Source organism: Nonomuraea sp. CA-141351, from assembly GCF_050944675.1.
Classification (GTDB): Bacteria; Actinomycetota; Actinomycetes; order Streptosporangiales; family Streptosporangiaceae; genus Nonomuraea.
Genome location: NZ_CP191982.1, coordinates 7,224,060 through 7,453,514, shown reverse-complemented (window position 1 = coordinate 7,453,514; position 229,455 = coordinate 7,224,060). Strand labels below are relative to the sequence as shown.

214 protein-coding genes and 2 pseudogenes (2 of these 216 running past the window's edge) are annotated in these 229,455 nt (G+C 70.2%); 117 read left to right on the top strand and 99 right to left on the bottom strand.

The features are described from left to right. The 3 genes in view from ACQPWU_RS35220 to ACQPWU_RS35210 are tightly spaced (at most 55 nt apart) and all read right to left on the bottom strand, a layout consistent with a single transcriptional unit that may run on beyond the window. Positions 1-1,051, bottom strand: the 5' portion of a protein-coding gene (locus tag ACQPWU_RS35220; protein WP_433429570.1) for a WD40 repeat domain-containing serine/threonine protein kinase. Its footprint begins 1,004 nt before the window's first position; the window shows 1,051 of its 2,055 coding nt (coding positions 1-1,051); it begins with the start codon at positions 1,049-1,051; its stop codon lies off the left edge, out of view. 55 nt (positions 1,052-1,106) lie between these two features. Then, on the bottom strand, positions 1,107-1,367 hold the full coding sequence (locus ACQPWU_RS35215) for a hypothetical protein (protein ID WP_349448871.1): 261 nt from the start codon (positions 1,365-1,367) through the stop codon (positions 1,107-1,109). Continuing rightward, positions 1,364-2,185 (bottom strand): phytanoyl-CoA dioxygenase family protein, encoded by an 822-nt coding sequence (locus tag ACQPWU_RS35210; protein ID WP_433429568.1) that lies wholly within the window; start codon positions 2,183-2,185, stop codon positions 1,364-1,366. The genes ACQPWU_RS35215 and ACQPWU_RS35210 overlap by 4 nt, the downstream gene beginning before the upstream one ends. A gap of 91 nt (positions 2,186-2,276) precedes the next feature. Between ACQPWU_RS35210 and ACQPWU_RS35205 the strand changes: the two genes are divergently transcribed. Further along, complete coding sequence (locus ACQPWU_RS35205; RefSeq protein WP_433429566.1) at positions 2,277-3,071, top strand: helix-turn-helix transcriptional regulator; 795 nt, start codon at positions 2,277-2,279, stop codon at positions 3,069-3,071. A 37-nt stretch (positions 3,072-3,108) separates the two neighbouring features. Here ACQPWU_RS35205 and ACQPWU_RS35200 read toward each other — a convergent pair whose 3' ends face one another. The 4 genes from ACQPWU_RS35200 to ACQPWU_RS35185 form a co-directional block, all read right to left on the bottom strand. Then, a complete protein-coding gene (locus tag ACQPWU_RS35200; RefSeq protein ID WP_433429565.1) occupies positions 3,109-3,657 on the bottom strand; it encodes a hypothetical protein in 549 nt (182 codons plus the stop codon). A 79-nt stretch (positions 3,658-3,736) separates the two neighbouring features. Continuing rightward, positions 3,737-5,437 (bottom strand): hypothetical protein, encoded by a 1,701-nt coding sequence (locus tag ACQPWU_RS35195; protein ID WP_433429563.1) that lies wholly within the window; start codon positions 5,435-5,437, stop codon positions 3,737-3,739. 200 nt (positions 5,438-5,637) lie between these two features. Next, positions 5,638-7,392, bottom strand: a complete 1,755-nt coding sequence (locus ACQPWU_RS35190) for a glycoside hydrolase family 15 protein (RefSeq protein ID WP_433429562.1) — start codon at positions 7,390-7,392, stop codon at positions 5,638-5,640. Between the two features lie 79 nt (positions 7,393-7,471). Next, positions 7,472-8,074 carry a YczE/YyaS/YitT family protein gene (locus tag ACQPWU_RS35185; RefSeq protein ID WP_433429560.1) on the bottom strand — a complete coding sequence of 201 codons (603 nt, stop codon included), beginning with the start codon at positions 8,072-8,074 and terminating at the stop codon, positions 7,472-7,474. Between the two features lie 63 nt (positions 8,075-8,137). On the opposite strand from ACQPWU_RS35185, the gene ACQPWU_RS35180 reads away from it, so the two are divergent. Next, entirely contained in the window at positions 8,138-9,568 is a 1,431-nt protein-coding gene (locus ACQPWU_RS35180; RefSeq protein WP_433429559.1) for a PLP-dependent aminotransferase family protein, read from the top strand. 36 nt (positions 9,569-9,604) lie between these two features. Here ACQPWU_RS35180 and ACQPWU_RS35175 read toward each other — a convergent pair whose 3' ends face one another. Beyond that, positions 9,605-9,973, bottom strand: a complete 369-nt coding sequence (locus ACQPWU_RS35175; protein ID WP_433429557.1) for a winged helix-turn-helix transcriptional regulator — start codon at positions 9,971-9,973, stop codon at positions 9,605-9,607. A gap of 150 nt (positions 9,974-10,123) precedes the next feature. Between ACQPWU_RS35175 and ACQPWU_RS35170 the strand changes: the two genes are divergently transcribed. Further along, on the top strand, positions 10,124-10,795 hold the full coding sequence (locus tag ACQPWU_RS35170; protein ID WP_433429556.1) for an NAD(P)-dependent oxidoreductase: 672 nt from the start codon (positions 10,124-10,126) through the stop codon (positions 10,793-10,795). 120 nt (positions 10,796-10,915) lie between these two features. On the opposite strand, the gene ACQPWU_RS35165 is transcribed toward ACQPWU_RS35170, so the two are convergent. The 3 genes from ACQPWU_RS35165 to ACQPWU_RS35155 form a co-directional block, all read right to left on the bottom strand. Continuing rightward, positions 10,916-11,407, bottom strand: coding sequence for a hypothetical protein (locus ACQPWU_RS35165; RefSeq protein ID WP_433429554.1), 492 nt, complete (start codon positions 11,405-11,407; stop codon positions 10,916-10,918). Between the two features lie 149 nt (positions 11,408-11,556). After that, positions 11,557-12,471 (bottom strand): hypothetical protein, encoded by a 915-nt coding sequence (locus ACQPWU_RS35160; protein WP_433429553.1) that lies wholly within the window; start codon positions 12,469-12,471, stop codon positions 11,557-11,559. Positions 12,472-12,550: 79 nt separating this feature from the next. Further along, positions 12,551-14,410 carry an AMP-dependent synthetase/ligase gene (locus ACQPWU_RS35155; RefSeq protein ID WP_433429551.1) on the bottom strand — a complete coding sequence of 620 codons (1,860 nt, stop codon included), beginning with the start codon at positions 14,408-14,410 and terminating at the stop codon, positions 12,551-12,553. Between the two features lie 139 nt (positions 14,411-14,549). Between ACQPWU_RS35155 and ACQPWU_RS35150 the strand changes: the two genes are divergently transcribed. From ACQPWU_RS35150 to ACQPWU_RS35135, 4 genes are all read left to right on the top strand, one after another. Next, positions 14,550-16,010: a peptide MFS transporter gene (locus ACQPWU_RS35150; protein WP_433429549.1), complete on the top strand. Its 1,461-nt coding sequence runs from the start codon at positions 14,550-14,552 to the stop codon at positions 16,008-16,010. Between the two features lie 11 nt (positions 16,011-16,021). After that, positions 16,022-16,630, top strand: a complete 609-nt coding sequence (locus ACQPWU_RS35145) for a trimeric intracellular cation channel family protein (protein WP_360704380.1) — start codon at positions 16,022-16,024, stop codon at positions 16,628-16,630. A 140-nt stretch (positions 16,631-16,770) separates the two neighbouring features. Then, complete coding sequence (moaA, locus tag ACQPWU_RS35140) at positions 16,771-17,760, top strand: GTP 3',8-cyclase MoaA (protein WP_433429547.1); 990 nt, start codon at positions 16,771-16,773, stop codon at positions 17,758-17,760. Positions 17,761-17,788: 28 nt separating this feature from the next. Next, entirely contained in the window at positions 17,789-18,589 is an 801-nt protein-coding gene (locus ACQPWU_RS35135; protein ID WP_433429546.1) for an NTP transferase domain-containing protein, read from the top strand. A 306-nt stretch (positions 18,590-18,895) separates the two neighbouring features. Here ACQPWU_RS35135 and ACQPWU_RS35130 read toward each other — a convergent pair whose 3' ends face one another. Then, positions 18,896-19,210 carry a DUF3099 domain-containing protein gene (locus ACQPWU_RS35130; protein WP_433429545.1) on the bottom strand — a complete coding sequence of 105 codons (315 nt, stop codon included), beginning with the start codon at positions 19,208-19,210 and terminating at the stop codon, positions 18,896-18,898. A 99-nt stretch (positions 19,211-19,309) separates the two neighbouring features. On the opposite strand from ACQPWU_RS35130, the gene ACQPWU_RS35125 reads away from it, so the two are divergent. Continuing rightward, entirely contained in the window at positions 19,310-19,522 is a 213-nt protein-coding gene (locus ACQPWU_RS35125) for a dodecin (RefSeq protein WP_433429543.1), read from the top strand. A 163-nt stretch (positions 19,523-19,685) separates the two neighbouring features. Here the strand turns inward: ACQPWU_RS35125 and ACQPWU_RS35120 are convergent, their stop codons facing one another. Both ACQPWU_RS35120 and ACQPWU_RS35115 read right to left on the bottom strand, forming a co-directional pair. Continuing rightward, on the bottom strand, positions 19,686-21,056 hold the full coding sequence (locus ACQPWU_RS35120; protein ID WP_433429542.1) for a metallopeptidase TldD-related protein: 1,371 nt from the start codon (positions 21,054-21,056) through the stop codon (positions 19,686-19,688). Beyond that, complete coding sequence (locus tag ACQPWU_RS35115; RefSeq protein WP_433429541.1) at positions 21,053-22,546, bottom strand: TldD/PmbA family protein; 1,494 nt, start codon at positions 22,544-22,546, stop codon at positions 21,053-21,055. The genes ACQPWU_RS35120 and ACQPWU_RS35115 overlap by 4 nt, the downstream gene beginning before the upstream one ends. A 77-nt stretch (positions 22,547-22,623) precedes the next feature. Here ACQPWU_RS35115 and fabG point away from each other — a divergent pair, with 77 nt between their 5' ends. Next, positions 22,624-23,319 carry a 3-oxoacyl-ACP reductase FabG gene (gene fabG, locus ACQPWU_RS35110; protein WP_433429540.1) on the top strand — a complete coding sequence of 232 codons (696 nt, stop codon included), beginning with the start codon at positions 22,624-22,626 and terminating at the stop codon, positions 23,317-23,319. Position 23,320: 1 nt separating this feature from the next. Then, complete coding sequence (gene fabI, locus ACQPWU_RS35105; RefSeq protein WP_433429538.1) at positions 23,321-24,085, top strand: enoyl-ACP reductase FabI; 765 nt, start codon at positions 23,321-23,323, stop codon at positions 24,083-24,085. Between the two features lie 103 nt (positions 24,086-24,188). Here fabI and ACQPWU_RS35100 read toward each other — a convergent pair whose 3' ends face one another. Both ACQPWU_RS35100 and ACQPWU_RS35095 read right to left on the bottom strand, forming a co-directional pair. Next, on the bottom strand, positions 24,189-24,986 hold the full coding sequence (locus ACQPWU_RS35100; RefSeq protein ID WP_433429537.1) for a hypothetical protein: 798 nt from the start codon (positions 24,984-24,986) through the stop codon (positions 24,189-24,191). A 136-nt stretch (positions 24,987-25,122) separates the two neighbouring features. Then, complete coding sequence (locus ACQPWU_RS35095; RefSeq protein ID WP_433429535.1) at positions 25,123-26,070, bottom strand: aldo/keto reductase; 948 nt, start codon at positions 26,068-26,070, stop codon at positions 25,123-25,125. Positions 26,071-26,224: 154 nt separating this feature from the next. Between ACQPWU_RS35095 and ACQPWU_RS35090 the strand changes: the two genes are divergently transcribed. From ACQPWU_RS35090 to mshC, 5 genes are read left to right on the top strand one after another with little or no spacing between them, the layout of a single operon-like run. Then, entirely contained in the window at positions 26,225-26,911 is a 687-nt protein-coding gene (locus ACQPWU_RS35090) for an MSMEG_4193 family putative phosphomutase (RefSeq protein ID WP_433429533.1), read from the top strand. 9 nt (positions 26,912-26,920) lie between these two features. Next, positions 26,921-27,469 (top strand): DUF3090 domain-containing protein, encoded by a 549-nt coding sequence (locus ACQPWU_RS35085; protein ID WP_433429532.1) that lies wholly within the window; start codon positions 26,921-26,923, stop codon positions 27,467-27,469. Beyond that, positions 27,466-28,233: an SCO1664 family protein gene (locus tag ACQPWU_RS35080; protein ID WP_433429530.1), complete on the top strand. Its 768-nt coding sequence runs from the start codon at positions 27,466-27,468 to the stop codon at positions 28,231-28,233. The genes ACQPWU_RS35085 and ACQPWU_RS35080 overlap by 4 nt, the downstream gene beginning before the upstream one ends. Positions 28,234-28,264: 31 nt before the next feature. Then, positions 28,265-28,912 (top strand): NRDE family protein, encoded by a 648-nt coding sequence (locus ACQPWU_RS35075; RefSeq protein WP_433429528.1) that lies wholly within the window; start codon positions 28,265-28,267, stop codon positions 28,910-28,912. A gap of 10 nt (positions 28,913-28,922) precedes the next feature. Next, entirely contained in the window at positions 28,923-30,146 is a 1,224-nt protein-coding gene (gene mshC, locus ACQPWU_RS35070; protein WP_433429527.1) for a cysteine--1-D-myo-inosityl 2-amino-2-deoxy-alpha-D-glucopyranoside ligase, read from the top strand. 938 nt (positions 30,147-31,084) lie between these two features. On the opposite strand, the gene ACQPWU_RS35065 is transcribed toward mshC, so the two are convergent. Beyond that, positions 31,085-31,810: a sirohydrochlorin chelatase gene (locus tag ACQPWU_RS35065; protein WP_433429526.1), complete on the bottom strand. Its 726-nt coding sequence runs from the start codon at positions 31,808-31,810 to the stop codon at positions 31,085-31,087. A gap of 74 nt (positions 31,811-31,884) precedes the next feature. Then, positions 31,885-33,051 carry a uroporphyrinogen-III synthase gene (locus ACQPWU_RS35060; RefSeq protein ID WP_433429525.1) on the bottom strand — a complete coding sequence of 389 codons (1,167 nt, stop codon included), beginning with the start codon at positions 33,049-33,051 and terminating at the stop codon, positions 31,885-31,887. 229 nt (positions 33,052-33,280) lie between these two features. On the opposite strand from ACQPWU_RS35060, the gene ACQPWU_RS35055 reads away from it, so the two are divergent. Beyond that, positions 33,281-33,763 carry a peptide deformylase gene (locus ACQPWU_RS35055; RefSeq protein ID WP_433429523.1) on the top strand — a complete coding sequence of 161 codons (483 nt, stop codon included), beginning with the start codon at positions 33,281-33,283 and terminating at the stop codon, positions 33,761-33,763. 1 nt (position 33,764) lies between these two features. Here the strand turns inward: ACQPWU_RS35055 and ACQPWU_RS35050 are convergent, their stop codons facing one another. From ACQPWU_RS35050 to ACQPWU_RS35040, 3 genes are read right to left on the bottom strand one after another with little or no spacing between them, the layout of a single operon-like run. Beyond that, positions 33,765-34,013, bottom strand: a complete 249-nt coding sequence (locus ACQPWU_RS35050; RefSeq protein WP_433429522.1) for a WhiB family transcriptional regulator — start codon at positions 34,011-34,013, stop codon at positions 33,765-33,767. A 30-nt stretch (positions 34,014-34,043) separates the two neighbouring features. After that, entirely contained in the window at positions 34,044-34,964 is a 921-nt protein-coding gene (locus ACQPWU_RS35045) for a glycosyltransferase (RefSeq protein ID WP_433429521.1), read from the bottom strand. Further along, positions 34,961-35,551 (bottom strand): D-glycero-alpha-D-manno-heptose-1,7-bisphosphate 7-phosphatase, encoded by a 591-nt coding sequence (locus ACQPWU_RS35040; protein WP_433429519.1) that lies wholly within the window; start codon positions 35,549-35,551, stop codon positions 34,961-34,963. Before ACQPWU_RS35040 ends, ACQPWU_RS35045 begins: the two co-directional genes overlap by 4 nt. 170 nt (positions 35,552-35,721) lie before the next feature. On the opposite strand from ACQPWU_RS35040, the gene ACQPWU_RS35035 reads away from it, so the two are divergent. The 9 genes from ACQPWU_RS35035 to ACQPWU_RS34995 are packed head-to-tail and all read left to right on the top strand — an operon-like array spanning position 35,722 to position 45,226. Beyond that, a complete protein-coding gene (locus ACQPWU_RS35035; protein ID WP_433429518.1) occupies positions 35,722-37,353 on the top strand; it encodes a carbamoyltransferase family protein in 1,632 nt (543 codons plus the stop codon). Further along, a complete protein-coding gene (locus ACQPWU_RS35030) occupies positions 37,350-38,507 on the top strand; it encodes a glycosyltransferase family 2 protein (RefSeq protein WP_433429516.1) in 1,158 nt (385 codons plus the stop codon). Before ACQPWU_RS35035 ends, ACQPWU_RS35030 begins: the two co-directional genes overlap by 4 nt. A gap of 8 nt (positions 38,508-38,515) precedes the next feature. Further along, positions 38,516-39,667 carry a glycosyltransferase family 9 protein gene (locus ACQPWU_RS35025; protein WP_433429515.1) on the top strand — a complete coding sequence of 384 codons (1,152 nt, stop codon included), beginning with the start codon at positions 38,516-38,518 and terminating at the stop codon, positions 39,665-39,667. Then, positions 39,664-40,851: a glycosyltransferase gene (locus tag ACQPWU_RS35020; protein ID WP_433429513.1), complete on the top strand. Its 1,188-nt coding sequence runs from the start codon at positions 39,664-39,666 to the stop codon at positions 40,849-40,851. The genes ACQPWU_RS35025 and ACQPWU_RS35020 overlap by 4 nt, the downstream gene beginning before the upstream one ends. Positions 40,852-40,853: 2 nt before the next feature. Continuing rightward, on the top strand, positions 40,854-41,402 hold the full coding sequence (locus tag ACQPWU_RS35015) for a D-sedoheptulose-7-phosphate isomerase (RefSeq protein WP_433429511.1): 549 nt from the start codon (positions 40,854-40,856) through the stop codon (positions 41,400-41,402). Then, positions 41,399-42,733: a PfkB family carbohydrate kinase gene (locus tag ACQPWU_RS35010; protein ID WP_433429509.1), complete on the top strand. Its 1,335-nt coding sequence runs from the start codon at positions 41,399-41,401 to the stop codon at positions 42,731-42,733. Before ACQPWU_RS35015 ends, ACQPWU_RS35010 begins: the two co-directional genes overlap by 4 nt. Continuing rightward, positions 42,730-43,404 (top strand): SDR family oxidoreductase, encoded by a 675-nt coding sequence (locus tag ACQPWU_RS35005; protein ID WP_433429507.1) that lies wholly within the window; start codon positions 42,730-42,732, stop codon positions 43,402-43,404. Before ACQPWU_RS35010 ends, ACQPWU_RS35005 begins: the two co-directional genes overlap by 4 nt. Next, the gene (locus tag ACQPWU_RS35000; RefSeq protein ID WP_433429506.1) at positions 43,395-44,267 is read left to right on the top strand and encodes a glycosyltransferase family 9 protein; all 873 of its coding nucleotides are present in this window, start codon (positions 43,395-43,397) and stop codon (positions 44,265-44,267) included. The genes ACQPWU_RS35005 and ACQPWU_RS35000 overlap by 10 nt, the downstream gene beginning before the upstream one ends. Next, a complete protein-coding gene (locus ACQPWU_RS34995; RefSeq protein ID WP_433429505.1) occupies positions 44,264-45,226 on the top strand; it encodes a UDP-glucuronic acid decarboxylase family protein in 963 nt (320 codons plus the stop codon). Before ACQPWU_RS35000 ends, ACQPWU_RS34995 begins: the two co-directional genes overlap by 4 nt. A gap of 83 nt (positions 45,227-45,309) precedes the next feature. On the opposite strand, the gene ACQPWU_RS34990 is transcribed toward ACQPWU_RS34995, so the two are convergent. The 6 genes from ACQPWU_RS34990 to ACQPWU_RS34965 form a co-directional block, all read right to left on the bottom strand. Beyond that, the gene (locus ACQPWU_RS34990; protein WP_433429503.1) at positions 45,310-46,263 is read right to left on the bottom strand and encodes an NAD-dependent epimerase/dehydratase family protein; all 954 of its coding nucleotides are present in this window, start codon (positions 46,261-46,263) and stop codon (positions 45,310-45,312) included. Positions 46,264-46,379: 116 nt separating this feature from the next. Then, positions 46,380-46,706 carry a class I SAM-dependent methyltransferase gene (locus ACQPWU_RS34985; RefSeq protein WP_433445363.1) on the bottom strand — a complete coding sequence of 109 codons (327 nt, stop codon included), beginning with the start codon at positions 46,704-46,706 and terminating at the stop codon, positions 46,380-46,382. A 277-nt stretch (positions 46,707-46,983) separates the two neighbouring features. Then, positions 46,984-47,622, bottom strand: coding sequence for a TetR family transcriptional regulator (locus ACQPWU_RS34980; protein WP_433429501.1), 639 nt, complete (start codon positions 47,620-47,622; stop codon positions 46,984-46,986). An 85-nt stretch (positions 47,623-47,707) separates the two neighbouring features. Beyond that, positions 47,708-48,262 (bottom strand): hypothetical protein, encoded by a 555-nt coding sequence (locus ACQPWU_RS34975; protein WP_433429500.1) that lies wholly within the window; start codon positions 48,260-48,262, stop codon positions 47,708-47,710. Between the two features lie 162 nt (positions 48,263-48,424). Next, positions 48,425-49,279 carry a PAC2 family protein gene (locus ACQPWU_RS34970; protein WP_433429498.1) on the bottom strand — a complete coding sequence of 285 codons (855 nt, stop codon included), beginning with the start codon at positions 49,277-49,279 and terminating at the stop codon, positions 48,425-48,427. Between the two features lie 282 nt (positions 49,280-49,561). Then, positions 49,562-50,020: a universal stress protein gene (locus ACQPWU_RS34965; protein ID WP_433429496.1), complete on the bottom strand. Its 459-nt coding sequence runs from the start codon at positions 50,018-50,020 to the stop codon at positions 49,562-49,564. A gap of 295 nt (positions 50,021-50,315) precedes the next feature. On the opposite strand from ACQPWU_RS34965, the gene metH reads away from it, so the two are divergent. From metH to ACQPWU_RS34925, 8 genes are all read left to right on the top strand, one after another. Next, positions 50,316-53,780 (top strand): methionine synthase, encoded by a 3,465-nt coding sequence (metH, locus tag ACQPWU_RS34960; protein WP_433429494.1) that lies wholly within the window; start codon positions 50,316-50,318, stop codon positions 53,778-53,780. A gap of 2 nt (positions 53,781-53,782) precedes the next feature. Then, positions 53,783-54,541: an HAD family hydrolase gene (locus tag ACQPWU_RS34955; protein WP_433429493.1), complete on the top strand. Its 759-nt coding sequence runs from the start codon at positions 53,783-53,785 to the stop codon at positions 54,539-54,541. Between the two features lie 681 nt (positions 54,542-55,222). Beyond that, the gene (locus ACQPWU_RS34950; protein ID WP_433429491.1) at positions 55,223-55,645 is read left to right on the top strand and encodes a cellulose synthase; all 423 of its coding nucleotides are present in this window, start codon (positions 55,223-55,225) and stop codon (positions 55,643-55,645) included. Between the two features lie 266 nt (positions 55,646-55,911). After that, positions 55,912-56,910 (top strand): ABC transporter permease, encoded by a 999-nt coding sequence (locus tag ACQPWU_RS34945; protein WP_433429489.1) that lies wholly within the window; start codon positions 55,912-55,914, stop codon positions 56,908-56,910. Between the two features lie 57 nt (positions 56,911-56,967). Continuing rightward, positions 56,968-58,731 (top strand): ABC transporter substrate-binding protein, encoded by a 1,764-nt coding sequence (locus tag ACQPWU_RS34940; protein WP_433429487.1) that lies wholly within the window; start codon positions 56,968-56,970, stop codon positions 58,729-58,731. A 93-nt stretch (positions 58,732-58,824) separates the two neighbouring features. Beyond that, positions 58,825-59,838, top strand: a complete 1,014-nt coding sequence (locus ACQPWU_RS34935; protein WP_433429486.1) for an ABC transporter permease — start codon at positions 58,825-58,827, stop codon at positions 59,836-59,838. After that, positions 59,835-60,863 (top strand): ABC transporter ATP-binding protein, encoded by a 1,029-nt coding sequence (locus tag ACQPWU_RS34930; protein WP_433429484.1) that lies wholly within the window; start codon positions 59,835-59,837, stop codon positions 60,861-60,863. The genes ACQPWU_RS34935 and ACQPWU_RS34930 overlap by 4 nt, the downstream gene beginning before the upstream one ends. A gap of 53 nt (positions 60,864-60,916) precedes the next feature. Then, positions 60,917-61,891: an ABC transporter ATP-binding protein gene (locus ACQPWU_RS34925; protein ID WP_433445361.1), complete on the top strand. Its 975-nt coding sequence runs from the start codon at positions 60,917-60,919 to the stop codon at positions 61,889-61,891. A 312-nt stretch (positions 61,892-62,203) separates the two neighbouring features. Here ACQPWU_RS34925 and ACQPWU_RS34920 read toward each other — a convergent pair whose 3' ends face one another. From ACQPWU_RS34920 to ACQPWU_RS34910, 3 genes are all read right to left on the bottom strand, one after another. Then, the gene (locus ACQPWU_RS34920; protein WP_433429483.1) at positions 62,204-62,887 is read right to left on the bottom strand and encodes a response regulator; all 684 of its coding nucleotides are present in this window, start codon (positions 62,885-62,887) and stop codon (positions 62,204-62,206) included. After that, positions 62,884-64,059, bottom strand: coding sequence for a sensor histidine kinase (locus tag ACQPWU_RS34915; protein ID WP_433429482.1), 1,176 nt, complete (start codon positions 64,057-64,059; stop codon positions 62,884-62,886). Before ACQPWU_RS34915 ends, ACQPWU_RS34920 begins: the two co-directional genes overlap by 4 nt. Before the next feature lie 453 nt (positions 64,060-64,512). After that, a complete protein-coding gene (locus ACQPWU_RS34910) occupies positions 64,513-65,373 on the bottom strand; it encodes a RecB family exonuclease (RefSeq protein ID WP_433429480.1) in 861 nt (286 codons plus the stop codon). 115 nt (positions 65,374-65,488) lie between these two features. On the opposite strand from ACQPWU_RS34910, the gene ACQPWU_RS34905 reads away from it, so the two are divergent. Together ACQPWU_RS34905 and ACQPWU_RS34900 are read left to right on the top strand one after the other, a co-directional pair. Further along, positions 65,489-66,625, top strand: coding sequence for a site-2 protease family protein (locus tag ACQPWU_RS34905; RefSeq protein ID WP_360695097.1), 1,137 nt, complete (start codon positions 65,489-65,491; stop codon positions 66,623-66,625). Between the two features lie 346 nt (positions 66,626-66,971). Then, positions 66,972-68,387, top strand: coding sequence for an FHA domain-containing protein (locus tag ACQPWU_RS34900; RefSeq protein ID WP_433429479.1), 1,416 nt, complete (start codon positions 66,972-66,974; stop codon positions 68,385-68,387). A gap of 204 nt (positions 68,388-68,591) precedes the next feature. On the opposite strand, the gene ACQPWU_RS34895 is transcribed toward ACQPWU_RS34900, so the two are convergent. The 3 genes from ACQPWU_RS34895 to ACQPWU_RS34885 form a co-directional block, all read right to left on the bottom strand. Next, positions 68,592-69,446, bottom strand: coding sequence for an SDR family oxidoreductase (locus ACQPWU_RS34895; protein ID WP_433429478.1), 855 nt, complete (start codon positions 69,444-69,446; stop codon positions 68,592-68,594). A gap of 30 nt (positions 69,447-69,476) precedes the next feature. Further along, positions 69,477-69,974 carry a hypothetical protein gene (locus ACQPWU_RS34890; protein WP_360706805.1) on the bottom strand — a complete coding sequence of 166 codons (498 nt, stop codon included), beginning with the start codon at positions 69,972-69,974 and terminating at the stop codon, positions 69,477-69,479. Positions 69,975-70,145: 171 nt separating this feature from the next. After that, positions 70,146-71,237, bottom strand: coding sequence for a GNAT family N-acetyltransferase (locus tag ACQPWU_RS34885; protein ID WP_433429477.1), 1,092 nt, complete (start codon positions 71,235-71,237; stop codon positions 70,146-70,148). A 55-nt stretch (positions 71,238-71,292) separates the two neighbouring features. Between ACQPWU_RS34885 and ACQPWU_RS34880 the strand changes: the two genes are divergently transcribed. The 5 genes from ACQPWU_RS34880 to dop all read left to right on the top strand — a co-directional run bounded on the left by ACQPWU_RS34880 (position 71,293) and on the right by dop (position 79,746). After that, positions 71,293-72,144 (top strand): tRNA (adenine-N1)-methyltransferase, encoded by an 852-nt coding sequence (locus ACQPWU_RS34880; protein ID WP_360706799.1) that lies wholly within the window; start codon positions 71,293-71,295, stop codon positions 72,142-72,144. Positions 72,145-72,348: 204 nt separating this feature from the next. After that, a complete protein-coding gene (arc, locus tag ACQPWU_RS34875) occupies positions 72,349-74,112 on the top strand; it encodes a proteasome ATPase (RefSeq protein WP_360706796.1) in 1,764 nt (587 codons plus the stop codon). A 439-nt stretch (positions 74,113-74,551) separates the two neighbouring features. Continuing rightward, positions 74,552-76,792, top strand: coding sequence for a carbamoyltransferase HypF (gene hypF / locus ACQPWU_RS34870; protein ID WP_433429476.1), 2,241 nt, complete (start codon positions 74,552-74,554; stop codon positions 76,790-76,792). 255 nt (positions 76,793-77,047) lie between these two features. Then, the gene (locus tag ACQPWU_RS34865) at positions 77,048-78,145 is read left to right on the top strand and encodes an acyltransferase family protein (protein ID WP_433429475.1); all 1,098 of its coding nucleotides are present in this window, start codon (positions 77,048-77,050) and stop codon (positions 78,143-78,145) included. An 86-nt stretch (positions 78,146-78,231) separates the two neighbouring features. Further along, positions 78,232-79,746 (top strand): depupylase/deamidase Dop, encoded by a 1,515-nt coding sequence (gene dop, locus ACQPWU_RS34860; RefSeq protein ID WP_360703060.1) that lies wholly within the window; start codon positions 78,232-78,234, stop codon positions 79,744-79,746. 35 nt (positions 79,747-79,781) lie between these two features. On the opposite strand, the gene ACQPWU_RS34855 is transcribed toward dop, so the two are convergent. Continuing rightward, positions 79,782-80,186, bottom strand: a complete 405-nt coding sequence (locus ACQPWU_RS34855; protein WP_433429473.1) for a hypothetical protein — start codon at positions 80,184-80,186, stop codon at positions 79,782-79,784. Positions 80,187-80,338: 152 nt separating this feature from the next. Here ACQPWU_RS34855 and ACQPWU_RS34850 point away from each other — a divergent pair, with 152 nt between their 5' ends. Together ACQPWU_RS34850 and ACQPWU_RS34845 are read left to right on the top strand one after the other, a co-directional pair. Then, positions 80,339-80,548: a ubiquitin-like protein Pup gene (locus ACQPWU_RS34850; RefSeq protein ID WP_433429472.1), complete on the top strand. Its 210-nt coding sequence runs from the start codon at positions 80,339-80,341 to the stop codon at positions 80,546-80,548. A 32-nt stretch (positions 80,549-80,580) separates the two neighbouring features. Beyond that, positions 80,581-81,579: an endonuclease VII domain-containing protein gene (locus tag ACQPWU_RS34845; RefSeq protein WP_433429471.1), complete on the top strand. Its 999-nt coding sequence runs from the start codon at positions 80,581-80,583 to the stop codon at positions 81,577-81,579. Here ACQPWU_RS34845 and ACQPWU_RS34840 read toward each other — a convergent pair. From ACQPWU_RS34840 to ACQPWU_RS34820, 5 genes are all read right to left on the bottom strand, one after another. Continuing rightward, positions 81,552-82,616 (bottom strand): DNA polymerase IV, encoded by a 1,065-nt coding sequence (locus ACQPWU_RS34840; protein WP_433429470.1) that lies wholly within the window; start codon positions 82,614-82,616, stop codon positions 81,552-81,554. The two genes, ACQPWU_RS34845 and ACQPWU_RS34840, sit on opposite strands and share 28 nt — an antisense overlap. Positions 82,617-82,620: 4 nt before the next feature. Further along, positions 82,621-83,679 carry an ABC transporter ATP-binding protein gene (locus ACQPWU_RS34835; protein WP_433429468.1) on the bottom strand — a complete coding sequence of 353 codons (1,059 nt, stop codon included), beginning with the start codon at positions 83,677-83,679 and terminating at the stop codon, positions 82,621-82,623. Then, complete coding sequence (locus tag ACQPWU_RS34830) at positions 83,676-84,494, bottom strand: carbohydrate ABC transporter permease (RefSeq protein ID WP_433429466.1); 819 nt, start codon at positions 84,492-84,494, stop codon at positions 83,676-83,678. The genes ACQPWU_RS34835 and ACQPWU_RS34830 overlap by 4 nt, the downstream gene beginning before the upstream one ends. After that, entirely contained in the window at positions 84,491-85,390 is a 900-nt protein-coding gene (locus ACQPWU_RS34825; RefSeq protein ID WP_433429464.1) for a carbohydrate ABC transporter permease, read from the bottom strand. Before ACQPWU_RS34825 ends, ACQPWU_RS34830 begins: the two co-directional genes overlap by 4 nt. A 261-nt stretch (positions 85,391-85,651) precedes the next feature. Next, a complete protein-coding gene (locus tag ACQPWU_RS34820; RefSeq protein WP_433429463.1) occupies positions 85,652-87,022 on the bottom strand; it encodes an extracellular solute-binding protein in 1,371 nt (456 codons plus the stop codon). Positions 87,023-87,217: 195 nt separating this feature from the next. Between ACQPWU_RS34820 and prcB the strand changes: the two genes are divergently transcribed. The 9 genes from prcB to ACQPWU_RS34775 all read left to right on the top strand — a co-directional run bounded on the left by prcB (position 87,218) and on the right by ACQPWU_RS34775 (position 94,943). After that, a complete protein-coding gene (gene prcB / locus ACQPWU_RS34815) occupies positions 87,218-88,066 on the top strand; it encodes a proteasome subunit beta (protein WP_433429461.1) in 849 nt (282 codons plus the stop codon). A gap of 21 nt (positions 88,067-88,087) precedes the next feature. Further along, entirely contained in the window at positions 88,088-88,933 is an 846-nt protein-coding gene (gene prcA, locus ACQPWU_RS34810; RefSeq protein WP_433429459.1) for a proteasome subunit alpha, read from the top strand. A gap of 457 nt (positions 88,934-89,390) precedes the next feature. Next, complete coding sequence (locus tag ACQPWU_RS34805; protein WP_433429457.1) at positions 89,391-89,924, top strand: hypothetical protein; 534 nt, start codon at positions 89,391-89,393, stop codon at positions 89,922-89,924. Between the two features lie 114 nt (positions 89,925-90,038). Continuing rightward, positions 90,039-91,397 carry a Pup--protein ligase gene (gene pafA, locus ACQPWU_RS34800; RefSeq protein WP_344995632.1) on the top strand — a complete coding sequence of 453 codons (1,359 nt, stop codon included), beginning with the start codon at positions 90,039-90,041 and terminating at the stop codon, positions 91,395-91,397. A gap of 74 nt (positions 91,398-91,471) precedes the next feature. Beyond that, positions 91,472-92,419: an FKBP-type peptidyl-prolyl cis-trans isomerase gene (locus tag ACQPWU_RS34795; RefSeq protein ID WP_433429455.1), complete on the top strand. Its 948-nt coding sequence runs from the start codon at positions 91,472-91,474 to the stop codon at positions 92,417-92,419. Positions 92,420-92,479: 60 nt separating this feature from the next. After that, the gene (locus tag ACQPWU_RS34790; RefSeq protein WP_433429453.1) at positions 92,480-93,412 is read left to right on the top strand and encodes an FKBP-type peptidyl-prolyl cis-trans isomerase; all 933 of its coding nucleotides are present in this window, start codon (positions 92,480-92,482) and stop codon (positions 93,410-93,412) included. 15 nt (positions 93,413-93,427) lie between these two features. Then, on the top strand, positions 93,428-93,781 hold the full coding sequence (locus tag ACQPWU_RS34785; RefSeq protein ID WP_433429452.1) for a hypothetical protein: 354 nt from the start codon (positions 93,428-93,430) through the stop codon (positions 93,779-93,781). A gap of 9 nt (positions 93,782-93,790) precedes the next feature. After that, on the top strand, positions 93,791-94,447 hold the full coding sequence (locus tag ACQPWU_RS34780; RefSeq protein ID WP_433429451.1) for a helix-turn-helix transcriptional regulator: 657 nt from the start codon (positions 93,791-93,793) through the stop codon (positions 94,445-94,447). 16 nt (positions 94,448-94,463) lie between these two features. Next, entirely contained in the window at positions 94,464-94,943 is a 480-nt protein-coding gene (locus tag ACQPWU_RS34775) for a DUF3291 domain-containing protein (protein ID WP_433429449.1), read from the top strand. Here ACQPWU_RS34775 and ACQPWU_RS34770 read toward each other — a convergent pair. Beyond that, the gene (locus ACQPWU_RS34770) at positions 94,889-95,956 is read right to left on the bottom strand and encodes a DUF3866 family protein (protein ID WP_433429448.1); all 1,068 of its coding nucleotides are present in this window, start codon (positions 95,954-95,956) and stop codon (positions 94,889-94,891) included. The two genes, ACQPWU_RS34775 and ACQPWU_RS34770, sit on opposite strands and share 55 nt — an antisense overlap. Positions 95,957-95,994: 38 nt before the next feature. Here ACQPWU_RS34770 and ACQPWU_RS34765 point away from each other — a divergent pair, with 38 nt between their 5' ends. The 7 genes from ACQPWU_RS34765 (at position 95,995) to ACQPWU_RS34735 (ending at position 103,177) form a co-directional block, all read left to right on the top strand. Further along, positions 95,995-96,960 (top strand): helix-turn-helix transcriptional regulator, encoded by a 966-nt coding sequence (locus ACQPWU_RS34765; protein ID WP_433429447.1) that lies wholly within the window; start codon positions 95,995-95,997, stop codon positions 96,958-96,960. Further along, positions 96,957-97,934, top strand: a complete 978-nt coding sequence (locus tag ACQPWU_RS34760) for a helix-turn-helix transcriptional regulator (protein ID WP_433429445.1) — start codon at positions 96,957-96,959, stop codon at positions 97,932-97,934. Before ACQPWU_RS34765 ends, ACQPWU_RS34760 begins: the two co-directional genes overlap by 4 nt. Further along, on the top strand, positions 97,931-98,131 hold the full coding sequence (locus ACQPWU_RS34755; protein ID WP_433429443.1) for a hypothetical protein: 201 nt from the start codon (positions 97,931-97,933) through the stop codon (positions 98,129-98,131). Before ACQPWU_RS34760 ends, ACQPWU_RS34755 begins: the two co-directional genes overlap by 4 nt. 29 nt (positions 98,132-98,160) lie before the next feature. After that, the gene (gene tatA, locus ACQPWU_RS34750) at positions 98,161-98,478 is read left to right on the top strand and encodes a Sec-independent protein translocase subunit TatA (RefSeq protein WP_433429442.1); all 318 of its coding nucleotides are present in this window, start codon (positions 98,161-98,163) and stop codon (positions 98,476-98,478) included. A gap of 31 nt (positions 98,479-98,509) precedes the next feature. After that, the gene (gene tatC, locus ACQPWU_RS34745; protein WP_433429439.1) at positions 98,510-99,385 is read left to right on the top strand and encodes a twin-arginine translocase subunit TatC; all 876 of its coding nucleotides are present in this window, start codon (positions 98,510-98,512) and stop codon (positions 99,383-99,385) included. A 16-nt stretch (positions 99,386-99,401) separates the two neighbouring features. Further along, positions 99,402-100,289: a diacylglycerol/lipid kinase family protein gene (locus tag ACQPWU_RS34740; RefSeq protein WP_433429436.1), complete on the top strand. Its 888-nt coding sequence runs from the start codon at positions 99,402-99,404 to the stop codon at positions 100,287-100,289. A 164-nt stretch (positions 100,290-100,453) separates the two neighbouring features. Next, positions 100,454-103,177, top strand: coding sequence for a DEAD/DEAH box helicase (locus ACQPWU_RS34735; RefSeq protein ID WP_433429434.1), 2,724 nt, complete (start codon positions 100,454-100,456; stop codon positions 103,175-103,177). Between the two features lie 81 nt (positions 103,178-103,258). On the opposite strand, the gene ACQPWU_RS34730 is transcribed toward ACQPWU_RS34735, so the two are convergent. Further along, a complete protein-coding gene (locus tag ACQPWU_RS34730; protein WP_433429432.1) occupies positions 103,259-103,444 on the bottom strand; it encodes a hypothetical protein in 186 nt (61 codons plus the stop codon). Positions 103,445-103,975: 531 nt separating this feature from the next. Here ACQPWU_RS34730 and ACQPWU_RS34725 point away from each other — a divergent pair. The 3 genes from ACQPWU_RS34725 (at position 103,976) to ACQPWU_RS34715 (ending at position 107,238) form a co-directional block, all read left to right on the top strand. Beyond that, on the top strand, positions 103,976-105,649 hold the full coding sequence (locus tag ACQPWU_RS34725) for an ABC transporter ATP-binding protein (protein WP_433429430.1): 1,674 nt from the start codon (positions 103,976-103,978) through the stop codon (positions 105,647-105,649). Positions 105,650-105,870: 221 nt separating this feature from the next. After that, entirely contained in the window at positions 105,871-106,245 is a 375-nt protein-coding gene (locus ACQPWU_RS34720) for a hypothetical protein (protein WP_433429427.1), read from the top strand. 822 nt (positions 106,246-107,067) lie between these two features. Continuing rightward, a complete protein-coding gene (locus ACQPWU_RS34715) occupies positions 107,068-107,238 on the top strand; it encodes a hypothetical protein (RefSeq protein WP_360708794.1) in 171 nt (56 codons plus the stop codon). Positions 107,239-107,289: 51 nt separating this feature from the next. Here ACQPWU_RS34715 and ACQPWU_RS34710 read toward each other — a convergent pair whose 3' ends face one another. From ACQPWU_RS34710 to ACQPWU_RS34700, 3 genes are all read right to left on the bottom strand, one after another. Next, on the bottom strand, positions 107,290-108,708 hold the full coding sequence (locus ACQPWU_RS34710) for an RNB domain-containing ribonuclease (RefSeq protein ID WP_433429425.1): 1,419 nt from the start codon (positions 108,706-108,708) through the stop codon (positions 107,290-107,292). 26 nt (positions 108,709-108,734) lie between these two features. Next, a complete protein-coding gene (locus tag ACQPWU_RS34705; RefSeq protein WP_360708788.1) occupies positions 108,735-109,058 on the bottom strand; it encodes an STAS domain-containing protein in 324 nt (107 codons plus the stop codon). A 212-nt stretch (positions 109,059-109,270) separates the two neighbouring features. After that, positions 109,271-109,855 carry a TetR family transcriptional regulator gene (locus ACQPWU_RS34700; RefSeq protein ID WP_433429423.1) on the bottom strand — a complete coding sequence of 195 codons (585 nt, stop codon included), beginning with the start codon at positions 109,853-109,855 and terminating at the stop codon, positions 109,271-109,273. A 130-nt stretch (positions 109,856-109,985) separates the two neighbouring features. Here ACQPWU_RS34700 and ACQPWU_RS34695 point away from each other — a divergent pair, with 130 nt between their 5' ends. Then, positions 109,986-110,684: a hypothetical protein gene (locus ACQPWU_RS34695; RefSeq protein ID WP_433429421.1), complete on the top strand. Its 699-nt coding sequence runs from the start codon at positions 109,986-109,988 to the stop codon at positions 110,682-110,684. Positions 110,685-110,795: 111 nt separating this feature from the next. Next, a complete protein-coding gene (locus ACQPWU_RS34690) occupies positions 110,796-112,871 on the top strand; it encodes an alpha-galactosidase (protein WP_433429419.1) in 2,076 nt (691 codons plus the stop codon). A gap of 52 nt (positions 112,872-112,923) precedes the next feature. Here ACQPWU_RS34690 and ACQPWU_RS34685 read toward each other — a convergent pair whose 3' ends face one another. From ACQPWU_RS34685 to ACQPWU_RS34670, 4 genes are read right to left on the bottom strand one after another with little or no spacing between them, the layout of a single operon-like run. Then, positions 112,924-113,544 carry a hypothetical protein gene (locus ACQPWU_RS34685; RefSeq protein ID WP_433429416.1) on the bottom strand — a complete coding sequence of 207 codons (621 nt, stop codon included), beginning with the start codon at positions 113,542-113,544 and terminating at the stop codon, positions 112,924-112,926. Continuing rightward, the gene (locus ACQPWU_RS34680) at positions 113,531-115,084 is read right to left on the bottom strand and encodes a substrate-binding domain-containing protein (protein WP_433429413.1); all 1,554 of its coding nucleotides are present in this window, start codon (positions 115,082-115,084) and stop codon (positions 113,531-113,533) included. Before ACQPWU_RS34680 ends, ACQPWU_RS34685 begins: the two co-directional genes overlap by 14 nt. Next, positions 115,081-116,226 carry a toxic anion resistance protein gene (locus ACQPWU_RS34675; RefSeq protein WP_433429411.1) on the bottom strand — a complete coding sequence of 382 codons (1,146 nt, stop codon included), beginning with the start codon at positions 116,224-116,226 and terminating at the stop codon, positions 115,081-115,083. Before ACQPWU_RS34675 ends, ACQPWU_RS34680 begins: the two co-directional genes overlap by 4 nt. A 16-nt stretch (positions 116,227-116,242) precedes the next feature. Further along, positions 116,243-117,325 (bottom strand): hypothetical protein, encoded by a 1,083-nt coding sequence (locus ACQPWU_RS34670; protein ID WP_433429409.1) that lies wholly within the window; start codon positions 117,323-117,325, stop codon positions 116,243-116,245. Positions 117,326-117,597: 272 nt separating this feature from the next. Between ACQPWU_RS34670 and ACQPWU_RS34665 the strand changes: the two genes are divergently transcribed. Beyond that, complete coding sequence (locus ACQPWU_RS34665; protein ID WP_433429407.1) at positions 117,598-118,416, top strand: ACT domain-containing protein; 819 nt, start codon at positions 117,598-117,600, stop codon at positions 118,414-118,416. Between the two features lie 36 nt (positions 118,417-118,452). Next, positions 118,453-119,049, top strand: coding sequence for an arabinofuranosidase catalytic domain-containing protein (locus ACQPWU_RS34660; RefSeq protein ID WP_433429405.1), 597 nt, complete (start codon positions 118,453-118,455; stop codon positions 119,047-119,049). Between the two features lie 238 nt (positions 119,050-119,287). Here ACQPWU_RS34660 and ACQPWU_RS34655 read toward each other — a convergent pair whose 3' ends face one another. From ACQPWU_RS34655 to ACQPWU_RS34620, 8 genes are read right to left on the bottom strand one after another with little or no spacing between them, the layout of a single operon-like run. Beyond that, positions 119,288-120,616: an aminopeptidase P family protein gene (locus tag ACQPWU_RS34655; RefSeq protein ID WP_433429403.1), complete on the bottom strand. Its 1,329-nt coding sequence runs from the start codon at positions 120,614-120,616 to the stop codon at positions 119,288-119,290. Further along, a complete protein-coding gene (locus ACQPWU_RS34650) occupies positions 120,609-121,883 on the bottom strand; it encodes an alpha/beta fold hydrolase (protein ID WP_433429400.1) in 1,275 nt (424 codons plus the stop codon). Before ACQPWU_RS34650 ends, ACQPWU_RS34655 begins: the two co-directional genes overlap by 8 nt. After that, positions 121,880-122,692, bottom strand: coding sequence for an ATP-binding cassette domain-containing protein (locus ACQPWU_RS34645; RefSeq protein ID WP_433429398.1), 813 nt, complete (start codon positions 122,690-122,692; stop codon positions 121,880-121,882). Before ACQPWU_RS34645 ends, ACQPWU_RS34650 begins: the two co-directional genes overlap by 4 nt. Next, on the bottom strand, positions 122,689-123,489 hold the full coding sequence (locus ACQPWU_RS34640; RefSeq protein WP_433429395.1) for an ABC transporter ATP-binding protein: 801 nt from the start codon (positions 123,487-123,489) through the stop codon (positions 122,689-122,691). Before ACQPWU_RS34640 ends, ACQPWU_RS34645 begins: the two co-directional genes overlap by 4 nt. Next, on the bottom strand, positions 123,486-124,481 hold the full coding sequence (locus tag ACQPWU_RS34635) for an ABC transporter permease (protein WP_433429392.1): 996 nt from the start codon (positions 124,479-124,481) through the stop codon (positions 123,486-123,488). Before ACQPWU_RS34635 ends, ACQPWU_RS34640 begins: the two co-directional genes overlap by 4 nt. Next, positions 124,481-125,413 carry an ABC transporter permease gene (locus tag ACQPWU_RS34630; RefSeq protein WP_433429390.1) on the bottom strand — a complete coding sequence of 311 codons (933 nt, stop codon included), beginning with the start codon at positions 125,411-125,413 and terminating at the stop codon, positions 124,481-124,483. Before ACQPWU_RS34630 ends, ACQPWU_RS34635 begins: the two co-directional genes overlap by 1 nt. Then, a complete protein-coding gene (locus ACQPWU_RS34625; RefSeq protein WP_433429387.1) occupies positions 125,413-127,104 on the bottom strand; it encodes an ABC transporter substrate-binding protein in 1,692 nt (563 codons plus the stop codon). The genes ACQPWU_RS34630 and ACQPWU_RS34625 overlap by 1 nt, the downstream gene beginning before the upstream one ends. Then, entirely contained in the window at positions 127,101-129,014 is a 1,914-nt protein-coding gene (locus tag ACQPWU_RS34620) for a glycoside hydrolase family 127 protein (protein ID WP_433429385.1), read from the bottom strand. Before ACQPWU_RS34620 ends, ACQPWU_RS34625 begins: the two co-directional genes overlap by 4 nt. A gap of 226 nt (positions 129,015-129,240) precedes the next feature. Between ACQPWU_RS34620 and ACQPWU_RS34615 the strand changes: the two genes are divergently transcribed. Continuing rightward, positions 129,241-130,230 (top strand): aldo/keto reductase, encoded by a 990-nt coding sequence (locus tag ACQPWU_RS34615; protein WP_433429383.1) that lies wholly within the window; start codon positions 129,241-129,243, stop codon positions 130,228-130,230. A gap of 64 nt (positions 130,231-130,294) precedes the next feature. Further along, entirely contained in the window at positions 130,295-130,942 is a 648-nt protein-coding gene (locus tag ACQPWU_RS34610; RefSeq protein ID WP_433429380.1) for a DedA family protein, read from the top strand. On the opposite strand, the gene ACQPWU_RS34605 is transcribed toward ACQPWU_RS34610, so the two are convergent. Next, positions 130,886-131,626 carry a GntR family transcriptional regulator gene (locus ACQPWU_RS34605; protein ID WP_433429378.1) on the bottom strand — a complete coding sequence of 247 codons (741 nt, stop codon included), beginning with the start codon at positions 131,624-131,626 and terminating at the stop codon, positions 130,886-130,888. The two genes, ACQPWU_RS34610 and ACQPWU_RS34605, sit on opposite strands and share 57 nt — an antisense overlap. Before the next feature lie 159 nt (positions 131,627-131,785). Here ACQPWU_RS34605 and ACQPWU_RS34600 point away from each other — a divergent pair, with 159 nt between their 5' ends. Beyond that, a complete protein-coding gene (locus ACQPWU_RS34600) occupies positions 131,786-132,559 on the top strand; it encodes an inositol monophosphatase family protein (RefSeq protein WP_433429375.1) in 774 nt (257 codons plus the stop codon). Between the two features lie 41 nt (positions 132,560-132,600). Here the strand turns inward: ACQPWU_RS34600 and ACQPWU_RS34595 are convergent, their stop codons facing one another. Continuing rightward, positions 132,601-133,308, bottom strand: a complete 708-nt coding sequence (locus ACQPWU_RS34595; RefSeq protein ID WP_433429372.1) for an HAD family hydrolase — start codon at positions 133,306-133,308, stop codon at positions 132,601-132,603. Between the two features lie 114 nt (positions 133,309-133,422). Continuing rightward, on the bottom strand, positions 133,423-134,076 hold the full coding sequence (locus ACQPWU_RS34590) for a GntR family transcriptional regulator (RefSeq protein WP_433429370.1): 654 nt from the start codon (positions 134,074-134,076) through the stop codon (positions 133,423-133,425). Positions 134,077-134,144: 68 nt separating this feature from the next. Between ACQPWU_RS34590 and ACQPWU_RS34585 the strand changes: the two genes are divergently transcribed. From ACQPWU_RS34585 to ACQPWU_RS34570, 4 genes are read left to right on the top strand one after another with little or no spacing between them, the layout of a single operon-like run. Then, positions 134,145-135,332 (top strand): CaiB/BaiF CoA transferase family protein, encoded by a 1,188-nt coding sequence (locus ACQPWU_RS34585; protein ID WP_433429367.1) that lies wholly within the window; start codon positions 134,145-134,147, stop codon positions 135,330-135,332. Continuing rightward, positions 135,329-136,204, top strand: coding sequence for an HpcH/HpaI aldolase/citrate lyase family protein (locus ACQPWU_RS34580; protein WP_433429365.1), 876 nt, complete (start codon positions 135,329-135,331; stop codon positions 136,202-136,204). Before ACQPWU_RS34585 ends, ACQPWU_RS34580 begins: the two co-directional genes overlap by 4 nt. A gap of 56 nt (positions 136,205-136,260) precedes the next feature. Next, entirely contained in the window at positions 136,261-137,598 is a 1,338-nt protein-coding gene (locus tag ACQPWU_RS34575; protein ID WP_433429363.1) for a TRAP transporter large permease subunit, read from the top strand. Positions 137,599-137,612: 14 nt separating this feature from the next. Continuing rightward, positions 137,613-137,840 carry a hypothetical protein gene (locus tag ACQPWU_RS34570; RefSeq protein ID WP_433429361.1) on the top strand — a complete coding sequence of 76 codons (228 nt, stop codon included), beginning with the start codon at positions 137,613-137,615 and terminating at the stop codon, positions 137,838-137,840. Here the strand turns inward: ACQPWU_RS34570 and ACQPWU_RS34565 are convergent. Continuing rightward, on the bottom strand, positions 137,837-138,472 hold the full coding sequence (locus ACQPWU_RS34565) for a TetR/AcrR family transcriptional regulator (RefSeq protein ID WP_433429359.1): 636 nt from the start codon (positions 138,470-138,472) through the stop codon (positions 137,837-137,839). The two genes, ACQPWU_RS34570 and ACQPWU_RS34565, sit on opposite strands and share 4 nt — an antisense overlap. 115 nt (positions 138,473-138,587) lie before the next feature. Between ACQPWU_RS34565 and ACQPWU_RS34560 the strand changes: the two genes are divergently transcribed. The 5 genes from ACQPWU_RS34560 (at position 138,588) to ACQPWU_RS34540 (ending at position 143,010) form a co-directional block, all read left to right on the top strand. Further along, the gene (locus ACQPWU_RS34560) at positions 138,588-139,571 is read left to right on the top strand and encodes a sugar ABC transporter substrate-binding protein (RefSeq protein ID WP_433429357.1); all 984 of its coding nucleotides are present in this window, start codon (positions 138,588-138,590) and stop codon (positions 139,569-139,571) included. Beyond that, positions 139,568-140,599, top strand: a complete 1,032-nt coding sequence (locus tag ACQPWU_RS34555) for an ABC transporter permease (RefSeq protein ID WP_433429355.1) — start codon at positions 139,568-139,570, stop codon at positions 140,597-140,599. The genes ACQPWU_RS34560 and ACQPWU_RS34555 overlap by 4 nt, the downstream gene beginning before the upstream one ends. Beyond that, entirely contained in the window at positions 140,596-141,351 is a 756-nt protein-coding gene (locus ACQPWU_RS34550; RefSeq protein WP_433429352.1) for an ATP-binding cassette domain-containing protein, read from the top strand. The genes ACQPWU_RS34555 and ACQPWU_RS34550 overlap by 4 nt, the downstream gene beginning before the upstream one ends. A gap of 101 nt (positions 141,352-141,452) precedes the next feature. Next, positions 141,453-142,412, top strand: coding sequence for an alpha/beta hydrolase (locus tag ACQPWU_RS34545; protein ID WP_433445359.1), 960 nt, complete (start codon positions 141,453-141,455; stop codon positions 142,410-142,412). A 172-nt stretch (positions 142,413-142,584) separates the two neighbouring features. Continuing rightward, positions 142,585-143,010: an MFS transporter gene (locus ACQPWU_RS34540; RefSeq protein ID WP_433429350.1), complete on the top strand. Its 426-nt coding sequence runs from the start codon at positions 142,585-142,587 to the stop codon at positions 143,008-143,010. A 95-nt stretch (positions 143,011-143,105) separates the two neighbouring features. Here the strand turns inward: ACQPWU_RS34540 and tnpA are convergent, their stop codons facing one another. Beyond that, positions 143,106-143,537, bottom strand: a complete 432-nt coding sequence (gene tnpA / locus ACQPWU_RS34535; protein ID WP_433429348.1) for an IS200/IS605 family transposase — start codon at positions 143,535-143,537, stop codon at positions 143,106-143,108. Positions 143,538-143,560: 23 nt separating this feature from the next. Here tnpA and ACQPWU_RS34530 point away from each other — a divergent pair, with 23 nt between their 5' ends. The 5 genes from ACQPWU_RS34530 to ACQPWU_RS34510 all read left to right on the top strand — a co-directional run bounded on the left by ACQPWU_RS34530 (position 143,561) and on the right by ACQPWU_RS34510 (position 149,052). Continuing rightward, positions 143,561-143,923 (top strand): hypothetical protein, encoded by a 363-nt coding sequence (locus ACQPWU_RS34530; RefSeq protein WP_433429346.1) that lies wholly within the window; start codon positions 143,561-143,563, stop codon positions 143,921-143,923. 117 nt (positions 143,924-144,040) lie between these two features. Further along, a complete protein-coding gene (locus tag ACQPWU_RS34525) occupies positions 144,041-144,877 on the top strand; it encodes an RNA-guided endonuclease InsQ/TnpB family protein (protein WP_433445357.1) in 837 nt (278 codons plus the stop codon). A gap of 67 nt (positions 144,878-144,944) precedes the next feature. Further along, the gene (locus ACQPWU_RS34520) at positions 144,945-145,325 is read left to right on the top strand and encodes an MFS transporter (RefSeq protein ID WP_433429344.1); all 381 of its coding nucleotides are present in this window, start codon (positions 144,945-144,947) and stop codon (positions 145,323-145,325) included. Beyond that, positions 145,322-147,427 carry a hydantoinase/oxoprolinase family protein gene (locus ACQPWU_RS34515; RefSeq protein ID WP_433429341.1) on the top strand — a complete coding sequence of 702 codons (2,106 nt, stop codon included), beginning with the start codon at positions 145,322-145,324 and terminating at the stop codon, positions 147,425-147,427. Before ACQPWU_RS34520 ends, ACQPWU_RS34515 begins: the two co-directional genes overlap by 4 nt. Continuing rightward, a complete protein-coding gene (locus tag ACQPWU_RS34510) occupies positions 147,424-149,052 on the top strand; it encodes a hydantoinase B/oxoprolinase family protein (RefSeq protein WP_433429338.1) in 1,629 nt (542 codons plus the stop codon). The genes ACQPWU_RS34515 and ACQPWU_RS34510 overlap by 4 nt, the downstream gene beginning before the upstream one ends. On the opposite strand, the gene ACQPWU_RS34505 is transcribed toward ACQPWU_RS34510, so the two are convergent. Continuing rightward, positions 149,042-150,340: an MFS transporter gene (locus tag ACQPWU_RS34505; protein ID WP_433445355.1), complete on the bottom strand. Its 1,299-nt coding sequence runs from the start codon at positions 150,338-150,340 to the stop codon at positions 149,042-149,044. The genes ACQPWU_RS34510 and ACQPWU_RS34505 overlap by 11 nt on opposite strands. Next, a complete protein-coding gene (locus ACQPWU_RS34500; protein ID WP_433429335.1) occupies positions 150,340-150,921 on the bottom strand; it encodes an ArsR/SmtB family transcription factor in 582 nt (193 codons plus the stop codon). Before ACQPWU_RS34500 ends, ACQPWU_RS34505 begins: the two co-directional genes overlap by 1 nt. A gap of 176 nt (positions 150,922-151,097) precedes the next feature. On the opposite strand from ACQPWU_RS34500, the gene ACQPWU_RS34495 reads away from it, so the two are divergent. Next, positions 151,098-152,336: a hypothetical protein gene (locus tag ACQPWU_RS34495; protein ID WP_433429333.1), complete on the top strand. Its 1,239-nt coding sequence runs from the start codon at positions 151,098-151,100 to the stop codon at positions 152,334-152,336. Here ACQPWU_RS34495 and ACQPWU_RS34490 read toward each other — a convergent pair. After that, positions 152,330-153,163, bottom strand: coding sequence for a metallophosphoesterase family protein (locus ACQPWU_RS34490; RefSeq protein ID WP_433429331.1), 834 nt, complete (start codon positions 153,161-153,163; stop codon positions 152,330-152,332). The two genes, ACQPWU_RS34495 and ACQPWU_RS34490, sit on opposite strands and share 7 nt — an antisense overlap. A gap of 108 nt (positions 153,164-153,271) precedes the next feature. On the opposite strand from ACQPWU_RS34490, the gene ACQPWU_RS34485 reads away from it, so the two are divergent. After that, on the top strand, positions 153,272-153,892 hold the full coding sequence (locus ACQPWU_RS34485; RefSeq protein WP_433429328.1) for an IMPACT family protein: 621 nt from the start codon (positions 153,272-153,274) through the stop codon (positions 153,890-153,892). Here the strand turns inward: ACQPWU_RS34485 and ACQPWU_RS34480 are convergent, their stop codons facing one another. Continuing rightward, on the bottom strand, positions 153,893-155,122 hold the full coding sequence (locus ACQPWU_RS34480; RefSeq protein WP_433429326.1) for an isochorismate synthase: 1,230 nt from the start codon (positions 155,120-155,122) through the stop codon (positions 153,893-153,895). 217 nt (positions 155,123-155,339) lie between these two features. Between ACQPWU_RS34480 and ACQPWU_RS34475 the strand changes: the two genes are divergently transcribed. Further along, positions 155,340-156,173 (top strand): SGNH/GDSL hydrolase family protein, encoded by an 834-nt coding sequence (locus ACQPWU_RS34475; RefSeq protein ID WP_433429324.1) that lies wholly within the window; start codon positions 155,340-155,342, stop codon positions 156,171-156,173. Between the two features lie 9 nt (positions 156,174-156,182). Here the strand turns inward: ACQPWU_RS34475 and ACQPWU_RS34470 are convergent, their stop codons facing one another. Beyond that, positions 156,183-156,896, bottom strand: a complete 714-nt coding sequence (locus ACQPWU_RS34470; protein WP_433429321.1) for an HNH endonuclease family protein — start codon at positions 156,894-156,896, stop codon at positions 156,183-156,185. Positions 156,897-156,968: 72 nt separating this feature from the next. On the opposite strand from ACQPWU_RS34470, the gene crcB (ACQPWU_RS34465) reads away from it, so the two are divergent. From crcB (ACQPWU_RS34465) to ACQPWU_RS34440, 6 genes are all read left to right on the top strand, one after another. Next, the gene (crcB, locus tag ACQPWU_RS34465; RefSeq protein WP_433429319.1) at positions 156,969-157,430 is read left to right on the top strand and encodes a fluoride efflux transporter CrcB; all 462 of its coding nucleotides are present in this window, start codon (positions 156,969-156,971) and stop codon (positions 157,428-157,430) included. After that, positions 157,427-157,783 carry a fluoride efflux transporter CrcB gene (gene crcB, locus ACQPWU_RS34460; RefSeq protein WP_433429316.1) on the top strand — a complete coding sequence of 119 codons (357 nt, stop codon included), beginning with the start codon at positions 157,427-157,429 and terminating at the stop codon, positions 157,781-157,783. Before crcB (ACQPWU_RS34465) ends, crcB (ACQPWU_RS34460) begins: the two co-directional genes overlap by 4 nt. A gap of 138 nt (positions 157,784-157,921) precedes the next feature. Beyond that, on the top strand, positions 157,922-159,787 hold the full coding sequence (locus ACQPWU_RS34455) for a GTP-binding protein (protein ID WP_433429314.1): 1,866 nt from the start codon (positions 157,922-157,924) through the stop codon (positions 159,785-159,787). Between the two features lie 87 nt (positions 159,788-159,874). Continuing rightward, positions 159,875-160,000: a hypothetical protein gene (locus ACQPWU_RS34450; protein WP_433429312.1), complete on the top strand. Its 126-nt coding sequence runs from the start codon at positions 159,875-159,877 to the stop codon at positions 159,998-160,000. 123 nt (positions 160,001-160,123) lie between these two features. Then, entirely contained in the window at positions 160,124-163,234 is a 3,111-nt protein-coding gene (locus ACQPWU_RS34445; RefSeq protein ID WP_433429309.1) for a S41 family peptidase, read from the top strand. A gap of 155 nt (positions 163,235-163,389) precedes the next feature. Next, entirely contained in the window at positions 163,390-164,907 is a 1,518-nt protein-coding gene (locus tag ACQPWU_RS34440) for a glycosyltransferase family 4 protein (RefSeq protein ID WP_433429306.1), read from the top strand. A 364-nt stretch (positions 164,908-165,271) separates the two neighbouring features. On the opposite strand, the gene ACQPWU_RS34435 is transcribed toward ACQPWU_RS34440, so the two are convergent. Together ACQPWU_RS34435 and ACQPWU_RS34430 are read right to left on the bottom strand one after the other, a co-directional pair. After that, positions 165,272-167,119, bottom strand: coding sequence for a multicopper oxidase family protein (locus ACQPWU_RS34435; RefSeq protein ID WP_433429304.1), 1,848 nt, complete (start codon positions 167,117-167,119; stop codon positions 165,272-165,274). A 223-nt stretch (positions 167,120-167,342) separates the two neighbouring features. Then, the gene (locus ACQPWU_RS34430; protein ID WP_433429301.1) at positions 167,343-167,753 is read right to left on the bottom strand and encodes a hypothetical protein; all 411 of its coding nucleotides are present in this window, start codon (positions 167,751-167,753) and stop codon (positions 167,343-167,345) included. 311 nt (positions 167,754-168,064) lie between these two features. Between ACQPWU_RS34430 and ACQPWU_RS34425 the strand changes: the two genes are divergently transcribed. Both ACQPWU_RS34425 and ACQPWU_RS34420 read left to right on the top strand, forming a co-directional pair. Then, the gene (locus tag ACQPWU_RS34425; protein ID WP_433429299.1) at positions 168,065-168,991 is read left to right on the top strand and encodes a ferritin family protein; all 927 of its coding nucleotides are present in this window, start codon (positions 168,065-168,067) and stop codon (positions 168,989-168,991) included. 99 nt (positions 168,992-169,090) lie between these two features. Beyond that, positions 169,091-169,675, top strand: a complete 585-nt coding sequence (locus ACQPWU_RS34420; protein WP_433429297.1) for a DUF305 domain-containing protein — start codon at positions 169,091-169,093, stop codon at positions 169,673-169,675. Here ACQPWU_RS34420 and ACQPWU_RS34415 read toward each other — a convergent pair. From ACQPWU_RS34415 to ACQPWU_RS34375, 9 genes are all read right to left on the bottom strand, one after another. Further along, positions 169,630-171,264 (bottom strand): NAD(P)/FAD-dependent oxidoreductase, encoded by a 1,635-nt coding sequence (locus ACQPWU_RS34415; protein ID WP_433429295.1) that lies wholly within the window; start codon positions 171,262-171,264, stop codon positions 169,630-169,632. The two genes, ACQPWU_RS34420 and ACQPWU_RS34415, sit on opposite strands and share 46 nt — an antisense overlap. A 25-nt stretch (positions 171,265-171,289) precedes the next feature. Continuing rightward, complete coding sequence (locus ACQPWU_RS34410) at positions 171,290-171,814, bottom strand: flavin reductase family protein (protein ID WP_433429293.1); 525 nt, start codon at positions 171,812-171,814, stop codon at positions 171,290-171,292. Next, on the bottom strand, positions 171,811-173,151 hold the full coding sequence (locus ACQPWU_RS34405) for a cation:proton antiporter domain-containing protein (RefSeq protein ID WP_433429290.1): 1,341 nt from the start codon (positions 173,149-173,151) through the stop codon (positions 171,811-171,813). Before ACQPWU_RS34405 ends, ACQPWU_RS34410 begins: the two co-directional genes overlap by 4 nt. Before the next feature lie 67 nt (positions 173,152-173,218). After that, positions 173,219-173,932 (bottom strand): sulfotransferase family protein, encoded by a 714-nt coding sequence (locus ACQPWU_RS34400; RefSeq protein WP_433429288.1) that lies wholly within the window; start codon positions 173,930-173,932, stop codon positions 173,219-173,221. 105 nt (positions 173,933-174,037) lie between these two features. Continuing rightward, entirely contained in the window at positions 174,038-174,694 is a 657-nt protein-coding gene (locus ACQPWU_RS34395) for a response regulator (RefSeq protein WP_433429286.1), read from the bottom strand. Beyond that, positions 174,666-174,893: a hypothetical protein gene (locus tag ACQPWU_RS34390; RefSeq protein ID WP_433445353.1), complete on the bottom strand. Its 228-nt coding sequence runs from the start codon at positions 174,891-174,893 to the stop codon at positions 174,666-174,668. The genes ACQPWU_RS34395 and ACQPWU_RS34390 overlap by 29 nt, the downstream gene beginning before the upstream one ends. Positions 174,894-175,592: 699 nt before the next feature. After that, entirely contained in the window at positions 175,593-176,510 is a 918-nt protein-coding gene (locus ACQPWU_RS34385) for an amidohydrolase family protein (RefSeq protein ID WP_433429283.1), read from the bottom strand. Positions 176,511-176,516: 6 nt separating this feature from the next. After that, positions 176,517-177,260: an SDR family oxidoreductase gene (locus ACQPWU_RS34380; RefSeq protein WP_433429281.1), complete on the bottom strand. Its 744-nt coding sequence runs from the start codon at positions 177,258-177,260 to the stop codon at positions 176,517-176,519. Further along, on the bottom strand, positions 177,257-177,625 hold the full coding sequence (locus ACQPWU_RS34375) for a SchA/CurD-like domain-containing protein (protein ID WP_433429278.1): 369 nt from the start codon (positions 177,623-177,625) through the stop codon (positions 177,257-177,259). Before ACQPWU_RS34375 ends, ACQPWU_RS34380 begins: the two co-directional genes overlap by 4 nt. A 173-nt stretch (positions 177,626-177,798) precedes the next feature. Between ACQPWU_RS34375 and ACQPWU_RS34370 the strand changes: the two genes are divergently transcribed. Continuing rightward, complete coding sequence (locus ACQPWU_RS34370) at positions 177,799-178,284, top strand: anthrone oxygenase family protein (RefSeq protein WP_433429276.1); 486 nt, start codon at positions 177,799-177,801, stop codon at positions 178,282-178,284. A gap of 537 nt (positions 178,285-178,821) precedes the next feature. After that, complete coding sequence (locus ACQPWU_RS34365; RefSeq protein WP_433445352.1) at positions 178,822-179,364, top strand: transposase; 543 nt, start codon at positions 178,822-178,824, stop codon at positions 179,362-179,364. 249 nt (positions 179,365-179,613) lie between these two features. Here the strand turns inward: ACQPWU_RS34365 and ACQPWU_RS34360 are convergent, their stop codons facing one another. The 4 genes from ACQPWU_RS34360 to ACQPWU_RS34345 form a co-directional block, all read right to left on the bottom strand. Beyond that, complete coding sequence (locus ACQPWU_RS34360) at positions 179,614-180,510, bottom strand: transposase (protein ID WP_433429273.1); 897 nt, start codon at positions 180,508-180,510, stop codon at positions 179,614-179,616. 63 nt (positions 180,511-180,573) lie between these two features. Continuing rightward, on the bottom strand, positions 180,574-181,815 hold the full coding sequence (locus tag ACQPWU_RS34355; protein ID WP_433429270.1) for an MFS transporter: 1,242 nt from the start codon (positions 181,813-181,815) through the stop codon (positions 180,574-180,576). Then, on the bottom strand, positions 181,812-182,273 hold the full coding sequence (locus ACQPWU_RS34350; RefSeq protein ID WP_433429267.1) for an anthrone oxygenase family protein: 462 nt from the start codon (positions 182,271-182,273) through the stop codon (positions 181,812-181,814). Before ACQPWU_RS34350 ends, ACQPWU_RS34355 begins: the two co-directional genes overlap by 4 nt. A gap of 12 nt (positions 182,274-182,285) precedes the next feature. Continuing rightward, positions 182,286-182,753, bottom strand: coding sequence for a pyridoxamine 5'-phosphate oxidase family protein (locus ACQPWU_RS34345; protein WP_433429264.1), 468 nt, complete (start codon positions 182,751-182,753; stop codon positions 182,286-182,288). 172 nt (positions 182,754-182,925) lie between these two features. On the opposite strand from ACQPWU_RS34345, the pseudogene cysD reads away from it, so the two are divergent. Together cysD and cysN are read left to right on the top strand one after the other, a co-directional pair. After that, positions 182,926-183,849: pseudogene (gene cysD / locus ACQPWU_RS34340) on the top strand (sulfate adenylyltransferase subunit CysD); the annotation flags it as partial. Positions 183,850-183,916: 67 nt separating this feature from the next. Further along, positions 183,917-185,170: a sulfate adenylyltransferase subunit CysN gene (gene cysN, locus ACQPWU_RS34335; RefSeq protein ID WP_433445351.1), complete on the top strand. Its 1,254-nt coding sequence runs from the start codon at positions 183,917-183,919 to the stop codon at positions 185,168-185,170. Between the two features lie 15 nt (positions 185,171-185,185). Here the strand turns inward: cysN and ACQPWU_RS34330 are convergent. The 3 genes and pseudogenes from ACQPWU_RS34330 to ACQPWU_RS34320 all read right to left on the bottom strand — a co-directional run. Then, positions 185,186-185,527: pseudogene (locus ACQPWU_RS34330) on the bottom strand (sensor histidine kinase); the annotation flags it as partial. Between the two features lie 532 nt (positions 185,528-186,059). After that, entirely contained in the window at positions 186,060-186,731 is a 672-nt protein-coding gene (locus tag ACQPWU_RS34325) for a response regulator (RefSeq protein ID WP_433429262.1), read from the bottom strand. After that, positions 186,728-187,864 carry a sensor histidine kinase gene (locus ACQPWU_RS34320; protein WP_433429259.1) on the bottom strand — a complete coding sequence of 379 codons (1,137 nt, stop codon included), beginning with the start codon at positions 187,862-187,864 and terminating at the stop codon, positions 186,728-186,730. The genes ACQPWU_RS34325 and ACQPWU_RS34320 overlap by 4 nt, the downstream gene beginning before the upstream one ends. Before the next feature lie 167 nt (positions 187,865-188,031). Between ACQPWU_RS34320 and ACQPWU_RS34315 the strand changes: the two genes are divergently transcribed. Next, complete coding sequence (locus ACQPWU_RS34315) at positions 188,032-189,978, top strand: multicopper oxidase family protein (protein ID WP_433429256.1); 1,947 nt, start codon at positions 188,032-188,034, stop codon at positions 189,976-189,978. A gap of 7 nt (positions 189,979-189,985) precedes the next feature. Here the strand turns inward: ACQPWU_RS34315 and ACQPWU_RS34310 are convergent, their stop codons facing one another. Next, positions 189,986-190,435, bottom strand: a complete 450-nt coding sequence (locus ACQPWU_RS34310; RefSeq protein WP_433429254.1) for a hypothetical protein — start codon at positions 190,433-190,435, stop codon at positions 189,986-189,988. Positions 190,436-190,634: 199 nt separating this feature from the next. Here ACQPWU_RS34310 and ACQPWU_RS34305 point away from each other — a divergent pair, with 199 nt between their 5' ends. The 11 genes from ACQPWU_RS34305 to ACQPWU_RS34255 are packed head-to-tail and all read left to right on the top strand — an operon-like array spanning position 190,635 to position 199,391. Continuing rightward, positions 190,635-190,967 (top strand): TcmI family type II polyketide cyclase, encoded by a 333-nt coding sequence (locus ACQPWU_RS34305; RefSeq protein ID WP_433429251.1) that lies wholly within the window; start codon positions 190,635-190,637, stop codon positions 190,965-190,967. Next, positions 190,964-192,631, top strand: coding sequence for an acetyl-CoA carboxylase carboxyltransferase subunit alpha (locus ACQPWU_RS34300; RefSeq protein ID WP_433429250.1), 1,668 nt, complete (start codon positions 190,964-190,966; stop codon positions 192,629-192,631). Before ACQPWU_RS34305 ends, ACQPWU_RS34300 begins: the two co-directional genes overlap by 4 nt. After that, positions 192,624-193,079 (top strand): acetyl-CoA carboxylase biotin carboxyl carrier protein, encoded by a 456-nt coding sequence (locus ACQPWU_RS34295; protein WP_433429247.1) that lies wholly within the window; start codon positions 192,624-192,626, stop codon positions 193,077-193,079. Before ACQPWU_RS34300 ends, ACQPWU_RS34295 begins: the two co-directional genes overlap by 8 nt. Beyond that, entirely contained in the window at positions 193,076-194,440 is a 1,365-nt protein-coding gene (locus ACQPWU_RS34290) for an acetyl-CoA carboxylase biotin carboxylase subunit (RefSeq protein WP_433429245.1), read from the top strand. The genes ACQPWU_RS34295 and ACQPWU_RS34290 overlap by 4 nt, the downstream gene beginning before the upstream one ends. Before the next feature lie 17 nt (positions 194,441-194,457). Next, positions 194,458-194,709, top strand: a complete 252-nt coding sequence (locus tag ACQPWU_RS34285) for a phosphopantetheine-binding protein (RefSeq protein WP_433429243.1) — start codon at positions 194,458-194,460, stop codon at positions 194,707-194,709. A gap of 10 nt (positions 194,710-194,719) precedes the next feature. Continuing rightward, positions 194,720-195,541, top strand: coding sequence for a cupin domain-containing protein (locus ACQPWU_RS34280; RefSeq protein ID WP_433429241.1), 822 nt, complete (start codon positions 194,720-194,722; stop codon positions 195,539-195,541). Continuing rightward, entirely contained in the window at positions 195,538-196,800 is a 1,263-nt protein-coding gene (locus ACQPWU_RS34275; protein ID WP_433429239.1) for a beta-ketoacyl-[acyl-carrier-protein] synthase family protein, read from the top strand. The genes ACQPWU_RS34280 and ACQPWU_RS34275 overlap by 4 nt, the downstream gene beginning before the upstream one ends. Further along, entirely contained in the window at positions 196,800-198,026 is a 1,227-nt protein-coding gene (locus ACQPWU_RS34270; RefSeq protein WP_433429237.1) for a beta-ketoacyl synthase N-terminal-like domain-containing protein, read from the top strand. The genes ACQPWU_RS34275 and ACQPWU_RS34270 overlap by 1 nt, the downstream gene beginning before the upstream one ends. After that, on the top strand, positions 198,023-198,766 hold the full coding sequence (locus ACQPWU_RS34265; RefSeq protein WP_433429235.1) for an SDR family NAD(P)-dependent oxidoreductase: 744 nt from the start codon (positions 198,023-198,025) through the stop codon (positions 198,764-198,766). The genes ACQPWU_RS34270 and ACQPWU_RS34265 overlap by 4 nt, the downstream gene beginning before the upstream one ends. Further along, positions 198,766-199,071: an antibiotic biosynthesis monooxygenase family protein gene (locus tag ACQPWU_RS34260; RefSeq protein ID WP_433429232.1), complete on the top strand. Its 306-nt coding sequence runs from the start codon at positions 198,766-198,768 to the stop codon at positions 199,069-199,071. Before ACQPWU_RS34265 ends, ACQPWU_RS34260 begins: the two co-directional genes overlap by 1 nt. A 2-nt stretch (positions 199,072-199,073) precedes the next feature. Beyond that, positions 199,074-199,391, top strand: a complete 318-nt coding sequence (locus ACQPWU_RS34255; RefSeq protein WP_433429230.1) for an antibiotic biosynthesis monooxygenase family protein — start codon at positions 199,074-199,076, stop codon at positions 199,389-199,391. Positions 199,392-199,839: 448 nt separating this feature from the next. Here ACQPWU_RS34255 and ACQPWU_RS34250 read toward each other — a convergent pair whose 3' ends face one another. Both ACQPWU_RS34250 and ACQPWU_RS34245 read right to left on the bottom strand, forming a co-directional pair. Next, positions 199,840-200,760: a S1C family serine protease gene (locus ACQPWU_RS34250; RefSeq protein WP_433429227.1), complete on the bottom strand. Its 921-nt coding sequence runs from the start codon at positions 200,758-200,760 to the stop codon at positions 199,840-199,842. A 454-nt stretch (positions 200,761-201,214) separates the two neighbouring features. After that, positions 201,215-202,246 (bottom strand): Rv2578c family radical SAM protein, encoded by a 1,032-nt coding sequence (locus ACQPWU_RS34245; RefSeq protein ID WP_433429225.1) that lies wholly within the window; start codon positions 202,244-202,246, stop codon positions 201,215-201,217. A gap of 134 nt (positions 202,247-202,380) precedes the next feature. Between ACQPWU_RS34245 and ACQPWU_RS34240 the strand changes: the two genes are divergently transcribed. Continuing rightward, positions 202,381-202,662, top strand: a complete 282-nt coding sequence (locus tag ACQPWU_RS34240; protein WP_360706429.1) for a DUF3040 domain-containing protein — start codon at positions 202,381-202,383, stop codon at positions 202,660-202,662. Between the two features lie 157 nt (positions 202,663-202,819). Here ACQPWU_RS34240 and ACQPWU_RS34235 read toward each other — a convergent pair whose 3' ends face one another. The 9 genes from ACQPWU_RS34235 to ACQPWU_RS34195 form a co-directional block, all read right to left on the bottom strand. Next, the gene (locus ACQPWU_RS34235) at positions 202,820-203,677 is read right to left on the bottom strand and encodes a polysaccharide deacetylase family protein (RefSeq protein ID WP_433429222.1); all 858 of its coding nucleotides are present in this window, start codon (positions 203,675-203,677) and stop codon (positions 202,820-202,822) included. Positions 203,678-203,784: 107 nt separating this feature from the next. Beyond that, complete coding sequence (locus ACQPWU_RS34230) at positions 203,785-204,273, bottom strand: OsmC family protein (RefSeq protein WP_433429220.1); 489 nt, start codon at positions 204,271-204,273, stop codon at positions 203,785-203,787. Then, complete coding sequence (locus tag ACQPWU_RS34225; RefSeq protein WP_433429217.1) at positions 204,270-204,914, bottom strand: GntR family transcriptional regulator; 645 nt, start codon at positions 204,912-204,914, stop codon at positions 204,270-204,272. The genes ACQPWU_RS34230 and ACQPWU_RS34225 overlap by 4 nt, the downstream gene beginning before the upstream one ends. A gap of 181 nt (positions 204,915-205,095) precedes the next feature. Beyond that, positions 205,096-206,376, bottom strand: coding sequence for a M24 family metallopeptidase (locus ACQPWU_RS34220; RefSeq protein ID WP_433429214.1), 1,281 nt, complete (start codon positions 206,374-206,376; stop codon positions 205,096-205,098). 43 nt (positions 206,377-206,419) lie between these two features. After that, the gene (locus ACQPWU_RS34215; protein ID WP_433429211.1) at positions 206,420-207,994 is read right to left on the bottom strand and encodes a penicillin-binding transpeptidase domain-containing protein; all 1,575 of its coding nucleotides are present in this window, start codon (positions 207,992-207,994) and stop codon (positions 206,420-206,422) included. A gap of 52 nt (positions 207,995-208,046) precedes the next feature. Continuing rightward, entirely contained in the window at positions 208,047-208,706 is a 660-nt protein-coding gene (locus tag ACQPWU_RS34210; protein WP_360709497.1) for a lysophospholipid acyltransferase family protein, read from the bottom strand. A 253-nt stretch (positions 208,707-208,959) separates the two neighbouring features. Beyond that, a complete protein-coding gene (locus ACQPWU_RS34205) occupies positions 208,960-209,556 on the bottom strand; it encodes an NUDIX hydrolase (RefSeq protein WP_433429208.1) in 597 nt (198 codons plus the stop codon). A gap of 24 nt (positions 209,557-209,580) precedes the next feature. Further along, entirely contained in the window at positions 209,581-210,753 is a 1,173-nt protein-coding gene (locus tag ACQPWU_RS34200; RefSeq protein ID WP_433429206.1) for a sensor histidine kinase, read from the bottom strand. Continuing rightward, positions 210,750-211,403: a response regulator transcription factor gene (locus ACQPWU_RS34195; protein ID WP_433429203.1), complete on the bottom strand. Its 654-nt coding sequence runs from the start codon at positions 211,401-211,403 to the stop codon at positions 210,750-210,752. Before ACQPWU_RS34195 ends, ACQPWU_RS34200 begins: the two co-directional genes overlap by 4 nt. Positions 211,404-211,552: 149 nt before the next feature. Here ACQPWU_RS34195 and ACQPWU_RS34190 point away from each other — a divergent pair, with 149 nt between their 5' ends. From ACQPWU_RS34190 to ACQPWU_RS34175, 4 genes are read left to right on the top strand one after another with little or no spacing between them, the layout of a single operon-like run. After that, complete coding sequence (locus ACQPWU_RS34190; protein ID WP_433429200.1) at positions 211,553-212,074, top strand: hypothetical protein; 522 nt, start codon at positions 211,553-211,555, stop codon at positions 212,072-212,074. Next, on the top strand, positions 212,071-213,129 hold the full coding sequence (locus ACQPWU_RS34185; protein ID WP_433429198.1) for a peptidoglycan-binding protein: 1,059 nt from the start codon (positions 212,071-212,073) through the stop codon (positions 213,127-213,129). Before ACQPWU_RS34190 ends, ACQPWU_RS34185 begins: the two co-directional genes overlap by 4 nt. Positions 213,130-213,137: 8 nt before the next feature. Beyond that, on the top strand, positions 213,138-213,863 hold the full coding sequence (locus ACQPWU_RS34180; protein ID WP_433429195.1) for an ABC transporter ATP-binding protein: 726 nt from the start codon (positions 213,138-213,140) through the stop codon (positions 213,861-213,863). After that, positions 213,860-215,077 (top strand): ABC transporter permease, encoded by a 1,218-nt coding sequence (locus tag ACQPWU_RS34175; RefSeq protein WP_433429193.1) that lies wholly within the window; start codon positions 213,860-213,862, stop codon positions 215,075-215,077. The genes ACQPWU_RS34180 and ACQPWU_RS34175 overlap by 4 nt, the downstream gene beginning before the upstream one ends. 50 nt (positions 215,078-215,127) lie before the next feature. Here the strand turns inward: ACQPWU_RS34175 and ACQPWU_RS34170 are convergent, their stop codons facing one another. Both ACQPWU_RS34170 and ACQPWU_RS34165 read right to left on the bottom strand, forming a co-directional pair. Next, entirely contained in the window at positions 215,128-215,454 is a 327-nt protein-coding gene (locus tag ACQPWU_RS34170) for a hypothetical protein (RefSeq protein ID WP_433429190.1), read from the bottom strand. 87 nt (positions 215,455-215,541) lie between these two features. Continuing rightward, on the bottom strand, positions 215,542-217,548 hold the full coding sequence (locus tag ACQPWU_RS34165) for a HelD family protein (protein ID WP_433429187.1): 2,007 nt from the start codon (positions 217,546-217,548) through the stop codon (positions 215,542-215,544). 39 nt (positions 217,549-217,587) lie between these two features. Between ACQPWU_RS34165 and ACQPWU_RS34160 the strand changes: the two genes are divergently transcribed. Then, entirely contained in the window at positions 217,588-218,193 is a 606-nt protein-coding gene (locus ACQPWU_RS34160; protein WP_433429184.1) for a TetR family transcriptional regulator, read from the top strand. A gap of 10 nt (positions 218,194-218,203) precedes the next feature. Here the strand turns inward: ACQPWU_RS34160 and ACQPWU_RS34155 are convergent, their stop codons facing one another. Beyond that, on the bottom strand, positions 218,204-219,295 hold the full coding sequence (locus tag ACQPWU_RS34155) for a tyrosine-type recombinase/integrase (protein ID WP_433429182.1): 1,092 nt from the start codon (positions 219,293-219,295) through the stop codon (positions 218,204-218,206). Positions 219,296-219,404: 109 nt separating this feature from the next. On the opposite strand from ACQPWU_RS34155, the gene ACQPWU_RS34150 reads away from it, so the two are divergent. Both ACQPWU_RS34150 and ACQPWU_RS34145 read left to right on the top strand, forming a co-directional pair. Then, the gene (locus ACQPWU_RS34150) at positions 219,405-223,607 is read left to right on the top strand and encodes a LamG-like jellyroll fold domain-containing protein (protein WP_433429179.1); all 4,203 of its coding nucleotides are present in this window, start codon (positions 219,405-219,407) and stop codon (positions 223,605-223,607) included. 14 nt (positions 223,608-223,621) lie between these two features. Further along, positions 223,622-229,455, top strand: the 5' portion of a protein-coding gene (locus ACQPWU_RS34145) for an RHS repeat domain-containing protein (protein WP_433429177.1). The gene runs 745 nt beyond the window's last position; 5,834 of the gene's 6,579 nt are visible here — the first part of the coding sequence; it begins with the start codon at positions 223,622-223,624; the stop codon falls past the right edge of the window.

Below are 229,455 nucleotides of genomic sequence, written 5' to 3'. Positions count from 1 at the left end.
GGGACTGGGCCAGGCTCCCTGAGGAGGTGTCCCCGACGGGCCGGCCGGTGCGCCGGCCGTCCGGGTCGAGGAGGCCGCTCCCGGGCCGGAGGAGGGCGAACGCTGAGACCCCCACGGCCGCGGCGGCGGCCCCACCGCCGATCAACGCCCGCCGGCCGATCGACCCGCGCCGCCCCGGCGCGGTGTCCGCATCGGCCACGGACCCATGCCCTGCCTGGGCGAGCGGCGGGGCGAGTGGCCGGCCCGTGGGGTTCACCTGCCGGATGAGCTGCTGCAACAACTCGGCCGCGCCCGGCCGGGCGGCCGGATCCCTGGACAGACACGCCTCGATCGCGCCCAGCAGGTGCGGCGGCACCCCGGAAAGGTCGGGAACGCCGCTCAGCACGTGGTTCACGATGGCCGCGACCGTGTCCCCCGCGAAGGGCGTGCGCCCGGTGGCGGCGAACACCATCGTCCCCGCCCAGCTGAACACGTCCGAGGCGGGCCCCACCCGCTCTCCCTCGAACTGCTCGGGCGACATGTACGTGGGGGTCCCGACAGGCACGGAGGTCCCGGTCGTGGCGTCGAGCGCCTTGGCGATCCCGAAGTCGATGACGATCGGCCCGTCGGGCCCCATCAGCACGTTGCCCGGTTTGAAGTCCCGGTGCACGATCCCGGCCTGGTGGATGGCCGTCAGCGCGGTCAGCGTGGAGATCGCCAGCCGGTCCAGCGCCCCGCCCTCCCGCGGCCCCGAGGCCCGGACCACCGCCTGCAGCGTGTCGCCCGGCACGTACTCGCTGACGATGTACGGCCGGTCGTCCACCATCCCGACGTCCAGCACCGCCGCCGTGCAGAACGCGGCCACCCGCCGTGCCGCCTCCACCTCCCGCAGAAACCCCTTGGCGATGTCGTCGTCGTGGCTGAAGTGGCCGTGCAGCACCTTGATCGCCACCTCACGGTCGCCGACCCCTCGGTATACCACCCCTTGCCCGCCGGAGCCGAGCACGCCGACGAGCCGGTACGAGCCGATCTGCTCGGGGTCGCCCGGCTGGAGCGGGCGCATGTCCGGCATCCCGCTCCTTCCTCGGACCCGATCAGGCGATCACACGATAGGCTGCACGCCCGGGTTACGACAGTTTCTCGAAGAAGAACTCGTGCTTCAGAAACGACGTGTCGTATTCGTGCCCCGGATACGGCGGGATGAGCTGGGACGCCTGGAACAGCCGCCAGCCGTCCCGCAACGCGTCCACCCCCGTCTCGTACGGCGGCTCGTCCCCGTCGCCCGCCGTAGGGTCGGTACGCCCGGTGCCGTCGTACCGCGACCAGCCCACCACGGGGGCGTCGAGCGCGGAGGTGGCCAGATAGAGAACGAGCACCTGCTGCTTCATGCGACCCTCCCGGGGCGGTTGTTCACGCGAGTGGTCCAATAGTCGACGTCGAACGAGGGATCGTTGGTCATGGCCCGCCACAGCCGCACCCGGTTGTGGACCTCCAGCCGCCCGCTCGCCTGCTCGTACCAGGGGAAACGCCGTCCCAGCTCGGCCACGACGGCGGGGTCGTCCAGGTCGGAGGTGTCCCAGAGCCGCACCTGCGGCACGGTCGGGTTGAAGCGGATCTTGAACATGTAGCGCCGGATGGAGCTGTCGTTGCGTCGCCCGCCGTGCCAGATGCCGTGGTGGAGCAGCATCACGGTCCCGGCCGCGCAGGTCAGCCGGGTCTGGCCGCGCAGGTTCTGGTAGCGGCCGGTGTCGCTCTCGTTGATCCGGCGCAGGTGGCTGCCCGGCACCACGAGGGTGCCGCCCATGTCCGCGGTCACTTCGCGCGGGTAGTACATGAGCTGCACGTCGAACGCGTCCATGCGGGTGTCGATGATGGCGTCGGCGTGCAGCGGCTGCGCGTGGCCCTCGTGCGGCTCGCGTACGTGCACGGCGTGGTGGTCGACGGTCGGATCGGGGCCGACGAGCGAGCGCAGGGCGCCGGCGACGGCCGGCAGCTCGATCAGCCGGCGGGCGAACGATCCCTCGGGGTAGGCCTGGGCTACCGGGGTTCCGTAGGGCGGGCGCGGGATGCCCGCCTGCAGCACGTCGATCGCCTGGTCGTTGAGCTCGTCCGGGACGACCCCGTCGAGCCGCAGGTAGCCGGCGGCCACGAATCCGGCGACCTGTACTGAGGTCAGCAAGGTAGTCAGGGTGGTGGTGGTTCGCATGCCTCGAAGCTAGAACCGGACATCAGCAGTGTCGTTGGTTGCAATCATCAACTACTGGTCCATTCTCCCCAACTGGTGTAAACAAGGCGCTGTGCGACAGGTGGAGATCGCGCTCTCCGAGCCCCCCGCGGTGGCGGGGGCGGGGGTGGGCGTGCATGGTGTGGTCAGTTCGCACGACGTGTTCCGGCTGCCCGACCTCTGGCAGCTCCACCTGTACGGGTACGCCGCCGAACTGGTGCTCGAGGGCACCGTGCACGAGATCAAGCCCGGCCGCGTGAGCCTGATCCCGCCGGGCGCGGAGGTGCACTACCGCTACCGGGGCAGGTCCGAGCACCTGTACGCGCACTTCAGGCTGGCCGGCCTGGACGAGCGGCGGGTCGTCCCCGTCATGCGGGACGCCGGGGACCAGGCGCCGCTCATCGCCGCCTCGCTGCGCCAGGCCATCGCGGCCGTCCCCGACACCAGGGCGCGGGCGTCGGCGGAGGTGTGGACGGTGCTGTGGCGGGTGGCGAACCTGCCCGTGGCCGGCAGCGCGCACGCCGTCGTGGCGGCCGCCATGGAGCACATCGACGCGGACCTCGCCGCGCCGCTGACCGTCCCCGGCATCGCCCGCGCGGCCGGGGTGTCGCACAACCACCTCACCCGGTTGTTCCGCGCCCAGACGGGACACACCGTGGTGGCCTACATCCGCCGCAGGAGGATGTCCCGCGCGCTGCACCTGCTGCGCGAGTCGACCCTCGCGATTCCGGCGATAGCGGCGGCGGTGGGGATCCCGGACCTGCAGGCGTTCAACAAGGCCTGCCGTCGCGAGCTGGGCGCCTCACCCCGGGTCCTGCGCGCGGGCAGTCCCGGGGCGAGGGGGCACGCCGGCCAGGCGTGGGGCTGAACACGCGACGGGCCGTACCTGCCGCCGTGGATCGGTGTCAGGCGTGGTCGGCGCAGCAGGGAGTCGGGTTCGGCACCTCGGCAGGGGCGAGGCGGCCGCCGGCGGCGGGCATGGTGAGCAGGGTCATCAGGCCGTCGCGCCAGACGGGCCTGACGTGGTCGCTGGTGAGGACAGGGGTGCCGGCATGGGGCGGTTCGGGGGAGGCGAGCAGCAGCACCCGGTCGATGGCCGAGTCGCCGAGGATCGTGCCCACGGTGACCGTGCCGGCGAGCAGGTCGCGGCCGGGGTAGGTGACCACGCGCCCGCTCCGCCGCGCGGCGTGCTCGGCCGCCGCCAGCGCCGCCCCCGCCGCGAGTGGTCCGGTACGCGCGTCGCCCAGCGCCCACGACGGCCCGGGGGGCGGCTCCACGGGCCCCGGCACGGCCAGCGAGCAGGCGACATGTGGCTCTTCGCCGGCCAGGCCCGCGGGGACGAAGTGGGTGCAGCCGACCGTGTCGCCCGGCAGGCCGAGCGCCCGCACCACGGTGTGGAGCAGGTGCTCGGCCTCGGCAACGGTACGCGCGCCCGTGTCGATGCCGAGGATCATCGCGTAACCTCGGCGAGGGCGGGGACCCGCGAGATCATCGTGGCGCCTCGGCGAGGGAGCGGGGAACCGGTGTCCGCGGTCATCGGCGCGGCAGCACCCAGATCGGGTTGCTGTAGAACCACAGGTCGTTCCACGGGTCGGCGTCGCCGTAGACGTCGATCTGCGGCCCGTTCGGGTCCACGGCCGCCCCCAGCAGCCCGGGAGCCGAGCGCTTGCCGTCCGTGCCGCGCAGCCGCACGTACACGGGCCGGTCGATCGCCCCCAGCTGGTACGTGAACGTGACGGTGCCGCTGTTCTCACCCACCTCGTAGGACTTCACGACCTTGGTGTTCGGCGTCGTGAAGGTGTCTTTGTCGGTGGCGGGGCCGGTGACGTCGCCCTGGATGACGTCCACCCGGGCCAGCGTGGGCACGACCTGCGCCCAGTTCGGCCGCCCCGCCAGGGTGACCTCGATGGCCAGCTCGACGCGGGCGCCCTGGCGTACCTGGAGGGTGTCGCCGAGCGTCACGCCGCGCTGCCCGGTGCCGGCCGCGCGGGCCCGCACCACCAGGCCGCTGATCAGCCCGCCGTGGTCCACCCAGACCCGGCCGGCACGCAGCGCGTCCATGAGCGCCCGGTGGGTGAAGTTCTCGCTGCCGACGTGGGTGCGGCTGTAATAGCCCGGCCAGAAGTCGCTGGCCCCGAGGTTGGGCACGCCCTTGTAGATGGGGTCCTCGTAACGCCCGTTGGCGTTGAAGTCGCTGTTCGGGCCGCGGTCGCTGGCGTCGCCGTACACGACGTGGGAGTCGGAGTTCGCCGTGATCCACCAGGGCTTGCCCTCGGCCAGCAGGCTGTCCCACAGCCCGCCCACGGTGGCGGTCATCCAGTCGAACCCGCCGAACGTCTTGTAGCTCTCGGGAGGGTACCCGGGGAAGGAGTCGGCGCTGGGACCGCCGTCGTAGAGCCCGCGACCGCCGCCGGGACCGTTCGGCTTGGGGATGCCGCCGGCCTGGTGCCCGGGCGCGCCCTCCATGCCGACCGCGATCGACGGCTGGGCGTCGCGCCAGCCGCGGATCTCGTGCGGCGAGTCGATGCCCTTGCGCGACGGGTGGTTGGCCAGGAACATCGCGTCCGGGATCCGCCGCTTGCGCACCGCCTCGGCGAGGAAGTTTAGCCCGGCGATGGCCAGTGCCTCGTTCTGCGGCGTGTTCGCGCCGGCTCCCTTCACCGACCCGTCGAAGGAGTTCTCGAACTCCTTGAGCGTCTCGACCTCGCCCTTCCCCGGGGCGACGAACACGGTGCCGTGCTCGGCCCCCGGGATGTTCCACTCCAGCCCCTGGAAGACCAGGGTGTCCTTGACGGCCTCGCGGGCCGCGACGATGTCCGGGTTGACCTTGTCCACGCCGATCTTCGCGTGCGTCGCGCCGCCGTGGTCGGTGATGACCATCCAGCCGAGCCCGTACGCGTTGCCGTGCCGTACCTGGTCGATCACCCGGTACATGGCGTCCGAGCTGTACTGGGTGTGGATGTGGTGGTCACCCGCCAGCCACAGATACCCGTCCTTCGGCTCCCGCCCGCGCGCGGCGAGCTCCGGCTCCGTGGCCGCCGCCGCCTCACCCTGCGCGCTCAGCATCCCGGCGGCGGTCAGCCCGGCCCCCAGCAATCCGGCCCGCCGGAACATCCGCCGCCGCGACAACTGCCCCGGTGCCAGCTCCTCGTCGGGAACCGACAGGTCCCGCGCCTCCCCTTCACCACCGGGTTCGAGGTGCTCATGCGGATGGTGGTGATGCCCGTGGCTCATGCTGCTCTCTCCGTCCCGCCGGAAGTTGGTGCTCCGGCTACGGCGGGAGCGTGGCGTAACGGGATGAAGCAGGCATGAACGCTGGGGGATCGGCGCGTGCCGCCACCCTGATAGTTCTCCATGAACGCGGGCGGCACCGCCACCCAGACCCACACGATCGTGCGGGGAGCCGCCTACGTGGCGGGGCGCCGGACGGTGACCTACGACAGCGCGCGGGCGGCGTGGATCAACGGCACGTGGCTGAACGCCTGCGGGAAATTGCCGACCAGCCGGCCATAGCGCGGGTCGTACTCCTCCGCCAGCAGCCCCACGTCGTTGCGCAGCCCCAGCAGCCGCTCGAACAGATCCTCGGCCTCCTCCTTGCGGCCCTGCATCGCCATCACCTCCACCAGCCAGAAACTGCACGCCAGGAAGGCCCCCTCACCACCCGTCAGCCCGTCGACGTCGTTGTCGGCCGCCAGCGGGTAGCGCAGCACGAACCCGTCCGACATGAGCTCCTTCTCGATGGCCGCGACGGTCCCCGCCATCCGCGGATCGTCGATCGGCAGGAAACCGACGACGGGCATCTGCAGCAGCGCCGCGTCCAGCTCCGACGACCCGTACGACTGCGTGAAGGTGTTGCGCCGCGCGTCGAACCCCTTCGAGCAGATCTCGGCGTGAATGCTGTCGCGCAACGTCCGCCACCGCTCGACCGGCCCGGTACGCCCGAACCGCTCGACGTATTTGACCGCCCGATCCATCGCCGCCCAGCACATGACCTTCGAGTGCACGAAATGCCGGCGCGGCCCCCGCACCTCCCACAGCCCCTCGTCCGGCTCGTCCCAGTGCTCCGCCACGTAGTCGAGGAGCTGCCGCTGAATGGTCCACGCCCGGTCGTCGGCGGACAGGCCGCGGGTGCGCGAGACGTACAGGCAGTTCATCACCTCGCCGTACACGTCGAGCTGGAGCTGCTTGACCGCCTCGTTGCCGATCCGCACGGGCCGGGAGTCCTCGTAGCCGTCGAGCCAGTCCAGGGTGAGCTCGGGCAGCCGGCGCTCGCCCGCGACGCCGTACATGATCTGCAGGTCCTGGGGCCGCCCCGCGATGGCCCGCAGCAGCCACGAGCGCCAGTCCGCGGCCTCCTCCAGGTAGCCGGAGCTGATCAGCGCGTCGAGCGTCATGGTCGCGTCCCGCAGCCAGCAGAACCGGTAGTCCCAGTTGCGCACCCCGCCCAGGTCCTCGGGGAGTGACGTGGTGGGCGCGGCGACGATGCCGCCGGTCGGGGAGTAGGTGAGGCCCTTCAGCGTGATCAGCGACCGCACCACGGCCTCGCGGTACGGCCCCTCGTACGTGCATCGGGCCACCCACTCCGCCCACATGGCCTCGGTCTCGGCGAGCTGGGTCTCGGCGTCGATCTGCCGCGGCATCGGCTCGTGCGACGGGTGCCACGTGAAGACGAACGGCAGCCGCTCGCCCTCCTTCACCGTGAACGTGGCCCGGTGCGCGTAGTCGCCGCCCTTCAGCGGCACGGGGGAGTGCAGCCACACCGAGTCGGGGCCGCCGATGGCCTGCAGATGACCGTTGCTGCGGCGCACCCACGGCACGATCCTGCCGTAGTCGAAACGCACCCTGAGCTGCGTGGAGACCTCCACGCTCCCGGAGACGCCCTCCACGATGCGCACCACGTCGGGGTTGCGGTCGCGGGGCGGCATGAAGTCGATCACGCGGACCGTGCCCGTCGGGGTGTCCCACTCGCTCTCCAGGATGAGCGTGTCGGGACGGTAACGACGCCGCGTCGCAGGCCGCCGGCCCGTGGGCCCGAGCCACCAGTGCCCGTTGCGCTCGCTGCCGAGCAGCGCCGCGAAGCACGACGGCGAGTCGAACCTGGGCAGGCACAGCCAGTCGACCGATCCGTCTCTGCCGACCAGCGCCGCGGACTGCATGTCTCCGATCAGGGCGTAATCCTCGATCCGCATGCCTTGACGTTACTCGCGCATGGGGCGATCCCGTGACCGGGTCCGATCATGTCGCGTCATGCCCGGCCCGGCCACGGGATCACGTCAGGGGGAACCAGCGGGTGAACAGCTGGGTCAGCGGGCCGATGGCCAGCGCGAACACCAGAGTTCCCACGCCCACGGTGCCGCCGAGCAGCCACCCGGCGGCCAGGACGGTGATCTCGATGAGGAAACGCCCGAGCCGTACCGACAGGCCGAGCCGTACCAGCCCGGTCATGATGCCGTCACGCGGACCCGGCCCCATCCCGGCGCCGATGTAGAGCACGGTGGCCAGGGCGATGGAGACCACGCCGAGCGCCACGTACAGGCACTGGAGGACCAGGTGCGACGGCGTGGGCAGCAGGAAGATCGCGGCGTCCGCGAAGAGGCCCAGGAAGAGGACGTTGCTGACGGTCCCGATCCCGGGCTTCTGCTTCAGCGGGATCCACAGCAGCATCACCAGAGCGCCGACCGCGATGATGACCGTGCCGATGGACAGCCCGGTCCTGACGGCCAGGCCCTGGTGGAACACGTCCCACGGGTCGTTTCCCAGCCCGGACTCCACCTGGAGGCCGATGCCGGTGCCGTACAGCGCGAGCCCGCCGTACAACCGGACGAGGCGGGCGGGAAGGGAACTGCGCCTGGGGAGGGTCGCTTCGCTCATAGTGGCCCCAGAGTGGCATCCACTGGATTTGCCAAAACAGAGCCAATCGCGAAAAGTGGCCTGATGAGGCATTTGTCGGCGACCCAGGTGGCGCGGCTCATCGAGATCGACCCGGCGGCGCGCCCGTACTACCGCGCGCTCGCCGACGGCGTGCGCGCCCGCATCATGGACGGCCAGATCCCGGTACGCGTGCGCATGCCCGCGGAACGCCACCTCGCCGAGACCCTCAAGGTCAGCCGCACCACCGTGACCTCGGCCTACGACCTGCTGCGCGAGCGCGGCTACCTGGAGAGCCGCCAGGGCTCAGGGAGCTGGACAGCCCTGCCCGACCCGGCCACCACGACGGACAACCCGTGGCTCGGCACCGACGGCGACGGCCTCATCCAGATCCAGAGCGCGGCCCCGCCCGCGCCGGCGGTCCTGCGGGAGGTGATGCTCGAGGCGGTGGAGGATGTGCCCAGGTACGGCATGGGCAACGGCTACGACCCCATGGGCCTGCCGGTCCTCAGGGAGCGCGTCGCCGCCCGCTACACCGCCAGGGGCCTGGCCACCCGGCCGGAGCAGATCCTCGTCACGACCGGCTCGCAGCACGCCATCCAGCTCGTGCTCGGCCTGCTCGTCGGCGCGGGCGACCCGGTGCTCGTGGAGTCGCCGACGTACCCGCACGCCATCGACGTGGCCCGGCAGCGCGGCGCCAGGATCGTCCCGGTGGGCATCACGCACGAGGGCTGGCCGGCCGACCTGGTGGCCGGGGGCATGCGCCAGTCGGGGGTGCGGCTGGCGTACCTCATGCCCGACTTCCAGAACCCGACGGGCGCCCTCATGGACGACGCCACCCGCGCCGCCATCGTGGGCGCGGCCCGGCGCGCCGGGACGGTGCTGCTGGTGGACGAGACGTGGTCGGAGCTGGCACTGGACGAGGTGCCGCGAACGTCGCCGGCCGCCGCGTTCGACACCGACAGCCGCGTGATCAGCATCGGCTCGGCCTCCAAGCTGTGGTGGGGCGGGCTGCGCATCGGCTGGGTACGCACCACGGCCGCGCTGGCGCGCCGGCTGGCCATGTTCCGCGCCGCCGTGGACATCGCCAGCCCGGTGCTGGAGCAGCTCGTGGTGGCGCGGCTGTTCGACCGCCTGGAGGAGACGCGGGCCGAGCGCCGCCGCACGCTGCGCGCCTCGCGCGACGCGCTGGTGGCGGGGCTGCGCGAGCACCTGCCGGAGTGGACGTTCACGGTGCCGCGCGGAGGCGGCACCCTGTGGGTGCGCCTGGACGGCACCGGCGCCACCCCGCTCGCGGAGGCGGCCGCCCATCACGGGGTACGCCTCGCGCCCGGCCCCTGGTTCGGCCTGGAGGGCACCCTGGAGAACTACCTCCGCCTGCCCTTCACGCAGCCGCCCCAGGTGCTGACGGACGTGGTCACCCGCATCCGCGCCGCCCGCGACCACGGCCCCACCGGCACCCCGCACGCGTCGGAGGCGCTCGTCACGATGGTGTGACTTGTCGATGGATCAGGCCCCGCTGGTCGTGGTTCTCTATCGTGCGGCCTCGTGCCAGGCCTCCCTGGCGTGCATCAGCTCGGCCAGGTGCCGTCTCGACCACTCGCAGCCCGCGTTCATGGGCTCGAGCAGGCTGCGGCCGAGCTCGGTCAGCTCGTACTCGACGCGCGGCGGGATCTCCTCGTACGCGGTGCGTGTGAGCAGGCCGTCGCGTTCCATGGCGCGCAGGGACTCGGTGAGCACCTTCGGGGTGATGCCGCGCAGCGTCGTCTGGAGCTCGTTGAAGCGCCGCGGGGCCGACTCCAGGCAGCGGATGATCTTCGCGGTCCACTTGTCGCCGACGCGGATGGGCGCGGCTACCGGTGGGCATCCGGCGAACATGTCCGGATCGAGTGGCTCGGCCATTCCGACATCGTAGGTGCATATTCCGCTACCTGCGGTGGACCGCTGGGACGCGGTCCACGGGAGTAACTATCGTTGCGGAAAGCGACATCTCACCCTTTACCGTCGGCGCGTGACCGGGAAGTCCGGCCACACGAACGGAGCGTGGTGAGAGTGAGCAAGATCGTGGTCTTCGGCGCCGGCGGGCGGGCCGGGAGGCGGGTGGTCGCGGAGGCGGCCGGGCGCGGGCACGAGGTGACGGCCGTGGTGCGGGATCCCGCGAAGTATCCGGCACTTACGGATGCGCCTGAAGCGGGGGTACGCGTGGTCGCCGGGGACGTCACCGACCTCGACGGCGTGGCGGAGGCGGCGGCGGGGCACGACGCGGCCGTCCAGGCGGCGGCCCGGATGGACATGTCGTCGGAGGAGTTCTACACGGCCGCGGCCCGGGCCCTGACCGGCGGCCTGGCGCGGGCCGGGGTGTCCCGGTTGGTGGCTCTCGGGATCGGGAGCCTGCTGGAGGTCTCGCCGGGGGTCCGGCTCGTGGACACGCCGGACTTTCCGGCCGACGCCCGGGCGTTCTCGCTGGGGCACGCGGCGGAGCTGGAGGTGTTCGAGGGGGCGGAGCTCGACTGGGTGGTGCTCGCGCCGCCGCCCGTGTTCCTCGACGACTCGGCGTCCAGGACGGGGCGGTACCGGATCGGCGGCGGGCAGGTGCCGGCGCTGGAGCCGCCGCTGTCGTTCGCCGACCTGGCGGTGGCGGTGCTGGACGAGGTCGAGCGGCCCAGGCATCACCGTGTCCAGGTCGCCGTCTCCTACTGGCCCGGCGCCGCGGCCCGGCCCTGAAGGGTCACGCGCCGTGGCTTCGAACGCATAAAGTCCTCAGCCGAGAGGCTCGGCCCCGCGAAGAGAGCTCACGCATGAAAAACGCCCGGCCGCGGAGCAGCCGGGCGATTCTCAGGGTGGTCAGTGGCGGTGGCCGACGACCTTGACCCAGTCCTTGCCCTCCGCCGGCGAGAGCCAGCGGGAGCCTTCGAAGACCGCGCGGAACGTGCCGGACGTGCGGGCGGGCACCCTCGTCGAGAAGTAGCCGTTGCTGCTGGTCCTGATCGTGTCCACGTACTCCCAGCGGCCGCTGCCGCCGGGCTGGAAGAGGATCACGATCCGCTTCCCGGCCAGGCGGTGCCAGCGCTCCTGGCCCTTGCAGGTGTCCGCGTGGTGAACCGAGACGAAGCCACTGATGTAGTCCTCGTCGCACTGCACGGAGAGCTTGCCCTCGAGGTTGATGGGCCGGCCCCGCCACGCGGGCTCAGGGTTCGCGTCGAACTGCAGGCTGGTGTAGCCCGCGACATCCGGGTCCAGACCCGGGTCCGGGTCCGCGAGGGCCGGCGAGGCGGCGGTGGCCACCATCGTCGCGCCCAGGGCGGCAGCCGCCAGGCCGGCGGCTAGACGTCGCATCTTCAAATCGAAATTCCTTCCCCGTCTGAACGGGCCCCGAATCGGGGCACGTCATCGCCAATGACGCGTAAGGGTAAGGAAAAGTTGCGGTAAAGTTGATCACAATTCCGCAACGACGGTTTAAGGCCACACCAAGAGCCGTATTTTGGTTATTGCGTAATTTGTTGGGACTTAGAGCTGTCTGGTGCGTAGTGTCCTGTTCCGGGGTAGTGGACGCGCCAGAGGCCGCCCGTGCGGCCCGAGATCGTCGTCTCGAAGGCCCCGGAGGCGTCCGTGGTCGCCTGCCCCGCCTCGTCCCAGGCGGTGGACTCATCGGGGCGCCACAGGATCTCCAGCGGCTGCTTGGCGAACGGTCCGTATCCGGTGTAGCCGCGCGGATCCACCCGCCTCAGCGAGCCGCTCAGCCGGACCGCGCCGGAGCGCCCGGCCTTCTCCGCCATCACCGAGGTGAGTCTCGTGGCGCGCCTGAGCTGGAACGACGCGTATTCGGTGACCGTCGCGCCGCGCGGTCCCCTGGCGGTGGCGGTGATCGTCCAGGTGCCGGTCGGGTAGTAGCGGTTCAGCCGCTTGTCGGGCAGGAAGCGCCAGGTCTCCCAGCCGTCGGCCACGCGTGCCGTCTTGAGGGGCCCCGTGGCCTGCCCCGCCACCTGGGCGAGCGCGGGAGCCACGGGCCGGACCCCCACGTTGATCGCGCGCTGGGCCCCCGTTCCAGGGGCGGACTGGGCCTCCGCGCCGGGCGTGAGTACGGCGGACCGGGTCACGCTCGGGGTGGGGGTCGGGGATGGCGCCGGCGGCTTGGCGAGAGACTCGTCGTCCGGCTTGCCATCGAGTACGGGGCGGGGCGGGGCGCCGGGCTCGACCTTGACGGAGACGCCGTCCTTGCCCCGCGTCCCCTTGGCGACCACGTCGATCACCAGGCGGATGGAGTCGTACGCCCCCACCACGGGCTCCTCGGGACGTACCGTGATGGCGCGGATGGCGAGCTCGGGCTCGGTCTCGGGCGGGGACGCGGACATGGAGAGCGGCCCCGCCGCGAGCGAGGCGGCAAGAAGGGTTCTGATCATGATCGAGACGGTAGGAACCATCCGGTAATGACCAGGACCTCGACACACGCCACGAATGGCAAAGCCGGATCAGACCTCGCTACCTCTGGTGATCCGCTGAACGCGCATCGCCATAGAGCCCTTCGATGATGTCGGCGTACTTGGCGTGGATGATCCTCCGCTTGAGCTTCAGGCTCGGCGTGAGCTCCTCCGTCTCGGCCGTCCACTCGGTGCCCAGCAGGGCCCACTTCTTCACCTGCTGCACCCTGGCCAGCTTGGCGTTGGCGGCCTCGACCGCGGCCTCCACCTCCTTGAGCACCTCCGCGTGCTCGGCCAGCTCCGCGAGCGAGCCGAAGGCGATGCCGCGCGCCTGCGCCCAGCCCGGCGCCACCTCCCCGTCCAGCGTCAGCACGGCCACCGGGTGCGGCCGGTTGTCGCCGTACGCGAGGGCCTGGCCGATGAGCATGTGCTCCTTGAGGTGGTTCTCGATCTCGGCCGGGGAGATGTTCTCGCCGCCCGAGGTGATGATCAGCTCCTTCTTGCGGTCGATCACCCGGCAGAAGCCGTCCTCGTCGACCGTGCCGATGTCGCCGGTGTGCAGCCAGCCGTCGGCGTCAATGAGGTCGGCGGAGGACTCGAGGCGGTTGAGGTAGCCGCGGGTGTTGAGCGGGCTGCGGGTGAGGATCTCGCCGTCCTCGGCGATGCGGATCTCGACGCCCGGCTCGGCCCTGCCGACCGTGCCCAGGCGGTAGCAGGAGGGGCCGTTGCCGGTGAACGCCCCGGTCGTCTCCGTCATGCCGTACACGTCGATGACCTTGAGCCCGAGTCCGGCGAAGAAGTGCTGCACCTCGGCGGGCAGCGGCGCGGCGCCGGTGGCGGTCCACTCGGCGCGGTCGAAGCCGATCATGCCGCGGATGATCGACAGCAGCGAGGCGTCGGCCTGGTCGTAGGCGGCCTGGATCTCGGGGGTGATCGTCCGGCCGTACTGGCCCGCCTCCACGTACGCGGCGCCCGCTTCCATGGCCTGACGGACGGCGGCCTGCTGCTCCTCCGGCTGGGTGGCGAGCACGGCGAGCAGGCGGGCCATCATCTTCTCCCACACCCGCGGCACCCCGAAGAACATCATCGGCCTGACCTGCCCCAGCGTCGTGCCCAGGTTGGCCAGGTCGGTGCAGAAGTGCACGTGGGAGGCCTTGACCAGAGGCACGTAGAGGCTGAGGATCCGCTCGGCGATGTGCGCGTACGTGAGATAGGAGACCTGCGTGCCCAGGACGGGCAGGTTCGTGATGCGGTCGGTGGCGGCGACCTCGTAGAAGACGTTCGCGTGGGTGAGGGGCACGCCCTTGGGCATGCCGGTCGTGCCGGAGGTGTAGAGGACGGTGACCATGTCGTCGGACGTGACCGCGCGCCAGCGGGCCTCGACCTCGCCCGGGTCCACGGCCAGCCGGGCGCGGCCCAGCTCGAGTAAGTCCTGCCACGCCATGAACCGCTCGTCGGCGGGCGCCCCCTCGAGCATGATGATCTTGCGGAGGCCGTCGAGGCGGTCCAGCACGGGCTGCCAGCGGGCCAGCTCGGCGGGACCGCCCAGCACCGCGTACCTGGCGCCCACGTCCCCTGCCACGAACGCGATCTGCTCGGGCGCGAACGTCGAGTAGACCGTGCAGCCCACGCCGCCCGCGTGCACCGCGCCCAGGTCGGCGAGCACGTGCTCGCTCCGGTTGACCATCATCAGCGCCACCGGCTCGCCCGGCTGCAGCCCCAGGGCGACCAGGCCCGCGGCGATCTCCAGAACCCTCTGGCGCGCCTGCGCGTAGGTCAGCGTGGTCCAGCCGCCCCCTTCGGGGTCGGAGTACGCGGGCGCGTCCGGGTACTGCTCGGCGACGTGCCGGAGCTGTCCGCACACGGTACGGCCGGCGATCTCCCGCTGGATCTCGGCCCGGACTTCGAGGACTTCGGCCATGGCACCCGCCTCCGGTCAGCGTTCACTTGCGTGAGTGGCCTGCATCGCACCACACGGGCCGGAGAGCGGCAATAGCTTGTGCGGAAAGACCTGCGTCCATCACATAAAGTAATCGTGCTAATTCGTACAAGGGGGGCGAATGCGGGACAAAACGTTCTTCGGGCATCCGCGGGCCCTGGCCACGTTGTTCGGCACCGAAATGTGGGAGCGGTTCAGCTGGTACGGGCTGCGGGCGATCCTCGCCACGTTCATGGCGGCCTCGCCCGCCCAGCAGGGCCTCGGCCTGCCGGAGGAGACAGCGCAGGCGGTGGTGGGCGTTTACGGGGCGCTCATCTACCTGGTCGCGCTGCCCGGCGGCTGGATCGCGGACCGGATCCTGGGGGCGCGCAGGTCGGTGTTCCTCGGCGGGTCCCTCATCCTGCTGGGGCACGTCAGCATGGCCGTCCCCGTGACGTCGCCGCTCTTCGTGTGGCTCGGCCTGCTGCTGATCATCAGCGGCACCGGGCTCCTCAAGCCGAACATGTCCGTCATGGTCGGCAGGCTCTATCCGCAGGGGGACGACGGACGCAGGGACGCCGGGTTCTCGCTGTTCTACCTCAGCATCAACATCGGCGCCTTCTTCGCGCCCATCGTGGTCGGCTGGCTGGCCGACGGCAACCGGTGGCACCTGTCGTTCAGCGCCGCGGCCGTCGGGATGGCGTTCGGCCTGATCCAGTACGTCCGGGGCGGCCGCGACCTGCGCGGCATCGGCGAGCGGCCGGCCAATGTGGACCACCGGAAACTCGGCCGCCTGGTCGCCCTGGGGGTGGCGGTACCGGCGATCGCCCTGGCCGCCTGGGCGGCGACGGGCACGTTCACAATCGACCGGCTCACCGTGGTGATCACGGTGGTCATCGTGCTCGTGACCGTGGGGTACTTCTGCTACATCATGCTCGGCAGCCATGACCTCACCGAGGACGAACGTATCCGGATGAAGGCGTACATCTGGCTGTTCGCGGCCGCGTCCATCTTCTGGATGATCTACGACCTGGCGCCGAGCAAGCTGCTGTTCTTCGCCAGGGACCACACCGATCTGTCGTTGTTCGGCGTCGCGATCCAGCCGGCCACCACGCAGGCGTTCAACCCGCTGTTCATCATGATCTTCGTGCCGGTGTTCGCGGCGCTGTGGGTGAAGCTCGGGACGCGGGTGAGCACCCCGCAGAAGTTCGCGTTCGCGCTGGTCATGGTGGGGTTGAGCTTCGTGGTCATGGCGCTCGCGGCCGCCCTGGCGGGGAACGGGCGGGTGTCGGTGTGGTGGCTGGTGCTCGTCTACCTGATCCAGGTGTTCGGGGAGCTGTCGCTGAGCCCGGTCGGGCTGTCGGTGACGACGAAGCTGGCGCCCGAGGCGTTCAAGAGCCAGATGCTCGGGGTCTGGTTCATCGCGTTCTCGGTGGGCGACGCGATCGGCGGGCAGACGGGGCGGCTCGGCCGGGTGCTGTCCGATCCGGCGTACTACCTGGTGCTGGCGTCGATGGCGGTCGTGGCCGGGCTGGCGCTGTTCATGTTCACGCGGCAACTGCGGGTGATGATGGCCGAGCACCACGAACCCGCCATGCGGTAAACATTGCGAACGTGACTGAGCTTCTCGACCTTGTCGGCATCTTCGTCTTCGCCCTGACGGGGGCGCTCATGGGGGTGCGCAAGCGGCTCGACGTGGTCGGGATGGTGGTGCTGGCCGAGATGACCGCCCTGGGCGGCGGTGTCGTACGCGACCTGATACTCAACGTCCGGCCCGCCGCCTTCCAGAGCCTCGGGTACGTGCTGGTGCCGCTGGTGGCGACGCTGATCGTCTTCTTCTGGCACCCGCACGTGGCCCGGGGCATGCCGGTCATCCTGGTGCTGGACGCGGCGGGGCTGGGGCTGTTCAGCGCGGTGGGGACGCAGAAGGCCCTGGAGTACGGTCTCAGTCCGCTGCACGCCGCCCTGCTGGGAGTGGTGACGGGGGTGGGCGGCGGCATGCTGCGCGACCTGCTGGCCGGGGAGATCCCGACCCTGCTCTACGACCGGCAGCTCTACGCGGTGCCCGCCATGCTGGGCTCGGGGGCGATGGCGGCGCTGTCCTCCCACGGGCTGCACGGGTGGCCGGCCACGCTGGCGGCGGCGGTGCTGGCGTTCGGGCTGCGGATCGCGGCCATGCGCCGCAAGTGGCGCGCTCCCCTGGCCAGGGGAGCCGGCGAGTGACGGCTGGGGCTCCAGGCCTCTCCGGTGTGGAATCGATCTACGGAGCGATGCGTTACTCGTGCCAGGAAGGGTGATTTTGAGCGCCACCCGATGGGCGTCGTAGTCTGGCCCTTTGGCGAACGAACAGGAGGTGACGCCCCGTGTTGCGAGACTCGTTCGGACGGGTGGCGACAGATCTGCGGGTGTCCCTCACGGACAAGTGCAACCTGCGCTGCACGTACTGCATGCCGCCCGAGGGCCTTGACTGGCTCCCCAGCGCGCAGCTCCTCACCGCCGACGAGATCGTCCGCCTCGTGACGATAGGTGTCGAACGCCTGGGCGTCACCGAGGTGCGCTACACGGGCGGAGAGCCCCTCATCCGGCGCGAGCTGGTCGACATCGTCGCCCGCACCACCGCCCTGACCCCCAGGCCGCAGGTCTCGCTGACCACCAACGGCATCGGGCTGGCCCGGCTCGCCGAGCCGCTGGCCGCCGCCGGGCTCGACCGGGTCAACGTCTCGCTCGACACGCTCGACCCCGCGACGTTCAAGCGGCTGGCCCACCGCGACAGGCACGCCGACGTGATCGCCGGGCTCGCCGCCGCCTCCGACGCCGGCCTGCGCCCCGTCAAGGTGAACGCGGTGCTCATGCGCGACCTCAACGACCAGGAGGCCGTGCCGCTGCTGCGGTGGTGCCTCGAGCAGGGGTACGAGCTGCGCTTCATCGAGCAGATGCCCCTCGACGCCCAGCACGGCTGGACCCGGGAGGGCATGGTCACCGCCGACGAGATCCTCGACCGGCTGTCGGCCGCGTTCGACCTCACGGCCGACGACCTGGAGGAGCGCGGCAGCGCGCCGGCCGAGCGGTTCCTCGTGGACGGAGGTCCCGCCCGGGTCGGCGTGATCGGGTCGGTGACGCGGCCGTTCTGCGGGTCCTGCGACCGGGTCCGCCTCACCGCCGACGGCCAGGTGCGCAACTGCCTGTTCGCCACGGAGGAGTCCGACCTGAAGACGGCCATGCGTGACGGGGCGTCCGACGAGGAGCTGGCCGAGCGGTGGATCGCCGCCGTCGCGCGCAAGCGCGCCGGACACGGCATCGACGACCCGTCCTTCCTCCAGCCGTCCCGGCCGATGTCCGCCATCGGCGGCTAGCGCGGTGGCGCCCTCGGGGCCCGGACCGGTGCCCTTCGACGCGGTGATCCTGGCCGGGGGAGAGGCACGACGCCTGGGCGGGGCCGACAAGCCCGGCCTCACGGTGGGCGGCAGGTCCCTGGTCGAGCACGTGGTGGCGGCCGTGTCCGGTGCGGGGAGGACGGTCGTGGTCGGCCCGGAGCGCTCGATCCCCGGTGTGGTGTTCGCCCGCGAGGACCCGCCGAAGGGCGGCCCCGTTCCCGCCCTCGCCGCCGGGCTGAACGAGGTCACCGCGCCGTGGGTGGTGCTCCTCGCGGGCGATCTCCCGTTCATGACGGCCACTCATGTGACCGCGCTCCTGGACGCCGCGGCAGGCGCTCAGACGGCCCGTGGGGTCGTGATGGTGGACGACGGCGGGCGGGAGCAGTGGCTGGCCGGGGTGTGGCCGGCGGCCCCGCTCAAGGCGGCCCTCGCCGCCTACCCGGGACGCTCGCTCAAAGGACTGCTCGGCCCGCTCGTCGCCGTCCGGCTGGCGCTGCCGGGCAGGCCGTGGTTCGACTGCGACACAATGGACGACCTGGAGGAGGCTCGCATGAACGTGCTCAACGAATGGACCGTCCTGGCCTGCAAGGAGCTGGGCATCGACCCGGCCCGCGTGGACCGCGACCTGATTCTCGACCTCACCAAGGAGGTCGCCCATGGCGTCGCCAGGCCGGCCGCGCCCCTGACGGCGTACCTGCTGGGCCTGGCCCAGGGCGCCGGCACCGCCCCCGACGACGCCGTGGCGAAACTGATCACATTGGCGAAGAACTGGGGACAGGCCACAGCCGAGACGCTGACAGACGGCTGAGACTCGAACGAACTGTTGAAGTCAAGCTCGCTCCCGCCTGAAGATTTCCTGGGAATAACGAGGCGGGAGGGAGTGTAAACGATTTCGGGAAAGCGGCCCTACCGACGCGGCCGGTGGCGTCGCGTTGATCAATAAGGCCTACCGGGGAAAAGGCGATGCCGGGTGGTTACGGGGGCAAACCACCCGGCATCGCGTCATCGGCGTTCCGACGGGGGCCCGGAACGCCGGCACCAGCACTCCGACGGGGGACCGGAGCGCTATGGCTAAAGCGTACACCTACAACCCATGGGATGCGTCAAGACTTAGTCACGACCCGATCTCGCGTCGATGCAGCGGTATCTCGGTTTGGTTAGCTTCAGGCGACTGAAAGGTAGGCGGAGGGGCACCCTTACCCCTCTCATTGGCCCCGATTACGGCTATGTATGGCAAAAAGACGGCCCCGGCGATGAAGAGCAGCCGGTACGGCCACGGCACCGGCACCACGACGGCCAGGATCAGGCAGATCGTGCGGATGCCCATCTTGACGAGGTAGCCGATCTCGCGCTTGCGGATGTCGGCCGTCAGGGACGGCTCGGCGTCCGTGACCTGGTGGACGACTGGTCTCCTACGCCACCCCTTCATATCTTCCACGGTAGACCTAGGGAGGGGAGGGTGCGACAGCGCCCCGGTGCGGGGACGGGGGTCATGCGATCATGGCCTTCGAGTAAGGAGGATGTGGAGATGACGGATCGTACGTACCGGGTCACGGAGATCGTGGGCACGTCCAGGGAGAGCGTCGACGAGGCCATCCGCAACGGCATCAGCCGGGCCTCGCAGACGCTGCGTCACCTCGACTGGTTCGAGGTGACGGAGATCCGCGGGTATCTCGACGCGGGGGAGGTCTCGCACTTCCAGGTCGGCATGAAGGTCGGCTTCCGCCTCGAGGACGCGTGAGTCGCCGCCCTCCGCGGCCCTGTGACGGCCCTGGAGGCCTCTGTGGCGCCTCAAGGGTCAATCCCCTCCCGGTGTACGCCAGGGGGAACGAGAGGGGAGAGGAAAGCGCCGGGCCGCGCCCGCCCGAGGTGACGACACGGGCGGGCGCGGCCCGGAAGAAGCGTCAGCTGGCCTGGCTGACCGTGGACATGTTGAAGTCCGGCACCCGGACCGGCGGCATGACGGTGCGCTGGAAGTAGTCGTTCCACTCGCGCGGCAGCGTGCGCTCGCCCGCTCCCACCTCGGTCAGCCGCCCGAGCAGGTCCACCGGGCTCTCGTTGAAGCGGAAGTTGTTCACCTCGCCCACGACCTCGCCATGCTCCACCAGGTAGACCCCGTCACGGGTCAACCCGGTCACGAGCAGCGTCTGGGGGTCGACCTCGCGGATGTACCACAGGCAGGTGACGAGCAGACCGTGCTGCGTCGAGGCGATCATGTCCTCCAGTGAGCCGCCGCCGGAGGGTCCCGCCATGATCAGGTTGTCGATCGCCGGCGTCACGTCCAGCCCGCTCAGCTCCGCCGAGTAGCGGGTCTGCAGCAGCGCCTCCAGCGTGCCGTCCTTGATCCAGCCGGTCGGCCCCAGCGGCAGCCCGTTGTCGAACACCGAGCTCTGCCTGCTGGAGGCGTGCGCCGTCACGAACGGCGCGCACGCGATGCCCGCCGCGCCCGGATCGCTCGACAGCGTGACAGGAAGCGTGGCCAGTCGTTCGCCCACGCGCGTGCCGCCGCCGGGCTTGGAGAACACCGAACGCCCGTCGAGCGCGTCCCTCGCGCCGGCCGACCAGAACAGGTAGATCATCAGGTCGGCCACCGCGCTCGGCGGCAGCAGCGTCTCGTAGCGCCCCGCCGGCAGGTCCACCCTGGTCTTGGCCCACTCCAGCCGCTGCGCCAGCGAGGAGTCGAGCGCCGCGACGTCGACGTCTGTGAAGTCCTGCGTGGACACGCCCGTCCACGCCGAGCGCTTCAGGTCGGCCGACTTGGCATTGAGCTCCATCCGGCCGGTCGGCTGGTCGTGGCGCAGCCGCAGGCCCGTGGACGTGCCGAGGAACGTCGAGGTCAGCGAGTGCTCCGCGAAGCCGTACAGCTTCCTGCCGCCCGCCTCGGCCGCCGCGAACGCGTCGCCGAGCGCCGGCGCGAACGCCTCGAACACCCCGATGTCGGTCGGCTCGACGGAGGAGCCCCAGTGAGGCGACTCCGGCACGCCCTCGACGAGCGGGCGGGCGTCCTCGGCGGGCCGTGCGTCCCGCGCGGCCGCGTCGGCCGCCGCCACCACGTCCGCGAGCTGCTCATCGCGTACGACCGAGCGCGACACGACGCCGGCGCTCTCGCCCGCGATCGAGATCACGGTCACTTGCGAGGAGCGGGCGACGCCGTTCGTGGTGAGCGTGTTGCCCGCGAAACGCAGGTTGGCCGTGGAGCCCTCGTCCACGAGCACCACGCAGTCGTCGTTCGCCGAGAGCTCCAGGGCCTTCTCGACCATCTCCTGAGGCGTCACTTCCCGCCCTCCTGAACGGTGTTGAGGATCCGCACGCCCCTGAACAGGGCCGAGGGGCAGCCGTGGCTGACCGGCGCGACCTGGCCCGGCTGGCCCTTGCCGCAGTTGAAGGCGCCTCCGAGCACGTACGTCTCAGGCCCGCCGACGGCCTCCATCGACCACCAGAAGTCCGTCGTGGTCGCCTGGTAGGCGAAGTCCCTGATCTGCCCGGCCAGCTTCCCGTGGGAGATCTTGTACGCCCGCTGACCGGTGAACTGGAAGTTGTAGCGCTGCATGTCGATCGACCAGCTCTTGTCGCCGACGATGTAGATGCCCCGCTCCACGCCCGCGATCAGCTCGTCGGTCGAAGGGCCGCCGGGCGCGGCCGCCAGCGACACGTTGGCCATGCGCTGGATCGGCATGTGGCCGGGCGAGTCGGCGAACGCGCACCCGTTGGACCGCCCGAGCCCCTTCATCAGCGCCATCCGCCGGTCGAGCTGGTAGCCGACCAGGATGCCGTCCCTGATGATGTCGAAGCTCTGCCCCTGCACGCCCTCGTCGTCGTAGCCGATCGTGGACAGGCCGTGCGTGACCGTCCTGTCGCCGGTCACGTTCATCACCGGCGAGCCGTACACCAGCTCGCCGAGCTGGTCGAACGTGGCGAAGCTGGTGCCCGCGTACGCCGCCTCGTAGCCCAGCGCCCGGTCCAGCTCGGTGGCGTGGCCGATCGACTCGTGGATCGTCAGCCACAGGTTGGAAGGGTCGACGACGAGGTCGTAGTCGCCCGCCTCGACCGAGGGCGCCGCCAGCTTCTCCGCCAGCAGCTCGGGCAGCCTGGCCAGCTCGCCCTGCCAGTCCCAGCCCGTGCCCGTCAGGTATTCGTACCCGCGCCCGACCGGCGGGGCGAGGGTCGACATGTCGTCGAAGCCGGTCTCGTGCGCCTTCATCGCGTTGAGCTTGGGATGCACCCGCACCCGCTGCTGCGTGGTGACCGTGCCGGCCGTGTCGGCGTAGAACTTCTGCTCCTTGACCTGCAGCAGACGCGCCGACACGTGGTCGGCGCCCTTCATCAGCCCGGCCGACCAGTCGGCCAGCAGGCTCACCTTGTCGGCGGAGGCCACCTCGAACGGATCGACGTCGTACGACGACACCCACACCGCCTCGGTGTGCACCGGCTCGGGCGCCAGCGCGATGGGCTCCCTGTTGATCGGGGCGCTCACCTCGGCCACCCGCACCGCCTGCTCGGCCACCGTCGCGGCGGCCTCCGGCGTCAGATGGATGCCCGCGGCGAAGCCCCACGTGCCTCCCTTGACGACGCGCACGGCGTAGCCCAGATCGTCGGCGTCCATGGCGCCTTCGAGCCGGGCGTCGTAGAGGCTGAGCGTCTCGGCTCTGACGCGTTCCAGCCGGAAGTCGGCGTGCTCGGCGCCGAGGTCGCGAGCGCGTTGCAAGGCGGCGTCCGCGAGCTGCCGCAGCGGCAGCTCCAGGAAGTCGGGATCGATCTGGCGCATGTCCACGATCCTATCCCTGTGATCTTGTCTGACCCGGACAACTGGATACCCGCCGGTAAGAGATAGCGTCTGATGTCATGGCACGCTCTGTACTCGTCACCGGGGGCAATCGCGGCATAGGCCTCGCGATCGCCCGTGAACTCGCCGCGGCCGGCGACGCCGTCGCGGTCACCTACCGATCGGGGGAGCCGCCCGAGGGCCTGTTCGGCGTGCGCTGCGACGTCACCAGCATGGCCGACGTCGAGGCCGCGTTCGACAAGGTCGAGGCGGAGCAGGGCCCGGTCGAGGTCCTCGTCTCCAACGCGGGCATCACCAAGGACACGCTGCTCGCCATGATGAAGGAAGACACCTTCACCGACGTCATCGACGCCAACCTGACGGGCGCGTACCGCGTCGCCAAGCGGGCCGTCCGCCCGATGATGAAGCTCAAGCGCGGCCGGATCATCCTCATCTCCTCCGTGGTCGGCCTGTCCGGCCAGGCCGGCCAGGCCAACTACGCCGCCTCCAAGGCCGGGCTGGTCGGCTTCGCCCGCTCGCTGGCCCGCGAGTACGGCTCGCGCAACATCACGGTCAACGTGGTCGCGCCCGGCTTCGTCAAGACCGACATGACGGCCGACCTCGACCCCGAGGCGATCGTCTCCCAGATCCCCCTCGGGCGGCAGGCTGTGCCCGGGGAGGTGGCACGCGTCGTACGCTTCCTGGCCGGCGACGACGCCTCTTACATCACCGGGGCCGTGATCCCGGTCGACGGCGGACTCGGAATGGGGCACTGACATGGGCATTCTCGAAGGCAAGCGGATCCTCGTGACCGGCGTGCTCACCGACTCCTCGATCGCGTTCTCGGTGGCCAAGCTGGCGCAGGAGGAGGGCGCCACCGTGGTGCTCACCGGGTTCGGCCGGCTGTCCCTGGTGGAGCGCATCGCCAAGCGACTGCCCGCCCCGGCGCCGGTGCTCGAGCTCGACGTCCAGAGCAACGAGCACCTCGACACGCTCGCGGCGCGGGTGGGCGAGCACGTGGACGGCCTCGACGGCGTGGTCCACTCGATCGGCTTCGCCCCGCAGACGGCCCTCGGCGGCAACTTCCTCAACACCACGTGGGAGGACGTCGCCACGGCCCTGCACGTGTCCACCTACTCGTTCAAGTCGCTGGCGGTGGCCTGCCTGCCCCTCATGAAGGAGGGCGGGGCGGTCGTCGGCCTCGACTTCGACGCCACCAAGGCGTGGCCGGTCTACGACTGGATGGGCGTGGCCAAGGCCGGCCTGGAGTCGTGCAGCCGCTACCTCGCCCGTGACCTCGGCCAGCACAACATCCGCGTCAACCTGGTGGCGGCCGGTCCGCTGCGCACGATGGCGGCCAAGTCGATCCCGGGCTTCAAGGAGTTCGAGGACAGCTGGCCGGAGAAGGCCCCGCTGGGCTGGGACCTGTCGGACACGCTGCCGGCGGCCAAGGCCTGCGTGGCCCTGATGTCGGACTGGTTCCCCGCCACCACCGGCGAGATCGTCCACGTGGACGGCGGCGTCCACGCCATCGGCGCCTGACGGCGGCTTTCCGCTCGCCTCGGGGTCGCGCCTCGGGGTCCGGTCGGCCTGCGCCCCGGGGATCCGGTTCCCCGGGGCTTCCTTGGCGCGCCGCGTCGGCGGGTCAGGCCAGGCGGTGGCGGCCGTTGCCGGCGCGGCCCGGCTCGAAGGGGATCGACTCCGTCGGCTCCGTACGGTGCCGACGTTGCTGGACGATCCGCGTCGCCAGCACGGCCGACCCCAGCAGCGCGATCGTCAGCACCGTTCCCAGCACGTCCGAGGCCGGCGGGCTGGGACGTACCACCCGCTGGTCCTGCATCGGCACCGTCAGCTCATGTGCGAAGGGATTGGGCCACAGCAGATCCACCCGGGGCTCGTCCGTGTCCACCGTCTTCTCCTCGGAGACCGGCCGCCCCGTGTCCATGAGCTGCGGCCGCTGCTCCGGCGGCGTAGGCCTCTTCGTGGGCAGGGACTCCACACCCCACTCCCGGCGCCGTGACGTGCGGTCAGGCGATGGCGAGGGCGTGGGCGACAGCTTCTCCACCGCCTCCTGGTCCTGGCACGCCAGCACCGGCAGGCACACGCCGTCCAGCCCCGTAGGGGAGGGGGAGGGCCTGTTCGTGGAGGATTTGGGGGTCGGTGCCGTCTTGGTGGTCGGTACGGCTTCCCCGACACGGCCCAGGACCTCGCCGGTGGTCTCGTCGACGCCGTCCGTCACCTTCTTGGTCGTCCCGCCCGACAGGTCGTCGACCGTGCTGGTGATCCCGTTCACCACATCGCACAGCGTGTTGGTCACCCCCGAGAGCAGGCCCCCGTCGCGCGTGCAGTCCTGAGAAGCGGCTGAAGCGGCAGGCGCCGCCACTGGGACGGCCGCCAGCGCCACCGCGAGAACTCCAGCCGAGATCGCGGTCCTGCTCCCCATCCGTCCCCTCCTGCGTCGCTTCCAGGGGAAATCCTTATGGACATCGCACATGGGACGCAGGCGTTTGCCAGCTAAAGTTGCGATTCGGTATCGACTAGTGATACGCGAGGGAGTCTCTCGTTTCTGGGTCGAGGGGTCAGTCGAGTGACGACACGTCATCGAGGGCCTCTCGGATCTCTATGGGCAGCTCCACGTCCTCGGCCGGCAGGGCCCCCGTGAGCTGCGCGTGCGTACGGGCTCCGACGATGGCCGAGGCGACCCCAGGCTGGTCGCGGACCCAAGATAGGGCGACCGCCAGCGGCGACACGCCGAGTCCGTCGGCGGCGGTCATGACGGACTCGACGACCCGGCGGCTGCGCTCGTCCAGGTAGGGCCGGACGAAGTCGGTGAAGTGCGGGGTCGCGGCCCGGGAGTCCGCCGGGATGCCGGTGCGGTATTTCCCGGTGAGCACCCCGCGCCCCAGCGGCGACCAGGCCAGCACGCCCACGCCCAGGTGGGCGGCGGCGGGCAGCAGCTCGCGCTCCGGCTCGCGGGCCAGCAGCGAGTATTCGACCTGCGCCGAGGTGATCGGGATCCGGCCGGGGATGGTCGTCTGGGTGACCGCGGCGGCGGCCAGCTGCCAGCCGGTGTAGTCGCACACGCCCGCGTAGACGGCGCGCCCGGAGGAGACGATCGCGTCGAGCGCGGCCAGGGTCTCCTCCAGAGGCACCTCGGCGTCGTACGTGTGCAGCTGCCACAGATCGACGTAGTCGACCCCGAGCCGGTTGAGCGACTCGTCGACCGCGGCGATCAGGTGGCGCCTGGAGGCGTCGCGCGGCCTGCGTCCGGTCGGCGTCACCACGGCCTTGGTGGAGATGACCAGCTCCGAGCGTGGCACGGAGTCGCGCATGATCCGCCCCAGCAGCCGCTCGGAGTCGCCGCCGGTGTAGACGTCGGCCGTGTCGACGAGGTTGCCGCCGGCCTCCAGGAACGTGCGGAGCTGGGCGGACGCCTCGTCCGCGTCGGTGTCACGCCCCCAAGTCATCGTGCCGAGCCCCAGCCGGGACACCGACAGGCCGCTGCGGCCGACATAGCGCTGCTCCATGATCCCGCCAGGGTACCAACAAGAAACCTGCTCATCAGGCTGCCGCTCCACTGTTGTTCGTGGTCAGCGCGGGGGCGGCAGCCCGGCTCGCAGGTTTCTCATTTGCCGTCCAGGCGGATGAAACGTTGTGATCGACGCCTGCGACACTTGCCGGGTGACCACGCTGCTTTTGGCCCGACACGGGCTCACGGACCTCACCGGCCCGGTGCTGGCCGGACGAACGCCGGGAGTGCATCTGAGCGAGGCCGGCCGGGCGCAGGCCGCGGCGCTGGCCGCCCGCGTCGCGGGCGTCAGGCTCGACGCCATCGTCTCCAGCCCCCTCGAACGCTGCCAGGAGACGGCCCAGGCCGTCGCCCAGGGGCGCGAGACTGACGTGCAGGCCGACGAACGCTTCATCGAGTGCGGCTACGGCGGCTGGACCGGGCGGCCGCTGAAGGAGCTCGCCAAGGAGCCGTTGTGGCAGGTGGTGCAGGCGCACCCCAGCGCGGCGACATTCCCGGAAGGGGAGTCGCTGTCCGAGATGCAACACCGGGCCGTCTCGGCGGTCAGGGAGTGGAATCAACGCCTGGGGGAGAAGGCTGTCTACCTGGTTTGCAGCCACGGCGACGTGATCAAGTCGATCGTCGCGGACGCTCTGGGGCTCCATCTCGATCATTTTCAGCGGATAACAGCTGATCCGGCGGCCCTCACCATCATTCGCTATGCCACCTTGCGCCCCTTTGTTCTCAGGCTTAACGATATGGGGGAATTGAGGCTTCCCGAGGATTCGGAGGAGAAAGACGGGGGAGAAAACATCACCGGGAGCGATGCCGCCGTCGGCGGTGGACCCGGAACCACGTAAGGTCAGCGTATGCCGGTCTTCGACTACGACCCACCAGAGAGGTTCGTCGCCGGTGCCTTGGGGCAGCCGGGCGCGCGGGCCTTTTTTCTGCAGGCCAGGGCCGAGGGCAGACTGACGACGGTGGCGCTGGAGAAACTGCAGGTCGCGGCGCTCGCGGGCAGGCTGGATGAGCTGCTCGACGAGGTGTTGCGGCTCAGCGGGGGCGCCGCGCACGTTCCCGCGCTCGCTCCCGCCGACCTGACCGACGACGCGCCCCTCGACACCCCGGTCGCGGAGGACTTCCGCGTGGGCACGATGGCGCTGGCGTGGGACGCGGAGAAATCGCAGGTGGTGATAGAGGCGCAGGAGGTCGTCGACGAGGACGACGCCGACATCCCCGACCCGGCGGTGCTGCGCGTTCGCATCAGCGCGGGAGCCGCTCGCGCCTTCACCCAGCGAGCCCTCCAGATCGTCGCGGCGGGCCGACCGCCGTGCCCTCTGTGCGGACAGCCACTCGACGCCACCGGGCACGTCTGTGTGCGTCTCAACGGATACCGCGGGGGTGAGGCGGCTTCATGACCGCTCCTGAGAGCGAACCGGCCATCAAGCCGTCCCAACAACAGCCGTCCGTACAAGACGATGAGGTTCTCGCGTTGCTGCGCGACGGCCGCCTGGAAGTGGCCGGCCGGCTCGTCGAGGCCACCAACATGACGCTCTACTGCTCGGTCAAGCTGGGCTCCCGCTCGGCCGCCTGCGTCTACAAGCCGGTACGCGGTGAGCGCCCGCTGTGGGACTTCCCCGACGGCACCCTCGCCGCGCGTGAGGTGGCCGCGTTCGAGGTGTCGCAGGCCACCGGCTGGAACATCGTGCCGCCCACCGTCTACCGCGAGGGTCCCTTCGGGCCGGGCATGGTCCAGCTGTGGATCGACACCGAGCGGGAGATCGACCTCACGCGGCTGGTCAAGAGCCGTAATCCGCTGGTGCGCCGGATGGCGGTGTTCGACGCGGTGGTCAACAACGCCGACCGCAAGGGCGGACATCTGCTGCCGCTGCCCACGGGGCACGTCTTCGGGGTCGACCACGGGGTCTGCTTCTCCGTCGAGGACAAACTGCGCACCGTGCTCTGGCAGTGGCGGGGCAAGCCCCTCGCCCGCGAGGCGGTGGCCGTCCTGGCCAAGCTCGAGCGCGACATCGAGTCGGGCTCGCTCGGGCGCAGGCTGCGCGAACTGCTGACGCTGGAGGAGGTGGAGGCCACCTGGCAGCGGGTCAGGCGGCTGCTCGACACGGGCGTCCACCCGTACCCGTCGGAAGGATGGCCCGCCATCCCCTGGCCCCCGATCTAACCGATCATTTCCTGTTTATTACCCTTTGCCCATGTGCACGCTGATCGTGAGAACCGGGCGGCCACTGACCCTCATGGGCGTGAGGGACGAGAGCGCCGATCGCCCATGGGAGGGGCCGGGGGAGCACTGGCCGGAATACCCGGGCGTGATCGGTGGGCGTGACCTCAAGGGTGGCGGCACCTGGCTGGCCGTCAACCCTCCGGCCCGCCGCGCCGCCGCACTGCTCAACGGGCGCGGCAAGGAGGCCGAGGAGACGACCAGGATCTCCCGGGGAGACCTGGCGCTGCGGGCCGCGTACACGGGCGAGACGCCGGGCGGAGACCTCACCCGCTACGACCCCTTCCACCTGGTGCTCGCCGAGCCGGCGCGCATCCGCCTGTTCAGCTGGGACGGCGAGCGGCTGAGCGCCTCCGATCTGCCTGAGGGCACCAGCATGATCGTGAACACCGGGCTCGACCCGGAGAGCGAGCGGGTCGCCGCGTACCTGCCCAGGTTCGAGACCGAGCCCTGGGGCGAGCTGATCAAGGCCGAGCCGTCCGCCGACCCGGCCGCGCTCATCGTCCGGCACGAGCTGCCCGACGGCCGGATCTTCGCCTCCCTGTCGGTGATGGAGGTCACACTCGCGCCGGACGGCGTGACGTACGACTTCGCCGACCTGACCGCTGATCGGGACGGATAGGCTCAAACACATGAGATCGTGGGCTGCCCAGAACGTTCCAAAGCTCCCAGGTGAGAGCATTCCGCTGAGTCTCTATGACACGTCGGCCAAGCAGGTGAGGCAGACCGATCCGGGGCCCACCGCCAGGATCTACGTCTGCGGCATCACCCCCTACGACGCCACCCACCTCGGCCACGCCAACACCTACCACGCCTTCGATCTCGTCGGCCGGATGTGGCGCGACGCGGGCCACGAGGTCCACTACACGCAGAACGCCACAGACGTGGACGATCCGCTGCTGGAGCGGGCAGGGCAGACCGGCGTCGACTGGCGCGACCTGGCCGAGCGGGAGATCGAGCTGTTCCGCGGCGACATGGAGGCGCTGCGGATCCTGCCGCCCCGCGAGTACGTCGGCGTCACCGAGGTCGTCGGCCGGGTCGCCGAGTTGATCTCCAAGCTGTCCGCCAAAGGCGTCACGTACGTCCTCGACGGTGACGTCTACTTCAGCGTGGCCGACGCGCCCAAATACGGCCAGGTATCCGGCTACGACGAGGGCGAGATGACGGCCCTGTTCGCCGAGCGCGGGGGCGACCCCGACAGGGCGGGCAAGCGACACCCGCTCGACTGGCTGCTGTGGCGGGCCGAGCGGCCCGGCGAGCCCGCCTGGGAGTCCCGCCTGGGCAGGGGCCGTCCCGGCTGGCACATCGAGTGCACCGCCATCGCCCTCGACAGCCTGGGCCCAGGCTTCGACGTGGCGGGCGGCGGCTCCGACCTGATCTTCCCGCACCACGAGTGCGGCGCCTCCGAGGGCCACGCGCTCACGGGCGAGTGGCCGTTCGCCAAGTTCTACACGCACGCGGGCATGGTGGCGCTCGACGGCGAGAAGATGTCCAAGTCCAAGGGCAACCTGGTGTTCGTGTCCAAGCTGCGGCTGGCGCACGACCCGATGGCGGTACGGCTCGTCCTGCTGGCCCACCACTACCGCGCCGACTGGGAGTACGTCCCGTCGCTGATGGCCGACGCCGAGCGCCGGCTGGCGACGTGGCGCTCGGCGGTCGCGCTGTCCTCTGGGCCGCGCGCCGACGATCTGCTGGCCACGGTGCGTGCCCGGCTGGCCGGCGACCTCGACTCACCGGGCGCCCTGGCTGCCGTCGACGCCTGGGCCGCCGAAGCCCTCACCGCCGGCGGCCCCGACCCCACCGCCCCCAGCCTGGTCCGCGACCTCACGGACGCTCTGCTGGGCATCGCACTCTGACGGCCGTCCTTTCCCGCCGTCGCACTCTGACAGCCGCCCTTCTCGGCGTCGAGCTCTCACGGGTGCTTTGCGGGGTTACGGGCTCTGAGGGTCGTTTCGGGAAGTGGCGCGCTATGAGGGCCCCTCGAGGGGCGGCGCGCTTTGACGGTGCTCTGCGGGGCGGCGCGTACGAAGGCGCGGGCCGCATGCCCGGACGGTGCTTCGCAGCGGCGCACTGACGGCGCACCGCCTGTCGTCGGCCCGCACGTGCCGGCGCCGGGTCATCGGCCCGCACGGTGCCTGCGCGGCGTCGTCGGCCCGCACGTGCCGGCGCCGAGCTGTCGGCCCGCACAGGCCGGGCATGGGTTCGTTGGTCTGCATGGTGCCCGCGTGGTTCGTCGGTCGGCACGTGCCGGGCACGGGTTCGTTGGCCGGCACATGCCGGCGACGAGTCGTCGGCCCGCACGTGCCGGCGTCGGGCCGGTGAGATGGTGTGCGGCGGAGTCCGGCGCAACGCGCACGGCGGGATGGCGGCTCCGGCGACTCGGCCGGTGGCGCACCACCCAGCGCCCCACGCCGCCGCCCCACGCCAGGCGGAGCGCCGTCACGAGGCCAGGCGCCGTACGCGTTGCGCCGGGCCCCGTCCCACGGCGTCTCGCCGACGCGGCGCGCCAAAGTGTCCTGGCGCGTAGTGCGAGCGGCGTGGCGCTCGGCTGTGGCCGGGACGCACGGCGGGCGGCGCAACGCCGGACGGAAGGGGCCGTCGGGCGCGGCGCGGCACGGCGGGGAGGGGCCGTCGGGCGCGGCGCGGCACGGCGGGGAGGGGCCGTCGGGCGCGGCGCGGCACGGCGGGGAGGGGCCGTCGGGTGCGACGCGGCACGGCGGGGAGGGGCCGTCGGGTGCGACGCGGCACGACGGGGAGGGCCGTCAGGCGCGACGCCGCTCGACGGGAGGGGCCGTCAGAGGGACGCTTGGTGCAGGCCGGGGGCGTCCGGGAGGGTGGCGGGCCGGTTGGTGAGGGCCGCGTCGTACCGGTGCCAGATCAGCGCCGCCACGTCCGGGTCCGCGCCCAGCGGGTCGCTCACCAGCCCAGCCCCCGCAGCCCTCAACCGGTCGTGGAAGAAGCCTGGCGCGAGGACGTACGAGGCGATGGCCACGCGGTCGGCCGGGGTCGAGCAGAGCCGTTCCATGGCCTCCTCGAGCGACGGCGACCCGGCCGAGGCGAAGGCCGCCGTGACCGGGCGCGCGAGGCGTACGGCGAGCTGGTGGGCGGCGGCGCGGACGTCGGCCAGGGCGGACGGGTCGGAGGAGCCGGCGGCCCCCAGGATGACCGCGTCCGTGGAGCGCAGGCCGGCCCGGGCCAGCTTGCGGGCCAGCGCCGACGTCAGCAGCCGGTGCGGCCCCAGCCAGCCGGCCACCACGGCGTCGGGGCGGCACTCGGTGATGACGTTGGGCAGGTCGATGTGGGCGTGGTAGCCGCCAGCCAGCAGCAGCGGCACCACGACCACCGGGCCGGGGATCGCCGGCAGCACGTCGGACAGCAGGGGCGAGCTGATCTCTAGGTAGCTCAGCTCGACGCGCTGCCCGGGACGGGCCCTTCTGACCGTCTCCGCCAGAGCCGACAGGGTCTGCTCTCCGGCGGCGCTGCGAGTGCCGTGCGCGGCCAGGACGAGCGCGGGGCTCACAAGCCCTCCTGATGAGTTCCGTCGCGCGACCGAAGTGTTTCCGGTCAAAGGCCTTCCTGCCGTGACCCAGCCCGTCACAGGCCCGCCTCGTACAGGCAGGCGAGGCGGTAGCCGCGCTTGACCACCGTCTCCACGATCCCGCTCGGCCCGAGCGCCCGCCGCAGCCGCGTGATGGCCATCTCCACCGCGTGCTCGGCGGACTCGCGCGCGATGCTGCCCGGCAGCACCGTACGCAGGTCGGCGCGGGACACCACGTGACCGGGCTTGTCCGCCAGGCGCTTGAGCACCGCCATCGGGGCCGGGGGCAGCGGGCGCAACTCGCCGTCCACCACCACGGCGTGACCGCGGATCTCCAGCCGGTGGTCGCCGGCCACGAGCCGGGTGACGCCGTGCTCCGGCAGGTGCCGGGCCAGCGCGCGGGCCAGCGCGCCGAGGCGCGAGCGCTCCGGCTGCAGGGTCGGCACGCCGCGCGAGGTCAGGGGCTCCGCCGTCACGTGTCCCACGCAGGCGGCCACGACCGTGCCGCTGAAGGACGCCAGCAGCGCCTCCTCCAGCCCGTCGGAGCGGGCCGCCTGCAGCATGGCGTGGACGGCGGGCGCGCTGGTGAAGGCCACCGCGTCCACCGAGCCGGAGATGGTCTGGCTGATCAGGCGGCGCAGCGGCGAGATGTCGCGGTACGGCAGCCACCGGTAGACCGGGATCTCGATCACCTCGGCCCCCGCCCGCCGCAGGTCCGCCACGAAGTCGCTGAGCGGCTCGCCGTGCTGCTGTACCGCGATGCGCCGCCCGCGCAGATCCTGGGAGAGCAGGTACTGCTTGACCTCCTCGCACGACTCCGTGGGAGGCGTCCAGTGGTCGTTCAGCCCGGCGGCGCGCACCGCCCCCCTGGCCTTGGGGCCGCGGGTCAGCAGGCGCGACCGGGACAGGTGCTCGCCCAGGTCGGCCGAGAGGCCCCAGCCCTCGGCGGCGGCCATCCAGCCGCGGAACCCGACGCCGGTGGTGACCACCACGTCGTCGAGCGGCCCTGCCAGGCTCTCGCGGGTCGCGGCGAGCAGGTCGGCGTCCTCGGCCAGGGGGACCAGCCGGATCGCGGGGGCGCTGACCACGCGGGCGCCGCGCCGCTCCAGCAGCGCGCCGAACTCCTCACGGCGCCTCGTCGCGGTCACCCCGATCGTGAAGCCCGACAGGGCGTCGGGCGCTGTCTCCGGAGAAGACCCGCCCTCAAGGGCAAGCACGCTCATGCCGGCACCTCCAGGTAGTGGGGGATGCCTGGCCGGGCCCCGAGCACCCGGCCAGGCATCACAGGCACGTGTGACGCAAGTGAGATCACCCTCCGATACTGCTTTCGGGTGGTTTCGCCCACGGGTCTCTTCTGTTACCGCTGTGCTACAAGGCAGAGGCTTGGGGATTGGCGAGGCGCGGTCGCGGGAAACGTTCATCGTGACGACGCGGCCTATCGGGGAGTTGCGTGTGACGGTCCGGCCTATTCGCGTGTTCGACGATCCGGTGCTCCGCTCGGTGGCGGCGCCGGTGCTGGACTTCGATCGTGAGCTGCGGCGGCTGGTGAAGTCGCTGACCGCCACCATGCGCGCGGGCGCCGGCCGGGCGGGCCTGGCGGCGCCGCAGATCGGGGAGCCGGTACGGGTGGTGGTCTACTCCTACGACGGCAAGTCCGGCCACCTCGTCAATCCGCGTCTGGAGCTGTCGGAGCAGCGGGTCACCGCCGACGAGGCGTGCCTGTCGGCCCCGGGAGTGTGGTGGCCACTGGAACGTTCCTACATGGTCACGGCGCGTGGCCGCGACATGTTCGGCAAGCCCGCGACGGTTCGTGCGCTCGGGGTGCTGGCCCGGGTGCTGCAGCACGAGGTCGACCATCTCGACGGCGTGCTGTTCAGCGACCACCTCGAGGCGGCCGAGCGCGAACGCTTTCTCGCGGAGGCCCTGCCGGGCTGAGTTATCTCCGGTGTGCCCCCGCCAGGCTCAGCTCCCTGCGCTGGGCGGCGTCGGTGCCGCCCCACACTCCGTACGCCTGCCTGGTGGCCAGCGCGTACTCCAGGCACGGTTCGCGGACGGGGCAGCCGGTGCACACATGTTTGGCCTGCTCGACCTGGGACTGGCTCGGCCCTTCCACCGATATCGGGAAGAACAACTCCGGGTCCAAGTCGAGGCAGGCGGCCCTGCGGGTCCAGTCGAGCATCATCATGACCTTGGCGCCTACCCACTCGACCAGCTCTCATACCTCGGCGAGCAGCCGATCCCAGTCCGACAGGAACCTGCCGAGCCCGTAGCGGGCCAGGGCCGCCGCTCGCGCGGCCTTGCCCGCCTGCGCGGCGTGCTCCGGATCCGCCGCGAACGCGTGCAGCGCGTCGGCGAGCACGTTCACCTTCGTGGACAGCACACCGGCCTCCTGTGGCACGGCCTCGATCGCCTCGGTGGCGGCCAGCGCGACGACCGGCAGGCCCAGGGTCATGGCCTCGATGAGCGCGAGCCCGAGCGACGTCCACCGGTAGGGGTGCAGGTAGACCCGGCGCCGGGCCAGCTCGGCGTGCATGACGTGCTGCGGCAGGTCCTCATAGGTGCCGTACGGCAGCCCCTCCACCTTCATCCCGAACACGTCCAGCGGCACCCGCTCGGCGAAGCGCGGCAGCAGGTCGGTCCCGGCGACCCTGGTGCGGCGTACCGGCTCGTTGACCACCACGCCCGCCCGGGGCAGCTCGCCAGTGTACAGGTGGCCGGGGTCGGGGACTCCGTGCTCGACGACGCGGGTGCGGGCCCGGCCGTTGTCCCAGTACAGCTCGTTGAAGTGGGTGACGTGCACCAGCGTGATGTCGCTCTGATCGGCCAGCGGGTGCCGGGCGCGCGGCACGTCGCCCGCCGGGGTGTTGTGCTCCACGTACACGCCGGGCACGTCGCGGCCGAGCCACTCGCGGGCCAGCTCGGGCTCGTGCGGGCGCTGGTAGACGGCCACGTCTATGGGCTCGTGGCGGAGCCGGTCGAAAGGCACCTCGCGGGCGGTCCCGGGCCAGTCGAACGTCTGGGCGCGTCCCCGGCCGTCGGGACCACGGCCGGGGACGAGCGGAAGCACGTACTCGTGCCCGCCCCTGATGAAGGCGCTGGTCCACGAGCCGTGTACGTGCCAGATGAGGACCCTCACCAGCGGCTCCAGCCCATAGCCCGCGCCCACGGCGCCGAGACGGCCAGCCCGGGGCCGTCCATGTCGCTCAGCACCCGTTCCACGACGTCGGTCAGGTCGTCCGCGACCTCGGCGGCCTGCTCGATCTCCTCCCGCCGCGTCTGCTTGGTCGGCACCAGGATGCCCCTGGCTCCGGCGGCCCTGGCCGCGTCCATGTCCCTGCCGATGTCGCCCACGACCACGCAGTCACGGGGGCTGACGTCCAGGATGGCGGCGGCTCTGATCACGAGCCCGGGCGCGGGTTTGCGACAGGTGCAGCCGTCGGCGTCGTCGTGCACGCAGATCGCCCACGCGTCGAACGGGCCGAGCAGCTCCTCCACCCTGGCGTTCACCTGGTCCATGTCGTCCGCGGACAGCAGGCCCTTGGCCACGCCCGACTGATTGGTGACCACGGCCACCGGCACCTCGGCCCGTCTGAGCCTGGCCACCGCCTCCACCGCGCCCGGCATGGGCTCGACGAGGCCCGGGTCGCCGTTGTACGGCACGTCCCTGATCAAGGTTCCGTCCCGGTCGAAGAGTACGGCGCCGGGACGTCGCTTTTCGAACACTTTCACCTCCGTCGCGTGCCCGCCAGCTACCCGGGGCCCGACCCTGCAAACAACTACTCAGAGTGATGAATCCCAGGCGGTTACGCCTGTTCGCGCACCTCGGCGGCCTGGGCAATGTTTGGGAGTCGCTCCTCTCGGTAGCGGTTCTCGACAACTCCGGGGGAGGAAAGATGAGGTTTCTCGGCATCAACGCGATCTTCCACGACCCGGCCGCCGCCCTGGTGGCCGACGGGAAGATCGTGGCCGCGGCGGAGGAGGAACGCTTCAGCCGCCGCAAACACGGCAAGCGGCCCCTGGCGTTCTCCGCGTGGGAGCTGCCCGAGCAGGCCGCCGCCTGGTGCCTGCGCGAGGCGGGACTCTCCCCCGAGGACATCGACGCCGTCGCCTACTCCTACGACCCGTCGCTGGTCGTGCAGCGGCCGGAGGGCGACTGGGAGGACCTGCGCACGAAGTACGCGGTGCGCGCCCCGGCGTTCCTGGCCACGGCGCTGCCCGGGCTGGATCCCGGCCAGGTCACCTACGTCCCGCACCACGTGGCGCACGCCGCGTCGGCGGGGCTGGCCTCGCCCTGGCGCGACTGCGCGGTGCTGGTGTGCGACGGGCGCGGCGAGAACGTCTCACATCTGGCGGGCCGCTACCGGGACGGCGAGCTGGAGGTGCTGGCCGCGCAGGAGCTGCCGCACTCGCTCGGCCTGATGTACGAGGACGTCACCGAGCACCTGGGCTTCCTGCGCTCCAGCGACGAGTACAAGGTCATGGCGCTGGCCTCGTACGGCCGCCCGCGGCACCTGGAGGCGCTGCGCGAAGTGATCTACACGACCGCGGACGGCGGGTTCCGCGTCGAGCCGGTCGACTGGAACGGCTACGCCAAGGCGCTGCGCAAGGGCGCCGCCTGGACTTCCGACCACGCCGATCTGGCCGCCAGCGTGCAGGCCCGGCTGGAGGAGGTGCTGCTGGAGCTGGTGCGCTGGCTGCACGATCGCACCGGCGAACGGCGGCTCGCGCTCGCCGGCGGCGTGGCGCTGAACTGCGTGGCCAACACGCGGCTGCTGGACGAGGGGCCGTTCGACGAGGTGTGGGTGCAACCGGCGGCGGGCGACTCGGGCACCGCGCTGGGTGGAGCGCTCCACCTCGCGCAGGTCTACGGCGAGCCGGCCGGGCCCATGCCGGGCGCGGCGCTCGGGCGCGGCTTCACCGACGAGGAGCTGGGCGCCTGGCTGGACGTGGCCCGCGTGCCGCACACCCGCCCCGCCGACCTGGGCGCCGCGGTGGCCGCCGAGCTGGCCGCCGACAAGATCGTGGCCTGGTTCCAGGGACGGTCGGAGTACGGGCCGCGGGCGCTCGGGCACCGGTCGCTGCTGGCCCATCCCGGGCACGCGCGCAACACCGAGCGGCTGAACGACGTCAAAGGGCGCGAGCAGTTCAGGCCCATCGCACCGATGGTGCTGGAGTCGCGGGCCGCGGAGATCTTCGGGCGCGGGCCGGTGCCCTCGCCGTACATGCTGTTCGTCCACGACGTGCATCCCGACTGGGCGCCGCGCATCCCCGCGGTGGTGCACGTGGACGGGACCGCGCGCATCCAGACCGTCTCGCCCGGCACGCAGCCGCTGATGGCGCGGGTGCTGAGCGAGTTCGAGGCGCGTACGGGGCTGCCCGTGGTGGTCAACACGAGCCTCAACACCGCCGGGCGGCCCATGGTCGACGATCCCCGTGACGCGCTGGAGTGCTTCGGGTCCTCGCCGGTGGACGTGCTCGCCCTGGGGCCGTACCTGGTGCGGCGCGGGGAGGTGTTCGGCTCGTGATCACCGTGGTGATCCCCACAGTCGGACGGCCCACGCTGCGTGACACGCTGGCGGGTGTCGGCTCCGGCGTCCCGGTGATCGTGGTGGACGACACGCGCGCGTCCGGCCTCTCCGTGCCCGATCACGTAGGACCTGATCAGGTACGGGTCGTACGGTCCGGCGGCCGCGGGCCCGCGGCGGCGCGCAACGCCGGGTGGCGGGCCGCGGAGACGCCGTGGGTGGTGTTCCTGGACGACGACGTGGTCCCGTCGCCCGGGTGGGCCGAGGCGGTCTGGAAGGACCTGGTCGACCTGCCCGAGGACGTGGCGGGCAGCCAGGGGCGCATCGAGGTGCCGCTGCCGGCCGACCGGCGGCCCACCGACGCGGAGCGGAACACCGCCGGGCTCGCCGACGCGCTGTGGGTGACCGCCGACATGGCCTACCGGCGGTCGGTGCTGGAGTCGGTAGGGGGTTTCGACGAGCGTTTCCCCCGGGCGTACCGGGAGGACGCCGACCTGGCGCTGAGGGTGTCGCGGGCGGGGCACCGGCTCGTCAAGGGCGCTCGGGTGACGGCGCATCCGGTGCGTGAGGACGGGTTCTGGGCGAGCGTGCGCTTCCAGCGCGGCAACGCGGACGACGCGCTCATGCGCCGCCTGCACGGGCCCGGCTGGCGCACGGCCATCGGCGGCGGGCGTGGCCGCCTGCGCCTGCACGCGGCCACCACGGCGGCCGCGCTCGCGGCTCTGACCCTGGCCGCCGCCACACTCCGCACCCGCGGGCACTTCGGCGGTCCTTTGGGCCGGCGCTTGGCTGGGCGCACCGGTGCGCGGCTCTCCGGCCGGCCCGGCGGACGGGCCCTCGGGCGGCTCCGCGCGTGGCCCGGGGGAGGGCTGCTCACGCGGCCGAGCCGCCACGGTGGCATGCCACCGCTCGGGCCCGGTCGCCGGCGAGCCGGTGCGCACCTCATGGAGCGGGCCCCGGAGGCGGGGGTGCGGGTGCTGGCCGGGCTGGCGGGTGCCGCGTGGGCCGCGATGACCGCCGAGTTCGCGTGGCGGCGCATCGCGCCGGGCCCGCGTACCCCCCGGGAAATGTGGCGGATGGTCGTCACCAGCGTCGTGATCCCGCCGGTCGCCTGCGTGCACCGGCTGCGGGGGGAATGGAGGGCGCGGCGATGAGCGGTCGCATGTCTGCAACGCTGTGCGGTCCGAGGCGGTGCACGACGGTGGACGCCGCCGAAGCCGCGCGCGAGACCGCCACGTCGGCGATCGCCCAGCCGGAGCGGCGCCGGGACGGAGAGGACCGGGGCCGGGTGCTGGTGGCGCGGCTGGACGACGCGGGCGACGTGCTGCTGGCCGGACCGGCCGTCAGGGCCGTGCGCACGCTGGCCCGCGAGATCGTCTTCCTGGCAGGCCCGAACGGCAGGCAGGCCGCCGAGCTGCTGCCCGGCGTGGACCAGGTCATCGAGTGGCGGGCCCCGTGGATCGACCACACCCCGCCGCCCGTCAGCAAAGGCCAGGTCGCCGACCTGGTGGCCAAGATCACAGACGTGGACGAGGCGTTGCTCCTCACCTCGTTCCATCAGTCGGCGCTCCCGCTGGCGCTCCTGCTCAGGATGGCGGGCGTCCGCAGGATCACCGCCATCAGCAACGACTACCCCGGCTCGCTCCTGGACGTCCGGCACGTCGTGGACGAGAACATCGACGTGCCGGAGGCCGAGCGGATGCTGGGGGTCGCCAGGGCGGCGGGGTTCGAACTGCCGAAGGGCGATGACGGCAAACTCGCTGTTCAGCGGCCATTGCCGGATATAGGCAAAGAAATAGGGCACCTGCTAGGCGTCGGCGCCGATGCCGGCAAAGGAAAAGGCACGTATGTCGTGGTGCACCCGGGGACATCGGCCCCCGCACGGACCTGGCCGGCCGACCGGCATCGGCAGACCGTGAGGGAGCTGGTCGAGGACGGACACCGGGTCTTCGTGACCGGCACAGAACGTGACCTCACAGCCTACGTGGCCGGCGATCTCGCGGCCGACCTCGGAGGCGTGACCACTTTTGCCCAACTGGCCGCCGTGATCGAGCGTGCCGGCGTCCTCGTGGCGGGCAACACCGGCCCAGCGCACTTGGCCGCGGCGGTCGGGACGCCGGTCGTGAGCCTGTTCGCCCCCGTCGTTCCGGCGGCGCGGTGGGCCCCGTACGGGGTGCCCACGGTGCTGCTCGGCGACCAAGACGCGCCCTGCCGCGGAAGCAGAGCGCGTACCTGCCCGGTACCCGGACACCCGTGCCTGTCCCATGTGACCAGTGAGCAGGTGGTCAAGGCAGTGAGGGAGCTGACTCAGTGAAGGTCGATCTCATCTCCGAGCACGCGGATCCGCTGGCGGCGATCGGCGGCGTCGACGCCGGCGGCCAGAACGTGCACGTCGCCGCGCTGGCGCTCGCGCTGGCCGAACGCGGGCACACGATCGTCGTCCACACCCGGCGCTCATCCGAGCGGCAACCCGAGTCGGTGACCATGGCGCCGGGCGTCACGGTCGAGTACGTCAAGGCCGGCCCCCCCGCCCCCGTCCCCAAAGACGAGCTGCCCCCGTACATGGCGGAGTTCACCGAGCGCCTGGCCGACCGCTGGGCCGTGAGCCCGCCGGACGTCGCGCACGCGCACTTCTGGATGAGCGGGCAGGCCGCGCTGCAGGCGGCCGAAGGGGTGCCGGTGGTGCAGACGTTCCACGCGCTCGGCACGGTCAAGCGGCGCTGGCAGGGCGACGCCGACACCAGCCCCCAGCACCGGATCGCCACCGAGCGCGAGATCGGCAAGCGCGCCGACGCCGTGCTGGCCACCTGCGGTGACGAGGTGAACGAGCTGCGCGCGATGGGCATCCCCGAGCAGCACATCACGGTCGTGCCCTGCGGGGTGGACCTGCGGACGTTCTGCCCCGAGGGGCCGGTGGCGCCGCGCACCGCGGGCAAGCTGATCCTCTGCATCGGCAGGATGGTGCCGCGCAAGGGCGTGGACACCGTGATCAGGACGCTGCGCCAGCTCCCGGACGCCGAGCTGGTGATCGCGGGCGGCAGCCAGGAGGACGACGAGGCGGTCAGGCTGCGGGGGCTGGCGCGGGCGTACGGGATCGAACGGCGGGTGCACGTGATAGGCAGCGTGCCACGCGAGCGCGTGCCTGCGCTGATGCGCTCGGCCGACGTCGTGGTGACGGTGCCGTGGTACGAGCCGTTCGGCATGGTGCCGGTCGAGGCGATGGCGTGCGGCGTGCCGGTCGTGGCCTCGGCGGTCGGCGGGCACCTGGACACGGTCGCCGGCTGCGGCGTGCTGGTGCCGCCGCGCCGCCCGCGCGCCCTGGGCAGGGCGCTGCGCGACCTGCTCGAAGACCCGGACAAGCGGGCGGCCCTCGGCGCGGCGGGGGCGCGCAGGGCCCGCGAGAGGTACGGCTGGCCGCGCGTGGCCGAGCTGACCGAGGCCGTGTACACGCAGGTCATCGACGGCAAGGTATGCCGCCTGGCCGCTCTGGGGGGTTGATCGTGGACGCACATCTGGAAAAGCTCTGGACGACCCTGGAGAAGGTCGATGACCAGGCGGTCACCGTCCGTGCCTGGGGTGGGAAGCTGGCCGGCGTGCTGTCGGCCGGGGGCAGGCTGCTGGCCTGCGGCAACGGCGGCTCGGCCGCTGAGGCGCAGCACCTGACGGCCGAGCTGGTCGGCAGGTTCAGGGACGACAGGCAGCCGTACGCGGCGATCCCGTTGCACGCCGACGGCTCGTCGCTGACGGCGATCGCCAACGACTTCGGCGCCGAGCAGATCTACGCCCGGCAGGTACGCGCCCACGGCAGGCCAGGCGACGTGCTGCTGTGCCTGTCCACCAGCGGCACCAGCTCGAACGTGCTGGCCGCGGCGAGGGCGGCGCAGGAGGGCGGCATCCTCGCCTGGGCCATGACCGGCCCCGCGCCGAACCCGCTGGCCGAGTTGTGCGACGAGACCGTCGCCGTGCCGGGGGAGGAGACGGCGACCGTGCAGGAGGTGCACCTCGCCCTGATACACCTGCTGTGCGACGCGGTCGAGGAGGCACTGTGACGGGATCGCTCGTCGTCATCGGGGACACACTGCTGGACGTGGACGTCGAGGGCGACGCCGAGCGGCTCTGCCCGGAGGCCCCCGTCCCGGTGGTGGACGTCTCCGCCGAGCAGGCCCGTCCCGGCGGGGCGGGCCTGGCGGCGCTGCTGGCCGCCCGCGACGGCGCGGACGTCGTGCTGGTCACGGCGATCGGCGACGATCCCGACGGCCGCCGCCTGTGCGGCCTGCTGTCGGAGGAGGTCGACCTGGTACGCCTGCCGCTGCGCGGCGGCACCGTGCGCAAGACCAGGGTCAGGGCGCGCGGCCAGACCCTCATCCGGCTGGACTCCGGCGACGGCACGGCCAGGTACGCCCCCACGGCGGAGGCCGCGCGGGCCGTCGAACAGGCCGGCGCCGTGCTGGTCTCCGACTACGGCAGAGGCGTGGCCAGGATGGCCCGCGAACTGCTGCACGACGCCGGTGTTCCGGTGGTGTGGGACCCGCACCCCAAAGGCGTGCAGCCGATGCCCGGCTGCACGCTGCTGACGCCGAGCGAGGCGGAGGCGAAGGTGCTGTGCCGCTCCGGCTACCACGGCCCCGACCAGGCGGCCCGCCGCCTGGTGCGGGAGCTGCAGGCCAGGGCGGTGGCCGTCACGACCGGCGAGCGCGGGGCCGCGCTCGCCGTCCAGGGCGGCCCGCTCACCCAGGTTCCGCCGCCGGTGCTGGCAGGCAACCGGGACGCGTGCGGAGCGGGCGACCGGCTCGCCTCCGCCGCCGCGCTCGCGCTGCGTGACGGCACCGGCCTCCAGGAGGCGGTCATCATCGGCGTCGGCGAGGCCTCGCGCTTCGTGGAGCGCGGCGGGTCCGCCGGCGTGAAGGTCCAGGAGCAGCAGCTCGGCGACCGGCCGCGCACGGCTGTCGAGGTGGCCAGGCTCACCCGCGCGTACGGCGGCCGCCTGATCGCCACCGGCGGCTGCTTCGACCTGCTGCACGCCGGGCACGTGAGCCTGCTGCGGCGGGCCAGGGCGCTGGGCGACGCGCTCGTCGTCTGCGTCAACTCCGACGCGTCGGTGCGCAGGCTGAAGGGATCGTCCAGGCCGGTCGTGGACGTGCGCGACCGGGTCGAGGTGCTCAGAGCGCTGGGCTGCGTGGACGCGGTGCTCGTGTTCGACGAGGACACCCCGGCGCGCGCCATCGAGCTGCTGCGCCCCGACGTGTGGGTGAAGGGCGGCGACTACGAGGGGGAGAAGCTGCCCGAATCCAAGGTCCTGGCCGCGCTCGGCGCGGAGACCGTCGTGCTGAGCACGCTGCCGGGACGTTCGACAACGAATCTGATCAGGGAGATCCAGTGAACATTTTGATCACCGGGGGAGCCTCCGGGCTCGGACTGGCCACCGCCGAAGCCGTGGAGAAGGAGGGCTGGCGAGCGCTGGTCGTCGACAAGCGCCCGCCGGACCAGCGCTTCGAGCACGTCACGGCCGACCTCGCCGACCGGGGGGAGGCCGAGCGGGCGGTACGCGAGCTGGCCGAGCGGGCCGGCGGGCTGGACGGCGTGGTGACGGCCGCGGGGATCGACGCCTGCGGGCGGCTGGAGGACGTCCCGGCCGACGACTGGGAGCGGGTGATCCGGGTGAACCTGCTCGGCACGGCCTCGGTCGTGCGGGCGGCGCTGCCGTACCTGAAGCACACCCGCGGCAAGATCGTCACCTGCGCGTCCACGCTCGGGCTGAGGCCGCTCAGCGACGCCTCGGCGTACTCGGCGTCGAAGTTCGGCGTCGTCGGCCTCACCAGGGCCCTGGCCGTCGAGCTGCGCGGCGAGGTCGGAGTGACGCTGCTCGTCCCGGGCGGCATGCGCACGGCCTTCTTCGACGGCCGGCCGGAACAGTACAAACCCGGACCGGAGGCCGGGCTGAACGACCCGGCCGACGTCGCCCAGAGCGTGGTCTTCGCGCTGCGGCAGCCCGCCGGATGCGAGGTGAGAGAGCTCGTCGTCTGCCCGTCCACGGAGACGTCATGGCCCTAGAACTCCTCGTGCTGCGCGGGCTCGGCCTGGGCGACCTGCTCACGGCCGTGCCCGCCCTGCGGGCGCTGCGCCAGGCCTTTCCCCGCCACCGGATCACGCTCGCCGCGCCGCGGGCGCTGGAGGCACTGCTGCCGCTGACCGCCGCGGTGGACGACCAGGTCGACGTGTCGGGCCCGGGACCCGTGCCGTTCGAGCGGCCCGACATCGCGGTCAACCTGCACGGCAAGGGGCCGCAGAGCATCGATGCGCTGCGCCGCACGGAGCCGGGCCGCTTGATCAGCTTCGGCACGGGTCCGCTGTATCCGGAGGGCGTCCACGAGGTGCGGCGCTGGTGCGGACTGCTGGAATGGCACGGCATCCCCGCCGACCCCGCGGACCTGACGCTCGGCATCTCCGACCGTATGGGGCCCACGATCGTGCATCCGGGCGCCGCCTATCCAGCGCGGCGCTGGCCGCCCGAGCGGTTCGCCGAGGTGGCGGCGGCGCTCGACGACGTGGTCGTCACGGGGAACTCCGAAGAGGTGCCGCTGGCAAGGAGGGTCGCCGAGCTGGCGGGGCTTCCTCCGGAGCGGATGCTGGCCGGGCGTACCGAGCTGGCGGACCTGATCGACCTGGTGAGCAGGGCGCGGCTGGTGGTCTGCGGGGACACCGGCGTCGCGCACCTGGCGACGGCGTTCTGCGTGCCGTCGGTGGTGCTGTTCGGGCCGGTGTCTCCCGCTCTGTGGGGGCCGCCGCCCGGCTGGCGCCACGTGGCGCTGTGGGCGGGCAGGAACGGGGATCCGCACGGGCAGCGACCCGACCCCGGACTGCTGAAGATCGAGGTTTCCGAAGTAGTCGACGCTGTCTTGGAGGTCACGTCATGAGGGCTCTGGTCACCGGGGGCGCCGGGTTCCTTGGTTCCTACCTGTGCGAGCGGCTGCTGGAGGAGGGTGCGGAGGTCGTCTGCATGGACAGCTTCCTCACCGGCGGCCCGCGCAACGTCGAGCACCTGATCGACCGGCCCGAGTTCCGGATCATCGAGTGCGACCTGACCGGGTACGTGCACGTGCCGGACCGGCTGGATCTCGTGCTGCACTTCGCCTCGGCCGCCTCGCCGGCCGACTACCTGCGCTACCCGATCGAGACCCTCCGGGTCGGCAGCGTCGGCACGCTGCACGCGCTGGGCCTGGCCAGGGAGAAGGGCGCCAGGTTCATCCTGGCCTCGACCAGCGAGGTGTACGGCGACCCGCTCGAGCATCCGCAGCGCGAGACGTACTGGGGCAACGTCAACCCGGTCGGCCCGCGCAGCGTCTACGACGAGGCCAAGCGCTTCGCCGAGTCCCTGACCACCGCCTACCGGCACTCGCGCGGCACCGACACCGGGATCGTGCGCATCTTCAACACCTACGGGCCGCGCATGCGCCCGTTCGACGGCCGGGCGATCCCGACCTTCATCAGGCAGGCGCTGACCGGCGAGCCCATCACGATCACCGGCGACGGCTCGCAGACGCGCTCCATCTGCTACGTGGACGACACCGTGTCCGGGATCCTGGCCATGGCCCGCAGCGACTTCACCGGGCCCGTCAACATCGGCAACCCGGCCGAGCTCACCATGCTGGAACTGGCCACGACGATCCGGGACCTGGCCGGGTCGTCGTCGGAGATCGAGTTCATCGACCGCCCCGCCGACGATCCCCGGGTCCGCCGCCCCGACACGACGCTGGCGGCCGAGCGGCTCGGCTGGCAGGCGCAGGTGACGGCGGCCGAAGGGCTGTGCCGCACCATCGAGTGGTTCTCGGCCGAGCTGGCCGCCGTCGAGCGGCTCGAGCAGCTCCAGGTCTGAGCATGCCGCGGACGCGTCCTGCCCACGGTGCGCCACAGCGTTCTACGGGACGTCGCGATCGTCCCGGCGCGCGACTGCCTCGCTCAGCGCTCGTTTCCGGCGCGCAGCCAGGCGAGGTAGTCGGCGACCGCCCGCTCGGTGTCGTACGCGGGCTCGTACCCGGTGTCCTCGCGCAGCCGGGTGGTGTCGAGCCAGACGCCGGGCGTCGCGGGGTCGCGGCCCTCGGGGAGGCCGGCGCGGGCATCGGGGACCAGCTTCCTGATCGCCGCGACGACCTCGCCGTTGGTCGTCAACCTCCCTGAGGCCACGTTGTACGTGCGATGCGCCAGCCGGTCCGCGAGCTGGAGCAGCGCGATCGCGCGCCCGCAGTCCTTCACGTAACACAGGTCGATGCCGTCGCCCAGGTGTGTGCCGGTGTGCAACGTGGACAGGTCGGGGTCGGTGCCGCGGGCGGCGGCGTGCACGAGCTGAGGCGCGGCGAAGAACGGCGACCGCTGGTGGCCGAGCGGGCCCCAGATGGCGGCGATGCGGTAGCCGACCACGTCGATGCCCATGGTTCCCGCGAGGTAGTCGGTGAGCAGCTCGCCGATCTTCTTGAACGCCGGGATCGGGTGGCCGGCCGTCATCGGCAGCGGCACGTCCTCTTTGAGCGCGCCCTCGCCGGGCACGCCGCCGTACACGCCGATCGTGCTGGCCACGCCGACCCTGGTCACCTGCCACTCGCTCGCGGCGCGGAACACGTTCAGGAGGCTGCGCACGGCCTTCTCCGCGCCCTCGATCGGCTCGTACGCGCCGGGCGGCCACGGGACGGAGCCGGCGAGGTGCACGATGCCGGTGATCTCGTGGCGCTTGCCGATCTCCAGGAGAGAGGACTCGTCGGTGAGGTCGGCCTGCTCGACGATGACAGGCTCGTCGGCGAACATCTCGGGCACCACGGCGGGCCTGCGCTGGACGAGCACGCAGGGCTCGCCCAGGTCGAGCAGGGCCCGGGTGGTGTGCGTGCCGATGAAGCCCAGCCCGCCGGTGATCAGAATCATGGTCAGCTCCACAGATCATCAGTTCTACTGATAATCAGTGTATCTCTAGAAGCGGTAATGGAGAACCACGTTGCCCTTCCGCGACCAGGACGCGATGGGCGCGGACAGGCGGTTCATCAGGCGCAGGCCCAGCGGGAACTCGCGAACGTGCTGTAGCCGTTGAAGGCGATCTCGCCGCTGGGGAAGTGGTCGATCAGGCGGTTGACCAGGGAGATCATCTCCTCCATGGACAGGAACGCGATCAACCCGTCGGCGACGATCACCGCGGGCCGGTCGGTGGGCAGGGCCTCCAGCCATGCGGGGCCGAGGACGTCGGCGGCGATGTCGTGGGGCCTGGCGCGCTCCGGCAGCAGGCGCTGCCGGGCGGTGACGACCTCGGCGAAGTCGACGTCGTGCCAGCCGGCGGTGGGTGGCGGGGCGATGCGGAGCGCCCGGCTGTCCAGGCCGGCCCCGAGGTCGAGGCCGATCGCGTCGGGGTGGCGGGCGATGAACCGCCGCGCGATCTCGTCCAGCTTCTTGGCCCCGGTGCGCGATGTAGACGGCGCTGCTGGAGGGGATGTGGAGCTTCGCGTAGTCGTAGCCGGCCTCCCGCACGATCTCGTCGGCCATCTCGTCGCCCAGGATGGGATGGGGGAGGCGGTTGTCCAGGGCCCTGCCGCACAGCGTCAGCCACAGGGTCTCCTGCAGCGGCGTGAAGGCGGGAAGCGCGATTGCCATCGGTCACTCATCCCTTTTCTCTTGTGAGGCCTCCCAGGCGGCCCGTGCCGCCTTCAGCGGAGCGTCGTCCGCGTACAGGCCGTGGGTGTAGAGCTCGAGCGTGGGCAGCGCCATCCGCCGCAGGACCTCGGGGCCGAAGCGGTCGTACCCGAGCGCGCGGGCCATCGGCGGCGGCATGGTCAGCATGGCCAGGCTGCTCAGCACGGTGAGCACGGCCAGCGCCCGCACGTCCGAGGACGGCCGCATCGAGCCCTCCGCCATCCCGGCGTGAAGGATCGCCTCCGACTCGGCCACCATCGTGTCGACGAACCTGCCGGCGGCCGGCGTGTCCTCCTCGATCGCGCGCACCATGTACCGCACCTGAAGGTGGTACTGCTCCGGATTGGACATGAACTCGCGCAGCAGGCCGGGCGTCCCGGCCTCCTGCGCCCTCTGGACCAGCACGCCCAGCACGTGGTCGTCGCAGACGCTCCGGAGCTTGTCCTTGCTGCCGAAGTGATGGATCACCAGGCCGGCGCTCACCCCCGCCGTGGCGGCGATCGCCCGCAGGTTCGTCTTCTGGAAGCCGTCGCGGGCGAAGTGGGCGATGGCAGCGTCGCGGATCTTGGCCTGCGCGGTCAGGTCCGAAGGGGCTGAACACATGTTTAGGATGCTAAACGTGTGTTCAATCCTTTGGCAAGCCGGAACCCGCCCCGGTCGGATGCCTTGGCGGCGGCCAGGGCGGGGCTCAGGCGGGGACGGGCTCCAGGCGCAACTCGCGGACGATCTCCTCGGCGCTGGCGTCGAGGGACGGGCCCGCGTCGCCGCCGATGAACATCTCGATGTAGGCCCGGTGGAAGCAGCCCGCGATCAGCAGCCGCGCGCTCGCCTCCGGGTCCACGTCAGGGCCCACCCGGCCCAGCTCCTGCTCGGCCGCCAGGTACGCGGCCAGCGGCGCCGTTTCGGTGTGCGGCCCCAGGCCCGTGTCCCGGACGGCCTCGCGGAAGCGGACCGTCACGGTGGGTGAGGTGAAAGCGGGCAGCGCCGCGCTCTGTACGTCGATGTAGTACTCGATACCTGCTCGGGCAACGGGGAGGAGATTGTCCGCCACGCACCCTTTCCCGATGCGATGAGAAAGATCGTGGAGAATGCTCAGCCAGAGCGGGAGCCGGTCCTGCAGCAGCGCGAGGAAGTAGTCCACGGAGCCGCCGGTACGGTCCTCCCGCAGGGAGACGGCCATCTCGAGGACGCGGCGCCTGGTGTCCTGACTTCTTTGGTACGGGTCGACGTGGGAAGTCGCCATGGCGTGCCTAACGTGCGCGGTGAGTTGGATAGGCATCACGGCGCGAAGCCGAGGTTTTCAGGACTTGTCAGTCGTGAATCTGGGATCCCAACTTGGGGCGAAACTTGTAGGCCCGATTATTACTCGAAATCGCGAAAAAATGGCGGATTTTATCTCTGAGCGTTAGCTGTCAGTGTCCCGGTCCCTGCGCCTCAGGTAGCGCTCGAACTCGGCCGCGATCGCGTCACCGCTGGCCTCGGGCAGCTCGGCGGCGTCCTTGCGCTCCTCCAGCTCCTTGACGTACTCGGCCACCTCACTGTCCTGGGAGGCCAGCTCGTCGACGCCGCGCTCCCACGCGCGGGCCTCCTCGTCGAGGTCGCCCAGGGGCATCGGGATCTCCAGCACGTCCTCCATGCGGCGCAGCAGCGCGAGCGTCGCCTTGGGGTTGGGCGGCTGGGCCACGTAGTGCGGCACCGACGCCCACAGCGAGATGGCATCGAGCCCCGCCTCGCCGAACGCGTGCTGCAGCACCCCGACGATCCCCGTCGGGCCCTCGTAGCGGCTCAGCTCGAGGTTCGTCGAGCGTGCCAGCGCCATGTCCGTCGCACCCCCGAGGATGGGCACCGGCCGGGTGTGCGGCGAGTCGTTGAGCAGCGCGCCCAGCATCACGGCCAGCTCTACGCCCAGCTCGCGGCAGATCTCGATGATGTCGGCGCAGAACGAGCGCCAGCGCATGTTGGGCTCGATGCCGCGCAGCAGCACGACGTCGCGCTCCAGGCCGGGCGGGCGGGCGCGCAGCAGGCGCGTCGTGGGCCACACGATCGACCGCGTCAGCCCGTCGCCCATCTCCACCACGGGCCGGGTCACCTGGAAGTCGTAGTAGTCGTCGGGGTCGAGCGCGATCAGCGGCTCGGCCTTCCAAGCCGACTCGAGATGGGCGATCACACCGCTTGAAGCCTCGCCCGCGTCATTCCACCCCTCGAACGCGGCTATGAGCACCGGGTCAACGAGCTCAGGGAGCCCTTCGAGCTCTATCACGTGTCGCCTCCTCTCTTCATCGTCTCGCTAAGCCTATGCGGTCGGGGGCGGTCAGCGTCACCGATCTCCATGCGAACCCGGGCCTCGTCTCTCCGGCGCACGCGTGAACGGCGCCTTCTCGTGACCGGCTTCGTCCCCCGGCGAAGGCCGCGGCACACACGGGACAGGCGAGCCGCGTACAGGTGTCCTCGCGCCTTCCTTCTGTGCGCTGTGCGGCCGCCCGCACCTGCCTCGCGCGCGTGCGCGCGCGAGCCTCATCAAAGAGGGGCCACGCAGGGGTCGTCAGCGCCCGCCGTCCGTGGTGTGGACGATCAGCACGTCGCAGGCGGCGCGGTGGGAGACGGCGGACGGCACGGACCCGAGCAGCCGCCCCGCCAGGCTGTTGAGCCCGCGGTTGCCCACCACGAGCAGGTCGGCGCGGTGCCTGGCGGCCAGCGAGACGAGCACGTCCACGGCGTCCCCCTGCTCGGCCGCCAGCACGACGTCCGAGGCGCCCGCCGCCACGGCATGCCGGCGCGCCGCACGCAGGGCGTCGTCCGCGGGGGTGGACCCGCTCACCTTGTACGCGAGGTCGCCCAGCCGGTCGGCGGCCGCGGCGCGCTCGCTCTCCCGCATGGGCAGATACGCGCAGGCCAGTACGAGGGTGGCGCCGGTCGCCGCGGCCAGGGATGCCGCCGCGGAGACGGCGCGGAAGGAGGAGGCCGAGCCGTCGGTGCCGACGACGACGGTGCGGTAGCCCATGGGAGCCCCCAATTGGACGCGATGTCAATTGACGGTCAGTACGATAGCGCCCCGTGTCCGCGTGAACGCCCTCCGGGGTCCCTCGAAGAGCGCACGCCACTTGGCCCCGGCACGTCCGCCGCGCGGTCCAGAAACGTCCGCCGCGGTCCCGGAATGCCCGTGACCGGGCGGAACCTCCGCATGCGATCCACGGGGCGCCGGCAACCCGGTATCGTCGCGTACAGGGGCCGTGCGCGAACGGGTGTGCGAGCCACGCGCGAGTGGCGCTCGAGGCGCACCCGATAAGCTCTACCCCATGAGCATCTCCTCGTCCTTCCGGGAAGTGTTGTCCCAGCGTGTCATCGTGGCCGACGGCGCGATGGGAACGATGCTCCAAGCCCAGGACCCGACGCTCGACGACTTCCACGGTCACGAGGGCTGCAACGAGGTGCTCAACGTCACCAGGCCCGACATCGTGCGCGGCGTCCATGACGCCTATTTCGCCGTCGGCGTCGACTGCGTCGAGACCAACACGTTCGGCGCCAACCTCGCCGCGCTCGGCGAGTACGACATCTCCGACCGCGTCTTCGAATACTCCGAGGCCGGCGCCAGGATCGCCCGTGAGGCCGCCGACCACTGGTCCACGCCCGACCAGCCGCGCTTCGTCCTCGGCTCCATGGGCCCCGGCACCAAGCTCCCCACGCTCGGCCACCTGCCGTACGCGAGCCTGCGCGACGCCTACCGCGACAACGCGGCGGGCCTGATCGCGGGCGGCGCCGACGCGCTGATCATCGAGACCTGCCAGGACCTGCTCCAGGTCAAGGCCGCCGTCATCGGCGCCAAGCGGGCCATCGGAGACTCCGGGCGCGACATCCCGATCATCGCGCAGGTGACCATCGAGACCAACGGCGCCATGCTCCTCGGTTCCGAGATCGGCGCCGCGCTGACCGCGATCGAGCCGCTCGGCGTCGACATCGTGGGCCTCAACTGCGCGACCGGCCCGGCCGAGATGAGCGAGCACCTGCGCTACCTCGCCCGCCACTCGCGGCTCAAGCTGTCCTGCATGCCCAACGCCGGCCTGCCGGTGCTGACGGCCGACGGCGCGTACTATCCGCTGTCCCCCCAGGAGCTGGCCGACGCGCACGGCACGTTCAGCCGCGACTACGGCCTGTCGCTGGTCGGCGGCTGCTGCGGCACCACGCCCGAGCACCTGCGCCAGGTCGTCGAGCGGGTCCGCGGCAAGCAGGTCACGCCGCGCCGCCCGCACCCCGAGCCGGGCGCCTCCTCGCTCTACCAGACGGTGCCGTTCCGGCAGGACACCTCCTACCTGGCCATCGGCGAGCGCTGCAACACCAACGGCTCCAAGGCCTTCCGCGAGGCCATGCTGGAGGGCCGCTGGGACGACTGCGTCGAGACGGCCCGTGAGCAGGCCCGCGACGGCGCCCACCTGCTCGACCTGTGCGTCGACTACGTCGGCCGCGACGGGGTGGCCGACATGAAGGAGCTGGCGTTCCGGTTCGCCACCGCGTCCACGCTGCCGATCATGCTCGACTCGACCGAGCCCGCGGTGCTGCAGGCCGGGCTGGAGATGCTCGGCGGCCGCGCCGCGGTCAACTCCGTCAACTACGAGGACGGCGACGGCCCCGACTCCCGCTTCCAGAAGATCATGCGGCTCGTGAGCGAGCACGGCTCGGCCGTGGTCGCGCTGACCATCGACGAGGAGGGCCAGGCCCGCACCGCCGACTGGAAGGTACGCGTGGCCACGCGCCTCATCGAGGACCTGACCGCCAACTGGGGCATGCGGGTCGAGGACATCATCGTCGACTGCCTGACCTTCCCCATCGCCACCGGCCAGGAGGAGACCAGGCGCGACGGCCTGGAGACCATCGAGGCCATCCGCGAGCTCAAGCGCCGCTACCCGGGCGTGCAGACCACGCTCGGCCTGTCCAACATCAGCTTCGGCCTCAACCCGGCCGCCCGCATGGTGCTCAACTCGGTGTTCCTCAACGAGTGCGTCAACGCCGGGCTCGACTCCGCCATCGTGCACGCCTCCAAGATCCTGCCGATGGCCCGCATCCCCGACGAGCAGCGCCAGGTCGCGCTCGACATGGTCTACGACCGGCGCCGCGAGGGCTACGACCCGCTGCAGCGGTTCATGGAGCTGTTCGAAGGCGTCGACGCGGCCGCCATGCGCGAGGGCAAGGCCGAGGAGCTGGCCAAGCTGCCGCTGTGGGAGCGGCTCAAGCGGCGCATCATCGACGGCGAGCGCAAGGGCCTGGAGGCCGACCTCGACACCGGGCTGGACCAGCGTCCGGCCCTGGAGATCATCAACGACGTCCTGCTCGACGGCATGAAGACCGTGGGCGAGCTGTTCGGGTCGGGGCAGATGCAGCTGCCGTTCGTGCTGCAGTCGGCCGAGGTGATGAAGGCCGCGGTCGCCCACCTCGAGCCCCACATGGACCGCGTCGAGGGCGAGACGAAGGGCCGCATCGTCCTGGCCACCGTCAAGGGCGACGTCCACGACATCGGCAAGAACCTCGTCGACATCATCCTGTCCAACAACGGCTACCAAGTGGTCAACCTCGGCATCAAGCAGCCGGTCTCGGCCATCCTGGAGGCCGCCGACGAGCAGAAGGCCGACGTCATCGGCATGTCGGGGCTGCTGGTGAAGTCGACGGTCATCATGAAGGAGAACCTGGAGGAGATGAACTCCAGGGGCCTGTCGGAGAAATACCCCGTGCTCCTCGGCGGGGCCGCGCTGACCCGCGCCTACGTCGAGCAGGACCTGGCCGAGCTGTTCTCGGGCGAGGTGCGCTACGCGCGCGACGCGTTCGAGGGGCTGCGGCTGATGGACGCGTTCATGGCCGTCAAGCGCGGCGTCGCAGGCGCGACGCTGCCGCCGCTGCGCGAGCGGCGCGTCAAGACCGGCGCGGTGCTGCAGCGCACCCCCGTCGAGGAGCTGCCCGCACGCTCCGACGTGGCCGCCGACAACCCCTTGCCCAAGGTGCCCTTCTCCGGCGACCGCGTGGTCAAGGGCATCTCGCTGGCCGAATACTCGGCCTTCCTCGACGAGCGGGCCCTGTTCCTCGGCCAGTGGGGGCTCAAGCCCACCAGGGGCGGCTCCGGGCCCGACTACGACGAGCTGGTCGAGACCGAGGGGCGGCCGCGGCTGCGCATGTGGCTCGACCGCATCCAGACCGAGGGCCTGCTGGAGGCGGCCGTCGTCTACGGCCACTTCCCGTGCGTCTCCGAGGGCGACTCGCTGATCATCCTCGACGACGACGGCGGTGAGCGCACCCGCTTCACGTTCCCGCGCCAGCGCCGCGACCGCCACCTGTGCCTGTCCGACTTCTTCCGCGCCAAGGACTCCGGCGAGGTCGACGTGGTCGGCTTCCAGGTGGTCACCATGGGGTCGAAGATCGCCGAGGCCACGGCCGAGCTGTTCGCCAAGGACGCCTACCGCGACTACCTCGAGCTGCACGGCCTGTCGGTGCAGCTCACCGAGGCGCTGGCCGAATACTGGCACGCCAGGATGCGCTCGGAGTGGGGGATCGGCGGCGAGGAGTCGCTCGACGACATGCTCAAGGTCAACATCCAGGGCTGCCGCTACTCGTTCGGCTATCCCGCCTGCCCCAACCTCGAGGACCAGAAGCAGCTGTTCGAGCTGCTCGCCCCCGAGCGCATCGGGGTGACGCTGTCGGAGGAGTTCCAGCTCCACCCCGAGCAGGCCACATCGGCGCTGGTCGCCCACCATCCCGAGGCGAAATACTTCAACGTCTGACCGTGGCCGGTCGCCCGCCGTTCCTCGGCGGGCGGGGAGAACGGCGGGTGCCCGGCGCCAAGGCGGCCCGCCGTTCGCCGGCAGACGGGCACGCACTACTGATCGGGGGGCAGGTTGTGGAAGCGGTCTTCTTCGACATGGACGGACTGCTGGTCGACAGCGAACGCGTCTGGCTGGAGATCGAGACAGACGTGATGGCCAGGCTCGGCGCCCAGTGGACGCCCGCCCACCAGGCCCACCTGGTGGGCGGGTCGATGGAGCGCACGGTCGACTACATGCTGGCCGTGTCGGGGTCCGACGTGCCCGCCGAGACCGTACGCGAGTGGATGACCGGCGGGATGGTGCGGCGGCTGTCGGCGGGCGTCCACGTCATGCCCGGGGCCTCCGAGCTGCTCGACGCGCTGCGGGCCGAGAACGTGCCGGTGGGGCTGGTCACCTCGTCGCTGAAGGAGATCGCGGACGCGGTGCTCAAAGGCGTGGGGCGCGACCGGTTCGACGTGGTGGTCACGGCCGACGACGTGGCGCGCACCAAGCCCGACCCGGAGCCTTACCTGACGGCCGCGCGGCTGCTGGGGGTGGAGCCGGTGCGGTGCGTGGTCCTGGAGGACTCACCCAACGGCGTCGCGGCCGCCACGGCCGCGGGCTGCGCGGTGGTGGCGGTCCCGAGCCTGCTGGCCGTCGACCCCGCGCCCGGCCGCCTGGTGGTCCCGTCGCTGGAGCTTCTCGGCGTCGCCGACCTACGCGCCCTCATCACGGTCTGAGCCCCCGCCGGCCACGGTCGCGCCGGCCACGGTCCCGGCGAAGCGGACCCACACGCCGCCCTCGCCTGCCGTTCGCCGGTCCACCATCGCGACCGTCCCGCGTGTGCTGGTCGCCGACCCCTCCACCGTGCCCGCTGCGATGTGCTGGTCACCGGCGGCCACAGCATGTCGCCCGCCCCACCACCGTGCCCGCTCCGGCGTGGTGGTCGCCCGCCCCGCCGTCTGCGCTCACCCGGCCCGCACCCGGCCGCCCAGCGCGCCGTCCGTCGGCCGCGGCACACGAGCGCCGCCGGAGGAAGCACGCGTCCCCGAGCCGCGGGCGGGCCCAAGGAGCCTCCACGCGCAGTTCGTCGCCTCTGCGCCGCGCCTCACCGCGTCCATGCGCCCTCTCCACGTCCGTTCCACACCCATCCGTCTCCTTGCCGCGTTCGAGCTCGAGCGGGACGCCGTACCGCCGGGCGCCGGAAGCGGACGGAGGCAAGTCGCGGGGCTGCGCACGGGACCGGTCCTCGGGGGTGCGCGCGGGCTGGGCGATGATCACGACCCCTAGGGGGCAAGTGGTCCTCGCGGAGGAGGGGCGGGCGGCGTTTCGCGTGCCAGGATGGAGATGTAGTCGATACGAGGGGCGGCGTGATGTTCGAACAGATCGCGTGGTTGCCGCTGTGCGCAGGAGTGACCGCGGTGGGGCTGGTGCTCAGCTTCCTGGCCTTCAGGCGCAGGGGAGCGGCCGCCGGCATGCGGATGGCCGCGTGGGCGTTGCTGCCGGTGGCGGCCTACCTGACGGGGGCGCTGCAGGCGCTGTGGACCATCGGCGCGACCGCCGTCGGTTTCATCACCGGGGTGGTGCTCAATCCGCTGGTGTGGGCGGGGATCGCCGTGACGGGGCTGTCCGTGGTGCTGTTCGTGGTGTCGGGCGTCATACGCGGCAGGAAGCTTTCGAGCGGACGAAAGAAAACCTCCGGAGAGGCCCCCGAAATTCCGCCTTCAGCGAACAAAACAGGCACAAAACCTCAGCGGCCGGCCGTCGCCGCTCCGCAGAAGCCGAAGAGCGACGACGACTTCTCCGACATCGAAGCCCTGCTCAAACGCCGCGGCATCAGCTGAATTCACGGCGAAACCCGACTCTGTCACAGTTCTGAGACGCAACCGGGACGGCTCGTAGACATTCCTCTCAAGATCGATACGAATGAGTTTCGCGTCAATCACAGTTGAGCCACATAGGGCACAGAGGGACTAGTCACAGCAGCTCAGGCCATAGATTCTGCCTCCTGGGGCCGCGACACGCGGTCCATGCAAGCATGGGCGCACTACCCTGACCGGGACCGCGCCGACACGGACGACGTCGTCTGGAATCCAGGGGGCTTACTGGCATGACCGCACCGCTCGATGTTCCGGGCTCGGCCGTCGAAGCCGGACCGGAGACCGTTCTTGAGGGGGCGGAGGCTTCAGTCATCCGGGGCCGTTCCCTGGGGCAGATCGCCTGGATGCGCCTCAGGCGCGACCGCGTCGCGATGATCGGCGGCATCGTCATCCTGCTGCTCATCCTCGTCGCGATCTTCGCTCCACTGCTGGTGTCGTGGTTCGGGCACCCGCCGGCCGAGTGGCACCGGGAGAAGCTCGACCCCTCCATCGGAGCGCCGCTGGGCACCTTCGGGGGCATCAGCAGTGACTTCCTGTTCGGCGTGGAGCCGGACTCGGGCCGCGACCTGTTCAGCCGCGTCCTGTACGGGGCCCGCATCTCGCTGCTGATCGCGTTCTTCGCGACCCTGCTGTGCGTCTTTCTCGGCACCGTCCTCGGGATGATCGCCGGCTTCTTCGGCGGCTGGGTCGACACCATCATCAGCCGGCTCATGGACATCTTCCTGGCGTTCCCGCTGCTGGTGTTCGCGCTGGCGCTGGCCGGCGTCATCCCCGACACGGCGTTCGGCCTGTCGGGCGACACGCTCAGGATCAGCCTGCTGGTGTTCATCATCGGGTTTTTCAACTGGCCCTATATCGGACGTATCATCCGAGGTCAGACGCTTTCTCTTCGAGAACGGGAGTTCGTCGACGCGTCCAGGAGCCTGGGCGCGCGCAACCACACCATCCTGTTCAAGGAGATCCTGCCCAACCTCCTGGCGCCGATCCTCGTCTATTCGACGCTGCTGATCCCCTCGAACATCCTGTTCGAGGCCGCGCTGTCCTTCCTCGGCGTGGGCGTACGGCCGCCGACTCCCACGTGGGGAGGCATGCTGTCGGACGCCGTCCACAACTACCAGGTGGCGCCCAATTTCATGATCTTCCCCGGTCTCGCGATCTTCATCACCGTGCTGGCGTTCAACCTGCTCGGTGACGGCCTCAGGGACGCCTTCGACCCCAAGGCCCGATAGCCCTCGTGAGTTTTCAGCAAGTTCTCAACTCCTAGATACAAGGGGTGTGTCAGGTCGATGAAGATAAGATCAAAGGCGTCGGCAGTGGCGATGACCGCCGCTCTCGCCGTGGTCGTCTCCGCGTGTGGCGGTGGCGGCGGCAAGAGCACCGGTGGCACCGGAAGTGACGACAAGCCCGCCAGCCAGTACAACGCGGGCGTCACGCAGGTCGTCAACCCGTCGGAGAAGACCGGCGGCACCCTCCACATGGGCATGCCGGGCGACTTCGACTCGGTCGACCCGGGCGACCAGTACTACGGCTACGCCTGGAATTTCTCCCGCTTTTACACGCGCGCGCTGACCATGTTCAAGCCGGTGCCGGGCGAGGAGGGTCTGCAGCTGGTCGGTGACCTGGCCGAGGACCTCGGCAAGCCCAGCGACGGCGGCAAGACGTGGACGTACAAGCTGCGCAAGGGCATCAAGTTCGAGGACGGCACCCCCGTCACCTCGAAGGACGTCAAGTACGGCGTGGCCCGCTCCCTGGACAAGGACATCCTGCCCAGCGGCCCGACCTACTTCAACGACTGGCTCGACCTGCAGGGCTACACCGGCCCGTACAAGATGAAGGGCAAGCTCGACGACTTCAAGGCCATCGAGACGCCTGACGACTACACCATCGTCTTCCACCTGAAGAAGGCCTACGGCGGTTTCGACTACTTCGCCATGCTCCCGCAGACGGCTCCCGTGCCCGAAGCCAAGGACACCGGCTCGAAGTACAAGGAGCACCCGGTCTCGACCGGCCCCTACATGTTCAAGGCGCACGAGCTCACCAAGCGCATCGAGCTCGTCAAGAACCCCAACTGGGACCCGGCCACCGACCCCAACCGCAAGCAGCTCAACGACTCCATCGAGGTGCTGCTCGGCCAGAACGAGGACGACCTCGACCAGCGACTGCTGTCCGGCAAGATCGACATCAAGATCAACAGCACCGGTGTCGCGGCCAACGCCCGCAAGACGGTCCTGACCGACCCCAAGGTCAAGCAGTACGCCGACTCGGCCCCGATCGACCGGACCTGGTTCACCAACATCAACGGTGACGTCAAGCCGTTCGACAACATCCACTGCCGCAAGGCCGTGATGTACGCGGCCGACCGCTCCGCGCTCCAGGGCGCCTACGGCGGCCCCGACGCCGGTGGCGACATCGCGCTCAGCCTCATGCCGTCGAAGATGACCGGTTACCAGAAGATCGACCCGTACGGCGTCGAGGCCAACCCGACCGGCGACGTCGCCAAGGCCAAGGAGGAACTGGCGGCCTGCGGCCAGCCCAACGGCTTCAGCACCACCATCTCCTACCGCAACGAGCGTGCCGCCGAGAAGCTGACCGCCGAGTCGCTGCAGCAGTCGCTCGGCCGCGTCGGCATCAAGCTGGACATCAAGGGCTACCCGCAGGGCGACTACTTCAAGCTGTACGCCGGCAAGCCCGACTTCGCCAAGAAGAACAACCTCGGCCTCATGGTCTACGGCTGGGGCGCCGACTACCCCGAGGGCTTCGGCTTCTTCCAGCAGATCGTCGACAGCCGCGTCATCCGCGACGCCGGCAACACCAACCTGAGCGTGAAGGACCCGAAGATCGACACGCTCATCGACCAGGCGGCCGCGGAGACCGACGCCGCCAAGCGCAACGCCATCTGGGCCGAGGTCGACAAGCAGGTCATGGACTCGGCGTTCATCCTGCCCTACGTCTGGGCGCACGGCCTGTTCTACCGGCCGCCGACGCTGAAGAACGTCTTCGTCAGCCAGAACTGGGGCATGTACGAGTACCTCACGCTGGGCACTCAGTAACAGGTCAGGTGACCCCGCCGGACACGTACGTCGAAAGCAGGTGAAGGCTCCGGCGGCCGGGCTCACGAGGCCCGGCCGCCACGGCCGAGATCAGTGTTCACATACATTCTCAGACGGTTGATAGCGGCCGTCATGCTGCTCTTCGTGGTGAGCATCGCGACGTTCGCCATCTTCTTCCTCGTGCCTCGGCTCGCTGGGATGTCCGCTGACAACCTCGCCTCCCGGTACGTGGGCAAGGCCGCCAACGACCAGGTCATCCACGAGACGGCGGTCCGGCTGGGGTTCTACGACCCGCTTGTCGTCCAGTACGGGCGGTTCGTTAAGGGCATCTTCGTCGGCGTGGAGCGCAACTACGGCCCCGGGGTCGAGCTGTGCCCGGCGCCCTGCCTCGGCTACTCGTACGTCACGCAGAACCCGGTCCTGCCCGACCTGCTCGACCGCATACCGATCACGCTGTCGCTGGCGCTCGGCGCGGCCGTGGTGTGGGTGGTCTTCGGCGTGGCCACCGGCGTGGTCTCCGCGCTGCGGCGCGGCAGCTTCTTCGACCGCCTCTCCATGGGCGTCGCCCTGGCCGGCGTGTCTCTGCCGATCTTCTTCACCGGCATCGTGTCGCTGGCCATCTTCCGCGACCAGCTCGGTCTCGTCGGCGACGTCGCCGACTGGGTCCCGTTCAGCGAGGACCCGCTCACCTGGGCCAGCAACCTGATGCTGCCCTGGATCACGCTCGCCTTCCTGTACGCCGCCGGGTACGCCCGGCTCACCAGGGCGGGCATGCTCGAGACCATGTCCGAGGACTACATACGCACGGCCAGAGCCAAGGGCCTGCCCGAGCGGGCCGTGGTGCTGAAACACGGGCTGAGAGCCACGCTCACCCCGGTGCTGACCATGTTCGGCCTGGACCTGGGCCTGTTGCTCGGCGGCGCGGTGCTGACCGAGAGCACGTTCTCGTTGCCCGGCATCGGCAAGTACGCCAGAGACGCCATCGAGCGCAACGACCTTCCCCAGGTGATGGGCGTCACCCTGGTCGCGGCGGCCTTCATCATCCTGGCCAACTTGATCGTCGACCTGCTCTACGCGGTCGTGGACCCGAGGGTGAGGCTGACGTGAGTTCGTTTCTCGAGGTCAAAGACCTCAAGATCCACTTTCCGACGGACGACGGCCTGGTCAAGTCCGTCGACGGGCTGACGTTCAGCCTCGAGCGGGGCAAGACGCTCGGCATCGTCGGCGAGTCCGGCTCCGGCAAGTCGGTCACCAGCCTCGGCATCCTCGGCCTGCACAAGGGCAAGGGCGCCAACGTCTCCGGGGAGATCTGGCTCGACGGCGAGGAGCTCGTCGGCGCTTCCCAAGAGCACGTGCGCGGGCTGCGCGGCAAGAAGATGTCGATGATCTTCCAGGACCCGCTGTCGTCGATGCACCCCTTCTACACGGTCGGCGACCAGATCATCGAGGCGTACCGCATCCACCACAAGGTCTCCAAGGCCGTGGCCAAGAAGCACGCCATCGACATGCTCGGCCGGGTCGGCATCCCCGAGCCGCAGCGCCGCGTCGACTCCTACCCGCACGAGTTCTCCGGCGGCATGCGCCAGCGTGCCATGATCGCCATGGCGCTGTCGTGCGACCCCGAGCTGCTCATCGCCGACGAGCCGACCACCGCGCTCGACGTGACCGTCCAGGCCCAGATCCTCGACCTCATGGTCGACCTGCAGCGCGAGTTCAACTCCGCGCTGATCATCATCACCCACGACCTGGGCGTGGTCGCCGAACTGTCCGACGACATCCTGGTCATGTACGCGGGCAAGTGCATCGAGTACGGCAGCGCCGACGACATCTTCTACCGTCCCGAGCACCCCTACACATGGGGTCTACTGGGATCGATGCCACGGCTCGACCGGGAGCCCACCGAGCGGCTGCTGCCGATCAAGGGCTCCCCGCCGTCCCTGATCAACGTGCCTCCGGGCTGCGCCTTCTCACCCCGTTGCCCGTACGCCGAGCGCACCGGAGGCAAGGCCAAGACCGAGGTGCCCGGCCTGCTCGAGACCGAGGGCGGCCACCTGGTGCGCTGCCACATGGACAGGACGGAGCGGCGGGAGCTGTGGGAGAACGAGATCAAGCCACTGCTGGAGACCCAGTGACCGAGCCCATCAAGAGTCCCGCGAGCGGCGAGCCGCTGCTTTCCGTGCAGAACATGGAGAAGCACTTCCCCGTCACCAAGGGCCTGCTCAAGCGGCAGGTCGGCGCCGTCAAGGCCGTCGACGGGATCAGCTTCGAGGTGTTCAAGGGCGAGACGCTCGGCCTGGTGGGGGAGTCCGGCTGCGGCAAGTCCACCACTGGGCGCCTGGTCACCCGGCTCCTCGAGCCCACCGCCGGCAAGGTGGTCTTCGAGGGGCGGGACATCACGCACATGGGGCAGGGCAAGCTGAGGCCGCTCCGCCGCGACATGCAGATGATCTTCCAGGACCCGTACTCGTCGCTCAACCCGCGCCACACGGTCGGCACCATCGTCGGCGCGCCGTTCCGCATCCAGGGCGTGCAGACCGAGCACGGCGTCAAGCGGGCCGTCCAGGACATCCTCGCCCTGGTCGGGCTCAACCCCGAGCACTACAACCGCTACCCGCACGAGTTCTCCGGCGGCCAGCGGCAGCGCATCGGCATCGCCCGCACGCTCGCGCTCAAGCCCAAGCTGATCATCGCCGACGAGCCGGTCTCCGCGCTCGACGTGTCCATCCAGGCCCAGGTCGTCAACCTGCTCGAGGACCTGCAGAACGAGCTGGACCTCACCTACGTCGTGATCGCCCACGACCTGTCGGTGGTGCGGCACATCAGCGACCGGGTGGCCGTCATGTACCTCGGCAAGATCGTGGAGATCGCCGACCGCAAGCGGCTCTACAACTCCCCGATGCACCCGTACACCAACGCCCTGCTGTCGGCCGTGCCCGTGCCCGACCCGAAGGCGCGCAAGGAACGCGAGCGCATCCGGCTGACGGGCGACGTACCCAGCCCGCTCAACCCGCCGCCGGCGTGCCGCTTCCACACGCGGTGCTGGAAGGCGCAGGAGATCTGCAAGAAGGTTGAGCCGCCGTTGGAGGAGCTGGCCAGCGGACACCGCGTCGCCTGCCACTTCCCGGAGAACGTCTCGGAAGCCACCGCCAAGGCCTCCTGACCCCGCCTCCGGCCCACCACCGCCTGCGGCCCTGCCCCTGCGGTCGGCCTGCCACCGCCTTCGGTCCGCACGGCCGCGAGCCGTGGCCCAGCGCCGGTGGCCCTTGCGCCGCAGACGACCTTGGCCACTGTGCGCACGTGTGCAGGCCGGCTTCGGGCCGCACGCGGTGGTGGCCGGCCAGCGCCTGACGGTCCGGCGCGCAGCCGAGGCGGCGAGGTAGGTCAACGCGCCGGGGTGTGGTGCGGCGCAACTCGGCACCCGTGACCGGTGCGCAGCGGAGGCAGGCCCGAGGCGGTGCGAACCGCCCTCAGGTCAGGAGTAGGTGCCCGGGGTGATCAGCCCCGTCTCGTAGGCCAGCACCACGGCCTGTACGCGGTCCCGCAACCCGAGCTTGGTCAGCACGTTGCCGACGTGCGTCTTGACCGTCGTCTCACTCACCACGAGCTTGGCCGCGATCTCGGCGTTGGACATGCCCTTGGCGATCAGCCGCAGCACCTCCAGCTCCCGCTCGGTCAGCCGGTCGAGCCGCGCGGGAGCGGGCTGCTCATACGCCGACGGGAGCCGCGTGGCGAACCTGACGAGCAGCCGCCGCGTCACGCTCGGCGCGACGATCGCGTCTCCGGCCGCCACCACCCGGATCGCCTGCACCAGCTCGTCCGGCGGCACGTCCTTCAGCAGGAACCCGGACGCCCCCGAGCGGAGCGCCTCCACGATGTACTCGTCCAGGTCGAACGTCGTCAGCACCAGCACCTTGGGCACATGCGCCGTGGGCGCCGCCTCCCGCACGATCCTGCGGGTCGCCTCGATGCCGTCGACCCCCGGCATGCGGATGTCCATCAGGACCACGTCGGGCAGCAGCGCGCGCGTCTGCTCCATCGCGTCCTTGCCGTCGCCTGCCTGGCCTACCACCGTGATGTCGGGCTCGGCCTCCAGAATCAGGCGGAATCCCGTGCGCAGCAGCGGCTGGTCGTCCACCAGCAGCACTCTGATCGTCATTGGCCGTCCTTCAACGGGAACCTCGCCCGCACCTCGAAACCGCCCCCCGGTAGCGGACCGATGCTCAGGATTCCACCATAGAGCGCGACCCGTTCGCGAATTCCCACCAAACCGTGCCCTGACCGCGAGGACAGCCCGGCCGCGCCCAGCCCGTCGTCCTCCACCCGTACGTCCAGCTCATGGGGGTCATGACGGACGGTCACCACGGCCTTCGCACCGGGCCCTGCGTGCCGCAGGCTGTTCGTCAGGCCCTCCTGGACCAGCCGGTAGGCGGCCAGGTCGACGCCGGCGGGCAGCGCCCGCGGCTCGCCCTCCACCAGCAGCCGCGTGGGCAGCCCGGCCTCGCGCATCTGCTCGACCAGCGCGGGCAGGTCCTGCACGCCGGGCTGCGGGCCCAGCTCTGCTCGGGCGTCGGTACGCAGCACGCCGACGATGTTGCGCATCTCGGTCATCGCCATCCGGCCCGTGTGCTCGATCGCCGACAGCGCCTCTCGCGCCAGCTCCGGATCGGAGGCCAGCACCCGGCGCGCCGCGGCGGCCTGCACCGTCATCACGCTGACGTGGTGGGCGACCACGTCGTGCAGCTCCCGGGCGATCCGGGAGCGCTCCTCGGCCCTGGCCGCCCTCGTGTCGGCGGCGTGCGCCCGCTCCAGCCGTTCCGCCCGGTCCTTCAGCTCGTCCAGGTACGCCCGGCGCAACCGCAGACTCCGGCCCGCGCCCCACACCGCCACCAGCACCACGGCCACCACGACGTGCTCGCTCCAGCTCGCCGCCCTGACCGGTCCCGCCAGAACGCCGAGCGCGTACGCCACGAGCGAGATCAGCAGCCCGCCCAGCGCGACCGCCAGCCCGCGATAGGACGCCACGGTATAGAGCAGCACCAGGCTGGCCAGCTCCGACATGCCGGTCCCGTAGCCGAGCACGGTCAGCAACGTCTCCGGGACCAGCGCCGCGCACATGGCCGCCAGCGGCCACCGCCTGCGCACCGCCACGGGAACGCACGCCAGCACCAGCAGCACCCCGCCGAGGGGGTCGGGCGCCCGCATACCGTCGACCGGCAGGCCCTCTGACTGCAGCCGCTCGGGGCCGTAGAGCACGAACAGCGCCACCGACGCCGCTGCCACCACCCCGGCGAACACCGAGTCGTGGAGCGTGGTCCGGTCTATGCGCACCGCTTCACTGTAGGGCCAGGTGAGAGCCCGTAACCTCCTCCCTCGGGAGGATTACCACCCATTCGCCACCGCCCCCGCCGGCCCGCGCTACCGCCCCCGCCGGCCCGCGCTACCGCCCCCGCCGGCCCGCGCTGGCCACCCGGCTTGCGTCGCCAGCCCACACCGCCCGTGCAGCCCGCACCGCCGGTCCAGCCCGCGCCGCCCGTCCTGCCGGCGTCGCGCGCGGGGCGCGGTCGCTGAGGGAGACAGGAATGCCCTCCCTGTCTCCGGAGACGGCCAGCCCGAGGTGCGGCTCGCGCCCGCCGATAAGGGATCAGTCGGGCCAGGTCCGCTACCCCGTCTCCGCGCCCGGTCTGCGGCTCGGCCGGGGTGGGCAGCGGGCCGGTCTCGCCGCAGACCGCGACGTCGTCGTACAGGGCAAGGACGGGTTCGCCGCAGGACCTCAGGCGTGGGTCACAGTTCGTCGGTGGCCGAGCGGCGGTGGCTGCGCACCGTGTCGCCGGGCCGGCGGTCGGGGACCGGGGGCGGGGTGCCCCCGAACTCCGGGCACAGCGCCTGGTGGTCGCACCAGTCGCACAGCCGGCTCCGGCGCGCCCGCCACTCGCCCGACTGCAGCGCACGCTCGATCGCCGCCCACAACGCCATCACCTTGCGCTCGGTGGCCAGCAGGTCGGCCTCGTCCGGCGCGTACCGCAGCACCTCGCCCTGCCCGCCCAGATAGACCAGCTGCAGCAGCCGGGGCACCTGGCCGCGCAGCCGCCACAGCACCAGCGCGTAGAACTTCATCTGGAACAGCGCCTTGGCCTCGAAGTCGGGCCCCGGCGCGCTGCCCGTCTTGTAGTCGACCACCCGGACCTCGCCGGTCTGGGCCACGTCGAGCCGGTCGACGTAGCCCCGCAGCATCAGCCCACCGTCGAGAACCGCCTCGACGTAGAGCTCACGCTCGGCGGGCTCGAGCCGCGTCGGGTCCTCCAGCGTGAAGTAGCGCTCCAGCATGCCGCGCGCCTGCGTCAGCCACTCGGCCTGCTCGGCCTCGTCGGCGAACATCTGCGCGTACTGGGAGTCCTCGGCCAGCAGCCGCTGCCACTGCGGCTCTAACAGCTCCAGCGCCGCCTGGACCGAACGCCGCGGCGCCGGGAGGTCGTAGAGGCGCTCCAGGACCGCGTGCACCACCGTGCCCCGCACCGCCGCCTGCGACGGCTTCTCGGGGAGCTGATCGATCACCCGGAAGCGGTAGAGCAGCGGACATGTCATGAAGTCGCCTGCCCGGGACGGGGAGAGAGCTCCGATGATCACCGGTTCGGTCAACGTCATGCACCGCACTCTAGGTCAAGACCACGACAGAATGACGCCCGCGAAACGATGATCACTCGATCCGGCGCGTAGCATCAAGGCAGCAACAGCACGTAATGGACGTTCAAGGAGTGCGGTGAGCGAGCAGAGCCCGCGGCAGGAGTTCTCCGGTCTTCGGATGGGGAAGCCGTTCGGCATTCCGGTGTACGTCTCGTGGTCGTGGTTCATCGTCGCGGTGTTCATCACGGTCATGTTCGGCCCGCGCTTCCGCCAGATGCTGCCCGAGCTCGGAAGCACCGCCGCGTACGCGGTGGCGCTGGTGTTCGCGGTGCTCCTGTACGTGTCGGTGCTGCTGCACGAGCTGGCCCACAGCGTGCTCGCCAAGTGGTACGGCCTGCCGGTGCGCAGGATCACCCTCTACCTGCTCGGCGGCGTCTCGGAGATCGAGAAGGAGCCGCCGACGCCGGGCAAGGAGTTCATGGTCGCCGCCGCCGGGCCGGCGCTGTCGCTCGGCCTGGCGGGGCTCGGCCTGGCCGCCGACGTCTACTTGGTCAACGGCGGCGGCATCCTCGAGGTGCTGGTGTGGCAGCTGTGGTTCGCCAACCTCATCGTCGGCGTGTTCAACCTGCTGCCCGGGCTGCCGCTGGACGGCGGCAGGATGCTGCGCGCCGGGGTGTGGAAGCTCACCAGGAGCCCCGGCTCCGGCACCGTGGTCGCCGCCTGGGGCGGGCGCGTGCTGGCAGTGCTGCTCGTGGTGTTCCCGATCGCGACCGCCCTGCGGGGCGGCCAGGAGCTCGATCTCACGGACCTGCTCTGGCCGTTCGTGCTGGCCTCCTTCATCTGGCTCGGCGCCTCCCAGTCGCTGCGAGCGGCCAAGATCCGGGCGAGGATCCCGCGGGTCAACGCGCGCGCCCTTGCCCGCAGGGCGATCCCGGTGACTGCCGAGACGCCGCTGGCCGAGGCGCTGCGGCAGGCCGGCGAGCGCGGGGCGGGCGCCATCGTCGTGGTCGGCCACGAGGGCGAGCCCCTCGCCATCGTCCACGAGGCCGCCGTACAGGCCACCCCCGAGCACCGCCGCCCCTGGGTGAACGTCGGCTCCGTCGCCAAGTCCCTGGAGCCCACCATGGTGCTCAGGGCCGACCTGGTCGGCGAGCCGCTCATCGACGCCATGCGCGAGGCTCCGGGCAGCGAGTACCTGCTCGTGGAGAGCGGCGGCGAGATCTTCGGCGTGCTCTCGACGGCGGATGTGAACCGGGTGTTCACCGGCGTCTGATTTGTCCCACTCGTTTAAGCGGCGACCCCGGGCTAGGGTCGTGTCCAGCAGTTTCGGGTGGCCCGGAGCCGACTCCGGCGATTTCTGCGATGCGACGACTGGCCGATAGTGTGCTGTTTGGCCAAACTTGCACAGTTGAAGGGGTTTGTTGCGGCCCACCCGGTTCACCGAATCGAGACGAGGGGGCCGCGACACGGCTTCGTCGTCTGGGTATGCGTATGGCTGGTGGCCAGCACGGCAGTGCGGGTGCCGTAATTTCGCCGGCTTCCGGGGAGGAGAGTTGAGTGACCGAGCGCAGCGAGGGCACCAATGAGCAGCGCAGCGCGGTCGTCATGAGGGAGGACGCATGACCGACCAAGGCTTCGGAGTGGTCCGTCCCCTTCCCGGGGACGGGCTGGTCGCCTACGTGGGCGGGCTGCTGCTGGTGTGCGACGCCGGCGAGTCCACCGCCGACGACCTGCTCGAGGCGCTGCGCGAGACGGCCGCGTCCGGCGGCGACGGCAGGGCGCTGGCCCGCCGCGCCGCGCAGGTGCTGGCGGCCAACATGGCCGGCGACCCGGCGACGTGCGCGGTCGCGGGCCCCGTGGGCGAGGGAGTAGCCGTCCTGGTCAGCGGCTCGGCCGCGGCCACGATCGGCGCCTCCGGCGGCGAGACGCGGCTGGCCGGCAGCGACTCGCTGACGTGGGCCGACCGGCTCGTCTCCGGCCCGGTCGAGCGGGTCGAGCTGAGCCTGCCGGGCGCCGGCAGCCCGCATCCCGCGGTCCGCCTGGAGGGCGGCGTGGTGCACGGCGGCGGCCTCGTGGGCGACTTCACCGACCAGCCCTCGGCGCCCGCCCCGTCCAGGCCGCTGACCAGCGAGCTGCCCGCCACGGGCATCCACATCGACGCCGACCTGATCCAGCCGCCCCGGTCGGTCGAGCGCCCTCCATACCCGCTGGCCGACCAGCCTCCGGTCGTGCAGGGCACGCCGTCGGGCCCGCAGCCGGCGCCCGTGGAGCAGCCGCTTTACGGCACCCCGCAGGACCAGCCGCCGTACGGCACGCCGCAGGACCAGCCGCCGCCCTTCTTCCCCCCGCCGCAGGAGCAGCCCCCGCCCCTGCCGGACCAGCAGCAGTTCCCCTCTTACGACGAGCCGCCGCCCCTGAACGGCGTCCCCGACCAGCCGGCGCCGCAGCTCATGGGCCCGCCCGACCACTTCGACGCGCCAGCGCCGCCTGTGCTCGGCACCCCCGACCACTTCGAGCCCCAGGGCCCGCCGCCGCAGGAGCAGCAGCAGGAGCACGGCGACCGGCCCCTGGTCTACGGCGTCGACTGCAAGAACGACCACTTCAACGACCCCCGCTCGCCCTACTGCGCCGTCTGCGGCATCGCGCTGGTCCAGCGCACCCTCGTCCCCTACAAGGGTCCGCGCCCGTCGCTCGGCGTCCTCATCCTCGACGACGGCACGGCGCTGCCGCTGGAGAGCGACTACCTGCTGGGCCGCGACCCCGAGCGGGCGCCCGAGGTGGCCGGCGGCAACGCCAGGCCCGCCAAGGTGACGAGCCCCGACGGCTCGGTCTCGCGCCGTCACCTGCGGGTGGCGCTGGACGGGTGGGACGTCAACCTGGTCGACCTGGGCTCGGTCAACGGCACCCAGATCCAGCCGCCGGGTGACCCCAACTTCTACGACATCCCGCCGAACGAGCCGGTCACCATCGCCCCCGGGACGACGGTCCGGGTCGGCGTCTCCCGCACGCTCCGCTTCGAGGCGCACCGGGGCTGACGCCCTCTAACACTCTCGCGAACGCCCGCGTCCCCGAGCCCCGGGGGTGCGGGCGTTTCTCATGTGGCCCTGGGCGGCATCCCGGGCCTTACATCGTCCTATACGGCACCTATGGGCCTCGTGCGGTCATATGCAGCTCTATGGGCCACATGCTGCCCTACGCGGCTTATGCGGTCTCCTGCGGCTATGCCGGGCCTAGTGGGCCTATGCGGGCTTATGCGGATCCGTGCGGGCCTGTGCGGCCAGGAACTCGCGGGCGCCGCGCAGCCGGGTCCGCAGTCGCCGCTGGGTGGCCGTGCAGTCCAGCCGGACCTCGAACGGCCCGGGCAGTCCGGCGTCGGACCGGCGGCCGGGCCGCAACCGCGCCGCGTCCAGGCCGTCCCGCCGGGCGATGAGCGACCCCAGCTCATACCGGCTCACGGCGTCGCTCCCCGCGACATGCAGCACCCCCGAGAGCCCGCGGACCGCCGCCTCCACGAGCGCCGCGGCGAGGTCGCCGACGTGGACGGGGCACTTCACGTCGTCGGTGAACAGCACTCCCTGGCCAAGCCCCGTCGCGAGCGAGCGCGCCAGCGACTCGTGCGTCGATCCGCCGTTCCCGACGATCAGGGACGTCCTGACGATCGCCGCGTCCGGCAGGAGAGCCCGCACCGCCGTCTCGGCCGCCGCCTTGGCCGCCCCGTACGGGCTGACCGGGTCGGGCGGGCACGCCTCGTCATAGCGCGGTGCGGCCCCGGAGAACACGGCATCACTGGAGACGTGCACCAGCCGCCCGCCGGCCCGCGAGAGCGCCCGCGCGACGTGCGCGGCGCCGTCCGCCGTGCTCACCCAGTCCGCCTTCCGGTACGCCGCGTTGATCGCCACTTCCGGCCGGAACGCCGACACGGCGGCCTCCACGGACTCGCGCGAGCGCACGTCCAGCGGCAGCCACTCCGCCCCCGGACGGTCCGCGGGCCGGGCGGTCAGGTAGGTGGCGCCCACGTCGTGTCCCGCGGCCGCGCAGAGCCGTACGAGCTCGCCGCCGAGGAACCCGCTCCCGCCCACGATGAGAACCCTCATGGGCCGCCACGCTACCGGGCTCCGGCGCGGCTACCCGGTCCGGAAGGCGCGTACGCCCCGCAGCAGCCGCACCGCGGCCTCCAGCCCGCTCGCCGCCTCCAGCGCGCGCCCCGCGGCCGTGGCGAAGCGGCTCAGCAGGTGCTCGTCCCCATCACCGAACGCCCGCCCGGCGACCCACACGAACGTGTGGTCGCGCGTCGCCAGCGGCACCTGAGCGGCCAGGAAGCCCGGCTCGCCCACCGTCACGTCGTGCGCCAGCCGCACCGTCGCCGGCGACGTCGCGAGCTCCTTCAGCACTCCCGACTCCGCCAGCCACCGGCGCACGCGCAGCGGATCGCCCGGCGGCCCGTGCATGTGGATCGGATCAGCCTCCCGCCGCAGCGCGTCCACACGCACGAAACCCGCATAGGCCGTGCCCGTGACGGCGGCGGCGGCTCTGGCCAGCCGATCGGCCAGGTCCGTGGCCTCCAGGCAGGAGAACGAGGCGATGAGCTCACGCATGGCGACATTGACATGGTTGTATGGCATCGCGGTTGGTCCCTCGGGGAGGGCGAGATCGCGCGGCCCGATCGCGCGATCTCAGGGTGCCCTGACTATCGCCCCCGACGCGCCCCTTGACTAGCCCTCAATCGGAAATCTGGATTTTTTACCCAGATCCGCCCCAGGTTCCGCTGTGGCAACCAAATCCCCACGAGGCCGTCATGACGGCCGCAGGCGCGACCACGCCACGTCGTCCACCCGCGTCCCGTCCGCGGTGACGAACAACCCCCGATGCACGCCCTCCCTGCTGAACCCGGACCGCTCCAGCACCCGGTGCGAGGCCGTGTTCCCCGCCTCGGTGCCGGCCACGATCCGGTGCAGGGGCGTGTTCGCGAACGCCCAGTCCACCAGCATCCCGACCGCCCGCGTCATGAACCCCTTCCCCCGGTACTCGGGCACCAGGGAGTAGCCCACCATGGCCTGCCCCAGCGACGGCACGACCTGCGCCAGCTGCACGTGCCCCGCGAACGCCCCTGTGGCCGCGTCCCTGATCGCCAGCTCGATCCGCTGCCCCGACACCCACCAGTAGCCGGTGTACCGGCAGCGGCGCTCGTCGTCCTCCGGCGTGCTCGGCGGCCCCATGTGGTACCGCGCCACGCTCGGATCGGCCAGCATCCGGTGGTAGTCGGCCGCGTCCTCCACGGCCAGCGGCACCAGCCGCACCACCCCGTCGCACAGCTCCCCGCCCTCGAAGAACGGCAGGTACGGCTCCGCCGCCGGCACCCCGTCCCCCTCGAGGCGGGCGAAGGTGACCATGTCGACGTGCCGTCCGTCCCGGAGCCGCTTGGCGTCCCGCCTGCGGCCCTCCTCCCGGAAGCCCGCCTTGTAGGCCACCCGCAGGCTCGCCACGTTCTCCACCGCGGCCTGCAGCTCCATCCTGCGCATTCCGTGGTCGAACGCCCAGTCGGTGACCGCCCTGGCGGCCGTCGCCGCCACATTCTTGCCCCGCGCCCACGGCGCCACCATGTAGCCGATCTCGGCCACGCCCCAGTGGTCCGGCGGCCGGACGCCGACGGAGCCGACGTACTGGCCGTTCTCCGTGATCGCGAACTCCGCGCCGCCGCCCTCCCACTTCTCCGCGGCCCTGTCGAAGTAGCCGCGCGCGTGCTCCGGTCCGAAGGGCGACGGCAGCCTGGGCATGAACCAGGCGGTCACCGGGTCATCGCACGTCTTGGCGATCGCCTCGGTGTCCGCCTCCGCGGGAGGCCGCAGGATCAGGGGACCGGTGGAGATGACATCGCGCGGGAGCATCCCCCATAGATACCGTGCGTCCGGAGCCCCTTGAAAGCCCTATAACCTTGCGGCCATGGGTTTCCGCAGGCATGGGCCTTTCCGGGTGGGGGATCAGGTGCAGCTCACCGACCCCAAGAACAAGCGCCACACGATCACGCTCAAAGAGGACGGCGTCTTCCACACCCACAAGGGCGCCATCCCGCACAGCGACCTGATCGGGCAGCCCGAAGGCTCCGTCGTGCGCTCCTCGGGAGGCACTCAATACCTCGCCTTCCGCCACCTGTTGCAGGACTACACGCTCGCCATGCCGCGTGGCGCGGCCGTCATCTATCCCAAGGACGCCTCGATGATCGTCGGCATGGCCGACATCTTCCCGGGCGCGCGGGTGATCGAGGCCGGGGTCGGCTCCGGCGCGCTGACGTGCTTCCTGCTGCGGGCCGTCGGCCCCGACGGGCACGTCACCTCGTACGAGCGGCGCCAGGAGTTCGCGGACGTGGCCCGCAAGAACGTCGAGAAGTTCTACGACGACCCCATGGACGCCAACTGGCGCCTGGTCGTCGGCGACCTGGTGGCCGCCATCGACGAGATCGATGTCGACCGGGTGATCCTCGACATGCTGGCCCCGTGGGAGTGCGTCGACGCCGCCGCCAAGGCGCTCACGCCCGGCGGCGTGATCTGCTGTTACGTCGCCACGACCACGCAGATGTCCAAGACCGTCGAGACGATTCGCGATCACGGGTGTTTCACCGAGCCGCATGCGTGGGAGACCCTGGTTCGCGACTGGCACGTCGAAGGACTCGCAGTAAGACCGGATCATCGGATGATCGGCCACACGGGGTTCCTCGTCACCGCCCGCCGCATGGCGGACGGAGTGACGCCCCCGCCGAGACGCCGTCGACCGAAGGGGACCACCGAAGAACTATGACAATTTGGCCACGGGGGTGCGCTGGTGCGTGACACGGGAACAGATTGCCGTGTTCATGTGCTGGGAGTATTAAACGCACGATTGAGGATTATTCACCGAATACTGAATGTCACTCTACGAACACTGCCCGGCCAGGTTACGGAGGGGCCCGAGATAGGTAAGGTCCTTAGTAGTCGCCCTCGACTGGGAAGGAGGTGACGGGGCGTGGCAGCTCGCGATGATGCTGAGGCTCGAGCCGCGCAGCGCGAACGGGAGGTCGCTGATCTTTCAACACAGGTCTCCTTCCTCCAGGAGGAGATCACCGCGCTGAGGCGGAAGCTGGCCGAGTCACCCCGTCAGGCCAGGGTCCTCGAAGAGCGTCTCCATGAGGCACAGGCCAATCTGGCGGCCGTGACCGGCCAGAACGAGCGCCTTGTGGCCACACTCAAGGAGGCCAGGGACCAAATCGTAGCTCTCAAGGAGGAGGTCGACCGGCTGGCGCAGCCGCCATCCGGCTTCGGCACCTTCCTCGAGGCCAGAGAAGACGGCACGATCGAGGTGTTCACCGGCGGCCGCAAGCTCCGGGTGAACGTCAGCCCTGCCGTCGACGTCGACTCGCTGCGGCGTGGCCAGGAGGTCATGCTCAACGAGGCCCTCAACGTGGTCGAAGCGCTCGGCTACGAAGAGGTCGGCGAGATCGTGATGCTCAAAGAACTGCTCGACGAGGGCAAGCGGGCCCTGGTCATCTCGCACGCCGACGAAGAGCGCGTCGTGCGACTGGCCGACTCGCTGATCGGCCAGCCCATCAGGGCCGGCGACTCGCTCCTGCTCGAGCCTCGCTCCGGCTACGTCTACGAGCGCATACCCAAGTCCGAAGTCGAAGAGCTCGTGCTGGAGGAGGTCCCCGACATCTCCTACGAGGAGATCGGCGGCCTCATGCGGCAGATCGAGCAGATCAGGGACGCCATCGAGCTGCCCTACCTGCACGCCGACCTGTTCCGCGAGCACAAGCTGCGGCCCCCCAAGGGCGTACTGCTGTACGGCCCGCCCGGCTGCGGTAAGACGCTCATCGCCAAGGCCGTCGCCAACTCCCTGGCCAAGCAGGTCGCGGAGAAGACCGGCCAGTCCGGCAAGAGCTTCTTCCTCAACATCAAGGGCCCTGAGCTGCTCAACAAGTACGTCGGCGAGACCGAACGGCACATCCGCCTGGTCTTCCAGCGGGCCCGCGAGAAGGCCTCCGAGGGCACCCCGGTGATCGTGTTCTTCGACGAGATGGACTCGATCTTCCGCACCCGAGGCTCCGGCGTGTCCTCCGACGTGGAGAACACCATCGTCCCTCAGCTGCTGTCGGAGATCGACGGGGTCGAGGGCCTGGAGAACGTCATCGTCATCGGCGCCTCCAACCGCGAAGACATGATCGACCCGGCGATCCTGCGGCCCGGCCGCCTGGACGTCAAGATCAAGATCGAGCGGCCGGACGCCGAGGCGGCCAAGGACATCTTCTCCAAGTACCTCATCGCCGACCTGCCGCTGCACCCGGACGACCTTTCGGAGCACTCCGACTCCCGCGAGGCCACCATCCAGGGCATGATCCAGAGCGTCGTCGAGCGCATGTACACCGAGAGCGAGGAGAACCGCTTCCTCGAGGTGACCTACGCCAACGGCGACAAGGAAGTCCTCTACTTCAAGGACTTCAACTCCGGCGCGATGATCCAGAACATCGTCGACCGGGGCAAGAAGATGGCCATCAAGCAGTTCCTCGAAACCGGCCAGAAGGGCCTGCGGGTGCAGCACCTGCTCACGGCCTGCGTGGACGAGTTCTCCGAGAACGAGGACCTGCCCAACACCACCAACCCCGACGACTGGGCCCGCATCTCCGGCAAGAAGGGCGAGCGGATCGTCTACATCCGTACGCTCGTCTCCGGCAAGCAGGGCACCGAAGCCGGCCGGTCCATCGACACCGTCGCCAACACCGGCCAGTACCTGTAACACCTCGGATGGGAGGGCCCGCGCGGCCCTCCCATCCGCGTGTCCGCGCCCTTCTTTCCGCCAGCCCCTCGGTTCGGTGCGCGCCGCCGGCGCCTCTACGTCCCGGCCGGGACGCGAGCCTTTCCCCGAACGGGTCTCCTGACGCCTCAGCGGGCACATCGTTCTCATGCGGGACGCCGGCCTCAGCGCTGTGCCCTGTCCTTCGGCCGGGAGGCGGGCCCGATCCCTCCCTCGCCGAAGGGCCTCCTCTCCGTTGGGGTGCCGGTCCTCTCAAAGACCCCGGCCGGCGTACGGAGGCGAGCGGCGCCGGCGGGGGAGTGGGACGAACCCGGCGCTTTCGCGCCCCTCGAGGCAGGAGAGAAGCACACCCACGCGCGGAAGTCGCGGCGACACCGCAGATACGCATGCACGCCACTCCGATGAGGCGCACACTGGGCTCGTGACCACGCTGAAACGAGTAGATGTGCACGTCGAAGGCATCGTTCACGGCGTGGGCTTCCGCCCCTTCGTCTACTCGCTGGCCCGCCGCCTGGGCCTGGCCGGGCGCGTGCGCAGAGACGTCAACGGGGTGCACATCGAAGTCGAAGGAGCCCTCGCGGGAGTCGAGGAGTTCCTCACCGCGCTGGAACGCGACGCGCCCGCCCTGTCCGAGATCCGGCACCTCACCATCGTCAGAGGCGAGCCCGCCGGCCACAGCGGCTTCACCATCGCCGCCGGCGACCCCTCAGGCCCGCTCCGTCCCCTCGTCTCCGCCGACACCGCCACCTGCGACGACTGCCTGCGCGAGCTGGCCGACCCCGCCGACCGCCGCCACGGCCACCCGTTCATCGACTGCGCAGGCTGCGGCCCGCGCTTCACGATCGTGCGCGGCGTGCCGTACGAGCGGACGCTGACCACCATGGCCGGCTTCGGCATGTGCCAGGCCTGCGCCGCCGAGTACCACGATCCCGGCGACCGCCGCTTCCACGCCCAGCCCATCTGCTGCCCCGCCTGCGGGCCCCGGCTGCGGCTGCACGACGCCCGCGGCGCAGAGTTGTGCGGCGACCCCATCGCCGGGGCCGTCACCCTGCTGCGCGCCGGGCGTGTCGTCGCCGTCAAGGGCCTCGGCGGCTTCCACCTCGCGGTGCCCGCCGCCGACGAGCCGGCCACCGCCGCGCTCCGGGGCCGCAAGCACCGCGAGGAGAAGCCGTTCTCGATCATGGTCGCCGACCTGGCGCAGGCCCGGCGGCTGTGCGAGATCGACGACCTCGCCGCCGAGCTGCTCACCAGCCGCGCCCGCCCCATCGTGCTGCTGCCCCGCCTCCCCGGCGCCCCCGTGGCCCCCTCCGTGGCGCCCGGCGACCGCAGCCTCGGCCTCATGCTGCCCGACACGGCCCTCCACCACCTCCTGCTCGCCCAGCTCGCCGAGCCCCTCGTCCTCGCCGGCGGGAACGTCTCCGACGAGCCCGCCGCCCACGAAGACGCCGACGCGCTCACCCGGCTCAGCGGCATCGCCGACGCCTTCCTCATCCACGATCGCCCCATCCACGTACGCACCGACGACTCGGTCGTGCGGCCCATGGCAGGCGAGGTGACCGTGCTGCGCCGCGCCCGCGGGTACGCGCCGGAGCCGCTCGCCCTCCGCCGGCCGGCGCCCCGGCCCGTCCTCGCCTGCGGCGCCGACCTGGACAGCACCTTCTGCCTGGTCGAAGGGCGGCGCGCGTTCGTCTCCCAGCACATCGGCGATCTGGAGAACCGCGAGACCCTCAGATCGTTCGTGGAGGGCATCGAGCACTTCCGCGGACTTTTCGGCATCCGGCCCCAGATCGTGGCGCACGACCTGCACCCCGGCTACCTGTCGACCAGGCACGCCATGGAGATCCCCGGCGTCGAACACGTCGCCGTCCAGCACCACCACGCCCACATCGCCTCCTGCCTGGCCGACAACGGCGACCCCGGGCCCGTACTGGGAGTCGTCCTCGACGGGCTCGGCCACGGCCCCGACGGCACCCTGTGGGGCGGCGAATTCCTCCGCGCCGACCTCACCTCCTTCGAACGCCTCGGCCACCTCGCCCAGGTGCCCCAGCCGGGCGGGACGGCCGCCGTCCGGCAACCCTGGCGCATGACCGCCGCCTACCTCGGCGACGACCACCCCGGCCTGGCCGTCGCCCGCCGCAACCCCTGGGCCGAGGCGCTCAGGCTCGCCTCCGGCTCCCCGCTGACCTCCAGCGCGGGCCGCCTCTTCGACGCCGTCTGCGCGCTGCTCGGGGTCCGGGACAAGATCACCTACGAGGGGCAGGCGGCGATCGAGCTCGAAGAGCACGCCGACCCTTCCGAGCGCGGCACGTACGAGGCCGCCATGCACCGCGGAGACCTGCTCGTCCTGGAAGGCGCCGACCTCGTCCGCGCCGCCGCCGCGGACCTGGCGGCCGGGGTGGACACGCGCGTGATCGCCGCCCGCTTCCACAACGGCCTGGCCGACGCCGTCACCCGCGCCTGCGACACCCTCAGGCAGGCCACAGGACTGTCGGCCGTGGCGCTGTCGGGCGGGGTCTTCCAGAACGCCCTGCTGCTCGAACGCACGGCGGCACGGCTGCGCGCGGCCGGGTTCCGCGTGCTCAGGCACGTCCGGGTGCCACCCAACGACGGCGGCATCAGCCTGGGCCAGGCGGCCATCGCCGCCGCCCGCGACCGCACCTGAACCAGGACGGCCGCCCGCTCGAGGCACCTCCAGAGGCCGCTACGGCTTACTGGAGGCCGCTCAGCGGGCTCACCGGCTCTTCGGGCGCGACCGAGGACCACAGCGGGTCCCAGGGCGCAGCTGAGGCGTCGTGCAGGCGGCCCCCGGTGTTACTGATGGGAATAAAGAGACCCATGGAACCAAAGTGATCGATGTGGCGTCAAACAGTGCGTGCATGCACCCAACCGGCCCAAGCACGCTCGGGGGGACGGCCGGTTGGCCGAGCTCGACCTCCTGCGTTTCCTCGCCGCCCTGGCCGTCGTCGCCTTCCACTACCTGGTCGCGTACGCATCCGTCTGGGGAGACCGGCCCGCCGAGCTGTTCCCGGCGCTGGCGCCCATCGCGGGACTGGGCATCCTCGGCGTCGAGTTGTTCTTCATCATCAGTGGGTTCGTCATCCTCATGACCGTCTGGGGGCGCGGGCTCGGCGGGTTCGCCCGGTCCCGGTTCGTCCGCCTCTACCCCGCGTACTGGCTCAGCCTCGGCGCCGTCGCGGCCCTCTACGGGCTCACCGGCGCCAAGGCGCTCGACCCAAAACTTTCACCAGGCGAATACCTGCTGAACGCCACCATGTTCCAGCGGTTGTTCAAGATCACCGACGCCAGCGGCGTCTACTGGTCACTCTGGGCAGAACTCCGCTTCTACCTGCTGATGGCCATCCTCGTGATCATCGGGGTCACGTACGGGCGCGTGCTCGCGTTCACCGGCCTCTGGCTGACCGCCGCCCTCGGCCTCAAGGTGCTCGCGGAGACCGGCCTGTTCGACAACGAGGTCGTCCGCGAGACCGTCATGCCCGACTACGCGCCCTACTTCGCCGCGGGCATGGCCCTGTATCTCATACACAAGCACGGCAACGCCTGGCTGCCCTGGCTCTACGTCGCCGCCGGATACGGCATGTCGATCCACTCCGCACTCGGCCGCGTCCACCGGCGCATCGAGGGCGCCGGGTTCAAGAACATGCCCGTCACCGACACCAGCGTCATCATCACCATCACGTTGATCTTCGTTCTGATGTCGCTCGTCGCACTCGGACTGCTCCGGCTCAAACCGTCCAGAACGCTCACCGCGCTCGGCGGCACGACATACCCGCTTTACCTCCTCCATAGCGTCCTCGCGGTGGCCCTCATCCCCCTGCTCACCGGGCACCTGCCCCCCTGGGCCACCGCCACCGTGACCGTCGTGGCGGCCGTACTGCTGTCGTATCTCGTGTACTCCTTTGCCGAACGGCCCATCCAGCGGCTACTCAAGCCCCGCAGATCCCCCCAAACCACATCAGCTCCCGCCGTACAGGTGGAAAAGGCGTCGGTGCCATAACTCTGTGGCCCTGGGGCACTGTGAAGGGCATAGGCTCGGGCATATAAACGGCGGATAGACAGACCCGGACGAACAGAGGGTGTTGCATGACGGTGCGTCGGGTGATGGGCATCGAGACCGAGTACGGCATCTCCGTACCCGGCCAGCCAGGCGCCAACGCGATGGTGACCTCCTCACAGGTCGTGAACGCGTACCTGGCCGCCTCGGCGGCCCGCGCGCGCAGGGCGCGATGGGACTTCGAGGAAGAGAACCCACTCCGCGACGCGCGCGGCTTCGACCTGGCCAGAGAGGTCGCCGACCCCACCCAGCTCACCGACGAGGACCTCGGCCTCGCCAACGTCATCCTCACCAACGGCGCCAGGCTCTACGTCGACCACGCCCACCCCGAATACAGCTCGCCCGAATGCACCAACCCCCGGGCAGCCGTCATCTGGGACAAAGCGGGCGAGCGAGTCATGTACGACGCCGCCACACGCGCCTCCGCGATCCCCTCCAACGCGCCGATCCAGCTCTACAAGAACAACACCGACGCCAAGGGCGCCTCCTACGGCTGCCACGAGAACTACCTCATGCGGCGCGCCACCCCCTTCGCCGACATCGTCAGGCACCTCACCCCCTTCTTCGTCTCCCGCCAGGTCGTCGTCGGCGCCGGCAAGGTCGGCATCGGCCAGGACTCGCGCAGCGAAGGCTTCCAGATCAGCCAGCGCGCCGACTTCTTCGAAGTCGAAGTCGGCCTCGAGACCACGCTCAAACGGCCCATCATCAACACGCGGGACGAACCACACGCCGACCCGGAGAAGTACCGGCGGCTCCACGTGATCATCGGCGACGCCAACATGTCGGAAATCTCGACATACCTGAAGCTGGGCTCCACCGCCCTCGTCCTCGCCATGATCGAAGAGGGCTTCCTCACCCGCGACCTCGCCGTCGAAAACCCCGTACAAGCCCTCCGAGCCGTCTCCCACGACCCCACCTGCCGCTACGAGATCCCCATGCGCGACGGCCGCAAACTCACCGCCGTCCAGCTCCAGATGGAATACCTCGAGCAAGCCCGCAAATACGTCGAAGAACGCGGCACCGCCCAGGACGAGATGAACAAAGACATCCTCGACCGCTGGGAATCCGTCCTCACCCGCCTCGCCGAAGACCCCATGCAGCTCTCCCACGAGCTCGACTGGGTCGCCAAACTCGAACTCCTCGAGGGCTACCGCACCCGCGACGGCCTCGCCTGGTCCCACCCCCGGCTCCAACTCGTCGACCTGCAATACTCCGACATCCGGCCCGACCGCGGCCTCTACAACCGCCTCGTCGCCCGCGGACGCATGCAGCGCCTCGTCACCGAAGACGAAGTCCAGCGCGCCGTCGAAAACCCGCCCAGCGACACCCGCGCCTACTTCCGCGGCCGCTGCCTGCGCCAATACAGCGAATCCGTAGCCGCCGCCTCCTGGGACTCCGTCATCTTCGACATCCCCGGCCGCGAATCCCTGCAGCGAGTGCCGACACTGGAGCCCCTACGCGGCACCAAAGCCCACGTCGGCGAACTCTTCGACCGCTGCCGCACCGCCGCCGACCTCGTCGCCGCCCTCACCGGCGGCGACTGATCCCGGCCGTCACGGGCGGCGAATGATCCCCGCCGTCACAACAGACCCACACCCAGCGTCAGCGTGCCCACAGCCAGGCAGGCCCCACCCGCCACCGTCAACCAGATCAACCTGCTCGGCTTCGTGTCACTCGGCCGCACCACCGACAGGAAGAAACCCAGCGGCATCAGAATCGGCGCGGCCACGATCAACGTCCGAGTCAGAGCCTTCACGCCGTCCGACAGGCTCGCCTGGTCCACGTAGAGCATCGCCACCAGGGCGAACAGCACCAGCACGCCCGCATGGGCGTGCCCGGCGCGCCACAGGCCCCGCCGGACGGGGTTGTCCAGGTAGCCGGGAACATTCCGCATCAGGAACTTCAGCAGCGTGACGCCGCCGAAGGCCACACCCGGGACTGTGATGAGAAGCACACCTGCCGTGCTCAGGGACTGGGGGGACATCCGAACCTCCTCGTCGTACGGGGTTCCAGTATTGGATAGTTTGGCTATCTAGTCAAGATGGCAAGATCACTGGGCGATCGGCGCGAAATGTCGCCCGGTTCGGGGAAGATATGCGGTAGAGGCAAGGCAAGTCCCCCACGCGGAGGTAGGACATGGCAACGAAGGACACCGGCGGCCAGAAGCAGGCCGGGCGGCGCGAGAGCGAAGTCGAGGAGGCCGAGGCTTCGGCGGCGCCGGACGTGCAGGAGCGGCAGGAGAAGCTCACTGACGATGTCGACGCAATTCTGGACGAAATAGACGAAGTTCTCGAAGAGAACGCAGAGGAATTCGTGCGCAGTTATGTGCAAAAGGGCGGAGAGTAGGGCAAAACGGACAAATAAAAGGGGTAAATCGGGTGGAAGTGCCGGACGAGATGAAGCGATGCCCGGACTGCGGCGAGACCAAGCCGCTCGCTGAGTTCGGGCTCAATAAGCGCATGGCTGATGGGCGTGCGCGATATTGCAAGGGCTGCTTCCGGAAGCGTTCCACTCAGAGCTATCGCAAACGCAGGGCTGAGCAAGGGAAGACCGTGCGCGAACGCGTCGACGTTCCTGCGGGGCGCAAATATTGTCCCCGGTGTTCAGAAATCAAGCCAATGCAGGACTTCGGTGGCAATCGGTCTGCCCCGGATGGCCTGACCAGTTACTGCAAGCCGTGCCACACACGTGTGACGCTCGAGAACAGGATCAAGAATCACGGGAGCGATCGTAATTACAAGCTAAAGCTCCGCTACGGCATCACCGAGGACGACTTTGAGCGCATGCTCGCCCACCAGGGCGGGCTCTGCGCCATCTGCAAGGTCGTGCCGGGCACGTTCGTCGACCACAGTCACCAGACCGGTCAGGTCCGGGGCATTCTCTGTTTCAACTGTAATAACGGGCTCGGTCACTTCGGCGACAACACGGTGTTGCTGGAGTTGGCGGCCCTCTATCTGGACGGGGAGATTCTCTGGCCGGAGTTCGTGATCCTTCCGGAGCAGCGGGCGTCCGATGAGGTCGCGCCGTCGAGGACCTATCACCTCACGCAGCGCTATCAGGTGCGGCATGAGGACGTGGAGCGGATGATCTCGGCTCAGCACGGTTTGTGTGTGGTGTGCTGGGGTCGGCCGCCCGAGCATGTGGATCATTGTCATCGCACGGGTGACGTGCGGTATGCGTTGTGTCTGCCGTGTAATACCGGCATAGGGCAGTTCAGGGACGATCCCGGTGTGGTGCGGCGGGCGCTTTCGTATATCGAGGCGACCGTTGAGGAATACGACGAGGTCGAGGTTTCCGAGGAGGAGTTGCAGGAGTTGATCCGGGCCGAGGAAGAGCTTCGGGCGGATTTCTATTCCAGGGCCTCGAGGGTGGGCTGATCGGCCGCTGGTGGGAGGGTGTAGTCGACGGCGACGCCCAGGAGGCGGACGGGGCGGGTGAGGTCGAAGCGGTCGAGGATGGTGAGGGCCGCTTGTTCGACGGTGGCGGGGTCCGTGGTGGCTGTGGGGAGTTTTGACTGGCGGGTGCGGGTCAGGAACGGGGTGAAGCGGACCTTGACCGATACCCGGGCGATCTCGCGGCCGGCTTCTATGGCGTCGTGGGCTACTTGGGTGGCGAGGGTGGCCACGTGGTGGGCGATGTCGGTCTTGTCGGTGAGGTCGTGCTGGAAGGTGGTTTCGCGGCTGTGGCCGCGGGCGATCCAGGGTGTGGTGACGACTTCGGCTTCGCCTTTGCCGAGGGCGAGGTAGCGGTACCAGGGGCCGTTGGTGGGGCCGAAGTGGCGGGCCAGGTGGGCGGGGTCGGCGGCGGCGAGCTGGGCGACGGTGTGGAGGCCGAGGCCGGCGAGTTTCTTGGCGGTTTTGGCGCCGATGCCCCAGAGGGCGTCGGTGGGACGGTCGTTCATGGTCTCGGCCCAGTTTTCGCTGGTGAGGCGGTGGATTCCGGCGGGTTTGGCGAGGCCGGAGGCGAGTTTGGCCTGGTGTTTGTTGTCGCCGATGCCGACGGAGCAGGACAGCTGGGTGCGGGCGCGTACGGCTTGCTGGATGGCGGCGGCGAGGGTTTCGGGGTCGTCGGTGGTGGCGCCGACGAAGGCTTCGTCCCAGCCCCATATTTCGACGAGGACGGGGAATTCGCGGAGGGCGGCCATGACGCGTGCGGAGGCGGCTTCGTAGGCAGGTGGGTCGCTGGGCAGGAAGATCGCGTCGGGGCAGCGTTTGAGTGCGGTGCGGAGCGGCATGCCGGAGTGGATGCCGTATTCGCGGGCTTCGTAGGTGGCGGTGGCGGCGACGGTGCGGGGTTGGGTGGGGTCTCCTGAGCCGCCGACGATGACGGGTTTGCCGCGGAGCTCTGGGTGGCGGAGGAGCTCGACGGCGGCGATGAACTGGTCGAGGTCGACGTGGAGGATCCAGTCCCTCATGGTCCTAAGTATGTCGTGAGGTGGTGTGCAGTTCGTCGTCGCGGTAGATGAGGGCGCGGAGCGGCAGGGCCCAGGCGGGGGTGCCGATGGGGGGTTCGTCGCCTTCGGGGACGACGGCTTGGATGAGGGCATCGGGGGATTCGAGGGTGACGAGGGTGTGGGTGCCGAGGTTCTCCAGGACGGAGACGGTGCCGGGGAAGGCGTCGGGGCGTCGGGTGCGGGTCAGGTGCATGTATTCGGGGCGGACGCCGTACGTGATGGTGTCGCCGGTGGTGAGGCCGGGTGGGGTGGGGAGGGTGGCGCCGGCCACGTGGAGGCCTTCGGGGGTGGCGTGGGCGGGGAGGAGGTTCATGGGGGTGGAGCCGATGAAGGAGGCGACGAATGTGGTGGCGGGGCGGTGGAAGATCTCGGTGGGGGTGCCGATCTGGATCATGCGGCCGTGGGACATGACGGCGACGCGGTCGGCGAGTGCGAGGGCTTCGGCCTGGTCGTGGGTGACGAAGACGGTGGTGACGGCGAGGTCGCGCTGGAGGCGTTTGAGGAAGGTGCGGGCTTCGAGCCGGAGGCGGGCGTCGAGGTTGGACAGGGGTTCGTCGAAGAGGAAGGCGGTGGGGTGGCAGGCGATGGCGCGGGCGAGGGCGACGCGTTGCTGCTGGCCGCCGGAGAGTTCGGAGGGGCGGCGGTGGAGGAGTTCGGTGAGGCTGAGGCGGGAGGCGACTTCGGCGGCTTTGGCGGTGCGCTGGTTGCGGGGGACCTTTTTGATGCGAAGGGGGTAGGCGATGTTGGCCGTGACGTCCATGTGGGGGAAGATCGCGTAGTCCTGGAAGACCATGGCGACGTCGCGGGAGCCTGGTGGGAGCTGGGTGACGTCTCTGTCGTTGATGTGGATGTTTCCTGATGTGGGGGTTTCGAGGCCGGCGATGGAGCGTAGCAGGGTGGTCTTGCCGCAGCCGGACGGTCCGAGCAGGGCGAAGAATTCGCCGTCGTTGACGGTGAGGTCGATGCCGTCGAGGGCGTGTACTCCGCCGGGGAAGACTTTTGTCAGGCCATGCAGGGATATCACCGCTTGATCCCTCCGTGGAAGCGGAAGCCGTACCGCTGGGAGACGAACAGGTACATCGCGACCACGGGCAGTGAGTACAGCAGCGAGAAGGTGGAGATGAGGTCCAGTTTGGGTGCGCCGCCCTCGGTGTAGAGGGTGTAGAGGATGACCGAGCCGGGCGCTTTGTCGGGGTCGCGCAGCAGGATGAACTGGAACAGGAATCCGCCCCACACGCTGGCCAGCGCCCATACGGCGATGGTGGCCAGGCCGGGCCGTACGAGGGGGATCGCGATGTGGCGCAGGATCTGCAGGGGTGAGGCGCCGAAGACGCGGGCGGACTCCTCGTACGAGGTGGGCGTCTCGTCCATGAAGTCCTTCAGGATGAAGATCGCGGCGGGTAGCAGGCCGCCGGAGACGACGAGGATGACGCCGAGGTGGGTGTCGATGAGGTCGAGCCTGGTGGCCAGCTCGAAGATGGGCACCATGGCGGCGGTGCCGGTGACGACCGACGACAGCAGCAGGAGCAGGTAGAGCAGCACGTCGCGGCCCGGCACGCGGACGCGGGACAGGGCGTAGGCGGCCAGCGCGGCTAGCACGACGACGAGCGCGGCCGCGCCGCCTCCCTGGATGAGGGAGTTGCGGATGGAGCCGAGCGCGTAGGGGTTTTCGAGGATGGCGGAGAAGTTGCGCAGCGTGAACTCGGGGATGGACGTGGTGATCGACGGGGTGTCGTCGAAGGGGGCGCTGGCCAGCCAGAGCATGGGGAGCGTGAAGAAGGCGAGCACGAGGGCGATGAAGACGGTGGAGGCGAGCCTGCCGAGGGTGTGGCGGATCATGCGTGCGGCCCCAGACTGGAGACGTCCTGCCGGCCGCGCAGCAGCCGCAGGTAGGCCAGCGCGAACACGAGGTTGACCAGCAGGATGAGGAACGAGATGGCCGCTCCGACGCCGAGCTGGCCGTCCCGGAGGGCGACGCGGTAGACGTACACGGGCAGGATCTCCGATCGCCCCTCGGGGCCGCCGCCGGTGAGGACGAACGGTGTGAAGTCGTTGAACGTCCACAGGCTGATCAGCAGCAGGTTCGTCAGGACGTGGCGTCTGATGCGGGGGAAGACCACGTCGCGCAGCTGCTGGGGCACGCTCGCCCCGGCCAGCCGGGCGGTCTCCAGGTGGGAGGGCGGCACGTTCTCCAGCGCTGCCGCGTAGAGCATCATGGAGAACGCGGTGCCGCGCCAGACGTTGAAGACGATGATCGACAGCAGCGGGTAGTCCAGCAGCCAGGCGAAGCCGGGCGTGTGCAGCAGGGCGTTCAGGGTGCCGTCGTCGCGGTCGAGCAGCGCGAACCACAGGAACCCGACGACCGTGCTGGGCAGGATCCACGACAGCAGTACGACGCCCTCGACGATCCTGCGCAGGGGGCCGGTGCGGCTGCGCAGGATCCAGGCCAGTGTGAAGCCGAGCCCGGCCTGGCCGATGATCGCGGAGCCGCCCACGTACAGGAGTGTGAGCCAGAGCGAGGTGAGGAAGCGCGGGTCGGTGAGGGCGCCGGTGTAGTTGTCGAGGCCGATGATCTGTGGGTTGGCGGCGGCCAGGCCGGTGAGGCGGTAGTCGGTGAGGCCGAGGTAGATCGTCCAGAGCGCGGGGAAGATCAGGAAGACGGCGATGAGGACGAGGGCGGGCAGGACGAACGCGACCGCCCTGCCCTTGCCGAGTCCCGCGGCATCAGTGCTCACACAGGCGCTCCCTCAGTGCTTATGGCGATCCTTCGGATCGCGTTTCGGTCGCTGGAGTCCTGTGTCGTCTTTTCGGTCGCTTCGCTCCCTGCGTTCCTCGGTCCAGGCACAGGCGCTCCCTCAGTGCTCATGGCGATCCTTCGGATCGCGCTTCGGTCGCTGGAGTCCTGTGTCTTCCTTCGTCTCTTCGGTCGCTTCGCTCCCTGCGTTCCTCAGTCCAGACACAGGCGCTCCCTCAGGGCTCGCAGCGATCCTTGGCGGTCACCCGGCGACGTTGGCCGGGCCACCGACGATGCCCTCGAGCTTCGCCTGGTAGGCGGCGGCCGCCTCGTCGGGGCTCTTGCCGCTGACGACGGCGGCGGTGGCCTCCTGCAGCGCGACCGACACCTGCGGGTAGACGGCCAGGCCGGGACGGTAAGCGGTGATGGGCAGCACCTCGTCGGCGACGAACTTGAGCATCGGGTCGGCGGTGAGCACCTCGTCGTTGACGTCGGTGCGCGAGCTGATACGCGCCTGCCCGGCCATTTGTGACTTCGTCGCCGCCGCCGAGTGCATGAAGGCGAGCAGGTCCCAGGCGAGCTTGGGGTTCTTGGAGTACGGGTTGAGCACGCGGACGGCGCCGCCGGACATGCTGACGAAGTCCTGGCCGCGGATGCCGCCTCCGGGCTGCTTCGCGGGGATCTTGGCGTAGCCGACGACCTGGTCGCGGTCCTTCATGGGGGCGACGCCCGCCTGGGGTTCGACGACGGAGCGCCAGAAGTAGTCGCTCTCGGCCAGTATGCCGATCTTTCCGGCGGCGAACTGGGCGAAGGACTTGTCGCGGCCCTTGGCCTCCTGCTGCAGCTTGGGGTCGCCGAGGCCACTGCCGCCGTAGATCTGCCGGTAGAAGCCGAGCACGTCCTTGAGCGACTGGGACGCGCCGGTCCACTTGCCGCCCGTGTAGATCTCGGATCCGGCGCCGGTGAGCAGGGGGAGCACGCCCTGCATGGTCGTGGCCTCGCCCATGGCGGTGCCCGCGTTGATCTGGATCGGGATGGTCACGCCGGCGGCCTTGAGCCTGGTGCCGGCGTCGATGATCTCCTGCCAGCTCTTGGGCTGCCACGTCTCGGGCAGGCCGGCCTTCTTGAACAGGGTCTTGTTGTAGAACAGGACGCGGCCGTCGGTGCCCTGCGGCAGGCCGTACTTCTTGCCGTCGAAGACGCCGAGGCCCTGCACGGCCTGCGGGATCCGCGACCAGCCCTCCCACTGCTCGACGGTCGCGCCGCCGACCTCGGAAAGCGGCTTGATGTAGCCGGCCTGGGCGAACTCGCCGACCCAGATGCCGTCCAGGTCGATGACGTCGGCGCCGGTCTTCGACTTGAGGTCGAGCGCGATCTTGGTCTTGTACTGCTCGTCGTCGACGCCGCTGGGCTGGAACAGCACCTTGACGTTGGGGTGGGTCTTCTCGAACTCGGGGATCACCCACTGCTTGATCCAGTCGGCCGACTCGGAGTTCTTGCCGCCGGAAATGGAGTTGGCCGCGATCGTCAGGGAGAGGCTGCCCTCGCTGGTCTCCGTGCCGCCGGTGCCGCAGGACGTGAGCGCGAGGAGGAGGGTGGCCCCGATCACCGCAGGTCGGCTGGGTAATCTCATGTCGGCCTCCTGTTCAGGACGTGCAGACATACCGACAATCGCATGGCGTCCGGCACCCGTAAAGAAACGATCTGAGCACGGAACGGGGCGGTGCCTGGTCACGTGGGTTCGCCGTGAGCTGATCGTGGGAAGTGCAGACAGCAACGCAACATGAGTAGGGTCGCCCTAGGAACACTGACGTTTGGAGGGAGTCGCGTGGCATCGCACAGGGATCTGCCCGTCGGCTTGGTCAACCAGCTTTTCCGAAACACCGGAAGTTCCTCGTTCACGGAGTTTGTCAGCTCGTATTCGCCTGAGTTGCTGCCGCAGCGGAATGAGGTGCTGGCCACCCCGATCGGCGACCAGGTTCCGCACGCGACCACGATCGTGGCCGCCACCTTCGCCGGCGGCGTGGTGATGGCGGGCGACCGGCGGGCGACCTCGGGCAACATCATCTCCCAGCGTGATGTGGAGAAGGTGTTCCGTGCCGACGACTACTCGTGCATGGGCATCGCGGGCACGGCCAGCACCGGCATCGAGTTCGCCCGGCTGTTCCGCGTGGAGCTGGAGCATTACGAGAAGCTCGAGGGCCGCACGATGTCGGTGGCGGGCAAGGCCAACCGGCTGGCCACCATGATCAGGGGCAACCTCGCCATGGCGATGCAGGGGCTGGTGGTGGTGCCGCTGTTCAGCGCGTACGACCCCGACAAGGACGAGGGGCGCATTTTCAGCTACGACGTGGCGGGCGGGCCTTATGAGCGCGAGAGGTTCGACGCGATCGGCTCCGGCTCGATCTTCGCCCGTGGCTCGCTGAAGAAGCTCTACCGCGACGGCGCGTCGGCCGACGACATGGCGATGACGCTGATCCAGGCGCTCTACGACGCGGCCGACGACGACTCGGCGACCGGCGGGCCCGACGTGACCAGGAAGATCTGGCCGATCGTGTCGGTGATCGACGCCGACGGCTTCCGCAGGCTCAGCGAGGAGCAGGTCTCCGCGTACGTGGAGCAGATGCTCGAAGCCCGCCTGATCTCGCCCGACGGCCCGATCGCCCCGCTGCGCTAGAAAGGGATCACCACCGTGTCCATGCCTTTCGGATATGCGTCCCCTGAGCAGATCATGCGGGACAAGGCCGACTACGCGCGCAAGGGCATCGCGCGGGGCCGCTCCGTCGTCGTGCTCCAGTACGTCGACGGCATCCTGTTCGTCGCGCCCAACCCGTCCCGGGCGCTGCACAAGATCAGCGAGATCTACGACCGCATCGGGTTCGCGGCCGTGGGCCGCTACAACGAGTTCGAGGAGCTGCGGCTCGGCGGCATCCGCTACGCCGACATCAACGGCTACACCTACGACCGGTCCGACGTGACCGGTCGCGGCCTGGCCAACCTCTACGCCTCCAACCTGGGCCGCATCTTCACCGAGTCGATCAAGTCGCTGGAGGTGGAGGTCGTCGTCGCCGAGGTGGGCGAGACCGCCGACGGCGACGCGATCTATCGGCTCACCTTCGACGGGTCGGTCTTCGACGAGCACGGCTTCGCCGCCATGGGCGGCCAGGCCGAGGCGGTGGCCACGCGGCTCAAGGAGCGCTACCGCGAGTCGATGTCGCTGGCCGACGCGCTGGAGGTGGCGCTGACGGCGCTCACGGAGCCGGGTGGCGAGCGGCCGCCGGTGGCGCAGCTGGAGGTGGCGGTGCTCGACCGCAACCGTGAGCACCGCAAGTTCCTCCGTCTCACGGGGGCACGCCTGGAGCGCCTCCTGGCCCAGACCTCCACTCCGTCCGCCCCGCCCACCCCGTCGACGGACACCCCGCTCACGGCCGCCCCGCCCACCCCGTCGACGGACACCCCGCTCACGGCCGCCCCGCCTTCGGAGGGCACGCCGCCTCCCACGGCGCCCGACGGCGACGTGGACGACGGCTCCTCGCCGTTGTAGGGCTTTCAGGCTTCGCACCCGTCAGGGGCCGTCACGGCGGCCCCTGACGGCGTTTCCGGAGACCCGCTACCGGGGTGTGGCGGGTCTCTTGCGTTTCTCGCGGCCGGCTACGGCGGGGCTGTCGCGGGCGCGGTGGCATGCGGGTGGTGTCCGGGTGTGCCGGTGGCCGGTCGTGGTGTCTGGGTATGCGAGTGATGTCAAGGTATGCGGGCGATGGAGCGTGCCGTCCAGTTATGCGGGGCTATGGCGGGGGGTGTCCGTGTCTGGGCGTCCGGGTCCATTCGGCCCCGGGGTTCCGGCGCCGGTGCGGTGGGGTGCGTGTGGTGCTCAGCCGGGCTGCGGCACGGCCGGTGCGTGGCGCCACTGGGGGTGCGGTGGCGGAAGGAGTAGGGCGGGTGTGACCTGTTTCACTATGATTCGGGTGAACTTCAGAGGGTGATCGAGGATCTCAGAATCTGTGAACACTCCCATGCGTGGCCTCCTGGCGGCCGGTGCCGCCGCGGCCGTGGTGCTGAGCTCGGGTGCGGCGGCCCACGCCGCGACGTCGGCCGCCGCGTTCCCCAGCTACAAGGCGCCCAAGATCTTCGGCACGACCTTCCAGGCGGACCCGAAGCACGACTTCACCAAGGGCATCCACCCCCGCCACAACGGCATCCTGCGCGGCTGGATCACCGAAATCCGGGGCGGTGTGGCCGAGTACGAGCCGATCAAGTGGAAGAAGGGCACCATGACCGAGGGCTCCTTCGTGGGCCCGCCCGAGGGCGACGCCATGGCGTACGCCTCGCCCATCGCCAAGGACGTGGTCTTCCTGTCCGCGTTCGGCTGCAAGGCGTCGATGGGTGACATGACGGTCGACAGGAAGACGGGCCTCGGCAGCAAGCGGTGCTCCAGGAGCGTGCTGATCAAGCGGCACGCCGACCAGGGCCAGCCCTCGCTCATCACCGTCTACAAGGGAAAAATCGTCAAGGTTCAGGAGATCTATACCCCCTGATCGCGGGCGGCGGCGACCCGCGCCCCGTGGGGGCGGGCGCGGGGACGGGACGCGGAGCGAAAACACCTGGGAAGATCTCTCCCGCTCATGCATCCGTGGGCATAGTGTGAGGTGATGGATCGTCGCATCTTCGGGCTGGAGAACGAGTACGGCGTGACCTGCACGTTCAGGGGGCAGCGCAGGCTGTCGCCCGACGAGGTCGCGCGCTACTTGTTCCGGCGGGTCGTGTCCTGGGGCCGATCGAGCAACGTCTTCCTCCGCAACGGCGCACGTCTCTATCTCGACGTGGGCAGCCATCCTGAATACGCAACACCCGAGTGTGACAACGTCATCGAGCTCGTCACCCACGACAAGGCGGGCGAGCGCATTCTCGAGGGCCTCCTGGTCGACGCCGAGAAACGGCTTCGCGAGGAGGGCATCGCCGGTGACATCTATCTGTTCAAGAACAACACGGACTCGGCCGGAAACTCCTACGGCTGCCACGAGAACTACCTGGTCGGCAGGCACGGGGAGTTCGGGCGGCTGGCGGACGTGCTGATCCCGTTCCTGGTGACGCGGCAGATCGTGTGCGGGGCCGGCAAGGTCCTGCAGACGCCTCGCGGCGCCGTCTATTGCGTCTCTCAGCGGGCCGAGCACATCTGGGAGGGCGTCTCCAGCGCCACCACCCGCTCCCGGCCCATCATCAACACGCGCGACGAGCCGCACGCCGACGCCGAGCGGTTCCGCCGCCTGCACGTCATCGTGGGCGACTCCAACATGAGCGAGACCACCATGCTGCTCAAGGTCGGCGCCACCGACCTGGTGCTGCGCATGATCGAGTCGGGCACCGTGATGCGCGACCTGTCGCTGGAGAACCCGATCAGGGCCATCCGCGAGGTCTCCCACGACATGACGGGCCGGCGCAGGGTGCGCCTGGCCAACGGGCGCGAGGCCTCGAGCCTGGAGATCCAGCAGGAATACCTGTCCAAGGCGAAGGACTTCGTCGACCGCCGCGGCGGCGACGCCATCGCCCACCGGGTGCTGGAGCTGTGGGAGCGCACGCTGAACGCGGTCGACACCGGCAATCTCGACCTGGTCTCGCGGGAGATCGACTGGGTGACGAAATACCAGCTCATCGAGCGTTACCGCAAGAAGTACGACCTGCCGCTGTCCTCGCCGCGGGTGGCCCAGCTGGACCTGGCCTACCACGACGTGCACCGTAAGCGGGGCCTGTACTACCTGCTGCAGAAGCGCGGCTCGGTGGAGCGGGTGGCGTCCGACCTGAAGATCTTCGAGGCCAAGTCGGTGCCGCCGCAGACCACGAGGGCGCGGCTGCGCGGCGAGTTCATCCGCAAGGCGCAGGAGAAGCGGCGCGACTTCACCGTCGACTGGGTGCATCTCAAGCTGAACGACCAGGCGCAGCGCACGGTGCTGTGCAAGGACCCGTTCCGCAGCGTGGACGAGCGGGTGGACAAGCTCATAGCAGGGATGTAGCACGGGGTTTACCTCGGGCCTACCCGGAAGTCGGGTAGGGTGACGCGAATCTGCCGTCTTCCCGAGGGAAACCCATGCGCCGCGCTCTGGCCGTACTGGCCGCCGTGCCTTTGATCTTGTTCGCCGCAGCGTGCGGCTCCTCCGACAACAGCTCGAGCACCGGCGCGTCCAGCGCGCCGGGAGCGTCGGGCGCGTCGGGGTTCAAGGTCACCGGGAACGTGGGCGCCAAGCCCACGGTGTCCTTCCCGTCCGGCTCACCCGCCACGACGTCGTCGTACACGGTGGTCCAGCCGGGCGCCGGGGACGCCCTCAAGACCGGCGACCGGGTGATCGTCAACCTGACCGTCTACAACTGGGACGGCAAGGGCAACGCCGTCCAGGGCTCCTCCTACGACACCAAGCAGCCCGAGACGATCGCGGTCAACGAGCAGATCCCGCAGGTGCTGCAGGAGGGCTTCACCAAGGTCAAGCACGGCGGCCGCCTGCTGGCCGTGCTGGCCAACGACTCCGCCGCCCAGCCGCAGGCCACCGCGCCGGCCGAGCCGACCAAGGTGTTCGTGATCGACGTCGTCGGCACCGCGCCGGCGCCGCTGAAGGCCGCCACCGGCAAGGAGACCGGCGACAGCATCAAGGGCGTCAAGGTCGTCAGCCCGGGCGGGGAGAAGGCTCCGACGCTGACCACGAAGACGAAGGAGAAGCCGTCGGACAAGCTGGTCGTCAAGACCCTGATCCAGGGCACCGGCCCGAAGGTGCAGCCGGGCCAGACGCTCACGGTCAACTACACCGGCAAGATCTGGGGCACCGACAAGCAGTTCGACTCCAGCTGGGAGCGGGGTCAGCCGGCCGAGTTCCCGCTCGGGAACGTCATCCAGGGCTGGCAGCAGGGCCTGGCCGGGGTGCCGGTCGGCAGCCGGGTCGTGATGAGCATCCCGTCGGCCATGGGCTACGGCGACCAGGCGCAGCAGGGCATCCCCGCCAAGAGCACCCTGGTGTTCGTGGTGGACGTCCTGGCGGCCTACTGACGCGGGTTCCGGCGAGGCGGTAGCATCGCCAGGCCCAGCCCCGGCCGCCTGGGAGGACCGATGCGCCGCCGCCGTACCGCAGCGTTGCTGCCGGCTCTCGTGCTGCTGGCAGGCTGCGCGGGCGGCCCGGACATGACAGCGGGTGGCCCGGGCCTGACAGGGCGTGCCCCGGGCGGGACGGCGGGCCGCCTCGACGTGACGGTGGGCGGCCTGGACATGACGGTGGCCGGCCCGTTCGGCGCCAGGCCGACGATCGCCTTCACCGGGGGCAGGCCCGCCGCCGGGCTCCAGGTGGACGAGCCGGCCATCGGCGACGGCCCGCCGCTCGCGGCGGACGACGTGGCGATCGTCCAGTACACCGCGCATGTATGGGACGGCAAGGACAACCGCCTGGTCGACTCCAGCTTCGACCGCGGCACCCCCGCCGCCTTCCCGGCGGGTGAGGGGCTCGGCGGGGCGCTGCGGGGTCACCGGGTGGGCAGCAGGGTCGTCGCCGCCGTCCCGCGCGGCCCGGGAGCGGGGCAGGAACTGCTCTACGTCGTCGACATCCTCGGCTCGCACCCCAGAGGTGCTTCGGTCGAGGCGGGCGGCGGCACGCTGGCGGGTGTGCGCGTCACCGGCGGCGCCCCGCCCGCCCTGGAGGTGCCCGCGACCGCGCCGCCCGCCGCTTTCGCGGTCAAGGTGCTGGCCAGGGGCGACGGGCGCGCGACACAAGCAGGGCAGCTCGTGGTCGCCCAGTACGAGGGCGTGGTCTGGAGCCGCGGCCGGGTCTTCGACACCACCTGGACGACCGGCCGGCCGAAGGCGTTCAGGATCGGCGACGGCAGCGTGATCAAGGGCTGGGACCGGGCTCTGGTGGGCGTGCCCGCCGGCAGCCGCGTCCTGATGATCGTCCCGCCCTCCTACGGGTACGGCGCCGCCGGCGATCCCGCCCACGGCATCACGGGCTCCGACACGCTGGTCTTCGTCGTGGACGTCCTGGCCGCCTACTGAGGCACCATGGACTCCATGATCCGTACATTTCTCGTCATATCGTCCGCCTTAGCCGTCCTGTTCGGCGTGGCCCCCGCCGCGTCCGCGGCCGCCAACCCGCCTTTCTGCAAGGGTGTCAGGCCCTGTGTGCTCGGCGGGGACGCCGGCCGGACGTGGGTGCACGCCTCCGCCTCCTCCAAGACCAGGGCCGGCGCCGTGGCCGCCAGGCTGCTGCGCAACGCCAAGACCGTCCACCGGCAGTACGGCGCTCCCGAGTGGGTCGACATCTGGATGATCAAGAAGGGCGCGTGCTGGCGGAAGTACGGCAGCGCCACCGCCAGGCCCAGCCGCGCGTGCGCGTACAAGCACCTCGAGCGGAAGCTTTCATAGACTCCCGTTGTGAGTAGCGACGACCTCGACGCACTGGCCCTTCTGCACGACCCCGTCCGCCGCAGCCTGTACGCGGTCGTGGCGGCCGGCGGCGGCGACGTGGGCAGGGGAGAGGCGGCCGAGGCCGCGGGCGTGTCCAGGACCCTCGCGGGCCACCACCTCGACAAGCTCGTCGAGGCAGGGCTGCTCGAGAGCGGCTTCCGCCCGCAGGAGAAGAAGGGGCCTGGCAGCGGCCGGCCCGCCAAGGTGTACCGCAGGGCCAGAGGCGAGCGGTCGGTGAGCCTGCCCCCGCGCGACTACGCCGCCCTCGCCTCCGTCCTGGCCGGCGTCGTGGACGCCCTCGGTGCCGAGGAGCAGGCCGAGCGGGCCGCGCGCGAGGCGGGCGCGAAGATGGCCGGCAAGCACGCGGGCGAGCCGCTCGAGCAGATGCTCGAGGCGCGCGGCTACGAGCCGTACGAGGAGGGCGGCGCGCTGCGGCTGCGCAACTGCCCCTTCCACGTGCTGGCCGAAGAGCAGCCGCTGCTGGTGTGCTCCATGAACCTGGCCCTGTGCCAGGGCCTGCTCGAAGGGCTCGGCGACGATCCGGCCAGGGCCGCGCTCGACCCGCGGCCGGGGGAGTGCTGCGTCACTCTAAAGCAAATGGATATTGACATAGAAGGCGGGTGATGGTGTCCTGAGCGTCATGCATCTCGCCGAACTGAACATCGCCCACCTCCGCGCGCCCACCGACAGCCCCGAGCTCGCCGAGTTCGTCGCCCTCCTGGAGCCCGTCAACGCCATCGCCGACGAGGCGCCCGGGTTCGTGTGGCGGCTGAAGGAGAGCGAGGACGACCCCACCGCCACCGTCGTCCACGAGTACGGCGACTATCTGCTGATCAACTTCTCGGTGTGGGAGTCGCTGGACACGCTGTGGAACTACGTCTACCGCAGCACTCACCTGGACGTGCTGCGCCGGCGCAGGGAGTGGTTCCTGCGCATGGCCGAGCCGTACATGGTGATGTGGTGGATCCCCGAGGGCCACATCCCGTCGCTGGCGGAGGGCATGCGGCGGCTGGAACGCCTCAAGGCCGAAGGGCCGAGCCCCGAGGCGTTCACGTTCAAGGACTCCTACGACAGCAGCGAGGCCGTCAGCCTGCCCGCCGCCGCCGAGGCCAGGAAGTAGGCCAGGTCCTCCTCAAGCCCTCTCCCCATGGTCGAGAGCCGCACGGGGGACTCGCGCAGCGCCTCGTGCAGGCCGTCCACCTGCACCGGCACCAGGCGGTGGCGCACGGCCAGCAGTTCGGCCTGGTCCCTGACCCGCTCGCCGAAGTCCCCGGGCAGCACGGGCACCGGCACGTCGGCGGGGGAGAGGGCGACCCGGCCGTAGGCGGTCAGCGAGTGGTGGGAGACGCCGTAGTGGCGCTCGCGCTTGTCGCCCTCGCTGACCCGCAGCGCCGCCACGGGCCGGCCGAGCAGCACGCCCGCCGCGTTCACCGCCTCGCCCGCCGACACACCCGAGAAGCCCCACCTGGTGCCCGTGCCCAGGTTGCCGGGGCCCTGCGCGACGACCGCCACGTCGGCCTCCAGCACGTGCCTGGCCGCCAGCAGCCCGGTGTGGACGGAGACCGCCTCCACGTCGCCGCCGAAGGACTGCCCGACCGTCACCACGCCCGCCAGCCAGCCGATCTCCCGCAGCCGGGCCGCCGCCATCGAGAACCACGCCGGCAGCGCCCCGCCGTCCTGCATCACGTACGCCACCCGTGTGCCGGGCCTGTCCGCGTACAGGCCGCACAGGATGGGCGGCAGCGCCGAATGCAGGTCGGCCACCACCACGGGCATGCCGTCGACGGAGTCGGCCTCGCGCAACCGCTCGTGATGGGGGGAGTCCTGCTCGTCGGCGCCCAGCACGGTGGCCTGCAGCGGCGTGTACCGGGCCTTCACCAGGTGGCCGGGACCCTCAGGATCTTGCGGCAAACGGTTAGGGACGGCCACCACCATGGCGTAACCTCCCGTACCGAGACCCATCGCGAGTGCGGTCGTGTTGAGCAGCACCTCGTCGCCGGGTTCCGGGCGGCCGACCAACGGCGGATACGCCAGCGCCCGGCACTCCCCTTCGGGGACGGCGACGTCCAGCTCCACCGCTCCCGGCCACTCGCGTCGGATCCGTACAACCTCGCCCTTGCGCCATCTGATCACGGGGGCAGGGTAGCGTCGATGCAGGAGGAGTGAGGCAGATGTCGCGCCGGAAGACGGAACGGTTGCTCAATCTGGTGATCTGCCTGCTCGCCACCCGCAGGCCACTGTCGGCCGAGCAGATCCGCCACGCGGTCCCGGGCTACGACCGCGACGGCGACGAGGCGTTCCAGCGCATGTTCGAGCGCGACAAGAACGAGCTGCGCGAGATCGGCATCCCCATCGACGTCGTACGCGACCCCTGGGAGGACGAGCCGGGCTACCGGATCGAGCGCGAGTCGTACGAGCTGCCCGAGATCACCCTGGAGCCCGACGAGGCCGCCGTGCTGGGCCTGGCCGCGCAGGTGTGGCAGCGGGCGAGCCTGGCCGAGGCCGCCTCCGGGGCGCTGCTGAAGCTGCGTGCCGGCGGCGTGGCCACCGACCAGCCCGTGGGCGGGTCCATCGGGGGCGGCGCGCTGGAGCTGCGGGTCGACACCCGCGACCCGGCCTTCCCCGCGCTGTGGGAGGCCGTGCGCGACCGGCGCGTGGTGCGCTTCGACTACCGCGGCGCCGGCAGCGAGAACGTGCGCGCCCGCACCGTGGAGCCGTGGGGCGTGGTCAGCCGCAACGGCCGCTGGTACCTCGCCGGGTTCGACCGCGACAGGGACGCGCCGCGCGTCTTCCGGCTCAGCCGGATCACCGGGCAGGTCGCCGTCCTGGGCAGGGCGGGGGCGTTCGAGGTGCCCGAAGGGGTCGATCTGCGGGATATGGTCGGCTTCCCCGACGACTCTACGGACGAGCGGGTGGCCGTCGTCCGCGTACGCAAGGGGACGTGCGAAGGGCTGCGCCAGCTCGCCAGGGCCGTGCGCGAGGCCGACGGCCGGTGGGACGAGGCCGAGCTGCCCTTCTCCGACCCCGAACGCCTGGCCGGCTGGATGGCCAGCCTCGGCTCCGACGTGGAGGTCGTCGAGCCGCCGGACGCCCGCGAGGCCGTCATCCGCCGACTGAAAGGGGCAATGGCATCATGAGCGGCTCGGCCGACAGATTGCCGAGGCTGCTGGCGCTGGTGCCGTACCTGATGTCCCACCCGGGGGCGCAGGTCGGCGAGGTGTCCGCGGTGTTCGGGCTGAGCGAGAAGCAGCTCATCGACGACCTGCAGCTCGTGTGGATGTGCGGTCTGCCCGGGCACACCCCGGGCGACCTCATCGACGTGTCCTGGGACGGCGGCGAGATCATCATCGACAACGCCGACACCATCGCCAGGCCGCTGCGGCTCGGCATCGACGAGGCCAGCGCGCTGCTGGTCGCCCTGCGCATGCTCGCCGCCACCCCCGAACTCGCCCTGCCCGCCAACGAGGTGCCCGGTGACGCGCTGCCCCGCGTGATGGCCAAGCTCGAGCGGGCCGCGGGCGAGGGCGCCGCCACCGTCAGCAGCCAGCTCGCGGTGGACGTGGACGCGGCGCCCGACGCCCTGCCGCGCGTGCGCGAGGGGCTCACCAGGGGCCGGCGGCTGTCGCTGCGCTACTACGTGCCCGGGCGCGACGAGGTGACGCCGCGCGAGGTCGACCCCATGCGGATCGTGGTCGTGGACGGCCGCACCTACCTCGAGGGATGGTGCTACCGGGCCGAGGCGATGCGGCTGTTCAGGCTCGACCGGATGCTCGGCGTGGACGTGCTCGACGTGCCCGCCGACCCGCCGGCGGAGGCCGAGCCCATCGACGTCACCCAGGGCGTCTTCCGGCCCTCGCCCACCGACGAGCTGGTCGAGCTGGAGCTCAGCGCCGCCGGGCGGTGGGTGGCCGAGTACTACCCGTGCGAGCAGGTCACCGAGCTGGGCGAGGGGCGGCTGCGGGTGGCGCTGCGGGCCCGCGACGAGGACTGGATACTCAAGCTGGCGCTGCGCCTGGGCGACACCGGCCGGGTCGTCTCACCGCCCGAGATGGCCGAGACCGTACGGCAGGAGGCCGAGCGCGCCCTGGCCCTGTACGCTCACCAGTCATGACGTGGATCTACGTGGCGATCGGGCTGTGCGCGGGCGGGCTGGCCGTGCTCGGATTCGCGGGTGCCCGCGTCGTCACGGCGGCACGTACTCTGAAAAGGGAAATCGCCGAGGCGACGGCCCAGCTTGAGCCGAGGCGGGCCAGATTGACGGGCCAGGGGGATGAGACCACGCCCCAGGCAGCGTACGATCGTGGCTGAAACAGGCACTCGCTAGAAAAGGGCGTTTCATGTCGAATCTCGGAGTCCCCGAACTTCTGATCATCGCGCTGGTGCTCGTGTTGCTGTTCGGTGCCAAGAAGCTGCCCGAGATGGCCCGCGGCGTCGGCAGGTCGCTGCGCATCTTCAAGTCCGAGACGGCCAAGCTCCGCGACGACGACGACGAACACACGGCCCAGGCGCAGCCCGCCCAGCCGCAGCCCCAGCCCGCGCAGCCGCAGCCGATCCAGGCCGCGCCCGCGCTCTCCGCCGAGGAGCAGGCCAGGCAGCTGGAGGAGCAGGCCGCCAGGCTGCGCGCCAGTGCCGCCCAGGCGGACAAGCACGCCTGACCCCATCCCTCCTCGTCACCTGGACTGTTAGATGGCGCTGCTCAAACGGTCGGCTGAGCCCTCGCGTGACCCCGAGGGTCGCATGCCCCTCATGGAGCACCTGCGCGAGCTGCGCAACCGGCTGCTCATCGCGGCGATCGCCGTCGTCGTGGGCATCATCGTCGGGTGGATCGTCTTCGATCCGGTCTGGGCGTTCATCAAGGAGCCGTTCTGCGAGACGCCGCAGGCCCAGCAGCTGCGTGTCGGCGAGTGCACGCTGACCTACGGCGGCATCTTCCAGTCGTTCTTCCTGACGTTGAAGGTCTCGGCGATGGTCGGCGTCGTCGTGTCCTCACCCGTCTGGCTCTACCAGATCTGGGCCTTCGTCACCCCGGCCCTCTACCGCAACGAGAAGCGCTACTCGATCGCCTTCCTCGGGCTGGCGATCCCGCTGTTCGCGATCGGCGCCGTGCTGGCGTACCTGATCATGGACACCAGCCTGGCCATCCTGCTCGGGTTCGCGCCGAGCGACACCGTGGCCATCATCCAGATCGACGAGTATGTCAACTACGTGCTGATCATGCTCATCATCTTCGGCATCTCGTTCGAGCTGCCGCTGCTGCTGGTGTTCCTCAACATCATCGGCGTGCTCCCTCACGCCACGGTCAAGAAGAACCGCCGCTGGGTGGTCTTCGCCATGTTCGTCTTCGGCGCGGTCATCACGCCCGGCGGCGACCCGCTGACGATGATGGCGCTGGCCGCGCCCATGGTCGTGCTGTACTTCCTGGCCGAGTTCTTCATGTTCATGCGCGAGAAGCGCATGCCCGCCACCGAGGACTTCTCCCACCTGTCCGACGACGAGGCCTCCCCGCTCGCGGAAGACTCCGCCGTCGAGCGCCCCGAGGAGGATTCCGGTTCGACGCGATAGGCGATAAGTTCCGGGCGTGTCCCCTCAACTCGCCCTGCTCGTCAACCCCGCCGCCCGTGGCGGCCGCACGCTGCGCATGCTCGAGCCCGTGGCGCGCCGGCTGCGCGCCGGAGGGGCCGAGCTGTCGGTGATCGTCGGCGACGACGCGGCCGACGCGCTGGAACGCGCCTGCACCGCCGTGGCCGAGCGTCCCGACGCGCTCGTGGCCTTCGGCGGCGACGGGCTGGTCCACCTGGCCGTGCAGGCCGTGGCCGGCACCGGCGTGCCGCTCGGCATCATCCCGGCCGGCACCGGCAACGACATCGCGGCCGCGCTCGGGCTGCCCTGCGACGATCCCGTCGCCGCGGCCCGCACGGTGCTGCGCATGAAGTCGCGGGTCATCGACGCCGCCCGGATCGCGGCGGGGTCCTCCGATGAGCTCTTCGCCGGGGTGATGTGCTGCGGCTTCGACTCCCGGGTGAACGAGCGGGCCAACCGGCTGACCTGGCCGCCCGGGATGGGGCGGTATGTGGTGGCCACGTTCCAGGAGCTGCGCTCCTTCCGGCCGATCCCGTTCCGGGTGACCCTGGACGAGGACGAGGTCGTCGAGCGGGAAGTCATGCTCGTGGCCGTGGGCAACACACGTTCCTACGGGGCGGGGATGCGGGTGTGCCCGGACGCGCGGCCCGACGACGGGCTGCTGGACGTGATGATGCTGGACGCCGTGTCCAAGACCGAGTTCCTGCGGGTGTTCCCGAGCGTGTACCGGGGGACGCACGTCGGGCACCCGGCGGTGTCGGTGCGGCGGGTGCGCAGCGTGCGGCTAGAGGCGGCCGACGTGGTCGCCTACGCCGACGGCGAACGCGTGGGGCCGGCGCCGGTGCACTGCGAGGTGCGCCCCGGCGCGTTGCGGGTGATCATTTGAGATCTACATTGTAAAGGCGCCCGGCGGGATGACGGCTTGGGCCGCCGGCCGGCCGCGCCGCCGATCCCGCCCAAGGGGCGTGTGCCTCACTTGCCCGCACCCGGAGGGGCTCCAGGGAGGCCGGTGGGACGGACCGGAATGGCGATTTCGGTAGGCTGGCGGGTATGACAACGCCAGCGGAACGCTATGCGGCCTTCCGTCAGAGACACGGGGACGACGGGGCCGCGCTGAGATCGTTCCGAGGTCTCTACGACTTCGAGCTGGACGACTTTCAGCTGGACGCCTGCCGAGCTCTGGAAGCCGGCGACGGAGTGCTGGTGGCGGCGCCCACGGGGTCGGGCAAGACGGTCGTCGGCGAGTTCGCCGTTCACCTGGCCCTGGAGCAGGGCCGCAAATGCTTCTACACCACCCCCATCAAGGCGCTGTCCAACCAGAAGTACAACGACCTGGTCAAGCGGTACGGCACCGCCAAGGTGGGCCTGCTGACCGGCGACAACAGCGTCAACGGCGACGCCCCCATCGTGGTCATGACCACCGAGGTGCTGCGCAACATGCTGTACGCCGGGTCGGCCACGCTGGCCGGTCTCGGGTTCGCGGTCATGGACGAGGTCCACTACCTGGCCGACCGGTTCCGCGGCGCGGTCTGGGAAGAGGTGATCATCCACCTGCCGGAGTCGGTGCGGCTCGCGGCGCTGTCGGCGACGGTGAGCAACGCCGAGGAGTTCGGCGAGTGGCTGGGCGAGGTGCGAGGCGAGACCACGGTGATCGTGGACGAGCACCGCCCGGTGCCGCTGTGGCAGCACATGATGGTCGGCAACCGCGTCTACGACCTGTTCATGAACGATGACCTGACGCTGCGCATCAACCCCACGCTGATGCGGGTGACGCGCGACGCCGAGCGGTTGACGGCGGGGCGCGGCAGGCGCGGCTACGGCAGGCCGCAGCGCTCGCGCCCGCCGGACCGGGTGCAGGTGATCGAGAAGCTCGACGCCGAGGGGCTGCTGCCGGCGATCACGTTCATCTTCTCCCGCGCCGGGTGCGACGCCGCCGTCCAGCAGTGCCTGTACGCCGGGATCCGGCTCACCTCCGAGCGTGAGCAGCACGAGATCAGGCAGCTCGTGGACGAGCGCACCGCGCATCTGCCCGATGAGGACCTGGCCGTCCTGGGCTACCTGGAGTGGCGTGACTGCCTGGAGCGCGGGCTGGCCGCGCATCACGCGGGGATGTTGCCGGCGTTCAAGGAGGTCGTGGAGGAGCTGTTCACGCGCGGCCTGGTCAAGGCCGTGTTCGCCACCGAGACGCTCGCCCTGGGCATCAACATGCCGGCCCGCAGCGTGGTGATCGAGAAGCTCGACAAGTGGAACGGCGAGACCCACGCCGACCTGACGCCCGGCGAGTACACCCAGCTCACCGGGCGGGCCGGGCGGCGGGGGATCGACGTCGAGGGCCACGCGGTGGTGCTGTGGCAGCCCGGCATGGATCCGCTGTCGGTGGCGGGCCTGGCCGGGACGCGCACGTACCCGCTGCGCTCCAGCTTCCAGCCGTCCTACAACATGGCGGTCAACCTCGTCGGCCAGTTCGGCAGGGAGCGCGCCAGAACGCTGCTGGAGGAGTCGTTCGCGCAGTTCCAGGCTGACCGGGCGGTCGTGGGGCTGGCCAAGCAGCTGCGCAAGCAGGAGGAGGCCCTGGAGGGCTACCAGGAGGCGATGACGTGCCACCTGGGCGACTTCCCCGAGTACGCGGCGCTGCGCCGCAGGCTCTCCGACCGGGAGGCCGAACTGTCCAGGCAGCGTGGCGCGGCGCGCCGCGCGGCCGCCGTGCGGTCGCTGGAGGCGCTGGAGCCGGGCGACGTCATCCGGGTGCCCGGCGGGCGCAGGGCGGGGCTGGCGATCGTGCTCGACCCCGGCCGCAACCCGCGCGGCCAAGGGCCGAGCCCGCTCGTGCTGACCATCGGCAAGCAGGTGAAGAAGCTAGACCCGGCCGACTTCCCCGTCCCGGTCGAGCCGCTCGAGAAGCTGCGCATCCCGAAGAACTTCAACGGCCGCTCGCCCAAGGAGCGCGCCAACCTCGTCTCCACGCTGCTCGCCAAGATCGGCGACCGCGACCTGGGCAAACCGGTCAGGGCGCGCGACCACTCGGTGGAGGACGAGGAGGTCAACGAGCTGCGCCGGCGCATACGCCAGCACGCGTGCCACGGCTGCGACGAGCGCGAGGACCACGCCCGCTGGGCCGAGCGCTACTACAAGCTGCTGCGTGAGACCGAGGGGCTGCGCCGCCGCGTCGAGGGCCGCTCGCACGTCATCTCGCGTACGTTCGACCGCATCTGTTCGGTGCTGGAGCAGCTGGGCTACCTGGAGGGCGAGACCGTCACCGACGAGGGCCGCCGCCTGGGCCGCATCTACACCGAGCTCGACCTGCTGACCGCCGAGTGCCTGCGCAACGGCCTGTGGGAGGAGCTCGACCCGGCCGAGCTGGCGGCGTGCGTGTCGGCGCTGGTGTTCGAGTCGCGGGCGTCCGACGACGCGCGCCGTCCCAAGGTCCCCGCCGGGCGCACCCAGGAGGCGCTGACGGCGATGATCCGGCTGTGGGGCGAGCTGGAGGGCATCGAGTCCGACCACGGGCTGTCCACGATCAGGGAGCCCGATCTGGGGTTCGCCTGGGCGGCCTTCCGCTGGACGAAGGGGCACACCCTCGACGCCGTGCTCAGGGAGGGCGTCAACGGCAACGAGCTGGCGGCCGGCGACTTCGTACGGTGGATCAAGCAGCTCATGGACCTGCTCAGTCAGCTCGGGAACGCGACCCCGCCGGGCAGCAAGATCAAGCAGACGGCGGGCAAGGCGATCGACGCGATGCGGCGCGGCGTGGTGGCCTACTCCTCGCTCACCTGATCACGCGGCTGGAGGCGCCGCTCGTCCGGCGGGCCGCCTCCAGTCGCCGCAAGGGCGCGCCGGCCGTGGCCGCCGGCGCCACTAGGACTCCCTGCGGGCGCCGAAGATCGTCAGCGCCAGGCCCGCGACGCCCACCAGGGCGCTCACGACGGTCAGTGGCGTGCCGTCGATCCACCGGTGCAGCAGGCCGAAGCTCTGGCCGAAGACGTGCTCGGCGATGAGGCTGCCGAAGCCCTGGATCATGAGAAGAACACCGATGAATGCCATGCGTCCATGATCCCGGCCTGAGCCCTCCGATCCATCGGACCAAAGTATCGGGCGACCTACACCTTGGAACCAGTCGCGAGGAGCATCTTTGGCATTCCCATGACCCTGCTTAGTAATTGTGTTCGTTTACAAGTGATTTAACGGTGGCGCTGAACGGCCGTTGTCTTCTGGCTCTACTGGTCAAGTCTCTTTTAAATTGTCGAATTCTACTGCTTTGTCGCAAAACCGGTGATAACGTGCGATTTGTGCAAGTCACCAAACGGGGGAGGAATCATGGCTAGCACTCAGCTCGCACGCATCGACTTCCAGCAGGGTTGGGGCTGTCACCGCCGCAGGCGTTGCTTCCGTCGTAGGTGGTGCGGAGGGTGCTGCCGCCGGTGGTGGTGGGGGTGCTAGGTGAGGGTGTCGGATAACACCCTTGAGAGCCGGCGGCACAGCCGTCGGCTCTCATTGGCTGTCTCCGGCCACGAGCTCGCACCGGCGATTTCCATTCGCCGGACTTTCCGCGAGTTCTGGCCGGACACCCGCGGGTTGCGGCGGCTGTTCGCGGCCGGTGTCGTGTTCGCCGTGCTGGCCGCGCTCTGCGAGGTCGCCGCCATCCGCCTGTTCGGCCACATCACCGACGAGGTGCTCGCCACCCGGCAGCTGGGCGAGTTCTGGGTTCCGGCGTTCGCCTGGCTCGGGCTCGCCACGGTCGCCGGGGCGACGTCCTTCGCGGCGACGTACGTCACCGCGCTGGGCGCCGAACGGTTCCTGCTGGTCCTGCGCGACCGGGTGTACGGGCACCTGCAGACGCTCGCGCCGGACTTCTCGGAGAACCGGCGCCTCGGCGACCTGATGGCACGGCTGACCGACGACATCGAGGCCATCGAGGAGCTGGTCGGGTCCGGGCTGGTCAAGGCGCTCACCACCGCTGCCAGCGTGGTGTTCTTCGCCGGGGCGGCATTCTTCATCCGCTGGGACCTCGCGCTCGTCACGATGGCGCTGATCCCGCTGTTCCTGGTGGTCTCCAAGGTGTTCGCGGCCAGGTTCAGGATCGCCGCGGCACGCGAACGCTCCAGCAACGGGGCCATGAACAGCGTCCTGGAGGAAGGGCTGGCCAACCAGCCACTTGTGCAGGCCTACAACCGGCAGCAGACGGAGTCGCGGCGCCTGCACAGGGAGGGCCGCACGTGGCTGCGCGCCAACATGGCGCAGGCCTGGCTGTCCAGCCTGTACGGCCCCGCCGTCCAGATCATCGAGACCGTCTGCCTGATCGTCATCCTCGGGTTCGGCGCGTGGGAGATCGTCGCCGGCCGGTTGACCCTGGGCGGCCTGCTGGCCTTCGCCGCGTACCTGGCACTGCTGTATCCGGCGGTTCAGGGGCTGGGGGAGCTGGCACTGACGGTGTCGGAGGCGGCCGCGGGGTCCGACAGGGTCATCGAGATCCTGCAGGCCAGGCCCGGCGTCACCGACGCGCCCGACGCCGTGTCCGCGGGCAGGAGCCGGGGCGAGGTCGAGTTCGACCGGGTCGGGTTCGCGTACCCGAAGCGGGGGCGGCAGGTCCTGCGGGACGTGACGTTCACCGCCTCGCCCGGCGAGGTCGTCGTCCTGGCCGGGCCCAGCGGGGCCGGCAAGTCCACGCTGGGCAAGCTGCTGCTGCGGTTCTACGACCCGGATACGGGCCGCATCCTGCTGGACGGGGCCGACATCCGGGGCCTGACGCGGCAGTCGCTGCGCGAGAACATCACGATCCTGCACCAGGAGACGCTGCTGTTCTCCGGATCCGTACGCGACAACATCGCCTACGGGCGGCCTGACGCCTCGCTGGACGAGGTCATCAGGGCGGCGCAGGCGGCGGGCGTGCACGACTTCGTCAAGGTCCTGCCCCAGGGGTACGACACTCCGGTGGGGCAGCGGGGCCGGCTCCTGTCCGGCGGGCAGCGGCAGCGGATCGCGATCGCCAGGGCCATCCTGCGCGACGCCCCGGTGCTGGTGCTCGACGAGCCCGTGACCGGACTGGACGAGGCCACGGCCGCGCAGGTCATGAAGCCGCTGTGGCGGCTCATGGCCGGGCGCACGACGCTCCTGATCACGCACGACCTGCGGCACGTGCCGGAGGGGGCGCGCGTGGTGGAGCTGTCGCCCGTGCCCCGGCCGCCGGAGCGCATCCGCCTGAAGCGCGTCGCCCGCGTCGGTCCGCTGACCCACTCCCGCGCCACCTGACCTACCGCCGGGCCAAACCTCCCCGGATCCAGGCCCACCCCGAGCAGCGCACCCGTCCTACAGGGCGGGTGCGCTGCGCTGTTTTCACCCGGCGCGTGTGAGGGCCGCGCCGGAACACCCGGCGCGGCCCTCTTTCTGTTGTCACTCCGGTGCGGACGGACGGCCCAGAACACCTAGACGGCACGATGGCTCAGGTGTCGCTGAGGCGGAGCGCTCCGGCCGTGACGGATGATGGATCACCCACCACCGCCGCCGCCGCCTCCGCCGCCGCCCTCGAAGCCGCCGCCGCCACCACCGCCACCGCCGCCGCCGTGGTGGGCGCCGCCGCCGCCACCGCCGCCGCCGCCGCCGCCTCCACCACCGCCACCGCCGCCGCCTCCGCCGCCGCCGTGGTGGTGACGGCGGTGCTCACCGCCGCCGCCTCCGCCGCCTCCACCGCCACCGCCGCCTCCGCCGCCTCCACCACCACCGCCGCCTCCGCCGCCACCGCCGCCGCCACCGCCGCCGCCACCGAAGCGACGGCAACGCCTGCCGCGGCACGGCTGCTCCAGCTGCTGCTGCTTGGCGACCTTATGCGTGTCGCCCTGCTGGAATGAGGGCGCGACGACGGCGGACTGAGCCGATGCCGCCACAGGCGCGGTAAGGGCGGTGGCCGCCATCGCGCAGGCAGCGAGAAGGTTGCGAGTCTTGATCATGAGAGATCTCCTCTTGAGGGTTGGGAACTCCGGGCGACGCCCGGATCTCTCTCTGAGCGCCATATCGGACCGGGAAGGCATCGATATGGGCTGCGGATCACCTTTCAAGCTAGGTTGCGGAGATGGGCGAAGTCATCCGGCAGAGGCAAAACTCCAGGCAGTCAGAAATTGCTCTGGAAGTCGTTAGAAGAATGGGTGGAACGCTTTCAACTACAGCGCGCTACACGCCTGACATAAGCAGTCACTATTGCTAAAGGCGCTACCAGGGCGGCGGTACGGTCTTTTGCCGTCTCAGCGGGCCGTGGCGGTCTCTCCCGGCCAGGAGCCGGGCACGGGTAAAGCGAACGGACCGGTCCGGTCGTTCGCCGCGAATGCCGGTGGAAAAGGGGCCGTCGAATGGTCCACCACCTTTCAGACGTGCAGGGCGGCCCGTCAGGTGATGCGGGGGTAGACCATGGCACCGTCCGGCGGTGGAGGGCGTGACCTGAGGCGCCGGCGAGTCTTTACCGTGATGGCGGCATGGGGTCGCCCCATCTTCGGCCAGTACCACTGACCGGTCGGTCAAGGTGGTGTTGTCATACGCTCACACATCGTCACCTTAGGGGCAGTTTTCGGGCGGATGGCGCTGGAAATCCCCATGTCAGAGACATCCTCGGACGCACCCGCTGAGGCCAGTCCCCTCGGATGCGCGGCGTCCGGGCCGGCCCTGTACGGAGGTAGCCCATGTTCGCCCTCGTCGCCGCTCTGCTGTTCGTGCTCGCACTCATCTTCGAGATCGCCGGCCTCGCCGTCGGCAGCGTGATCACGGTCACCACGCTCGGCACCGCCGGGCTGCTCTGCGTCGCGCTCCACCTGATGGGTGTGGGCGCGGGATGGACTCCGCTGAAGAGGTGATGCCTGGTCGAGAGCCGCGCACGGAGTGTCCGTGCGCGGCTTCTCCATGGGTCAGGTCGCCAGCGTGAAGCGGACCTCGCGGGTCGCCGGGTCGGCCTGCGTCAGGCGTACCGTCACCTGCTCTCCCAGGGGGAGCGCGCCGTCGCAGCGGGCGATCACCGCCGGGTCGGCGAGCTGCACCTGCCCGCCCCCGCGCCGCTCGTCCACGTCGATCACCACCGCCTGGAACGCCTGCCCGATCCGCTCTCGCAGCAGGAACGCCTCCACCAGGTCCACGCACGCCCGCTCCACCGCCCCGGCCCGCCGGCCGGTCGTGGTCATGATGCCGGGCAGGCTCGGAAGCGCCGCCCGGATGTCGGACGGCACCGGCTCGCTGGCCGCGACGGCCAGGCACACCTCCGTCGCGTATCGGTCGGCCAGGCGCCGCAGCGGCGCCGTGACGTGCGTGTACGGCGCCGCCACCGCCGCGTGCTCGGCCAGCTTGGGCGGCGCGCCGTCGAAGGCCACGTAGCCCGCGCCACGCAGCAGCACCTTCGACTCGTGCAGGAACGCCGCCTGCTGCGCGTTCTTCGGATCCAGGTCGTGCACCACGGCGCCGTAGGAGGCCCCGTCGGGCCACGGCACGTCCAGCGCGTGGGCCACCCTGCGGACCTTCGCCAGGTCGTCGGCGTGCGGCCGGGGGAGCACGCGCAAGATGCCGATCTCGGCGTCGAGCATCATCGCCGCCGCGGCCATGCCGGTCAGCAGCGAGATCTGCGCGTTCCACGCCTCGGCGGGCAGCGGCAGCCGGAACTCCAGCCGGTAGCCGCCGTCGTCCCCGGGGACCACCTCCTGCTCGGGCGTGGGCAGGGTGACGCCGCCGCGCTCACGCTCGAGGGCCAGCCGGAGGCGGCCGATCTCAGCCAGCAGTCCCAGCACGCCGTCGGCCGTGCCCGTGTCGACCGCCGCCTGCACGTAGGCATAGTCCAGGCGCTCGCGGCTGCGTACGAGCGCACGCTGCACGTCGGCGCCGACCGTGCGGCCGTCGGCGTCGAGGTCGATCCGCCACACCGCGGCCGGGCGCAGCGCGCCGGGCAGCAGGCTGGCCGCGTCCTCCGACAGGACCCTGGGGTGCAGCGGCACCTTGCCCGCGGGCAGGTAGACGGTCTCGCCCCTGGTGCGGGCCTCGGTGTCGATGACGCCGCCGGGACGCACGAACGCGCCGACGTCGGCGATCGCGTACCAGACTCTGTAGCCGCCGTGCAGCCGCTCCAGGTGGACGGCCTGGTCGAGGTCCATCGAGCCGGGCGGGTCGATGGTGACGAACGGCACGTCGGACAGGTCCTTCGCGTCGAGCCGCGGCACCCGCGCCACCCATGCGGCCTCGTCGAGCACGGCGCCGGGAAAGTCGCCCGGCAGGGCGAGCTCCCGCCTGACGCGCTCGAACCCGTCCTCCAGCTTCAGGGGTATCTGATCGGGAACCTGAATCACGTCTGCCAACCTACAGGCGCGGGCCATCAGGTGAGGTGGCCCTCCAGGCCGGTGATGCGCAGCAGCCGCCGCATCGCCGGCGGGACGCCCGTGAGGCGCATCGGGGTGTGCCGGCGCGCGGCGTGGTTGTGGACCGAGACGAGGATGCCGAGCCCGGCCGCGTCGATGAAGGTGAGCCCGCTCATCTCGATGACGAGCGTGATCTGCCCGCGCCGGGCGTCCTCCGCCTCCCGCAGCAGCCGGAGCAGGTGGCCGCGCAGTTGCTCGGTGGTGGCGATGTCGAGATCTCCCGACACGCTGACGGTCAGGGTCCCGTTGCGGCGGCTGGTGGTCAGGTGTAGTGGCTCCATGTCGGCTCCGCGCTCGTCAGGGCCGGGAACCTCCTGCCGGTTGCGTGCGCCAGCCCTTGCCTTGGACCCCAGATAGTCGTGATTCGTCACGTAGGGCGACGATGTTGACTCCGAGTGTACATGCCTGGTCACGCGTGAACGGTGATGCCGGGTGATAGGAGGAATCCTCGGGAAAACAATTCCCGTTACCCAGATGTAAAAACATCACACCATCAGCGGAGTTCGAGTCCGTGAAGGATGAGATCGCACAATGCGGCGAAGTCATCCTCGATGTCCGGCAGGCTCCAGTCGGCGGCGTGCGCCGGATTGTGGAAGCGGGCGGAGGCGTCGAGCACGGCGCGGGCAGTGGCAGCCGGGTCAGGGGCGGCGAACTCGCCCCGCGCGACTCCGGCCTCGACGATCTGCCGGATCTGGCCGACCAGGTCGGCGATGTGCCGGTCGATGACCTTGCTGGACTCGTTCACCAGCACCGTGTACGTGGCGAACAGCTCGGGGTCGTCGAGCGCCTTCTTGCGCTTGGCGCGGAACAGGGCGCCCAGCCATTCGCGTAGCCGCACGGGAGCCGGGGCGCCGGAGGCCAGGACGATGGCCAGCTCGGCGTGCGACTCGTCCAGCCAGCGCTGGGTGACGGCCTCGCGCAGGGCCGCCTTGCTGGGGAAGTGGCGGTAGACGCTGCCGTGGCTGACGCCGAGCGCCCGCGCGACATCGACGACCGTCGCCTTGGCGGGACCGTAGCGGCGCAGGACGTCTTGTGCCGCCGTGAGGATCTGGTCCGCCGTCAGGATGCCGTCTGTCACATTTCCAATTCTGTCAGCCGTTCAGCTATGCGTGATGCGCCGGTTCGTATGTGGATAAATGACACTTAATCGGGTTCAGTGACACTACGCTGCTACCGCTGTCAGGTACGAGCGGAAAGCAAACAACATCGTGTGGATCGCAGTCGCAGTGCTGGGCGCCGTCGTGGTGGGCGTGGTGGTCTGGTGGCTCCGCCGTGACCCGGTCGGCGGGGGCGCCGACGACGCGTTCGGGACGGACGTGGACCTCGGTCTTCCGGCCGAGGCCGAGCCCGCGTTCATGGAGGGTCTGCGGGCCTACCCGCTGCGGGCGGACGTGTGGCGCGGGGTGCTCACGACCTACGAGCCGCCCCGGCTGATCTCCCTGCACCTGCTCGCCGACGCCTTCGCGGCCAGGGGGGACGCGGCGCTGCACGATCCGCAGGACGCGGTCGCCACCCTGGTCGCGCAGCTCGCGGCGGCGGAGCGTCCCGGGGTGCTGCACCTGCGCGCGGACTGGCTGGACGGCGAGGTGGACGGCATGGACCGGGCCGGCTTCGCCGAGGCGGTGCGCGAGGTCCTCTGCCCCGAGGGCGCCTGGTCCGCCGACGAGGCGATTGGAGCGTTGCAGGTCGCCACTGGGCAGGCGAACACGATGATGCTGGACCTGGCCAGGCTGCTCGACCTCTACCGGGAGGCCCGCGAGAAGCAGCCGGACGCCGCGGTGGAGGAGTTGCTGCGCGAGGTCGCGCCTCGCCTGATCGCCGCCGGCGGGCCCGGGCTCACCTGGACGAAGCCGCCCACGCGGGATGACCTGCGCATGGTCCTCGGCGGAGTGCCCGAGCCCGGCTGACGCTCTCCCCTCCTGGCCTCTCCGGAGGGGTCTCCCCGCGATCAGGGCAAGTGCCTCATTCCTGTAGGTTTGCGGGGTATCTACCAGCATCTGCTGAGCGAGGAGCCCGACTTGACACCCCTCATCCTCTCCGCCGCAGGCACCGCTCTCGTCCTCGACGGACCAGGGCTGCCGCGGGTCCGCCACTTCGGCGCCGACCTCGGGCCCGCCGCCGGGTCCGACCTCTTGCCCGCACTGGCGTCCCTGGCTCCCGCGCCGCCGCTGCTGCCCGCCCAGGGAGACGGCTGGTACGGCCGGCCGGGCCTGTCGGGCGGCCGGGCGGGCGAGCACTGGCCGGTGCGGTGGACGCTGGACCGGCTCGACGCGGATGCCGCGCCCGGCCGGGGAGGCACGGTGACCGTCGTGGCCTCCGACGCCAGGGCGGGTCTTGAGCTGGTGAGCGAGCTGGCCATGGGCGCCGAAGGCCTGGTGACGCTGCGGCACACGGTCACGAACACCGCCGCCTCGCCGTACCGGCTGGAGGGGTTGACCTGCGCCCTGCCGGTGCCGGCGCGCGCCGGCGAGCTGCTGGACTTCACCGGGCGGTGGGCGCTGGAGAAGGTGCCGCAGCGCACGGCGTTCGGCCAGGGCGTGTGGTCCAGGGAGAACCGGCGCGGCCGGACGGGGCACGACGGCACGGGGCTGCTGGTGGCCGGGACCGCGGGGTTCGGGTTCAGAGGCGGCGAGGTGTGGGCGGTGCACGCCGGCTGGAGCGGCAACCACGTCCACTACGCCGAGCGGCTGCCCGAGGGGCCGGCGCTGCTGGCGGCGGGCGAGCTGCTCGAGCCCGGCGAGATCGTCCTGGCCGAGGGAGAGAGCTACCGCACGCCGCTGGTCTACTTCACCTGGTCGGGCAGCGGGCTGGACGAGGCGAGCGCCCGGCTCCACGACCACCTGCGCGCCGCACGGCCGCTGCCGGTCCGGCCCGTCACGCTGAACAACTGGGAGGCCACCTACTTCGACCACGGCCTCGACCGGCTGCTGGAGCTGGCCGACAAGGCTGCGGCGGCCGGCATCGAGCGGTTCGTGCTCGACGACGGCTGGTTCCGCCACCGCCGCGACGACCGGGCCGGGCTCGGCGACTGGTACGTCGACGAGGGCGTGTGGCCGAACGGCCTGCACCCGCTGGCCGAGCACGTGCGCAAGCTCGGCATGCAGTTCGGGCTCTGGTTCGAGCCCGAGATGGTCAACCCGGACTCCGACCTGCTGCGCGCGCACCCCGACTGGGTGCTCGGCCAGGCCGAGCGCATGCCGCCGCCACAGCGCCACCAGCAGGTGCTCGACCTGGCCAGGCCCGAGGCGTACGCCTACCTGCTGGAGCGCCTGGACAGCCTGGTCAGCGAGTACGAGCTCGACTACATCAAGTGGGACCACAACCGCGACATCGCCGAGCCCGTCCACGACGGCGTGCCCGGGGTGCACGCGCAGACCCTGGCCACGTACCGGCTGCTGGACGAGCTGCGGGCCCGCCACCCCCGGCTGGAGATCGAGTCGTGCTCGTCGGGCGGCGCGCGCATCGACTACGGCGTGCTGGCGCGTACCGACCGGGTGTGGACGTCCGACTCCAACGACGCGCTCGACCGGCAGTCGATCCAGCGCTGGACGGGGCTGCTCGTGCCGCCGGAGCGGATGGGCAGCCACGTCGGAGCCCCGCAGGACCACGTCACGGGGCGCTCGCTGCCGCTGGCCTTCCGCGCCGCGACCGCGCTGTTCGGGCACATGGGCGTGGAGTGGGACCTGACCTCGGTGAGCGAGGCCGAGCTGGAGGAGCTGGCCGAGTGGATCGCCCTGCACAAGCGGCTGCGGCCGGTGCTGCACGCGGGCCGGGTGGTGCGGGCCGACCATCCCGACCCGTCGGCGCTGCTGCACGGGGTGGTGCTGCCTGAGCGCGGAGTGTTCGCGTTCGTCCAGCTCACCTCCAGGCTCGCCATCGGAGGGCCCGCGCCGCTGCGCCTGCCGGGGCTCGACCCCGCGGCCGTCTACGAGGTGCGGATGGCCGGGCCGAAGCCCCAGGGCGCGGGCATGCCGGAGTGGACCGGCGGCCCGGTGAGGCTGACCGGCGCGGTGCTCGGCGAGCTGGGGCTGCCCGCCCCGGCGCTGCGGCCGACGTCCGCGCTGCTCATCGAGGTGGAGAACCTCTCCCTGTAGGGCCGGCTCGGCCACCGGGCCGGGGAGCACGTCCCGGCCTTGGCGGGCCTCGCTAGCCGAGGTCCAGCTCGGAGCCGCCGAACCTGTCGCGCAGGAACCTCCCCTGGTCCCGCAGCGCCTGCTCGTCGCCGCGGTGGATCGCGTCGGCGACCTTGCGCAGCTCGGCGTCGAGCAGCGCGATCTGGGCGAGCAGCTCCTCGTGCGCGCTGCGCTCCCGCTCGGCCCGCCGGGCGAGGGCGTAGCCGCGGGGCAGGTTCGCGTACGCCTCCAGGCCGGCGGGCAGGTAGCGGCGGATCGTCTGCGACACCACGTGGAGCTGGTCGGGGGAGGAGGTGAGCTGCTCGGCCCTGGCCAGCACGCCCCTGAGGACGTCGGCCAGCGCGTCCACGGCGGCGTGCACGTCCTCCGGGAAGCGCCCGTCGATCCGCCGGAGCAGCCCGTCCAGGTCGGCGCGCAGTGCCCGCGTCTCCACCTCGGCGTGCGAGATCGTCAGCCGGACGCGGTCCGGCGGGGCGAGCAGCGCGCCCACCCCGTACAGAGCGGCCACGACCACCGGCCAGAACGTGCCCGCCAGCCCCAGGAAGTGGGCCAGCAGGCCGAGCAGCGCCAGGCAGCAGCCGACGATGTTCCTGGTCGAGCCCAGGTAACGCAGCACCCGATCACTGATAGCCACGGATCTCCTTGAACGCGGCGCCCAACGACGTCGAACGGGCGTCGAACACGGCACCGCCGGTCAGCTCGGCCACCTTGCGCATCTCCGCCACGTCGCTCTCCCCGAACAGCACCACGAACGTCGGCGCCCGGCGCCGCTCCTCCGGCAGCGACCGGTAGTACGTCTCGAAGGCGGCGTAGTCGGAGCCGTTGGTGTTCTCGCCGTCGGTCATGAGCACGATCGAGGCGTAGTGGCCGGACGCGGGCGCACGGTCGTAGGCGGCTCTGAGGCTGTCGTAGATCGCGGTGCCGCCCGCCGCGCTCAGCCCCTCCGCGAACCGCCTGATCTCGGCGAGCACCGGCTCCGGGTCGCGTTCGGGGACGGTGAAGGGGACCGGCTCCTCTGCCGCGCCGTTGAACGGGATCATCGTGACGACCTCGCGGTTGCTGAAGCGCGAGAACGCGCCGGAGGCCGACGTGTCCGCGCCGGTCAGGGCCACCAGCGCCTGCCGCAGCGCGTCGATCCTCTCGCCCTTCATCGAGCCGGACGTGTCCAGCACGAACCTCGCCTCCGCCGGCACGCGCACCTGGTTGAGGTAGGTGGCGATGAGCTCGTCGGCGGTGCCGCGCCGGTTCGGGAAGGGCAGCTCGATGAGTTGTGCCGCGCCGAAACGGGTGTCGAGGGTGACGCCGGGCACGATCGGCCGCCGGTGGGTGCCGGTCATGATGTCCTTCTGCACGGCGGGTGTGCGCAGCCAGGCGGCGAGCTTGCCGTACAGGACCTTCTTGTCCTCGGGCGCGGAGGCGAGCAGCGTGAGCGGGTAGTCGGCGCTGACGACGCCGTCGCTCGGATAGACGATCGTGAGCGGTTCGCGCAACCCGAGCAGCACCGACTCGTAGTTCACCAGGCCGTCCACACGCGGGTCGCGGGCATAGGCGTCGGCCAGCCAGCCCGACGAACCCGCCGTCAGCCGCTGCGCGGAGAAGAACTTCTTCAGTTTCGGCGTCACCGTGCCGACCTGCTCGGTGCTGAGCGCCCCGTCCGCGCCCGACAGCGCCGCGGCCACCCCGACGAGGGCGGAGAAGCCCGAGTTGGAGGAGGCGGGGTTCGTCATGCCGAAGCTGAACCTGCCGTCCCCGGCCGCCGCCGCGATGTCCGCCCACGATACCGATCCCTTGTCCCAGCCCAGCTCGGCGGCCTTGGCCGGCTTCAGGCCCAGCACGACCGGTGAGACCATGACCTTGGTCTGGGTGGACAGCCTGGCCTGGGCCCCGTCGATCAGGGACAGGTAGCGGTTGGAGGAGAACCACGTGGCGTCGAGGCGGCCGTCGGCGCGGCCGCTCGCGACCTGCTCGGCGCCGTCGAGGGTGCCGGTGTAGGTGAGCTTGACACGGACCCCGGCCTCCCGCTCGGCGCGATGGAGCAGCGGCTCGAGGTCCTTGATCTCGCTGCCGGCCAGCACCCGCAGCACATCCGGCTGGTCCGCCGGCTCGCCTGCCTGGGCGCAGGCGCCCGCCAGGAGGAGGGCGGCCACGGCCGCCCAGAGGGGAGCTCGCCTCACTGCGCCGTCCCCTCATGGGCGCGCTCCAGATACGTGCGCGCGTGCTCGAGCTCCGAGGACAGGCTGTCCACGGTGGCCGCCATGTTGTCCACGGCCTTCGCCCGGAACGTGTCGATCAGGTCCATCGTGGCGTAGACGTTGTCGAAGGCCTGGCGCAGCGTGTCCATGTCCACGGTCGTGGAGGCCGCCTGGTTCTGGATCGCGCCCGCTTGCGTGCGCAGCATCTCGCTGGTGGCCAGGATCAGATCGCCCGTCGTGGCGTTGAGGGCGCTGATCTGGTCGAGCACCAGCTTCTGGTTCGCCAGCGCCTGGGCGACCGTCACCGCCGTGCGCAGGGCCGCGACCGTGGTCGTGGTGGCCCGGTCCACGCCCTTGCTCAGCTCCAGGTTGTTCTTCCGTACGAGATCGAGCGCCAGGTAGCCCTGCGCCGAGACGGCCAGCTGGGTGAGGATGTCCTGGTGCTTCTGGCGGACGGCGAACAGCGCGTCGGAGCGCAGCGCCGTGGCCCGCTCCTCGTCGGCCAGCACGATCCGCTCCTCAAGGGCGGCGTCCATCGCCTTGGCCATGACCGCGTACTCCTGCAGCCGCGTCATGGCCTCCCACAGGTTGGCCTTCTCGCCCTCGATGGCGGCGTTGTCGCGCAGCAGCTCGTCCTGGCCGGACTTGAGCGCGCGGACGATGTCGTCGAGGTGCTTCTGCGCGGAGTGGAACTTGGCGAAGTAGTCGCGCAGCCGATCGCCGAAGGGGATGAGCCCGAGCAGCTTGCGGGTCCCGGAGGCGGCCTGCTTCGGATCCAGGTCCACGACGGTGCGGCGCAGCGCCACGAGCTCATTCGCGACCCTGGACTGGGCGTCGGAGCCCTCGCCCCTGGCCGCGCCCAGAGCGGCGACCGGCCGCTTGAGCATGCGGTTGGCCACCTGCGACGCCGAGCGGATCTCGCTGTCGCCCATCGAGGAGATGTCGTGCACCTTACGGGCGAACTCCGGCGAGCGCGGATCGAGCCCGCCCAGCTCCCCGGCGAAGTCCTGGGCCTTGGCGGTCAGCTCGGCCGCCCGCTCGGCGGAGATCGGCAGCATGCCCGCCGCCGTGTCGGCGGGGACCGGCGTGACCGGCGCGGGCGGCGTGAGCACCAGATCGGACAAGTGAGAGGTCTCCTCGCTAGGGCCGTGCGGAGTCGATGGTGGTGATCAGCTTGTCCAGCCGCTCGTACGTGGGCGGCTCGACGACGTCGACCAGGTCGGCCGCGACCGGCGCCCCCGTCTTGGCGACCAGGTCCGTGAACGCCTGGGGGCTCGTGGTGCGGAAGCCGTACGCGGCCGCCAGGGCCTGCAGCTCCGGGTCCTTCGTGAGCAGCCGGCCCACCTTGTCACCCGGCTCCGACAGCGGGACCAGCGTGTGCTTGCTGAGCACGGTCGGCGAGGGGTAGACCAGCCGCATGTCAGGCTTGATCGCGCCGTCTCCGGCGAAGACGTGCGCGAGATACTGTGCCTCGTAGACGACCAGCATCGGCGTCTTGCCGGCACCCAGCGCCAGGTAGTCGTCGAACGACGCCTCGCTGGTGGACTCGGAGAAGCCCTGGTCGAGCACGGCCGGCGCCACGACTGGGGCTACCTTGGCGATCTGGGCGTCCGAGGTGATCACGTCCTCGCCGTTGGCCACGTAGGCGACCGCCGACAGGTACATGGCGGCGGAGTTGGACGTGCGGATGTCGGTGGTGGTGAGCAGCACCCTCTTGCGTGCCTTATATGCCGAATTACCGGGAATTTGATCCCATCGGGTGCCTTTAGCTACTAATTCTAGATATTTCTTAATATCGAGAGTTTGTGAGCCTTTGCCGGAATCGCGGAGCACACCCGTCTTGACCAGCAGGGCGGCGATCGGCTCGAACGTGGCCACCGCCATCGGCGAGTAGAACGGCGAGTACGTGGTCGTGGCTCCGCGGTCGCGCTTGATCCGCTCGGCGGCCGGGACGCTGGAGGGGAAGGCGAAGGCGTAGCGGCTCAGGTCCACGTCGGTGACGATCTGCCGCGATCCCGCGGTGTCCACCTCGACCCGTAAGCCGTGCTTGGCGAAGGCCGCCTTCACCCGCGGATCGTCGAAGAACGGCTTCTTCTCCGAGCCGATGACCCCCCGTACAACGGTCATCTGGGGTCCGTCCTGCCCCTTGCCGCCCCAGAGGACGGCGACCACCGCCACCCCGGCGAGCACAGCCGCCAGAATGACGCCGATCCATCGCTTCATCGAACCCCGTTTCCTGAAATAACCCCCATGCCTGGAATTATGGGATAGCGCTCGTGGAGATCGCGCCGGTGGGAAGACGACCGTACGGCAGAATTCACTCGCCGTTCACGGACCACCCGCGCCGGAGGGCTTAGGCGATGTGAGAGCAGTGGCACGCCAGGAGATGTGCGGGTAAACAAGCCCAGATTCAGCTCAGGCGGTGAAGACGGTTTAATGCCGTCGCAACCGCGCCGTTCGTGATCGCGAAACACACCGCGCACATGCTGGGTGGCATGAGCGATGCACCCAAGGTGATGAACGGAAACCAGCGCTCCTGGCGGCGGGAGATCGTGGAGCTGGCCGCGCTGTTCCTCGCGGTCGGCCTGGCGCACCTGCTCGCGACCCTGCTCGGCCACCAGGAACCGGGACCGGTCCTGATGGTCGGGCTGGGGGCGGCGCTGATCGTCGGGGCGGCCATTCACAAGCGACTGGGCCGCCGTCCCCGGCGCGCGGCTCCCGCGCTCCCCGTGGAGGACGACGCGGGATCGCCCATGGTCCTGTGGCGCATTCGCATGCGGGTGATGGAGCGGCCCGGGCGGCTGGCCACGGTGGCGGGGGCGTTCGGCCGGCTCGGCTGCAACATCCTGGCCCTGCACATCGCGCCGACCGGTAGCAGCGCGATCACGCCCGCCGGGTGCGACGCCCTTGACGAGTTCGTCATCGAGGCGCCGCCCGGGCTGGTGCTCGACGTGCTGGCCGGGGCGCTGACCGAGGCGGGCGGGCACGACGTGGTGATCGTGCCCGCGCAGGTGAAGGATCTCACCGATCCCGGCGTGCAGGCTCTCGTCCTCGCGCAGCGGGTAGGTGCGGACCCTGATCGGCTGCCCGAGGCCATGGCCGAGTTGCTGCGGGTCCCGCGGGTGGAGTGGCGGCGGCCCGGCGACACCGTGGACGAGGGCGCCAAGCTGAACACCACCATGGTGATCTCCGTCAACCCGGATCGTGCGCTGCTGATCCGGCGCCCCGAGCTGCCGTTCACGCCGACCGAGGCGGCACGCGCCGCGGCCCTGACGGCCACCGCCCGCCAGGCCCGCTACAGCACGCCCGACTGACCACGGGGCCGGCTGACCCGGGCCGCCCGCGCCGCAGTGCTGAATTTTCACCACCACCGGTCACCACGAAATGTGACCGCTCCCAGCAAGCCGGGCCGGCAGCGCCGGCCCGGGCCCGGACTTCACGGGTCCTGTCGGCGTCGTATTCGCTGCGCCGCACCACCACCGCTCCACCCGACGACGAAGAACGGTCCCGGCGCCATGGACGCGATCTACTTCGGCACCAGCTGCTGGTTCGGCGGCTGCTCGGGAACCGGACCCTGGGTCCAGGCGGACCTCGAATGGGGGCTCTACCCCGGCGGGAGCACGTCATGGAACCCGAACCAGCGGGCGTTCACCAGCAAGTACGTCACGGCGATGCTGAAGAACAACGGCACGACCCGATTCGCGATCAAGGGGGCCAACGCGCGGTCCGGCGGCACGACCACGCTGTGGGACGGCGGGCTCCCCAGCGGATACAGCCCCATGAAGAATCAGAACGCCATCATCCTGGGCAGCGGCGGTGACCGCTGCGTCGGCAACACCAACCTCAGCGCCGGGACGTTCTACGAGGCAGCCATGGTCTCGGGCTACCCGTCCGACCCGGCCGAGAACGCGGTGCAGGCCGACATCGTCGCCGCAGGCTACCGCTAGCCCTCGAACGCGTACACCGTCTCCCACGGCACGTCGTGCCCGGCCGCCCCACTCCGCCAGGGCGGCCCGCGGCCACCTCCTCCGACGCCCGGGTCGCGCGCAGAGCTCCGCCGCACCACGACCGCCGACCCGGCGCCCGAAGGAGCCGGGCCTGCGGCCGGGGCGGTGTCCGTAGGGTTCGCGGCCGGAGCGGCGCCCGGCACCGCTCAGCGAGGCGGCCGGTGGGGCCGTGCGGGCCTCAGCTGGAGGCCTCCTTCGCCCAGTGCTCCAGACCGCTCGCGTCGATGGGCAGGGCGTCCGAAAGGATCTCCGTCCCCGCCGAGGTGACCAGCAGGTCGTCCTCGATCCGTACGCCGACCCCGCGCAGCTCCGGCGGGACCGTGCGGTCATGGGCGTGGAAGTACAGCCCGGGCTCGACGGTGAGCACCATGCCGGGCTCCATGACGGCGCCCTGGTATGCCTCCGGGCGGGACTGGGCGCAGTCGTGTACGTCCAGGCCCAGGTGGTGGCCGATGCCGCAGATCAGGTAGCGGCGGTGGTGCTGGCCGCGGTCCGACAGGGCCTCGTCCACCGAGACGGGCAGCAGCCCCCAGTCGTCCAGCCCGCGCGCGATGACCTCCATGGCCGCGTGGTGGAAGTCGGTGAACCGGCGGCCGGGACCGACCTGCGCCATGCCCGCCCGGTGCGCCTTCTCCACCAGGTCGTGCACCTGCCGCTGGGCGGGGGAGAAGGCACCTGAGACGGGGAAGGTGCGGGTGACGTCGGCGGTGTAGTGGCTGCGTACCTCCACGCCCATGTCGAGCAGCAGCAGCTCGTCCGGCAGGACGGGGCCGTCGCAGCGCACCCAGTGCAGGGTGGGGGCGTGCGGGCCGCTGCCGACGATGGTGGGGTAGCCGGGGCCGTTGCCGTACGCCCTGGCGTAACGGTCGAACGTGCCCTGCAGCCACCGCTCGCCCGCGCCCTCGACGGCCGCCGGGACCTCGGCCAGCACCGCCGCGAAGCCCTCGACCGTGCGGTTCACGGCCTCGCGGAGCTGGCCGATCTCCCACTCGTCCTTGATCATGCGTAGTTCGGACAGTACGCGAGGGAGCTCGGCGTCAGGCGGTTCCGGGGAGTCGGTGAACTCGCTCAGCGGCCGCACCTCGACACCGAGCGCCGCCGACCACTCGGCGAGTGACGGGGACGGGCCCACCCACAGCTCGCCGTACGCGGCGTCGGCGAAGAAGCCGAGGTCGCCGGGGCGCGCGGGCGGGGGCAGGTACACGGTGGCGGCGCCGCCGGCGATCACAGCCACGGCGTTCTCCGCCGCGCAGCCGGTGAGCCAGTAGAAGTCGCTGTCCACGCGGAAGTCGTAGGACATGTCGTTGTTGCGTACCGGCGCCCGTCCGGCCTTCACCACCACGGTCCTGCCGGGCAGCGCGGCGGCCAGGCGCTCACGGTGGGCGGCGGCGGCCTCGGCCGCGCCGGGCACCAATGTCGGAGTGCGGGCGGGAGCGTCCCAGCCTTCGGCGATGTAGTCGACGAACGCCGGGATCTCAGTCAGCTTGGGGGGCTTGCCGTCACTCACCAGTGATTCCTCCTCCTATGTCGCGCACCAGCCCGGTCAGCCGGGCGAAGACCCGTTCCTCTCCGATGCCGTCGTGCTCGTACTCGTTGGTGACCCAGGCCTGCGTGTTGCCGACCCTGGAGGCGGTGTCCAGCTGCAGGCCGGAGTCGACGTACATGTCGTCGAAGTAGACGGCCGCCGCCACCGGCACCTGGTTGGCCGCCAGGCGGTCCAGGTCGTACAGCAAGGGCCAGTCGGTACGCGTGGCGAGGAGTTCGACGGCGGCGCGGAAGGGGCGCAGCACGCGGATCTCCTCGAACATCCAGGGGTAGATCATCTCGCCGGTGAACAGCAGCGGCCTGGCGTCCTCGGCGAAGGCCGGGTGGCGGGCGCGCTCGCTCTGCGCCGCCCAGGCCGTGGCGCCGGGCCCGGATCCGTAGATGCTCTCCTGCAGGGCGGCGAAGAGCGGGTTGTCGGCGTAGGAGGAGCGGGCCAGCACCTGGTGCAGGAACGTCTCGGGCAGTTCGGCCGACTCGTCCAGCAGCCAGTGCATGCGCTCGTAGCCCGGCTTCATGCCGAAGTCGATCCCCAGCGACTGCAGCCGCCGCACGGTCAGCACGTCGCCGTCGGGCAGCAGCACGTCGCCGTAGGCCAGCCGGTCGGCCAGGCGGGCCACCGTCTCCACGTGGTGCGGGTAGCGGCGGTAGAACTCGGCGTTCTTGGCCGCGACCCGCGGATAGGTGCGCCGGTAGACCTCCGCGGCGTCGGGGTCCACGGAGGGCAGCCCCCCGGCCACGTAGCAGGCGCTCAGGCCCTCGGGCGCCTGCGACAGGTACGTCAGCGTCAGGAACCCGCCGTAGCTCTGCCCGAGCGTCGACCAGCGCCGGCCGCCGAAGACGGTCTTGCGCAGGTGCTCGGCGTCGGCCACGATCGAGTCCGCGCGGAAGCGGGCCAGGTAGTCCGCGCCCTCCTGCGGGTCGAGCGCGCTCATCACCCGCCCGTCGATCCGCGAGCTGCGGCCCGTGCCCCGCTGGTCGAGCAGGATCACCCGGTACGTCTCCAGCGCCTTGCCGAGCCAGCCCGACGTGCCGACCGGGCGCGGCCCCTTGCCGCCGGGCCCGCCCTGCAGATAGAGCAGGCACGGCAGGTCGTCGCCGTCCCGCACGGGATCCACCAGTTCCCTGGCGAACACCCTGATCGTGGCCTCGGGATCCGCCCAGTCGAGCGGCACCTCCACGACGTGGTCGCGTACCCGCATCCCGGGGATCGTGTAGGTCGCGGTGATCACAGCCTCTCCCTCCTGCGGCGGTCCCAGTCCGGGTTGATGCGCGGGATCGCCGCCAGCAGCGTCCGCGTGTACTCGTGCTGGGGGTCGCCGAACACCTGCTCGGTGTCCCCCAGCTCGACGATCTCGCCCTTGCTCATCACCGCGACCCGCTGGGCGATCTGCCGTACGACGGCCAGGTCGTGGGCGATGAACACGTAGCTGAAGCCGCTCTCGCGCTGCAGGCGCCGCAGCAGCTCGAGCACCTGCGCCTGCACCGACACGTCCAGCGCCGAGACGGCCTCGTCGCAGATCACCAGCTTGGGGTTGACGGCCAGCGCGCGGGCGATGCCGATGCGCTGCGCCTGCCCGCCGGAGAACTGCGCGGGGTAGCGCAGAGAGTGGTCGGGGTTCAGCCCGACGCGCTCCATCAGCTCCTTGGCGTGCGCCCGGCGGCTGCCGTTGGGCGCGATGCCCTGGTAGGCCAGCGGCGCCATCAGGATCCGCTCCACCGTGTGGCGGGGGTTGAGCGAGGAGAACGGGTCCTGGAAGACGACCTGGACGTTGGCGCGGAAGCGGGCCAGCTCGGCCCCCTTGGCGTGGGTGACGTCCTCGCCGTCGAACTCGAGCGTGCCCTCGCTCGGGTCCATCAGCTTGGCGATCATGCGGGCGGTCGTGGACTTGCCGCTGCCGGACTCGCCGACCACCGCCAGCGTCTCACCGAGGCTCACGTCGAAGCTGACCTGGTCGACCGCCGTGAACTCCGCCTTCGCACCCAGCGGGCCGCGCGAGACGAACCGCTTGGTCAGGCCCTTGGCCCGCAGCAGCGTCATGCGATCACCTCGTCGTCGATGCGGGGGATACTCTCCAGCAGCATCCGGGTGTACTCGTGGGCCGGCTCGGCGAACACCTGCTCGGCCGTGCCGTACTCGACCTGTTCGCCCTGGCGCATCACCAGCACGCGGGTGGCGATCGAGCTGATCACGGCCAGGTCGTGCGTGATGAACACCATGCCCATCCCGCTCTCCTGCCGCAGGCCGGCCAGCAGCTTCAGGATCTGCGCCTGCACGGTCACGTCCAGGGCCGTGGTCGGCTCGTCGGCGATCAGCAGCTCCGGCGAGCACACCAGCGCCATCGCGATCATGATGCGCTGTCGCTGGCCGCCGGAGAACTGGTGCGGGTAGTAGTCCACCCGCCGCTCGGCGTCCGGCAGGCCCACCTGCTGGAGCGCCTCGATCGCGACCTTCCGCGCCGCCTTGCGCGAACGGCCGCGGTGCGTGCGGTAGACCTCCTCGATCTGCAGGCCGACCTTGTAGTACGGGTTCAGCGACGACAGCGGATCCTGGAAGATCATCGACATCTGATCGCCGCGCAGCCGCCGCAGCTCCCGGTCCGAGCGGCCGAGCAACTCGGCGCCGTCCAGCCGGATGCTGCCACTGGTCATGGCGCCCTTGGGCAGCAACCCCATGATCGCCAGGCTGGTCATCGACTTGCCCGACCCCGACTCGCCGACGATCCCGACGGTCTCGTCCCGGCCGACGGTGAACGACACGTTCTTGACCACGTCCACCGGGCCCCGCGTGGTCGGGAAGGTGATGGTGAGGTCCTCCACGACAAGAAACTCGCTCATGTGGCCGTGATCCTCACTCTCGGGTCCAGCCTCGTGTAGACGAGGTCCACCACCAGGTTCCCGACCACCACGAAGAACGCCGCCAGCAGCGTCACCGCCATGATGACCGGCTGATCGTTCTTGGCGATCGAGTCGGCGGCCATCTTGCCCACGCCGTTCAGCCCGAACACCGTCTCGGTGATCAGCGCGCCGCCCAGCAGCCCGGCGAAGTCCATGCCGAAGATCGTCGCGATCGGTGTCAGCGCCGGCCGCAGCGCGTGCCTGCGCATGGTCAGCGCCGGGCTGAGGCCCTTGGACCTGGCCGTGCGCATGAAGTTCTCGGCCAGGGTGTCGATCACGTTGGCGCGGGTGAGCCGGGCGTACAGGCAGGCGTAGCCGGTGGCCAGCACGATCCACGGCATCAGGTACGACTGGAACCACACCACCGGATCGTCGCCGAACGCCACGGCCTGCGGGAACGGCAGCACCTGAAACTGCACCACGAGCAGGTACTGCAGGGCCAGCGCCAGCACGTAGTTGGGGATGCTGGAGCCGCCCAGCGCCAGGCCCATGGCCGAGCGGTCCCACCAGGTGTTCTCCTTGACCGCGCTGAGCAGCCCCGCGACGATCCCGAGGAACAGCCACAACACCGCCGCGCCGATCGCCAACGTCGCGCTGACCGGCAGTCGCTCCACCACCATGTCCATCACGGACTGGTTGGTCTGGAAGCTGTAGCCCAGGCACGGCGCGGCGCAGTGCACGAGGTTCGCGCCCTGGCCGTAGTCGCGCCCGGCGAAGATCCCGCCGAGGAAGCCGAAGAACTGCGACAGGAACGGCTGGTTCAGGCCCAGCACGTCGCGGATCTGGTCGATGCGCTCCGGAGTGCACGTCTTGCCGCAGATCATCACCGCCGGATCCGGCTGCAGCGTGTAGAAGAGCAGGAACGTGAACAGGCACACCAGGAAGAGGATCAGCACCATCCCGGCGAGCCGTCCGGCCACGTAACGCGCCATCAGGACGCCTCCCCCGCGTCGAAGGCGGTCCGCAACCGGTCGCCGAACACGGTCATCGACAGCACCGTGAGGAACAGGAACAGGCCGGGGATCGCGAAGTACATCGGATCGACGGCGTACCAGCCGACCGAGCTGGAGATCATCTGACCCCACGACGGGGTCGGCGGCGCCACGCCGATGCCCAGGAACGACAGGCCCGCCTCGGTCCCGACGTAGCCGGGCACGGCGAGGGTGGTCATGACGATCAGCGAGCTGCGCAGGTTCGGCAGGATCTCCTTGAACACCAGCGCCCCCGTGGAGGCGCCGGAGGCCCGCGCGGCCTCCACGAACTCCCGGTTCACCAGCGTCATCGTCTGCCCGCGCACCACCCGGGCCAGGTACGGCCAGCCGAACACGCTGATCACCACGACCAGCAGCACCGGCCGGTTGCCCTGGGGCAGCGCGGACAGGATCGCGATCATGAAGATGAGCGCGGGGAAGGCCATCAGGAAGTCCATGATCCGGCAGATCACCTGGTCGACCCAGCTCTGGTAGAACCCGGCCAGCATGCCCAGCACCACGCCGAGGAGCGTGGTGAGCACCGTGGCCGAGGCCGCGATGAGCAGCGAGACGCGGGCGCCGTAGGCGATGCGGGCCAGGAGATCGCGGCCGTTCTGCGGCTCGACGCCGAACAGGTGATCGGCGCTGATCCCGCCCAGCGAGCCGTGCGGGACCCCGCCCAGGTCGGTGTTGACGGCGGCGGTGTCGAAGTCGTTCGGTCCGTGGCCGGTGATCGCGCTGATCAGCGGCGCGCAGATCGCCATCAGCACGATCAGCGTGAGGTACGCGCCGCTGAGTACGGCCGCCCAGTCACGCAGCAGCAGGCGCGTGACCCGGCGACCCGAGGTGGCGGGCACGCCCGCCACCTGCTCTGGATGGGCTGCGACGGTCATTACTTCGTCGGCTTCGCCAGTCCGACGGAGACAAGATCGACGCCGCCGGAGAACGCGTTGGACTGGTAGGCGCCCGCCAGGTTCGCGCCGTTGACCAGGATCAGCTTCTCGTAGGCCAGCGGCACGACCGGAGCCAGCGCCATGATCTGCTTGTCCAGCTCGCCGTAGGCCGCGTTGGCCTGGTTCACGTCCGTCATCGCGGCGATCTCGTCGATCTTCGCGTTGATGTCCTTGTCGTTGATCTGGGCCAGGTTCGCGTTGCCCTTGGCGGTGATGTTGCGGCCGTCGAACAGCGGGGGCAGGAACGTCGCGCCGGAGGCCCAGTCCGGGCACCAGCCGGTCACGGCCATGTCCTTCTGCTTCGCCGGCGTGCCGATGACCTCGTAGTACGTGGAGGTGTCGATGTTGTTGATCTTGACGTCGATGTTGACCTGCTTGAGCGCCTCCTGGACGGCCACCGCGACCGCCGTCATCTTCGGCTGCGCGCGGCTGTCCAGGGTCAGCGAGAACCCGCCCGACAGGCCCGCCTCGGCCAGCAGCTGCTTGGCCTTCTCGACGTTGTACGGGTACGGGTCGTAGTCCACCCGGCCCGCGATCGTGGGCGGCTGGATCGAGGTGCCCTTGGCCGCCAGCGTCGACCCGCCCATCCCGGCCACGATGGTGTCCTTGTTGATCGCGTAGTTGATCGCCTGGCGCACGCGCACGTCGTTCAGCGGCTTCTTGGTGGTGTTCAGGCCCATGTACGTCGTGCAGCCGTTGAGCCCGGCCAGCGTGCGCGCCTTGATCTGCGGCGTCTGCACCCGCGCCACGGTCGCCGCCTGGATGCTCGAGCCGACCGCGTCGGCGTCGGTGCCCTGCCCGGCCAGCATGCGCTCGTCGATCGTGGCCGCGTCCAGCCCGAACGTCCACTCGAACGCGTCCGGCTTGGCCGCGCGCACGGTGTCGGTCTCGGCCTTCCACTGCGGGTTGCGGACCAGCTTCAGCGACGAATTGTGCTGGTAGCTCGCCACCTTGTACGGCCCGCTCGCGATCGGCTTGGTGTCGAACGCCGCGGCCGCTCCCGTGCCCTTGGGGAACGGGGTGAAGTTGGGCATCGCCAGTGCGTTCGGGAAGTCGGCGAACGGCTTCTTGAGGTGGATGACGACCGTCTTGGCGTCCGGCGTCTCGATCGCGTCGAGGTCACCCGACAGGTACGGGCCCTTGTAGTCCTTGGGCGCGTCGATCAACAGCTTGGCGTACGGCGAGCCGACCCCCGCCTCCGGGTCGAAGGCCCGCGAGAAGCCGAACTTGACCGCCTCGCTGTTGATCGGCGTGCCGTCCTCGAAGAACAGGCCGTCCTTGAGCGTGTACGTCCACGTCTTGCCGCCGTCGGACGGCGTGCCCGTGTCGGTGGCGAGGTCGGCCTGGATCTTCGTGCCCTCGGCGCCCGGCCCGGCCCCGAACGTCGTCAGCCCCCGGTAGATGAGCCGGTAGAAGTTGTTCACACCGCCGTCCCAGCCCCGGACCGGGTCCAGGTGGGAGAAGTCCGCGTTGGCCAGCACGTGCACCGTGCCGCCGGTCGCGGCGGCCGCGGCCGACCCGCTCGGGGCGCCGCCGGCGGGTGCCGTGCCGCCTGCGCCGCCGCCACCACACGCGGTGAGCGCCAGCACGGCGGTCATGGTGACGCTCGTGAGCGCAGCCGATCTCCTCATGTCGCCTTCTTTCCGTTAGTCGCGGGGGTTCTGACCCAGACCCGCATGGCTTCGGGGCCGCGGTTGCCCCACAGGAAGTAGGGGACGAAGGTCGCCTCGACCCTCGTCTCCGGAAGCGCCTCGTCCAGGGGGAGCTCGGGGTAGAGCTCGGCGGAGGACGGGGGCGCGGAGCTCGTGTCCACGCGCAGCACGACGGCCTCGTCCCGCCGCTCGATGTTCGCGCTAACAACGTCGTGGACCCCGACCGTCAGGTCGTCGACCGGGGCATGCGGGCTGTCGTGCTGCTCGACGCAGTAAACGAGCGGTCCCCGGGCCAGGCTGACCGCGCCCCTGGTGGCGTCGAGGTAGGGGTGCGAGCCGTGCGCCCTGACCGGCATGGGCAGGGTGAGGCGCACCTCGTCGCCCGCCGACCACTCGCGCTCAAGGGTGACCCAGCCGCCGGACTCCCGCGCGTCGCAGGGCTCGCCGTTGACGGTGATTGTCACGTTCCTGGCCCAGCCGGGGATGCGCAGCACCAGCCCGTACGGCCCGTCCGGGGCCCGCTCGACGGCGATGCGTACGTCGCCGTCCCACGGGTACGCGGTCTCCATCGCCAGCTCCAGCTCGGACGTCTGGATCCTGGCCTGCGTATAGGTGGCGATCAGCACGGCGCCGTCCCGCTCGGCCGCCACGTAGTCGGCGAGCTGGGCCATCCAGCGCACGATGTTCGGCGGGCAGCACGGGCAGCCGAACCAGGCGCGGCGCAGTGGCTCGCCGCCCGGCTCCGCGCCGCTGCGCTGCTCGTGGTCGGGGCGGCGCTGGAGCGGGTTGTCGTAGAAGAACGCCCTGCCGTCCGCCGACAGGCCCACGGCGTAGGCGTTGTAGAGCACGCGCTCGAACACGTCGAGGTATTTCGCGCCGCCGGTGGCCAGGAACATCCGCCAGGTCCACTGCATGACGGCGATGGCCGCGCAGGTCTCGCTGTAGGCGCGCTCGGACGGCAGCTCGTACCTGTCGCCGATCGCCTCGTCGGAGTGCCGGCTGCCCAGGCCGCCCGTGACGTACAGCTTGGTCGCCACCATGTCGTCCCAGAGCCGCTCCAGCGCCTCGAGCAGCGACCGGTCGCGGGTCTCCAGGAAGACGTCGGCCGCGCCCGCCGCCAGGTAGGTCATGCGCACGGCGTGACCGGTCACCGACGGCAGCTCGCGCAGGGGCACGTGGTCCTGGAAGTACTCGCCGGAGAAGGTCCTGTGCTCGAGCTGTCCGGTGCCCCTGCGGTCGACGAACGCCGCCGCCATGGCCAGGTAGCCGCGCTCGCCCGTCTCCCTGAACAGCTCGACCAGCGCCATCTCCACCTCGGGATGCCCGCAGACGCCCCTCTCGCGGAACCTGTCCAGCACCAGGTCGGCGAAGCGCACCGCCACGCGCAGCAGCCGGTCGTCGCCCATCCTGCGGTTGGCGGCGACGGCGGCCTGGATGAGGTGGCCCAGGTTGTACAGCTCGTGCCCCCAGGTCAGGTCCTCCCACGGCTTCTTGGCCGACGCCGGGTCCTGGAAGAAGGAGTTGAGGTAGCCGTCCTCGGCCTGGACCCGTTCCAGCAGCCCGACGACCTCGTCGAAGAACTCCCTGGTGGCGGGGTCGCCGTCACCCAGCTCGTAGGCCAGGCCCTCGAGGGTCTTGTACAGGTCGGTGTCCAGGAACGGGTAGCGGCCCCGGTAGGGGGCGGGGTGCTCCTCCAGTAGACGGCTCAGGTTGGCCACGTTGCCCGCGGCGCGTAGCTGCTCGATGGTGTGCGGGATCGTGGCCGTGCTGTTCCGGCGCTGCCAGTGGTGGAGCAGGCCGCCGGTGATGCGCACGCCGGACAGCGGCCGAACGGCTCCGGACGCGGTGCGTACGGCGCCGGCCAGGGGCTTGACCTGCTTAGACGTCATGATCCATCCCAGTAATGTGTGGCATTGCACTGCACCTTAGGTGCCCGGGAGGCGTGTTGCCAAGGGTTACGGGTGAGGCGTCCCATGAACGTAACAGGACCGAAATCATCTAAGGGTGCTGGCGGCAGGGGGTGTGCGGGTTCCGGTGGGTCCGAAATCAGTGGTGCCGAGTGGCGCCACTGACAAAAATTGAAATCTGTCATTCCAATGGCGCATACTTGGGCACATGAGAACTCTGGGAACCGGCGGCCCGGTCGTGTCCGACCTCGGGCTGGGCTGCATGGGGATGTCCGACCTGTACGGACCGGCCGACGCGTCCGAGTCCATCGCCACGATCCACGCCGCCATCGACGCCGGCATCACGCTGTTGGACACCGGCGACTTCTACGGCATGGGCCATAACGAGCTGCTCATCCGCGAGGCGCTCAAGAGCCGCTCGCGTGACGACGTGACGATCAGCGTCAAGTTCGGGGCGCAGCGCGACTATGACGGCAACTGGCTCGGCCAGGACGGCCGGCCGGCGGCCGTCAAGACCTCGCTCGCCTACACCCTGCGCCGCCTCGGCACCGACCACGTGGACGTCTACCGGATCGCCCGGGTGGACCCGGACGTGCCCATCGAGGAGACCGTCGGCGCCATCGCCGAGGAGGTCGCGAAGGGGCACGTCCGCCACGTCGGGCTGTCCGAGACCGGGGCCGAGACCATCCGGCGGGCCCACGCCGTCCATCCGATCGCCGACGTGCAGCTCGAATACTCCCTGCTCTCCAGGGGGATCGAGCGGGACATCCTGCCCGCCTGCCGCGAGCTCGGGATCGCGGTGACCGCGTACGGGGTGCTGTCCAGGGGGCTGCTCAGCGGGCACTGGTCCAAGGACCGCGAGCTGGGCGAGCAGGACTTCCGCGCCGTCAGCCCGCGCTTCTCCGGCGACAACCTGGCGCACAACCTGGCGCTGGTGGAGGCGCTCCGCGTACTGGCCGAGGCCAAGGGGGTCACGGTCGCGCAGCTCGCCATCGCCTGGGTGGCGGTCCAGGGTGACGACATCGTCCCGCTCATCGGCGCGCGGCGGCGCGAGCGGCTCTCGGAGGCCCTGGGGGCCCTGAACGTGGCGTTGACGGCGGAGGATCTGGCGGCGATCGAGGCCGCGATCCCCGCGGGAGCGGCCGCCGGCGAGCGTTACAGCGAAGGGCAGCTGGCCATGCTCGACAGTGAACGCTGACCATCCGGTGCGGAAGGTCTCAATGGCGGTCCTTGTGGTGATGTGGCGGCGCTAGGTTGGGCCCGTGCATATCGACGTGTGGTTGGAGGCGATCCCCGCCGGATGGCTCTACGCCGCGGTCGCGCTCGTGATCGGGCTCGAGAGCCTCGGCATCCCGCTGCCAGGCGAAATCGTGCTGGTCAGCGCCGCGATCCTGGCCGCCAAGGGCGTGGTGGACCCGTTCTGGGTGGGCGTCTGCGCGAGCGCCGGAGCCATCGTGGGGGACTCCGCCGGGTACGCGATCGGGCGCAAGGGCGGCGCGCCCATGTTCGAGCGGCTCGGGCGGCGCTTCCCCAAGCACTTCGGCCCACGGCACGTGGCCAAGGCCGAGCAGTACTTCCAGCGGTTCGGCGTGTGGGCGGTCTTCGTCGGCCGGTTCATCGCGCTGCTGCGCATCCTCGCCGGGCCGCTGGCGGGGGCGCTGCGCATGCCGTACTGGAAGTTCGCCGTCGCCAACGTGCTCGGCGGGATCGCGTGGGCGGGCGGCACCACCACGGTGGTCTTCTATCTCGGGCTCGTCGCCGAGAAATGGCTGAAGGGCTTCTCCTGGGTGGGGCTCGGGCTGGCCGTGGTGTTCGGGATCTGCACCACGCTCTACCTCAAGCGGCGGGCCGCGTTAGCGCTCGATGAGAGTGACCTCGAGGGAGTAGTGCGAGGCCCGGTAGACATGTGAGCCGTGCTCGACGGCCCTGCCCTGGTCGTCGTACGTGGTGCGGACCATGGTGAGCAGCGGTGCGCCGCGGCGCTCCTCCAGGAGCCTGGCCTCGGCCTGGGTCGCGGCCCGCGCGCCGATGCGCTGGTTGGCCACCCGCATCCGCACGCCCGCCGCGCGCAGCAGCTCGTACAGGCCGCGGCTCTCCAGGTCGGCGGCGGTGAGCTGGGCCAGTCCGAGCGGCAGCCAGTTGTGCAGCACCGCCAGGGGCTCCCCGGCCGCGAACCGCACGCGCTCGAGGTAGAGGACCTCGCTGCCCGGCTCCACGCCCAGGATGGGGGCGACCTCCTCCTCGACCTGGCGCGGCTCCAGAGCCAGCACCTGCGTGGCCGGCTCCTGGCCCGCCCTGCGCAGGTCGTCGTAGAGGCTCGTCAGCTCGACCGAGCGCTTGACCTGCCCGTGCACGACCTGGGTGCCCACGCCGCGCTTGCGCACCAGCAGGCCCTTGTCCACGAGATACTGGATGGCCTGGCGAATCGTCGGCCGCGACAGGCCGAGCTTGTCGGCCAGCAGGATCTCGTTGTCCAGCCGGGAGCCGGGCGCCAGATCCCCTCGCCGGATCGCCTCGGCGATCTGCTCGGCCACCTGGAAGTAGAGCGGCACTGGGCTGGATCGGTCCAGGTCGATGGCCAGATTGCGGGTCATGTGATCAGCTTAACTCAGGTCAGAATGTCCTGACAAATGTCCGATCGCCCGGTGGACGGGCAGGTGGCGGCCCAGGTCCGGGACGCGAGGGGGCGCGCGAAGTGGGCATAGGGCTCCTGATGACGTCATGACCCTGCTGGACCTTGTGCTGGAGAAGACATGGACGCGACACACCTGCTGGACATCGCCACCGAGGCGGCCAGGGCCGTCGGGCCGCGGTTGCGCAAGGCTTTCCGATCGCGGCCCGACGTGGCGACCAAGCTGGACTTCCACGACCCTGTCACCGAGCACGACCACGCCGCCGAGGAGACCATCCGCGCGGTCATCACCTCCCGCCTGCCCGAGAGCGCGATCGTGGGCGAGGAGGGCGGCTCCACCGGCTCCGGCGACCTCGTCTGGTACGTCGACCCCATCGACGGCACCGCGAACTTCGCCACCGGGCTGCCGTTCTTCTGCGTGTCCATCGCGGCCGCCGTGAGCGGGGAGTTGATGGCGGGCGTGGTGTACGACCCCGTGCGGGAAGACGAGTTCAGCGCCTCCACCGAGGGCGCCTGGTGCAACGGCGCGCCGCTGCGGAGCGTGGGAGCCGCGGGCGACCGGGAGGCGATGCTGCTGACGAGCTACCCGACGGCCCTCGACATGGAGGTGGACGAGGAGGCGGCGCTGCGGCGCTACGGGCGGTTCCTGAAGTCGTTCTCCGCCGTGCGCCGGCCGGGCAGCGCCGCGCTCAAGCTCGCACACGTGGCCGCCGGCTGGTCGGACGCCGCGTACGGCACCCAGGCCAATCCCTGGGACGTGGCGGCCGGGGCCCTGCTGGTGCGCCGGGCGGGCGGCGTGTACCTCGGCGATCCGCTGGCCAAGGGCGACTATCTGGCGCATGTGGGCGGGTTCGACCTGAACGGCTCGGTGCTGGCAGAGGTGGCGCCCCGCTGACCAGGCGGTTCGGAGCCGGGTGACCAGGTCGCGCCCGCCGCTTAACGGATGAGCGGTGCCAGCTCGGCCAGCGTCGTGATGCGCGGGAACCCGGCGGGCGGAGGCTCGACGCCGAGCCGGTCGAGCCAGACCGACCGCATCCCGGTCGCCGCCGGCCCCGTCACGTCCTTGTCCACGTCGTCGCCCACCAGCAGCACCTCTTCCGGCGCCAGCCCTAGCGCAGCCGCGGCGCCCGTATAGGCGGCGGGCGACGGCTTGAAGTGACCGCCCAGCACCTCGCCCGTCAGCACCGGCCCGACCAGGTCGCCCAGCCCGATCGCGCGGAGCTTCGCCTCCTGCATCCGCTGTGCCCCGTTCGTCAGCACCCCGAGCGTGAACCCGCCCAGCTCGGCCACCGCCTGGGCCGCGTCAGGGTAGGCCGACCAGTTCTGCCGGTAGCGTTCGGCGAAGTCGGTGTAGGCGGCGTCCAGATCGCCGGGCTCAGGCACGGCCAGTTCCTCACACAGCCCGCGGAGGCGGCGGCGCCGCTGCTCCTCCAGCGAGCACTCGCCCGCCTGCCACATCGCCAGGTGCGGACCCTCCAGCCCCGCCCACAGCGCGGCCACCTCGTCCAGGCGCGGATGGCCGGGCGAGTGCGCCGACACCCACGCGATGATCGCGGCGTCGGCGGCGCCCCGGTGGTCGAGCAGCGTGTCGTCCAGGTCGAACAGCACACCCTTGATGCCTGACAGGGCCCCGGCCGCTGTCACAGCCGGCCTCCCATGGTGGCGGCGGACGAGGTCACAGCGAGGCTTCGGTATGGAAGGGACATCTCCCTCATCCTAGGCCGAAGCCGCCCGCGTCCTCTCCCGCCAAGGATGGGGTCACTGCTGCTTGCGGTAGTCGCCGGCGCGGCGCACGTGGTCGATCATGACGCGTTCCGCGGTCTCGGCGTCGCCGGACTCCAGAGCGGCCAGGATGCCCTCGTGCGCCTCGAGCTGGGCCTTGACCTGGGTCTCGTCCAGCCACAGCGACGCCTCCGCGGGCACGGGGAAGCTGTTGCGCACCGACCTGGCGTGCGCGCCCAGGAAGGCGGGGCCGCCGATGTCGACGATGCGCAGGTGGAGCCGCCTGCTCTGCTCCCCGAGCTGGTCGTACCTGCCGTGCGCGGCGTCGTCGGCCATCGACGCGTGCAGCTCCCGCAGACCGGCCAGCTCCTCAGGGGTGATCTTCTCCGCCGCCAGGCGGGCACCCAGACCCTCGACCACCGCGCGCAGTCCGTAGTACTCGGCCAGGGCCTCGTCGCCCAGGTCCACCACGGTCGCGCCGTGATGAGCCTCGTAGCTGATCAGCCGGTCCTTCTCCAGCCTGCGCAGCGCCTCGCGCACGGGCGTCACCGAGACGCCCAGCCGGCGGGCCACCTCCCCGGCGCGCAACGCCGTGCCGCCCGGGATCCGCGCGGTGCGGATCTCGTCGAGCAGCACGCTGTAGACGTAGTCGGCCTTGCTCATGGGCGGCCGAGGCTCCGTGGGCGACATGTCCTCAAGTGTCTCGCAGATCGGTCACCTGGTTGACCTATGACATATTTCTTATAAGTTACATATCCATGACGAGCCTCGCCGACCTGAGGGTCATCGACGCGGCGACCCTGTTCGCCGGTCCCTCCGCCGCGATGATGCTGGGCGACTTCGGCGCCGACGTGATCAAAATCGAGCACCCCCGGCGCGGCGACCCCTCGCGCGGGCACGGCGCTTCCCTGGATGGCGTGGGCCTGTGGTGGAAGGCGCTCTCGCGCAACAAGCGCACCGCGGCCGTGGACCTGTCGCACGCCGAGGGCCAGGAGATCCTGCGCCGCCTGACCGAGCGGTCCGACGTGCTGATCGAGAACTTCCGCCCCGGCACCCTGGAGCGGTGGAACCTGGCCCCGGAAGACCTGCTCAAGCACAACCCGCGGCTGATCGTGGCGAGGATGACCGGGTTCGGGCAGTTCGGGCCGATGGCCAAGCAGCCGGGGTTCGGGACGCTGGCCGAGGCCATGAGCGGGTTCGCGGCCATGACCGGGCAGCCCGACGGGCCGCCCACGCTGCCGCCGCTGGCCCTGGCCGACGGCATCGCGGGCCTCGCCATGTCGTACGCGATCATGGTGGCCCTGCACGCCCGTGAGCGGACCGGGCGCGGCCAGGTCATCGACATGGCGATCATCGAGCCCATCCTGGGCCTGCTCGGGCCGCAGATGAGCGCGTACAAGGCGCTCGGGGTCGTGCCGAAGCGCACCGGCAACCGGTCCAGCAGCAACGCGCCGCGCAACACGTACCGGACCCGCGACGGGCGGTGGCTGGCCATCTCCACCAGCGCCCAGCCCATCGCCGAGCGCGTGGTCACCCTGGTGGGACGGCCCGACCTGGTCGAGCAGCCGTGGTTCGCCAGCGGGCAGGGGCGCGTGCAGCACGTGGACGAGCTGGACGAGGCGGTCGCCACCTGGATCGCCGAACGGGACGCCGAGGAGGTCATCGCCCGCTTCGAGGAGGTGCAGGCCGCCGTCGCGCCCATCTACGACGTCAGCGACATCGCCGAGGACCCGCAGTACGCGGCGCTCGGGACGTTCGTGGAGGTGCCCGACGAGGAGCTCGGCTCGCTCACCATGCAGAACGTCTTCTTCCGCCTGTCGGACACCCCCGGCGAGATCCGGTGGCCGGGGCGGCCCCTCGGGCGCGACACCGACGAGGTGCTCGGTGAGCTCGACTACTCCGGCGAGCGGATCGCCGCCCTGCGCGAGACCGGGGTGATCGCGTGACCGCCCCCGTGACCTGGCTATACGTGCCCGGCGACCGGCCCGAGCGCTTCGACAAGGCCGTCGCCTCCGGGGCCGACGTGGTCATCATCGACCTGGAGGACGCGGTCGCGCCCGCCCGCAAGGACGAGGCCCGCGCCAACGCCGCCGCCTACCTGCGCGCCCGCCCGGACTTCGGCGTCGCCGTGCACGTACGGGTCAACGACCTGGCCACCGGGCGCGGGCAGGGCGACCTCGAGGCCGTCGGGGACCTCGCCGACGCCGTACGGCTGCCCAAGGTCGAGTCGGCGGCCGTGCTCGACACGATCACCGGCGCTCCCGCGTACGCGCTGCTGGAGTCGGCGGCCGGGATCGTCGCGGCCCGGGAGATCGCGGCGCACCCGAAGGTCGCCGGCGTCGCGCTCGGCGAGCAGGACCTCGCCGCCGAGCTGGCCATCACCGACGAGCGGGGCATGGAACACCTCAGGCTCCAGGTGGTCCTCGCCGCCGCGGCGGCGGGCCTGCCGCCGGTACCCATGTCCGTCTTCCCGAACGTCAAGGACGAGGCCGGGCTGCTCGCCTCCTGCCTCGCGGGCCGAGCGCTCGGCCTGTTCGGCAGGACCGCGATCCATCCTCGCCAGATCCCCGTGATCAGGCGCGCTTTCCGCCCCTCCGAGGAGGAGGCGGCCAGGGCGGCCGAGATCGTCGAGGCCGCCGAACGGGCCGAGCGGTCCGGCACCGGCGCGGTCGCCCTGCCCGACGGGCGTTTCGTGGACGCCCCCATCGTCGCCCGGGCCCGCCGCACGCTGGCCCTGGCCCACCACCTCGCCGACCCGCCTCCGGACGACCCGCCTTCGAGCGAACGGCTTCCAGGCGACGGGCCCTCCGGCCCGTAGCCGCCCGGAGCACGCCGAACCACCCCACCCCCTTCCCCATTGGAGGTCATTTCGCCATGGGAATCGCCGTATGGGCGCTCCTCGCCTACATCGTGATCATCGTCGTCTGGAACGGCGTACTGAAACGCAACATCGGTGAGGCGATGCTCATCGGCTTCGCCGGCGTGTGCCTCTTCGGCGGCGCCGGCTTCTTCTCCCTCGCCTGGGCCGGGATCTCCGACGCACTGGCCGAAGAGGTCGTCTTCGCCGCCCTGGCCTTCGTGTTCATGGGCTACCTCCTCACCAAGCTGGGCCTCATCCAGGAGCAGGTCACCGTGCTCAACTCCGTCTTCGGACGGCTGCGCGGCGGCCCCGGATACGTCTCCACCTCCGCCGCCGCCCTCCTCGGCGGTCCTTCGGGCTCCGGGTCGGGCATCGCCGCCTCCGTCGGCTCGGTCACCATCCCCTGGATGACCAGGTCCAACTGGCGTCCCGACCTGGCCGCCTCGCTCGTGGCGGGCAACGCCGGGCTCGGCATCTCCATCCCGCCGAGCTCGTCGATGTTCCTGCTGCTCGGCTCGGCCGCCGTCGCTCCCGTGCTGACCGCCGACCAGCTCTTCGTGCCCGCCCTCGTCGGCGGACTGTGGACGGTGGCGTACCGCTTCGTCCTGGTGTTCGTGTGGGTGCGGCGCCACCGCATCGCCGCCACCGACGCCTCCGACATCGTCCCGCTGCGCGCGGCCCTGCGGGCCGGGTGGGCCTCGCTGCTGGTGTACGCCGGCATCCTGGTCCCCGTCCTGATGACGCTCGACTTCGGCGCCAAGCTCATGGAGGCGCGCGTCGGCGAGGCGGCCGGCGACATCAGCATCGTCGTCTGGATCCCCGTGCTGACCGTGCTGGCCACCCTCGCCGTCGCGTGGAAGCGGCTGCCGCGCACCGGGCGCGCCTGGAGCGAGCTGCTCGGCGACATGGCCCCCAGGTACGCGATCATCGGCGCGACGCTGTTCTTCGCCTTCGCGGCCGCCGCGAGCCTGGGCGAGCTGGGCCTCGTCGACCAGCTCACCGCGATCATGAAGAGCCTGGACGCCCCGGCCGTCGTCATCGCGATCCTGGTGGGCCTGCTGATCGTCGTCATCGCCGCGCCCCTGACCGGCACCGCCACCATCGCCGCCGTCGGCGGGGTCGCCTTCAGCGCGCTGACCGCGGCCGGGGTCGCACCCGCCGCCGCGGCCACCGCCATCATGATCTTCGCCTCCACCGAGGGCGCCTCCCCGCCCGGGGCCGCGCCGATCTACATCGCCAGCGGTATCGCCCAGGTGGACCCGGCCAGGACGTTCGGCCGGCTGATCATCTGGTTCGTCATCCCGACCCTGGTCATCGGCGTGCTGGTGGCGACCGGCGCACTGCCGATCTGAGAGGAGCCCCCGTCGTGAAGCGTCTCACCATGATCCTGTTCAAGATCGGCCTCGTGCTCTTCCTCGCGCTCGGCGTCGTCGTCGTGCTGGCCCAGGCCGTCGGCCTCGTCTTCGGGAACCCCGGTCTGGTCTCCGGCGCCGTGTCCGCCCTCGGCATGGCGATGACCGTGTCGGCCGGCGTGACCGGGTTGCTCGGCTTCGTGATGTCGTACCTGTTCCGCTGGAAGGCCGGCGAGGACTAGGACGGGTACCAGCGGGTCGACAGCTCCTCGTCCACCGGCGCAGGCCCCGGCAGGTCCCGGTGGGCCGGTGGGACCCGCAGCGAGTCCATCACCAGCGCCAGGTAACGGTGGCGCAGCTGGGAGGTGCGCTCCTCGCCGCCGAGCTTGATCGAGGCCATCTGCTCGAACAGCAGCGCGATGTCCGCCACCGTCACGTCCGGCCGCAGCACGCCGGCCGCCACGGCGCGGTGGTGGACCTCGGTGGCCAGCTCCGAGGCCCGGACCGCGTCGCGGCCCAGCTCCTCGGTCGGCGTGAACGTGCCCGCCAGCTTGATCGTCAGTGAGTTGGTGTCGGCGTCGACGATGCCGCGCATGTAGCCGGCGAACGCCTCCCAGGGGTCGCCGCCGTCGGCCAGCGCCCGCTCGGCGACCTCGCTGTAGAGCTTGAGACCGTCGCCGCACAGCTTCTGCAGCAGCGCCTCCTTGCTGGGGTAGCGGCGGTAGAGTGCGCTGATCCCGACGCCCGCCTTCTCGGCCACGGCGGCGATGGGCGCGCCGGGATCGGCGGTGAAGACCGCCCGCGCCGCCTGCAGGATCAACTCGTCGTTGCGGGCCGCCTGTGCCTTGCGGCCACTCATGGGTGCGCTCGTCATGCTCTCAGTATAGGGAACGTATGATTCCGTTCTGCAAGAGCAAGTCAGCATGTCTATACAAAGAGATGACATTGGGATACAACCAGGGCGAGCCCGTTGGTCTTGGAGGTGTCCTATGAGACGTACCCCGATCGTGCTGGCCCTGCTGGGCGCGCTCGCCGTGAGTGGCTGCTCCTCCTCCGGAGGACAGAGCGCGCAGAGCGCGCCCGCGAGTTCCGCCGCAGACGCGGCGGCCCCCGCGAGCGCCAGCTACGCCGTCATCACCCACGGAGGCCCAGGTGACTCCTTCTGGGACGTGGTCAAGAACGGCGCCGAGGCCGCGGGCAAACAGTACGGCGTGAAGGTCACGTACCAGGGCGATGGCGACCCCGCCAAGCAGTCGCAGCTCATCGACCAGGCCGTCTCCGAGAAGGTGGACGGCATCGTGGTCTCCATGGCCAACCCCGACGCGCTGAAGGAGGCCATCGGCAAGGCCGTCGCGGCGAAGATCCCGGTCGTCACCATCAACTCGGGCGCCGACCAGTCCAAGGCGTTCGGGGCCATCACGCACGTCGGCCAGTCCGAGGACGTGGCCGGGCGCGGCGCGGGCGAGCAGCTCAAGGCGGCCGGCGTCACCAAGCTGCTGTGCGTCATCCACGAGGCCGGCAACGTCGGCCTCGACCAGCGCTGCAAGGGCGCCGAGCAGACGCTGGGCGGCACGGTCGAGCGGCTGCAGGTGGACATCGGCAACCTGGCCGACGTCACCTCCAAGGTCACCGCCAAGCTCCAGTCGGACAAGCAGATCAACGGCGTGCTGGCGCTCAACCCGGGCATCGCGGTCGCCGCCAGGGACGCCATCAAGGACTCGGGGTCGCAGGCCAAGCTGGCCACGTTCGACCTGTCGGCCGACGTGGTGTCCGCGATCAAGGACGGGGAGATCCTGTTCGCCGTGGACCAGCAGCAGTACCTGCAGGGCTACCTGCCGATCACGTTCCTCAACCTGTACAAGAACAACCTCAACACCGTCGGCGGCGGGCTGCCCGTCAACACCGGGCCGGGCTTCGTGACCAAGGACAACGCCGACCAGGTGGCCAAGCTGGCCGAGGCGGGCACTCGATGACGATCACTGCCGACGAGCGGGTCGCCGAGGTCGGCCTGGCCCGCCGTCTGCTGATCAGGCCCGAGCTGGGCGCGGTGGTCGGCCTGGTCGTGGTGTTCGTGTTCTTCGCCTCGCAGTCGCCGGTGTTCCGGTCGCCGGCCGGCATCGCGAACTGGCTCGACCCGGCCGCCACGCTCGGCATCATGGCGGTCGCGGTCGCGCTGCTGATGATCGGCGGCGAGTTCGACCTGTCGGCGGGCGTGCTGACCGGCACGAGCGGGCTGATCCTCGTCACCCTGGCCACCCGCTTCGGGTTCAACGTGTGGGTGGCCATGCTCGCCGGGCTGGTCGTGGCGCTGGGCATCGGTTTCGCCAACGGCCTGATCGTCACCAGGACCAGGCTGCCCAGCTTCATCGTCACACTGGGCACGTTCCTCATGCTCCAGGGCGTCAACCTCGGCGTCACCAAGGCCATCACCGGGACCGTGCAGGTCAGCGGCCTGCGCCGGGCCTCCGGCTTCGAGGGCGCGAACGCGATCTTCGCGGGGACGGTCGAGATCGGCGGGACCTCGTTCCGGGTGGCGATCCTGTGGTGGATCCTGGCGACCGCCGTGGCCACCTGGGTGCTCATGCGCTCCAAGGCCGGAAACTGGATCTTCGCGGTGGGCGGCAACGAGCAGGCCGCCCGCGCGGTCGGCGTGCCCGCCGCCCGTACGAAGATCGCGCTGTTCATGACCACGGCGTTCGCCGCCTGGCTGGTCGGCTCGATCCTCGCGCTGCGGTACACGTCCGTGCAGGCCAACATCGGCATCGGGCAGGAGTTCATCTACATCATCGCCGCCGTCATCGGCGGCTGCCTGCTCACCGGCGGGTACGGCTCCGCCATCGGGGCGGCCATCGGCGCGGTCATCTTCGGCATGGCCGACAAGGGCATCGTGTTCCTGGGCTGGGACGCCGACTGGTTCAAGTTCTTCCTGGGCGCGATGCTGCTGCTGGCGACGCTGGCCAACCGCCTGGTCAGGCGGTACGCCGAGGAGGTGAGGCATTGATTCTCGAGACCAGGGGCATCGGCAAGACGTTCGGCTCGGTGCTGGCGCTGCGCGACGTGTCGATGGGCGTGCAGGCCGGCCAGGTCACCTGCGTGCTCGGCGACAACGGCGCGGGCAAGTCCACGCTCATCAAGATCCTCGCCGGGGTGCACCAGCACGACGCGGGCACGTTCCTGGTGGACGGCCAGGAGGTGCGCTTCTCCAGCCCCCGCGACGCGCTCGACCGCGGCATCGCCACCGTCTACCAGGACCTGGCGATGATCCCGCTCATGTCGATCTGGCGCAATTTCTTCCTCGGCTCCGAGCCGAAGAAGGGGCTGGCCTTCGACGTGGCCAAGGCGCGTCGCGTGGCGCGCGAGGAGCTGCGGGCCATGGGCATCGACATCCGCGACGTCGACCAGCCGGTCGGCACCCTGTCCGGCGGCGAGCGGCAGTCGGTGGCCATCGCCAGGGCCGTCCACTTCGGCGCCCGCGTCCTCATCCTCGACGAGCCCACCTCGGCGCTCGGGGTCAAGCAGGCCGGCGTCGTGCTGCGCTACATCGCCAGGGCCCGCGACCGCGGGCTCGGCGTCGTCTTCATCACCCACAACCCCCACCACGCCTACCCGGTGGGGGACCGGTTCCTGCTGCTCAACCGGGGCGCCAGCCTGGGCGAGTACGGCAGGGCCGACATCACCCCGCAGGAGCTGACCTCGCTCATGGCGGGCGGGGCGGAGCTGGAGGAGCTGGCGCACGAGCTGAAGCGGGAGTGAATCCCTTGCCGTAATTTTACGATTTCGGGCGGTGGCCTGGAGGTACAAAAAGGCACAAATCCCTCTGCGTGTACATGCACCGGGGGTTCACCGTGACCACAGTGATCGGCAAGCGGGTGGTGCTGGAGAAGGCGGCACAGGAGTTCGCCGACGCCACCGCCAAGCGCCCGTACATCCATGAGCTGCCGCCCGAGCAGGGGCGCGAGGTGCTGGAGAAGCTGCAGTCCGACCCGAGTGTGCCCAAGCCGGAGATCGACGAGGAGTGGATCCAGGTGCGGGGTGGGCCCACCGGCCTGGTGCCGGTGCGGATCGTCAAGCCCAGGGGCGCCACGGGGACCAGGCCGGTCATCTTCTACATCCACGGCGCGGGCTGGGTCTTCGGCTCGGCGCACACCCACGACCGGCTGGTGCGCGAGCTGGCCGTGCGCTGCGACGCCGCCGTGGTCTTCCCCGAATACGACCGCGCGCCCGAGGCCAGGTACCCCACGCAGATCGAGCAGAACTACGCCGCCGCCCAGTGGGTGATGGAGCACGGCGAGGAGAAGGACCTGGACCCGTCACGGATGGCGGTGTGCGGGGACTCGGTGGGCGGCAACATGTCGACCGTCCTGGCCATGATGGCCAAGGAACGCTGCGACGTGCTGCTGCGCGGGCAGTGCCTGTTCTACCCGGTCACGGACGCGAGCTTCGACACCGAGTCGTACAAGAGGTTCGCCAGCGGCTACTACCTCACCCGCGAAGGTATGAAGTGGTTCTGGGACCAGTACATCACCGACCCGGCCCGGAGGTCCGAGAGCCACGCCTCGCCGCTGCGGGCCCGCTCGGCGGAACTGCGCAGCATCCCGCCCGCACTGATCATCACGGGCGAGGCGGACGTGCTGCGCGACGAGGGGGAGCTGTACGCGGCGCGGCTGCGCGAGCTGGACAACGACGTCACCGCGGTGCGGATGGCCGGGATGGTGCACGACTTCGTGATGATCGACCGGCTGCGCGACACGAACGCCTGCGAGGCGGCCATGGACCTGGCCACGGCCATGTTGCGGCGGTGGATCGAGCCTTGATGTACGCGATCGCGGCGGTGCCCCCAGGGCCGTTATTACGCCATCACGACTGAGCCGCAGGGCGGACCGCACAGATCGTGCGGCCCGCCCGTGCGGCGTGCACAGGGCCGCCGCACGGGCGCCGTCCTATGGTGCGGCCAACACTCGGCTCGGCCCCCCATCGAGGAGCTCCATGACCGCCATCGACTCACGAACGATGCCCATCGGCGCGGCGTTCGACCGGATGCCGTTCACCCGCAGGCACGTGCTCATCGCGCTCGCGCTGTTCATCGCGTTCGTCATCGAGTCGTGGGAGCAGCTCGCCCTCGTCTACGTCTCCGGCGACCTGGGGAGCTCGTTCAGGATCGACGAGGCGGGCGTCGGCGTCGTGCTGTCGGCGGTCGCGTTCGGCATGATCCCCGGAGTGCTGGTCTGGGGGCCGGTCTCCGACCGCGTCGGGCGCAGGCCGACGGCGTTCTGGTCGCTGCTGGCGTACGGGGTGATCGCGCTCGCCTCGGCACTCGCGACCGACTTCGCGGTGCTGGTGACGCTGCGGGTGGCCTCGGGACTGGCGCTGGCCGGGGTCTGCCGAGATGCGGGTCAGTGCCTCCGTCGTTAGGCGGGAGGTGAAGGCCTGCGCGGGAAGGCCCGCTGGGGCCTGAGCGTGCCCTGACCCGCACTCATGAGCCAGTGTGACCACGAGTTGGTTTCTTGTTATGTCTGGGGTTGGTCCTGGGACTGGATGTAGGTGCGGACGGTGGCCAGGTTCGCGCCGCCGGTGGAGCCGGCGTAGTAGGAGCGGGACCAGAAGTGGCCCTCCCACAGGTATCTGCGGACGTGGGCGCTGTACTCCTTGCGTAGATAGCGGGCGGAGACACCTTTGAGGCTGTTGACCAGGGTGGACAGGGCGACCTTTGGTGGGTAGTGCACGAGGAGGTGGACGTGGTCGTCGGCGCCGTTGAACTCGGCCAGTTCGCATTCGAACTTCTCGCACACCTCTTTCATGATCTTTTCGCAGCGTTTCAGCATGGGCTCGGTGAAGACGTTGCGTCGATATTTCGTGACGAACACCAAATGCGCGGTGAGCTCGTGAACGCAGTGACGTCCCTTCCTGATTTGCGGGTTGAATTCCCATCGAGGTGACATACACCAAACGATAGGGTGGGACGGTGGAGCTGGAGAAACGCAACCGCGCTCATGTTGCGCGCCTGGACCTGGACGCGCGGCAGAGTGCCGTGCTGGACGGACAGGCGCACAACGCGCGCGCGTTGTGGAACCTGCTTCACGAGTACTTCACCTTCCGCCAGAGCCGGTTCGCCTCGCTCGCGGCGTGCGACGAAGCGATCCGGGCGGCCCGCAAAGAGATCGACTGGTTGAAGGACCTGCCCGCCCAGGCCGCGCAAGCCGTGCTGAAGACCTACCGGCAGGCGTGGAAGAACTTCTTCAACCCTGACCATCCGGCCGGGCGTCCCACGTTCAAGAGCCGGTTCCGTTCCCGGATGGCCGTGGACGTCCCCAGGGCCGGGATCTGAACGTCGCCCGGATCAACCGGCGGTGGGGCGCGGTCAACATCCCCAAACTCGGCCGGGTCCGCTTCCGGTGGACCAAAGACCTGCCCGGGGGTCACCAAAGGCGGCCCGGACGGGAAGATCACCGGGGCGCGGTTGGTCAAGGAGGCCAACGGGTGGCACATCGTGTTCCGCACCCAGACCATGCAGGCACCCCATACCCCACACCGGGGACCGAAGACCGCGATCGACCGGGGCATCGCCGTGCCGTTGGCCCTGGCCACTGGAGAGAAGATCTTCCACCGCAAACAGTGGCTGTCCCACGGGGAGCAGGAGCGCCTGCTCCGCCTGGAACGCAAAGCCGCCCGCCAGAAACGAGCGGCCAAACCCGGCCGGCCCACCAGCAACCGGCTGAAGACAACCTACGGCCAGATCGCCCGCCTGCGTGCGAAAGCCAAGCGCCGGGTCATCGACTGGCAGCACCGGACCACCGCCAAGCTCACCGACCGGTTCAGCGTCATCGTGCTTGAAGACCTCAAGGTCAAGAACATGATGGCCGCCGCCTCCGGCACCCTCGACGCGCCGGGCAGGAACGTGGCCCAAAAGCGGGGCCTGAATCGTGCCATCGCCACCGAGGCGTGGGGACGCACGGCCGAATTCCTCACCTACAAGGCCAACGCCAAGGGCGGGAAGGTCATCTTCATCCCGGCACCGGGCACCAGCCAAGAATGCCACGCCTGCCACACGATCACCGACGGCTCCCGCGAGAGCCAGTCCCGGTTCGTGTGCAAGAACCCAGCATGCGGGTGGATCGGCAACGCCGACGTCAACGCCGCCCGCACCCAGATGCACCGGTACAACCCAGCCGCCGGACAGGCGGTCACCGGACGTGGAGGCCCTGCACCACTGGGGCCCGTGAAGCGTCAAGCAACTCATGGCGAGACCACCCACACCGCCCCGCAAGGGGCGGCCGCATAACGGCCATGAGAATCCTCCCCATTCATGAGGAGGAGCACGTCAACTGTCGATCGGGTGGCCGATCGACATGCTGGCCGCGATCGGGGCGTCGGTGACGCTGGGCGACCTGGGCTGGCACGTCGTGATGATCGCCAGCGCGGTGGCGGGGCTGTGGGCGTTCGCGGTCCGCGCGTGGGTGCCGGAGTCGCCGTACTGGCTGGCCCCCCAGGGCCGCCGGGAGGAGGCCCGCGCGGTGCTGCGCACCCTGCGCACCCCGGCCGCCGTCGTGCTGCGGCCGCTGCTGGCGTCCGCTGAGCCCGCCCGGTACGGGACCCGTCAGAAGGTCCTGAGGCGACGTTCGGAGGGGCCGGCTGTGCGGGTGGCGTTGCGCGATGCACTGCAGGACGCCTCTCCCCGTGCGGGCCGCACATGCGGAGCAGACCCGGACAGCGTACGGTGCAGCGCATGAGTTATCGCGTCGCCATGGACATCGGCGGCACCTTCACCGACGTCGTGTGCTACGACGAGCGGAACGGCGCCGTCACCGCCTCGAAGGCGCCCACCACTCCGGGAGACCTGGCCGAGGGCGTGTTCGCCGCGCTCGGCCGGGTCGTGGACGACCCCGCGGGGATCTCGTTCTTCGTGCACGGCACCACGCAGGGACTGAACGCGCTGCTCGAGCGCAAGGGCGCCCGCGTGCTGCTGCTGGCGAGCCTGGGCGGCAGGGACGTCTACCAGATCGCCAGGGGCAACCGCGACCGCATGTTCGACCTGCGCTACCGCAAGCCCGTGCCGCTGGTGCCGCGCCAGGACGTCATGGAGGCGGGCGGCCGGCTGGACTACCGGGGGGAGGAGCTCGTGCCCCTCGACGAGGAGGCGGTGCGGGCGGCGGCGTGGCGGGCGCGTGCGGAGGGGTTCGACGCGGTGGCCGTGTCCCTGCTGTTCTCCTACGCGAACCCGGCGCACGAGCTGCGGGCGGGCGAGATCCTGCGGGAGGAGCTGGGCGACGCCGTGCTGGTCGTGCTCTCGCATGAGGTGGCGCGGGAGTGGCGCGAGTACGAGCGGACCTCGTCGGCGGTGCTGGAGGCGTACACCGGGCCTGTCGTGCGCCGCTACCTGGCCAGGATCGAGCGGCGCTTCGCCGAGCGGGGCCTGGCGGTGCCGGTGCACGTGATGCAGTCGTCGGGCGGGCTGGTCAACGCCTCGTACGCGATGCGCAGGCCGTTGCAGACGCTGCTGTCCGGGCCGGTGGGCGGCACGATGGGCGGGGTCGCGGCGACCCGGCTGCTCCGACGCGGACCCGGCGTCAATGAGGCAGGACGCGGACCCGGCGTCAATGAGGCAGGACGCGGAGCCGGCGTCATCGGGACGGGCCGGGACAACGCCATCTGCATCGACATGGGCGGCACGTCGTTCGACGTGTCACTCGTGGTGAACGGCAGGCCCGACGTGAGCGCCGAAGCCAGCATCGAGGGTTATCCGGTGCTCATGCCGATCGTGAACCTGCACACCATCGGCGCGGGCGGCGGCTCGATCGCCTACGCCGAGGCGGGCGCGCTGCGCGTGGGGCCCGAGTCGGCCGGCGCCGTGCCGGGGCCCGCCTGCTACGGCAGGGGCGGTACGCGGGCCACGGTGACCGACGCGAACGTGGTGCTCGGCCGGGTGGATCCGGCCTGGTTCGCGGGCGGGCTGATGACGCTGGACGTGGAGGCGGCGGGTACGGCGATCGCCACGCTGGCCGACGAGCTCGACCTCGATCCGCTGCTGCTCGCCGAGGGCATCTGCGACGTGGCCAACGCCAAGATGGCGCAGGCGATCCGCACGCTGACCGTGGAGCACGGGATCGAGCCGCGGGAGTTCGCGCTGGTGGCGTTCGGGGGCGCGGGGCCGATGCACGCCGCGTTCATCGCGCGGGAGCTGGGGATCTCCGAGGTGGTGGTGCCGCGCTTCCCTGGGGCGTTCTCGGCGTGGGGGATGCTGGAGGCCGACGTGCGCCGGGATCTGACGCATCCGTACTTCCGGTCGCAGGACGTGCTCGACGGCCCCGACATGTCCCGAAATTTCGTGACATTGGAGGAGGAGGCCCTTGCGGCGCTCTCCGCCCAGGGCGTGCCGGAGGGGCGGCGCCGGGTCGAGCACGCCGTGGACATGCGCTACGAGGGGCAGGACTACACGCTGACGATCCCCCTGCGCGACGCGGCCGAGCCCGCCGAACCGGGGTTCCTCGAGGCCATCGCGGCCCGTTACGCCGAGGCGCACACCAGCCGCTACGGGCACGCCACCCCGGAGGCGCCGGTGGAGTTCGTCATGCTGCGCAGCACCGGGTTCGGCTCGTTCCCGCGCACCGCCGCCGCTTCGCCGGAGGTCCCCGAGGGGCAGGCGGAGCACGTACGGGATGTGATCTTCGATGGGGCCGTGCACAGCACGCCCGTGCTGCGGCGCTCCAGCCTGGACGGCGAGCTGGCCGGGCCCGCGATCGTGGTCGAGGAGACCGCGACCACGGTCATCCCGCCCGGCTGTGTGGCCACCGTGGACCCCAACGGCTTTCTCATCATGAAGGTGGACCAGTGATCGACCCCGTCACCACGGAGATCATCCGCTGCGCCCTGCTGCAGGCGGCCGAGGACATGAACACCACGCTCATCCGCAGCTCCTACACCCCCGTCATCTACGAGGCCAAGGACTGCGCCGTCGCGCTGCTCGACCGCGACCACAACGTGCTGGGCCAGTCGTCCGGGCTACCGATCTTCCTGGGCAACCTGGAGGTGTGCACCCGCGAGACCGAGCGCCTGTACGGGCGGGAGGTCTGGCAGGAGGGCGATGTATGGGTGCTCAACGACTCGTACATCGGCGGCACCCACCTCAACGACGTCACCGTCTACGGGCCGATCTTCGTGGATGGGGAGCTGGCCGGGTTCGCGGCGTCGCGGGCGCACTGGCTGGACGTCGGCTCCAAGGACCCGGGCGGCTCGATGGACTCGACGTCGATCTTCCAGGAGGGCCTGCGGATGGGCCCGGTGAAGGTGTACGCGGGCGGCGAGCCCTGCCGCGACCTGCACGAGGTGATCGCCCGCAACGTACGCTTCCCGCACGCCACGCTCGGCGACCTGCGCGCCCAGGTGAGCTGTGCCATGACGGGGCAGCGGCGGCTGAAGGAGATCGTCTCCCGGTGGGGCCTGGAGACGGTCCAGGCGGCCCGTGACGAGATCTTCGCCCAGACCGAGCGCATGGAGCGCGCGGCCATCGCGGCCATCCCCGACGGCGTCTACGAGGCGTCCGGCCACCTCGACAACGACGGCATCGACCTGGACGCCCCCCTCCCCGTCAACGTCACGATCGCGGTGTCGGGCGAGTCGATGCACGTGGACCTGACCGACTGCGCCGACCAGGCGCTCGGCCCGGTCAACTGCGGCGCGGCCCAGGCCGTGGCCGCCGTCCGCGTCGGCTACAAGCTGCTGGTCTCGGGCGACGTGCCGCTCAACGGGGGCTCGTTCCGGCCGCTGTCGGTGGACACGCGGCCGGGCTCGATGCTGGCCGCCGAGTCGCCCGCCGCCTGCCAGTACTACTACTCGCACCTGGGGCTGCTCATCGACCTGGTGGTCAAGGCGCTGGCGCCGGTGCTGCCGGACAAGGCGGCCGCCGCCTCGTACGGGGACTCGATGATCGTGCAGTTCACCGGCACGGACCCCCGTACCGGCAAGCTGTACGTCTCCCAGGAGGCCACGGTCGGCGGCTGGGGCGCCTGGGAGGGCGGCGACGGCGAGACCTGCCTGATCAACAACGTCAACGGCGCGCTGCGGGACATGCCCATCGAGGTGCTGGAGACCCTGTTCCCGGTACGCGTGCGCCGCTACGAGATCCGCCCCGACACCGGCGGCGCGGGGCAGTGGCGGGGCGGGAACGGGGTGGTGCGCGAGTACGAGTTCTCCGGCGACACGTCGCTGTCGCTGTGGTTCGAGCGCTCGGTCACCCCGGCGTGGGGCCTGGCGGGTGGCGAACCGGGCGCGCCGCCCCGCGTCACCCTCAACCCGGGCACCCCGGACGCCCACGAGATGCTCAAGGTCAACGCGCTGCCGGTCAAGGCGGGGGACGTGCTGCGCTGTGAGTCGGGCGGCGGCGGCGGCTACGGCCCCGCCGAGCGCCGCTCCCACACGGCCACGGCCGCCGACCTGGCCCAGGGCATGATCACCCGCTGAGCCGGTCACCCGCCGTACCGGTGCTCTCCTCCGGCGCCGGTACGGCTGGGGGACCCTGCCCGCGCAGCCGGTCCATCTCCCGCCATTCGCGACGCAGCCCGGTCAGGCTCGTGGTGAGCCCGTAGGCGACCCCGGACACCACCAGCACGGGCGCCAGGCCCACCGCCGTCACGGCGGCCCCGCCCAGCAGCCCGCCCAGCGGGATGCCGGCCCAGGCCAGCGAGCTCTGCAGGGCGTTCACCCGGCCCAGCAGGTGACGGGGCACCCGCTCGTACGAGATCGCGCCCAGGATCGGGTTGAGAAAACCGCTGGCGAACCCGCACATCGCGAACACGGACACCATCGCCCACACCGGCACATCCGTGGCCAGGATGAGGAAGTGCGGCGGCCCGGCGATCAGGAACGCCACGAAGAACACCGGCCTGCGCCGCATCCGGTGCGCCACCATGGCGGCCACCAGGCTGCCCCCGACCGCGGTCAGCCCCATCACGCTGCTGTTCAGCCCGAGGACGGCGGGGCCGTAACCGGACTCCTTCGCCCACACGGGCGCGAGCACCTGGCTGAAGGCCGCGTCCAGCAGGTTCGTGACGCCGACCATGACGACGATCGCGAGCAGCAGCGGCTCGCCGCGCAGGAACGCGAAGCCCTGGCCGAACCGCCGCCAGTACCCCTCCTGCTGCTCTCCTGCCCCGGGTGCGCGGTGCCCCATGCCGCGCGGCAGCGCCGCGGCCACGACCGCCGAGCCGAGCGCGAAGCAGACCGCGCTGATGACCAGGCTGGCCAGCGGGCCGAGCAGCGCCACCATCGCGCCGCCCACCCCGGGACCCACCGTCGAGGCCAGCCGCTCCGTCACGCCCATCAGCCCGGTGGCCCGCTCCAGCGGCACCCGCCCGCGCTCGGCCGCCTCCGGGACCATGGTCTCCTTGGCCAGGTCCCCGGGTCCGCGGGCCGCGCCGATCACCGCGACGAGAGCGATGAGCGCGCCCAGCGGCAGCAGGTGGGCCACGTGCAGCAGGACCACCGCGGCGGCGGCCGAGGCGCTCACGACGTCGCTGACCCATGAGATCCGGCGCGGCCCCGCCCGGTCGACGAGTGGCCCGGTCAGCGCCTTGACCAGCACGTACGGGGCCATCTCCGCGAACGCCACCACCCCCGTCAACGCGGCGCTCCCGGTGCTCGTCAGCACGAACCAGGGCAGCGCGATGGCCGACACGCGGGTGGCGGTCATCGACACGGTCATGGCCGCGAGCACCCCGGCCATCGGGCGCAAGGACCGGCGCGGCTCCATCACGACTCCGGATCGTCCAGTTCGGGCAGCACCTGCGGTATCAGGTAGACCCGGACCGCCTCCGGCGGCGCCTCCTCGCCGTCACGCCGGTAGCGTTCGACGAGCTCGATCAGGTCCTCCCGCAGCTGTTCCGCCTCCTCCAGGGTGAGGCGGAACGCGTAGGAGCTGAGGTCGAGCACGTGCCGCCACGGCTTCGGCATGGTCTGCAGCTCGTTGAGCGCCTGCTGGACGCGCAGGTTGTAGAGGGCTGCGATGGACCGCATGTAGGCCAGCACCGCCTCGGGCTCGCGCTCGGACAGCCCGTCCTCGTCCTTGAGGCGCGTCGTCCGGTGGATCGAGCGCCACCAGCGCTCCCGCGCGTTGCCGCGCTCGGTGTCCTCCTCGACGAACCCGGCGGCGGCGAGCCTGCGCAGGTGATAGCTGGCCGTCCCCGAGTTCACCCCCAGACGTTCGGCCAGGCGGGTGGCGGTGGACGGGCCGTGCTTGCGCAGCAGGTCCACGAGCTGCACCCGTACGGGATGGGCGAGGGCCCGCAGGCCCTTGGCGTCGAGGACGACCACGCTCTCATGGGATCGCGTCATGCCTGGAAGGCTAAACCGCAAACACTTCTTCGCAAAGAGTTCTTCGCGAAGAAGTGTTTGCGGTTTCGCGCCCGAAAGAGATCACGAACCGCTCTCCGGCCGGTGAGAATGATCACCACGGGGACGCTCGGGGGTGCCGCGTCTCCAGGGACATCGTTCTGACGGAAGGACCGACAGTGCGTCATTCACCGACCCGCCTGCTCGCCGGCGGCGCCGCGCTCGCCATGGCCGTCACGGGGGCCGCCATTCTCATGCCGGTGTCGCCCGCCGCGGCCTCAAGGGTGGAGGCGACCTGCGCCAACACCGCCGCCGACGCCCAGACCCTGCAGACCGCGATCGACTCCTCCAAGGAGGGCGACGAGGTCGTCATCAAGGGGCCGTGCCTGATCAACGCCACGATCAGCCTGCCGGACCGGCGCACGTACCGAGGTGACGCCAAGGCCGGGGCGGTGCTCAGGCAGGCCGACGGCGCCAACCTGCCCGCGGTGCTCGCCTCGGAGGGCTGGGTCAAGAACACCGACACCAGCGGCGACACGATCCGCGTGGAGAAGCTCACGATCGACGGCAACCGGGACAACAACACCGGTACCGTGGGGCTGCTGCTGCGCTCGTGGAACACCCGCGTGTACGACGTGGACATCTTCGGCACGCCGTCCGACGGCATCCGCATCAGCAACCCGTCACAGAACGGCACGCTGCTCAAGAACACGATGGTCAACAGCGTCATCAGCGACGTCTACATCGAGGGCGCCGCCGAGGCGGGGCTGCGGGTCGTCGACCCCGGCAACTCCGTCACCGACTGGACGCTGCAGCGCTCCTGGATCGGCTTCAGCGGGACGCACGCCGTCCAGAGCGACAACGCGGCCGGCTGGACGTTCAGCGACCTGCACCTGTACGCGACGCCCAAGAACGCCATCGACGCCCACCGCTGCTTCGGCACCTCGATCCAGAACAACTACATCGAGGACTTCGGCGCCCAGAGCACGGCGAACCAGACGTACTACGGCATCCGCTGCGACCTCCAGGGCGAGGCCAACACGACGATCACCGCCAACCGAATCCACAAGTTCCTGCCGCCGCCGGAGGCGCTGGCGGCGCTGCGCAAGGCACTGGGCAAGGCCCGGCGGGAGGGCTCGGCGCCGCCGGAGCGCACGTACACCGCCACGGGGCCGCTGCCGGCGGACGTGAACTTCGTCTACCTCGCCCTGGACGCGGTCAACTACGGCACCGGCCACGCGGCGATCACCGGCAACACCATCCTGGGCCACGGCACCAAGCGTGAGACGGGCATCCTGCTGAGCAAGGGCGACGGGGAAGGCGAGGCGATGTCCGTCGCCTCCAGCGGCAACCTGATCGACGGCATCGGCGTGCCGCGCAAGATCGGGCGCGGGGTGAAGGTCACGAGAGGTTACTGAAGGACCTCGCGCAGCAGCTTGGGGCCGCCCGGCCGGCGACGCCACTCCCTCGGGTAACCGAGCGACACCTCCTCGAAGCGCACGCCGTCGTACCAGGTGACGCGGGGGATGTGGAGGTGACCGTAGATCACGGCGGCGGTCGGGTGGCGCGTGTGCCACTCCCTGGTGGCCGTCGTGCCGCACCACTGGGCGAACTCGGGGTAACGCAGGATGTCGGTCGGCTCGCGTACCAGGGGATAGTGGTTCACGAAGACCAGCGGCACGTCGTCGAGCCCGGCCAGCCGCCGCTCGGTGAGCTCCACCCGGGCCTGGCACCACGCCTCACGGCTCGGGTGGGGGTCGGGGTGCAGGAGGTACTCGTCGGTGCAGATCACCCCGGTGCTGTGGGCGTACGCGAGCGCGCTCTCCTTGGTGAGGTGGCCCGCCGGCAGGAACGTGTAGTCGTAGAGCAGGAAGAGAGGCACGATCCTGACCGGTCCGCCCGCCCCCTCCCATACGGGGTATTCGTCTTCCGGGGTGAGGACGCCCAGGTCCCTGCACATGCTCACCAGGTGCTCGTAGCGGGCGGCGCCGCGCAGGTCCGGCGGGTCGTCCGGCGGGGTCCACAGCTCGTGGTTGCCCGGCACCCAGACGACCCGCTCGAAGCGGCCCGCCAGCAGCTCCAGCGCCCAGGCGATGTCCGCCAGCCGCTCGCCGACGTCGCCGGCGACCAGCAGCCAGTCGCCCGGGGTGGCCGGTTTCAGCTCCTGCACGATGGCCCGGTTCTCCGCGTAACCGACGTGCAGGTCGCTGATGGCCAGCAACCTGCTCCCGCCTTCTCTGGGCAACGGGCTTACCTCCTTCGCGCGTGACTACGAGCATGCCACGCGGCAGGCAGGCGTCACAGGGTGCGGGTGGTGCCCTCGCCGCCACCACAGCCGAATACGCTGTCGAATGTGCCCGCGCCCTACCTCACCCTCGCCGCCGTCGTCGAGCACGAGACGGAGGCCAGGCGCTCGCGCTTCATCTGCGCCCTGGCGCCCGCGCGCAGCGTCGAGGAGGCGGTCGCGTTCATCGGGGAGCGGCGCCAGAAGCATCCCGGCGCGAACCACAACTGCACCGCCTACGTCATCGGCCGGCGCGTGCAGAAGGGCGACGACGACGGCGAGCCGGGCGGCACCGCCGGCACGCCGATGGTGCAGGCCCTGGTGGGCAGGGGGTTCAGTGACGTGGTCGCCGTGGTGACCCGCTACTTCGGCGGCACCCTGCTGGGGGCGGGCGGCCTGGTGCGCGCGTACGGCTCCGCCGTGACCGAGACCCTCGACCGGGCCGAGCCGGTGCGGATGGTTCCGGCCAAGCTCGTGCGCGTCGCGGTGGCACACGACCAGGCCGGGCGGGTGGAGAACGACCTGCGGGCCTCCCGCCACCCTGTGCGCGACGTGACGTACGCGGGCGAGGTCACCTTCACCGTCGCCGTGGGCGAGGACGAGGTGGCGCCGTTCGCGGACTGGGTGGCCACGCTGACCGCGGGCCGGGCGCGCGTGGACGTGGGCGACGACATCCACGTCCCCGCCTGATCAGCCCTCCAGGGCGTACTGCATGACGCGGAACTTGGCCTGGGCCTCCGCCAGCTCAGAGGCCGGGTCGGAGTCGCCCATGATGCCGCCGCCCGCGAACAGGCGGGCCCGGCGGCCCTGCACGAGCCCCGAGCGCAGCGCGATGCCCCACTCGCCGTCGCCGTGGGCGTCGATCCACCCGACGGGTCCCGCGTATCCGGCCCTGTCCATGCCCTCCAGCTCGCGGATGACCTCGATCGCGGTGCGGGTCGGGGTGCCGCCGACGGCGGCCGTGGGGTGCATGGCCGCGACCACGTCGAGCACCGACGCCCCATCGGCCAGCCGCCCGCTGACGTGGCTGGCCAGGTGCTGCACGTTGGGCAGTACCAGCAGCTCGGGCTCGTCGGGCGTCTCCAGCAGGGAGCACAGCGGGGCGAGGGCCTGGCGGACCGAGGCGATCGCGCACTCGTGCTCGTGGCGGTCCTTGGGCGAGGCGAACAGCGCGGCCCCGCGCGCGAAGTCGTCGGCCGGGCCCATGCCGCGGGCGGTGGTGCCGGCCAGCACGAGCGACTCGATCTCCTGGCCGGTGCGCCGGATCAGCAGCTCGGGCGTCGCCCCGACCAGCCCCGCGACGGAGAAGGTGTAGCACTCGGGATAGCGCCGGGCCAGCCGCGTGAGCAGCAGCCGTACGTCGATGGGCCGTTCGGCGGTGGCGACCAGGTCGCGCGCCAGCACGACCTTCTCCAGCTCGCCGTCACGGATGCGCTTGGCGGCCCTGGCCACGACCTCCTCCCACTCCGGAGCGGTCAGGCTGCCGTCGCCGTAGCGGATGCGGCCGGGGTCGCGGACGGGGGAGAACGTCTCGAGCGGTCCGTCGCCGATCGTGGTGAGCCAGGCGTGGCCGCCGCGCCGGGCCAGCACGGTGCGCGGGACGACGAGGACCGACCCGTGGGCGTCCTCGTCGAAAGTGAAGCTGCCGAAGGCGACGGGGCCGGAGCCGGGCGTACGCACCGCGTCGTTGACGTGGGCGTCGCCGAACACCGTGGCCAGCCACTGGCGGGCCCAGGCGAACCTGCCCGGGCCCGGGGGCACGGCCACCCGTGCGGCCTCTCCCCAGCCGACGAGGCCCTCGCCGTTTCTGACCCAGGCGTAGGGCGCCGTCCTGGGCAGGGATGCCAGCAGGTCGCCGGGGTCACCGATGGGGGTGGTGCGAACCGGTAGCGGGCGGGTTGTTCCGAGCGCGACACTCACCCAAGACACTCTATGCGGGAACTGAACACGTTCGACTCGGACCCCCGTGAATGCGAGGTTACGGACAATGAACCCGGAAAAACCCGGGCGCTGAGCTGTATTCGCCCCGACCTGATCGCGTCCGGCCTGTCAAGCAGCGATATGAAGTCGGTCCCGAAATCACAGACCTTGCCGAAACGCCATAGCCTGCCGATGATCCACTTCCTACCTTGGGTCCATGATCAGTCGCCTGGGCTCCGTGCTCGCCGCATTGATTCTCGTCTTCACCACCGGTCCGGCGCAGGCCGCGACGGGTGAGCCCGTGCCCACGGTCATGGCCGCGCTCGGGGACTCGATCTCCACCGGCTTCAACGCCTGCGGCCTGTACATCTCCTGCAGCGCGCGCTCGTGGTCGACCGGCGACAACCCGCAGGTGGCCAGCCACTACGTGCGCCTGTCCAAAATGTCTGGAACGCTCCAGAAGCACAACCTCAACTTCGCCGCCCCCGGATCGACCAGCGCCGACCTGCTCGGCCAGGTCCGCAAGGCGGTCGAGGCCAAGGCCGACTACGTGACGATCCTCGTGGGCGCCCAGGACGCGTGCACCCGCACCGAGCAGGCCATGACGCCCGTCAAGACCTACCGTCAGCGGATGGACACGGCGCTGGCCGAACTGCGCGCCGGGCTGCCGGCGGTCAGGGTGTTCATCGCCAGCATCCCCGACCTGCGGCGGCTGTGGAAGGTCGGCAAGGCCCGTGCGCTGGCCCGCACGTTCTGGACCGTAGGCCACATCTGCCAGTCCATGCTCGCCAAGCCCGCCTCGACCAAGCGGGCCGACGTCCAGCGCCGCGACCGGGTACGGGAGCGGGTCATGGCCTACAACCACGAGGCGGCCGAGGCGTGCGCCGCCTTCGGCTCCGCCTGCCACACCGACGGGGGCGCGGTGTTCTCGTTCGCGTTCACGCTCGACCACCTCAGCGGGTGGGACTACTTCCACCCGAACACGAACGGGCAGCGGATCCTGGCGAAGCTGACGTTCGAGCACGGATTCACCTGGAGCGACCCCCGCTGACGGCCCCCGCTAACGGCACTGGGTGAGCATCATCTTCTTGTCGGCTCCACGGACGGGCACGTCGTACTTGAGCGCGACCTGCGCGAAGCGGGTGACGTACGCGCACCGGATGCGCCGCTGCGGCGGCAGCCAGCTCGCCGGTCCCGAGGCGTCCTTCTGCTCGTTGGCGTCGCCGTCCACGGGCAGCAGGTTCAGCGGGTCGTTGGCGAAGTCCAGCCGCTTGGACATCGGCCAGCGCGGCGCTCCCATGCGCCAGGCGTAGTTGAGCGGCACCACGTGATCGACCTGCACCTCGTCGGGATTGTCCTTGTGCCAGTGAATGGTCCTGCCGGTGTAGGGGTCGCTCAGCTCCATGGAGACGACCTCGCAGCCGGAGCCCGCCCGGTACTTCACGTTCCGGCCGTCGCGGGCCAGCAGGTCGTCGCGGGTGCGGCAGCCGTTGCGCGCGTACGGCACGCCGATCGCGCTGTCGGCCCAGTTCTCGCCGTACCGGGTGCGCTCGTACCCGGTGTTGGGGCCGAAGCCCTTGACGCGCAGGCGCTTGATGAGGTCGCGTGCTCTGGCCTTGTCGGCGTCGGCGATGATGGGTGCCAGGCCGGGCAGCGTGCCGCTGGCGTTGCCCAGCGGGCTCGCCGCGGTGGCCGGGCTGGTCTTGGCACTGCCGACGAAGGAAACGACGATGATGGCTCCCGCCAGAAGGGCAATGGCGTCCTTCGTGCTCAAGCAGGCCTCCGAACATCCAAGGTTGTCTAGAGAAATTCCCGGCATCGGGTGCTTTGACACAGGGAGGGTTATGTGACTGATCGCCCGATCGACCCGGACGTCGATCTCCACGTCCCGGCCCAGCGCACGGAGCTGCACTGGCCCGTGCTCGCGGCCATCGCGGCCGGCGGCGCGCTGGGCGCCCTGGCACGCTACGGCCTGCAGTCGGCGCTGCCCGCGGGACCGGCGGACTTCCCGTGGGCGACCTTCCTCGTCAACGTGTCGGGCTGCCTGCTGATCGGGGTGCTCATGGTGGTCATCACGGAGGTGCGGCAGGCGCACCGGCTCGTACGGCCGTTCCTGGGCGTGGGGGTGCTGGGCGGATACACGACCTTCTCGACGTACGTGGTGGACGTTCAGCGGGCGGTCGAGGCGGGAGCGCCGCTGACGGGGCTGGTCTATCTGGCGGCCACGATGGCGGCGGCGCTCGCGGCCGTGGCCGCGGGCATGTGGCTGACCAGGCGGATCGCCGGGAAGCCGGCGGGCGTGCGATGACGGTGGTGCTGATCGTTCTGGGAGCGGCGGTCGGAGCGCCGCTGCGTTATCTGGCGGACCGGGCGGTGCAGGCGCGGCACGACACGGTGTTCCCGTGGGGGACGCTGGCGGTGAACGTGGCCGGGTCGGCGCTGCTGGGCTTCCTGGCCGCGCTGCCCGCGGGAGGCGGGCTCATGGCGCTGGCGGGCACCGGGTTCTGCGGGGCGCTGACGACGTACTCGACGTTCGGATACGAGACGGTACGGCTGATGGAAGAGGGTGCGCGCTTCCACGCGGTGGCCAACGCGGCCGCCGGCGTGGTGGCCGGCCTCGGTGCGGCCTACTGCGGCGCGGCCCTGGCCCAGGCCCTCTGAAAATCGTTGGCCTCCGCTCGATCGGCGGTGGCACGATGGGCGGGCATTCGCCCGCCGACGATCAGGAGCATGAGATGCGGTGCCCCGGAATCTCCCAGCGCCCCATTGGCACGAGAGTTCCCGAGGGCTTCCGCCACCATGCACATCCTGAACATCGGCATCCTCGCGCACGTAGACGCGGGCAAGACCAGCCTCACTGAGCGGCTGCTGTTCGAGACCGGCGTCATCGACCGGCTCGGCAGCGTCGACGAGGGCAGCACACAGACCGACACCGGCGAGATCGAGCGCCGTCGCGGCATCACCATCCGCGCGGCCGTCGCCTCCTTCAGCCATCCAGGCACCCTGGGCGACCTGCGGGTCAACCTGGTCGACACACCCGGCCACAGCGACTTCGTGGCCGAGGTGGAGCGCGCGCTCGGCGTGCTCGACGGCGCCGTGCTGGTGCTGTCTGCCGTCGAGGGCGTCCAGCCGCACACCCGGGTCCTGATGAAGACCCTGCGCAAGCTGCGCCTGCCCACGCTGATCTTCGTGAACAAGATCGACCGGGCGGGCGCCAGGGAGCGGGAGCTGCTGGCCGACATCCGGCGGCGGCTCTCGCCGTACAGCGTCGCACTGAACACCGTGCGGGACCTGGGCTCGAAGGCGGCCACCACAGCCGGCGTCGCCTCCCCGGAGGAGGCGGCCGAGGTGCTCGCCGAGCGGGACGACGGGCTCCTGGAACTGCTCGTCGAGGGCAAGACGCCCGACTTCGGCCAGGTACGCGCGGCGCTGGGGCGGCAGTGCGCCGCCGGGGAGGCGTACCCGGTGCTGTTCGGCTCGGCGCTGACCGGGCAGGGCGTCGCCGAGCTGCTCGACGGCATCCACCTGCTGCCCGCCGTGCGCCAGCCGGACGGGCCCCCGGAGGAGGCGGCGCGGGCGTCGGTGTTCGCGATCGAGCGGGCGCCGTCCGGGGAGAAGGTCGCCTACCTGCGGGTACGCGGGGGAGCGCTCCGCGCTCGCGAGCACCTGACCTTCCACCGGGGGCGTGAGGCGTACGACGGGCGGCTGACCGCTCTCGCCGTCGCCGGCGTGCCCGAACGGCGGCACGCGGTGGCGGGCGACATCGTCAAGGTCTGGGGCGTGCCCGAGATCCGCGTCGGAGACCACGTGGGCGAGCCGGGGCGTGCTCATCAGGCGCACTTCACCCCGCCCAGCCTGGAGACGGTCGTACGGCCCCGCGTCCCCGGCCAGGAGCCGCGCCTGCACGCCGCCCTGGTCGCGCTGGCCGAGCAGGATCCGCTGATCGGCACCCGCACGCTGGCCGGCGGCGAGACCTCGGTCCTGCTCTACGGGGAGGTCCAGAAGGAGGTCATCGGCGAGACCCTGGCCAGGGACTTCGGCGTCGAGGCGGTCTTCGAGCCGAGCCGCCCCGTCTACTTCGAACGCCCGTCAGGCGCCGCCGAGGCCGTCGAGGAGATCCGGCGGCACGGCCCCAACGAGTTCATGGCCACCGTCGGCCTGCGCGTCGAGCGGGGCGCGAAAGGGTCGGGTGTCGGCTACCGGCTGGAGGTCGATCTCGGGTCGCTGCCGCTGGCGTTCCATCGGGCGATCGAGGAGAGCGTGCGCCTGGCGCTGCGCGAGGGCCCGCAGGGCTGGCCGGTCACCGACGTCCTGGTCACGCTGACCAGGACCGGCTACGACTCGCCCATCACCGTCGCGGCCGACTTCCGCGGCCGCACCCCGATCGTGCTCATGCGCGCCCTGCGCCTGGCGGGCACCACCGTGTACGAGCCCTGCCACCGTTTCGAGCTGGAGGTGCCGCTGGAGGCGTTCAGCGCGGCCACCGCCGGGCTCGCGGCGCTGGGCGGTGAGGTACGCGACGCCCGGCGCCGCGACGACACCTGGGTGCTGGAGGGGGAGATCCCGGCGGCCGCGGTGCACGAGTTCGAGCGGCGACTGCCGGGACTGTCGCACGGCGAGGGCGTGTGGTGGTCCGCGGCGGCCGGCGACCGGCCCACCCGATAGGCGGTATGTCGGGTATCGCCGTTTGATGGGTATTAAGGGGCACAGTGCACCATTCGGGGGGCACACGTCCGTACAGGGGGGATTCCCATGGCAGACACGAAGAAGAAACCCGCCGCCAAGTCCGGCAAGTCGAAGAAGCAGTCCATCAAGAGCAGCCGGCAGAACAAGGAGACCAAGAAGGAGACGCGAAAGTCGTCCCCGGGCGAGGAATGACCCCTCGCTGCTGCCCGGCCGGACGGCTGGGCGGCAGCGGCGACTCGTCACACCCGAGTGACAGGATCTGACAGCCGGGGGCCTCGCGCTCCCGGCTGTCGGTTCGATCGTGGAGCTGTCCTCATGTCGGCCTACCTGCGTTTCCCCGCCGTCTTCCAGGACGTGGTCGTCTTCGCCGCCGAGGATGACCTCTGGATGGTGTCCGCCCAGGGCGGGCGGGCCTTCCGGCTGACCACCGGGCTCGCCGAGGCGGGCTATCCGCGCATCTCGCCGCGCGGTGACCAGCTCGCGTTCGTCGGCCGCGAGGAGGGCCCGGAAGAGGTGTACGTCATGCCGTCCAACGGCGGCGCGGCCCGCCGGGTCACCTTCCACGGCGCCCGCTGCACGGTCACCGGCTGGGACCCCGAAGGGCGCATCCTGTACGCCAGCGACGCGGCCCAGCCGTTCGAGGGCCGCAAGTGGCTGCACCGCGTCGCGCCGGGCGGGGTCCCCGAGCGGCTCCCGTACGGGCCGGCCAACTCGATCGCGTACGGGCCCGAAGGCATGATCGTGCTCGGCCGCAACACCGCCGACCCCGCACGGTGGAAGCGCTACCGCGGCGGCACGGTCGGCGACCTGTGGATCGACCCGCGCGGCGACGGCGAGTTCCGGCGGCTGATCAGGCTGCCGGGAAACCTGGCCTCGCCCTGCTGGAGCGGCGGCCGGGTGTGCTTCATCTCCGACCACGAGGGCGTCGGCAACGTCTACTCGTGCGCCCCCGACGGCCAGGACCTGCGCAAGCACACCCACCACGACGACTACTACGCGCGCAACCTGTCCGGCGACGGGCACCGGCTGGTCTACCACGCGGGCGCCGACCTCTACCTGCTCGAGCCGGGCGAGCCGGCGCGCAAGCTGGACGTGCTGCTGGCCAGCTCCAGGACCCAGCGCAACCGCAGGTTCGTCGATCCCGCCGACTACCTCGACAGCGCCACGCTCAGCCCCGACGGCAGCGCGCTGGCCGTCACGGCGCGCGGCAAGGCGTACGCGATGGCCGACTGGGAGGGGGCCGTGCAGCAGTACGGCTCGCCCGACGGCGTCCGCTACCGGTTCCTGACCTGGCTCAACGACGGCGCCCGGCTGATCGCGGCGGCCAGTGACGACGGCGACGAGGAGCGCCTGGTCATCCTCGAGGGTCACGAGGGCGGCGGTGGCACGGAGGTGGCCAGGCTGGGACGGGTCAACGCCCTCGTCCCCGACCCGGCGCACGACCGGGTGGCCGTCGTCAACCACCGCCACGAGCTGCACCTGCTCGACCTGGCCACGGGCGAGGCGGAGCTGGTCGAAGCCAACCCGCACGGCGCGCCGGACGACCCGGCCTGGTCGCACGACGGGCGGTGGCTGGCGTACACGAGCCCGCTCAACTCCCAGTCCAGCGCGATCAAGCTCCACCACCCCGAGACGGGGCGGACGGTGCAGGCCACGGAGCCGGTGCTGGAGGACTCGATGCCGGCGTTCGACCCGCAGGGCCGCTACCTCTACTTCATCGGCCAGCGGACCTTCTCGCCCGTCTACGACCAGCTCCAGTTCGACCTGGGCTTCCCCCTGGGCACCCGCCCGTACGCGGTGGCGCTGCGCGCGGACGTGCCCGACCCGTTCGTGCCCCTGCAGCGGCCCCTGGCGGAAAGCGACGAGGACGACGACTCCGGCGAGCCCGAGCCGCTGCGCGTGGACGTCGAAGGGCTGGCCCGGCGCGTCACCGCGTTCCCGCTGCCCGAGGGGCGCTACGAGCGGGTGGCCGGGCTCAAGGGCAAGGCGCTGATCCTGACCAGCCCGCTCGAGGGCGAGAACTCCCTGCATCTGTACGACTTCGCCAAGGGCAAGAACGAGCCGTTCGCCGACGGCGTCACCGACTTCGAGCTGGGCCGCGACCACAAGACACTGCTGTACCGCGCGGGCTCGAGACTGCGGGTGGTCAAGGCGTGGGAGGCGCCGGGCGACGAGGAGACGCCGGGGCGCGAGAGCGGCTGGGTCGACCTGTCGCGGATCAAGGTGTCGGTCTGCCCGGAGGCGGAGTGGCGGCAGATGTTCCGCGAGGCGTGGCGGCTGCAGCTGGAGAACTTCTGGACCGAGGACATGGCGGGCGTCGACTGGCCGGCCGTCTACGACCGATACCGGCCGCTGGTGGAGCGGGTCACGACCCGCGGCGAGTTCTCCGACCTGCTGTGGGAGCTGCACGGCGAGCTGGCCACGAGCCACGCCTACGAGAGCGGCGGCGAATACCGCCCCGGCCCCGACTACAGCCAGGGCAAGCTGGGCGTCGACTGGGACTTCCGCGACGGCGTCTACCACATCCGCTCCATCGTGACCGGTGACCCGTGGGATCCCAAGGCGACCTCGCCACTGAACCGGCTCGGTCTCGACGTACGTACGGGTGACGCGGTCCTGGCCATCGACGGCGCGCCCATCGGAACGGCCGCCACTCCGAACGAGCGCCTGGTCAACCATGCCGGCGAAGAGGTCGAACTGACACTGCGCCGTGAGGACCGGGTGTTCACGGTCACCGTGCGCACCATCGCCGACGAGCAGCCGGCCCGCTACCGCGACTGGGTGAACCTCAACCGCGCCGAGTGCCACGAGCGCTCCGGCGGGCGCGTGGGCTACGTGCACGTGCCCGACATGGGGGCCGACGGGTTCGGGGAGTTCCACCGGGGGTTCCTGGCCGAGTACGGCCGCCAGGCGCTCATCGTGGACGTGCGCTTCAACGGCGGCGGCCACGTCTCGGCGCTGCTGCTGGAGAAGCTGGCCAGGCGGCGGCTCGGCTACGACTATCCGCGCTGGGGCGACCCGGAGCCGTACCCGCCGGAGTCGCCGCGCGGGCCGCTGGTGGCGATCACCAATGAGTGGGCGGGCTCCGACGGCGACATCTTCAGCCACACCTTCAAGCTGCTGAAGCTGGGGCCGCTGGTCGGCAAGCGCACCTGGGGCGGCGTCATCGGCATCTGGCCGCGCCACCAGCTCGCCGACGGCACGGTCACGACGCAGCCCGAGTTCTCCTTCGCCTTCGACGACGTCGGCTGGCAGGTCGAGAACTACGGCACCGATCCCGACATCGAGGTCGACATCACCCCGCAGGACTACGCCAGAGGCGTGGACACGCAGCTCGAGCGGGCCATCGACGTGGCGCTCGACCTGCTGGCCGAGCAGCCGCCGCACACTCCTGATCCCCGCCTTAGGCCGCGCATGCAACCTTAGAGACATTGCGGGCGTCTAACGATCATAGGTGGGGTTAGCGCATAGGGGATGAACATATGCACTCCGCCGAAGCGGGACAATAAGCCGGTGGTGAGGCTCCTCGCCACCGGCCATGTGTGTTGGGACTTCTTCCGGCGATAAAAGGGGACTGTCAGGTGCGCGCACTGGCACGCAAGGGAAAGTCGGCCGCGGTCCGGCTGTATCGGGGGTACAACCGGCGCAAGGCGCAGAACGCGCCCCCGCCGTCGACCGGGCAGGTCCGCATCCTGCTCCTGCACGCCTACGGGATGGGCGGGACGATCAGGACCGTGTTCAACCTGGCCAGCTATCTGGCCAACGAGCACGACGTCGAGATCGTGAGCATCCTGAAGGAGGCCGAGGAGCCGTTCTTCCCCATCGACCCGCGGGTGAAGTTCCGCTTCCTGGACGACCGGCTCCATCCCAGCCCCGACCCGGTGCGCGCGATGTTGTCGAAGATGCCGAGCCGGCTCATCCCCAAGGAGGAGTCGGCGTACCACCGCTTCAATCTGTGGACCGACCTCAGGCTGGCCCGCTACATCCGCTCGCTCGACACCGGCGTGCTGATGGCGACCCGGCCGGGGCTCAACCTGGCGGTGGCCCAGCTGGCCCTGCCCGGCGTCATCACGGTCGGGCAGGAGCACGTGGCGCTGCGCACCCAGTCCGAGCCGATGCAGGAGCTCATCAAGTGGCGCTATCGCCGCCTCGACGCCCTGGTCACGCTCACCAAGGCCGACCTGCGCGACTACCGTGAGACGCTGCCGAAGAAGCCGCGCAAGCTGGCCCGCATCCCCAACGCCGTACCCCCGATGACCGGTGGCGTGTCCAAGCTGGATGCCAAGGTCGTCGTCGCGGTCGGCAGGATGACCCGCATCAAGGGCTTCCACCGGCTCATCACCGCCTGGGAGACGGTCGCCGCCGCCCATCCCGACTGGAAGCTGCGCATCTACGGCGCCGGGCCGCAGGAGGAGAACCTCGCGCAGCAGATCGTGGAGGCGGGGCTGGAGGGCAAGGTCGAGCTGCCCGGGTCCACCTCCGACGTGGGGGCCGCGCTGGAGAAGGCGTCGATCTTCGTGCTGAGCTCCCGGCATGAGGGCTTCCCGATGACGATCCTTGAGGCGATGGCCAAGGGGCTGGCGATCGTCAGCTTCAACAGCCCGCACGGGCCCAAGGAGATGATCACGCACGAGGTCGACGGGCTGCTGGTCAAGCCACGCACCAACGCCAACCTGGCGTCCTCGATCATCCGGGTGATCGAGGACGAGCAGCTGCGGCGGAGCCTGGCGGAGGGGGCGCTGGAGACGGCGCGTACGTACGACGTGGATGTGATCGGGGAGAAGTGGGACGCGCTGCTGGGGGAGCTGCTGGCGCGCCGCAACGGCACGTACGTCCGGCCGGAGCGCCCGCCCGCCGAGCCGCCCGCCGAGCCGTCGGACGATGCCGCCCCGGCGACAGGTCGGGGTGGCGACGCCGCTCCTGCGGCGGGGCCGGGTGAGGCGTCACCCACTGCGACGGCAGCGACCGGGGCGGGACGGGGCGAGACGACACTGGACCGCACTCACCCGTCCGATGCCGCACCAGCCGACGCCCCACGGTCAGAGGCGCCGTCCACCGATCCGCCTCACGTCAGCGGGGTCAGCGGCGAGAGGTCCTGACCTTTACCGCCGCGCGGTCGAAAAGGGGCTGGAAGCTGTCCTGAACTATCGAGGCAGCACTCTGCACGAACTCCCAGAGCAGTCACGGAGAACCCGTCATCCGTGCCGCATCGTGTCGCGGGACGGCAAGATCGCACACCAAGGAAGGCGCACAAAAAGCCAGGCCAGAACGTGTCTGGCCTGGCTGGTGCCAGGGAGGGCCTACGCCTGGCGCGACTTGGTCCGCCGCCAAGTGGCACTTCCTGGAGCACTGTTCGCACGACGCCTTTGCGCATGACGGGCCGCACCGTGGTGGCCTTTGCAGCGTGTCGTGAGGCTGGGAGAACCGGGTGGCCTTCACGCTGGAGGGCCACCCGGTTTCTTTCTACGGCTGGCGTATCAACGCGTCGAGTTGGACCTGGTTGTGGACCAACGGTAGTTGGTTTTGCGGCGTGTTGCCGATTACCAGCGGCCGCATCATCTCGATAGCACCGCCCGTGCTCGCTCCGTCCTCGTGGGACATGATGTGGCAGTGCCAGACGGATGACCCGCCGACGGTGAACCTCTCCACCCAGACAGTGATGTAGTCGGGCGGGGACACGATCGTTTCCTTCGGGCCGGTTTCGTAAGGAGCCGGTGGCATGAACTGTCCGATCTCCAACGGTACCTGGTTGCCGGTGTTAGGGTCGGGGTCGCTCCACTTGGTGACGGGCCAGCGGCCGATCAGCCGCATTTCGACGAGATGCAGGTGGATCGGATGAGAGTCTGGGCTGTGGTTGCGCATGGCCCATGCCTCGGTCGAGTTCAGCTGCGGTGTCTCGGTGGCCGTGTTGGCCGGCCCGTAGTTCAGTAGTTGGTTCTTGTCCCCGAGCTGTGGGGCACCGGGGATGACCTCACCGGCCTGAACGGTCCGCAGTCTGGCTTGGGCGAGGAGGGCGGCGGGTGGGAGCTGGTTGTTGCTCTCCGGCAGCGTGTCTGGAACTCGGGAGCGGTCTGGCGAGCTGGTCGAAGGGCCAACGTCGAACCGCATGAGCTGCGGAATCCCAGCCCCGTTGGGATCAACGCCATCTAGCGCGCCGAAGGGCGCCGGGGCGTTGTTGGCCAGCACCCAGTTCTGTGAACGGTGGCCGGTGAAGTCGATGACCACCTTGTACCGCTCGCCTGGGGCGACAAGCAGCTCGTTGACCTCGGCAGGGTGAAGCAGGTACCCCGAGTCACTGGCCACCACGGTCATCTTGGGAGCAGATGCCGGCAAGCCGCTGGTTTGCCTCAGGCTCAGGCGGTAGAAGCGGGAATCTGATCCGTTGATGAAGGTGAAGGTGTACCGCCGCGGTTCCACCGTCTGCTTCGGGGCGACAATACCGTTGATCACCGGGAGGTCGCCGAAGAATTCGGGATCGGCGTGGCTGTAGCACAGCGTCTTGTCGGCGTTGAAGGACTTGTCCTGCAGCACGTAGGCCTTGGCGAAGTCGCCGGTGGGTAGGCCGAACTGCTGCTCCCGCCGGTCGGTGTTGGGTATGAACCCTGCCAGCCCCTCGTACGCGTGGTACGAGGTCTGCGCGTCAATGTGGTCGTGGTACCACAGAGGTGCTGCGGCCTGGTTATTCGGATAGTGCTGGGTCTGCGAGCCGCCGGGTGGGACTTCCACTCCGATGGGCGCGGGTGCTCCGTCGCTTTCTGCCGGCTGCAGGCCGCCGTGACGGTGCAGCGTGAGCCTGTTGTCGTTGTTCGGCTGGTCGAACGGGAATATCTGGGTTCCCGCCGCCGGCAGGGCGTTGATCACCTTCACGTCGACCGGCCGGTTCTCTCGCGTGACGATCGTCGGGCCGAGGAAGTCCATCACGGCGTCACCGCCGCCGCCACCGCCGCCGCCACCTCCGCCACCGCCGCTGCCGCCACCACCGCCGCCGCCACCTCCGCCACCGCCGCTGCCGGACGCGCTGTAACCCAGCGTGGTTACTTCGGGCCAGTCGTTCGCTGGAGAGAACGAATGCATACCCACGTGCGCGGTGAGGGTGTAATGATCACGCCCGTGGTCGGTGTTGTCAGGCGTCGCCACCTTCGGCTGCGGAACCTCATCCTGGTAGAACTCCACCTGCGGCGACGGGCCGCATGGTGTGGATGGTTGCGCGACCTTCGCGGTCGAGGATCCGGCAGCAACTGGCGGTCCGGCCCAGACCGGCGAGCCGCTGCCCACCATCGCCACACTGGTGAGCCCCACCACCAGACTCACCCGTATGGGACGTTTGGCAGGTCGCCAGACCTGTCGGTGCGCTGTCGTGTTGAACAAGGTACTTCCCCCGTAGATGCGAGCATGTCCGAGTTCCGCGGAACTTCGGTGGCGGCCCCTGATCGTCAGGCCGCGTCGCTGGTCTGATTCTGAGCTACGGGTGTGGCGTTTTCACGGAACCGGCGTTCCAGCGTGGCGCGCGGCTTGGACAGGTGCAGATGGCCGTTCACACGGCGGAACTGACCATGCCGGCAGCGCGCACGCGCTGCGCCACCGGCGAGCGCAGCTTGTCCGGTAGCCGGTCCTGAACGTCTCTGATCTTGTGTTCCTGGCGTCTCTGGATCAACGGTTTGGGGAACACACCGCGCACCGTCCTGGACCCCGTCCAGCACGGCCAGGATCGGCCAGGTGACGTCCTGTCGTGGACGACCACGACCGCCTGGTGGGCATCCTCGGCCGCCACGACCTGATCAAGGTATTCGTCCGCACCGACCAGGACCTCGCCGACGAGATCCGGCACGATCTCGACCACCACCTCGCCTGGATCGACGCCTCCCAGGTCCAGGCCAAGGTCAAAGACGGCGTCGTCACTCTCCAGGGGCGCACCCGCACCCACTCCGAACGCCGTGCTCATCATCCACTCCGCGGACCGCGTCAACGGCGTCGTGGACGTGCGAGACAAGCTGTCCTGGGACGAGGACGACCTCTGATTGTCCGGCCAAGCAAATTCCGTACCTGCCGGTTCGTGAGCCACGCACGCGCGCGTCTCGCCGTACGCCGCGCTGACTTACGCAATGCACCGCTTTCATCCCTACACAAAAGAGATGCTTTGCATCAGCTCGGCGAATATCGCGCGGTTTTGCCAGGATGACCGGTTACCGATCACCTCGCCAGGCAAGTGGTCTCACGATGAGCGTAGGTATCCACAGACGGGGCGGGGAGGTCGGGATGATTCCCTTGTCGGCACGCGCACTCATCACCAGCGCGTTCACGATCGCACTGAGCACGCACATAGGCGGCGCGTTCGCCGCCCATACGATGGACGCACCGAGCCCGCAAACCCAGAAGGACTTCGAGCAGTCGATGCGTGGTGAGGCGTTCGCCAACGCTTCCTACCGGCTCTACGCGGCCCAGGCTCAGAGGGAAGGGCTGCCGTCGGTGGCGCGCCTGTTCGAGCGCACCGCCAACGTGGAACTGGGCGAGCACTTCAGGGAGGAGGCCGCACTGAGCGGACTGGCCCGCGGCGACGACGCAGACCTGCGTGCCGCGATGGCAGGGGAGACGTACGAGTCCCAGAAGATGTATCCCGGCTTCGCGCAGCAGGCCAAAGCCGGCGGCGACAGCCAGGCGGCCGCCCGCTTCTCGGAGATCGCCCGTGACGAAGCCACGCATGCGCGGGCGTTCGGCGCCGCGCTGCGAGCCGTCGAGTCCGGCCAAGGCACCGTGCCGGCGCCGCAGGAGGCCGAGTCGGTGCAGGTCCCGCAGGGTCCGCCCGAGGTCCGAACGCGACAGACCAAGACCGACCTGGACACGGCCATGCACGGCGAGGCACTCGCGTATGCCAAATACCAGCAGTACGCCGAGCACGCCAAGAACCCGGCGGTGGCAAAACTGTTCCGTGGCAACGCTGACGTGGAACTGCACGAACACTTCGCCGACGAAGCCAAGCTGGCCGGATTCGTCGGGACGACGCGTGCCAACCTGGCCAAGGCCATCGCCGGCGAACGGTATGAGTCCCAGACCATGTACCCGACCTTCGCCAAGCGGGCCAAGGCGACAGGCGACAGCCAGGCAGCCGAACTCTTCTCGCACAACGCCGAAGACGAGGCCGGGCACGCCCGCGCCTTCCAACAGGCGTTGAACCGACTGCCCTGAACATGCTTTCGCCAGGCTTGCGGGAATAGGGAAGACGGCACAAGACGCCGGCGGCCGCCACCTGGCGCAGCCGACCACCCCACCGACGGACTGGGCCCCATGGGGCCGTGCGGCTGGATGCACAGCATGTACGTCAGTGACGGGGCCGACCATCTGACCCACATGGTGGCCCACCACGAAGAAGCAGTCGCGGCAGCCCGGCAACTTCAGCGCTCGAACCGGCCCCAGATGCGCGACCTGTCCAGGCTGTCCGGCGACGCGCTCGATGAGACGTTCCTGCAAGACATGATTCCGCATCACATGGTGGCGGTCATGATGTCGCAGCAGTTGCTGGCGTCCGGGCGGGCCGAGCATCCCGAAGTCGCCGGCCGCGACCGTCTCGTGCTCGAGGTCCTCTCCCGCTCGGTGCCGGCGTTCTCGGCTACAGCTACCAGGTCGCCTTCAAGGCGCGCCAAGCATGGACGGTATCGTCAGCGGTTACTTGCTTATCTCCATCGCCGTCCAACCGCTTCGCTCGCCGTCGTGTGGAACGAGCCCGCTGCGTGGCGGGAGTTCAGGCAAAGGGCAGTGGCGACTCAGCTTCGGGGCAGGTACGGAGGCTGTACCTGCCCCGAAGGTCTGTGCCTGGTACGCCGTGCTCAGCGGTCCAGGAGGGCGGAGAAGCGGGGGTTGTCGGCCAGGTAGCGCATGTCGGCGGGGCCCTCGGTGGCCAGCCAGCGGGCCATCTTGATGAACGTTTCGTGCGTGGGGGAGACGAATCGCGTCCTGGGGTCTTCGAGTCCGAGATAGGGCACGACCGCAGGTGAGGTGACCACCTGCTTCATGAGAGCCTCGGCGGCGTCGCTCGGCGTCCGCTCGCCGCGTTCCACGGCGTCGCAGGTGGTGACCATCTCGGTGAAGAGCTGCTCGTACGCCTCGTTGCCGGGGAACGGTGAGCCGGTGTAGGAGCCCTGCTCCAGTTCCTTGAAGATGGCGTCGTCGTGCTGCAGCCGGTACTTCTCGATGGCCCTGCCGAAGCGCATGCTGGCGGGGAACTGGGATGCCGCCCACACCCGCGACACCGCGTTCCAGAGGTCGAAATCGGTCCAGGAGATGAACGACGCGTTGACGAGCTCGTCGTTGTACTTGATCAGGCCCTGCTGGAGCCGTTCGACGTATTCGAACCGGTCGACGGAGAAGTCATCCTCGTTGAGGGCCGTCATGAGTCGCCACGCGAGAGCGTTGATGATCTCGCCAGTATTGGCCAGGCCACGCGAGTACAGGGGGTCGATGAATCCGGCCGCGTGCGAAAGCAGGCACCACCGGTGGCCGACCGTGCGTGTCGACGTGTACTGCAGGCGATCGGTGGATACCCATGGCCGCACGGTTCTGGCGTCCTTGAAGATGCGCTCGAGGACGGGGAACCGGCTCACGTGGTGGTAGAACTCCTGCTCGGGAGTCAGGTCGGCGGGCTTGGGGTAGCGCCGCTCGTCGAAGGTGAGTCCCACGCTGACGAGGGGGTTGATCGAGAGCGGGTCGTTGTTGAACGGGATCACCCAGAACCAGCCACGCTCGAAGACGTGGTGCATGGTGCCCTTGACCCACGGGATCGGCGGGCGAACGGAGTCGGGCATGTCGAGGCACTCATCCGTCGGCCTCACGCCGATCATGTGGCTGAACAGCGACCGCGCATGGTGCTTGAGCGCCGAAGGCTCCGCGCGAAGACCGAGCTGCTGGGCCAATGGAGAGCGGAAGCCACTCGCGTCGACCAGGAACCGTCCTGTGTACTTCTGGCCGTCGTGCCCGGACACCTCCACCTGGTCATCCCCGAAGGCGACCTCGGAGACGCGGTAGGCCTGCCGGGCGACACATCCGTACTTGATCGCGGTGTGGAACAGATAGGCGTCGGTGTCCTGGCGGAACAGGTGGCTGGTGTCCAGGTGGGGAATGGACGTGCCGAACTGATTGGCGTGATCGGGATCGGGCTCCTCGCCATCGCGGTGGATCATGAACCCGAAATGATGTTTCCTGCCCAGAACGGGCCCAATGTCCTTGATGGCCTGGTCGAACGAGATGAGCGACTCCAATTCGGGAACCTTGTAGCGCTCGGCCAGGATGCGGAAAACGTTGAGCGTGTGCGGGATGGTCGACTCGCCGACGGCGAATCGGGGGTGGACTCCGGCGTCGGCCAGGAGCACCGATGCACCGCTCTTGGCGAGGATCGCGCCCAGAATGGAGCCGGCGATCCCCGAACCGAGGATGATGACGTCGAACCTGTTGCTCTGTGCGGACACGCGCATTTCCTCCCTGTAGTTGCAGTTATGCCAGTGCCGCCCACCAGTCAGCGGAATTTTTCGCGAGCGAGCGGTACGCTCCGCCGAAATAGATCAAGGGTTCCGGTACCGCATGCGCCGTGGTCTCCGCAGAGAGAACCTGTCCGAGGACGATGTCGTGATCGCCCGCCCGTACCACTCGATCGGTGACGCACTCGATGACCGCAAGGCTCTCGCGAAGGACGGGGATGCCCCGGCTGCCAGAGCTCGCTGACATCGCGCCAAAGCGATCAAACCCCGGACGTGCGAACTGCCTTGAGACGTTCCTCTGGCTCTCCGTGAGCACGTTCACCGCGAACCTCTCGGCGGAGATCAGCGTGGGATGCAGCTGCGATGACCTGTTGATGCAGTACAGGATCAACGGCGGGTTCATGGATACCGAGGAGAAGGAGTTGACGGTCATCCCGATCGGGCGGCCACCCGGTCCGCCAGCTGTGATCACGACGATGCCGGTGGCGAACCGGCCGAGCACAGTACGCAGAGCAAGCGGATCTATGATCGTCTCGATCATGTGCGTTCTCCGATCATCTGTCGTGTCCTGCGCCGCTCCCACCAGCCGAGCCCCTGAAGCATTGGGCCCGTGAGAGCGGTGGTGACGAGCGCGACGAGCACGAGCACGGTGAACAGGTACTCGTCGATGATCCCGAGCTGGAAACCGATGTTGGCGAAGACCAGCTCAGTGAGCCCCCGGCAGTTCATGAGGATGCCGAGCGACACCGCCTTCGTGCCCGGCAGCCCGCTGAAACGAGCCATCAGGGAACCGCCGAGAATCTTGGTGGCCATCGCCACGGCGAGAATCCCGATCCACGTCAGCCATCTGGCCGGCGAGGAGCCGAAGACCCCGACTGAGGTGTGCAGCCCCACGTAGGCGAAGAAGACCGGCAGCAGGATCGCGACGGTAACTCCCTGGATACGCTCCACAATCCGGCGGACGATCAAGGACTCTCTGGGCATCATGGCGCCGAACGCGAATGCGCCCAGCACCGCGTGCACGCCGATCAGCTGGGTTGACACCGCGCTGGCGATGCTCCCCACCAACACCAGCGACAGGAGCGCGGACTCTGGGAACCTCGCGGACTCCGTCCGTCTGACCAGGGTCGCCAATGCCGGTCGTACACCCCAGAACATGACGGTTGTGAATGCGATCGCGAGCGCGAGAGTGAGCAGTGCGTCGGATCCCCCCGCAGCCCCGGTGATGGTGAGCACGAACGCGAGCGCCGTCCAGGCGATGACGTCGCCGAACGCGGCCGAGCCGATCGCCAACGTGCCCACCGCTGTGTTCAGCAGGTGCCGGTCCTGAAGAATCCTGGCAAGCACCGGGAGCGCGGTGATCGACAGCGCCAGACCGAAGAAGAGCACGAAGCCCGGCAGCGAGCCACCCACGTCGTGGCCCTGGTACAGGAACAACGCCAGGGGGAGTCCGCAGACAAAGGGGACGATCAGGTTCGCCAGCCCGACTGACGTGACCGCCGGTCCGAGCCCGCGCAGGCGGTCAAGGCGCGTCTCGCAGCCGAGCGTGAACATGAATGTGACGAGACCGAGCTGGGCCGTCATGTCCAGGGCGCCGAGGATCTCCCCGGGGAACAGCCAGTGCCAGGCCGCCGGGTACACGGCGCCGAGCAGCGTGGGACCCAGCAGGATCCCGGCCAGGATCTCTCCGACGACCGGTGGCTGGCCAAAGCGTCTGGCGACAGCGCCGACGAGGTGTGCAGAGGCTACGACAACCGCAACGACCAGGAGGAACCGCGTCGCAGGGGACCACTCGCCCACCAATTGGGACACACGCCCCGCATGCCCTTCGGAGGCGCCCGCGGAAAGGACGAGGCTGACCGCCAGCGTGGCGATCACGATCAGAGCGCCCGCGGCGAGCATCAACCGCCCACGCCCGCGAGCTGCCGTCGTCACGTTCACAGCCTCAGCCGCCCGCCCGGGCGCGGCGGAACAGAGAGCCCCGGATGAGCTGCTTCATCCGGCGCCCTTCATCCCGATGGAACGATTCGGCGTCGTTGCCGCGCGGGAAGGGCCATCTTGTCGGCTCGGGAACGTCGAGGAACTTGCACAGCGGCGACCATCCCTCTGTTACGTCGTACACCATCAGCCGTTCCGGATGGACCTCGTCGACGACTTCCATGAGGTGCCGCTCGAAGACCTGTATGGCATGGGCGGGATCCGCGATCCGCCCATCGAAGAGACCCTGCACTACGGCGAGGTCCACCATCTGGGTGAACGCTCCGAAATCCGGGCTGAGTCTGGTGAGCAGGCGGAAGGCAATCCTGGCCGGAAGTGGGCGGGTTCGGGACTCGATGGCCTTCTTGAAAATGGTCGAGGCGGCGCTCTCGTACCAAAGGCGTGGATCTCGCACGGTCAGGATGACCTTCGTATCGGGGAACGCTGCGATGATCTGCCGCCAGAAGGCCGCCGCGGGGAAGTCGAGCACGGACTCGAAGCCCGAGAAGACCTCCTCCCAATCGACCGGCCGACCCTGGGCAGCCGCCAGCCAGGGCTGGATGCGGTGGGGCTCCTCGACGATGTTGAACATGTGATAGCAGGGGCCGAACCCGAGCTGTTCGAGGGCCTCGGCCAGGGATGTCGTGCCTGTGCGGCCGAAGCCGACTCCAATGACCTTCACGGCTGTCACGCTATGGTCGGCCCTCACCGCCGGTCTTCCACCTCGATACCGAAAACGGTGCTCACCTCCTTGGTGGAGACGAGCACCGTACGGCGGAGCGGATCGTCAGACGAGCCCGTGCTCGTAGGCGTAGATCACGACCTGAACGCGGTCTCGGACTCCCAGTTTCTGGTACAGATGCTGCACATGAGACTTAACCGTGCTGGCGCCGAGCACCAGCATCTCGGCGATGTCCTCGTTGCGGTAGCCGCGGACGAGCAGCTTGAAAACGTCCATCTCGCGCTCTGTCAGGTTGGCCAGTTCGGGTGCCGTGGTGGCCGACAGAACCGGTCTACGGGCGAACTCCGAGATCAGTCTGCGCGTGATGGACGGTGATAGCAGCGCTTCTCCGGCTGCGACTTCGCGGACCGCCTCGACGAGCTTCTCGGTGGGAGCATCCTTGAGTATGAAGGCGCTGGCGCCGGCGCGAAGGGCTTCAAAGACATATTCATCCTGGTCATACATGGTGAGGATGACCACTTTGACCTTGTTGTCGCCATCCAGGCCGCAGATTTGACGTGTTGCCTCCAGTCCATTCATCCGAGGCATGTTGATATCCATGAGAACAATGTCCGGTTTCGAGATCTTTACACTGCGAAGCGCCTCCAAGCCATTGGCTGCCTCACCTGCGACCTTGATCCCCTTCGCGTGGTCCAGGGTGGCCCGTAACCCGTTGCGCACCACGGGCTGATCGTCAGCGATCCACACGCTGATCTGATCCACTGCATCCCCCATCCGTCCGATCGTCTGCGCACTGCGCGTGCAAGGGTCCACCCCCTTGATCCGCGCTGCGGAGCACACCGACGACCTGCCTGACGTCCCGCAAGGTCGTCTGTGCGGCCTGTTCAATGGCGCTCGCGACGGCGCTTGCCTGAGGCGAGGCTGCTCGCAGTTGACGGACGTGCATGGTGATGACGACCATTCCGTGCCCCACGGTGTCATGCAGGTCCCTGGCGATGCGGCGTCGCTCGCTGTGTGCGAGATCTCCCTGTTTTCGCTCGGCACGCCGCTGTCGTCGCCAGACTACGAATCGATTGGTACACCAGGCGCACAATGCTCCAAATACGACACCTGCCAGGAGATATGACTCCGTGAAGTTGTCGACCACTGTGTGGAGGTTCACGCAGCCCCCTCCATCGATTATGACCCCAGCGCGGATCCTAATTCGACTATTCAGTTATTTCAACATGTGCAGGGAAATATGTGTATTAAGTCTTTATGTCTGGATCTGAAGGTGGCGCCGAAAGTTTCTATTAGAAGCATTGTCGGTATAATTTGAGGTGATTCCCATAGGGATAGTAGGAAATTGCCGACATCTTATGGATCGGTCCATGTGTCGATCAAGTGGCGTGTCAACGGGCCGGAACCTGGACGTTGACACTCCTGCAAGAACCACATTCTTAGAACAGAGCCGGCGAACCCTCGGTAATTTCATACCTCCAGCTGAATCGACGCCATCGTCAAAGCGGACTTGTTCTCAGTGATTCGGACATGGACGGATCATGCAAAAGCTGCTGGGATTGCCCCATCGGACGCTGGATTTCTCTTCGGGAAGAATTGTTCGACACGCCGAATGCTGGGCCCTCGCCTACCGGCGTTGAGGGCCCAGCGGATGCCTCGGCTAGATCTTCGCTTCTAGTTCCAGGCCGAACAGGTCGGATGCGGTCTGCCACCCGATGGCATGCAGCTCGTCGACGCCGACGACGTCAGAGACGGTGTCGACGATCTGGCGGACTCCGTCCATCAGGGGCGGCGCGTCCGTGCCGAACAGGATGTGGGACGCGCCGAAGGCACACAGGTTGGCGGCGAGCTGCGCGCGGCTCGGGCAAGACGTCTCTACGAAGATCTTCTTGAGCGAGGCGCTCGGCGGCGATGACAGACCAGGGCTCCGCGCCATTGCCAGATCGAGCTTCTCGGCCAAGTGGGCGATCCCGCCTCCACCGCATGCCGCGATAAGCCGGAGATCGGGGAAGCGTTCCAGCCATCCGGCACACACGATAGCCGCGATCCCCATGGTCACATCGCTCACGCGGACAACGTGCTCGACCAGACCCAGATGGGCCATGCTCTGCACGCCCACAGGGCCGGCCGGAGGGTGAAGCAGCACCGGCACCGCGAGATCGGCGGCCATCGCGAAGAAGTCCTCAGCCTCTGGCACGCCTAGGAACTCGCCGTCGATGCTGCTGTTGACGATCAATCCGACGAAGCGGCCGTCGCTCACGAGATCGGCAGCCTGGGCGAGCATCGCATCGCCGCCGAGGGGGTTGAGATAGGCATAGGCGCGCAGCGAATCGGGGAAGAGGTCCACCAGCTCCCCCATGTGCTCGTTGTGGGCGCGCACCTGGTCGGCTGGGTACCGATAGTTGCCCGCGCTGCCGTCAGGCAGCATCGAGCCGGGACCGACAGGACTCCCGATGATGGTCATGACCACGCCGTGCTCGCGCTTCGCGGCAAGCGCGCCCTCGGGATCGCGCAGGCTCGGGGGACCGCCGCCCTTCTCGCCGAAGGGAGCCAGATGGCCGTGGACGTCGACGAACACCTGGGCTCACCCCTCTGCCAGGACTGATGGACGGGGCGGAGGCGCCGCGAGAGGTGTACTGAATCCGAACTTTCCCAGCACCGGAACGATCGAGCCGTACAGGCCCGCGGCGGCGTCACTGGTCAGGAATCCGACGGCGCGGGCCACCAGTTCCGGATCGATGGCCTGATCGAAGTCGACGTGCGGTCGCTGGCGCCGTGCGTCAGGGGTGTCGGCCATCGTCATGCTCACTGCGTTGGCATGCACTCCGCGCTGTTTGACCTCGTGTGCCAAAGAGCGCATCCAGGCCATGAGTGCGGCCTTGGCCGCCGCGTAGCATCCCATCCCGGCCAGTGGCTCGGTGACCAACGGAGTGCCGAAGTAGACCAGCCAGCCTCCGTTCAGATGAGGGAGTACGGCCTGGGTCGCATTGACGGCGGACAGGAAGTTCGCGCGGATCAGCTCTTCGTACTGGTCGGGCTTGGTGGCGAAGACAGGGCCGGCATGGAAGCCGCCGACCATGTGCACCAGCCCGTCCAAGCCGCCGAGCCGTTCCACCGCGGCGGCGGCAGCAGCCTGTGCGCCCTCGGCGGTCGTGACATCGGCCTGGAAGGTCTCTACCTTGCCTGTCGTGCCGTACTCGATGTCGAGCGCGGTCAGGCGCTCCTGGTTGCGGCCAGTGAGCAGGAGCCCGTCTCCCCTGTCCGCCATGAGACGGATCGTCGCTCCGGCCACGGGGCCGGTGGCTCCGGTGATCAGAAAGGTGCTCATGAGACGGGCTCCGCGTCGGTCGCCACCCTCGTCGTCACCGTCTCCATCATCGCCCGCAGGAAGAACTCTCGGGCGCCTTCCGGCGTGCTGGCGTCCCGCCGGTCCTCCTCGACGAGATACTTGTCCAGTTCCGCCTCGACCCGCTGGATGCTGGGCTCCTGGGAGAGATGCCGCATCAGCCCGGGCAGGTTGCCCTCGATCTCGATCATGCGTACGACGAGGCCGTCTTTCATGAAGACCGAGGTGCTCATCAGCCGCGTGCCATCAGGGGCAACCCAGCCCGGTCGGGAGTAGTTGGCCAGCAGGTCCTTGACCTTGTCCTCGGTGCCGGGCTTCACCCGGAACATCACCGCGTAGCGCTGCATGGATGGATCCCTTCTCCATGACACGAACGGACGCCGTCAGCTTCGTCCGGCAGGCCGGTCGTGTCTTCCGCCAGGCGGGCGAACCGACGCCTCCTCCGAGAAGGGGAGCAGTTGTTCCGGTGGTGGTAGACGGCCTTGATAGGCAGGTGGCAGCGGGTTCGAAGGAGGCTTAGATGTGGTCGACGATCCTCACTGGAATCAGCTTGGCCGGCAGCGGGGTCCAGGCAGGTGCGCTGCTCATGTTCCTGTTCGGTATATGCCCGACGTTCCGCTCCGTGGACGTGCCTGATTGGATGCGGATCCACACCTCAATGGACCGCAGCATCGAGCGCTACATGCCGGTACTGAACGTGGTAACGGGAGGCACGACGCTGATCCTGCTGTTCCTCCCCCAAGACGGCGTGGTACGCCTGCTCCGCGTCGCGGCGCTCATCTGCAATGTCGCGCTCGCCCTCATCTCGGAGCTGGCCAACGTGCGGCTCAACAAGGTCATCGCGCGAAAGTCGCTCGTGCTGGTCGGCGCCGGGGGCTCGTCCGCTTCCGATGAGACCCAGAGGATGGCCGAGATCCGCGATCGGTGGATCGCCTGGCACTGGGTCAGGACACTCGTCATCACGACGGGCTTCCTGCTCTATATCGTCGCCGCCATCCTTCGCTGAGGCGATTTGGAATTCCCACTTGCGCGGAAGCCGACGGCAAAGGCTGCCGCGCAAGGGCAAGCGGTAGCGACTGGCCGGGTCGGCGGCGCGAGTACCCTTCCTCAAACGCTCCGCGCCCGCCGGCCGGGGAGATGTCGTACGTGATCGGCGGCAACTACTGTCCGCAAGAACGCCGCGATCGGCAATGATGCGAGCCGGCGCAACGCCCGAATCATCCCGAAAGCGACTTCGCTGGCAGCTCGCCCAACAGAAGCTGGACCGGTTGCCCGCCAAGGCTGCGTGACGGGCCCGTGCGCGCACGTGTGTCTCTCCTGGAAGAGCGTGGGGCCATGCTCGGCGGTCTCCTAGGCTCGGCACCACATCGCTGGGGAATGCCTCACTCCTGCCCAGGACTATCCCACGGGCAGGAGCAACCCTCGGGGTTCAGACGGCACAGGGTGCGGACCGCCGGTCTCACCACGCTCGATGGGCGACCACTTCAAGACCAGCTTCGATCGCATTGACGACCAGGCCGTCGCCCGGCTCTGCTGAGCCCCGCTGTCGGCGTACAGGTACCGGTGCAGAGCCAGGTACGCCTGGACGGGCTCTGTCGCTGATCTCGCGCTGCGCCGGCGGGATCGGTGCGCGACCATCGTCGTCGATCTGGAGAGCAGGCGCCCGATCGAGGTGCTGCAGGGGCGGGAGTCCGGGCCGGTGGCCGCCTGGCTGGCCGGCCATCCCGAGATCCAGATCGTGTGCCGGGATCGGGCGCGCGGCTACGCCGAGGCCGCTCGCACCGGGGCGTCGCAGGCCCAGCAAATAGCTGATCGGTGGCATATCTCGCGCAACCTCGCCGAGGCCGTGGAGAAGACCGTCGGTGCCCACCATGCCTGCATCAAGATCGCCTACGCCGATCCGGCTGTCGAGCAGCCTCACGACCCTGCGGCCCAGCCCGCCGCTCTCCCGGACCGCCATCTCGACGTCCGCGGACGTGACCGCCAGCTGGTGGCCCGCACCATCGAACGCTACAGCGCGGTGCAGGACCTGCTGTCGAAGGGGCGATCATTGAAGGGCATCAGCCGGGACCTGAATTTGGACTAGTACGCCGTGCGCCGCTACGCCCGCGCCGCCGGCCTCGACGAACTCTTAGCCACCGTCACCCACCGCGCCAGCAAGCTCGACAACTACAAGCCCTGCCTGGCACAGCGCGTCGCCGAGGGCTGCCGCAACGCCCTACAGTTGTCCGGGAACTCCAAGCCCAAGGTTATCGCGGCAGCTCCAGCACGGTCGGCCTCTACGTGCGCCTGCTCAAGCAACGAACTACCGCTAGATCGCTGATGTGAATTTGGGTTAGTGGTCGTAGGCGGTCAGGGACCGTTTCACGGGTGCGTCGGTGTTCCAGTTGTGCCAGATTGCGGCGTTGAGGGCGAGGATGCGCTGGCTGATACGGGCCCAGAGGCCGTCGGGGTGGCGGGCGTTGTGGCGTTCGAGGCCGAGCTGGTTCTTCAGTGTCCAGATGATCGCCTCGATGCGCTGGCGCAGCCAGCCGGGAAAGGGCAGGGCGCGTGCAGGCTCGTCTTCGCGGGTCGGCCGGATCAGGAGATGACCCAGATCGGCGGCGGCCTTCTCGATGCCGGCTCCGGCGAATCCCTTGTCGCACACGATCGGGCATGGCCCGTCGGCTATCTGGTGGACGTGCAGCAGGTGCAGGGCCTGCTTGCGTTCATCGAGCTCTTTGGGGTGGGCCAGGCTGAAGCCGGTCACCGCGCCATCAGCGGTAGTGATCAGCATCAGCTTGGCGCCCCAGTAGAAGGCGTGGTGGGACTTGTCCATGCCGTATCCGGCGATCTCACCCAGGTGTGATCTGTTGACCGTCACTCGCGAGGCGCCGCAGCGGATCGGGGTGCCGTCCATCAGCCGCAAAGGCTCGTGCCAGGTCGGGACCTGGCGGGCCAGCCACAACGCCGCCGCCGACATGGCCGGCCCCAGATCACGCAGTTGCCGGTTGTACTGCGACTGGGACGGCAGCCTGGGGAACAGGTGCCCGATCCGGCTGGCCGCCATCCGCATCCAGCGGCGTTCGTCATCACACCGCAGCAGCACCTGCGCCACTGCCACGACCACCGCCTCGGCCGGGGTCAGCACCGGCGGCCGGCCCCGTCCGCGAGGCCGTCCCCGCGAAGGCATCACGTGATCGTCCAGATGCACATAGAGTGCGGTCAGAAGGGCGTCTAAGTCAGTCTTCACACACCGACAATGGACGCCCTTCGTCACGCCCGCGGCCGATCACCAAAATTTCACATCAGCGATCTAGCCTCTCTGGCCGCCGGGAACCGAGGGTTCGGGAACATCGGCGGCACGCGTGGTCGGTCGACGTCCGAGCAGACCGGTGACGAAGAGGGTGCCGAGCAAGGCCACGGCGCCGAAGATGATGAGGGCCGACCGGGCGCCGAACCGGTCCGCGAGCAGTCCCAGGACGGGGGCGCCGATCGGGGTGCTGCCCGTCAGCAGCATCATGAACAGCGCCATCATGCGTCCGCGCATCTCGGGCTCTACCTCAAGCTGCATGAACGAGTTCGCGGCCGTGATGAAGGTGAGCTGCGTGACGCCGACCAGCGCAAGTACGGCCGCGAACGAGCCGAAGGTGGGCATCAGGCCTGACACGATCACGCAGCAGCTGAACGCGACAGCGGCGCGGATGACGAAACGGCGTGAGACGCTGACGCGCCGGGCGGCCAGGACGGCACCGAGCACCGAGCCGACCGCCGCCAGAGACCCCAGGATCCCGTACTCTCCGGCGCCTTTCCCGAACACGGTCGTGGCGATCAGCGCGCTCGTCACCTGGGTGTTGGCCGCGAACGTGCCGATGAAGACCATGATTCCGAGGATCAACCGGATCTCCCGATGCCCCAGGGCATACTTGATGCCGTTCACGAACATCGCGCGGCCGCCGCGGGACTCCGACGGGGTCACCGCGGGGCGCAGCCGAAGCAGGGCGATGACAACCGGCACGGCAGTAGCCGTGGTGACGAGGAAGACCGGGCCCGTGCCTCCCACGACGATGAGCAGCCCAGCAGCAGCCGGACCGATCAGCCTGGCGACGTGGATGGACCCGCCGCTGAGGCCGATGGCGCTGGGCACCTGCTCGCGATCGACGAGCTCCGCCACGAATGCCTGAACGGTCGGCTGGAACACCGCGTTGGCCATTCCGAGCACCACCGCCACGGCGTACACGTGCCACAACTGGGCAGCGCCGGCGAGCACGGTGAGACCGAGGGCCAGCCCGCAGAGCCCGACGACGAGCTGCGACGCGATCAGCAGCAGCCTCTTCTGGTACCGGTCGGCGAGCACACCCGCTACGGGTCCGAGCAGCAGGATGGGCAGGAACTGCAACCCGGTCACCAGGCCGAGTGCGGCGCCTGAGCGGCCGGTCAGCTCCAGCACCAGCCAGTCCTGCGCAACGCGCTGCATCCACGTGCCGACTCCGGCGATGAACAGGCTCCCCAGCCAGGTGCGGAACACCCGATTACGCAAGGCGGGAGGCGGTCTCACAGGAGGACACCCGCTCCGACGACATTGACAACCAGGGCGAGGACGGCGAGCGCCGCACGACGCCGGTTCCAGCGGGCCCAACGGGCGCGAAACTTGCCGGCTTCCCAATCTTGGGGAAGCGCCTCGGGATCAAGGGTCTTGAGCCAGCGCCCCATGGGTGCGGTGTGCGTTCGGGACACGAACACCACACTCAGCACCACCACCACGCCCGCGGCGAAGACGGCCTTCGCCAGCGCGGACGGCGTGAAAACTGCGATCAGCGCGTCGATGACGCCAGTAGTGAGCAGACAGATCGGCTGGAACGGGTCGTACCTGCCGACCACGAAAGAGTGGGCGTGCACGTAACGATCTGCGGGCAGTGACATGAAGAACGGAATCACCCCGAGTTCCCCGCCCAGAAGCACACCAGCGGCCAGCCCGCTCGTGAGCAGAGCCACAGGCAACAGCATCTCGATCATGAGGACCCTCTCTCAGGCAAGCCACTGACTGTCGGCCATGACGGTCCGCCCGGCGATCTCACCCCGGTGCCGCCAGGTCATGATCCGGCTAGGGATGAAGACCAGCCACACTCGCCCCGCGCCACGGGCTGGGTCGAGCGGGAGCCCGGCGCCGAGGTCGCGAGCCTGGGCGTCGCCCGGTTCCACGATCTCGATCTCCCCGTCGAGGAGCACGACATCCGTGGCGGCACCCAGCGCGAGCCGGGCTCGTGGGGAGTGCAGGAGGTTCCTGACAGTCCGGTTCTTGCTCTGGGTCGCCATCACCAACCAGGTGCCATCCCAGATGTACGCAAGGGGGACGAGGTGGGGTCCGTCAGGGCCGGCCGTCGAGACCCACACGTGGCGCTCCTCCTCCAGCAACGCAAGGACGTCGCTCTTGCGTTGGGCCGTGGAACGGGGCGGATCCGTAGAGATGCCGGGCAACGTGTCGCTGTGAGACACAGCCTTCTCCTCTCCTCGGTAAGCATGCGTTCGCCAACGGTCTCACTGTCGCGCGGAGATCGTGATCATGTCTTCCGCCGGCCGTACCGAACGGTGGTCCGCCGTGTGGAGGAGCGGACGTCCTCGGGGCGGTAGACAGCGCTGATAGCCAGGAGAAAAGGAGTCAACGAGGAAGGGCGCGATGCAGCAGAGCGAGCACGTATTCACCCAACTTGATGTCCTCGAGGCCGAAGCCATTCACATCATGCGCGAAGTGGCGGCCGAGTTCGAGCGTCCCTGTCTGCTCTTCTCCGGGGGCAAAGACTCGATCGTCATGCTCCGCATCGCGGAGAAGGCGTTCTGGCCCGCGGCCATCCCGTTCCCGCTCATGCACGTCGACACCGGTCACAACTTCGACGAGGTCATCGAGTTCCGCGACCGCCGCTCCGCCGAGCTGGGCGCGCGGCTGATCGTGGCCAGCGTTCAGGACTCCATCGACGCCGGACGCGTGGTCGAGGAGACCGGGCGGCGCGCCTCGCGCAACCGCCTGCAGACCACCACGCTGCTCGACGCGATCGAGGAGCACGAGTTCGACAGCGTGTTCGGCGGCGCACGCCGCGACGAGGAGAAGGCCCGCGCCAAGGAGCGGGTCTTCTCCTTCCGCGACGACTTCGGCCAGTGGGACCCGAAGAACCAGCGCCCCGAGCTGTGGAACCTCTACAACTCGCGCATCCGCAAGGGCGAGCACATCCGCGTCTTCCCGCTTTCCAACTGGACCGAGCTCGACGTCTGGGACTACATCAGGCGCGAGGGCATCGAGATCCCCTCCATCTACTTCGCCCACACCCGCAAGGTGTTCGAGCGCGACGGCATGCTGCTGCCCGACTCCGACGTCGTGAAGCGTGGCGACGACGAGCCGCTGTTCGAGGCCGTGGTGCGCTACCGCACCGTGGGCGACATGACCTGCACGGGCGCCGTGCAGTCCACGGCCGCCACGGTCGAGGAGATCATCGAGGAGATCGCGGCCACCCGGATCACCGAGCGTGGGGCCACCAGGGCCGACGACCGCTCGTCCGAGGCCGCTATGGAGGACCGGAAAAGGGAGGGCTACTTCTGATGCTGACCGTCCGTACCAGTTGCGGTCCATGGAGGACCGGCTGTGTCTATTTCAAGGGCTACTTCTAATGGACATTCTTCGCTTTGCCACTGCGGGAAGCGTCGACGACGGCAAGTCCACCCTCATCGGACGGTTGCTCTTCGACTCCAAGGCGATCTTCGAGGACCAGTTGGAGGCGGTCGAACGGACCTCGCGCGACCGGGGCACCGAATACACCGACCTGTCGTTGCTCACCGACGGACTGCGGGCCGAACGGGAGCAGGGCATCACGATCGACGTGGCGTACCGCTACTTCGCCACGCCCAAGCGGAAGTTCATCATCGCCGACACGCCCGGCCACATCCAGTACACCAGGAACATGGTCACCGGCGCCTCCACGGCCGACCTGGCGATCATTCTCATCGACGCGCGCAAGGGCGTGCTGGAGCAGTCGCGGCGGCACGCGTTCCTGACCACGCTGCTGCGGGTGCCGCACCTGGTGCTGGCCGTCAACAAGATGGACCTGGTGGACTACTCGCAGGAGCGGTTCGAGGAGATCAGGGAGGAGTTCACGGCGTTCGCGTCCAAGCTGAACGTCACCGACCTCACCTTCATCCCGATCTCCGCGCTCAACGGCGACAACGTGGTCTCGCGCTCCGAGAACATGCCCTGGTACCTCGGCACGTCGCTCCTGCACCACCTGGAGAACGTCCACATCGCCTCCGACCGCAACCTGGTCGACGTGCGTTTCCCCGTCCAGTACGTGATCCGCCCGCAGCGGGCCACCGAGCAGGCCTTCCACGACTACCGCGGCTACGCCGGCCAGGTGGCCGGTGGCGTGCTGAAGCCCGGCGACGAGGTGGTGCACCTGCCGTCCGGGCTCACGACGCGCATCGCCTCGATCGACACCTTCGACGGGCCGGTCGAGGAGGCGTTCCCACCCATGTCGGTGACGCTGCGCTTCGAGGACGACCTCGACATCTCGCGCGGCGACATGATCGCCCGGCCCAACAACCAGCCGCAGGCGGCGCAGGATGTGGATGCCATGATCTGTTGCATGACGGCCGATTGGCCTCTGACCGAACAGAGCCGCTACCTCGTCAAGCACACGACTCAGACGGCACGTGCCGAGATCCGGAATCTCTACTACCGGCTGGATGTGAACACCCTCAGCCGGGACGAAGGCGTCACCGAACTGGCGCTAAACGACATCGGAAGGATCCGGCTGCGCATGGCGAAGCCGCTGTATTGGGACCCCTACCACCGGAATCGGCTGACAGGCGGATTCGTTCTCATCGATGAAGCCACCAACGCCACGGTCGGTGCCGGAATGCTGCTCTGAACCCGGCAGCGGGAAACGGGCGTGGACCTCGAACCCTCCGGAACTGGTCGGCCCGTAGGTCAGGGAACCGCCCAGACCCACCGTCAACTCGCGGAGCCCGCGGAGCCCCCAGCCGCCGCTCGACTGGACGGTGTCCGTATGGCGTACCTGCCCATCGGGGAGAACCTCGTTGGTCACCGTGATGAAGAGCTCCTCGTCGAACCGGATCGACAGGTGGACGGGAGCGTGATTTCCGTATTTGAGCGCGTTCGTCAGGCTCTCTTGAACGATGCGCGTCCCCACCTCCCGGAGCAGGGGTGGCACGCGTAGTTCGTTCTCACTGTTGAGCAGGCATACGCTCAGCTGGACGCGTGGCATCCGTCTGCCGAGTTCGATGATGCGCGTGGACAGAGGTAGCGCAGAGGCTGATCTCTCCTCGTCGCATCCCCGCAACCGCCTGATCATCTCCTCTACTTCTCGCAGAGTGTCCTGAACGGTTTCGTCGATCGCCCACGACGCGGCCTGCGCCTGCGGTCCCATCAGCGGAAGCTTGCGGGCGTCCCGCTCAATCGCCCGAAGTCTGTGCCGGACGACATGCTGAAGGTGGCTGGCGATGCGATGCCGCTCGAGGTCCTCGGGACTCTGCTCGGACGTCGGAGGCCGGAACCGACGCCAGATCATGATGCCGGACGCGCCCACCCCGATCGCGACGACCAGGTTGAGCTCATCCCACCAGCGAGAATCAAAGAGGATCAAGCCGCCCACTGAACTCCCCCGGGGTAGTGCGTGGTCAAGGCAGGCGAAAAACCAGTCCGATAAGTCCCTTCTCTATCGATTTGGACGTTAACTGCCATCTCGTCGAATCCGCAACAGCAATTCTGTTAACGCTGGGTTTCCAGGAAGCCTCGCATCACGGTGGCGTGGCGAGGCCGTGGCGAAAGGCAAGGGAGACCAGCTGTGCTCTGTCGCGCGCGCCCAGCTTGGTCAAGGCGTGGCTGACGTGGGTCTTGACCGTTGCCTCGCCGATGAAGAGTTGTTCTGCGATCTCGATGTTGCTCATGCCTTCGGCTACGAGGATGACGATTTCGCGTTCACGCTCGGTGAGCTGGTCGAAGATGCGGGTGGAGGGTTGAGGAGGTCCGGGGCGGCGGGCGAGTTGGGCGATGAGGCGGCGGGTGAGCCCGGGGGAGAGGAGCGCCTCGCCCCCCGCGACGACGCGAATGCCGTGCAGGAGTTGTGGTGGGTCGGTGTTCTTCAGCAGGAAGCCGCTGGCGCCGAGGTCGAGTGCTTCCACGACATACTCGTCGAGGTCGAAGGTGGTGAGGATCAACACGTGGGCGCCGGTCAGTGCTGGATCCGTGACGATCTGCCGGGTGGCCTCCAGCCCGTCCATCCCCGGCATCTGGACATCCATGAGGATGACATCGGGGTGCGTCTGGCGAGCGAGCTCGACTGCTTCTCCCCCATCGCCGGCCTCGCCGACGACGGTCATGTCGTCGGCGCTGTCGACCAGGACGCGGAATCCACCACGGACCAGTGCCTGGTCGTCGACGATGAGGACACGGATGCGCTCGGATGTCATACCTGCTCCGGAAGAGGAAGGACGCAGCGTACCTCGAAGCCGCCGCTGGGGCGTGGAGCGGCGCTGAACTCGCCGTGGAGCGCCGCCACCCGCTCGCGCATCCCCCTGATGCCGTGGCCGGCCCCGTTCACATGCGGTGCACCGCCCTTGCCGTCGTCGAGGATTTCGAGACTCAGTCGGCGGGGCTCGTAGCTGATCGAGATGGCGACGGACGTGGCTCTGGCGTGGCGCCGGACGTTGGTCAACGACTCCTGGATGATCCGGTAGGCGGTCAGGTCGACCGCCTGGGGCAGAGGGCGGGCATCGCCCGAGATGGTCAACTCGGTACGCAGGCCCGCCGCGTGCGCAGTGTCGAGCAGGGTGTCCAGGCTTTGCAGGCCGCTGGTGACCGGGACGGGCCCGCCTTCGCGTCGCAAGGTGCCGAGGATGGCTCGGACCTCCGTCAGCCCCTCGTCGCTGAGTTTCTTGATCGCTGTCAGGGCCTGGACGGCCTGGCCAGGCTGCCGCTCGATCACGTGGAGCGCGACGCCCGCCTGCACGCTGATCGCCGCCATCGCGTGGGCGCATACGTCGTGGACCTCGCGCGCGATGCGTACGCGCTCCTCGGCCGCGATGCGGAGAGCCTCCTGTTCCCGGGCCCGCGCCTCGCGGGCGAGCTTCTCGCGAGTGGCCACCTGCTGCTGGCCGTACCAGTAGACCGCGGTGCCCAGGGCGACGGCCGCCACCGTCACCGCCACTGCGTTGATGACAGGCTCTTCCCGTGAACCGGTAGGTACGGTCAGGACCAGCGCCACGATGGCAGTGACCGAATTCAGCGCCGCTGCTATGAACCCCCAGCGCCAGCCACGCTCTGCGGCCACCGTGAAGCAGGCGATCAAGGCGGCCACGGTCATGGCTCGGCCCGGATAGCCGGCGAGCAGCCAGCCGAGTGTGGCCGCGTCAGTGGCGAGCAGGGCCGGCAGCGGGTGTCGACGGCGCACCACGACAGCGAAAGACGCCATGGCGATCAGGCCGAAGGCGCCGACATCCACGGGACGAGTTCCCTGGGAGGTCCAGGCGATGACAACCGCCCACACCGCCACGGCCGCGCCGAGCAGGACGTCGATTACGGTCCAGCGGGTATACGTGGCCATGACGCCCACCCTAGATCGGCGCTACCGCCCGGCACATCAGACCAGCGGAGTGGCGTCCGCCTACCCCCTGGAGTAGAGGGCACTACCTCTGCGGGGTGACCCACGCGGCGAAAATCAGCCTCTCACCTGACGACGATTACTCACGCCGGGCCGCACAGTGACGAGTCATGGAAATCATGCTCATCGTGGGATACGCAGTCGGCGCGGCGCTGATCGTGGCCTATGTCGTCGCCGCGAGGGCTCGCTCGTCGCGGCTGGTCCGAGGTGCCCTCGTCGCAGCTTCTGCTCTCGCTCTGATCCGCATTGGCTCCGCCGGCTATCTATGGTCGATCAACTGGGGAGCAGCGGCAGATGTCGTGATGGTCGCGCTCCCCCCGCTGGTCGCTGCGGTGCTGCTGGCGCCACCGTGGACGGGGGTCGCGCGCTGGCGGCTGCGGACCGCTGTTCTGGCGGCGGTGCTGCATGCCTATGCCACGTTTGTTCCGCAGGCCCCGCCGTACTTGATCACGGTCGAGGTCATGGCGGTCGTGCTGCTAGCCGGCGGTGTCCTGGCGCGCTGGTGGGAGCGCCGCTTCGCGGGCCAGCCACGCCGCGGCAGCCGTACCGCCGTCATCGTGTCGGCGATCGTGCTGCTCGTCGCATCCGGTACGGCCGCCGCCTGGGCCACCAGCAGGCTGCCCGAACGGGCGAGCATGATGGACCACGACAACCTCGACTACGGTGGCCGGTCCGAGATGGCGGCCCATGCCGCCATGGGGATCCGGCACACCGCCGACCCCGAGATCGACATCAGCACCCTGACCGGACCGCAGGGCGGCGAACCGGACCGGCGCGTCACCCTCACCGCGGAGACGGCCAAGGTCAAGCTCCCTTCCGGCGAGACCGTGAACGCCTGGACGTTCAACGGCACGCTGCCCGGCCCCGAGTTGCGGTTCAAGCAGGGTGAGCTGGTGGAGGTCACGCTGATCAACAAGGACATCGCCGATGGCGTCACCCTGCACTGGCACGGTCTCGACGTGCCCAACGCCGAGGACGGGGTCGCGGGGCTCACTCAGAACTCCGTCGCCCCAGGCCAGAAATACGTGTACCGGTTCGTTCCCCAGCAGGTCGGCACGTTCTGGTACCACTCGCATCAGCAGTCGGACTCCCACGTCAAGCGCGGCCTGTTCGGTGCGCTGGTGATCGACCCCGCGGACAAGCCCGCGGCAGGAGTCGACGTCGCTGCCGTCGCGCACGCGTACCCGGTCGGCGATGCCAGGACCACCGCCTTTTCCCTGGGCGGGGCCACTCCGTCGTCTCGCGTCAGCCGCAAGGCAGTCGCACCGGGCACGCAGGTGCGACTGCGGCTGATCAACGCCGACAACGAGGCACGCGGCTACGCCCTGTCCGGCACGCCGTTCCGGGTGTCCGCAATCGACGGGACTGACCTGTCCGGGCCGTCTGACATCACCGGGAAGAGCCTGTTCGTGGCCGGGGGCGGTCGCTACGATCTCACGTTCACGATGCCCAACGGGCCGGTCCAGCTGACCATCACGGAAGACGAGAACGGAAACGGCAGCCCAGCGGTCCTACTGTCACCCGATGGCGCAGGAGAAGTGCGTCCCATCACCCCCGGGCCGACTCTGGACCCGACCGGCTACGGGACTCCCACCAAGACGCCCTTCGGAGCCGCCAGCCACTTTGATCGCCAGTTCACGATGCTGCTGAGCCAGGGGTTCGGGTTCTACGACGGGCAGATCATGTTGAAGCGGACCATCAACGGAACCGTCTTCCCCAGCGTGCCGAGCCTCGTGGTCCGCAAGGGGGACCTGGTCAAGGTGACCTTCCTCAATCGCAGCTTCAGCCAGCATCCGATGCACCTGCACGGCCACCACATGCTCGTCCTGTCACGCAACGGCACGCCGTCGACCGGCAGCCCGTGGTGGACGGACACCCTGCAGGTCTCACCGGGCGAGAGATACGAGGTGGCCTTCCGCGCGGACAACCCCGGCCTGTGGATGGACCACTGCCACAACCTGGAACACGCCGCGCAAGGCATGACGATGCATCTGATGTACGAGGGCTACACGACCCCCTACCAGGTGGGCTCCGCCACCGGGAACAACCCCGAATGAGGCGGAGTCAGAGCAACACCACGCCAAAGCCGTTCCTGCGGGCGGCTGATCTGGCGATCCGAGCCGGGCGGCGTAGCATGCCCCACCGACGCCGCCCATCCGCCGCCAGGAACAGGGTCTGGTGTTCGCTGCCCAACTGGGCGATCGTGCGCGTGGGCGCACCCGTCACGATATTGAGCCGCCACTGCACGGGAACGGATTCGAGCGCCCTGGTGAGCAGCGTCAGCGCGCTGAGCTCCGCCTCGCCGTCATCGAAGAGGTACGCCGCGACGGGTTCGAATGCGAGGGACCAGGGAGGGATGACGAGAAGGGCCACGGTCAGCGGACATCCGGCCGTAGCCGCCAGATGTGCGGCCTGGAGCGCGATGCCCTGATCGAGGTCGCCGCCTTCCGCGATCAGGATGATCTGGCCGGCGAGCAGGGTGTCTTGGTCGGTTGCCATGTGCTGGCTGGTCACGGGCCGGCTCTCCTTCCGCATGCTGTCGGACCGGACGGTACGGCTCAGCGAGGCCGCGGTCTTCCACCGGCCGACAGCGCGGAGGTCCGCTGCCCGGTGGAGCCGACAGCAGCCCGGGGGAGAACACACTTCATGTCGGCGGCGGGCGACGCGGCGAGCCGGGATTCCTAGCGTGGGGGTGATCCGAAAGGAGAGCCCTGTGACCAACCGGATTCTCATCGTTGCTCGTATCAAGCCGGGCACCGCGGAGGAGGTGGCCAGGCTGTTCGGCGCCTCCGACGAGACCGAACTGCCACGGGTGCTCGGCGTGACCCGTCGCCAGCTCTTCCAATATCAGGACCTCTACTTCCACCATGCCGAGTTCGCCGGACCGCCGCAGGAAGCGCTGGCCAAGGCGCGCGATCGCGACGACTTCAAGCAGCTCAGCCGGGACCTCGACGCATTCATCTCGCCGTTCGATCCGGCCACATGGCGCAGCCCGGCTGACGCGTTGGCGCGGGGCTTCTACGAGTGGACCGGGGGAGAGTCGTGACCATCATCGAGACCCCGGCCGCGCAGTTGGAGAAGTGGACGATCTGCGGTAGCTGCGGAACCACGATCTATGTGCCGAGGCTTGTCAGGAGCAGCCACGTCTGCCCTGAATGTGGGCACAACCACCGCATCGGCGCGGAGGAGCGGCTGCGTCTCCTGGTCGACGCGGGTTCATTCCACCCCGGCCCGCAGGTGGGCAGCCTGGATCCGCTCGCCTTCGCCGATTCCCGGCCCTACCCCGAGCGGCTCGTGAAGGCGCGCAGCCGTACCGGACTGACGGACGCGATGCTCTACGGCACGGCAGCCATCGGCGGCAAGCCGGCAGTCGTAGCCGTCATGGACTTCGCCTTTCTCGGCGGAAGCATGGGCTCGGCGGTAGGCGAGACGGTGGTCAGAGCCGCCGAGGAGGCCGAGACCCGGCGGCGGCCGCTCGTCATTGTCACCGCGTCAGGCGGCGCGCGCATGCAGGAGGGGGTCCTGTCCCTCATGCAGATGGCCAAGACCGCGCAGGCGCTGGAGCGGCTGCGCGCGAGCGGGGTCCTGACCATATGCGTCCTGACCGATCCGACTTTCGGCGGCGTCACTGCCTCATTCGCCACGCTCGCGGACGTGCTGATAGCCGAGCGAGGCAGCCTGATCGGGTTCGCCGGACCGAGAGTCATCGCGGCCGCCACCCGGCAGAGCCTGCCCGACGGATTCCAGACCGCCGAATACTTGATGAGCCAGGGCATGCTGGACCGCGTCGAGCCACGCGAAGGTATCCGGCCGCTGCTGACGCGCCTGCTCGGACTGCATGCGGGAGCCCGCAGGCCCGAAGCGGGATCGCCCGCGTCCCTGGTGCGTGATCCCGGCAGCGTTGGTTCGGAACGTAGCGCGTGGGAGACGGTACGGCTGGCCCGCGACGTCAACCGGCCCACGACCCTCGACTATGTCTGGCAGATGTGCACCGATTTCGTCGAGTTGCACGGCGATCGGACCTTCGGTGACGATCCCGCGATCGTGGGTGGCATCGCCTCACTCGACGGCGTCAGTGTGATGATCATCGGCCACCAGAAGGGCCATGACACCAAGGAACTCGTGGCGCGCAACTTCGGCATGGCCCACCCGGAGGGCTACCGGAAGGCGCTTCGGCTGATGCGCCTGGCCGAGACTCTGGGCCTGCCCATCGTCACCCTGATCGACACGCAGGGGGCGGCCCCCGGCATCGGAGCGGAGGAACGCGGCCAGGCCTGGGCCATCGCCGAGTGCATCGCCGGCATGTCGCGGTTGACCGTTCCGGTGGTGGCCACGGTCACCGGCGAGGGCGGCAGCGGTGGCGCGCTGGCGCTGGGCGTGGCCAACACCGTGTTCATGATGGAGAACGCCTGCTACTCCGTCATCAGCCCAGAGAGCTGCTCCACGATCCTGCACGGCGACCCTTCACACGGGGCCGAGATGGCCGAAGCACTCCGGATCACCGCACCGGAACTGCTGCGGTTGGGCGTCATCGACGCCATGATCCGTGAGCCCGACAGTGGAGCGCAGGCCTCGCCTGCCGAAGCGGCGGCCAGCCTCAAGACCTCGATCCTGGCGGCGCTGGCGGAGCTGCGCGACCTCGACGGAGACGAGCTACGCACCCATCGCTACCGCCGCTTCCGCGTCATGGGGGCCGTCAGCGATGGGTGAGCCGTCGAACAGTGAAGCGCTGCGGCTGCTCAGGGAGGAAGTGAGCCGCCTGGTCATGACGGTACCTGGCCCCATGGCCAGCGTGTCGGTGCGAGCAGGGGAATGCGCGCTGGAGGTCACCTGGGCGCACCAGACGCCGGCCCCCGCCGTCCAGGAGAGCGCGCCACCGCCGCCCCTGGTAGAAGAGCCGCCGGATGCGCTGATCAAAGAGGTCGTGGCACCTGTGGTCGGCACCTTCTACCTGGCGCCGGAACCCGGCGCGCCGCGCTTCGTCCACAAGGGCGACAGGGTGGAGCCGGGACAGACGGTCGGCATCGTCGAGGCGATGAAGCTGATGAACCCGGTGACCTCAGAGTGGGTCGGCGAGGTGGTCGAGGTGCTGATCGGCAACGCGGAACCCGTCGAGTTCGGCCAGGCCCTCGTTCGGATCCGGAAGGACGAGCCGTGAGCCCGCCGTTCAGCAAGGTCCTTATCGCGAACCGCGGCGAGATCGCCCTGCGGATCGCCAGGACCTGCCGGGAGATGGGCATCGCCACCGCGGCCGTCTACTCGACGGCGGACCGCGACTCACAGGTCGTCAAGTATGCCGACGAGGCGATCCACATAGGCCCGCCACCCGCTCGCAGCAGCTATCTCTATGTCCCGAACGTCGTGGAGGCGGCCCTGCGCAGCGGGGCCGAGGCCATCCATCCCGGCTACGGCTTCCTGTCGGAGGATCCCGACTTCGCGCAGGTGTGCGCGGAGAACGGGATCACCTTCATCGGCCCGCGCCCGGAAGTGATGGAGTGCGTCGGTGACAAGGCGCGGGTTCGCTCGCTGATGGCCTCCGCGGGGCTGCCGGTGCTTCCCGGAACCGACGGCAGCGTGCCCACGCTCGCAGACGCCGAGGAGATCGCGGAGCGAATCGGGTACCCGGTGGTCGTCAAGGCGGTCGCCGGAGGTGGCGGCAGGGGGATCGAACTGGCCCGCGAACGCGGGGAGCTCAAGGAGGTGTTTCGCCGGACCACCGCCCTGGCTCGGCAGGTCTTCGGCAACGGCGAGGTCTACCTGGAGCGCTATGTCACCGGAGCCCGCCACGTCGAAGTGCAACTGCTCTGCGATGAGCACGGCAGCGCCGTCCATCTGGGAGAACGCGACTGCTCCCTGCAACGCCGAAACCAGAAGCTGGTGGAAGAGGCGCCTTCGCCCCGCCTGCCGGCACGGCTGCGCAGCAAGCTCGGGGAGTACGCCGTCGCGGGCGCCCGTGCGCTCGGCTACAGCGGCGCGGGGACGATGGAGTTCCTGGTGGACCCGGAAGGCCGCATCACGTTCATGGAGATCAACGGCCGTATCCAGGTGGAGCATCCTGTTACCGAGATGGTGACCGGCCTGGACCTGGTTAAGGAGCAGATTCGGGTGGCGGCGGGCCAGCCCCTCGGCTACGGGCAATCGGACGTCCACATATCGGGCGCCGCCATCGAGTGCCGGATCAACGCCGAGGATCCGTCCGCGGGCTTCCGGCCCACGCCGGGGCGGCTGGAGCTGTTCCGGCCGCCAGGAGGCCCGGGAACGCGGATCGATTCCGGCTTCGCCCAAGGCGACGCCATACCGCCGAACTACGACTCGCTCGTCGCCAAGCTGATCGTGTGGGCGCCGACCCGTGAAGAGGCGATCCAACGAGCGCTGCGAGGCCTCGGCGAGTTCGCCGTCGAAGGGCCGGGCGTTGCGACCACGATCCCCCTTCTGCGCAGGCTCATCTCACACCCCGCCTTCCACAAGGGCGAGCACACGACCCGCTTCGTCGACGAGTTGATGGGTGAGCAGCCCTGACCGAGAGGAATCCGAACATGGCAGAGAGATTCACCGACCACGACCTCCGCAAGCTGCTCGCGGCGGTCGGCCTGGACCAGAGCCTGAGCGAGAGCGAGCTCAGCCGATCGTTCGAGGAACTGGGGCTCGACTCGCTGGCGCGGATGGAGATCGCCACCCGTATCCAGGACGACCACGACGTGGACGTGGAGGCGGATCTCACCGCCGACAACACGCCCGAAGACCTCATGCGCATGGTCAATGCGCGGCTTACCACCGCTCAATCCTGAAAGGCCGAACATGATCGGGCACACCGACAACTTCATCGACATCGCCGCCCCCATCGGGTACGTGTTCGCTCAGACCAACGACGTCCGCAGCTGGCCGGACCTGTTCTCGGAATACGCCAAGGCCGAGATCCTCGAGGAGAGCGAGAACTCGGTCACGTTCAGGCTCACCATGCACCCCGACGAGCAGGACCGAGTGTGGTCGTGGGTCTCCACCCGCACCTGGGAGACCAGTACCTGGACGGTCAGGTCCCGGCGTGTCGAGAAGGGCGCCTTCGAGTTCATGAACATCACCTGGACCTTTGAGGAGCTGGAGCCTGACGTCACCCGGATGCGCTGGGTGCAGGACTTCGAGATGAGGCCCGACGCCCCGCTGGACACCGCGGGCATGACCGAACGAATCAACGCCAACACCACGATCCAGATGAACCTGATCAAGGAGAAGGTGGAGAAGCGCCGCCGGGCCGTCGTCGGTTTCTTCGACGTCCCGTCCAACCGCCGCCGTGGCGGGGACCTGCGTACCGTGCTGTCGCCGGCGACGGTCGGCTCCTCCTCGGGATTCTGCGGGGCTGTACGGCTGGCACCGGGCGAGCGGGTCTCCGAGCACTACCACCCTTACTCCGAGGAGTACCTGTTCGTCGCCTCCGGCGCCCTGCGAGTGGACCTCGATGGCGAGCCCGTGTCCGTCGGGCAGGAGCAGGCGTTGCTCATCCCCCGCAACGTACGCCACCGGCTGGTCAACACCGGCGACGGTGACGCGCTGGCGGTCTTCTACCTCAGCCCCCTCGCGCCACGCCCGGAGCTCGGCCATGTGGACACCGAGGAGGCGTCATGAGGCGGGCCGTCGTCACAGGCATCGGCGTGGTGGCACCAGGCGGACCGTCCCGCGAGGAGTTCTGGCACCGCATCATCGACGGCAAGCCGGCCATCCGGCGGATCAGCGCCTTCGACCCGACCCCGTTCCGCTCTCAGATCGCCGCCGAGGTGGACTTCGAACCGAGCAGGTACGGGCTGACACCCCGTGACGTCCGGCGGATGGACCGCTTCGTCCAGATGGCGGTGGCGTGCGCCGAGGAGGCGATGACGGAATCGGGGCCGGACCTGATGGTCACCAGCCCGGAGAGGGTCGGCGTGTCCCTCGGATCGGCCGTGGGCGCCACGATCACGCTCGAGGACGAGTACGTCGTCGCCAGCGACCACGGGCTCGACTGGGTGGTGGACCACCGGCACGCCCAGCCGTTCCTCTACCAGGCGCTGGTGCCGTCCAGCGCGGCCACGGAACTGGCGGTCCGATACGGCCTGCACGGCCCGGCCGCGGTGATCTCCACCGGCTGCACCTCGGGCATCGACTCGATCGGACACGCTCTCGCCCTCATCCAGGACGGCGAGGCCGACGTCATGATCGCGGGGGCTTCCGACGCCCCCATCTCACCGATCACCGTCGCCTGCTTCGACGCCATCAGGGCGACAACGCCGGAGAACGGCTCGCCTGAGCAGGCATCCAGACCCTTCGACAACGACAGGAAGGGATTCGTCCTCGGCGAGGGCGCCGCAGTCTTCGTCATCGAGGAGCTGGAGCACGCCAGATCGAGGGGGGCCAAGGTCTACTGCGAGATCACCGGGTACGCCGCCCGAGCCAACGGCTTCCACATGACGGGCCTGCGGCCCGACGGCCTCGAACTCGGCCTGGCGGTCGCCGACGCCCTGGACCAGGCCAAGGTGAATCCCGAGGACGTCGGATACATCAGCGCGCACGGCTCGGGCACCAAGCAGAACGACCGGCACGAGACGGCCGCCTACAAGCGGGCCATGGGAGAGGCCGCCAGGAACGTTCCCATCAGCTCGATCAAGTCGGTGGTGGGGCACTCGCTCGGCGCCATCGGCTCGATCGAGATGGCCGCCTGCGCCCTGGTGATCGACCGGGGAATCGTGCCGCCCACCGCCAACCTGCACACGCCGGACCCGGAATGCGACCTGGACTACACGCCGCTCGAGGCGCGCGAGGTCAGGGCCGACCACGTACTGTCGGCGGGAAGTGGATTCGGCGGGTTCCAGTCCGCCATGGTGTTCTCCCGGCTCGCGGCGGCGGCCTGATGGAGCGTCGTGTCGTCATCACCGGGCTCGGCGTCGTCGCACCCACGGGCGTGGGCGTCGCCAAGCACTGGGAGAGCAGCCTGGGCGGCGCCTGCCGTGTCTCCACGATCTCCTCCTTCGACGCGTCCAAGCTGCCCGTGCGGCTCGCGGGCCAGGTTGATGATTTCGAGGAGGCGGAGTTCGTCGAGGGACGACTCTCCGTACAGACAGACCGATGGAGCTGGATGGCTCTGGCGGCTACCGAGCTCGCACTAGCGGATGCAGGACTCGATCCGGCGGAGGAGGACCCGTACCGGCTGTCGGTGATCACTGCCAGCGCATCCGGCGGAAACGCCTTCGGACAGCGGGAGATCCAGGCGCTCTGGCGTCACGGGCCCCGGCGGGTGAGCGCCTACCAGTCGATCGGCTGGTTCTACGCGGCGAGCAGCGGCCAGGTCTCCATCAAACACCAGCTCAAGGGTGCCTGCGGGGTGCTGGTGGCGGACGCGGCGGGAGGCATCGACGCTGTCAGCTCCGCCTGCCGTCAAATCCGCCGGGGCCTCGACGTGGTCGTCGTGGGAGGCACCGAGGCGCCGCTTTCGCCGTACGCGCTCGCCTGCCAGGCGAGCCAGGCGACGCTCAGCTGCGACGACGATCCAGCCACCGCCTACCGGCCGTTCGCTCCCGATGCGACGGGCTACGTGCCGGGCGAGGGAGGTGCGTTGCTGATCGCCGAAGAACGAGAGCATGCCGTACGGCGAGGTGCCCCGCGGATCTACGCCGAGATCACCGGAACGGCCTCGACCCACGACGGTTTCCACGTCACCGACGCTTCCCCCGGTCACCGGCAGTTGGCGCGCGCGATGCGGGAGGCGCTGGAGCGCGCGGACTGCATGCCCGACGAGGTGGGGGTGGTCTTCGCCGACGGCGCGGGAGATCCCGAGCTGGACCGGTTGGAGACGGCCGCGATCTTGGAGGTGTTCGGCGGGCGGCGGGTGCCGGTGACCGTTCCCAAGACCATGACAGGGCGGCTGTACTCCGGCGCAGCACCGCTCGACCTGGCCTGGGCGGCGCTCGCACTCGCCCACAAGGTCATACCGCCGTCGGTCAACCTGGCCCACAACGAGGACCTGGACCTGGTGACCGCCGCGAGACCCGCCCCGGACCTGACGACTGCTCTCGTGGTGGCGCGCGGTACGGGCGGGTTCAACGCCGCCGCCGTTCTCTCTCTGAAGGGGATGCCATGAGCACCGAATTCGACCTGACGGGCAGGCACGTTCTCGTGACCGGCGGATCGCGTGGCATCGGCCGTGCCGTCGTGCTCGCTCTCGCGCACGCAGGAGCGAAGGTGACCGCCTGCTACACGTCACGATCGGAGGCCGTCGCCACGCTGGACAAGACCCTCGCCGACCTCGGCGCCGACTACCAGCTGGTCCGGGCCGACGTCAGCAAGCCCGGTGAGGTGGGCGTCCTGGTCGATCGCGCGTACGAGCGCTTCGGCGTGATCGACGGCATCGTCAACAACGCGGGCGTCGTCAGCCACCGGACCATCGAAACCCTGGAGCTCGACGAGTGGCGGCGCATCCTGGACGTCAACCTCACCGCGATGTACCTCGTGGTGCAGGCGGCGCTGACCAGGCTCGGCCCGGACGCCTCGATCGTCAACGTCACCTCCGCCGTGGCCTTCCGCGGCATGGCCGCACGGATCCACTACACGGCGGCCAAGGCGGGTGTCGCCGGGCTCACCCGGTCGATGTGCAAGGAGCTCGGGCAGCGCGGGATCCGGGTGAACGCCGTCGCACCCGGGCTGGTCGACACCGACCAGATGGCCGGCGTCCCGCAGGCGGCCAAGGACCGCTACACAGCGATGATCGCGCTGGGCCGGATCGGCGAGCCCGCCGAGCAGTCCGGCCCCGTGCTTTTCCTGCTCAGCAGGGCTGCTCGGTACGTCACAGGAGCGACGCTGCACGTCGACGGAGGAATCTGATGATCAGAGCCCACCTGCGGATGCGGGTGAAGCCCGGCAAAGAGCGTGCCTTCGAAAAGGCTTGGTGGAAGGTGGCCCTGGCCACCAGCTACAACCCCGGCAACCTGGGCCAGGCGCTGCTGCGCGACACCGAGCCCTCCTCCTTCGTCATCACCAGCGACTGGATCAGTGTGGAGGCTTTCCGCGCGTTCGAGCGCAGCCCCGAACAGGACGCACTCACCGCTCCCCTGCGCGATCTCCGGGAGTCGGCCGAGATGTGCGTGTACGAGATCGTCCATCACGTGGAGCCCTGGAGAGGAAGTTAGACATGACCACACGGGTGATGGTTTTCGCGACCGTCAAGGAAGGCGACGAGCTGGCCTTCGAGCAGGCGTACTCCGAGGTCGCCAACAAGGTGGCGGGCACGCCGGGACACATTCGCGACGAACTGCTTCTGGACGGCAGCCGGCCCGGAGGGTACATCCTGCTCAGCGAGTGGGAGAGCAAGGAGCATTTCCTGGCCTGGGAGGACGCCCCGATCCACAAGGAGACCACGACGCCGATGCGCCCCTACTGGGCAGGCCGGGTCGAGCGACGGATCTACCCGGTGCGGGCCACGGCGAACGGAGTGCGGTCCGACTCGTGAAACCTGCCGCATGATCGATCGCCCTCAAAGCACGAGCCAGGCGATCAACAGGACTACCGGACGGCGCCGGCGCGACGGCTGCTCACATGCCGTACGGCTGGCGCCTACGGCCTTCCACGGCCACGCGGTGAGCCGGATGCGCGAGTCCCAGACTGGTCGAGCAGCAGTCGCCTCCCACACGGTGAGCACGGCACTGAGAAGCGTTGCCGGTATGGCAATGACGACGGTGTGGTTCTGCCGGGGACGCGGTGCCCGCTGCGCACCCGGCTCCGGTCACCGGTTCAGGTCCACCGGTTCAGGTCCACCGGGTGGGGTCCACCGGGTGGGGGTCCACCGGGTTGGGACGCCAGCACCCATGACCTACCCGGCTCCTGAACGCACGCCCGGGTTCACCCGGTCCACCGGCTCCGGCAGCGAGACCTCAACACCAGTGAAATGGTCCACGCGTTCAGACGCCGGACCCCGTGAGCTCCACCGGCTCGGCGATGACATCGACGAGTGCGCCGTTCCGGTAGACGGTGATCGGCAGAGGCTGCCCGATCGCGTCGGCGAACATCAGCCGCTGCAGGCTCTGCGCGTCGCCCACCGGGCTGCGGCCCGCGCTCAGCACCAGGTCGCCGGCGCGTAGCCCGGCCTGGTGAGCGGGCGAGCCCGGCACCACCTCCACCACGCGCAGCGCTCCCGCCTGCCCGGTACGCCGCCGCAACGGCTCGGGCAGCGGCGCGGGCGAGGTGACCAGACCAAGGAACGCCCGCCTGACCCGCCCGTCCCTGATCAGCGCGGCGATGATGGCGCGGGTCGTGCTGTTCATCGGCACGGCGAGCCCCACGCCCACCCCGGCAACCGCCGTGTTGATCCCGACCACCCGCGCCTGAGAGTCGGCCAGCGCGCCGCCCGAGTTACCCGGGTTGAGCGCGGCGTCGGTCTGGATCACGTCCTCGATGAGCCGTACGGCCGAGCCGCTGCGCGCCGGCAACGACCGCCCCAGCCCCGACACCACCCCGGCCGTCACCGACCCGGCCAGCCCGAGCGGGTTGCCCACGGCCACCACGAGCTGGCCGACGACCAGCTCGTCACTGTCACCCAGCGTGGCGGGCTCGGGGGTGGCCGTCTGCGCCCTGATCACCGCCAGATCCGACAGCGGGTCCCGCCCGACCACGATGAAGTCCCCCGAAGTCCCGTCGGCGAACGCGACGGTACCGTCCCGGGAGGATCCGACCACGTGCGCGTTGGTCAGCAGGAACCCGTCGGCGGTGAACACCACCGCGGACCCGCTGCCCCGGCCCGCCCGCACGCTGGCCACTTTCGGCAGCAACTCGGCCGCCACGGAAGAGACGACGCGCGAGTAGGCGTCAAGGGGATCCGCCATCACGTGCACTCCTTTGCTTACAGGATTACACGTTAACTCGTGAAATGCCGATGCGCATTCCGGCAAAGGGCCACGGTTCGCCGGGCCAGAGCCCCGCGAACCTCAACCCGCCGTTGCTACGTGGCCATCATTGCCGGGCGCGGTCCGACAAGCGCGGGAACTCCGCCCACGGTGAAACTCCGGCAGTGAGCGGAGTTCTGTGCAGCGGAGAGGCTTCGACGGCGAGCGGAGTTCTGTGCGCAGTGGACTTCAACGCCAAGCGGACCTCCGAGCAAGGAGGGCCCTGACGGCGAGCGGAGTTCTGTGTGCGGAGGGGCTTCGATGGCGCGCACGGTGCCGGTCGGCGAGGCGGCGGAGCTCGCCACCATGGACGCGGCGGGTATGCGAGCTCCGCTGGCTAGGGCCATGACCCGCTGAGCGGCCTGCCGGCCGACGACGAGTGTGGGGGAGGACGTCACAGCAGACGCAGTTGCTCCGGTCGGTCCGGAACGGGCGCGGGCCGGGGCGGCAGGCGGCGGGCCATGGCAGGGGTGGCGCGGCCGACGCCGTGGCGTTCGGCCAGTTCCTTGACGAGGCCCGTCACGCGCTCCTGGTACGCCTTCGGCGCGTACGCGCCCCGCCCGTACAGCTCCAGATATCGGGGCACCAGGCGCGGATGCTCGCGCGACAGCCACCCCAGCCACCACTCCCGCGCCCCCGGCCGCAGGTGGAGGACGATCGGGGCGATGTGGGTGGCGCCGGAGGCCGCGATCTCCTTGACGGTGGCCTCCAGCTGGATGGGGGAGTCGGTGAGGTAGGGGAGGATCGGGGCCATCAGGACGCCGCAGGCGATGCCGTTGTCGTTGAGCGTCGCGCAGGTCTCCAGGCGTCTGCGCGGGTTGGGCGTGCCGGGCTCCACCGCGCGCCACATCGCCGGGTCGACGAAGCCGACGGACAGGTTGGTGCTCACGTCCGTGACGTCGGCGGCCTCTGTCAGCAGGTCGAGGTCCCGCAGGATCAGAGTGCCCTTGGTCAGGACCGAGAACGGGTTGCGGGCGTCGCGCAACGCGGACAGGATGCCGCGCATCAGCTGGTAGCGGCCCTCCGCGCGCTGGTAGCAGTCGACATTGGTGCCCATGGCCACGTGGTGGCCGCCCCAGCGGGGCGAGGCCAGCTCCTTGCGGGCCAGCTCGGCGGCGTTGACCTTGACGACGATTTTCGAGTCGAAGTCAGCACCGGCATCAAAATCTAGATACTCGTGCGTCTTTCGGGCAAAACAGTAAATGCAGCGATGAGTGCACCCACGATAGGGGTTGATCGTGTATTCGAACGGGACCCGGCTGGCCCCAGGAACCCGGTTAATGATGGATCTGGCCCGGATCTCGTAGAAGGTCATCCCCTTGAACTCGGGCGTGTCGAACGTGCGGGTGACCGCACCGCGGGCGAACAGCGGCACGGCCGGATCGTCCCGGCCAGGCCCGGCCAGGCGCAGGTTGTCCCAGCGCATGCCATGATTAGAACAAAGGTTCGAGCTTGATCGCAAACCGAAAAGGGGTTGCAATTAACTGGTCAGGTGGGGGCTAATGATCTTCAGGGTTGGGCAGAAAGACGTCGCAGAGCTTGCGTTCGGGAGGTGCACCTATGGCCTGGTCGCAGGACGAGGAGCGGATGCTTGCCCAGATTGAGCAGCACCTCGTCGACGACGATCCGCGACTCGTCGCACGGCTGGAGTCGTTCAATGATCGAGTGCGTCGCAGTGAGGAGAAGGCCAAGGGGCAGCGAGTGCGCCGGCACCGGCCGCGCCGCTCGACGGTCATCATCCTGATCAGCTGGCTCCTCATCGCCACCTTGGTCGCCACGCTTCTGATCATGGTCCTCCGCCACGAGGCCGCCGCCGCACTGGCCCTGGCCGCCTCCTTCTGACCACGGCACTCCTCCCGCTCATCGCATACCTCCCGCCCCCTGCTGACGACGGCGCCCCGCCACTCCCCGGCCGCCACCCCCAGGAACCACTCAGGCCGCTCTCTCTGGTTGTCGCCCTTCGGCTGCCGTAGCGTGGGCTCCCGAGACCGGGGGCACCTTAGGCCGCGCCCTCGCCCCCTGCTGAGGCGGTCCAAGCCGCCTTGAGGGCTCTGTAGTCCAGCACGACGATCCCTTCCCGCTCGAGGAGCTCGCGCGCCTCCGGCGAGGTGAGGAACTCGTAGTCGGTCCGTCGCACACGCCACCCGTCAGGATCGATGGCCCGGGCCTCCTCGTCCCCCAGCCCCGGATGGACGGCCCACTCGCTCAGCCCGGACGGCAGCTCGCGCAGCAGCCTCGCGTACGTGCCCGCCTTGTCGTCGAGACCGAGCCCGAAGCTGTCCAGGAACTCGTGCTCCACCACCGGCAGCCCACGCGCCCGCAGTTTCCGGCGCGCCGGGTCGAGCCACGCCCGCACCGCCAGGCCGTACTCGTCGGCCAGCGCCACAGTCAGATCGAAGATGTCGGCACGTCCGCCGTCGGCCAGGCAGTGCCAGTCGAGGTGGGTCGGCGCCGGCCCGGCGTCCGTCACCGCTGCGATCTGCGCGCGGAACTCCCGCTCCACCTCGTCGAGCCGGGCCTGCGCGAGCAACTCCGGTATGCGGTCCGGGGCGAACAGCTCACCCGTCCTGTCGAGCAAGGACGGCACCTTCTCCTTCCCCGCCAACGGCCCCCACCGGCGACGGGGCATCTCGCACACCAGCGTCAGATGGATCCCGAAGGGGATCTCCGGCCGCTCCCGCAGCAGGTCCATGGCGTGCCCCGCCGCCGGGCAGGGCGGCATGAGGCTGCACGAACTGGAGATCCCCTCCTCGATCGAGCGCACGACCGCCTCGTTGACGGCACGGTACATCCCGAAGTCGTCGTTGTTCACGATCAGCAGACGCGCGTCAGGCTCGAATCCAAGGAGCTCGTTCATGATCCCAGCCTGTCGGGCCGCTAAGGACGGTATCCATCCGTTTTCGCCGCAGGCCGTATCCAAGCGTCACGTACGCGGGCCGGAAGCTTGCCCAACCCGGGGCCGATTCACCAGGCCGCGGCGTTCTGGCCCTCGCTGCGGATGGTCGGCTCGTGACGTACCGGGAAATTCACGGAACTGGCGATGAAGCAGGACTCATGGGCATCTTCGTGCAGCTTGACGGCGGCGTCCACCATGTCCGGCGACGCCACGGTGACCGTCGGGCGCAGCACCACCTCGGTGAAGTGGCCGCCGTCCGCCGTCTCCGCCATGGTGCCGACCGCGTTGTCGACGTACTCGGTGACAACGACGCCCGCCACGGAGCACTTGTGCAGATAAGACAGCATGTGGCACTGCGAGAGCGAGCCGACCAGCAACTGCTCCGGGTTCCAGCGCGACGGGTCGCCGCGGAAGGCGGGGTCGGAGCTGCCCGCGATGGCCTGCGGCCCCTCGGCGGTCAGCTCGTGATCGCGGCCGTAGTCTCGGTAGCCGCTGGTGCCGGTGCCCTTGTCGCCGGTCCAGGTCACGACGATCGGATAGGTGTGCTGGCGGGTCATGCTCGCTCCTCCTCGCTGCGGGTGATGGTTCGGGTGTCGAGTACGTGTGCGCGGGCCACCCTGGCGGCCTCCTCCGCCTGACCGAGGACGATCGCGGCCACGAGCTCCTCGTGCTGGCCTGAGACGTGCGCGGGCCGCGACGGCGGCGCCAGCGAACGCAGCGTGGACACCTGGATCTGGTCCCAGATCCGCTCCAGCGCGTGCAGCGCCATCGAGTTGCCCGCCAGCTCCGCGATCAGGCGGTGGAAACGGCGGTTGAGCCGCACGGCCTCGGCGAACCGCCCCTCGGCGGTGGCGGTCGCCGTCTCGGTCGCGACGTCACGGAGGTCGACGAGGTCGGCGGGGGCGATGCGGCCCTCGCGCTGACGGGTGGCGGCCAGCTCGGCGGTGAGCGCCTCCAGCGCCGCCCGTACCTGATAGGCCTCCTCCAGGTCGCTCCGCTCCAGCGCCACGACCACCACGCCGCGCCCGGAGGGCCGCACGAGGCCGTCGGCGGCGAGCGCCCGCAACGCCTCCCGTACGGGGGTCCGGCTCATCTCCAGAGCGGCCGCGGCCTCCATCTCGGTCAGCCGCGCCCCGGGCGGGTAGGTGCCGTCAAGGATCAACTCCCGCAGCCGGCTCCGTGCCACATCGGTCTGCATGCAACTCAGGTTAGCGGTCTGCGTACATTGCATGCAACGCATGCAATGTATGGATCGTCGGTGTGCCCTGTCCCGGTCGTGTGGTTGCCCGTAAGGTCGATGGCCGCGGTGGGATCCCACGGACACCGGCCGTGAGATCTCGGGCTGCTCGGCCAGGATCGCGCATTCGGAATGCTGCCCTTTATGGATGCGGTACGGCGGGTTCGGGGCTGCGGCTCACGGTGGTGAGCTCAGGTCCGGCGTCGGTGACGATGACATCCTCCTCGTACCCGGCGCCGCCCACGGAATGAACCGCGAGCCTGCGCTCCAGGGCCAGGCACATCCCGGCCTCGGCCCGCTCGCCCGCGTGCGGCCCGTCCTCGATGATCCACGGCGGTTCGAACGACAACCCGAGCCCATGCCCCCAGACCCCGTGCATCTCCGGCTCCGGCAGCCCGTGATGGGCCGCGAACGCCGACTGTTCGAACACCTCCTGGCACCGGCGCGCCACCTCGCCGAAGGGCCGGCCGGGCCGCAGCAGCTCGATCCCGGCCAGGACGCTGTCACGCACCGCGTCGAGCAGCCGCCGCTGCTCCGTGGTCGGCTCCTCGCCGACGACCCACGTACGGGCCAGGTCGAACAGGTAGCCGTGCACCGAGCCGTAAAGATCGATCCTGAGCAGATCGCCCGCCGCGAGCCGCCGGCCGGCGGAATAGGGTGCCGGGCCGGAGGCGGCGAACGTGTGGGACTCGGCGCCGGACGAGATGCCCATGCCGGAGTAGACGCCGCCCGCCCGGACGATCTCGGCGACGGCGGCGGCGGCCACGTCGGCCTCCGTCGCGCCCGGCTCGGCGGCGTCCCTGGCGGCGGCCATCGCGCGCACGCCCAGCGCTCCGGAGGCGCGCAGCAGGTCCAGCTCGGCCGGGCTCTTGATCCGGCGCGCCTCCCAGGCCAGCTCGTCGGCACACACCAGGTCGTGCCCGGGCAGCACCGAGCGCAGGCGGCACCACCAGGGCGCGGCCATCGCCTCGCAGCCGATCAACGCGACCCTGCCGGGCCGGATCCAGGCCCTGATCTGCTCGGCGAGCGCGTCCACGAGGTCGGCCGCGACCCGCAACTGCGCCACCGGCCGCGGCTCCTGGAGATCTCCTGAGTCGGTGATGAGCACGGCCGCGACACGAGCGCGGCCCTCCCTGAGGGCCGCGCTCCAGCCGGTGCGTTCCGCGTGGCCGTTCGAGATCGCCGGGGGAACGTCCACGGGCAGCACCACTGCCGCGTGACCCCGCGCCCGCCAGCGGCCAGGAGAGTCGGGGACGAAGGGCTGGTGCTGGTAGAAGCCCGTGAGGTGGTAGACGTCGGCGTAACGGTCCTGCCCGGATCCGCCTCTGGACCAGGCCACGACCCCGTGGAAGCCGTCACGCGCGGCCAGCCGCCTCATCGCCTCCTGACGCGCCGCGTACTCCTCGGCACCGATTGCCACCACAATCGACCCCTGCCCCGCACCGGCGCGTCCAAGCAGGAAGGCGTCACAGCGCCTTGAGGAAGGCCGCCGCCACCGGCGCCGCGACCTTGCCGCCCGCGCCGCCACCCTCCACGACCACCGCGAACGCCACATCCCCCTTGAACCCCATGAACCAGGCGTGGGTGTTCAGGTCGTCGCCGGTGCCGTACTCGGCCGTGCCGGTCTTGCCGTGCGTCCCGGCGGGCAGCCCCGCGGCCTTGGCCGTGCCCTTGGACACCACGGCCGCCATCATCTCGTGCAGCTTCTCCTTCACCCCGTCCGGCAGCGCGCGCTCCTCGGCCTTCTGCTTCAGCGAGGGCACGAGCGTCGGCGGCCGCCAGGTGCCGTCGGCGATGGCGGCGGCCACCGAGGCCATGGTCAGGGGGCTGGCCGTGATCCTGCCCTGCCCGAACGCCTCCGCGGCCAGCTCGGCGTCGGACTGGGCCTTGGGGAAGCTGGCCTTGGTGGCCGGCACCCCGATGTTCAGCTGTTGGTTGAAGCCGACGTCCTCGGCCACTTCGAGCAGCTTGTCGGCGCCCAGCTTCTGCTCGGCCAGCGGCGCGAACGTGGTGTTGCACGAATGCGCGAACGAGTCGAGGAACGACAGCGACCCGAACGCCTCCTTGTCGGAATTGCGGATCTTCAGCCCGCCGACGGTCGAGTACATCGGGCACGTCACCGAGTCCTGCGGCGACATCCCGGCCGCGAGCAGCCCGATCGCCGTGACCGCCTTGAACGTCGAGCCGGGCGGGTAGCGGCCGTCCAGGGCCCGGTTGAAGCCGCCCTGGTTGTTCACCACGGCCAGGATCTCGCCCGTGGACGGCTTGATCGCCACCATGGAGGTGGGTTTCTTCATGTCCTTGACCGCCCCCACGGCCGCGGCCTGCGCGTGGGGATCGAGCGTGGTCTGCACGGGCTCGCCGTCGGAGCCCTCGATGGTCGTCAGTGTCTTGCCGCCGAGCTGGATCTCGGTGGCCGGCGTGCCCGCCAGCTGCTTCTGGAACGTCTCCTGCAGCCCGCCGCGCCCGACGGCCTGGCCGACCTTGTAAGAGGCGCCGAGCTTGGCCACGTCCTTCTTGGTGGCCTTGTCGAGGTAGCCGACCAGCTGCTGTACCGATCCGCCGACCGTGCCCGTGTCGATCCGGCCTCCGTCGGCGTCGGTGATCTCGGCCCGGTCCGGCCAGCGCGTCTTGAGCGCGAAGGCGGCCCCGGCGGCCATGGACGGGTGCAGCGTCGCCGGCTTCCAGTCGACCTTCCACGCGCGGTCGGCCACCATGAGGTCGATCTGGCCCTGGTAGGACCACTTGCCGATGTTCTTGAGCGTCAGGGTCGCGGTGTACGGGGCGCGGGCCCGGTCGTCGGTCTCTGTGATCTTGCCGAGCTGAATCGCGGTGGACTCGACCGCGAGCGCGCTGCGTAGCTGGTCGTACGCGCTGAGCTGCTGCGGCCTGGCCAGCAGGGCCGTCATGGCGGCCTTGTCGCCCGTCTGCCAGGCGGCGGCGAAGCGCTGCGCCGTCTCGGCGGGTGTGCCCCTCGTGTGCAGCACGTAGTACGCGCCACCGGCCGCGGCCCCCACCGCGAGCACGACGGCGCCGGACACGATCGCGATGGTACGACCCCGCGCCACTAGATCCCCCTGACCCTCGACGACTTCAGGACTGGCCGTTGGCGGCCTTGACGCTGGCCGCGTAGGCCGGCACGTATTCCTGGCCCGACAGCTTCTGGATGGCGGTCATGATCTCGTCGGTCACCGCCCGACGGTCGCGTGCCTTCGTGTGGTCGCCCTCGAACCGCAGGGGCTCCCCGATGGCGATGCCGATCCGCGCGGGCCTGGGCACCTTCGAGCCGACGGGCAGCACCTTCTCGGTGCCGCTCAGCGCCACCGGCAGCACCGGAGCGCCCGTCTTGAGCGCCAGCCAGGCCACCCCGACCTTGCCCCGGTAGAGGCGGCCGTCGGGGGAGCGGGTGCCCTCCGGGTGGATGCCGAACAGCTCGCCCCGCTCCAGCAGCTCGGCGGCGGCGTCGAGCATCGCCTGCGCGGCGTGCGCGCTCTCCCGGTCGATCGGCAGACTGCCGCCCAGCCGCATGAAGAACCCGGAGACGGGGTTGCCGTCGAAGTACTCGTTCTTGGCGGTGAACGTCACGTGCCGCGGCAGCAGCGCCGGCAGCAGGAACGAGTCGAGCACCGACAGGTGGTTGGCGGCCAGGATCGCGGGCCCGCTCCTGGGCACGTGCGCCGCGCCGGTGATGTGCGGCCGGCACATCGCGTGGGCGAGCGGCGCGGCGGCGAACTTGACCACTTCGTACAGCAACGAGCTCTCCTGATCATCGAGCGGTCGGCCACCCCACCATAAAGCAGGCGCCCCGCCCGAGGGGCGGGACGCCTGGGAAAAGCCGTTTAGGCCGATGTGGCGGTCGCCTCCTCGGCGAGATGCACAACACGGCTCCAGCCGAACGGTATTCCGTGAAGGCGGTAATTTGCGGCCCGGGGGACACAGACCACATCGGCCATTCGATGCTAACGGACATCCGGCGATCGCTATTCCACCGGACCCCAAGATTCGGTCAGGTTCTCGTCCAGGGAGGCTGAACCACGTCGAAGACCCGCTGCTCGCGGCCACGTAGGGCAACCTCGGCAAATTGCCACAAAATCGCCCCCGTCGGTGCGTGAACCACGATCGAGGGCCCCAGCGGCATCTGCAGCAGCTCCCCGTGCCAGCGTGGCACCCCCGGCCTCAGGAACCACTCCAGCGGCACGGCGTGCACCGAGGCCACCTCACGGGGGTCGGCCACCGGCTCCTGCGTGCCGCCGAACGCCACGACCGGCGTGATCACGAATCCCGAGTCGGTGACGAAGTCGTCGAGCAGCCCGGCCACCTCGACCCCGGCGAGGCCCGTCTCCTCCTCCAGCTCGCGCAGCGCCGCCTCCACCGGCCGCTCCCCGTCGTCGAGCCGCCCGCCGGGCAGCGCCCACTGCCCGGGGTTGCGGCCGCGGGCGGCCCGCTTGATCAGGACCGTGTACGGGGCTCGCTCGGCGTCCTCCAGCACGCACACGGTGACGGCGGCCCTGCGCACCCCGCCGGTGGGCGGGACCTCGCGGCGGTCGAAGGCGGCCAGATGGGATCTGATCTGCTCGCGCAGTTGGTCGATCGGCGACAGCACCTCTCAAGAATCGCACGCCGGCTCTCACAGAGACTGGCGCGGCAGCCGTACCGTGACGCTCAGCCCGCCCTCGGGCCGGGCGGCCGCGCCGACCTGGCCGCCGTGCGCCCGCACGATGGCCCGCACGATCGACAACCCCAGCCCCGCGCCTCTGGACGAGCGCACCCGGTCGCCCTGGCTCCGGCTGAACGGCTCGAACAGGTCGTCCACCTCGTACGGCGGCACCAGCGGCCCGGTGTTGCCTACCGTGATGACCGCGTCCCCATCCTCCTGCCCGAGCGCGAGCCAGATCTCACCGTCGCGCACGTTGTACTTGATCGCGTTCTCCAGCAGGTTGAACACGCACCGCTCCAGGAACAGCGGGTCACCCTCGACCAGCACCGGGCGCAGGTCCTGGTGCAGGGTGACGGGCCGCTTGCGCGGCTGGAGGTCGATCTGCTCGAGCACGGTCCGTACGACCTGCTCCAGGTCCACCCACTTGCGCACGGTGAGCTCCTGCTCCGACTGCGCGAGCAGCAGCAGGCCCTCGATGAGCCGCTCGTAGCGGGCGTTGGTGCCCAGCAGCGCCCTGGCCAGAGCCTTCAGGTCCTCCGACGCGGCCGGCTCCTCCAGCGACACCTCCAGCACCGTGCGGTTGATCGCCAGCGGGGTGCGCAGCTCATGCGAGGCGTTGGCGATGAAGCGCCGCTGCGCGTCGAACACCCCGTGCAGCCGGTCCAGCATCGCGTCGAACGTGTCGGCCAGGCGCCTCACCTCGTCGGGCGGGCCCTTCAGGCCGATCCGCTCGTGCAACGTGCTCTCCGACAGCCGCTGCGCCGTCTCCGTCACCCGGTCCAGCGGGCGCAGCGCCCGGTCGGCCACCACGTACCCGAGCACGAGCGCGACGACGCCGACCAGGATCATCGCGAGCATGGACCAGCGCACCATGTCGCTCAGCACGCTCTCGGCCCGGTACACGATGTCGCCCTGGAAAACGCCGTCCTCGAACATCGGGCGCTGCGCGACCATGTCGGGACGCGGGTTCGTGATCTTGCTGATGCCCACGACGAACTGCTGGTTCAGCGCCTGCCCGGTGATGAGGTACGTGACCCAGAGCAGGATCGAACCGGCCACGAAGAACAGGCCGCCATAGAGCAACGTGAGCCGCAGCCGCAGCCTCCTCCTGCTCCACCACAGCCGCCAGGCCTCGGGGATCAAAGCCGGTATCCCTTGCCGGGCACGTTCTGGATCGCGGCCGGCACCCCGAGCTTCTTGCGTAACGACGTGATCGTGACCCGCAGCGCGCCCGTGCCGGCGTCGGCGTACTCGTCCCAGACGCTCTTGCGCAGTTCCCCGGAGGTGACCAGCTCGCCGTCCGCGCTGAGCAGCACGCGCAGCACGTCGAACTCCTTGCGGTTCAGCGACACGGGATGCCCGTCCCTGGTGACCGTGCGGCGGGCCGGGTCGAGCGCGATGCCGTCGCGTTCGAGCGGCGGGACCGCGGAGCGGGGCGCTCTGCGGGCCAGCGCCCGGACCCGGGCCACCAGCTCGGCGAACGCGAACGGCTTGACCAGGTAGTCGTCGGCTCCGATGGCCAGGCCGTCGACCTTGTCGCGGATCTGCGCGGCCGCGGTCAGCATGAGCACCCGGCCGCCCCCGCCGCCCTCGCGCAGGCGCCTGCACACGTCGTCGCCGTGCACCTCCGGCAGGTCCCGGTCGAGCACCACCACGTCGTAGTCCACGTACGCGGCCATCTCGAGGGCGTCCTGCCCGTCGTAGGCCACGTCGACGGCGATCGCGTGCAGCCTGAGCCCGTGCGCCACCGCGTCAGCCAGCCGTTCCTCGTCCTCGACGACAAGCACCCGCATCGCCGGCCCCTTTCCTCTGACACAAGAGCGTGACGGAACACGTGTTAGCCGCAGGTAAGCGCTGAGGGCTTATCCGGTTCTAGCACCCTGTGGGCTGAAGTTAGGCCGCGCCTCGGGCGAAGGACCCGGGGCGCGGAGGAGTGAGTGACATGAACGTACGGCTTTTGCTGGCCGCCGTCCCGCTCGCGCTGGCGCTGGCCGCGTGCGGTGGGACGGCGCCCAAGGACGACGGCGTGGTCAGCGCGGGCGGCGGCACCTCGTCCGCCGGGTCGTCGGCCTCCCCGTCGGCCTCGCTGGACCCGCACGAGGCTCAGTTGAAATACGCGCAGTGCATGCGCGAGCACGGCATCAACGTGCCCGATCCGCAGAACGGCCAGCTTCGGGTCGAGGCCGACAAGAGCGTGGGCCGCGAGAAGATGGACAAGGCCCAGAAGGCCTGCCAGCCCATCCTGGAATCGGTCGTCCGCGATCGCACGCCCAGCCCGCAGGACTATGACCAGGCGGTCAAGTTCGCGCAGTGCATGCGCCAGCACGGCATCGACATGCCCGACCCCAAGCCGGGCGAAGGGATGCGCTTTGAGATCAGGTACGGCTCGGAGCAGAAGATCGAGGCCGCGCACAAGGCCTGCGAGCACCTCGCGCCCGGCGGCGGCAAGGGGAAGACCTCGTGAGGAAGGGACTGCTGCTGGGCGGCGGCACCGTACTGGCCGTCGCCGCGACGTGGACAGCGGTGGCCGTCCTGAACGACGGCGGCACCGATGCCGCCACGCCTGCCAAGCCCCCCGTGCCCGCCACCGCGGAGATCGCCAGGCAGGACCTGGTGGAGACCAAGACCGTGGACGGCGCCCTCACCTACGCCGGTGAGCGCCAGATCGACTCGGGCGCCGCCGGAACGGTGACCTGGGTCGCCGCCCAGGGCGCCGTGATCCGCCGCGGCCGCCCGCTGCTCAAGGTGGACCGTAGGCCACTGGTGCTGATGTACGGCAAGCTGCCGATGTACCGGACGCTGCAGCAGGGCGTGTCCGACGGACCGGACGTGGAGCAGCTCGAGCGCAACCTCAAGGCCCTCGGGTACGGCGACTACCTGACCGTGGACGACCACTTCAGCTACGCCACCGAGCAGGCGGTCAAGGACTGGCAGGACGACAGGGGGCTGGAGGAGACCGGGCGGGTCGACGCGGCCCAGGTCGTGTTCCAGCCCGCCGCCGTACGCGTGACCGAGGTCAAGACCGCAGCCGGCACCAAGACCTCGCCGGGGCGGCAGGCGCTCACGGTGAGCGGCATCCGCCGCCTGGTGCACGTGGACCTGGACACCGGCGACCAGTCGCTGGCGCGCAAGGGCGCCAAAGTCACGGTGACGCTGCCCGGCGGGGAGCGGGTCAGCGGACGGATCACCACGGTCGGGACGGTCGCGGAGACGTCCGGGCAGGGGCAGGACGCGACCACCACCGTCGACGTGGACATCACGCTGGCCAAGCCGCCCAAGACGAAGCTGGACCAGGCGCCGGTCGAGGTGGAGATGGCCAGCGCCCGCCACGCGAACGTGCTGGCCGTGCCGGTCGAGGCGCTGCTGGCGCTGCGCGAGGGCGGGTTCGGGGTCGAGGTGGTGGAAGGCGCGACCAGCCGGATCGTGGCGGTGGAGACGGGGGCGTTCGGGGGCGGCCTCGTCGAGATCAAGGGCGAGGGGCTGGCCGAGGGCATGAAGGTCGGGGTACCCGCCCAGTGAATGAGCACGTGAACGATCAAGAAGCCGTCGTGGAGCTGCACGGGGTGACGAAGACGTACCCCGGCGACGTGCACGCTCTGCGCGGCGTGGACCTGACGATCGCCCGCGGCGACCTGCTGGCCATCGTGGGCCCGTCGGGGTCCGGCAAGTCGACCATGCTCCACATGATCGGCACCCTCGACCGCCCGAGCACCGGCACCGTGCTCGTCGCCGGCCACGACGTCGCCACCTTGTCCGACCGGGAGCTGTCCGCGCTGCGCTCGCGCACCCTGGGCTTCGTCTTCCAGCAGTTCCACCTGTCGCCCGGCGTCAGCGCGCTGGACAACGTGGCCGACGGCCTCCTCTACACCGGCACGGGCCGGCGCGCCCGCCGCGAGCGCGCCGCCGAGGCGCTGGAACGGGTCGGGCTCGGCCACCGGCTGCGGCACAAGCCGTCGGAGCTGTCCGGCGGCGAGCAGCAGCGGGTAGCGGTCGCCCGGGCCGTGGCGGGTGACCCGCCGCTGCTGCTGGCCGACGAGCCCACCGGCAACCTGGACTCCCACGCCGGCGCCGACGTGCTGGCCGTGCTGGCGGACCTGCACGAGTCCGGCACCACCATCGCCATCATCACCCACGACGCCGAGATCGCCGGCTGGTGCCCCCGCCAGGTGCGCATGCGCGACGGCCTCATCGTCGACGGTCACGAGCACGATCATCTGAGCCCCGTGGAGCTCTTGAGAGGAGCCCGGCGTTGAACCACCACGACCGCCACCAGGGCAGGCAGCGGCTCGCGCCAGGCAGGCTCAGTCCGGGCGACGTGCTCCGGGTCGGGGCCGCCGGGCTGCGTGCCCGCCCCACGAGGGTGATCCTGTCGGCGCTCGGCATCGCCATCGGCATCGCGACGATGATCGCCGTGATCGGGATCTCGTCCTCCTCACGGGAGCAGCTCCTGCGCCAGCTCGACAAGCTCGGCACCAACCTGCTCACCGTCGCGCCCGGCCAGACCATGTTCGGGGAGAACGCCAAGCTGCCGACCACCGCGCTGGCCATGGTCCAGCGCATCCGCCCGGTGCGGACGGCCGCGGCCACCGGCGCCGTGGAGGCCACCATACGCCGCAACAACCACATTCCCGACGCCGTGACCGGCGGCATCGCCGTACAGGCGGCCAGTACCGACCTGCTGACCGCGCTGGAGGGCGGGGTGGCCAAGGGCACCTGGCTCAACGACGCCACCGCCCGCCAGCCCACCGTCGTGCTCGGTGCGAAGGCGGCCGAACGGCTCGGCCTGACCAGGACCGGGGTCCAGGTGTGGATGGGCGGCCGGTGGTTCACGGTCATCGGGATACTCGGGCCGATGCCGCTGGCGCCGGAGATCGAGCGTTCGGCCCTGGTCGGCTTCCCCGCGGCGCAGGAGCTGCTGGGGTTCGACGGCTACGCCACCACCATCTACGAGCGTTCCTCGGACGAGTCGGTGGAGTCGGTGCGGGAGGTGCTGGCCCGCACCGTGAACCCGGAGAACCCCGAGGAGGTCGCGGTCAGCAGGCCGTCGGACGCCCTGGCCGCCAAGGCCGCCGCCGCGGGCGCCTTCACCAACCTGCTGCTCGGGCTGGGCGCGGTGGCTCTGCTGGTGGGCGGCGTCGGGGTGGCCAACACCATGGTCATCTCGGTGCTGGAGCGCCGCAAGGAGATCGGTCTGCGCCGCTCGCTCGGGGCCACGCGGGGCCAGGTGCGCATCCAGTTCTTGTCGGAGTCGCTGCTGCTGTCGGCCCTGGGCGGCGTGGTGGGCTCGATGCTCGGCGCGCTGGCGACCACGGGATACGCCCTGTCGCGGAACTGGCCGCCGGTCGTCCCGCCGTGGGCCCTGGGCGGCGCGATCGGGGCGACCCTCCTGATCGGCACCCTCGCGGGGCTCTATCCCGCCATGCGGGCCGCCCGCCTGTCTCCCACGGTCGCCCTCGCCACCACCTGAGGTGTACGGCGGGTCCCGGAACCCGCCGTGCACGGGCTCCGGGGCGGTCATCAGGACGACATGCTGCCCACGATGATGGCGCCGAGCACGATGCCGAGGACCATCCCCACGCCGCCGGCGACGGCGGCCCACTTGCCGAGGGGCTCGCCTCGCGTGTGGCCGACGATGCCGAGGACGATGCCGGCCAGCCCGAACAGGATCGGGATGAACAGCACGGCCACCGCCGCGCAGACGAACCCGATGATCGACAGGATCTGGTTGCTCGGTTGCGGCTTCTGGGGAGGTGGCGGCGGCGGATATGGCGGCGGCTGCGGCCACTGCTCATCGCGTGCGTGCGGGGCGTCGTCGCCCTGGTACGGATCCTGCGAAGAGGTCACTGGCGGGCTCCTCTCGAGACGTGAACAACATCACACACCGAAGGCACCCGTCCTGTCGAGCCGAACGAACACGGACATCTACTGAATTCAGATGGCTTCTGCCGGATGGGAAAGCTGAGGTGGCAGGCCCCTGGCGTGTACGACGTCCAGCCGGGAGACGGCGCGGGTGAGGGCGACGTACAGGCGGTTGAGCCCGCGCGGCTCGGCTTCGGCGATGGCGGCGGGCTCGGCCACGATCACGTGGTCGTACTCGAGGCCCTTGACCAGCGAGGCGGGCTGCACACTCAGGTGGCCGTCCACGTCCATGCCCCCGTCCCGGAGCGCGGACGTGAGTGCCTCGACGTCGGCGTCCGCCGCGATCACCCCGATCGATCCCTCGAACGCCAGCGCCTCGCGCACCGCCGCCACCGCTCCCTTCTCCAGTTCGGTCACGCGGGTGACGCGCAGGCGGCCGTCCGAGCGGTACGAGCGGGTCGCGGGCACCTGGACGGCGAGCGCCGTCAGCAGCGTGTTGGCCAGCTCCACCACGGCCGCGGGGACCCTGAAGCCGGTGGTCAAGGCGATGACCTGGCCGTCCGGCTTGCCCAGCAGCGCCATGCGCTCGGGCCACGATGAGGCCGCCCACGGTGTGGTGCCCTGGGCCAGGTCGCCGAGCACGGTGAGCGAGCCGTGCTCGCTGCGCCTGGCCACGACCCTGCACTCCATGGGCGACAGGTCCTGGGCCTCGTCGAGGATGACGTGGCCGTAGCCACGCGGGCGCTCGATGAGGGCGGCGATCTCGTCGAGGAGCACGAGATCTGCGGCCGTCCACTTGGCGCTCTTGACGCTGCGGGGCGGCCTGGCCCAGGTGATGGCCTCCCACTCGGCGTCCGTCAGCACGTCGCCGGCCGCGTCGCCCCGGAGGACCCCGTACAGGACCTCTTCCGGTTTGACGGCGGGCCAGACGGCGTCCAGGAACGGGGTGACGGCGCGGGCGATCTTGCGGGTCCAGGCCGCGTTGGCTGTCCGGCCCCTGGCCTCCGCCTGGCGGCGGATCGCGGAGACCACCCTGGCCTGGACCCGCTCCCGGCCCACCCCGTACGGCAGCGACTCGCGGCGCGTGTCGTCCACGATGCGGCGCAGCTCGTCCTCCGGCACCCGCCACCGGTAGGAGCCGTCGGGCACCGCGACCGGCTCGACCGGCTTGCGGATCCGCCTGTACAGGGCGTTGCGCAGGACCTCGGCCATCCGGACGTCGTGCTTGACGAGCGCGGCGGCCTCGCTGTCCACGGCGGTGACGGGGACGGAGGCGAGCAGGCGCTCCAGGGTGGTCTGCTCGACCTCCATCTCGCCGAGCGCGGGCAGCACGGCGGAGATGTAGCCGAGGAAGGCCCGGTTCGGGCCGAGGACCAGCACGCCGGAGCGTTCGAGCCGCTGCCGGTGCGCGTACAGCAGGTACGCGGCCCGGTGCAGCCCGACCGCCGTCTTGCCGGTGCCCGGTGCGCCCTGGACGCAGATCGAGGTGTCCAGCTCGGCGCGTACGAGGTCGTCCTGCTCCGGCTGGATGGTGGCCACGATGTCGCGCATGGGGCCGACGCGGGGACGTTCGATCTCGGCGGCCAGGATGGCCGACTCGCCTTCCTCGCCCTGTTCGAGCCGTTCGTCCTCAAAGCTCGTCAGCGTCGTCCCCGACCAGCCGAAGCGGCGGCGCACCGCGACGCCCTGCGGGTCGCGGGCACTGGCCCGATAGAACGCCCGCGCGACCGGCGCGCGCCAGTCGATCACCACGGGCGGACCCCCGTGCTCGCCGGTGATGTGCCGCCTGCCGATGTGGTAGGCGCGCCCGCGGTGCTCGGCCGAGCCCTGGCCGAAGTCCAGCCGGCCGAAGAAGGGCGGCCCCTCGGGCTCCTCGCTCAGCTCCTTGGCCAGGCTCTTGAGGTGGCGTCCCAGCCGCTCGGCGCTGTAACGGTCGCCGGCCACGGTCTCACCGACGATCACGTTGTCGCGCGCGCCGTCGAGCATCCTGTGCAGCCCCGCCTTGCAGCGTTCGACGTACTGCCTCTCGTCGTCGAGCGTGCCCACTCGCGCCTCCTCAGAAAGCGTTAACTCGGTCAAGACTTTAACCAGGTTAACGGTTTTTGCTAGAGTCTGCTCATGGCAGGACTACGGGAGCTCCAGCGGCAGCGCGTCCACGAGGCCATCTCGGCGGCGGCCATCGCGCTCTTCCTGGAGCGCGGCTTCGACGAGGTGCCCGTGACGGAGGTGGCGGCGGCGGCGGGCGTCTCGAAACCGACGCTGTTCAAGTACTTCCCGACCAAGGAAGACCTCGTGCTGCACCGGATCGCCGACCATCAGGGCGAGGCCGCCCGCGTCGTGCGGCGGCGAGCGCCGGGCGAGCGGCCGCTGGAGGCGCTGCGACGCCACTTCCTCGACGGGCTCTCCAGGCATGACCCCGTCACGGGACTCAACGACGAGCCGGAGGTGCTGGCCTACCAGCGGATGGTGTACTCCACGCCGAGCCTGGTCGCGCGGCTGTTCCAGCACATGTCGCTGGACGAGCGGGCCCTGGCCGAGGCGCTCGCGGAGACCGTCGACGACCTGACCGCCGATCTGGTCGCCGGGCAGGTGCTGGCCACCCAGCGGGTGCTGGCCCTGCGCAACGTGGAGCTGCTGGCGGAAGGGCGGCCGCTGGCGGAGGTGGAGCGCGAGGCGGTGCGGGCGGCCGAACGCGCCTTCTCGCTCCTTCCCGCCGGCGTGTGAACTGATTGCCTCAGGACAGGGGGCGGGAGGCGGGGAGGCGGAGGCGGTCGACGGCGTCGCGGCGCGTCTTCTCCGGACGTCGGTCGTAGCGGGCCGTCGTGGCGGGGGAGGAGTGGCCGACCAGGGCCTGGGCCGTGGCCAGGTCCACGCCCGCGTCCAGCAGTTCGCCGATGAACGTGCGCCTGAAGTCGTGCGCGGTACGCCGCGAAGCCCCCGCCTCGGCCAGGCGGCGGGCCAGGATGTCGGCGATGCCCTGCCCCGTCAGCCCCACGGGCCGCCCGTCACGCGTCCGCAGCCGGCCCGCCTTGCTGATCGGGCTGAACAGCGCCCCCGGCGAGGTCCCCCGGATCGCCAGCCACCGCTCCACCAGCCCGATCGCATCAGTGGTGAGATAGACGAGGCGCTCCTTGTCGCGCTTGCCGCGCACCCGCAGCGACCGGCTGCCCGGGTCGTAGTCGGCCAGCGACAGGCCCCCGAGTTCGGCGCGGCGGCAGCCGGTGGAGTACAGGACGGCGATCACGGCCGCGTCCCGCACCCCGGCCGGTGAGTCGTCGCAGGCCGACAGGGCCGCTCCGACCACCTCGGGCGGCACGTGGTGCCCGGTGGGCAGGCGGCTCTGGCGTACCGGGGCCAGGTCGGAGGCGCGGGCGAAGTCCTCGGCGCTGGTCTGGCCCAGCCGCCACGCCTCCTTCAGCACCCGCCGCAGCGCGACCAGGTGCTTGTTCACGTAGGCCGCCGACCAGCCCTGGTCGGTGAGCATCGTACGGATGCGGACCGTGTGCTCGTACCTCAGCAAATGCCACGGCTGGCCCGCGCCCGTGGCGCTCTCGTCGCCTGTGAGCAGCCGGGCCAGCCGATCGAGGCAGCCGCGCATCGTGCGGCGCGACTCGGGGCTGGTGAGCGAGTCGAGATAGACGTGGTACGGGTCGCGCGCCGGCTCGACCGGCGGCGTCATCGCCTCGGGGACGGCGGGCAGGCTCACCTTGCCGATCTTACGGCTCGCGCTGCGGGACTCGAGGAGCCGCACCGGCGACCGCCGCGCCCGCACGCCGGACCTGGGACGACGCCGTCCGGACGCGCGGCCGGGACGCCGGGTCAACACGTGATCTACAAGATCTGAACGCGCCGTCTACCGGCCGTCGTCACTGTTGATCCAGGCCGCCAGAAGGGTCTGCCGGCCCACGTTGACGCGGAGCCGGTGGGAGCGCGGTGTGAGAACTCGTTGGACCCTGACGTCGGTGTCAGCGATGGCGGCCATGGCCTTGTCGTGCCTCGCCGTCCCGTCCTGGGGCGCGGTCCCAGGACGGGAGGCGCAGGTCGCGGCCGCACGGACGGCCGGCCCGCTGCCCCAAGTGACCGAGGCCGAGGCGGCGCGGGCGGCCCGTGAGTCGGGGCGGCCGGTGGAGGTCCTCGGCCTGCGCGGCGAGAGACGTGAGGTACAGGCCCAGCCCCAGGGCGGGTTCGTCGCGGTCGAGCACGTGAAACCGGTCCGTACCTTGAAGGACGGCGAGTGGGCCGACATCGACACCACCCTGCGGAAGGACTCCGACGGGTCCGTCCGGCCGGCGGCCACCACCGTCGATCTGCGGCTCTCCGGCGGCGGGGACGCGCCCATGCTGTCGATGACCCGAGCGGGCCGCCGGATGTCGCTGTCGTGGCCCGGCCCCCTGCCCACCCCTGAACTCGAAGGCGACACCGCCGTGTACCGGGGTGTGCTCGGCCCCGACATCGACCTGCGGGTCCGGGCCACCGCCGAGGGCGCCTCGCACGTGCTGGTGGTGAGGACGCCGCAGGCGGCCGCCGATCCCCGGCTGGCCAAGCTCCAGTTCGGGCTCTCAGCGCCGGACCTGCGGCTGACGGGGGACGAGCGGGGCGAGCAGTCGGCACTCGACCCGGTGACGGGCGCCGAGGTGTTCAGCGCACCGCCGCCGAAGATGTGGGACTCCAGCGAGCCGGCCGGGCCGGCGCTGGCCGGGGACACAGGGTTGCGCAGGCCGTCCGCAGCCGCGCTGGGGGACACCTCGCGCGTCGCGGCGATGAAGATGAGCGCCGACGCCGCCCGTATGACGCTGGAGCCGGACCGGGGGCTGCTCACCTCGCCCGACGTGAAGTTCCCGATCTACATCGACCCCATGTGGTACGCGCCCGGGGAGTCCGCCCGCTTGATGGTCTCCAGCGGCGGCTGGGAGGCGTACAACTTCGACGACGAGGGCATGGGGCGCTGCCCCATCAGCCTGCCTCCGGCAGGCGCCTACTGCGGCAGCTCCCATGTCAAGCGGCTGTTCTACCGGATGCCGACCAGCCGTTTCGCGGGCAAGCAGATCCTTTCGGCGGAGTTCTCCGTGAAGGAGACCTGGGCGCCGTCGTGTGACGGGCGATCGGTGCAGATCTACCGGACCACCGCTTTCGGCAAGAGCTCGACCTGGAATTCGACCAAGGACAACTGGGCGGACTACCTCACCTACAAGGACGTCGCCAAGGGGCATTCGAGCAGCTGCCCGGCGGGCGATGTGATCTTCAACGTCGAGTCGGCCGTCAAGGAGGCCGCCAAGAAGGGCTGGTCGAGCACGACGTTCGGCCTGCGGGCCGGGCACGAGGACGACGAGTACGGCTGGAAGCGGTTCGACGGGGACGCGATCCTGCGCGTCTACTACAACACCGCCCCGCCGCAGCCGCAGATGACGCAGCTGCACTCCAGCCCCGGCGGCCCGTGCCCGGCCTACGGCCACACCACGCCGGTGAACCGGCTGCCGATGCTGTACGCCGACAACCTCACCGATCCCGACAGCAGCGGCGCAGAGGGGGAGAAGCTCAACGCCGAGTTCCTGGTGTCGTGGAAGGACGCCTCCGGCACCGAGCACCAGTGGAGCACCACCAGCCCCAAGAAGCAGTCGGCCAAGGGCTCGCACCGTTCGTCGTTCTCGGTGCAGGTGCCTTCGGGCCTGATCCCGGTGAACACCGACTTCAACTACCAGGTGCGCGCCTACGACGGCGTGGCGTGGAGCCCGTGGAGCTCGGGAGGCGCCGCCACCAGCTGCTATCTGCGCTACGACCCCACAGCTCCCCGCACCCCGGTGGTCGGCTCGCCCGAGTACCCGGAGCTGAACCCCGACGACCCGGACGTGAGCGCGCGCGACGGCGTCGGCCGCTACGGCTCGTTCACGATCACCTTCGACCCCGAGGTGACCAAGTTCGCCTACGCGCTCAACACGACCCCCGCCCCCGCCTCGGCGCTCACCCGCGCCGCCAACCCGCAGACGGTCCAGATGGTCCCGACGCATCCCGGCGTCAACACCCTGTACATCACGGTGTGGGACGCGGCGGGGAACTTCTCGGTCGGCGACTACCGGTTCTGGGTGAGCGAGGGCGCCCCGGAGAAGGCGCGGTGGAAGCTGGACGAGCCCGCCGGCTCCGCCACGCTCACGGGTGAGACCCCGGGGATCGCGGCGCGGTCCGGCGCGGGGGCCACCCTGGGCGCGGAGGGCAAGGTCGGCAACGGCCTCAGCCTCGACGGCTACGCCGGTGGTTACGCCGCCACCGACCTCGCCGTCGCCGACACCGCTCGGAGCTTCACCGTCTCGGCATGGGTCCGGCTGCGCAAGAACGACGCCTTCTACAACGTCCTGGCGCAGGACGCGTCCGTCCAGAGCGGTTTCCAGCTCGGCGTGAATCCCGCCCCCAGCTCATGGGTGTTCAAGACCCCGGCGAACGACGTGAAGGGCGGGAGCGGCCCGTGGACCGGCGCGATCGCGCCCACGCCGCCGGAGCTGAACGTCTGGACCCACCTGACCGGCGTGTACGACGCGCCCGCCAAGATGCTCCGGCTGTACGTCAACGGCACCAAGGCGGCCGAGACCCCGGTCGCCTCCGTACTCGACGCCAGGGGCGCGTTCCAGATCGGGCGCAGCCTGTACGACGGCGGGTACGCGAACAACTGGCCGGGCGACGTGGACGAGGTCAAGGTGTTCGCCGAGGCCCTGTCGGACGACGACGCGGCGAGCCTGGCCGCCGGCTCCACCCCCGAGGGCCGCAAGCTCAAGGCGCACTGGCGGCTGGAGGAACCCGCGGGCAACGAGCGGGTCTACGGCGAGGGCGGCGGCCCCCTGTCCGCCGGCGTCCAGGGCGGAACGACCCTCGGCGTCCCCGGGCAGGTCGGGACGGCCATGCAACTCACCGGGCCCGGCGCGTACGCCTCCACCGCCGGCCCGGTGCTGAACACGACCGGGAGCTTCGCCGTCTCCGCCTGGGTGAAGCTGCCGATCACCGCCGCCACGGAGATGACGATCCTGAGCCAGGACGGCGCCAACATGAGCGGCTTCTTCCTCAAGTACCGGGCCGTCAACAAGAAGTGGGCGTTCATGCGGACGACGAGCGACGTCGCGGGCTCGACCAGCCTCACCGCGTACTCGGCCGCCAATGCCGTGCTCGGCCAGTGGACCCACCTGGTCGGGGTCCAGGACGTCGTGGCCGGGAAGCTCCGGCTCTATGTCAACGGGGTCGAGAGCGGCACCAACAACCTGCCACCGGTATGGCAGGCCGGAGGGGGCCTGCAGATCGGCCGGTCCAAGTGGAACGGCGCATCGGTCGACTATGTCACGGGCGCGATCGACGACGTGCGGGTCTACGACCGGATCGTCTCGGCCGAGGAGGCGCAGGACCTGTTCGCCGTCAAGTCCGACATCTTCGGCCGCTGGCGGCTCAACACCGCGACCGGCACCCCGGCGAGCAGCCCCGACTCCGCGCCGGCAGCCGTCAAGCACCCCGTCACGCTGGCCGGCGGCGCCAAGATCACCACCGATCCCGCCCTGGCCATCGTGTCGCCGCCGGACGGCCAGCTGGCAGGGGCGCTCGACCTTCCCGGCGGCGACGGGGACTACGCCGCGGCCGACGGGGCGGTGGTGGACAGCGCCGAGAGCTTCACGGTCTCGGCCTGGGCGCAGACGGCCGGCGCTCCCACCAGGTCCATGACCGTGCTGGGCCTCGCCGGCACCACCAACAGCGCCGTGACGGTGCGCTACGACGCGGCCAAGGGCCGCTACGTCCTGGACGTACCCAGCGTGGACGGGACGGGCGCCACCACGGCGACGGTGGAGCACTCCAGCTTCCACCAGGGCGGCTTCGGTGACTGGGACCACCTGGCGGTCGTCTACGACGGTTTCAACAGCCGGATCACGCTGTATGTCAACGGCGTGCGGGAGGACGCCGCCGAGGCGCCGACGGTGTCGTACCGCGAGAACACCCGGGTCTTCGCCCCCATCACCTCTCTGCAACTCGGCCGGGCCAAGGCAGGCGGCGCCTACCCGGCAGGCCAGAACTGGCGCGGTCAGCTGGACGACGTCTGGGTGCTGCGCGGCGCGGCCACCGAGGAAGAGGTCGCCTACCTGGCCAACCCCACCGAGATCGACGAGCTCTAGCCGTGGAGGATGTTGTGCGTAGCGGGAGGAACGGGCGGCGTTTTCCGCGCCTGGTCGCGACCCTGACGGCGCTCGTCGTGTGCGCGGGGCTGCTGGCGGCGGCGCCGGTCGAGGCCCCGCCGGTCGCGGCGGACACCGCCCGGCTGCTGCCCAAGCCGGCGGACCCCGACAAGACGGTGGCCGGGCACGAGATCAAGGTCAAACCACGCAAGCTGGACGCCTCCGTGGCCCACCCGGCGCCTCCGGCCACCGTGACGTGGCCGAAGGCGGGTGTCGCCGAGGTCTCCCTGTCCGCCGCCGCGCCCGGCCTCCGTGAGCCGGCCTCCGCGCCTGCCACGAAGGCGGGCACACTTCCGGTCTGGGTCGGTGCCGTCTCGCACACTGGCGCCGCCCCGTCCGCCGAAGCCGCCGCGTCCGCCGCCCCGTCCGCCGCCCCGTCCGCCGCCCCGTCCGCCGCCGCGTCCGCCGGCCCGTCCGCTGCCTCGTCCGCCGCCCCGGACAAGGTGCGAGTGCGGATGCTGGACCGCGCGGCGGGGCGGCGGGCCGGCGTCGACGGGGTGATGTTCTCCGTCGAGCCGGCCGGCGCCGCGCCGGTCCCGGAGAAGCTGGCCGTGCGCCTGGACTACTCCGGGTTCGCCCGCGCGTACGGCGCCTCCTACGGCTCCCGCCTGCGGCTGGTGCGGCTGCCCGCCTGCGCGCTCACCACGCCGGACGCCGCCGGCTGCCGTACGGCGACACCGGTCGCCTCGGCCAACGACACCGAGCAGCAGACCGTCAGCGCGGAGGTGACGACCGCGTCCGGGGACGGCGCGGCGACGGTGCTGGCGGCCGCGGCGGCGCCCTCCAGCGGCAAGGGCGACTACAAGGCGACGTCGCTGTCGGCGTCGGCGACGTGGGGCGTCGGTCCTCAGTCCGGCGACTTCACCTGGTCGTACCCGATACGGGTGCCGCCGGTGCCGGGCGGGCTGGCCCCGAACGTCGGCCTGTCGTACTCCTCCTCGTCCATCGACGGCCGCACCTCCAACACCAACACCCAGCCGTCCTGGGTGGGCGACGGGTTCGACCTGTGGCCCGGCTACATCGAGCGGCGCTACAAGTCCTGCAAGGACGACGGCGTGCCGAAGAACGCCACCCTCGACCTCTACCCCGGCGATCTGTGCTGGGGTTACGACAACGCCACGATGACGCTGAACGGCAAGGGCGGCGAGCTCATCCCCGCCGGCGGCGACAAGTGGCGGATGAAGAACGACGACGGCACCCGCATCGAGAAGCTGACCAGCGCCTCCATCGACAACGGCGACAACGACGGAGAGTACTGGAAGGTCACCACCCCCGACGGCACCCAGTACTTCTTCGGGCTGAACATGCTGGCCCTGGAGAACCCGCAGACCCAGTCGGCCTGGACGGTGCCGGTGTTCGGCGACGACGACGGCGAGCCCTGCCACAAGTCCGAGTTCAAGGACTCCTCGTGCCAGCAGGCGTGGCGGTGGAACCTCGACAAGGTCGTCGACCGGGACGGCAACGCCATCACCTACTTCTACAAGCAGGAGACCAACCACTACGGCCGCAACCTCAAGGCCGAGGACGAGACGTCGTACGTGCGCGGCGGCTATCTCGACCACATCGACTACGGCCTGCGCTCCGACAACCTGTTCCCGGGCAAGGCTCCAGCACGGGTCAGCTTCGAGGTCTCCGAGCGGTGCCTGCGCTCTGAGGACGCCGACTGCGCGGTGGACAAGATCAAGGACCACCCGGAGTACTGGGAGGACGTGCCCTGGGACCTGCACTGCGACGCCGGACAGGAGTGCAAGGAGGACCACGGCAATCTCTCGCCGACGTTCTGGTCCCGTAAGCGGCTGACCATGATCAAGACCCAGGTCCTCAAGGCGGACGGCAGCGACTACCGCCCGGTGGACCACTGGGAGCTGAAGCACGCGTGGGGGGTGGCCGACGTCGACCGGCAGTTGCTGCTGACGTCCATCGTCCACACCGGTCTCGCCGGACCGGACCCGGTCGAGCTGCCCCCTGTGTCGTTCGTCTACACGCAGAAGCCGAACCGGGTGGACAAGCTCGGCGACGACCTCGGCCCGTTCGTGAAGGACCGGCTCGGCACGGTGTACAACGAGTTCGGCGGGGTCCTCGACATCAAGTACTCCGACGCGGACTGCACCCCGAGCGACCTGCCGACCCCGCAGACCAACCGCCGCCGGTGCTTCCCCACGTACTGGACGAAGACCGACGGCGACAGCGAGAACCCGACCCTCGACTGGTTCCACAAGTACGTGGTGACCGAGACCGTCCAGACCGACCTGACCGGCGGCTCGCCCGACATGGTCACCAGGTACGACTACGGCATCGGGCACCCCGCCTGGCACTTCGACGACGACGACGGGCTCACGCCCGAGAAGTACAAGACGTGGTCGCAGTGGCACGGCTACGACAAGGTCCGCGTGATCAACGCCGCCACCAGCAGCGCGCCCGGCCAGGTCGACCACTGGTACTTCCAGGGCATGGACGGCGACCGCCTGAACACCTCCGGCGGCAAGAAGGACGTCAAGGTCTCCGACGACGAGGGAGGCAGCTATCCCGACCACGAGTCCCTGCAGGGGTTCGAGGTCCGTACCGAGACCTACGACAAGGCCGGCGGCAGCATCGTGTCCAAGAGCGTCGCCTCGCCGTGGCACTCCCAGACCGCCTCCCGCACCCGCTCGTGGGGAACCGTCACCGCCAACCTGATCGGCACCAAGACCACCCGGAAGCTGACCGCGCTCGACGACGGGAGCTGGCGGGAGACCAAGACCACCACCAACACCTTCGACACCACGACGGGCGCACCGACCCAGGTCGACGACTTCGGCGACGTCACCACCGACGCCGACAACCGATGCACCACCACGACGGTGGCGGCGCAGAACACCACCGACTGGCTGGTCGGCTTCCCGGCGCAGGTGCGGACGGTGGCCGCGTCCTGCGGTCAGTCCGTGGACCTCAGCAAGCAGCTCATCTCCGACGGGCGCACCTACTACGACGGCGGGGCCTTCGGAGCGGCGCCGACCAGAGGACTGGTCACGGCGACCGACAAGGTCGCGGCCACCGGCACCACCAGCACCGCCGTGCGTTATGTGCCGGCCACCAAGACCGCCTACGACGCTTACGGCAGGCCGAGGGCCGTGACGGTGGTCGACAACACCACGGCCACCCCCGTCGAGCGCACGACGAGCACTGTCTACACCGAGAGCGGCGGCCTGACCACCAGGGCGACGGTCACGGGCCCGCCGGTCAAGAGCGGGGACGCCGGCTCGGCGATGACCACGATCACCGAGCTCGATCCCGCCTGGGGAAGCGCCCTCAAATCCACCGACGAGGGCGACAGGACGACGGTCTTCTCCTACGACGCCCTCGGCCGGGTGGCCAGGGTGTGGGCGCCGGGCCGCGACACCGACCAGCTCCCGAACCGGCAGTTCGGCTACCGGACGGTGGCCGGCGAGATCACCGCGATCTACACCAAGGAGCTCAACAACGACGGCGGCCAGGACACCGCGTACGAGCTGATGGACGGCTGGCTGCGGTCCCGCCAGACCCAGCAGCCCGGCCCGGACGGCGGCCGCCTGATCAGCGACACCTTCTACAACGCCCAGGGCAGCGTGGACCGGACCTACGCCGCGTACTACGCCGACGACGCCCCCAGCGCGTCCCTGTTCGGCGTGGACACCCCGGGCCAGGTGGAGACCCAGACCGCCTACACCTACGACGGACTCGGCCGCGTCGTCGCCGAACGGCTGCTCGCGGGCAACAGCGACGCCGGTGAGAAGTGGCGCACCACCTACGCCTACAGCGGCGACCGGACGACCGTCACCCCGCCCGACGGCGGCATCCCCACCACCACCCTCGTCGACGCGCTGGGCAGGAAGGTCGAGGTCCGCCAGCACAAGCCGGGCGGCTACGACTCGACCTTCTACAGCTACACCACCAGGGGACAGCTGGCGTCGATCAAGGGGTACGGCGGCCACACCTGGACGTACGACTACGACCTGCGCGGCAGGCTGGTCCGCAAGTCCGACCCTGACAAGGGCGTCAGCACCTACACCCATGACGACCTCGACCAGGTCGTCCAGACCGAGGACGCCCGCGGCAAGAAGATCAGCGTGACCTACGACCCGATCGGCCGCCAGAGCGCCCGGTACGACACGACTAACGGCAGCCCAGGCGTCAAGCTCGCCGAGTGGACGTACGACACGGTCCGCAAGGGACAGCCGACCGCCTCCATCCGTTACGAGAACGGCGCCGTCTACACCGAGGCCGTCAACTTCTACGACCCCCAGAACCGTCCGACCCGCACGACCGTGACCCTGTCCGGCCTCCCCGCGACCGAGTCCGCGCTCGCGCCGTCCGCCGGCTACCAGTTCAACACCGTCTACAACCTCGACGGGAGCGTGCAATCGGTCAGTAGTCCGGCGGTCGGCGGGCTGCCGTCCGAGGTGATCGCCACCACGTACGACGACCTCGGGCGCGAGGTGAAGCTGACGAGCAACCTGGGGACGTACGTCATCGGGAGCGACTACAGCAAGACCAGCAAGCTGCTGGGCAGGCGGCTGTCCACCGGAGGCAAGCAGGTCGACCAGACCTACGGGTACGAGTTCGGCACCCAGCGGCTGAAGACCAGCACGACCGTCCACGCCGGTATGCCGGGCGTCGACCGCAATGCCACCTACGGCTACGACGACGCGGGCAACATCACGCAGATCACCGACGTCTCCCGCGACGGCACCGACAACCAGTGCTTCCGCTACGACTACCTCAGAAGGCTCACCGACGCCTGGACCCAGGCGACCGACGGCTGCGCGACCGATCCCGGCTCGGCGACCCTGGGCGGTCCCGCGCCGTACCGGACCGCGTACACCTTCGACGCCTCCGGCAACCGCGCCACCGAGACGCAGTACGACACGGCCAACAGGACCGCCGCCACGCGCACATACGCCAACGCGGGTGGCACCGGCGCCGGCGCCTCGTACAAGGGGCACCAGCTCGCCACCGTGATCACCCAGACCGGGACCGGCGCGCGCACCGACAGCTACGCCTACGACGACACCGGCAACACCACCAGGCGGACCACCGGGGCCGGTGACCAGACGCTCTCCTGGGACGCCGAAGGCCATCTCACCAAGGTCACCGACTCGGGCACCGGTGAGACCAGCTTCGGCTACGACCCCGACGGCGAACGGCTGATCCGCCGCGACCCGAGCGGGACGACGCTGTACCTACCTGGACTGGAGCTCCGCCTCAACAAGGGAGCCACGTCCACCCAGGGCACCCGCTACTACAGCCACGACGGCGAGACGATCGCCATGCGCACGGCCGCCGGGGTCACCTTCCTGTCGCCCGACCACCAGGGCACCGGCGAACTGGCGATCGACGCGACGACCGGTGGGTTGAGCAAGCGGCGCTACACCCCGTTCGGCCGGCCACGTGGCACCGCCGCCGGCGTCTGGCCGGGGGAAAGGGGTTTCGTCGGCGGCACCAACGACTCCAGCACGTCCCTCACCCACCTGGGCGCTCGTGAGTACGACGCGGACATCGGCCGCTTCGTCTCCGTCGACCCGGTGTTCGACCTGGGCGCCCCGCAGAGCTGGGACGGCTACTCCTACGCCGACCAGAGCCCTGTCACCCAGAGCGACCCCACGGGCCTTCAACCGGACGGCCCCTGGTGTGGCCCCTACGCCTGCCACCCCGGTGCGAGAGACCCGGGGGCCGGCAGCGACGGCGGCGGCCACAGCGGCGACGGCAACACCACCGGCCACGGAGGCGGCGGAAACAGCGGCGGCGGTAGCGGTGGCCATGGCGGCGGTGG

Coding starts and splice junctions, on each gene's coding strand:
- ACQPWU_RS35215 (WP_349448871.1), bottom strand. CDS start 1,367: ATGAAGCAGCAGGTGCTCGTTCTCTATCTGGCCACCTCCGCGCTCGAC.
- ACQPWU_RS35210 (WP_433429568.1), bottom strand. CDS start 2,185: ATGCGAACCACCACCACCCTGACTACCTTGCTGACCTCAGTACAGGTC.
- ACQPWU_RS35200 (WP_433429565.1), bottom strand. CDS start 3,657: ATGATCCTCGGCATCGACACGGGCGCGCGTACCGTTGCCGAGGCCGAG.
- ACQPWU_RS35195 (WP_433429563.1), bottom strand. CDS start 5,437: ATGAGCCACGGGCATCACCACCATCCGCATGAGCACCTCGAACCCGGT.
- ACQPWU_RS35190 (WP_433429562.1), bottom strand. CDS start 7,392: ATGCGGATCGAGGATTACGCCCTGATCGGAGACATGCAGTCCGCGGCG.
- ACQPWU_RS35185 (WP_433429560.1), bottom strand. CDS start 8,074: ATGAGCGAAGCGACCCTCCCCAGGCGCAGTTCCCTTCCCGCCCGCCTC.
- ACQPWU_RS35180 (WP_433429559.1), top strand. CDS start 8,138: ATGAGGCATTTGTCGGCGACCCAGGTGGCGCGGCTCATCGAGATCGAC.
- ACQPWU_RS35175 (WP_433429557.1), bottom strand. CDS start 9,973: ATGGCCGAGCCACTCGATCCGGACATGTTCGCCGGATGCCCACCGGTA.
- ACQPWU_RS35165 (WP_433429554.1), bottom strand. CDS start 11,407: ATGCGACGTCTAGCCGCCGGCCTGGCGGCTGCCGCCCTGGGCGCGACG.
- ACQPWU_RS35160 (WP_433429553.1), bottom strand. CDS start 12,471: ATGATCAGAACCCTTCTTGCCGCCTCGCTCGCGGCGGGGCCGCTCTCC.
- ACQPWU_RS35155 (WP_433429551.1), bottom strand. CDS start 14,410: ATGGCCGAAGTCCTCGAAGTCCGGGCCGAGATCCAGCGGGAGATCGCC.
- ACQPWU_RS35150 (WP_433429549.1), top strand. CDS start 14,550: ATGCGGGACAAAACGTTCTTCGGGCATCCGCGGGCCCTGGCCACGTTG.
- ACQPWU_RS35130 (WP_433429545.1), bottom strand. CDS start 19,210: ATGAAGGGGTGGCGTAGGAGACCAGTCGTCCACCAGGTCACGGACGCC.
- ACQPWU_RS35125 (WP_433429543.1), top strand. CDS start 19,310: ATGACGGATCGTACGTACCGGGTCACGGAGATCGTGGGCACGTCCAGG.
- ACQPWU_RS35115 (WP_433429541.1), bottom strand. CDS start 22,546: ATGCGCCAGATCGATCCCGACTTCCTGGAGCTGCCGCTGCGGCAGCTC.
- fabG (WP_433429540.1), top strand. CDS start 22,624: ATGGCACGCTCTGTACTCGTCACCGGGGGCAATCGCGGCATAGGCCTC.
- fabI (WP_433429538.1), top strand. CDS start 23,321: ATGGGCATTCTCGAAGGCAAGCGGATCCTCGTGACCGGCGTGCTCACC.
- ACQPWU_RS35100 (WP_433429537.1), bottom strand. CDS start 24,986: ATGGGGAGCAGGACCGCGATCTCGGCTGGAGTTCTCGCGGTGGCGCTG.
- ACQPWU_RS35095 (WP_433429535.1), bottom strand. CDS start 26,070: ATGGAGCAGCGCTATGTCGGCCGCAGCGGCCTGTCGGTGTCCCGGCTG.
- ACQPWU_RS35085 (WP_433429532.1), top strand. CDS start 26,921: ATGCCGGTCTTCGACTACGACCCACCAGAGAGGTTCGTCGCCGGTGCC.
- ACQPWU_RS35080 (WP_433429530.1), top strand. CDS start 27,466: ATGACCGCTCCTGAGAGCGAACCGGCCATCAAGCCGTCCCAACAACAG.
- ACQPWU_RS35075 (WP_433429528.1), top strand. CDS start 28,265: ATGTGCACGCTGATCGTGAGAACCGGGCGGCCACTGACCCTCATGGGC.
- mshC (WP_433429527.1), top strand. CDS start 28,923: ATGAGATCGTGGGCTGCCCAGAACGTTCCAAAGCTCCCAGGTGAGAGC.
- ACQPWU_RS35060 (WP_433429525.1), bottom strand. CDS start 33,051: ATGAGCGTGCTTGCCCTTGAGGGCGGGTCTTCTCCGGAGACAGCGCCC.
- ACQPWU_RS35050 (WP_433429522.1), bottom strand. CDS start 34,013: ATGATGATGCTCGACTGGACCCGCAGGGCCGCCTGCCTCGACTTGGAC.
- ACQPWU_RS35035 (WP_433429518.1), top strand. CDS start 35,722: ATGAGGTTTCTCGGCATCAACGCGATCTTCCACGACCCGGCCGCCGCC.
- ACQPWU_RS35025 (WP_433429515.1), top strand. CDS start 38,516: ATGTCTGCAACGCTGTGCGGTCCGAGGCGGTGCACGACGGTGGACGCC.
- ACQPWU_RS35000 (WP_433429506.1), top strand. CDS start 43,395: ATGGCCCTAGAACTCCTCGTGCTGCGCGGGCTCGGCCTGGGCGACCTG.
- ACQPWU_RS34995 (WP_433429505.1), top strand. CDS start 44,264: ATGAGGGCTCTGGTCACCGGGGGCGCCGGGTTCCTTGGTTCCTACCTG.
- ACQPWU_RS34990 (WP_433429503.1), bottom strand. CDS start 46,263: ATGATTCTGATCACCGGCGGGCTGGGCTTCATCGGCACGCACACCACC.
- ACQPWU_RS34980 (WP_433429501.1), bottom strand. CDS start 47,622: ATGTGTTCAGCCCCTTCGGACCTGACCGCGCAGGCCAAGATCCGCGAC.
- ACQPWU_RS34975 (WP_433429500.1), bottom strand. CDS start 48,262: ATGGCGACTTCCCACGTCGACCCGTACCAAAGAAGTCAGGACACCAGG.
- ACQPWU_RS34965 (WP_433429496.1), bottom strand. CDS start 50,020: ATGGGCTACCGCACCGTCGTCGTCGGCACCGACGGCTCGGCCTCCTCC.
- metH (WP_433429494.1), top strand. CDS start 50,316: ATGAGCATCTCCTCGTCCTTCCGGGAAGTGTTGTCCCAGCGTGTCATC.
- ACQPWU_RS34945 (WP_433429489.1), top strand. CDS start 55,912: ATGACCGCACCGCTCGATGTTCCGGGCTCGGCCGTCGAAGCCGGACCG.
- ACQPWU_RS34940 (WP_433429487.1), top strand. CDS start 56,968: ATGAAGATAAGATCAAAGGCGTCGGCAGTGGCGATGACCGCCGCTCTC.
- ACQPWU_RS34925 (WP_433445361.1), top strand. CDS start 60,917: ATGGAGAAGCACTTCCCCGTCACCAAGGGCCTGCTCAAGCGGCAGGTC.
- ACQPWU_RS34920 (WP_433429483.1), bottom strand. CDS start 62,887: ATGACGATCAGAGTGCTGCTGGTGGACGACCAGCCGCTGCTGCGCACG.
- ACQPWU_RS34910 (WP_433429480.1), bottom strand. CDS start 65,373: ATGACGTTGACCGAACCGGTGATCATCGGAGCTCTCTCCCCGTCCCGG.
- ACQPWU_RS34900 (WP_433429479.1), top strand. CDS start 66,972: ATGACCGACCAAGGCTTCGGAGTGGTCCGTCCCCTTCCCGGGGACGGG.
- ACQPWU_RS34895 (WP_433429478.1), bottom strand. CDS start 69,446: ATGAGGGTTCTCATCGTGGGCGGGAGCGGGTTCCTCGGCGGCGAGCTC.
- ACQPWU_RS34890 (WP_360706805.1), bottom strand. CDS start 69,974: ATGCCATACAACCATGTCAATGTCGCCATGCGTGAGCTCATCGCCTCG.
- ACQPWU_RS34885 (WP_433429477.1), bottom strand. CDS start 71,237: ATGCTCCCGCGCGATGTCATCTCCACCGGTCCCCTGATCCTGCGGCCT.
- ACQPWU_RS34880 (WP_360706799.1), top strand. CDS start 71,293: ATGGGTTTCCGCAGGCATGGGCCTTTCCGGGTGGGGGATCAGGTGCAG.
- dop (WP_360703060.1), top strand. CDS start 78,232: ATGACGGTGCGTCGGGTGATGGGCATCGAGACCGAGTACGGCATCTCC.
- ACQPWU_RS34855 (WP_433429473.1), bottom strand. CDS start 80,186: ATGTCCCCCCAGTCCCTGAGCACGGCAGGTGTGCTTCTCATCACAGTC.
- ACQPWU_RS34850 (WP_433429472.1), top strand. CDS start 80,339: ATGGCAACGAAGGACACCGGCGGCCAGAAGCAGGCCGGGCGGCGCGAG.
- ACQPWU_RS34840 (WP_433429470.1), bottom strand. CDS start 82,616: ATGAGGGACTGGATCCTCCACGTCGACCTCGACCAGTTCATCGCCGCC.
- ACQPWU_RS34830 (WP_433429466.1), bottom strand. CDS start 84,494: ATGATCCGCCACACCCTCGGCAGGCTCGCCTCCACCGTCTTCATCGCC.
- ACQPWU_RS34820 (WP_433429463.1), bottom strand. CDS start 87,022: ATGAGATTACCCAGCCGACCTGCGGTGATCGGGGCCACCCTCCTCCTC.
- prcA (WP_433429459.1), top strand. CDS start 88,088: ATGCCTTTCGGATATGCGTCCCCTGAGCAGATCATGCGGGACAAGGCC.
- pafA (WP_344995632.1), top strand. CDS start 90,039: ATGGATCGTCGCATCTTCGGGCTGGAGAACGAGTACGGCGTGACCTGC.
- ACQPWU_RS34795 (WP_433429455.1), top strand. CDS start 91,472: ATGCGCCGCGCTCTGGCCGTACTGGCCGCCGTGCCTTTGATCTTGTTC.
- ACQPWU_RS34790 (WP_433429453.1), top strand. CDS start 92,480: ATGCGCCGCCGCCGTACCGCAGCGTTGCTGCCGGCTCTCGTGCTGCTG.
- ACQPWU_RS34785 (WP_433429452.1), top strand. CDS start 93,428: ATGATCCGTACATTTCTCGTCATATCGTCCGCCTTAGCCGTCCTGTTC.
- ACQPWU_RS34775 (WP_433429449.1), top strand. CDS start 94,464: ATGCATCTCGCCGAACTGAACATCGCCCACCTCCGCGCGCCCACCGAC.
- ACQPWU_RS34765 (WP_433429447.1), top strand. CDS start 95,995: ATGTCGCGCCGGAAGACGGAACGGTTGCTCAATCTGGTGATCTGCCTG.
- ACQPWU_RS34760 (WP_433429445.1), top strand. CDS start 96,957: ATGAGCGGCTCGGCCGACAGATTGCCGAGGCTGCTGGCGCTGGTGCCG.
- ACQPWU_RS34755 (WP_433429443.1), top strand. CDS start 97,931: ATGACGTGGATCTACGTGGCGATCGGGCTGTGCGCGGGCGGGCTGGCC.
- tatA (WP_433429442.1), top strand. CDS start 98,161: ATGTCGAATCTCGGAGTCCCCGAACTTCTGATCATCGCGCTGGTGCTC.
- tatC (WP_433429439.1), top strand. CDS start 98,510: ATGGCGCTGCTCAAACGGTCGGCTGAGCCCTCGCGTGACCCCGAGGGT.
- ACQPWU_RS34735 (WP_433429434.1), top strand. CDS start 100,454: ATGACAACGCCAGCGGAACGCTATGCGGCCTTCCGTCAGAGACACGGG.
- ACQPWU_RS34730 (WP_433429432.1), bottom strand. CDS start 103,444: ATGGCATTCATCGGTGTTCTTCTCATGATCCAGGGCTTCGGCAGCCTC.
- ACQPWU_RS34715 (WP_360708794.1), top strand. CDS start 107,068: ATGTTCGCCCTCGTCGCCGCTCTGCTGTTCGTGCTCGCACTCATCTTC.
- ACQPWU_RS34705 (WP_360708788.1), bottom strand. CDS start 109,058: ATGGAGCCACTACACCTGACCACCAGCCGCCGCAACGGGACCCTGACC.
- ACQPWU_RS34670 (WP_433429409.1), bottom strand. CDS start 117,325: ATGAAGCGATGGATCGGCGTCATTCTGGCGGCTGTGCTCGCCGGGGTG.
- ACQPWU_RS34665 (WP_433429407.1), top strand. CDS start 117,598: ATGAGCGATGCACCCAAGGTGATGAACGGAAACCAGCGCTCCTGGCGG.
- ACQPWU_RS34645 (WP_433429398.1), bottom strand. CDS start 122,692: ATGACGCTGCTGCGGGCCAAGGGCCTGACCAAGCGGTTCGTCTCGCGC.
- ACQPWU_RS34640 (WP_433429395.1), bottom strand. CDS start 123,489: ATGAGCGAGTTTCTTGTCGTGGAGGACCTCACCATCACCTTCCCGACC.
- ACQPWU_RS34635 (WP_433429392.1), bottom strand. CDS start 124,481: ATGGCGCGTTACGTGGCCGGACGGCTCGCCGGGATGGTGCTGATCCTC.
- ACQPWU_RS34630 (WP_433429390.1), bottom strand. CDS start 125,413: ATGACCGTCGCAGCCCATCCAGAGCAGGTGGCGGGCGTGCCCGCCACC.
- ACQPWU_RS34625 (WP_433429387.1), bottom strand. CDS start 127,104: ATGAGGAGATCGGCTGCGCTCACGAGCGTCACCATGACCGCCGTGCTG.
- ACQPWU_RS34620 (WP_433429385.1), bottom strand. CDS start 129,014: ATGACGTCTAAGCAGGTCAAGCCCCTGGCCGGCGCCGTACGCACCGCG.
- ACQPWU_RS34615 (WP_433429383.1), top strand. CDS start 129,241: ATGAGAACTCTGGGAACCGGCGGCCCGGTCGTGTCCGACCTCGGGCTG.
- ACQPWU_RS34605 (WP_433429378.1), bottom strand. CDS start 131,626: ATGACCCGCAATCTGGCCATCGACCTGGACCGATCCAGCCCAGTGCCG.
- ACQPWU_RS34600 (WP_433429375.1), top strand. CDS start 131,786: ATGGACGCGACACACCTGCTGGACATCGCCACCGAGGCGGCCAGGGCC.
- ACQPWU_RS34590 (WP_433429370.1), bottom strand. CDS start 134,076: ATGTCGCCCACGGAGCCTCGGCCGCCCATGAGCAAGGCCGACTACGTC.
- ACQPWU_RS34585 (WP_433429367.1), top strand. CDS start 134,145: ATGACGAGCCTCGCCGACCTGAGGGTCATCGACGCGGCGACCCTGTTC.
- ACQPWU_RS34575 (WP_433429363.1), top strand. CDS start 136,261: ATGGGAATCGCCGTATGGGCGCTCCTCGCCTACATCGTGATCATCGTC.
- ACQPWU_RS34565 (WP_433429359.1), bottom strand. CDS start 138,472: ATGACGAGCGCACCCATGAGTGGCCGCAAGGCACAGGCGGCCCGCAAC.
- ACQPWU_RS34560 (WP_433429357.1), top strand. CDS start 138,588: ATGAGACGTACCCCGATCGTGCTGGCCCTGCTGGGCGCGCTCGCCGTG.
- ACQPWU_RS34555 (WP_433429355.1), top strand. CDS start 139,568: ATGACGATCACTGCCGACGAGCGGGTCGCCGAGGTCGGCCTGGCCCGC.
- ACQPWU_RS34540 (WP_433429350.1), top strand. CDS start 142,585: ATGACCGCCATCGACTCACGAACGATGCCCATCGGCGCGGCGTTCGAC.
- tnpA (WP_433429348.1), bottom strand. CDS start 143,537: ATGTCACCTCGATGGGAATTCAACCCGCAAATCAGGAAGGGACGTCAC.
- ACQPWU_RS34520 (WP_433429344.1), top strand. CDS start 144,945: ATGCTGGCCGCGATCGGGGCGTCGGTGACGCTGGGCGACCTGGGCTGG.
- ACQPWU_RS34515 (WP_433429341.1), top strand. CDS start 145,322: ATGAGTTATCGCGTCGCCATGGACATCGGCGGCACCTTCACCGACGTC.
- ACQPWU_RS34505 (WP_433445355.1), bottom strand. CDS start 150,340: ATGGAGCCGCGCCGGTCCTTGCGCCCGATGGCCGGGGTGCTCGCGGCC.
- ACQPWU_RS34500 (WP_433429335.1), bottom strand. CDS start 150,921: ATGACGCGATCCCATGAGAGCGTGGTCGTCCTCGACGCCAAGGGCCTG.
- ACQPWU_RS34475 (WP_433429324.1), top strand. CDS start 155,340: ATGATCAGTCGCCTGGGCTCCGTGCTCGCCGCATTGATTCTCGTCTTC.
- crcB (WP_433429316.1), top strand. CDS start 157,427: ATGACGGTGGTGCTGATCGTTCTGGGAGCGGCGGTCGGAGCGCCGCTG.
- ACQPWU_RS34455 (WP_433429314.1), top strand. CDS start 157,922: ATGCACATCCTGAACATCGGCATCCTCGCGCACGTAGACGCGGGCAAG.
- ACQPWU_RS34450 (WP_433429312.1), top strand. CDS start 159,875: ATGGCAGACACGAAGAAGAAACCCGCCGCCAAGTCCGGCAAGTCGAAG.
- ACQPWU_RS34445 (WP_433429309.1), top strand. CDS start 160,124: ATGTCGGCCTACCTGCGTTTCCCCGCCGTCTTCCAGGACGTGGTCGTC.
- ACQPWU_RS34430 (WP_433429301.1), bottom strand. CDS start 167,753: ATGATGAGCACGGCGTTCGGAGTGGGTGCGGGTGCGCCCCTGGAGAGT.
- ACQPWU_RS34425 (WP_433429299.1), top strand. CDS start 168,065: ATGATTCCCTTGTCGGCACGCGCACTCATCACCAGCGCGTTCACGATC.
- ACQPWU_RS34420 (WP_433429297.1), top strand. CDS start 169,091: ATGGGGCCGTGCGGCTGGATGCACAGCATGTACGTCAGTGACGGGGCC.
- ACQPWU_RS34410 (WP_433429293.1), bottom strand. CDS start 171,814: ATGATCGAGACGATCATAGATCCGCTTGCTCTGCGTACTGTGCTCGGC.
- ACQPWU_RS34390 (WP_433445353.1), bottom strand. CDS start 174,893: ATGGTCGTCATCACCATGCACGTCCGTCAACTGCGAGCAGCCTCGCCT.
- ACQPWU_RS34380 (WP_433429281.1), bottom strand. CDS start 177,260: ATGAGCACCTTTCTGATCACCGGAGCCACCGGCCCCGTGGCCGGAGCG.
- ACQPWU_RS34375 (WP_433429278.1), bottom strand. CDS start 177,625: ATGCAGCGCTACGCGGTGATGTTCCGGGTGAAGCCCGGCACCGAGGAC.
- ACQPWU_RS34370 (WP_433429276.1), top strand. CDS start 177,799: ATGTGGTCGACGATCCTCACTGGAATCAGCTTGGCCGGCAGCGGGGTC.
- ACQPWU_RS34350 (WP_433429267.1), bottom strand. CDS start 182,273: ATGATCGAGATGCTGTTGCCTGTGGCTCTGCTCACGAGCGGGCTGGCC.
- cysN (WP_433445351.1), top strand. CDS start 183,917: ATGGACATTCTTCGCTTTGCCACTGCGGGAAGCGTCGACGACGGCAAG.
- ACQPWU_RS34325 (WP_433429262.1), bottom strand. CDS start 186,731: ATGACATCCGAGCGCATCCGTGTCCTCATCGTCGACGACCAGGCACTG.
- ACQPWU_RS34320 (WP_433429259.1), bottom strand. CDS start 187,864: ATGGCCACGTATACCCGCTGGACCGTAATCGACGTCCTGCTCGGCGCG.
- ACQPWU_RS34315 (WP_433429256.1), top strand. CDS start 188,032: ATGGAAATCATGCTCATCGTGGGATACGCAGTCGGCGCGGCGCTGATC.
- ACQPWU_RS34295 (WP_433429247.1), top strand. CDS start 192,624: ATGGGTGAGCCGTCGAACAGTGAAGCGCTGCGGCTGCTCAGGGAGGAA.
- ACQPWU_RS34285 (WP_433429243.1), top strand. CDS start 194,458: ATGGCAGAGAGATTCACCGACCACGACCTCCGCAAGCTGCTCGCGGCG.
- ACQPWU_RS34280 (WP_433429241.1), top strand. CDS start 194,720: ATGATCGGGCACACCGACAACTTCATCGACATCGCCGCCCCCATCGGG.
- ACQPWU_RS34275 (WP_433429239.1), top strand. CDS start 195,538: ATGAGGCGGGCCGTCGTCACAGGCATCGGCGTGGTGGCACCAGGCGGA.
- ACQPWU_RS34270 (WP_433429237.1), top strand. CDS start 196,800: ATGGAGCGTCGTGTCGTCATCACCGGGCTCGGCGTCGTCGCACCCACG.
- ACQPWU_RS34265 (WP_433429235.1), top strand. CDS start 198,023: ATGAGCACCGAATTCGACCTGACGGGCAGGCACGTTCTCGTGACCGGC.
- ACQPWU_RS34260 (WP_433429232.1), top strand. CDS start 198,766: ATGATCAGAGCCCACCTGCGGATGCGGGTGAAGCCCGGCAAAGAGCGT.
- ACQPWU_RS34255 (WP_433429230.1), top strand. CDS start 199,074: ATGACCACACGGGTGATGGTTTTCGCGACCGTCAAGGAAGGCGACGAG.
- ACQPWU_RS34250 (WP_433429227.1), bottom strand. CDS start 200,760: ATGGCGGATCCCCTTGACGCCTACTCGCGCGTCGTCTCTTCCGTGGCG.
- ACQPWU_RS34245 (WP_433429225.1), bottom strand. CDS start 202,246: ATGCGCTGGGACAACCTGCGCCTGGCCGGGCCTGGCCGGGACGATCCG.
- ACQPWU_RS34240 (WP_360706429.1), top strand. CDS start 202,381: ATGGCCTGGTCGCAGGACGAGGAGCGGATGCTTGCCCAGATTGAGCAG.
- ACQPWU_RS34235 (WP_433429222.1), bottom strand. CDS start 203,677: ATGAACGAGCTCCTTGGATTCGAGCCTGACGCGCGTCTGCTGATCGTG.
- ACQPWU_RS34230 (WP_433429220.1), bottom strand. CDS start 204,273: ATGACCCGCCAGCACACCTATCCGATCGTCGTGACCTGGACCGGCGAC.
- ACQPWU_RS34225 (WP_433429217.1), bottom strand. CDS start 204,914: ATGCAGACCGATGTGGCACGGAGCCGGCTGCGGGAGTTGATCCTTGAC.
- ACQPWU_RS34195 (WP_433429203.1), bottom strand. CDS start 211,403: ATGCGGGTGCTTGTCGTCGAGGACGAGGAACGGCTGGCTGACGCGGTG.
- ACQPWU_RS34190 (WP_433429200.1), top strand. CDS start 211,553: ATGAACGTACGGCTTTTGCTGGCCGCCGTCCCGCTCGCGCTGGCGCTG.
- ACQPWU_RS34160 (WP_433429184.1), top strand. CDS start 217,588: ATGGCAGGACTACGGGAGCTCCAGCGGCAGCGCGTCCACGAGGCCATC.